We start from the raw sequence: 227030 nt of genomic DNA, 5'->3' as shown, positions 1-227030 counted from the left end.
TTTTCGCTGATTGGCATTGGCGTGCTCATGGCGTTCTCCGCATCCATGGCGATCTCCTTCACAGAAAACTCCAACGTGTGGACAGATGCCATCCGCCAGTGCCTGCTCGTGGCAGGCGGCCTGATTTTGTTCTGGATTGCGCTGCGGGTTTCTCCTTATACGCTGCGTAAGTTCGTGCCGTGGCTGCTGCTTTTGTCCATCATCTTGCTCATCGCAGTGTTGATTCCTGGCGTGGGTACCGGTCGTGAGACGGTGGGTTCGCAGTCCTGGATTCCGCTGGGCCCTGTGGCTTTCCAGCCTTCTGAGTTCGCACGTGTCACCGTAGCGATGTACGGCGCTTCGGCGCTGGCGGGCAAGCCGCACCGTTCGATGCGTCTTTCTGACCCATTCATGATGTACTCGCTCATCGCGTCTGTGATGTTCGTGCTCATCGTGTTGCAGGGCGATATCGGCATGGCGGCGTCGTTTGCCTTGGTGGTTATCTTCACCTTGCTTTTTGCGGGCGTGAATTGGCGCGTCGCTGCCACCATCATTGGCCTCGGCGCGTTGGGCTTAACCGCAGTCTTTCTGGGCGGCGGCTTCCGTACGCACCGTTTCCACACCTACTTTGATGCTTTCCGCGGCAACATCGAGGACACGCAGGGCACCGGTTTCCAGGCTTACCAGGGCTTCCTTTCGCTTGCCGACGGCGGGTTCTGGGGCGTTGGCCTCGGCCAATCCCGTGCGAAGTGGTTCTACCTGCCGGAGGCGAAGAATGACTTCGTCTTCGCCATCATCGGCGAGGAACTCGGGCTGTGGGGCGGCTTGCTGGTTATCGGCTTGTTTGCCGCACTGGGTTACATCGGGCTGCGTACGGCAAAGAATGCGCAGGATTCTTTCCAGGCGCTGCTGGCCGCCACATTGACGGTCGGCGTTGTTATCCAGGCGTTCATTAACATCGGCTATGTGGTGGGTCTTCTTCCTGTGACGGGCATTCAGCTGCCGATGATTTCCGCAGGCGGCTCCGCAGCGCTTATCACCATCGGTTCGATGGGCGTGCTGTGTAACGTCGCGCGCCATGAGCCGCTGCAGATTTCTGCGATGCAGAACTTCGGCCGTCCGCTGTTCGACCGTCTGTTTTTCATCCCCGAGCCGCAGCTTTTCGACGCCGCCCCGAAGCGTAAGGGAGGCCGCCATGCCTCGCAGCCGCAGAAGAATCGGGGCGGGCGTCGGCCAGCGGAGCGCGAGGAGCGCTTTGGCCGAACGGTGACGAGCCGTGGGCCTAGTGATTACCGCCTGCCGCGGCGCGGCGAGAAGCGGTAGGCCTGGGTGGCGCTGGTAGCCTGTAGGTCATGAATTCCACCCCCATTTCTGTCGTCCTTGCAGGTGGCGGCACCGCAGGCCATATCGAACCAGCGCTCGCAGTGGGTGAAGCGCTCCGGCAGCGTCACGGCGCGAAGTTAACCGCGTTGGGCACCGAGAAGGGACTGGAGCGCGATATCGTTCCCGCCCGCGGGGTGGATCTGCGCATGGTGACCCCTGTTCCGGTTCCGCGCAAGGTGAATGTCGATCTGTTTAAGCTTCCTTTGAACGTTGCAAAGTCGGTAATGCAAACCCGCAAGGTTTTAAAAGACGTTGAGGCTGACGTGGTCTTTGGTACGGGCGGATACGTTTCCGCTTCGGCCTACCTTGCTGCAAAGACTCTAGGCATGCCTTTTTATGTGCTAGAAACCAACGCGCTTTCGGGCATTGCAAATAAGCTTGGAGTGCGTTTGGGCGGAATCGGCTTCAACGCGCACCCGAACTCCGGCATGCCTGGCGAGGTCGTGGGTATCCCAGTGCGCCCAGGAATGGGTCAAGACCCTGACGGTTCTGTGGCTGCGGAGGCCCGTAAGCGCTGGGGGCTGCGCGAGGATATGCCCACCATCGTCATTACCGGTGGCTCGCAGGGCGCAGCCAGCATCAATAAGGCAGTGGCGGGCGCGTTGCCGGAGCTGACCAAGAAGTACCAGGTCCTGCATGCCTACGGCAAGAAGAATGAGGCGCCGGCGCCTGCTCCGAATTACACGCCTCTGCCGTACATCGACGATATGGCCGGCGCCCTTGCCGTAGCTGACTTGATGATTTGCCGCTCAGGCGCGATGACGGTCGCTGAGGTAACCGCTGCCGGCGTTCCTGCCATTTACGTGCCACTGCCAATCGGCAATGGTGAGCAGGCACTGAACTCCCGCGAGCTAGTAGAAGCCGGTGCTGCCGTGCAGATCGCCGACGCCGAACTCAACCCCCAGCGCTTGGTCTCCGAGGTCCGCGGCATTATGGAAGATGACGCTCGCTTAAAGGAAATGCGCGCGGCCGCGGCGACGAACTCTGCTGGCGACGTTGCCAACACCATTGCTGACCGAATCGCAACCACCATCGAGCAAGCGCGCGCCTAAAACCCTCGCGCAAGATCTTTGAAGCTGAAGGAATTTAAAGAAGATGACTGACTCTTATGACCTCACTCGCGTCCACATGGTGGGCATCGGCGGCTCTGGCATGTCTGGCCTGGCGCGCATCCTCGCTTCGCGCGGTGGCGTCGTTACCGGTTCCGACGTTAAGGAGTCCACGCCGGTGGAAATCCTGCGCACGATGGGCGTAAAGATTGCGGTAGGCCACGCGGCAGAAAATGTCGAGCTGGCGGGGGAGAAGCCGACTGTCGTGGTCACTTCCTTCGCAGCCATCCCGCAGGATAACCCGGAGTTGGTCGGCGCCCGCGAGGCCGGTATTCCGGTGATTCGCCGCTCTGACCTTCTCGCCGAGCTGATGGAGGGCCACCAGCAGGTGCTCCTCGCCGGTACGCATGGCAAGACTTCCACCACCTCGATGACTGTTTCTGCAATGCAGCAGGCAGGTCTTGATCCTTCCTTTGCCATTGGCGGCCAGCTCAACCGCGCGGGCACCAACGCCCATGGCGGAACTGGCAACGCCTTTGTTGCCGAGGCCGATGAATCCGATGCTTCCTTGCTGCGCTATAGCCCTGAAGTCGCGGTGATTACCAACATCGAGCCGGACCACCTGGATTTCTTCCACAATGCTGAGGCCTATTACCAAGTCTTCGACGACTTCGCCGATCGTATCGTGCCCGGCGGACATCTCGTCGTCTGCTTGGAGGATGAGCATGCAGCGCAGGCCGGTAAACGCGCCCTTGACCGCGGAATCAACGTTCTTGGCTACGGCAGCGCTCAAGCAGCCGCACAGTATCCGGAGATTCCCTTGGCCGCTGAGGTAGTAGAAGAGCAGGTCTCTGTCATTGGCATGCAAGTCCGTGCACGCGTCACGCTGCCCGGCGGAAAGTCGAAAGAGCTCTCCTATGAGCTGCAGATTCCGGGGCATCACATGGTGCTTAACTCTTTGGCCTCGCTTATCGCGGGCGGCTTGGCCGGCGGCGACCTGGACGATCTCGCGGTGGGCCTTAGTGATTTCACCGGTGTGCGCCGTCGCTTTGAGTATCGCGGCACCGAGCACGAGGTGCGCGTCTTCGATGACTATGCCCACCACCCAACCGAGGTCACCGCAGTCCTCGGTGCTGCCCGCCAAAAGGTAGAGGCAGAAGGCAAGGGGGCGCGCGTTATCGCATGCTTCCAGCCGCACCTGTACTCCCGCACGATGGAATTCGACAAGGAGTTCGCTGCAGCACTCGCGCTTGCCGACGCCGCCGTTGTCCTTGACATCTACGGCGCTCGGGAGCAACCGGTGGAGGGCATTACCTCCCGCATCATCACCGACAAAATGCCGGAAGAGATGAAGGTCATTTTCGAACCGGATTTCTCGGAGGCGGCTCAAGATGTTGTGTCCCTGGTGCGCCCTGGCGATGTCGTACTCACCATCGGCGCGGGTTCAGTCACGATGCTGGCCGCGGAGATCCTCGATGAGCTGAAGGCGCTTAATGACTAAGAAGACAATTGCGGTTTCTGTCACGGGGCTCGTGGCGGTCGTTGTGCTGGCGGCAGTTGCCGTGTGGATGTTTCCTGTGTTCAAGGTTTCTTCCTTCGAGGTACAAGGCATAAGCCACGTCGATGCAGCGCAGGTGGAAGAAGCCAGTGGCGTCGCTAAAGGCGAGAACCTAGTGCGGGTGGATGCCCGTGCAGCGGCGTCGGGAGTCGCACGCTTGCCGTGGGTAAAGTCCGCAACCGTATCGCGCGCATTTCCGTCCACCTTGAGCGTGGAGGTTACAGAACACGAGGCGGTGGCTTTCCGTGATAAGAACAAGCTTATCGACGCCGAGGGTGAAGAATTCGCCGAGGACACCCCTCCGGAGGGCGCAGTGGAAATTACCGGCAGCGCCGAGCCCGGCTCGGAGGAGATGAGTGATGCCGTGGAGGTAGTCGCCGCTTTGCCACAGCCGTTGCGTGCACAGGTGAAGTCTCTCGAGGCTAAAAACGCTTATTCGATGATCTTCCACCTGAAGGATGACCGCAGCGTCTTCTGGGGCGCCTCGGAGGATAACGCCAATAAGGCTTTGGCTTTCGAGACGGTTTTGAAGATGGAAGGCGGGCAGTGGAATATTTCAAACCCCGAATTGGTAACCACGAAATAGCCGTCTGAATTTAACGCCCTGCGCAGAGCCCATCTTGGTCATACAGGTGGGGTGCGTGGGGCGTTTGTGATTTGAAAACCCGCACGTCAGCAACCCTAAACTACAACTTGAGGGTACCGACACGCGGCAAAATGTACGTGAAAAACTACGGCACTTCCATAAAGATGGAAATAACCGCGCGTGAGAAAAAGTCGCGTGCAATAAAAATCCTCGTTTACGCACCAACAGTGAAAGGTGAGCACCCCTCACATGATCTCAACTAGCAATAACCTCGCGGAAATCAAGGTCGTCGGTGTCGGCGGCGGCGGCGTTAACGCCGTGAACCGCATGATCGAAGAAGGTCTGAAGGGCGTTCAGTTCGTCGCGATTAACACTGACTCCCAGGCGCTGATTTTCTCGGATGCTGACACCAAGCTCGATATCGGCCGCGAAGCCACCCGCGGTCTCGGCGCGGGCGCTAACCCGGAGGTTGGCAAGACCTCCGCAGAAGACCACAAGACTGAGATTGAGGATGCCCTGGAAGGCTCGGACATGGTCTTCGTCACCGCCGGCGAGGGTGGCGGCACTGGTACCGGCGCCGCTCCGGTCGTTGCTTCCATCGCAAAAAAGATGGGGGCGCTGACCGTCGGCGTTGTTACCCGTCCATTCAAGTTCGAGGGCGCACGCCGTACCCGCCAGGCAATGTCTGGCATCGAGGAGCTGCGCGACGTCTGCGACACGCTCATTGTTATTCCGAACGACCGCCTGATGCAGCTGGGCGGCGAGGAGCTGTCCATCGTCGAGGCATTCCGCGCAGCCGATGAGGTCCTCCACAACGGTGTCCAGGGTATTACGAACCTGATTACCATCCCGGGCATGATTAACGTCGACTTTGCCGACGTCCGCTCCGTCATGGCCGATGCCGGCTCCGCTCTCATGGGCATCGGCTCTGCACGCGGTGACAACCGTGCGCTCAATGCCGCTGAGCAGGCAATCAACTCCCCGCTGCTCGAGTCCACCATGGAAGGCGCAAAGGGCGTTCTGCTCTCCATCGCCGGCGGCTCTGATCTTGGTCTGCATGAGGTTAACGCCGCTGCATCCATGGTCGAGGAGCGCGCTGACGAAGACGCCAATATCATCTTCGGTACCATCATCGATGACAACCTGGGCGACGAAGTCCGCGTCACCATCATCGCCACCGGCTTTGATGCACAGGCCAACATGACCACCGCAGCTCAGCCGGCACCGTCCCAGCCGCAGCAGCAGCGTCCGGGCTCCCTTTTCGATAACCGCCAGGAAGCTTCGGCACAGCAGTCGGCACAACAGCAGCCAATGCACCAGCAGCAACCGCTGCAGCCGGAGCCAGTACAGCAGCAGCCGGTACAGCAGCAACCGCGCTACGAGGAACCTGCGCAGCCGCGTTACGAGGAGCAGCCGGCTGAGACCTACCGTCCACGCCATTCCTCCAACGGTCTGTTCACCAGCTCCGATCGCTTTGCTCGTGAAGATCGCCGTGACGACTACCGCCTGTCCCGCCCGGCAGATCGTCGTGACGACCGTCGCCACGATGACGGCGATGATGATCTCGACGTGCCGTCCTTCATGCGCTAAAGCAGCAAAATACTGCGCTAACCTGGAGTGCATGCCAGTAAACGAGGAAGCACCTAAACGCCCCGTTCGCATGGTCTTTACGACTCGTGCGGGCGGGGTTTCGTCATCGCCTTACGACTCTTTCAACCTAGGCGACCACGTCGGCGATGACCCGGCAAACGTCGCCCATAACCGCGCCCGTCTCGCCAGGGTTCTCGGGCTCGATGAGATTGTGTGGATGGAACAGCTCCACACCAACACCGTTACGCGCGTCGACCGTAGCCATGTTGGCACCCCGGTGGCGGCGACCGATGCAATCGTCACTACCGAAAAGCGCTTAGGACTCGGGGTTTTGGTTGCTGATTGCACCCCCGTATTGCTCAGCGACATCTCCGCCGGCGTTATCGCCGCTGCCCATGCTGGTCGGCTCGGTGCCCGCAACGGGATCATTCGCAACACGGTTACTACGATGTGCGAGCTGGGCGCGAGCCCCTCCAATATTCAAGTTCTTCTCGGCCCCGCCGCATCGGGACTGAACTATGAGGTGCCTGAGGCTATGGCAAACGACGTCGAGAAGCATTTGCCCGGGGCGAAGACCCGCACAAAGAAGGGCACCTGGGGCGTCGACGTGCGCAAGGGCCTTGTCCGTCAGCTGATGGGGATGGGAATTACCAACATTGAAGCGGACCCTCGCTGCACCATCGAAGACAGCGACTTCTTTTCTTACCGCCGCGAAGGCACTACCGGACGCCAAGCCGGTGTTATTTGGTTGGAGGCATAAATGACACGCAAGCAGCAATTACAGGAAAACCTCGAGCGCACCCGCGCTGATATCGCAGAAATCGCCAAGAATGCCGGCCGTCCTGCGCCCGAACTGCTGCCGGTGACCAAGTTCCACCCGGCTGCCGACGTCGCGCTACTCGCCGAGCTTGGTATCACTGACGTCGCCGAGAACCGCGAACAAGAAGCCCGTGCCAAGGCGGCGGAGTTGCCGCAGATGTGTTTCCATATGATTGGCCAGATTCAGACGAAGAAGGCCAATCACGTCGCGCGGTGGGCACAAAGCGTGCATTCGTTGGATACGGAAAAGCTTGCGCGTGCGTTGGACCGGGGCGTCGGCAATGCTCTGCAAGCGGGCGAGCGCGAAGGAAAACTGCCGGTGTTCATCCAGCTCTCCCACGACGGAGATACTGCGCGCGGGGGAGTAGCCTATGCGGATGTCGATGAGCTTGTGGGCCTCGTGGAGGATCTCGACAACCTCGAACTGCGCGGTTTCATGGTCGTTCCGCCCCTAGATGCGGACCCCGTCGAAGTTTTTGCCCGAGTTCGCAAGCTCTGTGACGAGGTGAGCGGCCGCCTTGGACGGAAGCTTTTGATGTCGGCGGGAATGAGCGCAGATATGGCTGTGGCGATTGCCGCGGGAAGCGATATCGTGCGTGTCGGAACCGGCATCATGGGACCCCGCCCATTAGGTTAAGTGGCAACGCAAAAGCGCATTTCACGGGTGCAATTCACTGCTTTCACATGAGTAACATTCGCACCAAATAACATGCTCAACAATTAGGGTCAGAGGGAGACCAGAAATGTCATTGATTGATAGGACGAAAGAGTTCTTCGGACTGGGTCCGGTGGACATCGAAGCGGACGACGCATACTACGCAGACGAGCGCAGCTATGAGTCCAACGGCTCTGCTGCTTACGCGCCGCGCTCTTTCGAGCCGGCAGCGCAGGAGGAGTTCGTTCCGACTATCGTCGCGCTTTCCCTCGTTTCCTTCAACGATGCCGCCAAGGTCGGCGCACCGTTCCGTGATGGCGACGCCGTTGTCTTTGAGCTGACCGATGCGGACAAGGCGTCGGCAAAGCGTTTCATTGACTTTGCTGCTGGCCTGTGCTTCGGTCTCGAGGGTCGCATGCTCAACCTGACCAAGGGTATGGACACCGACCGTCGCGTTTTCGCCATCGTGCCGAAGGATGCAGGCATCTCCACTCTGGAGCTTGAGCGCGCAGCGCACCTGCGTTAAGCAGAAGCTTTTAAAGTAGCGCCGTCTTATCTTTCCTCTAAGTGTTGGTGGGGGAAGGGTAGGGCGGCGTTCGCCATTAGCGAGCCGAGTGCCGAACACGGGGGTAATTCATATAGGCTCGAGCGGGTGAGCATTATCGGATATAGTTTGTTGCTGCTTCTACGCATCTTCTCGTGGATTTTGGCCCTGCGAATCATCATCGAGATGATTCAGTCTTTCTCGCGCCAATTTAACCCACCGCGGTGGTTCATGGTGGTGGCAGAGCCGCTGTTTGTAGTTACTGACCCGCCAGTAAAGGAACTCCGCCGCGTGGTCCCGCCGCTGCGTCTGGGCGGTGTGGCACTGGACATGTCCATCCTTGTTTTGTTCCTGATTTTGATGCTCTTGCAACTGATTGTTGTTGGAGTGTTCTTGTAGTGCGGGTGTATTAAAACCTCCCGTTAACGTTGAGACTGCGTGCAACGTTAGATAATGTGGGCTTTTGGATATAGTCTTTACTGATATTCCGTAAAATTAAACGCACAAGTTCTTTGTTAGCGCGTCCTGTGTAGACACCTGAGTTCAGAATTTAGGTACTCTCGGGATACGTTTACATCTCCCAAAAACTCCGGACCCACCGGAGTTGCACCGACTCGAAGGGGAAGAGAAGTCAATGCCACTGTCACCAGCTGATGTTCACAACGTCGCTTTTAGCAAGCCGCCAATTGGCAAGCGTGGCTACAACGAGGATGAGGTCGACCAGTTCCTGGACCTCGTCGAGGACACCCTTGCCCAGCTGCAGGACGAGAATGATGACCTGCAGTCTCAGGTAGAGCAGCTGCAGTCCAAGGGCGGCGCTGGTGCTGTAGCGGGTGCCGCTGCAGGGTCCGCAGCTACTACGGGTGCAGACGAAGGTACCCTCCGTAAGGAGATCGAGTCCAAGCTGCGCGCTGAGTACGAGACCAAGCTTGCTGATTCCAAGAATGAAGTTGCCAAGGCTAAGGAAGAAGCAAAGCGTGCGCAGGAACAGGCAAAGAACGCTGAGTCCGCTAAGGCTTCGGCTGCTGCTTCCTCGAACAACGATGCTGAGCTGAAGGCTGCACGGGAGGACGCTGCAAAGGCAAAGCAAGAGCTCGAGGCAGCTCGGGCAGAGGCTACTCAGGCTAAGAAGGACCTCGAGGCTTCCAAGAAGGAGAACGAGGACCTGAAGAAGAACGCTGGCTCTGCAAAGACCGCAGCGGCTTCTGGTCTGGCTGGTGCAGGTGTTGGCGCTGCCGCAACCAAGGCTGCCGACGGCCTGGCTACCCCAGAGACCCACATGCAGGCAGCTCGCGTTCTGGGCTTGGCGCAGGAGATGGCAGACCGCCTGACCTCCGAGGCAAAGGCAGAGTCCGAGTCCATGCTCTCCGAGGCACGCACTGCCGCCGAGAAGCAGCTGACCGATGCTGATTCCCGCTCCAAGGCACAGCTCGTAGACGCTCAGCAGAAGTTCGACGCACAGCTCGCAGACGCTGATACTCTCTCCAAGAAGCTGGTTTCCGAGGCTGAGGCTAAGGCAAAGCAGACCGAGTCCGAGGCTAACTCCCGCGCTGAGGCACAGATTCGCCAGGCAGAGGAGAAGGCTGCTGCCCTGCAGGCTGACGCTGAGAAGAAGCACACCGAGGTCATGAATACCGTCAAGCAGCAGCAGACGGCTCTTGAGGCTCGTATCGCTGAGCTGCGCACCTTCGAGCGCGAGTACCGCACCCGTCTGAAGACCCTGCTGGAGTCCCAGCTGGAGGAGCTTGAGACTCGCGGCACCGCTGCTCCTAACGGCGAGGCTGGCAAGTAAAAGCTATTTATAAAGCGCCCTTCCGAGTATCCGGGAGGGCGCTTTTCTGGAGGTTTAAATGCTTGTTGCAGCACTCGTCTTGGCGTTCGTGGCTTTCCTAGCTCTCGTCAACTTCATTCTGACTGCAGCTGATTGGTCGCTGTATCTTCTCTTCGCTTCTGCCGGCCTAGGCATGGTGCTGTTCGTGATAGACGGTCTACGCAAGCGCAAACCTGATCTTGCGCAGGACGAGGAGGCAGGGGAGTACCCTGCCTCCTAGATTGTGGCGCATTGCCCTGACATTGCATTGCATATAGTCGTGGTTGTTGCCTTTTTGCTAGCCGCGCTGCCAGCGCACCTTTCCATCGACCCTGGCTAACCTACCGCGTAACGGCGGGGCGTTAGGGTCGTCCTCGTTCACGCCGTTGTGGTAATGACACAAAGTCGCAAGATTTGCCATGTTCGTTGGGCCTCCCTGCGACCAGGCGTTTAAGTGATGCACCTGACTAGTATCTGCCGGGTGATTACAACCTGGCCAAGCACAGGTGGGATTTTCCGCTCCCGCCATCAGTCTTTGCTTGTGGTTGGCAAAGCGCTTCGTGCGATAGAGATTCACTGGCCCCTCATGTGGATGCACGAGTGTGGCGAAGTCAAGGCACGAGTCCAGTGCTCTTCTCACGAATTCCGCGCCGGACATGACGGCGCCGTTTGTCATTTGCAGGCTTATCTCCTCGCCGTCGCCCTGCAAGATCTTTGCCAGCGCGGGCAGTTGTACGATGACGTTGGTATGTACCCGCGGCCTTTCTCCGGTTGCGCTAGACACCCTTGTTGAGTCCTTAGCAGCGGGGAAGAAGAGGTTCTCCAAAGACTCCAGGGGAGAAGCAGGGTCGATAGCCGCATGCATATCCGCGATTAAAGTCGATGGGCCGGTGATCGCTAAAGTCCATGGCTTATCCTTGCGGCGATAAAGCTTTACTCCTTGCTCTGGCTCGCGCTCGCTATTGAGCGCCTTCAGCTTTTTCTTCGCTAGCTGCTCCATCGCGAGGGTATCGGCCTTGGTATTGCACAGTTCCTCGCGCATCTGCCACGCCGCACGTTGGGTCTTCGCGCGCATTGCGTAGCGTTCGATAACTTCGATTGTGGGCAGGGAATGGCCAAGCCTTTGCGCCGCGGCCACGGAATCGCGTTGCTGGCGGGTGAAAGCGGTGCGGCCAAAGTAGACGTCGTAAAGCGCGAGCAATTGCTGTGCCGTTTTATCCGGCGCGCCAGCCGAAATCAAAGCCTTTTCAGACAGCCCTGCGCACCCAGCCACGATGTCCATGCCTGGGCGTATTGCCGCTAAGAATGTCTGAAGTGAAGTCATAAACCCACCCTAAAAAGCCCTATCGACAAGGCACAAGGGGCAATTTTCAACCTGTGGATAACTTTGTCTCAACCGACTCATTGATATCCATTTGCACCACTCGGGAACCTCAGCCTGTGAAAAGTTGACGCCGTGGGTATAATTTCCTCACGTATGCAATGATCCGGCCATCACCGGGGAGCATCTCGGAAGAACCTAAGCCACAGAGCTTAAAAGTAGAACCGAGCGGGTGGGACCGAAATCTCCTTCACCGAAATGAAGCGGGCGCATTTTCGCGCCAAGCAGGGTGGTACCGCGAGCCGCAAGGCGCGTCCCTGCACCAGCACTCGAGTGAAGGAAGATTAATGAGCGAAAACGTAGGCGGTGTCTACCCCAAGGTAGACATGACCGGTGGTTCCACCCGTTTCCCCGACATGGAGGAAATCGTCCAGAAGTTCTGGAAGGAAGACGATACCTTCAAAGCCAGCTTGGACCAGACCAAGGATTGTCCTGAGTACATCTTCTATGATGGCCCTCCCTTCGCGAATGGCCTGCCACACTACGGTCACCTCCTGACCGGCTACGTCAAGGACATCGTCCCTCGTTACCGCACGATGGCAGGCAATTATGTGCCACGTATCTTCGGTTGGGATACCCACGGCTTGCCGGCTGAGTTGGAGGCGGAAAAGCAGCTGGGCATCACGGACAAGGCTCAGATTCAGGACATGGGTCTAGCCAAGTTCAATGAGTACTGCGAGAAGTCCGTTATGCAGTATGCAGATGAGTGGGAAGACTACGTCAACCGCCAGGCACGCTGGGTTGATTTCGAGAATGGCTACAAGACGCTCGATATCAACTACATGGAATCTGTTATGTGGGCTTTCAAGGAGCTCTACGATAAGGGCCTTATCTACCAAGGATTCCGCGTGCTGCCTTATTCCTGGGCGGAGCATACTTCGCTGTCTAACCAGGAAACTCGCCTGGATGATTCTTATAAGATGCGCCAAGACCCGACGCTGACGGTGACTTTCCCGGTTACTGGTGCGAAGGCTGATTCGGCGGCTGCGGAGACGCTTTCCGCACATCCTGCGCTTGCCGACGCCTCCTTCCTCGCCTGGACCACGACACCTTGGACTTTGCCGTCGAATGCTGCATTGGCGGTCCACCCTGAGGTTAACTATGTCCTGTTCAAAGCTACGGATGGCGACTTCGCGGGCCACACGTTCATCATGGCCGAGGCTTTGACGGCGACGTTGGCCAAGGAACTCGGCGAGGTAGAAGTCCTCGAAACTTTCCAGGGCAATCAGTTGGAAGGCTTTACCTACGAGCCGATCTTCGGATTCTTCCCAGAGCTGGAGAACGCCTACCAGGTCATCCTTGCAGATTACGTCACCACTGAAGACGGCACCGGCGTGGTTCACCAGGCTCCAGCCTTTGGTGAGGACGATATGTTGACCTGCCAGAAGTACGGCATCGAACTTGCCATCCCAGTAGATGAGGACGGCGAATTTACCTCGCAGGTTCCGCCGTATGAGGGCCAGTTGGTCTTCGATGCGAACAAGGACATCATCAAGGATCTTAAAGCTGCTGGCCGCGTGGTTCGCCACGTGACGATTGAGCACTCCTACCCGCACTCTTGGCGTTCGGGCGAGCCTCTTATTTACAAGGCAATGCCGGCGTGGTTTGTGAAGGTGACCGAGTTCCGTGACCGCATGGTGGAGCTAAACCACAACGAAATCGAGTGGTTGCCGGAGCATATCCGCGATGGCCAGTTCGGTAAGTGGCTGGAAGGCGCACGAGATTGGAACATCTCTCGTACTCGCTACTGGGGTGCACCGATTCCGGCGTGGGTTTCCGATAACCCGGAGTACCCGCGCGTTGATGTCTACGGTTCTTTGGATGAGCTGGAGGCAGACTTCGGCGTGCGTCCTACCTCCTTGCACCGCCCATACATCGATGAGCTGACCCGCCCGAACCCGGATGACCCGACGGGCAAGTCCATGATGGTTCGTGTGCCGGACGTGCTGGATTGCTGGTTCGAGTCTGGTTCGATGCCGTTTGCGCAAAAGCACTACCCGTTTGAGAACAAAGAGTGGTTCGAGACGCATTCGCCGTCTGACTTCATCGTGGAGTACTCGGGCCAGACGCGTGGTTGGTTCTACGTGATGCACGTACTGTCTACGGCGCTGTTTGACCGTCCGGCGTATAACAAGGTCGTCGCTCACGGCATCGTCTTGGGCAATGATGGTCTGAAGATGTCGAAGTCTAAGGGCAACTACCCGAACGTCAACGAGGTCTTTGACCGCGATGGCTCGGATGCGATGCGCTGGTTCTTGATGTCCAGCCCGATTCTGCGCGGCGGCAATCTGATCGTCACGGAGCAGGGCATCCGCGAGGGCGTGCGCCAGGCCATCTTGCCGATCTGGAATGCGTATACCTTCCTGCAGCTCTACGCGAGCCGCGAGGCGAAGTTTGATGTCACTTCGGGCAATGTTCTTGACCGCTACATCCTGGCTAAGACCCATGACTTGGTGGAGCATACCGATGCGGCGTTGGCGAATACTGACATCGCTGCGGCGACGGAGGAGGTGCGTCACTTCGCGGACGTGCTGACCAACTGGTACGTGCGTCGCTCGCGTGACCGCTTCTGGTCGGGAGAGGAAGAGCACGCAGAGGCCTTTAACACCCTCTACACCGTGCTGGAGACTGTCACCCGCGTGGTGGCTCCGCTGCTGCCACACGTGGCTGAGGTCATCTACCGCGGCCTGACCGGCGAGCGCTCCGTGCACTTGGCTAGCTACCCGAAGGCTGAGGATTACCCGGCTGATGCGGAGCTGGTTTCCGCGATGGATGCAGTGCGCGCGGTAGCTTCCGCAGCCTCGAGCGTGCGTAAGTCCAACAAGCTACGTAACCGCCTGCCGCTGCCGAAGCTGACCGTGGCCATGGCTGATTCCGCGCAGCTCGCTGACTTTGCGGACATCATCCGCGATGAGGTCAACGTGAAGGATGTCATTCTGACCGACGACGTCGATTCCGTGGGCACCTTCGAGGTTGTCTGTAATGCAAAGATCGCGGGTCCGCGCTTGGGCAAGGACGTCCAGCGCGCAATCAAGAACCTGAAGGCGGGTAATTACGAGCGCCGTGGTGACGAGGTTGTCGTTGACGGCGATATCGTTCTGGGCGCTGATGAGTACACCGAGCGTCTGCAGGCGGCGAACCCGGCATCGACGGCGCGTATCGACGGCATCGATGGCCTCGTGGTCTTGGACACCGAGGTGACCGAGGAGCTCGAGGCAGAAGGCTGGGCCGCCGACGTCATCCGCGGCCTGCAGGATGCCCGTAAAGCCGAGGACTTTGAAGTCTATGACCGCATCAGCGTTGTCCTGTCCGTTCCGGCCGAGAAGGAAGAATGGGCACAGCGTCACGCGGAGCACATTGCGGCTGAGGTTCTGGCCACCGAGTTCAATGTGGTTACCGAGCCTCTCGAAGGCCACAAGGTGGTCAAGGACGTCACCGCGACCGTCGCGCGCACGAACGTATAGACACCTGGATGTCAGAGCTTAAGTGAATAATGCCCGGAAGGAGGTAGTCTCTCCTTCCGGGCACGTTTCTTTTTGGCCAGTTACCTGGGTATTTTTCTGTGTAGATTTGCAGGTATGCGAATCGAACACATGGCCATGTACGTACAGGGCTAAAGACCTATTTTCTGAGTTTCGAAGACGGTGCCCGTTTCGAAATCATGGCGCGACCAGGCCATGAAAAGCGGCTAGCTTCGGCTGGGTGGAATCATTTGGCATTGTCTGTGGGCAGCCGCGAGAAGGTAAATCGTCTCGCGGCGCATGGGTACTATGAATTCGCCTTTCTTGATGCGGAGGTGACTATTTAGGCCACAGTGCGCAAAGTCAGCGCTGTGCGCCGGGCAGGTGCGCACGCCAGGCAATAGTGACGTTGATTAGACACAAAATGGCCAAAATGCTGCCGATGATGAAAAGCTTCGTAAATCCGATGTAGGCCGATAGCGCGCTAAACGCCATAGGGATGAAGAAGCCGGTATAGGAGATGGAGTAGTACACGGCGGTGAGGCCTGCCAGCTCCTCTTCACCGGCGATCCGCTGGACCTCGGAGAGTCCTGCGACAAGGGCGAGGCCGTAGCCAGCGCCCATCGTGGCGGCAGCGGCGATGCCCAAAGGCAGCGACAACGTCTGCGCTGCGAAGGCCGCGACGAAAGCCCCGAGCGTAATAACCGCCATGGCGATCGCGGATGCTCGGGCGGACTTATGGGTATCGATGAGGCGTCCGAGCATTTGCACGCCAACGCCGCAGCCTAAAGTAATGACGGTCATGAGGCCGGAGAACGCAATGGGCGTTTGCCCCGCAGACGTGGCGAGCAACTGCGGGAGCAAGGCATAGGCGGCACCGGCACATCCGAATACCCACGGGGCAACGGGAACGACCACGCGCAGGAAGCGCTTGTGAGCGGCGGCCGGGATATGCAGCATTTCGAGCATCTCGCGAACCTTCAGCTCCAAGATGGTGGTCTTTACCGTACCGTGGCGTGGCTCACGAGTTTCCGGAGTATACGTCAGCCAAACCGCAGTCGCGAGAGTCAGCAGAATGTGCAGGATATAAGCTAAGTGCGTGGGCCAAGGGCCCCATTGCGCCAGTACCGAGGCGATTCCGGCGCCTACCAAGAATCCGATGGTAAGGCACAGCGAAGCTTTTCTTGCACCGGCCGCGGGGTCCCCTCCAGCCCGGGAGACAAGCTCGGTAATCCACGTGGAACCCACCGCCATAACAAGGCCCAGCGCCATGCCACACAGCACGCGACCTAGCGCGATGATAAGCGGCTCATGCGGAGCGATGGACAGCAGGAAAGATCCCAGCAGCGACAAAGGCGCGGCCGGCAGGAGAGTAGGCTTGCGGCCGATGAGGTCGGATAGCGGGCCTCCCACAAGCAACGCGGGGACGATTCCTAAGACATAAGCCGCGAGCAAACCGTTGACGGTCACCTGCGAAAAGTGCGAAGTCTCGCGGTACATCACCAACAATGGGGTGAACTCGTTGCCGCCCCACGCGACCGCCACCATTGAACCGGCGACGGGAAACCACGAATGAGGCCTAAACGAAGGCAACACCTCCGGCGCCGGCGATGCGCTAGGCGCGGACTCAGTCGCGGGCACAGGGGAAAGCGACGATGTGGATGTTGAGGTTTGAGTGCTCACAGTTGATTCCTAGAAGTAGTCAGGTGGTCTTCGAGTTCGGTGAGGTAGGTGGAGTAGTTGCCGTGGCGGAGGGCTTCGGCAAGCAGGCGGTGCTGGGCGACGAAGCCACGCGCTCGCTCCACATTGCGGCCAATTGCCGTGGCTGTGAAGCGCTGCTGACGCTCGCGCAGCGTGTGACCGAGATGGGCAAGCAGGCTATTGCCGCCGTTGTCCATGATGGTTTGGTGGAAACGCGCATCGAGGTGGGCGTATGTGCGCAGGTCACCGGCGTTGAGCGCGGCGTCTTGTTCCGCGATGGTCGCATCGAGGCGATCAGCAATGACGGCGCGCTCTGCGGCGGGGAGGGCGCAGATATGGCGGGCGGAGTGGGCGTCGACAAGCAGGCGCGCCTCGTAGACCTCGCGAATCTCGCGCGGGCTGATCGGGACCACCAGCGCGCCGCGTTTGGGATAGAGCTTCAAAAAGCCCTCAACTTCCAAGCGGAGGAAGGCCTCGCGCATGGGAGTCCTGCTCATCCCGAGCTCTGAGGCGATGACTGCCTCGGAGAGCATCTCGGATTCGGCAATGTCACCTTCGATGATTGCACGCTTGACCCATTCATAGGCGCGCTCGGCGGCTGGTGTGCTTGCATTTGACATGCATTCATCTTGCATACAAGCCACGGGCGTTGTCTAAAAAATCGTGCTATTCGTGAGGCGGTGATCACCTTCGTGCTTTATGAGATCTGCGAGACTTTTCGCGTGTTTTCCATGCTAGAAAGCTGGGCAGTGCATGACATTTAGGACGCATGTTCTAAAATGGGGCGCATGCAACGCTGGGTTTTACACATCGACATGGACGCTTTTTTCGCGTCCGTCGAGCAGCTGACCCGGCCCACTTTGCGTGGGCGCCCGGTGTTGGTCGCGGGCGTCGGCGGGCGCGGCGTCGTGGCGGGCGCATCCTATGAGGCCCGCGCGTTCGGCGCCCACTCAGCTATGCCCACTTTCCGCGCCCAGCAGCTGGTTGGTCTGCGCGGAGTGGTGGTGCAGCCGCGGCACGTGGTGTACTCGGCGGCGTCGAAAAGAGTGTTTAAGATTCTCGCGGAACACGTGGGAGTTATAGAGCAGCTTTCCGTTGATGAGGCCTTTATGGAGCCTGAAGCTTTGATCGGCGCGAGCCCAGAAGAAGTAAAAGAATGGGCAGATAACCTGCGGGAGCTGATTCGTGCGGAGACTGGCCTGCCGAGTTCGATTGGGGCGGGTTCGGGTAAGCAATTTGCCAAGATTGGTTCTGGGGAGGCGAAGCCGGACGGCACGTTTGTGATTCCAGCAGAAAAACAGTTGGAGATTCTCCACCCCATGCCGGTGGGAAAGCTGTGGGGCGTAGGGCCTGTAACGAGGACGAAGCTCGCGGCTATCGGTGTGGAGACCATCGGGCAGCTGGCGGCGATGTCGCAAAAAGAAGTGGAGATTTCTTTAGGCGCGACGATTGGTGTGGGTTTGTGGAAGCTCGCTCAAGGCATCGACGACAGGGCGGTGGCCCCGCGCGCAGTGGCCAAGCAGATTTCCACGGAGCATACCTATCCTAAGGATTTGCTCACGGTAGCGGAGGTAGACGCTGCGATTGTGAGGGCGGCGGAGGGCGCGCATCGGCGCTTGCTTCGCGACGGCCGCGGTGCCCGCACCGTCTCCGTCAAACTGCGGATGGCAGATTTCCACATCGAATCGCGCTCGGCCACGCTTCCTTATGCCACGGATGATGTGGAAACCTTAAAAGCAACGGCATTCAAGCTCGCGCGCTATCCCGATGAGCTTGGCCCGATTCGTTTGGTGGGCGTGAGCTATTCGGGCTTGGAGGCCGCGCGCCAAGACGTACTCTTTCCTGAGCTGGACCGCGTGGTGGTGCGCCCGCCGAGTAAAGCGGACGATGACTACGAGGCCGGAGTTTCGGACAACGCACTTGATGAGGGGCGCGTGGAAGTAAGCATCGAGGACGAACCCGATAGCACGTGGCGGGCAACGCAAGACGTTTATCATCCCGATTATGGCCACGGCTGGATTCAGGGCGCCGGTCACGGTGTGGTCAGCGTGCGGTTTGAAACGCGTGCGACAGGCCCCGGCCGCACCAAATCCTTTGCTGCTGATGATCCGGATCTAATTCCCGGGGACCCACTTGATTCTTTGGCATGGCCGGAGTGGTTTGTGCAGGACGCTGATCCGGATGCTGAACCAGGCACTGAGTCAGGCGCTGTGTAAAGCTAGCGCGAGTATTGTTTCGGCGCTGCTTTGGCGGCGAAAACTTCGGAGACGGGAGTGCCGGTGGCGAGGGCGGCGGCGAGAAGGATTCGCGCTTGACCGGGGCGGAAAGCGCCAGCACTAACCGCGCCTTTATCGGCAAGCGTTGCACCCCCCCCGGAGCCGCCGTAGGCGAGGGAAGTAGTGCCGTAGGGCACGCGGGTGCTGATGGCAACGGGAAGGCCTGCTTCGAGTGCGCGCGCTACGCCTTCGCCCATACCTTCGCCCATGTTTCCGGAACCGAGCGCCTCGATGACGAGGCCCGAAAAGTGGGGAATGGCGGCGTCGACAAGCGTGGCGTCAGCGCCGGGGTACGCGGCAAGGATGGCAACCGGGTGTGGTGCGAGTGGGGCAAGCGGTAGGGGAAAGAGATTGGATTCGCCAACGGGCATCGATTCAAAGCCGTTGAGATGAAAGGTGTGGTTCTTGCGTGCCCCGCGCGCCGGGATGGTCATGCCTCCGAACTGGATATAAACACCGGGGGTTCCTTGCTCGATGAGGCGCAGGCTGTCGTGGAGGTTGCGCGGACCGTCGCCTCCGGGATGATCGAAAGACCGCTGCGCGCCTGTGAGAACAACGGGCTTTGTGCCCGGATCAAAAATGGAAAGCGCCATGGCGGTTTCTTCCATGGAATCCGTGCCATGGGTGATGAGGATGCCGTCGATGTCGGTGCGGGTGAGTTGCACGTGGACGGTGCCGAGCAGCTCATCGAGATCCGCCAAGGTGATGGAGCTGGAGTCGAGTTGGCGGAATTCGATGACTTCAATGTCTGCCGAAAGGCTACGGGCCAGTTCCTGGCCGGTGACTGTTGGAATGAGCGAGCCGTCCGCGGCCGCGGTGCAGGCGATGGTGCCGCCGGTGGCGATAAGCGCGATAGTCATGGACTCCACCCTAGCGATTAGCGGCGGGGTATTAGTAGCGAAAAAGATGGTGTTGGTGGGCGCGGGGCGCACGGAAATGGAAGTGGCGTGGGTAATGTGGTGTGAAGAAAAGCGACAATTATCGTGCGCTAAGATGCGAAGTCGCGCCACCCAACGTGAGGAGAAAAAGTGAAGTTCACCAAGCTCGGGGCCGCTCTCATGGCCGTTAGTGCTGCTACCGCTTTGGCTGCCTGCTCTTCTTCCGATGAAGCTGACAAGGCTAAACCATCATCTGCTGAGAAGTCCTCGAGTGCAGAGGAGACCTCAATTGCCTCCACTGAGATTCCGGATGCAGCTGCCCTCAACGCCATCCTGACCAAGGCCACCGACCCGAACGTGCCGGTCGAGGAAAAGACCAAGACCGTGCAAGGCTCCGAGGAGGCGCCAGAGCTTTTCGACGTCATGGCAGCCTCCCAGGCAGAGTCCGGCGCAGTTTTTGAGGTCGTCGACCCAGTGCTGCCGGGCTACAGCCCAGAATCCGCGCTGGCTACCGTTAACTTCTCTACCCCGGATGGCCAGGGCCAGACCGCAGACCAGGTTGAGTTTGTCTTCGAAAACGGCGACTGGAAGCTGTCGAAGAACTGGGCCTGCATCTTGGTTTCCAACATCGTGCCGCCAGAGCAAGTCCCGCCGATGTGCGCGGATACCGCAGGCGGCGCTGCAGGTGCGCCGGCAGAAAGCGCTCCGGCCGAGCAGCCGGCGCAGTAACAAGCGAACAAGCGCTAGAAAAGAAGAGCTAAAACTCGAAGCCGGGAACTACTTAGCTGGGGAGAACTTCAGATCTGTGGTGGTGGACTGCACCACGCGCAGGTCGGAGGAGTCGGCGCCGTAGGTGATTTTGGTGTCGATGGCCACCTCGCCGTCGGTTGGCAGCGGCTGCGATAGGTCCACGGTCAGCTGGCCAGAGGAATCGGTTGTGGAGTCCATGACCTTGAGCTCTTTATCAGCCAGCTCCGTGCCCGCGGCTTGCCCTTCGAAAGACAGCGCGCCCAGGGATGGGCGCTGCTTTACAGAAACACTGAGCTTGACGACGTCGCCGTCCTGCTCATCCAGCGTATAAGTTGCGGTTTGTAGCAACGTGGACTCGCCGGCCACGCGGGATTCCACTGACCACTTTGCGCCCTTGCCGATTTCCTCGTCCGGGAAGACTACAGGTAGGGAAGTCAGCTTCATGATGGCCTGTTCAGTAATGCCGCGGGCCTCGTCGGTGCCGTCTTGCGGCGCGGCCAAGCGCAGCGAAGACATCTGGCCCGAGTCCTCGGCACGCCAGCCAAACTGGAATCCCTCGCCGGAGGAAGCATCAGCATCCCCGGAGTATTCCGGCGTGCCGCTGGTGGCAAAAACGTTGCGGGTAGCAGGCAGCTGGCCCTCGACGTTCTCGGTAGCCTCATCGACGCTGGCCTCTAGCGGCAGCGTCGTGGTGGCCGCCTTAATCTTGGAGGCATTGAAGTCCTTGGCCGCAGAAGACTTCATCAGGTCCTGGCTAAAGCCCTCGGTTACGGAATAGGTGACTTTCTGCTCGGCATCGATGTCGTGGTAGGAAAGCACCCGCTTTTCTCCGCTGCCTGCGGATTCGACGGTGATGCGCGGGGCGTCGATTGGCAGGCCCACCGGCTGCTCAACGGTTGGCGCAGGCTTTTCATAGGAGCAGGCGCTAAGCGGTGAGGCGGCGAGCGCGAGGACAGAAACGGTGGCTAAAGCTTTAACACGGAACACAGCATTCCAAATTACCGGAAGCGGGTGTTTAGAATGACTTGGGTGAGTCAAAAAAGAAGGAGTTTCGTTGGGCTGATGGCCGCGGTAGTTACCGCGGTGGCCGTCATTGACCAAGCAGTAAAGCAAATAATGCTGTCCATCCTCACTGAGGGGGAGCCGATGAATATTATCGGCGGATGGTTCCGCTTCTACCTTCTGTTTAACCCCGGCGCGGCCTTTTCTATGGGCGGCGAGGGCAGTACTTGGCTGTTTACTACCATTCAGCTGGCATTCGTCGTGGGCGTGGCTATCGCGGCGCCGCGGATGAAGGACAAATGGCAGGCCGTGAGCTTAGCCATGATCGCCGGCGGCGCGCTGGGTAACCTCATCGACCGACTCTTCCGCGAGCCGGGCTTTTGGTTTGGTCATGTAGTGGATTACATCTCCGTGGGACGGTTCGCAGTATTTAATCTGGCGGATGCCTCGATTACCTGCGGCGTAGTGGTATTCATTGTGGCGATGTTGCTGGAAGATACAAAGAAGCAAGCAGAAAAGGCAGGTGGCGATGCGCGAGAGTCGTAGACTTCCGATTCCAGAAGGCCTCGAGGGCATGCGTGCCGACGCCGCCTTGGCCAAGCTCATCGGTATCTCCCGGGCAAAGGCTGCGGATTTGTGCATGGCTGGCGACGTCGAGATGGACGGTGCTGCGGTAGCCAAGTCCGACCGCTTGGAGGCAGGCGGCTGGATTGACGTCATGATGCCCGCGCCGGAGGAGCCGCTGATTCCGAAGGAAGAACTCGTCGAGGGCATGGATGTGCTCTATGCCGATGACGATGTCATCTGCGTGCACAAGCCGGTGGGCGTGGCAGCGCATCCGACGCTGGGCTGGGAAGGCCCCACGGTCATCGGCGGTTTGCGCGCGGCGGGCTACCAGCTTGCCGACGCGGGGCCTACCGAACGCAAGGGCATCGTCCACCGCCTTGACGTCGGCACCTCGGGCGTGATGGTGGTGGCCGCAAGTGAGCGCGCCTATTCGCAGCTGAAGGCAGCGTTTAAAGAACGCACCGTGACCAAGACCTATCACGCGGTGGTCCAGGGCCTCCCGGACCCGATTGTGGGAACCATCGATGCGCCGATTGGCCGCCATCCCTCCTCCGGCTGGAAGTTTGCGGTGGTAGACGATGGCAAGCACGCCGTGACCCACTACAAGCTACTTGAAGCCTTTCGCGAGGCCAGCCTGCTCGAGGTACACCTAGAAACTGGGCGCACCCACCAGATTCGCGTGCACATGGCGGCAACGGGGCATCCCTGCGTGGGCGATCCCATGTATGGCTGCGATCCGAACCTGGCCAAGCGCCTGCGGCTGGTTAGGCAGTGGCTGCATGCGGTGACGTTGGGCTTTGCCCACCCGGGAACGGGCAAGTACTTCGAGGTGTCGGCGCCGTATCCGGATGATCTGCGCTTTGCGCTGGAGGAACTACGCGGATGAGGCATCCACCGGAGATTTATCGGCGGCGTCGGATAGCAGCGGGCGTTATGGCAGTAATGTTTGTTCTATTCATCCTGCTGTGCTTTGGGCTTTTCGGTACCAAGTCGACGGTGGCTCTGCAGGGGGATCAGCTAGGCCCCGATAATGAGTCGCGGGAGGAATACATAGCGCGGGCGGCAGATGCGCTTGCTGCTGCCGATGAACCGTCATATGCGTTGGTCAGCTTTGACGAGTCATTGAACTCGCAGCAGGTCGCCGCTCTGGCGCAGCCGGCCCCGCGCATGAGCGCCATCATCTTAGGGATGGCGGCACCTTTGGCAGTGCCGGAGCCTACTGCAGGAGCAGACCGCGCTGGCGTTATCGATACGGAGATAAAGCGCCTGCGCGATTCCTATGCGGGAGTAGGCCAAGCGAATGTGCCGTCGAAGGTGGATGCGGTCATCGTCTGGGCTGATGGCGATAGCCTGCGCGAGATTGCCGGTAACGAGTTGGTTGCTGCAGTAGAACCCGCGCCTGCCGACGCCGCCTGGGGCAGCTTTGGCGTCCGGCCCCTAAATTCCTTGCAGTACTAGTGCATGCTCAAGCACGGGCTCTCGCGAAAGGGCTCGCAAAAGAACCGGAAGAAGGAACACAGAAGAGGATAAAGATGCGCATTTTTGCCGATACCAGCGCCTGGATGCCGAACTACCGCTTTGCCTATATTGCCGTGTGGGTGGGGCTGGTGTTCTGTCTTATTGGGCTGGTGTTTCTGTTTTTTACTTCCGGTGAGCCGCTTTCGATTGGCATCTGTGCCTTCGTGGCCGTCTATTGCTTGTTTATGATTTTTCAGATGCCGCGCTGGGCGCTTGATGCGCGGGAAGAAAAAGAAAGGCGCCGCCGAGCAAAGGCAGCGCGGAAAGAGATGCGTTAGCGGGCGCGGCGTCGGGAAGCGCGGCGCGTGCGGACCAGATCCGCGAGGTAGATGATAACCGCCACCCAGATGATGCCAAAGCCAATCCAGCGGGCGGTGGACATGTGCTCGTGATTGACAAACAGTGCCCAGAGCATCTGCATGATAGGGGTCATGTACTGCAGCATGCCCACTGTGGCCAGCGGTAGCTGTTTGGCGCCCTTGGCAAAGCACAGCAGCGGCAAAGCGGTGATCAGGCCGGAGGCAATCAGAAGCACAATGTGGCTGGGGCCTTCGCTGGCAAATGTGGATTGGCCTTGGAAGGTTAGCCAGACCAGATAGCCGATTGCCACCGGCAGCATCGCGATGGTCTCCGCCGCCACCGAACCAGTAGAGGAGACGTGGATGCGCTTTTTCATAAGGCCGTAGATGCCAAAGCTAAACGCCAAAGCCAGGGAGATATACGGTGCCTGGCCGGTCATAAACGTCAGCCAGATAACGGCGATGAAGGCCACTCCAACCGATGCCGCCTGCGCCTTGTTGAGCGTTTCCTTCAAGAAGATGATGCCGAGCGCCACCGAAACAAGCGGGTTGATGAAGTAGCCCAGCGCGGCGTCGGCAACATGCCCGGAGTTAATCGCAATGACGTAAGTGCCCCAGTTGACCGTAATGGCCACACCACACGCGAGCATCCATCCCCACGTGCGTGCGCTAAACGCCCGTAACTCGCGCCAACCGCCGGTGAGGAAAAGGAAACCGGTAACCAGCACGGCAGTCCACACGATGCGGTGCGCCAGAATCTCCAGCGGGCTCGCTGGCAGCAAAAGCGGGAAGAAAGCGGGGAAGAAGCCCCACATGAGATAGGCAGCAATGGTGTAAATCATCGGGAAATAATGTACTCGTTGGCAGCCGAAACTGCGAAGAATTCTTGTCAGTATTTTCGGCGCGGCGTCGGGGTTTGACGCGCCCGCTAAACTAACCCGCATGGCGAAAAACTCCTCCTTTGTTCACCTTCACAATCACACCGAGTTCTCGATGTTGGACGGCATGGCCAAGGTGGACATGCTCGCCGATGAGGTGGTGCGCCAGGAGATGCCGGCCGTGGGCATGACCGACCACGGCAATATGTATGGCTCTAACGCTTTCTATAAGAGGATGACCAGCGCGGGTGTGAAACCCATCATCGGCATTGAGGCCTACATGGCGCCGGAGTCCCGCTTTAACAAAAAGCGCGTGCTGTGGGGCACTCCTGATCAAAAGCGCGACGACGTCTCCGCATCGGGTGCTTACCTGCACCAAACCATGCTGGCGGAAAACGCGACGGGCCTGAAAAACCTGTTCAAGCTTTCCTCGCTGGCTTCTTATGAGGGCCAATTGGGTAAGTGGCCGCGTATGGATGCCGAGCTCATCGCAGAGCATGCAGAAGGCATCATCGCCACCACCGGCTGCCCGTCTGGCGACGTCCAGACTCGCCTGCGCTTAGGCCAGTTCGACGAGGCGCTGGAGGCTGCCGCGATGTGGCAGGACATCTATGGCAAGGATAACTTCTTCTTGGAGCTCATGGACCACGGGCTCGACATCGAGAAGCGCACGCGTGACGGCCTGTTGGAAATCGGCCGCAAACTGGACCTGCCGCCGCTTGTTACCAATGACTGCCACTACGTGCTGGAAAGCCAGGCGCCCTCGCATGAGGCAATGCTGTGTGTGCAGACCGGCAAGACCTTCATGGACCCGGATCGCTTCAAGTTTGACGGCACCGGTTACTACATCAAATCCGCAGCGCAGATGCGTGAGATCTGGGATGACATGATTCCAGACGGCTGCGATAACACCCTGTGGATCGCCGAACGCGTACAGGACTACGGCGAGATTTGGGAGGAGCATACCCACGACCGCATGCCGATTGCGGACGTGCCGGAAGGTCACACGCCAACTTCCTGGCTGACCCACGAGGTGATGGAGGGCCTGCAGGATCGCTTCCCGGGCAAGGAGGTGCCGGAGGAGTACGTGAAGCGCGCTGAGTATGAAATCAGCGTCATCGATATGAAGGGTTATCCTTCCTACTTCCTCATCGTGGCCGAGCTCATCAAGCATGCGCGATCCGTGGGCATTCGCGTGGGGCCGGGGCGTGGTTCCGCGGCAGGTGCGCTGGTGGCTTACGCGCTTACCATCACGAATATTGACCCAATTGAGCACGACCTCCTCTTCGAGCGATTCCTCAACCCGGAGCGTCCATCCGCACCGGATATTGATATCGACTTCGACGACCGCCGCCGTGGCGAGATGATTCAGTACGCCGCCGATCGTTGGGGCGAGGACAAGGTCGCGCAGGTGATTACCTTCGGCACCGTGAAGACCAAGCAGGCCATCAAGGACTCCGCGAAAGTGCACTTTGGCCAGCCAGGCTTCCAGATGGCTGACCGCATCAACGGCGCGCTGCCGCCTGCCATCATGGCGAAGGACATTCCGCTATCGGGCATCATGGACCCGGAGCACGAGCGCTACTCAGAGGCCACCGAGGTCCGGCAGATGATTGAGACGGACCCGGACGTCAAGAAGATTTATGAGACCGCGCGTGGTCTCGAGGGCGTCGTCCGCCAGGCCGGTGTGCACGCTTGTGCGGTGATTATGGCGTCCGTGCGCCTGATGGACCACATTCCGATGTGGCAAAGGCCTGCCGACGGCGCGTATATTACCGGCTGGGATTACCCGGCATGCGAGGCCATTGGCCTGCTGAAGATGGACTTCCTGGGACTGCGAAACCTCACAGTCATCGGCGATTGCCTAGAAAACATCAAGAAAAACCGCGGCGAGGAAATCCAACTGGAGGAAATCCACGCCGACGACCCTAACGTGTCAAAGGTATACGAGCTGCTTTCCCGCGGCGAGACCCTGGGCGTGTTCCAGCTGGACTCCGGCGGCATGCAGGAGCTGCTTAAGCGCATGAAACCGACGGGCTTTAAAGACATCGTCGCGTCGCTGGCGCTATACCGCCCGGGCCCGATGGGCGTTAACGCACACTGGGACTATGCGGACCGCAAGAACGGCCGCAAGGAAATCACGCCGATTCACCCCGAGCTGGAGGAGCCGCTGCGTGAGATCCTCGATGAGACCTATGGTCTTATCGTCTACCAGGAGCAGATCATGCGTATCTCCCAGAAGGTAGCCAATTACACCGCTGGTGAGGCAGATGGCTTCCGCAAGGCCATGGGTAAGAAGAAGCCAGAAGTCCTGGCCCAGCAGTACGACAAGTTCTGGGGCGGCATGCAGGAAAACGGCTACTCCAAGGACGCCATGGATGCGCTGTGGGGCACGATTGAGCCCTTCGCTTCCTACGCGTTTAACAAGTCCCACGCCGCAGGCTACGGCCTGGTTTCCTTCTGGACCGCGTATCTCAAGGCCTACTACGCGCCGGAGTACATGGCAGCGCTGCTGACCTCGGTGGGCGATAAGAAAGATAAGTCCGCTATCTATCTTTCCGATTGCCGCCACCTTGGCATCAAGGTGCTTTCGCCCGACGTCAACGAGTCTGTGGAGAACTTCCAGGCGGTCGGTGAGGATATTCGCTTCGGCATGGGCGCTATCCGTAACGTCGGCTCGGAAGTGGTGGAGTCCATCGTCAAGACCCGCAAGGAAAAGGGCGCATATACCTCTTTTTCGGATTACCTCGACAAGATTGAGCTGACCGCTTGTACCAAGCGCGTGACGGAATCGCTCATCAAGGCCGGCGCCTTCGATTCCATGGAGCACCCGCGCAAGGGCTTGATGCTCATCCACGAGGATGCAGTCGATGCCGTGCAGACCACGAAGAAGGCAGCGGACAAGGGGCAGTTCGACCTTTTTGCTGGCTTCGGCGGCGATGAGCAATCTGAAGTGGCTTCTGCCTTCGCCATTGATATCCCGGACGACAACTGGGAGCGCAAGCATGAGCTCGCCCTGGAGCGAGAGATGCTGGGTCTTTACGTCTCCGGCCATCCGCTGGACGGTTTCGAGGAAGCACTTGAGTCGCAGACGGATACGCCACTGCCGAAGATTCTCTCCGGCGAGGTTCAAAACGGCCAGGAGCTGGTCATCGGCGGCATCATCTCGGGCGTTGACAGGCGCTTTTCCAAGCGTGATGGCTCTCCGTGGGCGATCGTGAATATGGAAGACCACAACGGCGCGCAGGTGGATATTCTGGTATTCAACCAGGTCTATTCGCTGGTGGCCCCGCAGATTGCGGAAGACAACATCATTTTGGCCAAAGTACAGGTCAAAATTCGTGACGAGCGTATGTCCCTGTTCTGCTCCGATATCCGGGTGCCGGATTTGGGGCCAGGTGGGGGAGCGGGCCTGCCGCTGCGCCTTACCATGCGCACGGATCAGTGCACGATGGAAAACATCGCCAAGCTCAAGCAGGTGCTGGTCAACAACAAGGGCGAGTCGGATGTGTACTTAACGCTTGTCGACGGCGCGGAGTCCACCATGATGGTCCTTGGCGAACACCTGCGCGTGGAGCGTTCGGGCAACCTGATGGGTGACTTGAAGGCCACGATGGGTGCCGGAATTCTGGGCTAGACGGCCGCGTGACTTTAATGGGTGAACTTAGCAGGTGAATCTAAAGCGCCAAAAGCCTTAACGCGCGTGGAGCCTTCGGTTAATCTAGACAGCACAGTCTAGAAGTGAAAAATCGGAGGTACACGCACTTATGGTCAACAAGATTCGCACTACCCACGTGGGTTCGCTGCCGCGTACGGAGGAACTGCTGGAGGCTAACCTTCAGCGTTCTGCCGGAGAAATTAGCGACGAAGCCTTTCACGAGATCCTGGAGCGCTCGGTAGACGACGTCGTAAAGCGCCAGGTAAGATTCGCCTTTCTTCGATGAAGGATCGCCGTGACCGAGCGCTTTTCGCGGAGGCCTATAACGACCCTGACTCGGGCATTTTTACCGGTCGCAAGAAGGTGGCGAACCCAGAGTTCACCGGTCCCGTGACCTACATTGGCCATGACCAGGTGGATGCGGATGTTTCTTTGCTGAAGCAGGCGATGAGCAAGGCAGGGGCCAGCAACGGCTTCGTGGCGGCATTGTCGCCGGGCTCGGCGGCGCGCCTTCCCAACAAGTTCTATGAGGAAGACATCGACCTGGTCCGCGCCTGCGGTGAGGCCCTGAAAGCGGAGTACAAGGCCATCACCGATGCTGGTCTGACTGTTCAGTTCGATGCCCCTGACCTGGCAGAGGCCTGGGATAGCGTGGTGCCGGAGCCGTCAGTGGCTGACTTCCAGGCTTTCCTGCATGAGCGCATCGCGGTGCTCAACGAGTCCATCAAGGACATCCCGCGCGAGCAGACCCGCTTGCACATCTGCTGGGGATCGTGGCATGGACCGCATGTCACCGACATCCCGTTCGGTGACATCATCGAAGAGATTCTGCAGGCCAAGGTCGGTGGTTTCTCCTTCGAGGGCGCTTCGCCGCGCCATGCCCACGAGTGGCGCGTGTGGCAGGACCACAAGCTGCCGGAGGGAACCGTCATCTACCCGGGCGTGGTTTCGCATTCCACCAATGCGGTGGAGCACCCGCAGCTCGTGGCCGATCGCATCATCAAGTTTGCCGAGCTGGTAGGCCCGGAAAACGTCGTGGCCTCGACTGACTGCGGCCTGGGTGGGCGTCTGCACTATCAGATTGCGTGGGCAAAGCTACAAGCGCTTGTCGATGGCGCCGAGCTCGCCACCCGCGAACTGTTCTAGTCCTTCTGAATAGGTCTTCCACATACGAAAAGCGGCACGCGCCCTACCCCGCGAAAGTGAGGAGCGCGTGCCGCTTCTTTAAGGTTTTAGAACTTGACGCCTGCGTTGCGCAGCATCTGCTTGACCGGCTCGAGGATGGCCGGGTTAGCCTTAGCAACCATTGCGAGGACCTGGACAACCGTAGCGACGCCGGTCAGGGCGATGGAGACCCAAGCGAAGACTTCCTTGGTCTCCTCAGATGGGCGAGCGGACTGTGCCCACTCCGGCATCTTTGACCAATTTTCCTCTTCCTTGGCCTTAGCGGCGGCGTCCTTTTCTGCAGCAACGCATGGCGGGGTTGCCGGCATGCCGGAGGAACCGTAGCCGCTGAGGATTCCCTTGAGCAGCTCCTGTGGGCCCATGAAAGAAGAACCCGCGGTGCCGGCCTCAACAGCATCCTTGTGGTCCTGAACAGCCTTATCTACCTGGGCCTGGCATTCAGCGGATAGTTCTGGCGTGGGAGCAGCTGGAGCGGCGTTTGCGGCGACAGGGGTGATGAGAGCGAGACCGGTGGCGCAAGCTGCGACCATGGTGGTGGAAAGACGCATGAGAATTAGTTCTCCTTGGAGTGTGGCGCGGGAGCCAGTGAAGGCAATTAATAACTCATCTACCGTAGCAAGCTCGCGCGAATCAAGAGCCTAAAATTTTACTAGAAGAATTTTTCCAGTTCAGAGCGCAGATGTCCAGGCAGGAAGCCGAGAACCTGGTCACGTAGGCCCGGCGTGAAGGCCACGCCCACCACCGCTGCGATTAAAGCGAAGATGCTCAGCGCCGCGCCCACGGAGGAGCCATGCACGGAGCTTCCGGTCGAGCTCAGGGAAGAACCTTGCGACGAAGCCCCGGAAGAGGCGCGCGCGGGATCGTCTGCCGAGGTGAGGTCTTCGATGTCGTAGGTGGTGGTCGTGCCGGAGACCTCATTGCCGACGATAAGCATGTAACGCCCGGTTGGGGAGTCCTTCTTGTCCACGAACGCAAAGCCCTCAGGGCCTAGGTCGCCGGCCTGGGAAAATTCATCGGTGCTGAAGTCACGGTTGTTGACGTAGGTGGTGAACTTAGCATTTGTGGGGTCGGTGACGTCGTAGACAAAGATGCCGCCGAGGCGCTCGGCGCCGATGAATGCGTAGGTCCTGTCGTCAACCTTGCCAACAGCAAGTGCCTCTGGTTCCGGGCCCTTATTGTCAGAGCGATCATCAAACTCCGCAGACTCATTGTCGGCGTTGTGGTTTAAGACGCCTTCGGCATGCAGTTTGGCGCTGATTTTCTCGAACTCGGAGCCAGAATCGAATACAACATTGCCGGCGGCGTCGTAGATAGAAAAGGAACGGCTGCCAAAGCTATAGACCGTATCGAAGCATTCTTTGTCCGCATTCCAGCCGGAAGCCGTGGTGACCTTCAGGTTGCCGGCGACTTTCTTGCTGGCAAGCTCGTCGAGGTTGGCGTCGCCAAGCGCGCCCTCACATACCTTTCCTGCCTCAATGAGGTCCTTCAGCTTGGCCTCCTCGGAGTAGACACCCGTGCCGCCATCTTTCTCATCGATGCCCCACTCGCGGGCGTCGCCCTCGTTTGCGGTGGCGAAATAGGTTTGACCGTTGGTTTGGAAAGCGCCGATAGAATCCGGCATCGACAAGCCCTTAACCCCCAGGGTGCGCAGCTCAGCGGCGTCATCTTTGTTGGAGGTATCGAGGGCTACTTGGGAGTGGTCAGCGATGTGGGCAGGCAGAATTTTTTCCACGCTTGCTGATTCGATATCAACGACCGCAATGGCATTTGCTTCCTGCAGGCTCACGTAGGCCTTGCCCTCGGCGGAGGTGATGTACTCCGGCTCGAAGTCGATGGAAGGCTTAGCATCGTGTGCCTCCGGGCCAAACACGCGCACGCCTGCGGGAAGCGGGGTGTTATCAAAAGCTCGGAAATCAGCGATGCGAGCATCTGCCTGCGTCGGCGCTGCGACATCCTGCGGCAGCGCGATGACGGAGATGGAACCCTCCGGATCGCTTAGGTAGTCATCGCCAGCTGCGTTGAGCTCGTTAGAAGGCTCGCCCTCATTGGCAAGCAGAGCGTAAGCGCCATCAGCAGTGATGTGTACGTTATCCGGCAGTGCTCCGACGGTGATACGCCCCAACTCCTCGCCCGAGTTGACGTCAAAGAAGAGAGCCTCGCCCTGCTCGGTCTTGTCTTGTTGCTGAACAGCTGCGACGGCAAGGCCATCAGGGCGGACGGCGACGGAGTTGATTTCCTTGTCGCCGCCAGCGGAGACGGTAGAAACCTTGCGCGGGTGCGCGGCGTCGGAAGCATCCAGGATATCGACCTCACCCGATACCGCGTTGATGGTCAGGATGCGCTGGGAAGCGGCGTGGAAGGCCACGATTTCCGCGGCCGATTCGCCATGCACCCCGGACTCGTAGGTGCCCAGCGGGGTGAGTTTGATTCCGGCGTCGGCGGCAGATTCTTCTACCGGTTTCGCCACGATGGCGCCATGCGCGGGGCTAACCAGCGAAAAACTGGTCACAAGGGCCGCACACATTGCGGTGGCGCGCCGGCGGAGAGAAAACGGGGAGCTTGAGACATAAGTTGTGAATTCCTTGAAGAAAGTAGGAAGAGAGTAGGAAAGAGAGATAATTCGTGCAAGAAAACGCAGCGAAAACCATCGAATACCTTCGCTGGAGAAAGTTATCCGCATGCTAACTTCAGCTAACTCTCCAGAAAGTTCTGAGTGAACTTCCCATAAACCGGTCGATTATTAGATAATCGCATCCCGCGGGGTAGCGGACACGCTAAACTTGGCGCATGACTGAAACTTCCGCTGCTTATTCACCGATCCATGCCTCCGATATTCAGATGGCACAGGCGAGAATTAGCTCGGAAATTTCTCCCACACCCCTGCACTATTGCCCGCGCCTTTCCCAAGAAATAGGCGCTGAAGTTTATCTCAAGCGCGAAGACCTGCAAGACGTGCGCTCTTATAAAATCCGCGGCGCGCTGTATGGCATCTCAAACCTTTCGGCGGAGCAGCGCCGTCTCGGCATCGTGACAGCTTCGGCCGGAAACCATGCGCAAGGCGTAGCTTATGCTTGCCGTTCGATGGGCATTCGAGGAAAAATCTTCGTCCCAGAACCTACTCCGAAGCAAAAACGCGACCGCATTAAGGTACATGGGGCAGACATGGTGGAGCTGGTGGTCACCGGTTCCACGTTCGATGAGGCCGCCGCAGCCGCGCATGCCGACGCCGCCGAGCACGGCGCCATTTTCATCGAGCCCTTCGACGCGCGTGACACCGTTACGGGGCAAGGCACCGTCGCTGCCGAGGTGCTTGCGCAACTGTCAGCACAGGGCAAGTCCCTGGATACCATGGTGGTTCCCGTCGGCGGGGGAGGGCTGATCTCCGGAATTACCTCTTATCTTGCAGACATGTCCCCGCGCACCCAGGTGGTGGGAATTGAGCCGCAGGGCGCGGCGTCGCTTAGCGCGGCATTCGCGGCAGGCGAGCCGGTGACCTTGGAAAGCGTTGATCCCTTCGTCGACGGCGCTGCAGTTAAACGAGTAGGGGTGTTGCCTTTTCAGATCCTGCAGGCAAATAGGCAGCGCGTGCGCTGGGACAGCGTTTCTGAAGGCGCTGTGTGCACCGAGCTGCTGGGGTTGTATCAGAACGAGGGCATCATTGCCGAGCCCGCCGGCGCGCTTTCGGTGGCAGGTCTGCGCGAGCTGGAGTTAGCGCCAGGCAGCGTGGTGGTGTGCGTGATATCCGGCGGTAACAATGACGTCTTGCGCTATGCCGAAATCATGGAGCGCTCGCTGGTGCATCGCGGCTTGAAGCACTACTTCTTGGTTAATTTCCCGCAGGAACCAGGCCAGCTGCGACATTTCCTGCAGGATATTTTGGGCCCGGATGATGACATCACGCTGTTTGAGTACTTGAAGCGAAACAATCGTGAGACTGGGGCTGCCTTGGTGGGACTTGAGCTGGGGCGTGCAGAGGACCTGAACGGACTGCTTGAGCGCATGGAAAGTTCCAAGATTCACGTCCAACAGCTGCATCCAGGCACTGCCGAATATGACTTTCTGGTGGCATAGGTAGACTGACACGCAGTGTTGACCAGCTATGAACGGCCCGTTCCGGGCGAGATTGAAAATGAGATCGAGATTAAGCACTCGCGCTTTATCACGCTCGTGGATCGAGTGACCTGTGAGAGTGAGGCGCGTGCGTTTATCGACGCCGCGCGCGAACGCTTCCCTGATGCCCGCCACCATTGCTCGGCGTATATCTACCACGTTGACGAAGCCAACCCAGTGGAGCGTTCCTCAGACGACGGCGAGCCTTCCGGCACAGCCGGAAAACCCATGCTTGACGTGCTGAAAGGCTCGGGAATGCTGGATATCTGTGCCGTAGTCGTGCGCTACTTCGGTGGCGTGAAGTTGGGCGCGGGCGGGCTCGTTCATGCTTATGGCGGTTCGGTCAGCGAGGCGCTCGAATTGGTCGAGCGCAGCACGCGGGCGCTGCGGGAGCTATATACCGCCGAATTCAGCCATGCCCAGGCCGGCCGCGTGGAAGCGGAGCTGCGCAATCGTGGTTATGAGATTACTGATACCGCATATGGTGCGGCGGTGACCTTTACTCTGGCTATCGAGCCCGGCGGCAGGGAAGACTTGGATGCCACGCTCGCCGCACTTTCCCAGGGCGAGGTGGAATCTAGCGAAGCCGGCACCGCCTGGGTGGAGCTTGGCGCCTAGGGGCGAGGGAAAGTCGGCGCTGCGCTAGAATGGCCGCCATGACTATGCAACGACGCCCCAACAATCCGATCGAGCTGAAGAAGCAGCAGGTTCGTAAGTACTCCCGGAACGGAGTAGTTAGCGTGGTCGGCGGCGTTGCTGGTGGCGTGCTGCTTGGGTGGGCCTTGTCTGGTTTCTGGGTCTTTATGACCTTGGGCCTTATCGTCGCCGTGGTTGGCGGTGCCTATAACTGGCGCAAGGTGCAAAAGATCGTCAACGAAAACCACAATTACTAGACCCGAAGGCTTAGATGCCGATCCAACCTGACTCAAAACCCGTCCGTATCGACGCCTGGGTGTGGTCTGTGCGCATGGCAAAGACGCGCTCGGAGGCTGCTGAGGCGGTGAAGGCGGGGCACGTAAAGCTCAACGGCAATGCGGTAAAGCCTGCCCAGCAGGTGGTTCCGGGAGATCGCGTACGTATCTGGCGCAATCACCACGAGCATGACTTGGAAGTCCTAGCCACCGTGGCAAAGCGCGTCGGAGCGCCGGTGGCTCGTGCGTGTTACATCGACCATGCGCCGCCGCCACCGCCGAAGGAGTTCATGCCTTCGGTTCCAGTCCGCGAGCGCGGCGCGGGCAGGCCTACCAAGAAGGAACGCCGCCAGATGGAAAAGTTCCGCGGCGGCTTCCGCTAGTTATTGGCCTCTTTTTTCTCCGTCTTTGAGGAGTGCGCGCGGTAATTCTGCAGCGCTTTGTAGCGGCCATTGAGGCGGCGCTTGCGGTCTTTGCGGTCTCCTGCAAGGGCAGTGGCCTCCACGTGCTGCTTGCCAAATTTATTAAGCAGCAGGTCGTCGATGAGGCGCACCTGGCCGGGGCGGAAGCGGTAGTTGATGGCGTCGTGTACGAAGGCGATGTCACCTGCATTCAGCAGCGACTTCAATTGGCTCATTGTGGTCACACCGTTGAGCTCCAAAATCTCTGCTAGGAAGCGGTAGTGCTCCGAACGCGAGCGCGGGAAGCGCCCGCCCATCAACACAGCCAAGACACCGGGCAGGGTCTCGGCGGAAAGCTCTACGTCTTCGCTGGTATCCGTGGAAGGATCTTTCAGCGCAGCAATCTGATCGAATTGCTGGTCCGCCAGCTCGATAAGCCCGGCGGCCAAGGTAAAGAGGCGGTCAACCTGCGCGGAAGGAGCCGCAGTGCCTTGCTTATAGCGGATATCGTGCTCGAACTCTGCCCACGCATGCTGCAGCGCGGTGCGTATTTGTACCTCAAAGGTCCAGCCTTCGTACTCTGCGAGCTCTTCAATCGCGTTGGTCACGCGCAGCACTAAATGGTGGGAGCCGTAGCCAAAACCGCCGGAAATGCGGGTCTCTGCGGCCTTATCCACCGAGCGCACCACCGCAAAGGAATCGCCCAAGACCTCGAGCGCCTGGGGGATAGCGGTGGAGTGGAAGACCGTAATGCGCACGCCGAGAACGTCGTGGATGTCTTCCCAGGGTCTGGGGTAATAAAGCTCGCCGTTTGCGTGGCGCTTTTTGGCCTTGGCTTTTAGCGATGGCCAGCGCTTGACGCGGGCGGAGGCGCGGTCGAAGATAACGCCGGCGTCGTTAAGCAGGTCCTCGATGGCCTCGTTGAAGTCTGCTTCTGCTCGTGGATGCCGGCGAACCCACTCGTGATACTGGTTGCTCAACCGAGAGATGGCGGATTCCTTCACCCCGCACCGACCTCCTGACTTTTTGCTTAAGCACGCGTTTATTCCCCTAAGCTTCTAGAGGAAATCCGTTAGCCCATAATAGTGGTTCGGGCGCAAGAACCGCACCGCGCAGGCGCCTTTGCTCGTTTAAGCGCCGTGACCAGTGCCGGACGCGCTTTAGCGGCGAGTCATGCAAGGCCACCACCGTGGCGGGATCCGGAACCAGGTAGTACAACGTCTGCCGAGCTGTTGCATGGGTTAAGCGGCGCAGGTGCGAGTCCATGATGCTGAAAGTCTGCGGATGCGCCAACCACGCACTAGCCTCGGCGCCGCGGGCCTGGATTTGAATGCCTTCCTCGCAGCCCGGCAGAATCTCCGCCGCGCAACGGGTGCGAAAGCGCAGTCCTTGGGCAGTAAGAGCGCGCCTTTGCAGGTTCGCTGCCGCCAAGTCCCACGCGCGGCGGGTGCTCAAGCCGAAACCGCTGATAGTGCGATGCGAAACAAAAGCCCGCGGAGCGTGCGCGGAGGTGTCTGCGAACTCGTCGCGCTGAAGGAATAGCACCGAAAGCTGGCGGGAGAGCTGCACTCCAGCGGGAGTATCGCCAAAGCCCTGGTCCGTCAAAGTAGCGCCCGAAAAGTCCTTCCGGCGCGCTAGGGCCGGCAGCAACCCCGCTAGGGCGATGGCCTCGAAATCTAGCGACTCAAACTTTTCCGGCGCAATGGCAGTGGTCATGGCGTGTGTCCTCCCCGCAGGACGAATATTTCACTTTCTGCACTAATTGGACTGCCATTTCCCGCCATCGGTTCCCAACGGAGTAGGAGAGTTTTTAAAAAGGCGGCTGCTCGTTGAGCTGGAGTTCTTCCAGCAGCTTCGACGCCGGCCACAACGCGATGTCCTGGCCTTTTTCGATGAGCTCTTCGGCGCGTTTTTCCTTCGAGGTCTTCGTCGCCCACTCGCCGAGGACCAGGATGGTGGTCTTCTTGGTGACGTTCTTTCCAATCTTGCCGCCGCGCTCAGCGATGCCCTTCCAGAGCAGACCTTTATCGAAAGGCTCAAAGTCACCGGTCAGAGTCACGTTCTGGCCAAAAAGCGCGCCCTCCGGATCCGCATCGAGGTTCGGGTCCGGAATGGTATCCGGTGTGGCTACCGACTGCCACGGAGCGGGTCCGCGGCCGGACTTCTTTTCCTTTCCGCCGGCCTTTGCGTCGGTCTTAGTACCCGACTTACGGGTCTTGTCGCGGAAGTCCGTGCCAGCGCCAAGGTCGGCCGCAGAGGTAGGCGCGGTATGCGCGCGCAGTACCGGCAGAATTGCCTCTTTATCCAACTTGCCGAGGCTAAATTCGCGGGAACGGAAGAGCTCATCCACCGAGCCCACGTGCCCAAAGCGCCGCGCAAGGTCCGCGACGATGACGCCGGCTGCGCGGGCGTCGGCAGTTGCCTCGTGGTGTTGGAAGTCATCGGCACCACAGAATGCCGCCACCGTGGGCAGCTTGTGGTTGACCACATCGATAACGCCGGCAGAAGAGGCATCGCGAGCCAGTGCTAGCGAACATGCCAAAGTGATCTCCGGAATCGAACCGCCAGCCTTCAGCAGGCCCTGACGCAAAGCGGTGGAATCGAACTGTGCGTTATGCGCGACTAAAACATCGCCGTCCATGAACTCAAAAAGTTCCGCCGCGGCCTCTGCAAAAGGCTGGGCACCCTCGACGTCGGCAGGCTTAATGCCGTGGATCGAGATGTTGATATCGGCGAACTTCTCAAGGCCCGGCGGGGGAGTACACAGCCAAGTGCGGGATTCGGTTTCCTGCCCATCGCGGAAACGCACCGCACCAATCTGGCACACCGAACCCCAATCATCGTTGGCGGTTTCCACATCAACGGCGGTGAAGTTCAGCCCGCTGACCGAGGCCGCCTCCGCCGGCGCCTCACCGCGCAGCGCAGCCTCGACCGCACGCGCGAAAGCCGCCGCGTCCTGATTGGGGGCAAAGGCAATGCGCTTGCCGACGCCGCCTAATTCCACGTATCCAAAGCCCGCCGCGGTGGGGGCGCAGACGGTGACATCGGTGACGTCGCTTAGCGCAACCTGCTCCTGTTTAGCCTTGCCCAGGCAAGCAGAAAGCAAAGAAGCTTGGAAAATAAGCTCCTTATTCGTGACATCGATGCGGGTGGCGTGGGCGTGAAAAGACACGAACTACCTTTCCGGGGAAAATCGGAGGAAAACTTCTTAAGCGTCGAAGACTGGCGGCTCTTCCTGGCGCAGAATCAGCGTCGAGCGCGGTTGAACAGTGATCGTACCCTCTGCATCAATGTAGGTTTCCTCCGCGGGGTAGCCGCCGGAATCCGCCGTATCGACCATAAGCCGCCAGCGCGCGCCCAAGTCCTTGGTAGGCAGGGTGAACTCAATCTCGCCGTGGTGGGCGTTGAAGATCATGATGAAGGAATCATCGGTGATGCGCTCGCCGCGGGCAGTGGTCTCGGTGATTGCGTTTCCGTTGAGGTAAACCATCAACGCGCGGCCAAAGTCATGATCCCAGTCGTCCTGCGTCATCAGCTTGCCAGAGGGCACCAGCCAGGCGATGTCGCGGTCCTGCACGTCGGAGCCCAGCGGGCCACCGGCCAAGAAACGCTGCCTGCGGAAGACCGGATGCGCGCGGCGGATGGCGAGCACACGCTTGGTAAAGCCCAGCATCGCCTCGGACTTTTCTTCTTCCAGCAGCGACCAATCCATCCAGGAAATCTCGTTGTCCTGGCAATAGACGTTGTTATTGCCGCCCTGCGTGCGCCCGAACTCGTCGCCGTGGCAAAGCATCGGCGTGCCCTGGGAAAGCAACAAGGTGGTCAGGAAGTTGCGCACCTGCCGGCGGCGCAACTTCTTTATCTCTTCGTCCTCGGTAGGCCCTTCCACGCCGTGGTTCCAGGAACGGTTGAAGGACTCGCCGTCGCGGGAGTCCTCGCCGTTTTCCTCATTGTGCTTGTCGTTGTAGGTGACGAGGTCCCGCAGCGTAAATCCATCGTGGGCGGTGATGAAGTTGATGGAAGCGGTAGGGCGGCGGCCATTGTTGCCATAAAGATCGGAAGAGCCGGTAAGCCGCGAGGCAAACTCTCCCAAGGTGGCGGGCTCGCCGCGCCAGAAATCGCGCACGGTGTCGCGGTACTTGCCGTTCCACTCGCTCCAAATCGGTGGAAAGTTTCCCACTTGGTAGCCATCATGGCCCACGTCCCAGGGCTCCGCGATGAGCTTTACTTGGCTGACCACGGGGTCTTGTTGCACGAGGTCGAAGAAGGTGGCGAGCTTGTCGACGTCGTCAAGCTCCCGCGCCAGCGTCGCCGCCAGGTCGAAGCGGAAGCCGTCCACATGCATCTCCGTGACCCAGTAGCGCAGCGAATCCATAATCAGCTGCAGCGAGTGCGGATGCCGAACGTTAAGGGAATTACCGGTGCCAGTGTAGTCCATGTAGAGGCTCTTGTCCTCATCAACCAGGCGATAGTAGGCGTGGTTATCGATGCCGCGGAAGGCGATGGTGGGGCCTAGATGGTTGCCCTCCGCGGTGTGGTTATAGACCACGTCGAGGATGACCTCGATGCCTTCCTCATGGAAGGCACGCACCATGGCCTTGAACTCCGCGACGGCCTCGCCGGGCTTTTTGGCATAGGCATAGTCCAGGTGAGGAGCGAAGAAGCCGAAGGTGTTGTAGCCCCAGTAGTTGCGGAGGCCGAGGTTGCGTAGGCGATCATCCTGCAGGAACTGGTGCACCGGCATCAGCTCGACGGCGGTGACGCCGAGCTCCTTGAAATAGTTGATGATCGCTGGATGCGCCATGCCCGCGTACGTGCCTCGCAGCTCCTCAGGCACGTCGGGATGGCGCATAGTCATGCCCTTGACGTGGGCTTCGTAGATGACCGTCTCATTATCAGGGGTGCGGGGGCGGCGGTCGCCGGCCCAATCGAAGAAGGGGTTGATGACCACCGAAAGCATGGTGTGGCCGAGGGAATCTTCAGTGTTGCGGCCGGTGCCTTCCTCTTCGGCGTGGATGTCATAGGAGTAGAGGGAGGCGTCGCCATCGAAATCGCCGTCGAAGGCCCTAGCATACGGATCTACCAGCAGCTTTGAGGGATCGCAGCGCAGGCCATTGGCGGGGTCATAGGGGCCATAGATGCGATAGCCATAGCGCTGGCCCGGGCCAACGTTGGGCAGGTAGGCATGCCAGACGTGGGCTGTTATTTCATTCAGCTCGACGCGCTCTTCTTTTCCTTCGCGGTCGATGAGGCAGAGCTCGATTTTTTCGGCGATTTCAGAAAAGATGGCGAAGTTTGTACCGGAGCCATCGAACGTGGATCCTAGTGGCGCGGGTTTTCCTGGCCAGGCTTGGGTAGGGCAGACAGCGGTTTCAGTCATGCCCTAGAGCATAATTAATTTTCCGTGCCCGCGAGCGGGTTGCGCAGGCCGTTTACGATGATCTCGACGCCGCGGTGGATATCTGGGCGGTGGTCTACGGGGGATTTATCCGCGGCGTCTGCAGAGGCTGTGGCCTTAGCTGACTCTGCCAACTGCTGGCGCGATTGTTCCATCTGGGTAGCGCCCAAGACTAGGTGCGCGATGGCTAGCGACGCCGCCTGAACCTCGGCTTCCAAGGCGCAGTGGCCTTCGACTGACTTAAATGAGGCGGCGATCTTTTCGGTGAGTACTTCCCAAGTCCCGGAATCAGGGTAGGCGAGGCCCGCGCTGGCAACCTCTGCGCCATCGCGCCAGCTGAGTAGGGCAGAGTGCAGGCTCTTTGCGACGTTTAGCGGGCTCGTGCCGGAAACAGGCGCCAGGATTTTCTCGGCCATGGCGGCGATGAGCGCTTGCTTGTTGGCGACGTGCCAGTACAGCGCGCCGGGCGCTACGCCGAGTGCGGTGGAGACTCTGCGCATCGTAACGTCCGCGAGCCCGTAGGAATTTAAGAGCTCGAGGGCAGTCGAAAGAATACGGTCTCGGTCTAATTGCACGCTGTTATCTTACCCGTCCGGCTGTCGGTGCATCCGTGCGGCACGGCAGGTGTATAAGGCCTGTGTGCCGAATAGTGGTGACTGGCTTAACATTTGCCAGTAAATGTGTAAGAAAAGGCCTAAGTTCACAGGCTTCTTTGAGGGATCCGACATGTATTCCGCACCTTCGACTTGTTAGGATGAGGCGGAAAGAAAACTGGCTCAGGCTGTTTCGCTCGCGCTGAATCGGCGACCATTCGGAACCGATTTACAGCGACCTACATTTAGCCTTGACGCCAGCCATCGTAAATATTTCAGGAGCCTAACCCTTGTCTTTTCTAACCCCTGCGAAGAAGTCCCTCGTTGCTGTAGCCATGGTTCTGCCGATGACCCTCGTTGCCTGCGGTAACGACGAAGAAGCCAACAACGCTCAGGGTGGCGACAAGACCACCGCCACGAAGACCACGCAGGCTTCCAAGGATGCGGACAAGTCTGCTGCTCCGAGCAAGGAAAAGAAGTCCGAGGACAAGGACGCAAACAAGGATAAGAAGGACGGCAAGGACGCAGAGAAGAAGGGAGGCGCAGACAAGGACTCCAACGCAGCCGCTGCGGAGGAGACCCTGGCTAACCCATTCGAGGGTGGCGCCAACCCGCTTGAGAACGCCGCGCCGGTCGCTCCGGTTGAGGGCGCTCCGGCAGAGCAGGGAGATGTCGACGGCATCAATCAGCTGGTCCGTGGCCTCTACGAGACCAAGACCATGCGCCAGTTCTTCAAGTACATGCCGGATCACACCTGCTCCGCAGTGCTGAACGCGCAGGGCTCTGAGGTTGCCAACATGGACTACAACCAGATCCCGGATGTTCCGATGAACGAGCTGAAGAACATGCTCGCAGCTTCCGGCCAGGACACCTCCCAGCTGGATGGCTTCGACTGGAACGCAATTGGCGTTGAGTCCATCAACGACGTTGTTGTCAACGGTGACGATGCTTCCGCAACCGTCAACGTCAACACCAACGAAGGTCTGGATAGCTCCACCATGCGTTTCCGCCGCGAGAACGGCAACTGGACCTTCTGTGGCGAGGTCTAAACTCTCCGCGGAGAAAATAGCGTCAAACAAGGCGCTGTAATTTATAAGGAGGGAGTGCTTTGGCACTTCCTCCTTTTCGTTTTAGTTCTTTCGAGTCAGGCCTTATAAAGAAATGGTGTCCAAGTCCAAGTTTCGTATTCCTCGCTCCATCGGGTTCGGTGCGGGGCTGCTTGCCCTAGTCCTTGTTGTCTATTCGGTAGTGGGGGCGGTGTGGGGGATGTGGCGCCCGACTCTTACCGGCCGTGAAGTAGAAGACGGCGGCTATGCCATCGAAAATGTTGCTGACGTGCAATTTTCTTCCTTCATTGTATTCGCTGTCCTGGTGGGTTTCTTGGGGCTTTGCTTCGGGCTGTTTTCTTATATGCGCGGCGCGGCGTTCCGCGGCGTCGGGCAATTGCTGTGGTGTGGGGTGGCCTGCCTGGCAGGTGCGGCGGCTTTCTATGTGGTTGGCGGGGTAACGGCGCATTCCGCGCCGGCGGATCCGGGGCAGGTGGTCCAGTTTGTGCCAAAGTTTGCCCCGGGGATCGCGTGGGTGGTTTCGCCGTTTATGGCGATGTTTGCTTATTGGTCGGCGGCCTTCGTGGATGTGCCGGGCGTAGATTAGAGGCCGAGGATGCGGGGCTCGGGGGTATACATTATGTGTAATTTGCTGGACGTGTGGCGGGAATCATGCTGTGGAGTAAACCAGCATTGTTCCAGCTATGCGGGTCGATTTTGTCCAAAAGCTAAATAAGCACGGAAAAACCATTGGTATTTCGGGGTGGGTGCGACACAATGAAAAATAAGTCACACTAGTGAAGAGTTGTATCTCTCACCACCGAGGAATTTTCCCATGGACTATGTATTGGCTCTGGGTGAAAACCCAGACTTTCCTATCTGGTTGCGGGCCTCGCACCTCATCAACTTCGTACTCATCGGTATGCTGCTGCGCTCCGGCATCGAAATGCTCTCTTCCTTGCCGCGTCTGTGGTGGCGCAGTGATTGCGCGCCTGGCACCGAGTGGATCAAATTTACAAAGCGTGAGCTGCCCAAAGAGGAGGGCGTTTACACCTCCCTTATGGATGAGCTTTCGGTCTCGCCGATGCTTTCCCTGCCCGGCCGCGAGAACATCGGATTGGGCCGCCACTGGCACGGCGCCGCGGTGATGCTGTGGGTGCTCAATGGCTTTGTCTACGTTACCCTGCTCTTTGCCACCGGCCTGTGGCGCCGGCTGATTCCGACCTCCTGGGATATAGTCCCTGAGGCCTGGGAATCGGCCAAGGTCTACTTGAGCCTGCAGGCACCCTCGCTGGAGCACTTCACGCCATACGACGCCCTCCAGCAGCTCGCGTACTCCTTCGTCATTTTCATCCTGGCGCCGTTTATGATGCTCACCGGCGTAGCCATGGCCCCGGCCGTGCGAGTGAAGTTCCCTCGCTACGTGAAGTTCTGGGGTGGCCACCAAGGTGCTCGCTCCCTGCACTTCATTGGAATGGTGCTGATGAGCGCGTTTATTGTTGTGCACGTCTTCCTCGTGTTCTTCGTTCACCGCGAGCACAACATGGTCCACATGGTCTTCGGCGACGTGAGCGTGGAGCGCTACGCGCAGGCCTTTACCACCGTGGTCTTTACCATCGTGGTGGTCATTTTGTTCTGGATCTTCTTGTCCTACTGGTCCCTGGCGGATCGCGCCCGTGCCCAGCGCATCGTGGTGAAGTTTACCGAGCTCGGCCGCAAGCTCTTCCTGAACTGGTTGAAGGTTTCGCCTTCTACCCAGCAGGCTTATACCGATAAGGACATTTCCAAGTTTCACTGGACTAACGGCCTGCCGCCGACGCCCGATGAGTCGCCGGAGTGGACCAAGTTCCGCGAGAATGACTGGAAGGGCTACGAAATCACGCTGGCTGATGACATTAATGGCGTAGAGAAGGTCGTCACCATCGAGCAGCTACGTGAGTTGCCGCAGCAGTCCTACGTGGCAACGCATACTTGCATGCAGGGTTGGTCGGCGACCTCCCGCTGGGCTGGGCCTTCCATCGAGGACGTGCTAAGCCTGTTGGGACCACGCCCAGAAGGCGCCAACTACGTCATGGTCGAGTCCTATGGCCTAGCGCAGAAGATGTACGACAACCGCCCGCGCGAGCCCTTCTATGCCTGCTTTAGCATTGACGACGCCCTGGATGCACAGTCTGTCATCGCCCTGTCCCGCAACGGCCATGAAGTCGACATCCATCTCGGTGCCCCGGCGCGCTGCCGCGTGGAATCCAACCACGGCTACAAGGCCGTGAAGTGGGTTTCCAAGGTTAGCTGGATCGCTGATTACGCAGGCTACGGCGACGGCCGCGGCGGTACCCGCGAGGATTCTGCGCTGCAGGCGTTCAACGGCCGTATCTAAGTTCGGGAATCTAACGGCAAAAGTCGTACAATTTGACTCATGTCGATTATTGTTTCCACTCACTACCACGTCAGCGGCGTAAAGAATGACAACGATGTCCGCAAAGCGCTGCAGGCACTCTATGACATCTTCGCTTCCGGTGGCCTGGGCCAGGCCACCTTCGAAATTACGGACCATGAGTATGCCCGCCTTGTGGTCAAGCACAAGGACGATGTGATCCCCTCCGTCCCGGCGATGAACGAGGCCCTGGCTAAGGCTGGCAACTACGAAATCGTCCAGTAGTTTGAGCCTTTAAGGCCTGTTAAGGCCACTGGACCGGTGAGGCGCCAACCGCCTCTCGGGCAATATCGTCGATGCCATGCAGGATGTGTTTCATGCCGCGGCCCAGGCTGGTCAATAGCTGGGCGTCGGTGAGCCCGCCGCCTGCCATGACCGCGTAATCCAAGCGCACCTGCAGGCCGTCGACGTTCGAGTGGCAAAACGCCGCCGCCGAATGATGCGTGCGGTTCCAGTCGTTGCACGTTAAAAATATGCGGGTGAAATCCTCGCCCCTTAAGTTCGGGTCCCAGTGGCCCTTGATGATTAGGCTCGGGCCCACATCGAGCACGAATGCAAATAAAACATCGTTTATCCAGGCATAAACGGATTGCTCGGCGTCCGTCTGGAAACGATTGATGCCTAGCCTGCGCAGGATATCCTCCACCCGTGCGATGTACACGGGCAGCACCTCCGCTGTTGCGCTTTCCGACGCCGGTGAATTCTCCGCTGGGGATGGCTGGCTGTGGAGGGAAGGGAAGGCGTCGGCAAGCGCGTTCAAAAACAACCTCGCATTGCGCAAAGCCGGCACCAGCGCTGCCTCCAACTGGGAATCCTGCGGCTCGTCCTGAACCACCAAGAATGTATGCCCCCACAGCGTGACCGCAGTGGGGTCGGCATAATCCACCACCACGCGCGGCGAGATGCAGTCGTGGTTCCAGTCGTTGGCGAATTCGCCGAGCGCTGCTATATCTTCGAAGCCCAAGTGGCCTTGGTGGGTGGTATAAAAATGCAACACCGGCTCGCCCGCAGCGTCGAGGCTTACGCGGGTTTCACCCGCTGTGGAATGTGGAAAAATCACTAGCTCATCAGTGGCTTTAATGGAATGAATGCCCAAGCGGGAAGCGATCTCGCACATGCGAGCCAGGAGCTTCGTGCTCGTGGCGGACTCACAGCTGGCATCTGAATCGAATTCATCCATGCGCTGGGCCCTGCCTTCCATAATTTGCTTAAGCGATAGTGCAATAAGGGGAGAGAAGCTGTGGCCCAATTCTATTACCAAAACTCGCCCTACCGCTGGGGAATCGGCGTTAGTATATTGGTCTAGCTATAGAAAGGGCTCGGACTATGTTGCACACCATCGATCTGCGCGGAAAGACTTTAAGCCCCGCCCGCCTGCGCCGAGTCATGCCACGCGGCGGCGCTGACGTTGCGGCTTATCTGGACAAGGTAGCACCGATGGTGCATGCGGTGCGGGAAAAGGGCGCGGCTGCGGCATTGGACTATGGCGAGCATTTCGATCGTGTACGCCCGGCCGCCGTGCGCGTTTCCCAAGCCGCGCTCGCTGCAGCCGCCGCCGGGCTGGAGCCTCGGGTCCGTGCCGCTATCGAGGAATCCATCAAGCGCGTGCGCAAGGTGCACGCGGAGCAGAAGCCGGCCGCGCACACTACGACGCTTGGCCCGGGAGCCACGGTGACGGAGGTCTTCCAGCCGATAGAGCGCGTGGGCCTTTATGTTCCAGGTGGCAAGGCGGTTTATCCTTCCTCGGTCATCATGAATGCCGTTCCCGCGCAGGAGGCGGGCGCTTCCAGCCTGGTGGTGGCCTCGCCGCCGCAGGAGCAGTTCGCTGGCATGCCGCATCCGACAGTGCTGGCAACCTGCCACATGCTGGGCGTCGACGAGGTATGGGCCGTCGGCGGGGGACAGGCCGTAGCCTTGCTAGCCTACGGCGATGAGGAACCGGTGACGGGCGAGGCCTCCCTCGAGCCGGTAGATATTATTACTGGCCCTGGCAATATCTTCGTCACCGCAGCCAAGCGCCTGGTACGCGGCGTGGTGGGCACCGATGCGGAGGCAGGGCCCACAGAGATTGCCATCCTCGCGGATTCCACGGCAAACCCGGTCTATATTGCCTACGATCTAATCTCCCAGGCAGAACACGATCCGCTGGCGGCGAGCGTGCTCATCACTGACTCGCCGGAGCTTGCCGCGCTTGTCGACGCCGAGGTTTCCACGCGCTACCTTGTCACCCGCAACGCCGAGCGGGTGTGCGAGGCGCTGGAAGGCCAACAATCGGGAATCATTCTGGTCGATGACCTAGAGGCCGGAATCGCGGTTGCCAATGCCTATGCCGCAGAGCACCTGGAAATCCACACCAATGATGCCCGCGCTGTGGCCGAACGCATTAAGCATGCTGGCGCGATTTTCGTCGGGGAGTACGCACCGGTGCCGCTGGGGGATTATTCCGCAGGCTCCAACCACGTGCTGCCAACTTCTGGAACTGCCCGCTTTAGCGCCGGGTTATCCACTCATACTTTCCTGCGCCCAGTAAACCTCATCGAGTATGACCGAGCGGCGCTGGCAGAGATCTCTGACAACGTCATCGCCTTCGCCGCCGCCGAACAGTTGCCAGCCCATGGCGAATCCATCGCCGCCCGTTTTCAAGGAATATAGCCATGACCCAACTTTCTGATCTGCCCCTGCGTAAAGAGCTGCGCGGCAAGTCTGCCTACGGTGCGCCGCAGCTGCGTGTGGCCAACCAGCTCAACACCAACGAAAACCCCTATTCGCCTTCTGCCGCCCTCGTAGCGGATCTCGTGCGCAGCATCGAGGAGCAGGCAAGCACGCTCAATCGCTATCCGGATCGCGACGCCACCGAGTTACGCCGCGCGCTGGCTGAGTACTTAAGCGCCCAAACCGGCACCAAACTGAAAGCGGAAAACCTCTGGGCGGCAAATGGCTCCAACGAGGTTCTGCAGCAACTCCTGCAGGCCTTCGGCGGCCCAGGGCGTAAAGCCCTGGGCTTTAGCCCCAGCTACTCCATGCACCCCATCTTGTGCGCGGGCACCCACACCGAGTTCATCGATTGCCCACGCGGTGCGGATTTCCGCATCGACGTGCCCCGAGCACTGGAAGCTATAGCGCAGCACCGCCCCGACATCGTGTTTATCACCACGCCGAATAATCCGACCGGCGATGTCACGCGCCTTGCAGACATCGAAAAACTGGTCCAGGCCGCGCCGGGAATCATCATCGTGGACGAGGCCTACATGGAGTTTTCTTCCTCGCCCTCGGCTGCCCACTTGGTTGCGAAATATCCCACCAAGGTGGTGGTCTCGCGCACCATGTCCAAGGCCTTCGACTTCGCCGGCGGGCGCCTGGGATACTTCGTGGCCGACCCAGCCTTCATCGAGGCCGTAATGCTCGTGCGCCTTCCTTTTCACCTTTCCACGCTTTCCCAGGCCGCGGCCATCGTCGCGCTGCGGCATAGCGCCGAGACACTGGAAACGGTGCACAAGCTGGCCGCGGAGCGCGAACGCGTCGTCGCCAAGCTGCAGGAACTGGGATATTTTGTGGTAGAAAGCGAGGCCAACTTCGTGTTCTTTGGCCGCTTTGCAGATCAGCACGCGGTCTGGGAGCGGTTTTTGAGTAGCGAGGTGCTGATTCGCGACGTCGGCCAGCGCGGATTTCTGCGAGCCACCATCGGGCTGCCGGCAGAAAACGATGCCTTCCTTGCGGCGGCAGCGAAACTTAGCGGTACAGTAACTGCGGAAGGAGAAGACTAATGGCAAACCGCATCGGCAAAGCGGAAAGGGTGACCAACGAGTCCCAAATCCGCGTCGAAATAAACCTCGACGGCAGCGGGGACGCAGACATCAGCACCGGCCTGCCATTCTTCGACCACATGCTGGGCGCGATGTGCACCCACGGCAGCTTCGACCTCATGGTCCACGCCCAAGGCGATACCCACATCGATGCCCACCACACGGTGGAAGACACCGCGATTGTGTTGGGCCGCGCGCTTGCCGACGCCGCCGGCAACAAAGCTGGCATCCGCCGCTTCGGTTCGCAGCTTTTGCCCATGGATGAGACATTGGTAGAAGCAGTGGTGGATCTTTCCGGCCGCGCCTACTTCGTGATGAACGGCGAGCCGGAGCATCTACAATGGCAGATTATTGGCGGCCACTATGCCACAGTCATCAACCGCCACTTCTTCGAAACATTGGCCACACACGCGGCAATGACCTTGCACCTCAACGTGCGCTACGGGCGCGACCCGCACCACATCACCGAGGCAGAATTCAAGGCGGTAGCCCGTGCGCTGCGGCAGGCCGTCGAACCGGATCCCCGAGTAAAGGGGATTCCTTCCACGAAGGGAGCTTTATAATTTCTGGGAACTTTTTGATTTTGGTCCTGTTCTTGGTGGCAGGACTTCTTTTTGGTGGTGCCTGGTCTGCTTATCAGCAAGGCTCTAAGTTCTTTACCATCGTGGCTGCTGTGCTCGGCGCGGTATCCATCGCAGCGGCGCTGGCGTGGATGTTTGGTGTGATGGGCCAGTGAGCAACGCGAAGCAGTCCATCTGGAAGGTCCCGGGCTATACCGCCACGATGGTCGCCGTTGCGGCGGCCTTTGGCGCGTGGTCCATTCTGCTGCCGGTGGTCCCGCTGGCGGTTCTAGACTCGGGCGGCTCGGCAACCCTGGCAGGCGCCTCGACCGGCGCTTTCATGGCTGCCACGGTTATCACCCAGACTTTGACCCCGCGCATGTTGCGTACCTTTGGCTACCGTCCCGTCATGGCGGCGGCCGCGCTGCTGCTCGGTGTTCCGGCCTTCGGCCACTTGCTTGGTAACGCCGCCGTTGTCGTGCTTGTCTTTTCCGCCCTGCGCGGGATTGGCTTCGGCGCGTTGACAGTTTCGGAAAGCGCGCTGATCGCAGAAATCGCCCCCTCGCGGCTGCTGGGCAAGGCCACCGGAATGATTGGCGTCTTTGTCGGATTCGCCCAGATGGTCTTCTTGCCGGCCGGCATTGCGATGGGGCAGGCTTGGGGCTTTGAAACCGCGTACATCACCGCTGGCATCATCGGCATCATTGGCTTCGTGATGTGTTTGCGTGTGCCATCGCTGAAGGCGGCGTCGTCAAGCGTGGCGAACCGTGAGACCGGAGCCGTCGCTCCGATGTGGAAACTCTTCGCCGTGCCGGCCCTAGCTCTTACCACCTTCTCCATGAGCTACGGCGTGGTCTCCACGTTCATTGCCCCCGCGGCGCGAGAACTGGACCCAGCCACCGGCGCGGCCGTCGGCGGCCTGCTGCTTTCCTTAGTGGGTGCTGCGACGATGGTGATGCGTTACTTCGCAGGCGCGGTGGCAGACCGCCTTGGCAAACCCGGCACTTTGTATATCCCGGCCCAGCTCGCGGCCGCCGGTGGCGTGGCGTTGATTGCCTTCACGCTCGCGCAAGGCTGGTCGCTGTGGCTGCTGGTTTGTGGTGCCGTAATTTTCGGCGGTGCCTTTGGCATCGCGCAAAACGAGGCGCTGCTGGCGATGTTCGACCGCGCGCCTCGCGAAAAGATCTCCGAGGCCTCCGCGGTGTGGAATATTTTCTACGACGCGGGCACCGGCCTGGGCTCCACGGTGCTGGGCGCGTTGGTCGCCAGCACCGGCTATAGCGGCGCGTTTGGTGCGGGCGCTGCGATTATCGCGGGCGGGCTGTTGCTGACCGTCAGCGATACGCTGCTGGGACGTACCCGCGTTAGCGAGACACACGATATTAAGACCCGTTTGCGAAGGTTGCGTAAGGTATAGCCCATGACAGGCAAGAATGTTGTTGTGCTGGACTACGGTGCCGGCAATCTGCGTTCGGCACAGCGCGCGCTTGAACACGCAGGCGCGCAGGTCACCGTCACTGCGGATCCCCAGGTGGCCGTAGCTGCCGACGGCCTCGTGGTCCCCGGAGTCGGCGCCTTTGCCGCGTGCATGGAGGGGCTGAAAAGGGCCCAGGGCCCGCGGATCATCGGCCAGCGCTTGGCCGGTGGCAGGCCGGTGTTGGGGATCTGCGTGGGCATGCAAGTGCTTTTCGACGCCGGCTTCGAGCACGGCATTGCCACCGATGGTTGCGGGGAGTGGCCCGGCCGGGTGGAAAAGCTGCAGGCTGACGTGCTTCCGCATATGGGCTGGAATACCGTGGAATTTGCTGCGGACTCGGCGATGTTCGCGGGGATTTCTCCGCAAGAGCGCTTCTATTTCGTGCACTCCTATGCGGCCCGCCGCTGGGAGCTGGAAACCGAAATCACCGAGCCGCCGCGGGTGGCCTGGGCTGAGCACGATGGGGACCGTTTCGTGGCGGCCGTGGAAAATGGCGCGCTGTGGGCCACCCAGTTCCACCCGGAGAAGTCCGGCGAGGTAGGAGCGCAGTTGTTGCGCAACTGGATTAATACGCTTTAAGTAGGATTTGAAACCATGACCTTTACTTTGTTGCCGGCCGTCGACGCCGTTGACGGCCAGGCTGTGCGACTTGACCAAGGCGCGGCCGGAACCGAAAAGAACTATGGCACCCCGCGCGAGGCCGCGCTCAAGTGGCAGGAGCAGGGAGCTTCATGGCTGCACTTTGTCGACCTCGATGCGGCTTTTGGCCGCGGTTCTAATCACGCGCTGATGGCGGAGATCACCGCGGAGCTTTCGATGCAGGTGGAACTGAGCGGCGGAATTCGCGACGATGAGTCTTTGGAGCGTGCGCTTGCCACCGGTGCGCGGCGGGTCAACATCGGCACCGCGGCGCTGGAGAAACCGGAGTGGGTCGAGGAAATGCTGGAAAAGCACGGCGACAAAATTGCCGTGGACTTAGCGGTGCAGCTAGAAGAAGGCGAGTGGCGCTGCCGCGGCAACGGCTGGGTATCGGATGGCGGAGACCTCTGGGAGGTACTCGAGCGCCTCGATGCGGCAGGCTGCCAGCGCTTCGTGGTCACCGACGTCACCAAAGACGGCACCCTCGAAGGGCCCAACGTGGAGCTGCTGCGTGAGGTTGCTGCGGCTACCGAGGCAAAGATTACGGCCTCGGGCGGCATCTCTAGCCTGGATGATCTTCGCGAGCTGGCGCTGTATGAAAACGAGGGCATCGATTCCGCGATTGTCGGGAAAGCGCTCTATGAGCAGCGCTTTAGCCTCGAAGAAGCAATCGCGGCGGTGGCGGAGGTAGAGCCGCTGCCGGAAGAGGATTACATCGACCCCATTGACACCTATTAAAGCGAGGAGCGCCAATTCATGACTCAACCGCGTGAGCTCGTGGCTTTTGCCGAGGCGGCCGTTGACCAAGTAAGCGAATTATTCCGCGCCGGCCTCGGCGCGCCGCCTGCCCATTTCAAGGGCGAGGGCGATTTTGCCACGGAAGTGGACCTGCAGATCGAGGCGCAGCTGCGCCAGCATCTCACCCAGCTCACAGGCATTCCGGTTTATGGCGAGGAGTCTGCCTCGCCTTCCGGCGTGTTTGCGTCCGAGGAGACCATGTGGGTGGTCGATCCCATTGATGGCACTGCGAACTATTCCGCGGGCAACCCGCTGTGCGGCGTTCTGGTCAGCCTCGTCCATGACTCCCGCCCCGTAGTTGCGGTGGCGGACTTCCCGCTGCTGACGCGCCGCGTGGTGGCTGCCGAGGGCATGGGCCTGCGCTCGGTTGGCGGACCTGCCACAGGCTTTGGCGGCGGCGCGGATTCTCTCGGTTTTGACGAAGGCCGCGGGCACGTCGGCTGCTCTTCGCACCTGCCCACGGATATCTTCCACGAGCTGCGCGAGACCGGGCTGCGCCCACGCATGACCGGCTCCGTGGGGGTTGATTCGGCTTTCGTGGCGCAGGGCGTCTTCGACGGCGTGGTGAACTTCTCGCCGCATCCGTGGGACAACGCCGCGGGCGCTCTGCTCATCAAGGCCGCTGGCGGCATCGCGACCGACCCCGAAGGCAACGACTGGGCACCGGGCGCCCGCGGTCTGGTCGCCGGCACCCCTCAGGTGCACGCCACGATTCTCGACATCGTGGCCCGCCACAGTCAAAAATCTTAAAAAGGAGGATGCCATGGCCTTGGCCGTGCGTGTTATCCCTTGCCTCGATGTGGACAACGGCCGCGTGGTCAAGGGCATAAACTTTGAAAACCTGCGCGATGCCGGCGACCCAGTAGAGTTGGCCGCCCGCTACGAAGAACTCGGTGCCGATGAACTGACCTTCCTCGACGTCAGCGCCTCGAAAGAAGGCCGGGGCACCATGCTCGAGGTGGTGCGACGTACCGCAGACCAGGTCTTTATCCCACTGACCGTGGGCGGCGGCGTGCGTTGCATCGACGACGTCCGTAAGCTGCTGCGCGCCGGCGCCGATAAAGTAGCCGTCAACTCCGCGGCGTTTTCCCGCCCGGAGCTGCTGCGCGAGCTTGCCCGGGTCTTCGGCTCCCAATGCATCGTCCTATCCGTCGACGCCCGCAGAACCCCACGCATGCCTTCCGGCTTCGAGGTCACCACCCACGGCGGCACGCGCTCCGCTGAACTCGACGCCATCGAATGGGCGGCCCGCGGCGCGGAGCTGGGTGTCGGCGAGATTCTGCTGAACTCCATGGACGGTGACGGCACGAAGGCAGGCTTCGACATCGAGCTCATCAAAAAGGTGCGTGCTGCGGTGTCTATCCCCGTCATCGCCTCCGGCGGAGCGGGCAAGGCAGCCGACTTCCCACCGGCTATTGCAGCTGGCGCCGACGCCGTCCTCGCGGCCTCCATCTTCCACTTCGGCGAGGTGGAAATCGCCGAGGTGAAGGATGCCCTCGCGGCGGCCTCCTACGAGGTACGCAAGTGAGTAGCCCGGCAGACTTCGAGCTAGACCCGGGCGTCGCTAAGCTGCTCAAGCGCAACGCCGACGGCCTGGTTCCCGCCATCGCCCAGTCCGAGCAAGGCGAGGTGTTGATGTTGGCATGGATGGATGACCACGCACTCGCGCACACCTTGGCCACGCGCAAGGGCACCTATTACTCGCGTTCGCGGCAGGACTATTGGATAAAAGGCCAGACCTCGGGGCATACCCAAGAAGTACTGGGGGTGCGGCTGGATTGCGATGGCGACACCATCCTGATTACAGTTCGCCAAGAAGGCGCGGCCTGCCATACCGGAGACCGCACTTGTTTCGATTCTCGTGACCTTTTGGGAGGCGCATTTTAGATGGCACGCCGTCTTGGCCCACTTTTAATTGCTGCAGGCGCAATCCTGCTGTGGCTTTCATCCCGCATGACGTGGGCTACCGCTGCCGTAGAAGACGATAAGTCCGGCTCCAGCACCGTCGACATGGTGGGTTCCTTCTGGTCCCTCGAGCTAATCGCGCTGACCCTTGTGCTTTTGGCTGGTTCGGTCGCCGTGGCGGCCCTGCGTCGCACCTCCCGCCGCATCGTGGCCGTCATTTGCGCGCTGGCCGCAGCCGCCGTGGCGTGGAGCCCAGTCTCCCTGCTGACCTACGGCGCCGACGCCGCTCGCGCCCAAGAACTCCTGCGCGCCGGCTCCTCCGACGAGAATGCCGTCAACGGTGCGCATATCTCCGAGTGGGCCACCGTCCTCAGCACCGAGGCCGCAAAGGCTGGCCCCATTCTTGCCATCTTCGGCGCAGCGTGCGCGCTGTTTGGGGCGATGCTGCTGGTGCGCAAACCGGGCGTCGACAAGCCCCGCTCGACCAAGTACGAAAGCCCGGCCGCCCGCCAGGAGCGCATCGCCGAGGAACTAGAGACCACCACCGATTCCGGTCGCGTGATGTGGGATGCGCTCGACGCCGACATTGACCCCACGGACGTAAAACGCCCCTGAATTTCTATTTCGCGGGCCATCGCGATAGCCTAAGTGTGATCTCAAACGCCCCTGTGGAGGGAGGTGCTGATGTCCACTCCGATCGCCGTAGACCACCTGATAGCAGGTGTGCTTGACGACGTCGCCGTGCGCGAAGCCCGCGTCTCCTTCCAAGACATCAAAGCGCGCTCGCGTTCCATGAGCGAGCCTCGCGACGTCCGTGCTGCGCTGTTACGCCAGGGCTGCTCCGTGATTACCGAAATCAAACGCGCCGTGCCTTATGCCGGCGAAATCGCACATCTGGACTCTCCGGAGTCGGTGGCGCAGATTGCCGCGCAGCTAGCTGCCACGGGGGTCCACCTGATGGCCTGCCAGACCGACAGGCGGCGCTTCCACGGTTCTTTGGAGGATATGCGCCAGGCCCGCGAGGCGATCGATATCCCGATGATTTGCCGCGACATCATCGTGGACCCGTACCAGATCCACGAGGCGCGCTGCTATGGCGCGGATGCGGTGCCGCTGCAGGTGGAGATCTTGGAGCAAGCGCGGTTGGAGGCGCTGCTCGATCGCATTGAATCGCTGGGAATGACCGCAATTTTAGAGGTGCGCACCTGTGATGAAGTCGACCGCGCCATCAAGGCCGGTGGCAGCGTGGTGGCCATTAACGCATGGTCGGTGGCCTCGGATGCCATCAACCGCGAGGCCTTCTCCGAGATTGTGCCGGGGCTGCCGGAATCCATCGTGCGCATCGCAATCGGCGGAGTGAATTCGCCACGTAACGTGTTGAGATATGCCTCCCAGGGCGCCGATGCGGTGCTGGTAGGAGAGGCCATCATGGCGGCCCAAGACCCCGCCGCCGCGGCGCGTTCCTTGGTCGCTGCTGGCCAGCACCCGGCGTGCCCTTCGCGGAAGTCTCTTTAGTGGCTTTGTCCCGCCGGATAAGGCAAACTGTCTAGCGTGCAAATTCTGGCAAACATCCCGTCCCCGCCGCAGGGCGTGTGGCATTTAGGTCCGTTTCCGCTGCGTGCTTACGCACTTTGTATCATTGTCGGCATTCTGGTGGCGATGTGGATGACGCAGCGCCGCTACGTTGCGCGTGGCGGCAATTCCGATGTCGTGTGGGATGCAGCCATCGTTATCATCCCGGCGGGCATCGTCGGCGGGCGCTTGTATCACGTGATTACGGATCACCAGAAGTATTTCTGTGCCGACTGTAACCCGGCCGATGCCTTGAAAATCACCAACGGCGGCCTCGGTATTTGGGGCGCGGTGGCGCTCGGCGTGTTCGCGATTTGGGTGATGTTCAAGATTAAAAAGGTGCCCATGGCGCCGTTTGCCGACGCCGTCGCTCCCGGCCTCATCCTTGCCCAAGCCATCGGGCGGCTCGGCAACTGGTTTAACCAGGAGCTTTACGGCCGGCCCACCGACGTTCCGTGGGCGCTGGATATTTACTACCGCATCAACGAGGCAGGGGAGTATGCGCCGGTCTCGGGCCGCTCAACTGGGGAAGTAATAACGTCCGTGCACCCGACCTTCCTCTACGAGCTGGTCTGGAATGTTGCCGTGTGCTTGTTCTTACTGTGGGCGCAAAAGGCGTGGAAGCTGGGGTACGGCCGAGTGTTTGCGCTCTATGTGGCGGGGTATACGCTGGGTCGTTTCTTCGTTGAGAATATGCGCTCGGATGAGGCCACGATGGTCTTCGGCCTGCGAATCAACGTCATTGTTTCAGTAGTGCTTTTCATCGTGGCGCTGGTGGTATTTTTCAAGCTTCCGCGCGGGCAGGAGACTCCCGCTGAGGTAGATCCTGCGCGTAACGGGCCGAAAGCGCTCGGTGAGTCGCAGGAATCACACTAAGCAGTGTACGTTGCCCATTCATGCCCGCTTTTAAGCGGGCATTTCTGGTTTTGTTGGCTTTGGCAGTGGCCGTTGCCGGCGAACGCGGGTAGGTTGGGTTTCGTTAGCATTCCCGATGTGAATAGGGCTTTTAATGTTGGATAGAAGAACCAAAATCGTTTGTACCTTAGGTCCCGCTGTGGCAAGCAAGGACGGAATCCTGCGCCTCGTGCAAGAGGGCATGGACGTCGCTCGCCTTAACATGTCCCACGGCGAGCACACCGACCACGAAGCCAATTATCGCTGGGTACGTGAGGCCACCGATGAAACTGGCCGCGCCGTCGGCATCCTAGCCGACCTGCAGGGCCCGAAAATTCGCCTGGGTCGCTTCATCAACGGCGAGGAGATGTGGGCAGAAGGTGAAATCGTTCGCATCACCGTCGACGACGTCGAAGGCACCCACGACCGCGTCTCCACCACCTACAAGAACCTCGCGAAGGATGCGAAGGCTGGCGACCGACTGCTTATCGACGACGGCAAGGTCGCCGTGGTCTGTAAAGAAGTAGATGGCAACGACGTCGTCTGTGAGGTCACTGAAGGTGGCCCCGTATCCAACAACAAGGGCGTTTCCCTGCCCGGCATGGATATTTCCGTGCCGGCTCTATCCGAAAAGGACATCGCCGACCTGCGCTTCGCTCTGCAGCTCGGCGTCGACATGATCGCGCTGTCCTTCGTGCGCTCGCCAGCCGACGTCGACCTAGTCCACGCCATCATGGACGAAGAGGGCCGTCGCGTGCCGGTCATCGCGAAGCTGGAGAAGCCGGAGGCGGTCGATGCTCTGGAGTCCATCGTCCTTGCTTTCGACGCTATCATGATTGCCCGTGGTGACCTGGGCGTCGAGGTGCCGCTCGAGCAGGTGCCGCTGTTCCAGAAGCGCGCCATCCAAATCGCGCGTGAAAACGCTAAGCCGGTCATCGTGGCAACCCAGATGCTGGATTCCATGATCAGCAACCTGCGCCCGACCCGCGCGGAAGCATCAGATGTGGCCAATGCCGTGCTCGATGGCGCCGACGCCGTCATGCTCTCCGGCGAAACTTCCGTGGGCATCGACCCACAGAACGTCGTGCGCACTATGTCTCGTATCGTGCAGAACGCTGAGTCCGATGGCCAGGTGCCGCCGCTTTCGCACGTTCCGCGCACCAAGCGCGGAGTGGTGTCGTACTCGGCGCGCGACATCGCTGAGCGCCTGAATGCGAAGGCAATCGTTGCCTTCACCACCTCCGGCGATACCGCAAAGCGCGTGGCGCGTTTGCACTCCAAGCTGCCGCTGCTGGCGTTTACCCCGTTCCCGGAGGTGCGCTCGCAGCTGGCCCTGACCTGGGGCGCACAGACTTTCCTGAGCGATGCCGTGGACTCCACCGACGACATGATGGCTACCATCGACCGCTCGCTGCTGGCCATGGATAGTTACAAGGAAGGCGACCTCATCGTCGTCATCGCTGGCACCCCGCCGGGAATTGCGGGCAACACCAACATGATTCAGTGCCACATGTTGGGTGAAAGCCGCTAACCGAGCTCCTTGAGCGCGCTTCGCCGGCGCTCGGTAATCGCTGGCCCGTCAGCCCTGTGGCCTTCCTGCTTTTGCGCAGGGAGGCCTCTTTTTGTGGATAACTTTGTGGCCGCGTCATCGGAAAGCGCGTTTTAGCCTCTTTTAGGCGAAGTTATCCACAGACCAAAAATTGATGCTTGTGGCGGTCTTGTGAGTGCTTTTAGCGTGAAAGGTATGAACCTTCAGACGTATTTGCAAGCACGGGCGCGCGGCGTGGATCTTCTCGCCGAGGCGGCCGCGCTAAGCAAGTCTGAAATCATGGCATTAGGCGCAAGCCCCGATGACGCCGACCATCTCATCCGCCTCGCCGAGCCTTATTTTGGCAAGACGCCGTATACCCGCAAGCAGGCTCGTGCGCTCGCCGGTGCGCGGCGCCGTGGCCATGGATTGAGCGTGCTGGCCCGAATCGAAAAATACGTCGCGCGGGTGCGCAACCACCATCACGCGTGGGACCTAAGAGTCGAGTTGTGCCACGTGCCAGCCAATAACGTGGACGGGCTCGCGCGCGCTCGGCTACGCGAGCTCCTCACTCCGCCGCAGCCCCAGCCGCAGGTATCGCATACCCGGTACTCCAACGGCCTGGGCGCAATCCGTATCACCGATAAGGCGATGACCATCGAGGACTTTCGCGCCATCATTTCGCATGCGGACGGCGCCCTTGAGGGTTTTCGCGCGTTGGTGGCCGGAAACGCGAGCGGCGGGGCCGTTAAAGTATCGACCTCGGCGATTGTTTATCTTGACCAACTCGACCGCATCGTAAATGGTGAGGGTGAGGAGGTCACCATTGAGCTGAGTAACGGCGCGGTGGTCTCTGGCGCGCAGTATATTCAGCGCGCGCTGGCCCAGCATGGGGAGGCCGTCCTCGTGCATCCGCTGGCTGGGCCGGTCGATGCTTTCCGAACCCAGCGCATCGCAAACGATAAACAGCGTGCCATGCTCAAAGCGAAGTTCCGCGAGTGTGTGTGGCCGGGATGTTCCGTGCCTTTCGATGACTGCCAAATCCACCACATTGAAGCCTGGAACCACGGCGGGCACACCAACCTCCAAAATTTGGTGCCACTTTGCGCCTATCACAACGGGCTCAACCAGGATGACCCGCTAGGGCCCGCGCATCGCGGACGCATCACGCTTATCGACGGCCGCCTTGCCTGGCTTTCACCCAAAACCGGCAGGCCGTTGTTTCTAAAACACAACCTCCGCCCGCCACCCTAGGTTTGCGCCGGGCCGCCCCTGCCGGTCGCTCGTGCAAACGGAGCCACGGGTTGCACGGCGGGGGTGTCAGTAGCGGCGGTTGAGTAGCGGCGGTTGAGTGGCGGCGGTTGAGTGGCGGGGCCGCGTAGGGCGGGGAAAGCCAAAAAGGCGCTAGGTGAAATGCCTAGCGCCTACTGGTCGTGGTTACTTACTAATTGGGGTGGGGTCGTGGTTACTTACTAATTGGGGTGGGGTCGAGCTTCCAGACTTCGGCGGCGTAATCGGCAATCGTGCGATCAGAGGAGAAGCGGCCGGAAAGGCAGATATTCAGCCATGCCTTCTTGGCCCAGTCGAGTGGGGCGTCGACGTAGTCCTGCGCCATGCGGTCGCGGGTCTTCCGGTAAGAGTCGAAGTCACCGAGAACGTAGTAGGTGTCTTGGGCGTGGATGCCCTGGCCGTCGAGAAGCGAGGAGCGCAAGTCTCCGAACATGCCGGAATTCTCGTGGCCTAAAGTGCCATTGTTGAGGGCATCCAGAACGCGCTTCAAACCCGAGACGGATTCGTAGAGCTCGCCAGGGTTATAAGACTCTCGCAGTGCTGGCAGCTCCTCGTTGGAAGCGCCGAAGATATACGCGTTGTCCTCGCCGACTGCCTCTACGATTTCGACGTTTGCCCCGTCCATCGTTCCCAAGGTGAGCGCGCCATTCATCATGAACTTCATGTTCGAGGTGCCGGATGCTTCCTTACCCGCCACCGAAATCTGCTCCGAGATGTCGGCGGCCGGGATGATGTGCTCGGCAGGGGAGACGTTGTAATTTTCCACGAACACAACGCGAATGACATCGCGGGTGTCCTCGTCGTTATTGACCAGCTCAGCGATGGAGTTGATGAGCTTGATGATCTCCTTAGCACGGACATAGCCCGGGGCGGCCTTCGCACCAAAGATGAAGGTACGCTTCGGCACGGACTCGCCGTCTTCTTTGATACGGAAATACAAGTCCAGGATATAAAGCGCATTCAACAGCTGACGCTTGTACTCGTGCAGGCGCTTGATCTGCACGTCGAAGATAGAATCCGGGTCGACTTCCGCGCCCTGATGCTGCATGATCCACTCTGCGAAGTCGACTTTGTTTTTGTGCTTTACCTCCATGAGCTTGCGCAGAACCTTCTTGTTCTCAGAAAGCTGGGTAAGCGAGGCAAGTGAACTAAGGTCGGTGACCCACTCATCAGAACCGGACTGCTTGGTCAGAAGCTTCGCCAGGCGCGGGTTACACATCTTCAGCCACCGGCGAGGCGTGACACCGTTGGTCTTGTTGTTGAATTTCTCCGGCCACAATTCATGCCACTCGTAGAGCGTGTCGGCCTTGATGATCTCCGTATGCAGGGCGGCGACGCCGTTGATAGAAAACGCTGCGTAGCAGGCAATCCACGCCATGTGCACCTGCCCGTTGGATACCGGCGCCATGTATTCGATGCGCTGGGAATCGATGCCCCGAGCTTCCATATCCAGCCGGAAACGACGGTCGATTTCTTCCACCAACTGCCAGATGCGCCAAAACAGCTTCTGGAAAATAGACACTTCCCAGCTCTCCAGCGCCTCGGCGAGAACGGTGTGGTTGGTATAAGCAAAAGTCTCTGTGACAACCTTCCAGGCATCGTCCCAGGATAAGCCGTGGTCGTCGAGAAGCAGGCGCAAAAGCTCTGGAATCGCCAACACCGGGTGTGTGTCGTTGAGCTGGATGCAGTTGTACTTCGCGAATCCGCGCAGGTCGTCGCCGTGGTGGGCGATGTAGTTATCGATCATCTGCTGCAGCGAAGCAGAAACGAAGAAGTACTGCTGGCGCACGCGCAGCACCTTGCCCTCGTAGGTCGTGTCGTTGGGGTAGAGCACTCGGCAGATGTCCATGACGCGCTCGCGCTCGACGATGGCGTCGGTAAACCGCTGTGAGTTGAACGCATCGTAGTCGAATTCGTCGATGGGTTCGGACTTCCACAGGCGCAGGGTGCCGACGTTGTCGGTGCCGTAGCCGGTAATCGGCATGTCGTAGGGAATCGCGCGGACGTCCATGTCATCGAAGTGCACACGACGCTGATCGGAAGCACGGCGAATGACAAACTCGTAACCGTTTTCCATCCATGCGTCGGGCTGCTCCTTTTGGTGCCCATTGTCAAAGGACTGGCGGAACAAGCCGTAGCGGTAGAGCAGGCCGTAGCCGGTGACTGGGTAGTCCTGCGTGACCGCCGAATCGAGGAAGCAAGCAGCGAGTCGGCCTAGGCCACCATTGCCGAGGGCGGCGTCGTGCTCGGCCTCGAGGACGTCGGAAAGCTCGCGGCCGACTGCCTTCGCTGCGGCCTTGGCTTCGTCGACCAAGTCCAGGTTGGTGAGGTTATTAAGCAGCGCGCGGCCTTGCAGGAACTCGGCGGAAAAGTAGTGCTGCTGGCGGGTCGCAGAGTAGGCAGCGCGGGTGGCTTCCCAATTGTCAGCGATTTCGGCTACGACAGCAGAAGATAAGCCGGACCAGAATTTGCGCTGGCTGGCAGCAGAAGGGCTAACCCCGGCAGCGGAGCGCACGTGTGCGGGGACAGTGGACTGAAAAGCAGAGTGCTTGGGCTGGCTCATTTATTACCTATCTGGTTCTTTAAGAGAATGGAAAATACCGTGTGCCAGCTTATCCGGCCTTGAGCGCAAGCGCTTGCTTAATTTGCGAGGTAGGCCAGCACCGCTGCTGCGGCGGCTTGGGTACTCGATGCCACGGTGGGTTCATAATCGGGCAGGAATATCGCTTGGTGGTTGACGGGTGGGTTATCTGCCAGTTCTGCGGGTGTCGAGCCAATAAACCAGAAATAATACGGCACACCCCAAGCTTGGGGGAGGTAGCAAAAGTCCTCGGAGGCCGTCGAAGGTTCGGCAGTACCCGAGGCCGCGCCGAAGACGGCGTCAAAGACTGCGCGCACGGTTTCGTGGGCGGCAGGATCGTTGTCGGTGACTTCGCCGTGGGCAAAGTACTCGAATTCCGGCGGCTTGGGGGCGTCGGAGGCTACGCATTCCGCGCGCACCATTCGCTCGAGGGAGGCATATACACGCTTGGCGACGTCCGGTTTGTAATAACGGGTATTCAACACCAACTCGGCAGTCTCAGGAATGATGTTGTTTTTATCGCCTGAATGCAGCTCCCCCACAGAAATGACAAAGAAGTCATGCGGTGCCACCTCGCGTCCAACGATCGCTTGCAAACGCGTGATGACCATGGCGGCGATATAGGTCGGGTCAACGGCTGCGTGCGGCATCGAGGCATGTGCCGAGCGTCCGTGAATGGTGATGCGCAGGGAGTCGCAACCGGCCATGATTGCTCCGGGGCGGGACAGAACATCGCCTGCTTTGCCGGGCATAACGTGTTGGCCGAGGCAGATGTCGGGTTTCGGGACGCGGGTAGTAAGCGAATCGGCCAGCATATATTTTGCTCCCATGGAAGATTCTTCTGCTGGCTGGAAAAGAGCGAGGAAGGTGCCGGACCAGGCGTCGCGGTGGGCGTCGAGAAGCGCGCAGGCTCCCAGCAGCGCTGTAGTGTGCATGTCGTGGCCGCAAGCATGCATGTTGCCGTTGCGGGAGGCGTATGCAACTGCCGTTTCCTCTTGCACGGGCAGCCCGTCGAAGTCAGCGCGGAAAAGAGCGGTGGGGCCGGGGCCGTTGCGGAAGATGGCCACAGCTCCGAAGCCGCCGATGGGCTGGACGATCTCGCAGTCGAAAGTGCGCAGTCGCTCGAGGATTCGACCGGCGGTGCGCTCTTCTTCGTGGGAGAGCTCAGGGTGAGCGTGAAGGTCCTCGTAGAATTCGCGCTGCCAGCTAAGGTCTTCGCGGCAGTCTTTCAAGAGGTTTGCGATTTTGGTGGAATCTGCCATAGCTAATCTTCTTTTCGTTAGGGTAGGGTTACCTACATGTCAATTATTCAGTTTGATGTTCTTGTGCCGGATGCCCAGGCTGAGCGAGTGGCGGAGGTCTTTAGCACCGCCACCGAAAAGCTGGTTGCAAATGAAACGCTGGCCGCTGCCCGCGTAACCCGCGAGGAAAATCCCACCTTGCCGGCCGGCTTGGAGGAGCAGTTGCGCCAGACCTACCGCGACGACCACTTTGACCGCGAGCTAGAAAATGCCAATGTTTATCGCTACAACATTGAGGTCGACGGTGTGAAGGGATCCGTGAACCAGCTGACGATGGTGCTAGCGCGACTTCTCACCCCGCACGCGGTGTTGCCGAAGGACCACGTGCTTTTGGAAGATGAGGTCGCGCACGAGCGGCCTGCTATTTTTCCGTGGTCTGTACAGGTGCAACCTTAGCGGCCAGCGCGTGGGCGGCGGCGCGCAATTGCTCCACGACGTCGCCTTTCGCGGCGCCTTGAGCACTGTCGAGTTCGATTCCTACGGCGCCGTGGGGAAGCGGCGATGCGATGGAGCCTGCGATGACGCCGACTGGCGTTTCGCCGGCTAGCTCGGCGACGGTACCGACAACTTTGCCGGTGAGGGATTGCTCATCAAAGCGGCCCTCGCCGGTGACAACGAGGTCTGCCTCGGCGAGTTTCGCCGACAGGCCGATTTTTTCTGCCACATACGCGCCGCCGGGGACTACTTCGAAGTGTTCTTCGCTTCCCCAGAGCGTTTGCGAAAGCCAGCGCAAAGCGATGGGGATGCCGCCTGCGGCGCCAAAGGATTCGGCGTTTTCGTCGGTGCCGGTTACTTCGCAGAGGCGAAGAAGAGCGCCCGCGAGCAGCGCGATGTGTTCTCCCTCGACGCCTTTTTGTGGGCCGTACATGGTCGCGGCCTGGATAGGCACGGCTCGGGTATCGGCGAGTAGGGTGTAGTCAAGGGCACTGGCCTTGATGTTGAGCTGGGCGGTGTCGATGTTGTCGAGGCGAACGAGGGGAGCGCCGCCCTTGGGTAGTGCGTAGCCGCGCTCGTCGTGTGCTGCAGCACCAAGTGCGGCGAGGATGCCCATTCCGCCGTCGATGGTCGCGCTGCCGCCAAGACATAAAACGATGTGCTTAGCGCCGCGGGCTTCGGCGTCCGCGATGAGCACTCCGGTGCCGTAGGAATCCGAGTGCAGTGGGTCGAGGTCATTGGCGACGGCGGGCAGCCCGGTGGCGGAGGCGACGTCGATTAGCGCATGCTCGCCGGCCAGGAAGTAGCTGGCTTCGGTCAGCCGCCCGCGGGCGTCGGTAGTGGGCAGTGTAATCGTTTGCACCTCGACGCCGGAAAGGCTGGCGGCGGTGGCGAGGATTTCGGAGGTGCCTTCGCCGCCGTCGGCCATGGGGCAGGTGGTGATGGTGGCGTCGGGAAGGGCCTCGCGCAGACCGCCAGCGATGGCTGCCGCGGCCTGCATTGCGCTTGCTGTCCCTTTGAAAGAGTCCGGTGCGACGATGATATGCATGCCGAAAAGTATAGGTGGCCACTAATTCGTGGGCGGTTTTACCTCGCGGATACTTGCACTTTTGGTCACACGATAGAAAACTGTTTGGTGTCCTGTAAACCACCGATTCGGCACCCTCGCCGGCGAAAGGCGCACCAGATGCACATCGAAAAGCAAATTTCCAACTACTACGACATGCTTTTAAAGCGAAACGCCGGCGAGCCCGAGTTTCACCAAGCCCTCTCCGAGGTACTGGATTCGCTGAAGATTGTCCTGAACAAGGATCCGCACTACGCCGACTACGGCCTGGTCGAGCGCCTATGCGAACCCGAGCGCCAGCTCATCTTCCGCGTTCCCTGGACCGATGATCGTGGAAACGTTTGCGTCAACCGCGGTTTCCGTGTGTAATTCAATTCCGCACTGGGCCCGTACAAAGGCGGGCTGCGTTTCCATCCTTCGGTGAACCTGGGCATCATCAAGTTCTTGGGCTTTGAGCAGATTTTTAAAAACTCGCTGACCGGCCTGCCCATCGGTGGCGGTAAGGGCGGTTCTGATTTCGACCCGAAGGGTAAGTCGGATGCGGAAATCATGCGCTTTTGTCAGTCCTTTATGACGGAATTGCACCGCTACATCGGTGAATATCAGGATGTTCCGGCAGGCGATATCGGTGTTGGCGGGCGCGAGATTGGTTACCTGTTCGGCCAGTTCCGCAGGCTGGAAAACCGCCACGAGTCTGGCGTGCTGACAGGCAAGGGGCTGTCCTGGGGCGGCTCCCTGGTGCGCACCGAGGCCACCGGCTACGGCTTGGTCTATCTCACCGCAGAGATGATGAAGGCCCACGGCGAGTCCTTTAGCGGAGCAAAGGTCATTGTCTCTGGTTCTGGAAACGTGGCGATTTACGCGGCCGAGAAGGTCCAACAGTTGGGCGGCACCGTCGTAGCGATGTCTGACTCCGCGGGGTATGTCGAAACCCCAAACGGCGTTGACTTCGAGCTGCTGAAAGATGTCAAGGAGGCGCGCCGCGAGCGCATTAGCGTATATGCCCAGGAGGCAGGCGTGAAATATGACGAGGGCGGCAATATCTGGGCCATGCCTGCCGACGTTGCGTTGCCGTGCGCTACTCAAAACGAGCTCGACGTCGACGCCGCGCGGCTGCTGGCAGAAAATGGCGTGCGCTACGTCGCCGAGGGAGCAAATATGCCGTGTACTGCAGAAGCGACGCACTTCTTCGTGGGCTCGCAGGTTAAATTCGCGCCGGGCAAAGCCGCGAATGCCGGCGGCGTGGCCACCTCTGCGCTGGAGATGCAGCAAAATGCATCGCGCGATTCGTGGTCTTTTGACTACACCGACAAACGATTGCACGAAATCATGTCGAAGATCTTCAAAAACATCGACCGCACCGCGCGGGAGTATGACATGGAAGGCGATTATGTCGCGGGCGCGAATATCGCGGGCTTTAAGAAGGTGGCTGATGCGATGTTGGCGCAGGGCGTCGTATAGCGCTGCTTAAAGCCTGAAGTCGAACTTTAGATTTTTATTGCAAGTGCCGCGTGGGAAACGTGTGAAAAAAGTTTCTTTGGTTACTCTGAGCGCATGTACCGCGTATTTGAGTCCCTAGATGAACTTGTTCGCAATCTGGAGCAGGCCTACTCCGTTCCCATGACAGCCAACTGCATGGTCCCGCGCCACGAGATGCTCGCGCTTCTCGACGACCTCCGTAACGCCCTGCCCGTCGAAATGGACGATGCGCAGGATGTCCTAGATAAGCAGGACGAAATCTTGGCTGGCGCGGAGGAACGCGCTGCGCAGATTGTCGCGGATGCAAACGCGCAGTCTGACGAGATTATGGCGCGTGCGCAGGAAGACTCTGACGCCATGCTTTCCGACGCCCAGCAGCGCTCGACCGCCATGGTCGCCCAGGCGGAAGACGATGCCAGCGCCATGATCGAAAGCGCGCGTGCCGATGCGGACCGCACCATCGCGCAGGGCAATCAGGAATACGAGCGCAGCGTCGCCGCAGGCCAGGCGGAGCAGGAACGCTTGGTCTCTGAGTCCGAGGTGGTCCGCCGCTCGAACGATGAGGCGCAGCGCATTGTGGAGACCGCCCACACCGAGTCGAATCGTTTGCGCACCGAGTGCGATGAGTTTGTCGATTCCAAGCTCGGCGAGTTTGAAAGCTCTCTTTCCGGCCTGCTGCGTACCGTGAACTCTGACCGTCAAGCGCTGCGCCGCGGCGCGGGCGTGCGTTCCCGCATAAGCGATCCGCGCGCAGATGTGCGCAGCGAGCGCGGCGAGTACCGTGCCGACCGGGGCGAGCGCGGCGAGTACCGCGCCGAAAGCTCCGAGCGCTACGAACGCTAAGACCTATAGCGCGGATGCGTCAAGCACCGAGAGCTTCCGGCACCCGGGCGCTAGCGCGGCGATTGCACACTCTGTTTGCATAGGGTTTGCATAGCTCGGCTGCGGCGCGGAGACGATGGTCCTTGCTGGTGGCCAGACGGTTTGTCGTACACCGTCTGTTCATCAGCTGGGGCCATCGTCTTTGTGGCAACGGCAATCGCCGCTGATACCGCAGCGGGAAAACCGAACACGCCCCACATCAATGCAAACGTTTCCATAGGCGTACCCGCGATGAGGCGCACAGAAAATAGCGCCTCCACCAAATATTGCCCTGCGACAACGCTCAAAATTCCGCCGAGTGCCGTAGCAACGGACATGAGAACGCCCGATAGCCCTTCGCGCGCATTCCAGGCCAGCCACGCGGTGCCAAGGCCTAGGAGCGCGGAGGCGACAATCATCGTGATGTCGAAGGGCAGCGGAAGCGCCACGAAAGCACCAAGCACAAACCCCAAACCCAGACCGCGATAGGCCAGGGAGTGCAGTGCCATCCCCGGCCGCAGGCGGCTGCGGCGGTATCGCAGATATGCGATTGCGCCAAGCGCTACCACCGGCAGCACGCAAAGCAGAGAAAACGCCCATCCAAGCTGGGCTAATTCGCTGTTTGGTGCAGTGGTGCCGTAATTCATAGTCCCCAGACTAAGGCCCCCTAAGCCATTGGGAAACCACCTGCCTTTAGTGCATAAGACCTTGTGCGGTGCAGTTCAGGCAACACCCAGATAGCGGGCAAAAGGCGGCGTCGGCAAGCGTGGGCAAAGCTCTGCTAAAAGGATGGCGCCGCACAATGTAGGCTAAGAGACGTTATGGCAGATGTATTGGAATCACCGCTGAAATTTAACGTGGCCGAGCTCTTGCGTGGCCAGGGTGCTGCCGCAATGCCGGAGCAGCGCGTGCAGAAGGGCCCTGCGCCCGAACGTATCGGTGTCGAGATGATCGCCGTTGCAAAAGGCGACGAGATTACGGTCGACGCTACCTTGACACCGCTGGGATCGGGCGTGCTTGTCGACGCCACGGTTACCGGCACTCTCACCGGCGAATGCGCTCGTTGTTTGCGCCCGCTGCAGCCGCAGCTGGATCTGCAGGTCTCGCAGGTTTTTGCTGCAGACGAGTCTTTCATCAGCGGCGACGAACTCGATGATGAGGATGCAGGCTCTGGCGATGAAGTTCCTGAGGTCGTAGACGACGAAATCGATTTACTGCAGACTGTCATCGATGAAGCTGGCCTGAGCTTGCCTTTCGCGCCGGTGTGCGAGGAAGGCTGCGACATAGAGATGCCGGAGGGTGTTTCCACCGGAGTCTCTGGGGAAGAGGAAGACAAAGTCGATATCCGTTGGTCTGGACTGGAGAAGTTCCTGTGAGCAAGAAGAAGAAGCTGACCGGCGAGGAAGCCCTCAAGCAGGCCTATAGCGCCGTCGATCATGGCCCGTTGCTGCAGGCATTGGGCATCGACCTGGCCGATGAAAACTTGCGTCTGGCGCTGACCCACCGCTCTTTTGCCAACGAAAACGGGTACTTGCCCAACAACGAACGCCTCGAGTTTCTAGGCGACGCTGTCCTTGGCCTGTCCGTGGCTTCGAAGCTCTACGAGCAGTATCCTTCGCGTCCGGAATCGGATATTTCGAAGATGCGCGCTTCCATCGTCTCGCGATACGGGCTTTCCGATATCGCTCGCGAGATTGAGCTGGGCCAACATATCCTGCTGGGCAAGGGCGAGCAGTCCACCGGCGGCCGTGACAAAGATTCGATTCTGGCGGATACCACCGAGGCCATCTTCGGCGCGATTTATCGCCAGCACGGCTTTGAGGTCGCGCGCGATGTCATTCTGCGCCTGTTCCAGAAGAAGATCGACAACGCTGTCGTCTCCGGCCGCCACATGGACTGGAAGACCAACCTGCAGGAGCTGTGCGCCGAGCTGAAGGCCCCGATGCCGGTCTATACCGCTACCTCTACCGGCCCAGAGCACGACCAGACCTTCACCGCGGTGGCTACCGTCGCGGGCCTGACCGTGGGCAACGGCGTTGGCCACAACAAGAAGCTGGCCGAGCAGCAGGCGGCGCAAGAGGCGTGCGATACTCTGCGCGAAACTCCGCTTTTGGTCCAGGGCACCGCTAATCGCGAGAATTAATGCCTGAACTTCCAGAAGTCGAGTCCGTCCGCCGCGGGCTCGAGGCCTATCTTCCCGGCCGCCGCTTCGAGTCCGTGAAAGTCTTGCACCCGCGGGCCAACCGCGGCCAGGATGGCCCCTTGGAACAGCTCCTAGCCGGCCGCGAAATCGCGAGTGTGGCACGGCGCGGCAAGTTCATGTGGCTGGAATTCGCCGACGAAGACCTCACGGATCCCGGCCGCGATGTGCTTTTCGTACATCTCGGCATGTCCGGCCAAATGCGGGTGGGGGAGACGGACTCGAAACATGTACGCATCGCGGCGTCGTTAAGCGGCGGCGTCCAGTTGAACTTCGTGGACCAGCGCACCTTTGGATATTGGTTGCTGGCCCCCTGGACGAAGATCGCGCACATCGCGCAGGACCCGCTGGAGTCGGACTTTGACCTTGTTGCCACGGCGCGGCGGCTGCGGGGGAAGAAGACGGCGGTGAAGACGGCGTTGTTGGATCAGACTGTGGTCTCGGGAATCGGTAATATTTATGCCGACGAGGCGCTCTGGCTAGCCCGCATACAGCCCCAAAAGAAGGCCTCCACGCTGCGCCAACGCGACGCAGTTGCGCTTGTCGACGCCGCCGCGACCGTCATGCGCGCTGCCCTTAAAGTCGGCGGCACTAGCTTCGATGCGCTTTATGTCAACGTCAATGGTGAGTCGGGTTATTTCGACCGCTCTTTGCATGCCTACGGCCGCGGCGATGAGCCGTGCGATAGGTGTGCGACGCCACTAAAAAGGGTGGTTGTGGGCGGCAGATCTACCCACTATTGCCCCCGCTGCCAAACCTATTAATGGATCGATAGGGGATATATAGCGTTTAATATTCCACATGGAATTTATTGAGAACGCTGTGACAACGTTCAACGATTCGGTATGGACTTATCTGATCCCGTGGATCTTGATTGCTGCGGGACTATTTTTCGGCTTTAGGACTGCGCTCGTACAGGTGCGCATGGTCCCGCAAATGTTCAAGGCTGTGGTGGAACGTCCGAAGGGCGTCGGCCGCGACGAAGACGAGGACTACGGCGGAATCTCCGCTTTCAAGGCTTTTACCATTTCGGCGGCCTCGCGCGTGGGCACCGGCAACGTCGCGGGCGTGGCTGTGGCTATTTCCGTGGGCGGACCTGGTGCCGTGTTCTGGATGTGGCTGATTGCCATCCTGGGTGGTGCGACGGCGTTTATCGAGTCCACCCTGGCTCAGGTGTGGAAGGTCCGTGAAGGCACTGCTTACCGCGGCGGCCCGGCTTATTACATGAAGCGTGGCCTAGGCTGGGGCCCGCTTGCCGCTATCTTCTCTGTGGCCATCGCCTTTACCTTCGGCTTTGTCTACAACGCATTCCAGACCAACGCCATTGCCGATTCCATCGCGTTCTCCTTCGGCCGTGACGACTTCTCCTTCCGCTTTATCATCGGCGGCGTTATCGCTGCTATCTCCGCTCTCATCATCTTCGGTGGTGTGCAGCGTATCGCGAATATCACCCAGGTCATCGTTCCGTTTATGGCGGTTGCGTACCTGCTCATCGGCGGCTTCGTCGTCGTGGCCAATTTTGACAAGGTCCCGGGCATGATCGGTGACATCATCGGCCACGCCTTGGGCTTCAAGGAAATTGCCGGCGCCGGTCTAGGCGCTGCCATGATGAAGGGAATCCAGCGCGGCCTGTTTTCCAATGAGGCCGGCGAGGGCTCCGCGCCGAACGCCGCAGCTACCGCCGCCGTGTCGCACCCCGTCAAACAGGGGCTGGTGCAGACCTTGGGCGTTTATTTCGACACGCTGGTTGTCTGTTCTATCACCGCCTTCATCATCCTGCTGGGCCCTACCGTCAACTACGGCGCGGAAGCCGAGGGTGTTTCCCTGACGCAGGCTGCACTGGCTTCTGAGGTGGGCGATTGGGGCATCCATTTCGTCAGCTTCATCCTATTCTTCCTGGCATTTTCTTCGATTCTGGGCAACTACTACTTGGCAGAGGCCAACGTGGAGTACTTAACCCGCAAAAAGAGCGTGCTGATCCTCTTCCGCCTCGTGGTGCTCTTCTTCGTATGGTTTGGCGCCGTGGGCTCTTTGCCTTTGGTCTTCGCCCTGGCAGATACCGGCGCGGCAACGATGGTCTTCCTGAATATTCTTGCCATCGTTCCTTTGTCCGGCGTAGCCATCAAGCTGCTGAAGAACTTCAACGAGCAGCGTCGTGACGGCGTGGACCCGATTTTCCATCGCGACATGATGCCGGAACTGAAAAACGTCGAGTGCTGGGACGGCTCTGACCCGGTTACCCGCCGCAGCCCGGAGGACCGCAAGCACTTGCAGCACAAGTACGACCTGTCGGATCGCACCAATCTACGGGAGTACTAAATGCAACGCCTGACCGCTTTCGTGCACGGTACGGTCCAAGGCGTTGGCTTCCGTTGGTGGACGCGCTCTCGGGCCCTCGAATTGGGCCTTGCGGGCCACGCCACGAACTTAAAGGGCGGGCGCGTGCAGGTTGTTGCCGAAGGCCCGCGCGAGGACTGCGAGCGCCTGCTCGAGTTATTGCGCGAGCAGCCTTCCACCACCAAGCGCCCCGGAACCGTAACTACCGTGGTGGAGCAGTGGTCCGACCCACGCGGTGAGAGCGGCTTTATCGAACGCTAGCGCCTAGGCTTGCTAAACTTTCACGAATGCACCTGAAATCGCTCACGCTCAAAGGCTTCAAGTCTTTCGCGTCCGCGACGAACCTGAAATTCGAGCCCGGCATCTGCGCTGTGGTTGGTCCGAACGGCTCAGGTAAGTCGAACGTCGTCGACGCGTTGGCGTGGGTCATGGGCGAGGGCAGCGCCAAGACCCTGCGCGGCGGCAAGATGCAGGATGTCATCTTCGCCGGCGCGGGCGACCGCAAGGCGCTAGGCCGCGCCGAGGTAACCCTTACCATCGACAACTCCGATGGCGCGCTGCCCATCGAATACTCCGAGGTTTCTGTCACCCGCCGCATGTTCCGCGACGGCGCCAGCGAGTATGAAATCAACGGCGCCAAAGCGCGCCTTATGGACATCCAGGAGCTGCTTTCTGACTCCGGCATCGGCCGCGAGATGCACATCATCGTCGGTCAGGGCAAGCTCTCCGAAATCCTAGAATCGCGCCCAGAAGATCGCCGCGCTTACATTGAGGAAGCCGCCGGCGTGCTCAAACACCGGCGTCGTAAAGAAAAAGCGCAGCGCAAGCTCACCGGCATGCAGGCCAACTTGGATCGCCTGCAGGATCTCACCGAAGAGCTGGGCAAACAGCTAAAGCCTTTGGCCCGTCAGGCCGAAACCGCCCAGCGCGCGGCCACCGTCCAAGCGGATTTGCGCGATGCCCGCCTGCGCATCGCCGGCGACCAAGTCGTGCAAACCCGCAAGAAGTACGCCGATGCCGAGCAACAGGCTCAGGTGCTCGCCGAGCAGGTGGCGGAAGCTACCGAGCAGCACGAAGAGGCCACAGGCGTCCAGTTGGAAATCGAGGCCCAGCTCGAGGAGGTTAATCCGCAGGCCGAGGCCGCGCAGAAGCTGTGGTTCGACCTGTCGACGCTGTCCGAGCGCATCGCCGCCACCCAGCGCATTGCGGAAGAGCGCGCGAAAAACGTCGGCGCACAGGTCGCCTATGCAGGCCAAGACCCAGAAGAGCTCGAGGCCCGTGCCCTGCGCGCGGACGAGGAGCACGCAGAGCTGCTCATGGAGGCCGAAGAGGCCGCCGAGCGTCTGGAGTCCATCCGCGAGGAGGTGGCGCAACGCCGCGCCGTCTTCGAAGAGGCGGAAAAGGAACACATGGCGCAGCTACGCGCGATTGCGGATCGTCGCGAGGGCGTGGTTCGCCTCATCGCCTCCGAGGAAATCCTCGCCGGGCAGGTCTCCGCGGCAGAGGAGGAGCTCGTGCGCCAGGAGGAGACGCTGCAGTCCACCAAGGCGCGCACGCGCACGGCGCAGGCTGAGGCGGACGAAGTTGCCGATAAGTTGGAGGCCTTAAACGCCGAGCGCGAGCCGTTGGAAGAGGCCCACGTGCGGGCGGCGAGTGAGTCAGGGGCGGCCGAAAAACGCCTGGAGCAGCTTCGCGACGGCCAGCGCGAACGCGAACGCGCGGTCTACACGCTGCGCTCGCGCATCGATACTTTGGCGCAGACTGCCCCGGAAAATATCGACTTGGGCGAGGGCTTTAAGCCGCTGGCGCAATACATCACCACCTCCCATGACACGGCCGTTGCGGCGGCGTTGGGCGCGTTCGCGGAGGCGCAAACGGGCGCGGTTACAGAGGACATCGTGGCAGCCTTGAGCACCGCCGCCCGCACCCCGCTGGTGGACACCACTGCCGCGGGTGCCTCCGACTGGCGTCTGGACGCCAACCTGCCCAGCGGTGCGACCTGGCTGCTGGATGAGATGCAGCTTGCACCCGAGGTACAGGCGGCGCTGACGCGTCTGCTTTCCGACGTCGCGCTGGTCGGCGATCTTGCCCTAGCTCGCGAGCTGGTGCGCGAGGATCCGCGCCTGCGCGCGGTTACTGCCGAGGGCCTGTTGGTGGGCGAGGGCTGGGTCGAAGCCGGTACCGGCGCTTCTTCTACCGTCGAGGTCACCGCGCGCATCGCGGAGGCAGAAGGCCAGCTGGAATCTGCCACGCAGGAGTTGGAAGAGCTTTCCGGCACCCTGGAGGGCGCGAAGATGGCGGCCGAGGAGGCTCGCGTCGCGGCGGCCTCGGCAAAGGCGGCCTTGCGTGAGCACGACACGACCGTGGAAGCCTGGCAGCGCGACCACCAGCGCCTGCTGAAGCAGCACGAGGTCAACAAGGCTGAGCATGAGAAAGCCGCGGCCCGTGCGACCGAGATTGAGGTCAAGCTTGCCGAAGTGCGCGAGCAGCTGGCTGAGACCCGCGACCGCCTCTCGCGCGTCGATGAGGAGGTCGAAGACGGCGAGCCTTCCTCCCACGAGCGCGATGCTGCCTCGGCCGCTTTGGAGCAGGTCAAGGCCATGGAGATGGAGGCCCAGCTCGCGGCGCGCACCGCCCAAGACAAGGTGGGGCAGGCTGCGGGTAAGGGCGACGCGCTGCGTCGCCAAGCGCAGCATGAACGTCAGGCAAAGGCCCGCCATGAGCAAGCGATGGCGCGTCGTAAAGCGCAGGCCGACTTAGCTCAAGCGGTGGCAGGCCATGCCACGGACCTTGCCGGACGCGCATCCCAGGCCCTGGAGCGCGCCACCGCTGAGCGCGATGAGCTGGTTAATCAGCGCAACGTGTTAGGCGGGCGCTTGCAAGCGGCCAAGCAGCAGGTTTCGGCAACACGGCAGAAGCTCGACCGTCTGACGGCGAACGCCAATCATTCCGAAATCGCCCGCTCGCAGGCGCAGGTGCGCGTGGATGAGACCGAAGCGAAGATCGTGGACCAGTTGGGTATTGCGATCCCTGACTTGCTGCGCGATTACACGCCGGGCGAGGACTTCGACCGTAGCGCGGAAAAGGCGCGACTGAAGCAGGCAGAAAAGGACCTGAACTCCCTGGGCAAGGTCAACCCGCTGGCGCTGGAGGAGTACAAGGCGCTGGAGGAGCGCTATTCCTTCCTGTCTACGCAGCTCGATGACGTTATCCAGGCGCGCAAGGATTTGGCGGGCGTGATTGAGGACGTGGATCAACAGATTCTGCAGCTTTTCACCGATGCGTGGAACGACGTGGAGGCGGAGTTCCCGAAGGTCTTCCAGACCCTTTTCCCGGGTGGCGAGGGCCGCCTGATCCTGACGGAGCCGGATGACATGCTGGCCACCGGCATTGAGGTTGAGGCGCGCCCGCCGGGCAAGAAAGTCAAGCGCCTGTCCTTGCTTTCTGGTGGTGAGAAGTCCCTGACCGCCTTGGCGATGCTGGTGGCCATCTTCCGTGCGCGCCCGAGCCCGTTCTACGTGATGGACGAGGTTGAAGCCGCGCTTGATGACGTCAACCTGCGACGCCTCATCGCCCTGTTTGAGGAACTGCGCAAGGATTCGCAGCTTATCGTCATCACGCACCAGAAGCCGACGATGGATGTGGCTAACGTCCTCTACGGCGTGACGATGCGTGGCGATGGCGTCACGCGCGTGATTTCGCAGCGTATGAGCCAGGCTGGCGACGCCCCCGGTTCCGCCGCTGCAGCCGAGGATGCCACACGCCTGGGCGTCGATGCCCCGCGCGGCGCTGCGCTTGGCGACGCCGCCGAGCCCGACGCTGGGCCCGACGCAGGGCCCGACGCTGAGCCCGAAACTCAGGGTTAATCCGCAGGGTAGTAGTGCCAGGCTGCAGCAAGCCTGGCACTATAGAGGGCATGAATACGACGTTGATGTGGATTCTTATTGCCGTAGCCGTCATTGTGCTGCTGGCGATTGTGCTGGTAGCAGTAGGTAAAAAGCGCGGCGATGCCAAGAAAGTATCGTTCGAAAAGCCGGCCGAGGAAGCTCCCAAGGAGCTGACCCAGGAGCAAAAGTCTGGCAACTACCAGGCCAAGTCCGGGTTCAACTTTGCCCCCGCCGGCAGCGGCGCCAAGGAGCCAGAGAAGGTTCCCGCTCAGCCAGTCAAGCCGGCTGAGCCCACCAAGCCGGCCGAGCCCACCAAGTCGGCCGAGCCAGCTAAGCCTGCTGAGCCTAAGGCTGAGAAGTCCGCACCCGCCGCTGGTGTTGCAACCGGCGCGGCCGCTGCCGGTACCGCTGCCGCAGGAGCTGCAGCTGCTGCTGCCACCAAGCCGGCGGAGTCTGAGCCTGCCAAGACTGAACCTGAAAAGGCCGAGCTGGTAGCAGATGAAAACCCGGTTGAACAGCCGGCCGTCGAAGAGCCGGCAGAAGAAGAACCGGTTGCTGAGGCGCCGCAGGAGGAAGCGGTCGCGGAAGAGCCGACGGTGGCTGCCGAAAGTACAGACGAAGTCTCGGCAGATGAAGCCCCGGAATCTCCAGCAGAAACTTCTGATGCCGAAGCTGAGGAAGCTGCGGAGGCTGAGGAAGCCGCGGCGGCAGCCGAAGCGCAGACGCAGGGCGCTGAGGCAGCGCTAGAGGCCGAGCCGGAGGAGCTTGAAGTCTCTGAGGACGCTGAGGTTGTCGAGGCGCCGGAGGCGACGGAACCTGATATTGCGCCGGCGGGTGGCCGTTTGGGGCGCCTGCGCGGCCGCCTGTCGCGCTCGCAGAATGCTATTGGACAGGGCCTGATGGGCATCTTGTCCGCGGGTGACCTCGACGAGGAAGCGTGGGAGGAAATCGAAGACACCCTCATCATGGCGGACCTGGGCACCAAGTCCACTATGAAGGTCACGGAGGCGCTGCGCGATAAGTTCGCAGAGCGCGGCGTCGCCAGTGAGGAAGAGGCCCGCGCGATGCTGCGCGAGTGCCTCATAGAGGCCGGCCACCCGGAGATGGACCGTTCCATCAAGGCCATGCCGAACGAGGGCAAGCCTGCTGTCATCATGGTCGTCGGCGTCAACGGCACCGGCAAGACCACCACCACGGGCAAGCTTGCGCGCGTGCTCGTCGCGATGGGCCACAAGGTGTTGTTGGGCGCCGCGGATACCTTCCGCGCAGCCGCAGCGGATCAGCTCGAAACCTGGGGTCGCCGCGTCGGCGCCAGCACGGTCCGCGGCAAGGAGGGCGCTGACCCGGCTTCCGTTGCTTTCGATGCCGTTGCAGCGGGCGTTGACCAAGGCGTAGACGTCGTCCTCGTCGACACCGCCGGCCGCCTGCACACTTCTGTTGACCTGATGGATCAGCTGGGCAAGGTCAAGCGCGTGGTGGAAAAGAAGACTGAGGTGGACGAGGTGCTGCTGGTTCTCGACGCCACCGTTGGCCAGAACGGCCTCACACAGGCCCGCATTTTCCGTGAGGTCGTCGACATCACGGGCGTGGTGCTGACCAAGCTCGATGGCACTGCCAAGGGCGGCATTGTCTTCCAGGTTCAGGAGGAGCTCGGCGTCCCAGTCAAGCTTGTTGGTCTGGGCGAGGGTGCCGATGACCTCGCGCCATTCGAGGTCGAGGGCTTCGTCGACGCCCTGCTCGGGGAGAAGTAGCCTCCTTTAGCCTCGCGTTTGCCGCCGTGGATTTCTTTCCGCGGCGGCTTTTTCTTGTATGGGGTGGTGCTTTCCGGAGCCGCCGCTGGAACGACGCTGGAAAGCGCTGCTTGGAGGTTGTTTTTCTTGCAAAATCGCCGCGCGAGTTGTCGCCTTGAATACCGAAAAAATGTGCTTTGACGTGGGCCACAATGGTAGTGTGGGAACGTCGTATTTTATGCGCGCTCTAAGTAATAAATCTCTACACAATGGTTTGTGAGGCTAATTTTTCGTGACACTTATTTATGTTGTCCTCCTCGCAGCTTTGGCAGTGGTCCTTGCCCCAGTAATCGTCAAGGTTGCTGATCGCGCCGCCGGCTACCCCCTAGCCGGCATTTTTATTGTGGCGGCAGGTCTTCTTGCTAAAGAATTTGGAACTTTATCGGCGGGCGAAGAGCTGTCTTTCTCGCGCACGTGGGTCGGCGACGTCGTCGGCACCGGCATCGACGTCCACTTCGCTCTGCGCGGCGATGCCTTGGGCGTATTCTTCGCCTTGCTGGCTTTGGTCATCGGCGCCGTAGTCCTTACCTACTCGGCCGCCTACCTGCCCAAGGGCAAAGGAAACACCAGCTTCTATCTGCTGATGACGGCATTTACCATGTCGATCCTGCTGCTGGCGCTGGCTAACGACGTCATCCTGCTCTTTCTTGCCTGGGAGCTGGTTTCCCTGGCCTCGTTTATGCTTATCGCGCGTTCGGGTAAGGCAGGCGAGAAGGGCTCGCAGCGCACGCTGATTTTGACCTTTATCGGTGGCCTTACCCTGTTGGCAGGCGTGGCCATCGCGGCGACGGCCGCGGGTACTACCAACCTGGAAAAGATTCTGGCCTCCGGTGTCTGGCACGAGCGCCCAAGCCTTACTGCCGCCGTGGCAGTTCTTATTGCTTGCTCTGCTTTTACAAAGGCCGCGCAGTTTCCGTTCCACTTCTGGCTGCCAGAGGCCATGGCTGCAGCAACGCCGGTCTCTGCCTTCCTGCACGCAGCCGCAGTGGTCAAGGCAGGCGTGTACCTGCTGATTCGTTTCTCCACCATCTTCCACGACGTGGCCGTGTGGAACTGGCTGCTCATCGTCGTTGGTATGGGCACCGCCGTTATGTCGGCGGTCTTTGCGGTGCAAAAGACTGACCTGAAGAAGCTGACCGCCTATTCCACCGTCTCGCACCTAGGCTGGATCGTGGCTACCATCGGCGTCGGCACGCCTTTTGCTATCACCGCCGCCCTGGTGCACACGCTGGCGCACGCACTGTTTAAGTCTTCCATCTTCATGCTCATCGGCGTGATTGATCACGAGGCCGGCTCCCGAGATATCCGCCGCCTCGGCGTGCTGTGGAACAAGATGCCATGGACCTTCGGCTCCATGGTTATCGGCGCGGCATCGATGGCCGCGGTTCCACCGCTTTTGGGCTTCGTTTCCAAGGAGGGCATGCTCACCGCCTTCGAAGACGCGCCCATCGGTGGGGCAGGGCAGCTGGTGCTGCTGATGGTTGCCGCAATCGGCGCATTCTTTACCTTCACCTACTCCGCCAAGATCGTCTTCGGCGCCTTCTTCGACGGCCCGCGCAACATGTCCAAGGTCCACGAGGCGCCTGTTCGCCTCTGGCTGCCGGCAGCACTTCCGGGCTTTATGTCCTTGCCGCTGGTCTTCGTGTTGGGCAAGTTCGACAAGCCTTTGGACTTGATGGCAGGTTCCGTGGGAATGGAATCCCACGCCCACCTTTCCCTGTGGCACGGGGTGAACGTTCCACTGGTCATCTCCGTTGCGGTTCTCATCGCGGGCATCGCCGGTATCTTCATTCGCAAGCAGCTGTGGTCCGCATTCGAGGACACCAAGCTGGTTCCGCGCACCGGCAACGAGATTCTGCGTTCCGTCCAAAATGGCGCAACCGCGATCGGCCGCTTTGTCGGCCGCATGTCCGATACCCATAATCCTTCACGCCTGATGCTGCCCATCGTCTTGCTGCTCATCGTTCTGGCTGCGGCAGGCCTTATCAGCGAGGGCGTCGACGGCGTCGCTCTTGCACCACGCGTCGAAGGCCTGGATAACCCATGGGATCTTTTGCCGCTATCCATCGTCGCGCTGTCCATGTTTGGCCTGGTGCGCACCCGCAACCGCCTGACGGGCGCGGTGATGATCGGCATCGCCGGCACGGGCGTGACCCTGCAGATGTTCCTGCTCGGAGCACCCGACGTCGCGCTGACCCAGTTCACCGTCGAGGCGCTGTCTGTCATCGTGATGATGATGGTGCTGCGCTACCTGCCGGAGAAGTTCCACCCAGTGCAAGAGAAATCGCGTAAGACCGGCTCCATCGTGGTAGCTGTCCTCGCCGGCGTGGCCGCCTTCCTCGGTGTCTGGGGCCTGATGGGCCGCCACGAGCGTTCCGATCTTTCTCTGTGGTACCTGGACAACGCTCCGGATATCACCGGCGGCGACAACGTCGTGGCCACCATCATCGTGGAGTTCCGTGCACTCGATACCCTGGGAGAGCTTTCAGTTCTGGGCATGGCCGCCGTGGTGATTGCTTCTGTTACCTCCACGCTGCCGCGCTTCCCATTTACCTCCGGCACGCGCCCGGCTCCGTTCGGCCAGTCGCAGCTAAATTCGGTTCCGCTGCGTAAGGGCATTGCCATCGTTATTCCGATTCTGGTTGTCACCTCCGTCGTGGTCTTCTACCGCGGTCACCAGGCCTCGGGCGGCGGCTTCCCGGCCGCGCTGATTATGGGCGCAGCCATCGGCCTGACCTACCTGTCCCGCGGCTCTGATGAGATTGTCTTCGGCCGCATGACCCCGATTCACCTCACGGGCATCGGCATCATCGTGGCGCTGACTGCAGGCTTTATCGGTTACATCCCGCATCACGGCGAGCCGGGCGGCTTCCTGACCGCCATCCACGGCCACGCATTGGGCCAGCACTGGACCACGTCGCTGATTTTCGACCTCGGTATTTATCTCGCGGTTCTGGGCATGCTGACCATGGCCATCAACGCCCTCGGCGGTTATCTGCGCCCGGGCACGGAGCGCGACTTCTTGCCATGGATCCACGACGACGATTCCGCGTTGCCGACGACCCCGCGCGTTGTGCTTGACGACGTCGATGATCCTTACCCCGAGCCCATCAACCCTTCGAGCAATCCGCTGGCTTTGCTCAACAAGTCTGAGGCTCGAACTAAGAAGGACTCGCCGCGCGTGGCACGCCAGAAAGGCGGGGAGAAATAATGATTCTTGCACTAACCATCGCACTGCTTATCGGTTCTGCGGTCTATCTCATCCAGCAGCGTGGCTTGGTCCACATCGTGCTGGGCATGATGGCCTTCGGCCACGGCGCTAACCTGACGCTGCTCGCTACGGGCGTGTACTCCTACCGCGGGGAATCTTTCCCCTCGCAGGTCGCACACGACCAGATGGCGGACCCGCTTCCGCAGGCCTTCGTGCTTACCGCCGTGGTCATTTCCATGGCGACCTCCACGATCTTGCTAACCATGGCGGCTATGGGCGCCAATGATGACACGGACATCGTGGAGCCGGTTGATGACAACACCATTGACCACGCGTTCTCCACGCTGGGTCGTGATTCTAAGAATCGAGAGATTTTGCAGCGTTCGGCCAACAAGATGGATCGCGTCAAGCAGTTGGACCACAGTGAGGAAGGGGAGAAGTAATGGCTGAACTCGTCAGTGCACTGTTGCCGCTATTCCCAGCGGTTCCCCTCGTGGCCGCGGCCTTGGCCCTAATGGCCCCGTGGCGCGGCGTGCGTGATTCCATCATGCTGATTATCCCGGGCATCGGAATCTTTGCTGGTTTCGCGCTCTTGCTCTACACCTTGAACAACGGCGTGGTGGCCCACACCGTGGGCGGCTACCCAGGTAACGCGGGTATTGCCTTCGCAGCAGATACCTTCTCCGCGTTGATGATTGTCACGACGATGATCGTCGCATTCGGCGCCAACTGGTTTGCCATCGTGGGCGGCGAGACGAAGTCGCGCTACTACCCATCGCTGACGCTGATTCTCATCACCGGTGTCTGCGGCGCGCTGCTTACCGCAGACCTCTTCAACTTCTTCGTGTTCATCGAGGTCATGTTGCTGCCTTCTTATGGCCTCATCACGATGTCCGGTACCTGGTCGCGCCTCGCGGCCGGCCGTGCCTTCGTTCTGGTTAACCTCTTTGCCTCGACGCTGCTGGTCGTCGGCGTGGGCTATATCTACTCCGTTACCGGCGCGGTCAACCTCGCCGCACTAGAGGGCGCTGCGGCGGGCAACGGTCCAGTGACCGTGGCCTCGGGAATCGTAGTCATCGCCATCGCGGCGAAGGCCGGCGTCTTCCCCGTGCAGTCCTGGCTGCCGCGCACCTACCCAGGCACCTCGGCTGCCGTGATGGGCTTGTTCTCCGGCCTGCACACCAAGGTTGCGGTCTACATGCTCTACCGCCTGTGGGTCCACCTTTTTGGCATGGACCAGCGCTGGGGCACTCTCATCATCGTGGTCATGATCATTTCGATGCTGATCGGCGCATTTGGTGGCTTGGCCGAAAACTCCATCCGTCGCGTCTTGGGCTATCAGATGCTCAATGGCATGCCTTTCATCTTGGTGATGATGGCCTTTACCACCCACGATCCACAGCGCGCTCTCGCCGCCGGAATCTTGTACACCATCCACCACATGCTCACGGTGGGCTCGCTCATCCTGGCCTCTGGTGCCATCGAAGAGACCTACGGCACTGGCTTGCTATCTAAGCTTTCGGGCCTGGCACGCCGCGATCCGCTCATCGCCTGGATCTTCGCCGCCGGTGCCTTCTCTGTGGTGGGCTTCCCGCCATTTTCTGGCATGTGGGGCAAAGTCTTGATCGTCATCGAGATCGCCCGCACCGGTGGGGCATGGGCATGGATTGTCATCGCGGTCATCATCATCGCTTCCTTTGCCGCTTTCTTGTCCATGCTGCGCGTGTGGCGCGAGGTTTTCTGGGGCAAGGATCTGCCAAAGCAGAAGGTGCCGAAGGAACTGATCATCCGCAAGAAGCTGATGGCTCCTTCCGCGGCGCTGATCATGGGCTCGCTGACCATGTTCGTCCTGGCAGGCCCGTTCATGGATATCACCCTGCACGCGGCACAGGATCTGCTGGATACTCAGGCTTATACCGAAGCCGTGCTTGGCGACGCCCCCGTTGCCTTGCCGGACATCGACTCCATCCAGGGAGGTCGCTAAATGAAACTTTTCTTCCACTCCTGTGCCTATGGCCTATGGCTGATTAAGGAGATCTTCGTTGCCGGTTTCGGCCTGGCCGTGGAGTCTTTCAAGCCACATAATTCCTACCACCCGGTCATCGTGCGCTACCCGCTGCGCGTGACCGATGCGTGGGAGATCTTCTGGTTTACCTCGTCTATCACCGCAACCCCTGGCACTTTGTCGCTGGGCCTGCGCGAGCCGGTGGCAGAGGGTTTGCCGCGTATCGTGCTCGTCCAGGCGGTCATGGGCGATGACCCGGTAGAAATCATGGAGTCGCTCGCGGACATGGAGGAGCACTTGGCACCGCACGTGAAGGACATCGACTATGGCGTGCCAGGCCAGAGCGATACCAAGGACCTGGATCCGGCCTTCTACGAGTACCCACTCGAGACCCTCGGCCGCCACATGCGTGCGCCGGATATCGCGCAAGAAGAAGACACCCCGTTGCCAGCGGATGAGACGGAGAAGTATTCCGTCTGGCCGCTGCATCCGGAAAGGAAGGGCGAATAATGGTAGATTTCGCGCAGTTTAGCGCTTTCGAATGGGTCATCTTCGTCTGCATATTCGTGATGGGCGGTGCCCTGGCTTCGGCCTTGGTCTTGGCGCTGCGCTCCCGCGACGAGCTGACACGTACCGTCATGTCAGACATGGCCTTCTACGGCATGCTGTGCATGTACATCGCTTGGACCTTTGTTAATCACGCCTCGATTCTCTATGACATCGCCATGCTGGCAGCGATTGCAGCCGGCGTGCTGCCTACGTTGTCGATGGCGCGCATCATTTCGAAGGGACGTCGATAGCCATGGCGTGGTACGAAATCATCGCATCCATTCTCCTCATCGTGGCCACCTTGTTGGTGGTTGCTACCGCAATCGCGCTGTGGCGCGCCCCCGACGCGTTGACCCGAGTAAACCTCTTGGGCCCGACCGTCGGCCTTGCGGTGCCGCTGTTGCTCGTGGGAAAGCTCGTGGTGGACTTTGCTGAAAACGGCTTTGATCTGTGGTCGCTGGTGCGCGTTCTCATCGCATGCTTCGGCGTGTGGATCATTGGCTCCGTTGGCTCTTTCTACATGGGCCGCTCCATCTACGGCGTCACCGTCACGGACGTGAAGTATGCGCGCCGTGTGCGGAAGCAGACCGACATGGTAGAAGCCAGCGAAGACGAAGTTTAATTAGCGCCGCGGCGGCGCCGTTGACGCTAATATGATCACATTAGGCACATACTTTCAATCGGAGCCCAAGGAGTAGGACATGAAACTCATCACTGCTGTTGTAAAGCCTTTTACGCTGCCGGATATTCGCGAGGCATTGGAACAGCTTGAGGTTCATGGTCTCACCGTGACTGAGACGCAGGGCTTTGGTCAGCAGCGCGGACACAGCGAGGTCTACCGCGGTGCCGAGTACGCCACCGACTTCGTCCCGAAGGTCAAGCTGGAGGTCGTTGTTAATGACGCAGCGGTAGAAGAGACCATCAACGCTATCGTTGAGGCTGCCTACACCGGCAAGATCGGTGACGGCAAGCTGTGGGTAACCCCAGTCGAGGACGTCATCCGCGTGCGCACCGGCGAGCGCGGCGAGGCTGCTGTCTAAATGGACAAAGCCGCGCAGCTGCGCGCAGAAGCTTTCGATGCGGCAGAAGCATTGATTAAGGCCCTGGCGCTGCCAGAGGGCACCGCCCTCGCAGCGACGGGGTCTTTTGCGCGCCGCGAGATGACAAAGTATTCCGATCTGGATCTGCTGTTGATTCATCCAGAGGGGATGGTGCTAGACGAGCAGGCGGTGGCCAACATTTGGTATCCCATCTGGCAGGCGGGGTATCACCTGGATTATGCCCTGCGTACCCCGGGCGAGTGCGCGGAGATAGCCGGCACGGATCCGGCGGCGGGTTTTGCGCAGCTGGATCTGTCTTTTGTGGCGGGTAGCAAGGCGCTTGTCGACGAAGCCCGCGCCAAGCTTCTATCCCAGTGGCGGGTGTTGCTGCAAAAGCATTTCGATTCTTTCGTCAGCACCGCAATTGCGCGCTGGCGGCGTTCGGGCACGTTGGCCACGATGGCGAATCCGGACATTAAAAACGGGCGGGGCGGCCTGCGCGATATCCAGTTCATTAGGGCCCTGGCCCTGGGCAATCTTGCCGACGCCCCGCGGCTGGATGCCGAGCGTGACCTGCTGCTCGATGTCCGCAGCCTTTTGCATATGCATGCCCATCGTCACCGCGACCTTTTGGACCCTGAATTCGCCGCGGAGATCGCTGACGAGCTGGGTTTCGCGGACCGTTACGAGCTTTCGGCCGCGGTGGTGCGCGCGGCGTCGACAGTCGATAGGGCGATGGAGCGCGCGCTTGCCACGGCCCGCGGCGTCGTGGGCAAAAGGCAACGGGACCGTTCGCGCAAGCCTTTGGACCTGGGCGTCGTCGATAGTGGCGGCTACGTGACGCTGGCGCGCAACGCCGACCTGCAAGACCCCGGGCTAGGGCTGCGCGTGGCGGCGGCGTCGGCGCGCACGAGCCGGCCCATAGAGCCGGGCGTGTGGAAGCTGCTGGCTAACGCGCCTGCGCTTCCGGAGTGTTGGAATACCGCGATAACCGACGCCTTCTTTACTATCTTGTCTTCGCCCACCGAAACGCCACGGCTCATTGAGGAGCTTGACGAGGTGGGACTGTGGGAGACTCTGGTGCCGGAGTGGGGGCACATCCGCGGGATGCTGCCGCGGGAGCGCAGCCACGCGCACACCGTGGATTATCACACCATGCTGACCGTGGCGCGCTGCGCGGAGGTGCGTACCACGGTCGCGCGTCCGGACTTGTTGTTGCTAGCGGCGCTGTACCACGACATCGGCAAGGGCTATGGCCGCCCGCATTCCGCCGTAGGCGCGGAAATGGTGACCAAGGCCGCGGCAAAAATGCGGCTGAGCCTTGCGGATCGTTCGCGTGTGCAGACGCTTGTGGCAGAGCACACAACCTTGGCCAAACTGGTCTCCCGCATGGACCCGGAATCGGACGCGGCCCGGGATAAGTTGCTGGCGGCGGTGCATTATGACCACCTGACGCTTTCGCTGTTGCTGGTCTTGGCACGCGCGGACGCTTTATCGACTGGCCCCAACGTGTGGAATCCGCGCCTGGAGGCGGGCATTCGGGTGCTGTCTTCGCGCGCCTTTGCGCAGCTGGAGGCGCTGGCACCTACGAAGCCGGTGGTGTATGCGGAAAAGGAGATTGCGCTCAAGGCGAACTATGAGGAACGCACCCTGACGGTTTCGTGGCGGGGCAAATATCAGCGCGAGGTCATCCGCCCGCTGGCGCTGATTGCGGCGTTGGGGTGGACCATCGAGTCCTCCCGCATGGGCAGGGTAAGTGACGCGCAAGGCGAGGGCTTTGCTGCTGAATTCGACGTGCGTACCGTGGCGGAGAGCTTCGATGCGGCGGCCGATGAGGCGCGTTTCATCCAGTCCTATAAATCTGGCGTGTACACCATCCTTCCGGAGATTGATGGCGCGCCCACAACGGCGATGTGGACGGGAAGCATCTTCGAGGTGCGCACGGGCGAGCGTACGGGTGTGCTTGGACATGTCATCGCCAAGCTTCCCGATTGCGAATGGATTACGAGCTACGTTCCGGGCGCAACGATGGTGCTGCACGCCAAACCGCTAGGCGATGTCGCGCGCGCGACATTGGTCAGGAATGTGACCGAAGCGCTAGTCAGCGGCTAAGCTGGGGGAGTTAAAAAATTACTCGAGATTGTTTAGGGAGCACTCACTCGTGTTTGAGTCACTGTCCGATCGCTTGCAAACTGCCTTGTCGGGCCTGCGTGGCAAGGGCAAGCTGACCGAGGCCGACATCAATGCCACCGCGCGCGAGATTCGCCTTGCGCTGCTGGAAGCTGACGTCTCGCTGACCGTAGTCCGCGCGTTCATCAAGCGTATTAAGGAGCGCGCTGCCGGTGCAGAGGTCTCTGAGGCGCTGAACCCGGCGCAGCAGGTTGTCAAGATTGTCAATGAGGAACTCGTTGACATCCTGGGTGGAGAGACCCGCCGCCTGCAGCTGGCAAAGAACCCGCCCACGGTCATCATGTTGGCTGGTCTGCAGGGTGCTGGTAAGACCACCTTGGCCGGTAAGCTGTCCAAGCACCTGGCCAAGCAGGGCCATACGCCGATGCTGGTGGCCTGTGACTTGCAGCGCCCGGGCGCGGTCCAGCAGCTGCAGATTGTTGGTGAGCGTGCGGAGGTGCAGGTCTTTGCTCCGGACCCAGGTACCTCCATCGACTCCAACGATCACGAGATGGGTACCTCCCACGGTGACCCAGTCGCCGTCGCCCAGGCCGGCATCGAGGAAGCTAAGCGGACCCAGCACGACATTGTGATTATCGATACCGCGGGCCGCCTCGGCATCGATGAGACCTTGATGACGCAGGCACGCAACATTCGCGATGCTGTGAACCCGGACGAGGTCCTCTTTGTCATCGATTCCATGATCGGTCAGGACGCGGTGCAGACCGCCGAGGCCTTCCGTGACGGCGTTGATTTCACCGGCGTCGTGCTGACCAAGCTCGATGGCGATGCCCGCGGTGGTGCGGCGCTGTCCATCCGTGAGGTCACCGGCAAGCCGATCATGTTTGCCTCCACCGGTGAGAAGCTCGAGGACTTTGACGTCTTCCACCCAGAGCGCATGGCTTCGCGCATCCTGGGCATGGGTGACCTTCTCTCGCTGATTGAGCAGGCTGAGGCCACCCTGGACCACCAGAAGGCAGAGGAAGCTGCCGCCAAGCTGGGCACCGGTGAGCTAACGCTCAACGACTTCTTGGACCAGATGCTGATGATCCGCCGCATGGGCCCGATTGGCAATCTGCTGAAAATGATGCCGGGCGGCAAGCAGATGAACAAGATGGCGGAAATGGTCGATGAGAAGCAGCTCGACCGCATCCAGGCCATCATCCGCGGTATGACCCCGCAAGAGCGTGAGAATCCGAAGATCCTTAACGCCTCGCGCCGTAAGCGTATTGCAAACGGTTCTGGCGTTTCCGTCTCCGAGGTCAACCAGCTCATCGAGCGCTTCAACGAGGCGAAGAAGATGATGTCCAAGATGGCCGGCCAGTTTGGCATGGGCCCGGGCATGGGGCGCTCTGCCACCAAGAAGAAGCGGAAGGGGCGCAAGGGCAAGAACGGCAAGCGCAAGGCCCCGAAGAACCGTCCAGGCGGCGGCATGCCAGGCATGCCAGGCGGTATGCCGGGAATGCCAGGCGGCATGCCTTCCATGGAGGAGCTGCAGAAGCTGCAGGAGCAGATGGGCGGCGGCGGAATGCCAGGCATGCCAGGGGGTATGCCTAAGATGCCGAAGGGCATGGAAAACATCGACTTGAACAACCTGGACTTTGGCCAGGGCAAGAAGTAGTCGGGCCTAGAAGAGGCGAGGGAACTCCTCGCCTCTTTTTCGCGTTTTGGAGGCGTGTTTTTCTACGGCTAAAGTTGTATTTATGAAGCCGACTCCAGCCGTTCGCCAAGTTCGCCACGACATCAACGCCAAGCCTTTCATCGCAATCTGGGAGGTGACGCGCGCGTGCCAGCTGGTGTGCCAACATTGCCGCGCCGATGCGCAGCATGAGCCAGCGCCAGGGCAGCTGAGCACGCAGCAGGGCAAGGCGCTATTGGATTCAATCGCGAGCTATGAGAAGCCGCGTCCCATCGTGGTGCTCACAGGCGGCGACCCTTTTGAGCGTGGCGACCTCGAGGAGCTGACGGAGTACGGCACCTCGCTGGGGCTAAACATCTCCCTTTCGCCTTCGGTCACCCCGCGTCTTACTCGCGAGCGCCTAGAGGGCCTGCGGGCCGCGGGTGGCTCGGCGTTGTCGCTTTCGCTCGACGGCGCGACGGCCAAGACCCACGATTATTTTCGCGGCTTTTCCGGCATCTTTGACCAGACCATCGCAATGGCAGGGGTGGTCACGGACGTGGGCTACCGCCTGCAGATCAACTCCACGATCACCAAGAACAACGTTTATGAGGCGCCGCAGCTGCTCAAGCGTGTCATCGACATGGGAGCAAAGCTGTGGAGCGTGTTCTTCTTGGTGCCAACTGGTCGTGGAACGGGTCTCGAGGCGCTGACTCCGCACGAGCGCGAGGACGCTATGCACTGGCTGCACGATGTTTCGAATCGCGTGGCAATCAAGACCACTGAAGGCCCGCAGTATCGCCGCATCGTGCTGGAGGCACAGCAGGGCAAGGAATACATCGGGGGAGAGCTCTACCGCTATCTCACCGAAGAGACCGAGCGGGTGCTCGGGCCTGCCGACGCCGCGCATACCCGCCGCCCGCGCCCGCCCATGGCGATTAACGCAGGCTCCGGCTTCGTGTTCATCGACCACCTCGGCGATGTTTATCCCAACGGCTTCCTGCCGATGCACTGCGGCAACGTCAAAGACACTCCGCTGCCCGAAATCTATGCCAATTCGCCTGTCTTTAAGAAGTTGCGCGACCCCGCCCAGTGGTCGGGCAAGTGCTCCGTGTGCGAGTACGCCACCGTCTGCGGCGGTTCCCGCTCGACCGCGTTCGCAATGACGGGTGATCCGCTAGCTTCCGACCCGACGTGCGCATACGTGCCCGCGGCGTGGGTCAAATAGCAGAAAGCGTGGTGCCATCTGGCACCACGCTTTCTTTGCTCTAGGGTGAGGAAATTAAGTAATCCGCGACTTAGACTGCGTCGTTGTCGGTCAGATACGGGTAGGGGACCGGCTGGGCATTGGAGGCCGTGGCCGTGGAATCGGCCGGTGCTGACGGCGTGGTCGGTGCGGTTGAGGTCGGCATGTTAGCAGGCACCTTAGGCGGTGCCTGCTTTACTTTTTTGCCGGCCAGGAACGGCTCGATGGCCTCGCGCAGCATTGGCATTGCGGACTCCGCGAAGGCGTTGCTGATGTGGTGCATATCGCGGTAGACCATCGTGTTGCCGATGACCACCGGGCAGTCGCCATTTTTGTCACAGAACCAGGAAGAGGTATCCAGCGACAGCATGTTGTCGTATTGGGACAGGATTTCCGCGCCTGGATCGACCGGTGCGTAGACCTTGTCGAAGGTCATGCCGCAGCCCTTCTCGTCCTCGGTGGCGACATAGCACTCGTCGAACTCGCGGCCCTTGCCAGCATCGTCAAAGCCCCACGGGTTATCGCGCAGGCCCATAAATGGAATCTTGGCGTTTGCCAATTGCTTCCAGAACTCGGCGTAGCCTGCCGGGACGTAGTCTGGGCCTTCGCCCAGCGGGCCGGATGGGCGAGTGGTATTCGAGATGACCAGCGCCGGATCCGCATCCAGGATGCGCTCGGTGACCATCTCGCCCCACTCGTGGCATTCAGGGGTAACGGTCAGGTCTTCGCCAAGTTCAATCGGGCAACCCTGACGCAGCATTGGGATGATCTTGAAGTGCATCTCACGGCCCAGGCGGTCCAAGCCGGACATCCACTGTTCCGCGTGGGAGCCACCGACGACGTAGACCTCGGTCTTTGACTCACGGTCGCCCCACTCACATGGAGTGCCGTCGCGGCGGGCATCCGGCAGGTAATCCGCCGGCATGTCCTGCCCAATAAAGCAATAGGCCACTGCGGTTGGCGGCATGAGGCCGCCAACGAGGATCGGGTCCGGCTTGTACTCTACGTCCTTCGGCACCGGCTTATTTAGTGCGAGGGCCGTGGCACCTGGGTAGAGCTTCGGGTCGAGGTTCTCCGCATTCTCGGAGTAGATGGTGTTCATCCACAGCGGCTGAATGGAAAGCAAACCGACAACGCAGGCGCCCACGACGACGCCGCCTACTGCTCGGAATGCGCCAGCGCGCTGCTTCATTGAGGCAATTGCGCTATTGACCGGCATATCGTCCGCCGTCGGGCGCTTGCGGGCCTGGCGCAGCGGCTTCTCCAAGAAGCGGTGGGTAAGATCTGCCAGCACCAGGGAGATGGCGATGATAATGATGCCCAGCCACCATGGAGGGGTCTCCAGCTCGAGGGCCTTGGTGGACAAAATCAGAAGCGGCCAGTGCCAGAGGTAGAGCGGGTAGGCGACGTCGCCAAGCCAACGCGCCTTTTTTGAAGCCATGTGGCGGGAGATGGAACCGCCGCCGCCCAAGATGATGAGCACCGCACCACCCAACGGCAGCAGGGAGAGCGGGCCTGGATAAGCCGTGGTCTCAGCGATGATAGCGCCGGTAAACGCTAGGCACACCAGGCCGAGGCCAGTAAACAGGTTGGAAAAACGGTTAGAAATATTCCACTTCGTACCGTAAATAGCTAAAACCGCACCCAGGGTCAGCTCCCATGCGCGCGACCACGTGGAGTAGTAGTTCGCGGCCGTGCCGTAGAGGCCATCGCGGGAAGCATAGGCAAAGGACGCGACGGTAACGACGATAAGGATAGGGCCAGCAATCTGGTTGACGGTGGGGAAGCGCACCTGCTTGAGGCGCTTCGGGTCCGGCGCTGGGCGCAGTTTCATGATGGCTGCCAGAATCAGCGCAAAGGCGATGCCCATGATGTAGAACTGACCCTGTACAGCCATGGACCACATGTGCTGCAGAGGGGAGGTGCTAGCAGAAGCTGCGGTGTAGTCCGCGTTTTGGCGGGCTAGCTCCCAGTTCTGGAAATACAGCATCGTGGCCGTGATTTGCTGGGCGAGCTCTGTGCGCATCAGTTCCGGAGTAAAAATGCGAACCAAGATATAGGTGGCGCCGATGACCAACACGAGGCTGGGAACGAGGCGTCGCAAAGTGCGCCAGATTGGCCACCATGGATTCAAAGAAGCATTAGGCTTGGCCGCGTAACGCAGCTGGGAGCCTAAGAAAAAGTAGCCCGAAAGCAAAAGGAACACGTCCACGCCGCCCGAGACTCGGCCGACGAAGACGTGATAAATGACCACGAGTGCGATGGCGATGCCGCGCAGACCATCGAGGTCATAGCGGTAACGGAAGCTGCGTGGTGAATTTTCAGTCATAATTTCTCTCAGCAGGCCAATTAAGGCATACGTCTGCCCCTTAAAGGTTTTGCCTCAAGGGGAAGTGTTAGGAAGTATATAAAGGCAAACTGGCCTGAAAGGTGTCTAGGTTAGCGTCAAATAGGTTACTCTCTCGGGCCGCGCTGTTCATAACGCCACGGGCAGTGCTCATAACGCCACGGGCAGTGCCGCCAAAGATTGCATAAAAGTCAAAGGAAAAGTGCCACCAGAGTTCGCCGCGGGAGGATTTCCGTTTTGGGGAGTCTGCCGCTAATATAGTCGGGGTTGTCTATAGGTAGTTGGTTCTATAGATGGACAACACTAGATAGACAACACTGCAAACTTAACATTCTGCGTAACGCCGTATACCGCCTACGGACGGCCGGCACGTCACGCGCAGGGTAAATCCAAGAGCTGAACCGGCGTGGTTTGAATCCACGCGTCTGAACTGCTCGGTGACTAGAAAAGGAGCCAATCATGGCTGTCAAGATCAAGCTGCAGCGTATGGGTAAGATCCGCAACGCTGAGTACCGCGTCATCATCGCTGATGCACGCACCCGCCGTTCCGGCAAGGCTATCGAGAACATCGGCATCTATCAGCCGAAGCAGGAGCCTTCCCTCATCCAGATCGATTCCGAGCGCGCACAGTACTGGCTGGGCGTCGGCGCACAGCCGACCGAGCCGGTTCTCGCACTGTTGAAGGTGACCGGTGACTGGCAGAAGTTCAAGGGCCTGCCAGGTGCTGAGGGCACCCTGAAGGTTGCTGAGGAGAAGCCTTCCAAGCTGGAGCTGTTCAACGCTGCACTGGCTGAGGCCAACAACGGCCCGACCATCGAGGCTATTACCGAAAAGAAGAAGAAGGCCAAGGAAGAAGCAGAGGCTAAGGCTGCTGCTGAGAAGGCTGCAGAAGAAGCTGCTGCTGCTGAGGCTGCTGCTGCAGAGTCCGAGGAGTCCGCTGAGGCTTCTGAGGAGTCCGCAGAGTAATCTCGCCGCGCTTTTGCGTAACTAGATCTTCTAATCAGATCTTCTAAAGGGCGCCTGTTACCTCCCGTAAAGGGGAACGGTAACAGGCGCCCTTTGCTTCCTTTGCTATTGCGCTTCCGGGCGCACGCTGCCTGGGTAGTTGCGATAAGGATTTTCCGGATTCTTAAAATCGGTGCCGCGGATGGAGGCGGCGAAGACGGATTTGGCGATGTCGAGCTTCATTTGCTCCGGCAGCGCGCTGAGGTGACCGCTGGTGGCGAGTACCGAAAAGCCGTGCACCGTGGCCCAAGCAGCAAGCGCGTTGACGGGAAAGTGCGTGTAATCCGCTGTGCCATCGGTGTCTATCGCGTGCTTGGCCAGTAGGTGATAGAAGCGGTGCAGCGTAGACGAGTGGCCGTCGGAAGCGCCCATGTCTAGATCGTCGTTGAATGCCCGCGGGTAATTAAAGCCGCGTCCAGACAAGATGCATTGGAAGAAGCCGTTTTCGTCCAAAGCGAAGCGGAGATAAGCCATTGCGGCGTGCATGAGCTGCTCGACGTGAATGGGGCCTGGACTTTCTTCCTGCGCGGCGAAGTCCTCGGCCTCGATCAGCGCGGCGTCGAGGCGCTTGAGGAGCTCATCAATCGAGGCGTCGGCAACCGCGCGTAGCAGTTCCTCCTGATCCGTGAAGTGGCGGTACGCTGAGGTGGGGGACACACCAATGGCGCGCGTGACTGCACGAATGCTCACCGCGTCAGGCCCATGCTTTCGGCCGAGCTCTACTGCTACACGCAACATCTCCGCGCGCAGATTTCCGTGATGATATGGCTTGGAGGTACTCATGATTTGGCTATGCTATCACCGTCTTAAGCGCTTACTATTGTTTCTCCTGTCAACATTGTGAGCAGCATAATTGCCGGTGAATCGCCGTCAGATTCCACCGCGTCAACCCGGTGTGGAACATAGGCCGGAAGGTGGATGATCTGGCCTGGCCGGAGGAGGACTTCTTTGCCTCCACACGTAAACAAGACTTCTCCGCGCAACGTTTGTACGGTAATCGGATGTGCAGCCTTGTGATCCGGCAAACTTTGGCCCGCGTTAAAGGTGAATAGGATGAGGTTGCCGCCATCGGCGCTTAACACGCGTTTGACGGCCGGGCGTGGGCGCTGCGCGTTCGGCTCCGGCGCCTCCGCCAGGAGGTCCAGGTTGAGCATTTTCTCGCCGTGATGGCTGGCATTGCCGAAGGTGGTTACGTCATTGATTGGAAGCTCTGCCACGGGCCTATCTGTCATGGGCTTCTCCTTTATCTAAAGGCGGTGGTTTCATTCTCAACGTTACCCAAAAACATCAGATTTAATAAGACTCAAGCCGTATAAAATATTGTAGTTCGTGCCGTCAGTTGGAAGCGATTAAAGTTGAGCAAATGGAACTAATGATCGGCCGTGTCATCAAATCGCACGGAATCAAAGGCGAGCTGAGCGTCGAAGCCACCACCGACGAGCCCGAAATCCGCTTCGCGGTGGGCGAAGTGCTCCATGGCCGCCAGGGAAAGAAGGAACACGATCTCACCGTCAAGGCAGTGCGCGCGCACAAGGGCCGCCTGCTCATTACCTTCGAGGAAGTAAAAGACCGAACCGCAGCCGATAGCCTGCGCGGCACCCAATTTTTTGCGCCGCCACTGGATAACCCAGACGACGAAGGTTTCTACGACCACGAGCTCGAGGGTCTGCGCGTCATCCACGAGGGGGCCGACATCGGTGAAGTCGCCGGAATTACCCATGGGCCAACCCAGTCCTTGCTAGAGGTGCGATTGGAATCTGGCAAGGAAGCCTTGATTCCCTTCGTTGAAGAAATCGTTCCCGAGGTCGACCTTGAGGAAGGCACCTGCACGATTACGCCACCGGAAGGATTGCTAGAGCTGTGAGGCTAGACGTCGTCACAATTTTCCCTGAATACCTAGACCCGCTGCGCCATGCTCTGCTGGGCAAGGCCATCGAACAAGGCAAGCTTTCGGTGGGCGTGCACGATCTGCGCGGCTGGGCCACCGATACACATAAGTCGGTGGATGATTCGCCCTTCGGTGGCGGCCCCGGCATGGTGATGAAGCCGGAGGTCTGGGGCCCTGCGCTTGACGACGTCGCCAGTGGCGCCGCGCGCACCGCGGACCTGGAATCCTCGCTCCCGCACCTCAATAAGCCGCGCCACGACGACGTCGAGGGCGTGGAGGCCACCGGCTACGAGCGGTCGGTAGGGGAGGACGGCGTTGCCGAGGATCTGTCCTTGCCGCTGCTTATCGTCCCGACGCCTGCCGGAAAACCTTTCACGCAGGCAGACGCCCAAGAGTGGTCCAATGAGGAACATATCGTCTTTGCCTGCGGGCGCTACGAGGGCATCGACCAGCGCGTCATTGACGATGCAGCGCAGCGCTACCGCGTACGCGAGGTCTCCATCGGTGACTACGTGTTGATCGGCGGGGAAGTGGCGGTGCTCGTCATGGCCGAGGCCATCGTGCGCCTCATCCCAGGAGTGCTGGGCAACAAGCGCTCTCATGAGGAAGATTCATTCTCCGATGGTTTGCTGGAGGGGCCGAGCTACACCAAACCACGCGAGTGGCGTGGGCTGGCCGTGCCTGAGGTGCTGACCTCTGGAAACCACGCGCTCGTGGATAAGTGGCGCCGCGAGCAATCCCTGCGCCGCACCTTTGAACGCCGCCCCGAGCTATTGGACGGCGTGGAGCTCGATAAAGCCGACCGCAAGTACTTGGAGCAGCTACGCAATGGAAGTTAGTACCGATCTATCTATTTTGATGACGGAGAAAGAATGGAATGACATTCTCACCCGCATGCCGCAGCAGCTGGCAGAAGGTGGCTATGAGCCGGCGAATATCAGCGCGGAGGTCATCTCCTTTACCTGCGAGCCAGACAACATCTTGGTCAACGAGTACATGTCCAAGCACGGCAGCGCACCAGTAGGCGAGAGCGTGTGGCGCGTCATCGTCAACGGCAGCTCTGACCTGCCCTTGCATAAGGTCACCGCGGCGGTGGTGGACTGTTTGCCGCCGCACACGCTGTGGTACGGGACCTCTGAGATCGGTCACACCGAGTTCGGGTTGGGCACCGCCTGCGCGTGGCAACCATAAATCTTTAGGTAGTAACTTCGGCGACGAAAATGGGGAACCTCGCCCTCTGATTAGTTGCTGCAGAATCATCTTGTGAGCTGCGGAAAAAGGAATGTTCCCCGGATTCAATCGTCGTTGGCAGCGCCCGTCTTAGCATGAGGTCATCAAAAGGAAGTCTCCTTACTTCCTTCTCTCTTTACTCGATACAAGGCAGGTGCACCGCATGTCCATCCCCAATACTTTCCCTCCGGTCAACAACGTCGCTGGTTTCCCCAATCCGGCAGATGGCTACGTGGCACCCACAGAGCAGCGCGGCGGGATATCGACCGGCTTGACGGTGGCTATTGCGGCCATCGTTGGTCTTTGCCTGGCTGCAATCGTGGCGGGCGTCATGGCGTTCATGGGCAAAATTGGCGGCTCTGATGCTGCTGCTGGTGCGGCCTCCCCAGCACTCGTCTCTCCTGCACAGGAGGCCGTCCCAGTAACTGTTACTGAGCAGCGCCCGGCCACCGTGACCGCGCAGGCGCCAGAACCCGTCGTACCTGTTGAGCGCGTTGCACAAGCTCCGTCCTATTCCTCTGGATACTCCAGCTATCGAGCGCTCACCGGCAACACCTCGCAAAGCTTTGCAGCAAATGTTTATTCATCCTTTGTAAGCAACTACGCTGCGACCGGCTCCCCGAACGCAACGCTGAAGGTTTATTCTCCGGCTACCGGCGGCAACTACTACATGTACTGCTCCGGCACGTCCTCCTCTGTCCGCTGTTCTGGAGGCGACAACGCAGCAGTTCTCATCTACTAGCACCCTGCGAGCACGTCAAAGCGTTCCGTTTCCTGGACGAGTCGCCCCGACACGAATGTGTTGGGGCGTTACTGCGTGAGGGGAAAGTAATTGAGGAGTTGGAGCGCTCATCGCTGGGATGAAAGGGCGGTGCGGTACCTTTGTTGAGTCCAGAAAATCAGCCACAAAGGTGAGGATTTCTTTTGAAGATTGCAGCTACCATCGCCGCAGAGATTGGTGTAAAGGAGTCTCAGGTTGAGACTGCTTTGACGCTTCTGGCGGAGGGAAACACTGTCCCATTCATCGCGCGTTACCGCAAAGAAGCCACTGGTGGTTTGGATGATTCGCAGTTGCGCACCATCGAGGAGCGCGCGACGTACCTGCGCGAATTGGAAGAGCGTAAAGAGGCAATTTTGGCGGCTATCGATGAGCAGGGAAAGCTCACCGACGAGCTGCGTGCCCAGATTCTCGAGTGTGAGACCAAGGCGCGTTTGGAAGACTTGTACCTGCCATACAAGAAGCGCCGCAAGACCAAGGCGGACATCGCTCGTGAGGCCGGCCTGGAAGAGTTGACGGACAAGCTCATTGAGAACCCCACGGCCAATCCAGAAGAGATGGCGGGGCAGTTCCTGACTGAAGGATTTGAAGACACCAAGAAGGCTCTCGAGGGCGCGCGTTCCATCATCATTGACCGTTTTGCTCTCGACGCCGACTTGGTCGGCGAGGTGCGCGAGCGCATGTTCAACGAGGGCACCATGGGTGCTTCCGTGGTGGCTGGCAAGGAAACCGAAGGCGCCAAGTTTAAGGACTACTTCGAGTTCTCTGAGCCTTTCGACCAGCTGCCCTCGCACCGCATCCTGGCGTTGCTGCGCGGTGAGAACGAGGGCGTTCTCCAGCTCAACCTGGATGCCGGTGAAGACGAAGTCTATGAGGGCATGATTGCCGAGCGTTTTGATCTTGCGGTTAAGGATTCCAAGTGGCTTTCCGACGCCGTGCACTGGGGCTGGCGCACGAAGCTCTACATCTCTTCTGGCCTTGATGTGCGCATGCGCCTCAAAGAAATCGCGGAGGAGGGCGCGCTCAAGGTCTTTGCTACCAACCTGCGCGACGTCTTGTTGGCGGCACCGGCGGGTCAACGCGCCACGATTGGACTGGACCCGGGCTATCGAAACGGCGTGAAGTGCGCTGTAGTTGATTCCACCGGCAAGGTTCTTGATACCGCAATTGTCTACCCGCACCAGCCACAGAACCAGTGGAGCCAGGCAGTAAACACTCTGGCCACGCTGTGTGCGAAGCACTCGGTGGACCTTATGGCTATCGGCAACGGCACCGCTTCCCGTGAGACGGAAAAGCTGGCCAACGAGATCGCTGACATGTTGAAGCAGGCCGGCGGCCAGCGCCCAACTCCGGTCGTGGTCTCTGAGTCGGGTGCTTCGGTCTACTCCGCATCCCAGCTTGCCGCGGATGAGTTCCCAGACATGGACGTCTCGCTGCGTGGTGCGGTCTCTATCGCTCGCCGCCTCCAGGATCCCCTGGCTGAGCTGGTAAAGATCGATCCGAAGGCCATCGGCGTGGGGCAGTACCAACACGACGTCAACCAGACCTCGCTGGCGCGCACCCTCGACGGCGTGGTTGAGGACGCCGTAAACGGTGTCGGCGTTGACCTAAACACCGCATCTGTTCCGCTGCTTGAGCGCGTGGCGGGCGTGAACGCCACGATCGCCACCAACATCGTGGCCTACCGTGACGAGAACGGTTCCTTCGCATCCCGCAAGGAACTCAAGAAGGTTCCGCGCTTGGGGCCGAAAGCCTTCGAGCAGGCAGCAGGCTTCCTGCGCATCAATGGCGGCGTTGACCCACTTGATTCCTCCGCCGTGCACCCGGAGGCCTACCCGGTGGTCGCCCGCATTGCGGAGTCCACGGGGCTCGGCGTGGCTGAACTTATCGGTAACTCCAGAGTGCTGCAGAAACTGCAGCCGGCAGACTTCGCTGACGATACTTTCGGTGTCCCGACTGTCACCGACATCATTGCCGAGCTGGATAAGCCTGGCCGCGACCCGCGTCCAGAGTTTAAGACCGCTACTTTCAAGGAAGGCGTGGACAAAGTCTCGGACCTGGTACCGGGCATGATCCTGGAGGGGACCGTCACCAACGTTGCGGCTTTCGGCGCCTTCGTGGACGTCGGAGTGCACCAGGACGGCCTAGTACACGTCTCCGCGATGAGCAATAAGTTCATCTCCGATCCACATGAGGTCGTGCGCTCCGGGCAGGTAGTAAAGGTCAAAGTCATGGAGGTTGACGTGCAGCGTCAGCGCATCGGCCTCTCGCTGCGCCTCGATGATGAACCAGGCCAGCCTGCACAACGCCAGGGTGGTGGCAAGCGTGGTGACAACGGCGGTAGCAGCAAAGGCGGCAACACTGGCAATGGGGCCAAGGGTGGCCGTGGAGCGCGTGGCGGCCGCGGCAATTCCGGTGGGCGTCCCGCCGGCGGCTCCATGGCGGATGCGCTGAAGAAGGCCGGCTTCGGCAACTAAATTTATTAAAAGTTGCTTCGTGGCGTGCTAGTGCAGCGCGGTGAGTTAGTGATAAGTTTGGTGAAACAAACAAAAGGGTGACCGCGGTCACCATACCTTCATGAGGGAGGGTTTCGCCTTGCACCAGAAACAAACGCCGTTCGACGCCACGCAGCCGGCTGCCCATGCCGTGCAGGAAACGGAAGCGAAGGGGTGGCATCGCATCCTGGACTGGCGCCCGCGTAGCGCACTCTCGCGGGTGCTGATCGTTTTCCTGCTGGTAGCGCCAGTCATCCTCGCAGCCACGATGATGTGGGCGATGTGGGACCCTTCCAAGTACATGCGGCAGATTGACTTGGCGGTGGTCAATGAGGACGCCGGCGTGGAAAAGCAGGGCAAATACGTCAACTACGGCGATCAAGTAGTAGAAGGCCTCCTGGAAACTGACTACCTGAACTTCGCCGAGATGAACGCTCAGGAGGCAAACGATGGGTTGTTAAAGGGCAAGTACCTGATGGTGGTGACCATCCCAAAGGTTTTCTCGGAGCAAGCGGTCACCATCATTAGCGATAAGCCGGTCAAACCGCAGATCCACTTCGCCAGCAACGACTATTACGGAACGAATGGCTCGGTGATTTCTTCGAGCCTGGTTCCGCAGGTTCAGACCAGCGTTGAGAACGCGATTTCCAAAAAGTATGCGGATCAAGTCATCGAGGGCATGGTCAAGCTCAGCGATGGCATTGGTACCGCGGCCGAAGGCGCAGGCCGTCTTGACGAGGGCGTGGGCAAGCTCCAGGCTGGCGGCGAGAAGGCTGTGACCGGCATCGACAAGCTGGATGCCGGAGCGGGCCAGCTCAACAACGGTGCGGGTCAGCTGCACGATGGCACTGGCCGGCTGGTCCAGGGCGTAAGCGAGCTTTCCACGGGCGCGGGTCGGCTTGACGACGGCGCGAATGAGTTGGCGACGGGCTCCGATAAGTTGCTGGAGGGCACGGGCAAGCTTGGCCAAGGAGCCAGCCAAATCGAAGGCGGCGTCGGCCAGCTCACCGGCATGCTCATCCCACTCCTGCAACAAGCACAGTTAGTGGTGCCGAGCCTCATCGGCTTGGTGGATGTGCTGCGCGGAATGGGCATGACGGCCCAGGCAGACCAGCTTTCCGCTTTGTTGACGAAGCTGGATCCGGCAAATAGCAGCAACATGGTCTCCCAGCTGGAGAAGCTGCGTGATGGTACGCAGCAGCTGAATTACAACTTGTCCGACCCGAATTCCGAGTACCTAGGTGGCATGCTCAGGCTCAACCAGGGCACCCATCAGCTGGCGGAGGGAACCGGTCAGCTAAAAAGCGGCGTGGGCGAGCTATCTACCGGTGCCGTGCAGCTGGATGAAGGCGCGGGACGCCTGGCAGAGGGCACCACGAGTCTCAAGGATGGTACCGGTCAGTTGAAGGGTGGCGGTGCCCAATTGAAAGACGGCATCGATCAGCTCAAGGATGGTTCGGGTCAGCTCGCTACGAAGCTGGGCGAGGGTGCTGCGAAGGCCCCGCATATTACCCAGCCTGACGTGACAGCACAGAATATGGCGGTGCCGATCAACTTCACCGAATCCAACGTCCATCCGGTGCAGACCGGCGTTAGTGCCGTCGACCCAACCAAGAAGGAAATCACGGGCGGCGTCTCGATGCTTCTGGTGCTCGTCTTTGGCTTCCTAGCCATGCTGTTGCTCGCTATGACCCTGCCTTATTATCTGCGTGGTATTTTGCCCGCATTCGCGGTGGTTAGCGGCATCAACTTCCTGTTGTTGCTGGGTATGGCGCTGATGTCCACGCTTATGGGCTGGCACCCGGCAAGCTGGCCGATGATGCTGGGAGTGCTCGCAGCAATCGCGATGGTGGGCGCTGCCACCTACCAGCTGCTGCTGGTGACCTTCGGGCGCAGGATTGGCGCCATCTTCTCGGTCGGCGTTTTTGCCATGGGAGTCATGGTCTTCGGCGGCGTGTGGCCCACGGCGGCCATCCCGGCACCGCTGCGTTTGCTGCATCCTTTGCACCCGATGACCTATGCTAAGAACGCCTTCACCCGCGCCACCGATGGCATTCATGATGGCACCTTCGCCGGCGGCATCATGGTCTTGTTCAGCGTCACCGTCTTGGCGGTAGCCGCCAGCTACCTCATCTTCCGCGCACGCCACCACGGCACCGCGCGCCTGCTGGACGAGCACAAGGTCATGGCAGCGACCACGGCTTAAGCGGCGTGCGCGAGCTAACCAAGCTCCCGGTGTAGGCGCTCCGCGCCGCCGGGGTAGCTGCGCAGCCGCAGTCCAAGCCCCGCGGCGAGCTCGCCATAGCGCAGCGCGAAACCGGCGCTGCGGCTGCCAGAATCACAAATTACCCAGACGGTGCCGCCAGCCGGAGCATCTAAGGAGCCCAGTGCTGCGCGCACCATCTCATCGCCGGCGGTGCCTGCCGCAATTTTGTGAAAAGGCAGAGCGTGCTGGCGCAAGTTCGCCGGCAGCGAGCTATAAAGCAGTGCGGACGGGTCACGGATGTCGAGGAAGCACTCCGCAGCTTCGCCAGCGCTAGCAGCAACGCCAGCGCTAGCAGCAACGCTGGCGTTAGAATTGAGCTCGGCATGAGTTTCCAGTGAGGTGCATAGTGCGCGCCCAGGATCGGCGCTGACGCGGAAGCTGCGCAGGCTCGCTGGGTACGCGGTGTAGCTGGATACCTGGCCCACGGTGGTGTCGATTCCGGTGAACCAGCCAATCGCGGCGGTGGCCATCAGCCCGCCGATGACGGAGGTGGTAGCTCCCAGAACACCGGCGCTGGCGCAATCGGGAAGGGCATCGGCAGTGGGAGCGGCAGGGAAGAGGTCGCGCAAACCGCAGCCGCGGCCATCCGGTGTGTTAGTGCCTGAATGCCATAGTGCTACGTCGCCGCGAAAACCCAAGACGGTGCCCCAGACCAGCGGAGTCGAGGTTGCCTCGCAGGCGTCGGCGATGAGGTACTTCGTGTCGAAGGTATCTGTGCCGTCGATGACGAGGTCTGTGTCCTGACACAGTTGCAGTGCATTGTCTGCGCTAAATTGGGCGACTTTCGCCTCGATGTGTATCTCTGGCTGTAGTTTACGGGCGCGCCGGGCGGCGACCGCGGCTTTGGGCTGGCCCACGTCATCCACGCCGAAGAGCACCTGGCGGTGGATATTGCTCAGCGCTACCTCGTCATCGTCGATGAGCGTAATGTGCCCGATACCCGCGGCGGCCAGCTGCTGCAGGACCGGGCAGCCCAATCCGCCCGCACCCACGATGAGTACGTGCGCGCGGTTAAGAGCTACCTGCGCATCTTGGCCGATTAGCACCTGTTGGCGCGCGGTGCGGGCAGACTCGAGTTCGCTAAGGCCCACTAGAGCACCTCATCGGCCCAGCTGGCAAGGCCTTCGAAGGTTGAAGAGGCTTGGGCATGCTCGCGGCGCGGGATGCGTCCTGCCTGGCGGGCATAGTGCCCGGCGGCCACCGCATGACGCATAGCGTGGGCCATGGCCACGGGGTCTTGGCAGCGGTTGATAGCGCTGGCCAGCAGAACCCCGTCACAGCCTAGCTCCATCGCGAGGGCGGCGTCGGAGGCGGTGCCGATGCCGGCGTCGACAAGCACGGGCACACTGGCGCGCGCGGCGATGAGCTTGATGTTATGGGGATTTAAAATACCCAGCCCCGTGCCGATCGGCGCGCCCAACGGCATCACGGCGGAAGCGCCCGCATCCTCCAAGCGCAGCGCCGCTACTGGGTCATCGCTGGTATAGGCCAAGACCGTAAACCCCTCTGCCACGAGGAGCTCGGTGGCGTCGATGGTTTCTACGACATCGGGAAGCAGCGTGTGCTCATCCGCGATGACTTCTACCTTGACCCAATTGGTACCTAGTGCCTCGCGCGCCAGCTGCGCCGTGAGCACGGCATCGCGCGCGGTGCGGCAGCCCGCGGTATTCGGCAGCGGCGCAATGTTAAGCCGGCGCAGCAAGTCAAAGACGCTCTCGCCACCTGCCTGCGCGCTGTGGCGGCGCATCGCCACGGTGGTTAGCTGCGTGCCGGAGGCTACCAGCGCTTTTTCCAGCGCGTCCTGGCTGCTTGCGCCACCCGTGCCCATGATGAGCCGGGATTCAAAGCTCTTATCCGCGATTGTCAGCACTTTACTAGCCTCCCTGGATTGCAGTAAGAACATCGATGACCACGCCTTCTTCGAGGCGGGTGTCTTCCCACGCCGAGCGTGGAATCACCGCGCCATTTATGGCCACCGCAGTGCCCACCTCTGGTGCATTGACCTCGGCAATCAGTGCCGCCACTGTTGCTGCGGTGGTATCCATCTTCTGCCCGTTGTAGGTGATTGTCATCGTGTTCCTTAAATATCTGTCTTGACAAAAGCTGTCTTTACTTCGGCTCTAGCGCGCAAAGCGCAGCGGGTCGCAGGCCGAAAGTTCGATGCTGGGGTCCTCGCCGAGGACGAGCTCGCGCGTACACCGTGCACCGAAGGCGGCCAGCAGGATGCCGTGGCGGAAATACCCGGTGGAGACAATGAGCCTGTCACTCACGCGCCCCAGGTAGGGAAGATCATCAGGCGTGCCCGGGCGGGCGCCGGTGGTGGCTTCTAGGAACTCGCAATCTTCGATGCCCGGCAGCACCCGGATGGCATCGCGCAGCAGGTCATAGACACCGCCGGCCAGCGGGGCATTGAGGCTATCCTCGCGGCTGGTCGCGCCCACGGCGATGGTTCCGTCACCGCGTGGAATCAGATAGATAGGACGGTCTTCCACGAATCCGCGCACCACGCGGTCTAGCAGCGGGCGGCGTTGCTCTGGCACACGTAGGCGCAGGATGTCGCCGTAGACTGGGCGCAGCGGTTGCGACCATTCGCTAAGACCATTCGCCCCCAGTCCGGCGGCCAGCACCACCTGGTCTGCGGCGAAAGTACCTCCTTCGGTGTGTACCACTCCGCCGTCGACTCCATCGTCGACGCGTGTGACCTTTGTGCGGTGAAAGTGCACGCCTAGGTTTTCCGCGGCGTCGTATAGCGCGAGCGCCCATTGCCGGGGGAAGACCTGCGTATCCCCGGGAATTGAGACGGCGCCGGCCAGGCGTGGGCTCAGCCCCGGTTCGAGGGAGCGCGCCTGCCGCACGGTGATGCGCTCGACCTGCATGCCGTGCGCATTCTGGTAGTCCATGAGCTCTGACAAATGCTGGGAATCGGCGCGGTCCGCGGCTACCACGAGCGTGCCTTCGTCGCGGTAGCCGGTATCGAGGTCGCTGTGCTTGGCGACGGCCGCGATAAGCTCCGGATACCACTTGCCTGAGGCTTGCATCAGCGGAAAGAGCGGGTCTTGTTGATAGACCACCTCCGCGGCGGGAGCCAGCATGCCGCCGGCATGGTGCGTGGCGCCGGATGCTGGCGCTGGGTCGAAGACATCGACTTTGATCTCTGACTGGGCCAACTCTACTGCGGTGGCAAGGCCGATGACCCCGGCGCCGACGATGGCAACGCTTGAGCTGGCAGTGCTGGCAGTGCTCATGCGCGACCTTTCTCGAATTCGCTCAGGAGACGCTCGCAGTAGGCGGCTGGGTCCGGGGCATTCATGATTCCGCGCACGACGGCCAGGCCGTCGACGCCGGTTGCAGCGAGCTCGGCGGCATCGTCCGCGGTGACGTCGCCGATGGCGACTACGGGCAGCTGCGAGGCGGCGACGATCTCTGGGTAGCCCTCGAGCCCCAGCGGGGTGCGTCCAGAATCCTTCGTCGGGGTAGCGCGGAAGGGACCGCAGCCGACGTAGTCGAGGACGTCCGCGTACTGGTTTGCGTCCCTAATTAACTCAAGCGTTCCCGTGGTCAGGCCGATGATTGCATCGGGGCCGAGCAGCTCACGTGCGGCACGTGGGCAGAGATCGTCCTGGCCGATGTGCACGCCGTGGACGGGCGCGCCCGCGCAACGCAGAGCTAGGGCGACGTCGACGCGGTCGTCGATAAGCACGTGCGCGCGCGGATTTACCTCGTGCACCGCCTCGGCCACGCGGGCGCCCAAATCATAGAGCGTGCGGGCAGAAATTGGCTTTGAGCGCACCTGTACCACGCCCGCGCCGCCACGCACGGCGGCCGCGGCAATCTCCGGTGACATATTGGTGCCGGTGACGAAGTAACAACGCAGATCAAGCACGGTCGGCTGGCTCCGTGTCTGCCGTTTGATAGAGCTTGGAGCCTTGCGCCTTGAACTCGGCTGACATCATTGCCTCGCCGGCCTTGGCATCGGTGGGAAAGCTCGGCATGCCCAGGGAATCCGAGAAAGTATCGCGGATGTCCTGGCTAATCCGCATGGAACAGAACTTCGGGCCACACATCGAACAAAAGTGCGCGGTCTTGGCGGGCTCAGCCGGCAAGGTCTCATCGTGGTATTCCTGCGCGGTCTCAGGGTCGAGCGAAAGCGCGAACTGATCGTGCCACCGGAATTCGAAGCGGGCCTTGCTCATGGCGTCGTCCCACGCCCGCGCGCCGGGGTGGCCCTTGGCCACGTCGGCGGCATGCGCGGCGAGCTTGTAGGTGATGACGCCGGTCTTGACATCGTCACGGTTCGGCAGACCCAGATGCTCCTTCGGGGTGACGTAGCACAGCATCGCGGTGCCGCCCATGGCGATGTGTGCGGCGCCGATGGCGGAAGTGATGTGGTCATATCCCGGAGCGATGTCCGTGACCAGCGGGCCCAGTGTGTAGAACGGGGCGTCGTGGGCCCAGTCCTGTTCCAGCTCGTTGTTTTCCTGGATCATGTTCAGCGGAACGTGGCCGGGGCCTTCCACCATGACCTGCACGTCGTATTCCCAGGCGCGGCGGGTGAGCTCGCCGATGGTCTTAAGCTCGGCGAACTGCGCGGTGTCGTTGGCGTCGGCCAGGCTGCCAGGGCGCAGGCCATCGCCCAAGGAGAAGGCGACGTCGTATTGCGCGAAAATCTCGCAGAGCTCGTCGAAGTTCTCGTAGAGGAAGGACTCCTTGTGGTGGGCCAGGCACCAGCCGGCCATAATCGAACCGCCGCGGGAGACAATTCCGGTGACGCGCTTGGTAGTCAACGGGATGAAGGGCAACAACACACCGGCGTGGATGGTCATGTAGTCCACGCCCTGCTCGCACTGTTCGATGACGGTATCGCGGAAGATCTCCCAGGTAAGGTCCTCGGCCACGCCGTTTACCTTCTCCAGCGCCTGGTAGATAGGCACGGTGCCAATCGGTACTGGGGAGTTGCGCAGAATCCACTCGCGGGTGGTGTGGATGTCATCGCCGGTGGAAAGATCCATCACGGTATCGGCTCCCCAGCGGGTGGCCCAGCGCAGTTTGGACACTTCTTCTGCGATAGAAGAAGTCACGGCGGAGTTGCCGATGTTGGCGTTGATCTTGGTCAAGAACTTGCGGCCGATGATCATCGGCTCGGACTCAGGGTGGTTGATGTTATTCGGGATAATCGCGCGTCCGCGGGCGACCTCGGCGCGCACGAACTCGGGATCGCAGTGCTCGCGCAGCGCCACGAACTCCATTTCCTTGGTGATGATTCCCTTGCGGGCATAGTGCATCTGGGTGACGCGCTTGCCGGCCTTGGCGCGCAGGACGGCACGCTTCTCGCCGCGCCATTCCGCTGAGGCCGCACCACGCTTTTGGGCGGACTTGCCGTCGTCGGCCAGATTGCGCTCGCGGCCGGCGTACTCCTCAACGTCGCCGCGGCCTGCAATCCACTCGCTGCGCAGACCCGGCAGGCCCACCTCCGGCTCACACTCGGGGCCGCGGGTGCGGTAGACGCGGAAAGGCTCGTTGGGCCCAGTGGGTGAGTCATCGAGCTCGATCTGGGTTTCCGGTACCTCCAGGCCATCACGGATGATGGGGGAGTAAGAGTGCTTTGGATGGATCTCGTTAGGGGTAGCCGACATGGCGCCTTCCTCACTTCCTTCGCTGGTGCTAACCAGACAGGTTCGAACGGTCTAGACGCGGCCTTGGCGCCTATCTCAGCCCACTTCTTCGTGGGCACCCGTGGGGTACTTGCATCACACACCATAAACCCTGTGATGCGCGTCTGTCTTGGAATTGCAAGAATTTGCTGTTCGCGCGGTGGGTATGGAAGAATTCCTTTGTTCTATGTAACAGGCACGAACCGGTCAGCTTCTTCAAGGTTGAAGGGGCGCTAGGGTCCTCTGTCTTAAACTGAAAAGGAAAAACAATGGCTAACCTCATTGACAAGGTAGATGCAGCACAGCTGCGTGACGATGTTCCAGACTTCCGCCCAGGCGATACCCTCGACGTAAACGTCAAGGTCATCGAGGGTAAGACCCAGCGTGTTCAGCTCTTTAAGGGCGTGTGCATCCGCCGCCAGGGCGCTGGCATCCGTGAGACCTTCACCGTCCGCAAGGTCTCCTTCGGCATCGGCGTTGAGCGTACCTTCCCGGTTCACTCCCCGAACCTCGAGTCCATCCAGGTTGTACGCCGCGGCCGTGTCCGCCGTGCAAAGCTGTACTACCTGCGCGACCTGCGCGGCAAGAAGGCTCGCATCAAGGAGCGCCGCTAGTTCTAGCGCCGAAAGCGCCCGCCTCCGTCTTCGTTCCTCATTCGAGGTTCGAGAGGGAGAGCGGGCGCTTTTGCTATGTCTAGACTTTTAGGTCTGGACTGTTAGCTTTGCTCTAGTTTTCTTGGTTTTGGTCCGGCGTTTAAATCTGTGCTGAGCCGGTGCCCGGCTGCTGGGTGGAGTCCTGGGCCATTTGCTGCTCGGTGAGCATGTGCTTAATGTCTTGTTGGTCGCTCCTTACCTTTTTCGCCCACCAGACGACGCCCGCGACGATCGCAACGATGATCAGTAGCGGTACGAGTATGAAAAGAAGTTCAATTATTCCCAAAGACATAAACAGCACGCTACTTCAGGCGAAAAAGTAATTCAATACTTTTTGATGGAAGTTTGCGGAGCTCGCGGGGGACTGATGGGGGATTCGGCGAACTTAGAGTTCGCTGAATGCTTTCGTCAGGGTACCGGTTTTCGGGCCCATTGTTGCTAGGATTTAGCCCGTGAATAACGAGAAGGAATTCGAAGACCATGGCGCAGACGTCGCGACTAGCGAGTCCAAGCCGGTAGAAGAAGTATCAGAGAAGAAAGAAAAGAAGGAGAAAAAGGAGCTGCCGTGGCTCCTGGAGACCCTTCTCATCATCCTCTGCGTATTGTGCGTGGTAGGCCTCGTACAAACCTTCATCGGCCGCCAATATGTCATTCCTTCTGGTTCGATGGAGCCAACCCTCCACGGCTGCGATGGCTGCACCAATGACCGCATCTTCACCGAGAAGATTTCCTACTACGGAGATAAGGGCCCAGAGCCTGGCGACGTCGTGGTGTTCAAGGGCACCGATGACTGGAACCGCAATTACCAGTCGCCGCGTTCTTCCAACGAGGTCATTCACAAGATTCAGGATGTACTGAGCTACGTCTCGCTGACCCCGCCGGATGAGAACACCTTGGTCAAGCGCGTCGTAGCTACGGGCGGCCAGACCGTGTCCTGTCAGGAGGGCGATCCAGCTGTGATGGTGGATGGCAAGCCGATTAACCAGGACTACGTCATGGATCCGCCAACCTACAAGGTTGACGAGAAGACCGGTTCCTATGCCTGCGGCGGTGCCTACTTTGGCCCAGTTACCGTTCCGGAAGGAAACATCTGGGTAATGGGCGATAACCGCACGGCTTCCGCGGACTCCCGCTATCACATGCAGGATCAGTACCAGGGCACCATTCCGGTAGAAAACGTCCGCGGCAAGGTCATGTTCGTGTTCTTCCCGTTCAACCACATCGGTGGGGTAGATGACCCAGACATCCAGGCCTAGAAAGCGGCGTCCCAACCTAGAAAACCGCGCCGTTGACCACGCCCCGGAAGAAGAGCGCGTGCGCGTGCGCGATCTTCTGCCTACGGTCATCGTGGTGTTTCTGGTCTTGGCTTTCGTGCAGACGTTCATCGGGCGGATGTATCTGATTCCGTCGGCTTCGATGGAGCCGACGTTGCATGGCTGTGCGGGCTGTAAGAACGACCGTATCTTGGTCCAAAAACTCAGCTATTACTTCTCTGATCCGCAGCCCGGTGATGTCGTGGTCTTCGCAGGCACCGATTCCTGGAATTCTTCCTTCGCAGTAAAGCGCTCCGATAACGTGCTCGTTCGCGGCGTCGAAAATGCCGGCGCGGCCATCGGCTTGCTGCCTAATGGTGAAAACATTTTGGTCAAGCGTGTTATCGCTACCGAAGGCCAGACCGTTTCCTGCGAGGCAGGTGACCCGGCAGTGATGGTGGATGGCCAGCCCATCGACCAGTCTTATGCCAAAACCCCGCCAGAGATGCCGGTGGATACCGCAGCTGGCTCGGAGGCCTGCGGCGGCAGCTATTTTGGCCCCGTCACGGTCCCGGAGGGAAATATTTGGGTGATGGGTGATAATCGCACGAACTCGCTCGACTCCCGCGCGCACTTGGGCGACAACCTGCAGGGCACGATTCCGGTGGACAATGTTCGCGGCAAGGTAGAGGCAGTGGTTCTGCCGATTCCACGCGCACAGCTTATCGACGATCCCAAAATCCAACATGCGGCGGCTTAAACAACAGCGCACCTACGAAGTGGCCTTGAGTAAGGCTGGTCTGGGCCCGGTAGCCGGCGTCGATGAGGCCGGCCGCGGGGCGTGCTGCGGGCCGATTACTATCGCCGCATGCATCCTGCCGGAGAAGATCGTTCCGGAGTTGGATAAGCTCACCGACTCTAAAAAGCTCACGCCCAAGACGCGGGAGAAGCTCTATCCCATCATCAAAGACAAGGCTCTGGCCTGGTCTGTGGTGCATATTGGGGCGGATGACATTGATTCTCGCGGCATCCAGCACGCTAACGTCTCTGGGATGCGTAGGGCGGTAGCGCGCCTGGAGGTGCGCCCGCACTACGTGCTTACCGACGCCCTGAAGATCCCCGGCATGCCCGCACCCCAGCTGCCCATGGTGGGCGGCGATGCCGCGGCGCGCTGCATTGCGGCTGCCAGCGTGCTGGCGAAGGTCTCGCGCGACTACGTGATGGATGAGCTCGATAGGCAGTATCCGGGCTATGGTCTGGGCTCGCACAAGGGCTATGGAACGGCTATTCATCAGGAAGCGATCGCCCAATTGGGTGCCTGCCCGGAACACCGGATGAGCTATCGCAACGTGGCACAAGCCCACGCGAAATTTCTCGCGCGCGCCTGAAACTGTTCAGGTGGTTTCCGGGTTAAGCTAAGGCCCATTGACCCCACAACTTTGGAGGATTAGCAAGTGAGCGCCGAGGAACTCGACAACTACGAGGCGGAAGTAGAACTCTCCCTCTACCGCGAATATCGAGATGTTGTAAGCCAGTTCTCCTACGTAGTGGAAACCGAGCGCCGCTTCTACCTGGCGAACGCCGTGGAGCTCATCCCGCACACCTCAGGCCCGGATGTCTACTACGAGGTACGCATGTCTGATGCCTGGGTATGGGACATGTACCGCTCTGCTCGCTTCGTGCGCTACGTCCGCGTTATTACCTACAAGGACGTCAACATCGAGGAGCTGGATAAGCCAGACTTCCTCCTGCCGGAATAGTTATTTCCTTAAAATGTCAGCCCCTGAATAAGGCTGTGCTGGCTTAGCAAACGACACCATCTTTGCGCGCCCTGTCGCGGTAACTTGCCTGAGTCGCGGTGAGTTATCCACAGTTGGCGCGCTTTTTGCGTTTTGGGGCTAGCTATATTCTCTGCTTCTGCGCTGGACTGGGTCTTACAAAGAAAAGTTGATGCGGCTTTTGCGGCGTTTCAGCGGGTGTCGCAGCCCAGGGCGCGGCGAAAGCTCGGAATTTGGGGGAGTAAAGCGTGCTTTTAAGGTCCAATAAGAACCAGGTTTTAGGAAAACGCGGGGAGGCATTTGCCGCGCAGTTTTATCGTGAGCGCGGCGGACAGGTGCTGGCCGCCAACGTGCATTATGCGGTGGGCGAGATTGACCTTATCGTGCAGGAGGGGGCCACGATTGTTTTCGTAGAAGTTAAGACGAGGGCCTCTGATGCTTTTGGGGTAGCCGAAGCCGTTACCCCGCGAAAGCTGGTGCGCATGCGGAAGGCTGCGGCGCAGTGGCTGCAGGATAAACCCTTGTCCGTGGTGCGCTTCGACGTCGTGGCGCTGGTGGCACGCGGCCAGGGATTTGAGCTCACGCACTACGAAGGGGTTGAGCATGGCGCTCGGTAGATGCCATACGACGGCCCTCGAAGGCGTTACCGCGCACGTGGTCACGGTGGAAGCCAACGTGGGAACGGGGCTCCCGGGAGTGCAGGTGGTGGGCATGGCGGATACGGCGATCTCGGAATCGCGAGACCGCATCCGTACTGCGGTGGTTAACTCGCGGCTGCCGTGGGCGAAGACGCGCGTGGTGGTCTCAATGGCGCCGGCGGCTTTGCCGAAGTCAGGTGCACACTTTGACCTTCCCATGGCGTTGGCGATCTTGTCTGCACAGATGCCGCACAATGAACTCCTCGACAATGCGTTGGTGCTTGGTGAGTTGGGCTTAGATGGCAGCGTGCGCCCAGTATCTGGCATCATTCCAGCACTTCTAACGGCGCGGTCCCAGGGCTTCGACACCTTGGTGATCCCGCTGGGCAATGCGGCTGAGGCGACGCTGGTGCCGGATATGAACGTGCTGGTCGCGCACACGCTTGTCGATGCCTTCGCATGGGCATGCGGCAGCCGGGACTTGCCTTCGGCGCAGGGGATGGAAGTACCAGTTCCCGCATGCGAGGAGGTTCCAGACTTTCGCGACATCGCGGGCCAGAGGGAAGCGAAGTGGGCCGCAGAGGTTGCGGCCGCTGGCGGGCATCACCTGTTGATGGTGGGCCCGCCGGGATCAGGAAAGTCGATGATTGCGGCACGTTTGCCTTCCATCCTGCCCAAGCTGAGCACCGACCAATCCGTCGAGGCCACAGCCATTCACTCCTTGGCGGGCACTCCCGGCGCGGTGGTCTCCCGTGCGCCGTTTATTGCGCCGCATTCCTCGGTTACGCGGGCAGCGCTGCTCGGCGGCGGTGCGGGGAATCCGCGGCCAGGCGCGGTGAGCTTGGCGCATCATGGGGTCTTGTTCCTCGACGAGGCCAGCGAAGTATCCGCGCGCGTATTGGACGGGCTGCGCGCTCCCTTGGAGGACGGGCACGTGACCATCTCGCGTGCGCGGCGCGAAGTTACCTTCCCGGCGCGTTTTCAGCTGGTGCTGGCCGCCAATCCATGCCGTTGTGCCGCTGAGGAGCCAAGCAAGTGCCGGTGTAGGGCGTCTGAGCGACGGAACTATCTCACAAATTTGTCGGGGCCGTTGCGTGACCGCTTGGATATGGTGGTGGATATATCGGGCCGGGCGGCGAGCTTGCATGCGGTGGATGAGGAGCCTTCGGCGGCAATCGCGGAAAGGGTCGCGCAAGCACGGGATCGAGCGAAGCAGCGCTGGCGCGGTGATGGACTTGCCGTTCACAATAACGGTGCGGTGCCAGCTTCGTATTTGCGGCGGAATCGTCCTGCGACGGAGACTGCAATGGCGATGCTTGCGGCCTATCTTGCAGATGGCGAGCTAAGCCAGCGCGGCGTTGACCGTGTACTACGCCTAGCGTGGACGCTGGCAGACCTTGATGGCAGCGCCCAGCCTGACATCGACCATGTGGGCAAGGCGCTAGACCTGCGTGGGGCGGGCGTGCTGGAAAGGCTGGCGGCATGAGTAGCTTAAATTTGTCTACTTCGCTGCATGCTTGGATCTATCTCAACCGAGTGGTGGAAGGTCCATCTCGTACCCTGCACGGTTTGTTGTCCCAGTACCCCGTGGATGAGGTGGCGCATGGTGTCTATCACGCGGCGGACTGGATTGGTGCGTTGCGCGATGAGACGACAAGTAGGAGGGACTGGCTGCGGCAGGACGAAGACTTGGCAGCGGCGCAGCGCGTGGGCGCGCGGCTGATTACTCCTGAGGATGCTGAATGGCCTCGGGAAGAATTCGCCCAGGCCTTCGGCTTCTATCAGGCAGGCGGCGCCGATGCCCCGGCGACCTTTGATAGCCAGGCCGTTCCACCGCATGCGCTGTGGGTGAAAGGCAAGTCCGTGCGCGAATGCGTGGCTCAGTCGGTAGCTCTCGTGGGAACACGCGCGATTAGTCGCTACGGCTGGGAGGTCTCCAAGTTGCTGGCTGGGGGCTTGGCCAGCCACCAATGGACCACGGTTTCGGGCGGGGCGCTGGGCGTGGATACGACTATCCATGAAGCAACTTTGGAAGCAGGTGGCCAAACAGTCGCGGTTGCGCCATGCGGCATCGATGTTAACTATCCTGCGCGCAATGCGTCCTTGTTCGCGCGGATCGCGGAAAGCGGATGCGTCATCTCTGAGTTCGCGCCCGGGACTACCCCGCAGCGTCATCGTTTCCTCACCCGCAACCGCTTGGTCGCGGCGCTTTCGGCCGGCACTGTGGTGGTAGAAGCCGCGTTTCGTTCAGGGGCTCTCAACACTTTGAACTGGGCGGAGGCGCTCGGCCGGGTAACCATGGCGGTGCCAGGGCCAGTCACCACAGCAGGCTCGCTGGGATGCCATCAACGCATCCAGGACCAGCGGGCGCAGCTGGTGACATCGGTGGATGAGATTCGCGGGTTGGTGGGCAACGTCGGAAGTGTGGATGCGGCAGGGCAGTACGAGCTCGACTTTGCTCCGAGCAAGGTGCAGCAGCTATCTCGCAACGAGCTCAAGGTCTTTGATGCCGCGCCACAAAATAGCGAGGAAGGTGCAACCGCAGAAGACATCGCTCAACAAGCAGGCATGCGCGTGGCCTTGTGCGTCCACCTCTTGGTGGCTTTGCAGAAACAGGGGCTGGTTATACGCGAGGGCAAGCGTTGGCGGCGCAGCGAATGAGATACGAAGATAGAAAGGACAAAGGCGCTGCGCTAGACACGGGGATGTTGAGCCTTCTGCAACTGGAGTAGACTCCTGGGACATGACACGGAGCGCGGAGGAGCTATCTGGGCAGCTGGTAGAGGCAATCGAGGATTTCGCCGAGCACCAGCTGCTCATCCGTGGGCGTTCGCAGGCCACGGTGAAGGGATACCGCTCCGACCTTCGGGACTTAGCTCGTAGCGTTCCAGACTTTGCGAGTTTTGACCTGAACGCACTGCGCGCCTGGCTCGGTGAGGCTGTCACTGCCGGCAAGTCCCGAGCCACCTTGGCACGCCGCACTGCGGCGGTTCGAGCGTTTTCGACGTGGGCGGTGCGCGAAGGCCATCTTGGCTCGGACGTTGCAGCGCGCTTGGTGACTCCGAAGGTGGGCAAACACCTGCCTAAGGTTCTGGGGGAGAACGAAGCAGGGGAGCTCGTGGGCAATGCCGTCTCGGCTGACGAGGTTCATTTCCTGCGCGATAGTGCGATGCTGGAGTTGCTCTACGCCACCGGCATGCGCGTGGCAGAGCTTGCCGGCCTCGATATCGGTGACCTCGATCTGCGCCGGCAGACCGCGCGGGTTACCGGCAAAGGAAACAAACAGCGCGTGGTGCCTTTTGGAGAGGCAGCCGCTGATGCCTTGCGCACTTGGTTGGATAAGGGTCGCGCTCAATTGGCGGGGGAGACGGAAGCCGTCTTCGTTGGCACACGCGGTGGGCGTATTGACCAACGCCAGGTGCGCCGCGTGGTGGAAAAAGCTGCACAGGTAACCGGCGCCAATGGGCTAAGCCCGCACAGCTTGCGGCACACTGCGGCCACCCACCTTCTAGAAGGCGGCGCAGACCTGCGCGTGGTGCAGGAGCTTTTAGGGCATTCCTCTTTGCAGACCACGCAGGTTTATACCCACGTTTCCGCACAGCGGCTCAAGGACGTTTACTCTAAGGCCCATCCACGGGCTTAAGCCGGATCACCGGGGCGTCGAGAAGCGAAAGCGGATCGATATACGTCTTTTCCGGGCCGTCGATAAGCGCGCCCCAGTGCAGGCCAGGCTTGCCGTCCACCGGTGGCGCTAACCTGCCAATGATTTGGCCCTCGCGGACCTTATCGCCCTTGGCCACATGCCCGAATACAGGCTGATAGGTCGTGCGCACGCCATCGGCATGTGCGATGGAAACTACGGGTTTGCCCGCCACCTTGCCAACAAAATAGACCTCGCCGTCGCCAGCAGCGCGAACGTCAGAGCCAATCGAAAGCGCCAGGTCCACACCCCGGTGACCAGCGCTCCACTTCTGAGCCGGTGGATCAAAACCTTCCAAAACCCGCGTTGCCATGGCAGCGCCCGTGGTGGGATCGACATATGCCCACGCGGTCGGCGTGTTGGGCGCGCCGGGAGCACAGGGAAGAATGACCAGTTGAAAGGCGCCGAGGCACAGAGCCAGCCAGCAGACATTTGGCTTCGTGCGTATCCAAGAAAAGTTCTTTGCGTTGAGTTTCATAGACCTAGTCTTTGCAATGGGGCAGTGGTGGCGAAAGAGTTGATTAATGCGCTGTGAACAAACTGGGGTTAGTGGGGTGCATGTGAGCGATGTGGTGCCGTTTGGGGCCGCGTCAGCGAAAAATTGTGGAAAAGCGCCACTCGTTTTGGACTAGTGCGCAGGATGCGGCTAGAATTTGCCCCAGCAGTGTGTCTGGCATGTTTAAAAGCATTTCGATGCGCTGACTACGCGCGGCGAAGTCGTTGCTTCCTGGGTTAAGGAAGAAACAGCCCTGTGTTGACGCGGTCCCCACATGAAGTGGGGTGTTGACCAGAGCCTTCGTTGCTAGGGTGCGGAATAAAACACCGCACATTTTCTTGCAAAACCGAAATAACAACAGAAAGCGAGCGAATCATGGCAGTTGTAACCATGCGCGAGCTCCTCGACGCTGGTGTGCACTTCGGCCACCAGACCCGTCGTTGGAACCCAAAGATGAAGCGTTTCATCTTCACCGACCGTAACGGCATCTACATCATCGATCTTCAGCAGACCCTGACCTACATCGATGAGGCTTTCGAGTTCGTCAAGGAGACCGTTGCCCACGGCGGCACCATCCTCTTCGTCGGCACCAAGAAGCAGGCTCAGGAAGCAGTTGCTGAGGAAGCAACTCGCGTTGGCATGCCTTACGTCAACCACCGTTGGCTGGGCGGCATGCTCACCAACTTCCAGACCGTTTCCAAGCGTCTGAAGCGCATGAAGGAGCTTCAGGCAATGGACGCAGCTGAGGACGGCTACAAGGGCCGCACCAAGAAGGAAGTTCTCATGCTGACGCGCGAGCGCGTCAAGCTGGAGCGCGTTCTCGGTGGCATCTCCGAGATGACCAAGGCGCCTTCCGCACTGTGGATTGTTGACACCAACAAGGAGCACATCGCGGTTAAGGAAGCTCAGAAGCTGAACATCCCAGTTGTTGCCATCCTGGACACCAACTGCGATCCGGATGACGTTGACTTCCCGATCCCAGGCAACGACGACGCAATCCGCGCTACCAAACTGCTGTCCGGCATCATCGCCACCGCAGTTGAAGAGGGCAAGAAGGCCCGCGAGGAGCGCCAGCTGGCTGCAGCTAAGGAAGCTGCCGGCGACTCCGCTGAGAAGGAAGCTCGCGACGCAGCAGAGGCTGCTGCTGCTTCCGACCCAGCATCTGCTGAGTCCGCAGAGTAAAAGACTTTAGGCTAAGCCCCCGCTACCGTTGGATTACGGCCGCGGGGGTTTATTCTTCTGTAAAAACTCACCCCCAAGGGCGGCGTAAAACGTTAGCGTCGAGTACGCTGTCACATCGAATACTGTTTGAAACCAAGGAGGATCGCCCGAACTATGGCGAACTACACTGCTGCAGACGTAAAGGCACTGCGCGAGGCTACCGGCTCCGGCATGCTTGATTGCAAGAAGGCACTCGACGAGTCCAACGGTGACTACGACAAGGCCGTAGAGTTCCTGCGCATCAAGGGCGCAAAGAACGTTTCCAAGCGCGCTGAGCGCGAGGCTACCGAGGGCCTCGTTGCTGTTTCCGGCAACACCATGGTCGAAATCAACTGCGAGACCGACTTCGTTGCAAAGAACGAGGCATTCAAGGCTTTCGCTACCAAGATCGCTGAGGCTGCTGGCGAGGCTAAGGTCAACTCCGGCGAGGAGCTGAACAACCTCGAGATCGACGGCAAGAAGGTTTCTGAGATCGTCGACGAAGAGTCCGCAAAGACCGGCGAGAAGCTGCAGGCACGCCGTGCAGTCACCCTCGAGGGCGACAACGTCGCTGTCTACCTGCACCAGCGTTCCGCTGACCTGCCGCCGGCAGTTGGCGTTCTCGTTTCCTACGAGGGCGACGCTGAGGGTGCACACGCTGTTGCTCTGCAGATTGCAGCTATGAACGCTGAGTACCTGACCCGCGAGGACGTTCCGGCTGAGGTCGTTGAGAAGGAGCGCGAGATCGCTGAGGCTACCACCCGCGAGGAGGGCAAGCCGGAGGCTGCTCTGCCGAAGATCGTGGAAGGTCGCCTGAACGGCTTCTACAAGTCCGTCGTTCTGCTTGAGCAGGCTGCACTGTCTGACTCCAAGAAGACCGTCAAGCAGGTTGCTGAGGAAGCTGGCACCACCATCAAGGGCTTCGTGCGTTACGAGGTTGGCGCCTAAGGCTTTGATCTAAAGCTGCTTGCTTTTTAGCTGCAGACTTTCTAGTGGTCCTGTCGCAATTGCGGCAGGACCATTTCGCGTTTTCTGTGCGGGTGGCATCCACCCCATTGAATATGAGCAATAGAGCTTGTATGGGTAAGATGGAACGGACTTAAAAACGCCCGCATTAAGGAGACGATGAAGGCCGTGGCTAACCCTGACACCAAGCGAACCGGATACAAGCGCGTAATGCTTAAGCTGGGCGGTGAAATGTTCGGAGGTGGCAAGGTCGGCATCGACCCAGACGTTGTAGAAAACGTCGCCCAGCAGATCGCCGAGATTGCAAAGCAGGGCACCGAGGTCGCCGTAGTCATTGGCGGCGGCAACTTCTTCCGCGGCGCCGAGCTTTCCCAGCGCGGCATGGACCGCGCCCGTTCTGACTACATGGGCATGCTGGGCACTGTCATGAACTCCCTGGCACTGCAGGACTTCCTGAAGCAGCAGGGCGTCGATTGCCGCGTGCAGACCTCCATCAACATGGCTCAGATCGCAGAGCCTTACCTGCCGCTGCGCGCAGACCGCCACCTGGAAAAGGGCCGCGTGGTTATCTTCGGCGCTGGCATGGGCATGCCGTACTTCTCCACTGACACCACCGCTGCACAGCGCGCGCTGGAAATTGGGGCAGAGGTGCTCTTCCTCGCCAAGGCTGTTGACGGCGTCTATTCCGACGACCCACGCACCAACCCTGATGCGGAGCTCTACTCCGAAATCACCCCGCGTGAGGTCATCGAGAAGGGGCTAAAGGTTGCAGACGCCACCGCGTTCAGCCTCTGCATGGATAATGACATGCCAATCCTGGTGTTCAACCTGCTGACTGAGGGCAACATCAAGCGCGCCGTCAACGGCGAGCAGATCGGCACCCTGGTTCAGTCCAAGGAAGACTAAGAAAGTACTTTAGGCCACGTCCTTCGCCCCAGAAGGCGTGCGATCCTGCTAGATTCAATCCCAGTTACTTTAAATTCGAAAAGGGGAGTTTTAACCCAATGATCGACGAGATCCAGCTCGAAGCAGAAGAGCACATGACCGCTTCGGTGGAGCACACCCGCGAGCAGCTGGTCACCATCCGTACCGGCCGCGCAAACCCGGTTATGTTCAACGGCTTGGTTGCTGAGTACTACGGTGCGCCGACCCCGATCACCCAGATGGCTACCATCTCCGTTCCGGAACCACGTATGATGCTCATCAAGCCTTATGAGCAGTCCATGATCCAAGAGATCGAAAACGCTATCCGCAACTCCGACTTGGGCGTTAACCCAACCAACGACGGCCACGTTCTGCGCGTAACCATCCCGCAGCTGACCGAGGAGCGCCGCCGCGACCTCGTCAAGCAGGCAAAAGGCAAGGGCGAAGACGGAAAGATTGCTATCCGCAACATCCGCCGCAAGGCCATGGACCAGCTGAAGAAGCTGCAGAAGGACGGCGACGCCGGCGAGGACGAAGTCGTTGCAGCCGAAAAGGAAATGGAAAAGACCACCGCGGGTTATATCGACCAGGTGGATAAGCTCGTTGCCAACAAGGAAAACGAGTTGATGGAGGTCTAAGCACCTCGAACCTGGCCGCCGGGCACTTTCAGCTCGGCGGCGCTTTTTTGTGAGTATCCCATCTTCCTGTGGAAGGAGCGCGCGTGACTAGCGAGTCGAATCGTCGTCTGCCCAAGCCGAAGAACGGCGCGGGCCGTGACCTGCCTGCGGCGGTCGGGGTAGGCGTGGGCCTTGGCGCACTCGTTGTCTTTGCCGTCTGGGCCGGTGCCTTTGCTTGGTACATGGTCGTGGCAGTAGCCGTCGCTATCGCAATGTGGGAAGTACTCACGCGCCTGCGCGAGCATTCCTTTTTTATGCCTCGCACCCTGCTCATCGTCTTGGGCCAGGCGATGCTTTGGGTCTCCTGGCCTCTGGGAGCCCCCGGCCTCGTAGCGGTCTACGTCGTCGCCGTCTTGGCACTCATGTTTGGCCGTCTCTTCCACAACGGCCGGCATCGCCCGCCGATTAACTATCTGCGCGATATGTCCGTGGGACTTTTCGTCCTGACCTGGATTCCTTTGTTTGCCACGTTTGCGGCGATGCTGTCCCGCGTGGAGACCCCGTTCGCCTCTGGCGCGGCGTCGATTGTGGCCTTCATGCTCTGTGTCGTGGCCTCTGACACCGGCGGCTACGTAGCCGGCGTGATGTTCGGCTCGCACCCCATGGCTCCTGCAGTAAGCCCCAAGAAGTCGTGGGAAGGTTTTATCGGCTCGGTCATCTTTGGCGTTGCCACCGGTGCCCTTAGCGTGAAGCTGCTGCTGCACCACGATGCATGGGTAGGCGGCCTGATGGGCTTGGGTCTGGTGTTCTGCGCCACCTTGGGCGACCTCGTGGAATCCCAATTTAAGCGCGAGCTGGGTATCAAGGACATGTCCCAGATTCTTCCCGGCCACGGCGGCTTAATGGATCGCCTCGACGGCATGCTTCCTTCCGCCATGGTGACCTGGGTGGCCGTGAACTTCTTGGCTAATTTCCACGGTTTCTAAATTTTTAGCCGAAGGCAAAACCTAAAAGACTCCTCCCTCTCTTCCGGCCACGCGTCGAGCGTGACTTAAGAAGATGCGGGAGGAGATTTTTAATGTATTAGTGTTTGGCTCGCTGGGTATTTAGCGGTTGCGTGCCTTGGCCTGCTTGCGCACCTGGCGGCGCAGCTCGAACATGCGCCACATGCCAACCAGTGCCATGATCAGTGCGCCGGCGATGGCGAAGATGAGGTAGGCGATGCCAGCCGGGAATTCGCCCGACCAGTTCAGGAAGTTCATCGGCACCTTCTGCTGGTTCTGCAGGATAAAGACGATGAGGACGATGAGCAGCAGGAATCCCACGATCAGTGCGGCCCAGGTGGAAGCTGCGAAAGATCCTTTGACCTTCGTGTCCTCTTGCTGGGAGTAAGTGGACTCAACTTCGGTGTGCGTGCCAGTGGTGTTATCAGCGGTGGTCTCTGGCGCGTAGGCGGTCTCGTCTGCGGGGAATTCGTTTTGTGTCATATGTCTATTTAATCCTGCGAGCTGTCGATTGTGCCACTTCGCCTCGGTTTCAATTGGGTAAAAGTGCCGAAAACGTGGAAAAATGGGCGGAACCATGGCTGAAGCATTGAAACTTAATTTCTCCGCCCCTCGGCGCGGTTTGCCGCCGAAGCACTTCGCGGATCTGTCCCACGACGAGCGCATTGACGTCCTCGCGGAAATTGGCCTGCCTAAGTTCCGCGCGAACCAGCTGGCAAAGCACTACTACGTACACCGCACCGCGGATGTCTCCGAGATGACGGACATCCCGGCCGGCAAGCGTGAGGAAGTCCAGGAGCGTCTCTTCCCAACGCTGATGACTCCCATCCGCCAGACCTCCACGGATGACGGGGAGACCACCAAGTCCCTGTGGCGCCTGCACGATGGCACCATGCTCGAGTCTGTGCTCATGCGCTACCCGGGCCGCGCCACCTTGTGTATTTCTTCCCAGGCCGGCTGCGGCATGGCGTGCCCGTTCTGCGCTACCGGTCAGGGCGGCCTCGACCGCAACCTGTCCACCGCAGAGATCGTGGAGCAGTTCCGCCACGCCGCCAAGCTCATGGAGGAAGAAGGCGGCCGCCTGTCCAACGTGGTGTTCATGGGTATGGGCGAGCCGCTGGCCAACTACAAGCGCGTGGTCCACGCCGTGCGCCAGATAACCGGCCAGGTCTTGACGGGCTTTGGCCTTTCCCAGCGCAACGTGACGGTTTCCACCGTGGGACTTGCTCCAGCTATCCGCAAGCTTGCCGACGAAGACCTCTCCTGCACCCTGGCAGTCTCCCTGCACACTCCAGACGATGAGCTGCGTGATTCCCTGGTTCCGGTCAACAACCGCTGGCCGGTCGAGGAGGTCCTCGACGCCGCTCGTTACTACGCTGACAAGTCCGGCCGTCGCGTCTCCATCGAGTATGCGCTCATCCGTGACAAGAATGATCAGGACTTCCGCGCCGACATGCTGGGGCAGAAGCTGCACCGCGCGCTCGGCTCCAAGGTGCACGTCAACGTCATCCCGCTGAACCCAACCCCGGGCTCTGAGTGGGACGCCGCACCGAGGGACCGCCAGGACGAGTTCGTCCGCCGTGTCATCGCTCAAGGCGTGCCGTGCACCGTCCGCGATACCAAGGGCGATGAAATCGCCGCCGCCTGCGGCCAGCTCGCTGCCGACGAGCGCGAGTCCGCCTAAAGCTCGGCCAATCCACCCGAGCCATTCACGCCGCCCAACCCATTTACGCCGCCCAATCCATTTACGCCGCCCCAAGCTCGCCTTGGGCGGCGCTTCAGCTAAAGAGCGCATAAAAATCTCCCCGTCACCCAACAACAAGGTGGGTGGCGGGGAGTATTTCGCGTATGCGCTTAGTGCATTGCCTTGCGGGCTGCACGAGCGGTGCCGCGCTCGACGCGCAGGTGGGAAACGCGAGCTGGGTCGATGTTCAGGGCGCGCAGCTCTGCGTCGTTAAGCTCAGCGTAGGAGCCGGAAACCGTCTTCTGGTCATATACCCAGTCCGGCTCAACGTGGCCAACCGGCTGGTTGCGAGCGGTGACGGTGCGCACCTGGGAGAGGTTCGGGCGCAGGGCGAAGATGATAAGGCCCAGAGCAAGAACGACGGCAAGAGCGATGAGCCAGACGGTCTCAACGTGGCCCTTGTGGTTACCGAAGTTGTAGGCCAGCAGGAAGAGTACAGAAATCCAGCCAGCGATCTGAACGCCAGAGCGGCTGATGCGGGACCAACCAAAACCTGCGGACGGGACGTCCTCAGTGGAAACGCCGTCGAAAACCTGCGGTGCCGGCTTGTGGGAAGACACTTGCTCTCCTTTGCGTGTACATGGCGCACTCTGCGCGCGCACATGAAATGCCATTTATTCTGTGTAGTAGTTTAAATCATCCTCGCCGCGTTAGCGAAGAAACACCCCCGGCAATTTCGCTCACCCTATTTTGGCCGCGGCTCGCTAGGGTTGGAGAGGTGAGTACACAGCGCATTCTTATTCTCGGGTCCACGGGCTCCATCGGCACCCAGGCACTGGAAGTTATCGCCGATAACCCGGATAAATTCCAAGTAGTCGGCATCGCCGCGGGCGGTTCCAACCCGCAATTAGTGATAGAGCAGGCCCGTGCTCTCAATCTTTCGTTTGACCACGTGGCGGTGGCGAGTGAGCAGGCTGCACGCGAAGTCTCAGCAGCCTTGGGAGGCCCGGTGCGCACGGGCGCGGATGCCGCTGAGCAGTTGGTGCGCGAAGTCGAAGCAGACAAGGTGCTCAACGCCTTGGTGGGCTCGATGGGCCTGCGCTCTACCATCGCCACGCTGGAGCAGGGGGCGTTTCTCGCCCTGGCCAATAAAGAATCTCTGGTGGCCGGCGGCCATATTGTCACCCGCATGGCAAAACCGGGCCAGATCATCCCGGTCGATTCCGAGCATTCCGCCATGGCGCAGTGCCTGCGCTCCGGCGCGGAAGGGGAGCTGGATAAACTCGTGTTGACGGCGTCGGGTGGCCCTTTCCGCGGCCGCACGCGTGAGGAGATGTGGGACGTGACCCCGCAGCAAGCGGCGCAGCACCCCACGTGGTCCATGGGGCAGATGAATACGCTTAATTCCGCGACCTTAATTAATAAAGGCTTGGAGCTTATCGAGGCCACCTTGCTCTTCGACATTGCCCCCGAGCGCATCGACGTTACGGTGCACCCGCAGTCCATCATTCATTCCATGGCTACCTTCAAGGATGGCTGCACCATTGCCCAGGCTTCGCCACCTTCGATGAAGCTGCCGATTTCCCTGGCGCTGGATTGGCCGCATCGCGTGCCCGGTGCGCAGCCGGCGCTCGATTTTTCCAAGGCGCACGATTGGCACTTTGAGCCGCTTGACGACGCCGCGTTCCCCGCCGTTTCCCTTGCCCGCGCCGCGGCGGAGGCGGGTGGCACGCATCCGGCGGTCTACAACGCCGCGAACGAGGAGGCTGCGGCGGCTTTCTTGGCAGGCCGCATCCACTTCCCAGAGATCGTCGACGTGGTTGACAAGGTCGTGGGGGAGGCCTCCCAGTTCGCTGGTGTACCCTCATCCGTCGAGGATGTAATCGCCGTTGAGGGCGAGGCCCGCCGGCGCGCAAACGCGCTGGTGGACACTTTGGCTAACTAGAAAGCTTTCACCACTATGGCAAATATCCTGGGCATCGTCTTATTCGCCCTGGGAATCGGTATCACCGTTGCTTTGCACGAGGCTGGACACATGTTCAGCGCTCGTGCTTTCGGCATGCGCGTGCGCCGTTTCTACATCGGCTTTGGCCCCAAGATCGCGGGCTTTACTCGCGGGCACACCGAGTACGGCCTAGCGGCCTTCCCGGTGGGCGGTTTCTGCGACATCGCGGGCATGACGGAACAAGATGACTTCCTCACGGAGGAGGAAGAGCCGCATGCGATGTACAAAAAGCCGGCATGGCAGCGCGTCATCGTGTTGGCTGGCGGCATCACGGTCAACCTCTTTTTGGGTTTTGTCATCTTGCTGCTCATCGCCATGACGGCGGGCATTCCGAACCCGGATGCAGACGTGCGCCCACGAGTGGGCGAGGTGGTTTGCTCAGCAGATCAGAACCAGCAGGGCGAGTTTGCGGACTGCCAGGGCGAGGGGCCTGCGGGCAAGGCTGGAGTGAAGGTCGGCGACATCGTCGTGGCCTTGGACGGCAAGCCTTTGCAAAGCTTTGCGCAGCTGCGCGAGGAGGTCTTCCCGCGCCCGGGGGAGAAGGTGCAACTCGAGGTCGAGCGCGATGGCCAGCACAAGACGCTGGAGATCACTCTGGATTCGGTCAAGCGTTTGAATCAGGAGGGCGCGCTTGTCGACGCCGGCTCCATCGGCCTGGTCAACCAGCCGGTAGATACCACGGAAAAGCATGACTTTATCGGCGCCTTCCCGGCCACGGCGCGTTATGCGGGCTATGTCTTAGACGCGACTGTCGACGGCATCATTCAGTTCCCGGCCAAGGTACCTGGGGTAGTGGCCTCCATCTTTGGTCACGAGCGCGATGTCAACGGTCCGATGTCCGTGGTTGGCGCTTCCCGCGTGGGCGGCGAGCTGGTCGAGCGTAGTCTGTGGTCGACCTTCTTCATGATGCTGGCGACGCTGAACTTCTTCCTGGCTTTGTTCAACCTCATTCCGCTGCCGCCTTTTGATGGCGGTCACATTGCGGTCATCATTTATGAAAAGATTCGCGACGCCATCCGCCGCCTGCTTGGCAAGGAGCCGAAGGGTCCGGCCGATTACACAGCCTTGATGCCTATTACTTATGCCATCGCGGCCGTGCTGATGGTGGTTGGTGCGCTCATCATCGTCGCCGATGTGGTCAACCCGATCCGCCTCTTCGGCTAAGCCTCTTTGGCTTAGCGCTATTGCTCGTCCCAGGCGCAGGGCGGGCACGAGGCTAGGCACTTAGCGGTGCTAAAGTGGTGACGTTAAATCCCCATTTAAATTCCATGCTTGGTTAAGGAGCATTCATGTCGACCCCAATCGGTCTTGGTATCCCAGACGGCCCACCTCCTACCTTGGCTCCACGACGCAAAACGCGTCAGCTTTTTGTAGGCCCTGTTGGCGTTGGTTCCGAGCACCCGATTTCGGTGCAGTCCATGACCACCACCAAGACCCACGACGTTAACGCCACGCTGCAGCAGATTGCGCAGCTGACCGCCACCGGTTGTGACATCGTGCGCGTTGCTTGCCCGAAGCCAGTCGACGCCGAGGCGCTGCCTGCGATTGCGAAGAAGTCGCCGATCCCGGTCATCGCGGATATCCACTTCCAGCCGAAGTACATCTTCCAGGCCATCGATGCCGGCTGCGCGGCTATCCGCGTGAACCCGGGTAACATCAAGGAGTTCGACGGCCGTGTCAAGGAAGTTGCAAAGGCAGCCGGTGACGCTGGCATCCCGATCCGCATCGGCGTCAACGGCGGTTCCCTGGATAAGCGCCTGCTCGAAAAGTACGGCAAGGCCACCCCGGAGGCCCTCGTCGAGTCCGCTATCTGGGAGGCTGGCCTCTTTGAGGAGCACGGCTTCGGCGACATCGCAATTTCCGTGAAGCACTCTGACCCAGTCCTGATGGTTGAGGCTTATCGCCAGCTGGCTGCGAAGACCGATTACCCGCTGCACCTCGGCGTTACTGAGGCGGGCCCGAAGTTCATGGGCACCATCAAGTCCTCCGTGGCTTTCGGCGCCCTGCTTTCTGAGGGCATTGGCGATACCATCCGCGTTTCGCTTTCTGCCGATCCGGTTGAGGAAATCAAGGTTGGTGACCAGATTCTGCAGTCGTTAAACCTGCGTCCACGCAAGCTGGAGATCGTCTCCTGCCCGTCCTGTGGCCGTGCCCAGGTGGACGTTTATAAGCTCGCCGAGGAAGTTACCGCCGGTCTCGAGGGCATGGAGTTCCCGCTGCGTGTGGCTGTTATGGGTTGTGTTGTTAACGGCCCAGGTGAGGCGCGCGATGCTGACTTGGGTGTTGCTTCCGGCAACGGCAAGGGCCAGATCTTTGTCAAGGGCGAGGTCATCAAGACTGTCCCTGAGTCCCAGATTGTGGAAACCCTCATCGAGGAAGCAATGCGCATTGCTGACGAGGAAGGCTTGGAGGCCGTCGAGGGTGCCAAGGCTGAGGTCCGCGTAACCCGCTAGACCCCACAGAAAACTCAGCACAAAACACGATAAAAATTGTCCGCTTCCCGCTTCGGTGTGGGGCGGACTTTTTGTCCCTTTCGGCTGCTAGTATGCCGAAACATGAGAAAGATGGTGGCGCTGCTATGTGCGGCTTCGTTTGGGGCTAGCTCGCTGGTGGCGTGCACGCCGAAACCTGTTTCGGCGGAGCCTATTGCGGAAAAATTCATCGCGGACATGGAAGCCCGCAACAACGATGAGCTGGCAACGCTGGTGGATAATCCGGACGCCACCACGTCTACGCTGGATGCCACCTACTCGGGCCTGCAGGCAGAAGGTCTTGATATTGAGCTTGGTGATGTAACCCAGGATGACTCGCACGCCACGGCCAAGTACAAGGTGACGTGGGATCTGCCCAAGGACCGCACCTTGAGCTACGACACCGAGATGACCTTGACCAAGAAGGACAAGGACTGGCAGGTGCGCTGGCAGCCGAGCCTGGTTCACCCGAACTTGGGAGCGCATCAGCACTTGGAGTTGCGCGCCATTGACGCCAAGCGTGCGAGCGTGGTTTCCTCCGACGGCGTGGAGCTACTATCGCCGGGCCTGCAGTACCGCGTGGTGGTGGACAAGGAAAAGGCGGGGGATATGCGCCCGCTGGCTGCCAAGATTTCAAGCGCGTTGAACCAGGCGCATGCCCAGGACGATTCCGTGCCGGAGAAGGACGCGGGGGAGTTAGCTAAGGAGCTGGAGGGCTCTGAGGGCAATAGCTACTCGGTGACGATGCTCAATGAGGCCCAGGCGGAGCAGGTGCGCCCGCAGTTGGAGCACATCGAAGGCGTGCGTTTGAACGAGGAGCCTGCGATGGTGACGAGGGAGACGGGCCTGGCCCCGGATATCCTGGCGCGCGTGCGCTCGATTGTTTCGGATGAGGTCGAGGGCAATTCTGGTTGGTCTATTTCGGTGGTCAATGAAAACGGTGCCGCGCTTAGCGACGTCGAGCTGCATCAACCCGAGGAATCTCCCTCCATTCGCGTTGGCTTGGACTACAATGTGCAGCGCGCGGCCCAGGAAGCGGTGAACATGCGCGCTGACTCCGAGGCGATGCTCGTTGCCATCCGCCCCTCCAATGGTGAGATCCTTGCCGTTGCGCAGACTGAACAGGCAGATAAGAAGGGCGATATCGCGCTGCAGGGTCAGTTCCCGCCGGGTTCGGTGTTCAAGATCATCACGGCCTCGGCCGCGGTGGATAAGCAGGGCGCTACGGCGGATACCATCGTCCCGTGCCCGGGCACGATGGATCTGTTTGGCCGCACCGTCACCAACTACAACGGCTTTTCGCTGGGCAGCGTGCCGATGCGCCAGGCTTTTGCACAGTCTTGTAACACCACCTTCGCTGAGGTCTCGACCAACTTGAAGGAAGGCGAGCTGGCGAAGACAGGCAAGGAGTTCGGCCTGGGCATTGATTACGACATCCCGGGGCTGACCACTATCACGGGCTCCATTCCAGAGGGCAAGACTCCGTTGGAGCGCACCGAAGCAGGATATGGCCAGGGCGCGGACTTGGCTAGCCCGTTCGGCATGGCTTTGGTTTCTGCAACGGTGGCGGCCGGCAAGACGCCGATGCCGACTCTGCTGTCGAATCACAAAACGAAGGCGTCTGAGGACGCCCCGGCACCTGATCCGCACGTGCTGGAAAACGTCCGCGACATGATGCGAGCGGTGGTTACCGGCGGTACTGCATCGGGTATGCAGGCCGGCGGCACCATTTACGGCAAGACCGGTGAGGCTGAGATCAATGATGGCTCACACGCCTGGTTCACGGGCTACCGCGAAGATGACATCGCCTTCGCCACGCTCGTTGTCTTGGGCGGTGGTTCCGATACCTCGGTCAACATCACCGACAACTTCCTGCAGAAGCTCGACGCTTACCGCGCCGAGGGCAACGGTTCGGCGCCCGCGCCACAAGAAGGCGAATAGAACGCACAAAACCCAGCTCTAGCCGCAGCACTTAACCTGGTTAGCCGCGGGGTGGGGAACAGGACTAACATGGTCAAACATGAGTAATCGCGCAAAATTGACCCCTCAGAAGCCCACCCCGATCCGTACCGTTCCGGATTCCATTGAGCGCCCGGAATACGTCTGGAAGGAAACCGTCCAGGAAGCGATGGGTGAGCCTTTCGTTCAGACCCCTGAGACCATTGAGGCCATGCGCGAGGCATCCAAGATTGCCGCTAACGCCCTGCAGGAGGCCGGCAAGGCTGTCGCTCCTGGCGTTACGACTGATGAGCTGGACCGCATCGCGCATGAGTACATGCTGGATCACGGTGCATACCCTTCGACGCTGGGGTACATGGGCTTCCCGAAGTCTTGCTGCATCTCGCTGAACGAGATCATCTGCCACGGGATCCCGGATAGCACCGTGATTGAGGATGGCGACATCGTCAACATCGACGTCACCGCATTCAAGAATGGTGTCCACGGCGATACCAACGCTACCTTCCTCGCTGGAAACGTTTCTGAGGAGCACAAGCTCCTTGTTGAACGCACCCACGAGGCAATGATGCGCGGCATTAAGGCGGCAAAGCCAGGCCGTGAGGTTAACGTCATCGGCCGCGTTATCGAGTCTTACGCCAACCGCTTTGGCTACAACGTTGTCCGTGACTTCACCGGCCACGGCGTTGGCCCTACCTTCCACAACGGCCTCGTGGTTCTGCACTACGATTCCACCACGTACCGTGACATCCTCGAGCCAGGCATGACCCTTACCATCGAGCCGATGATCAACCTCGGTTCCCTTGATTACGAAATCTGGGACAATGACTGGACCGTGCAGAACGTTGACGGCAAGTTCACCGCACAGTTCGAGCACACCCTCGTCATCACCAACGACGGCGCCGAAATCCTCACGCTGCCAGACGAGGACTAACCGAAGCTAGAAACCTAAGCCAACACAATATAGTGGCGCCCTCCATCTTGGAAGGCGCCACTTTTTCTATCTGACCCGTCTCAATACTGGGCCCAGATACGCGAAAAGCGCTCCGTCCCCAAAAGGGGAGGAGCGCCAGCGCTTTGAAAGTCCTAGAACCTTCTACCGTGAATTAGCGGCGGAAGATTGGGTCCAGGATGTGCTGCGGCAGAATGCCGGTGTAGACAGCCTGGTTGTAAGCAGCGATCAGGCCACCGATAGCAGCAACGATGCCAGCAGCGATGGTGCCATCGCGCCAAACGAGGGACCAGGGTGCGTCGTTGTTCTCGTCATTGGTCTCCTTGCCAAGAAGATCGGTGCCGACAACCTCTTCATCAGCCTTCAGCCAGTCACCGAGCTTGGAGGAACCAGAGAAAGAGGAGGTCTGGGACTGGGTGTCAGGCTCTGCTGCGGACGCAGCGGAAACGCCGCCGAAAGCGACGGTGGTAGCAGTTGCGAGTGCAACAGCAGCGGTACGGAAGTTACGCATTATTTTGCCTTTCGGAATTCTTGATAGTGCTGATTAGCGAGCGAACGGGCCGTGAACGATGAAGTTGTAAACAGGGCCGATGACGCCGCCAACGAGAGCGCCGATGCCGCCAACGATGGTTGCAGCGTAGAGAGCCTTAGCCCATGCCGGAACTGCGGAGAAGTCCTTGGAGGAACCAAAGATGTCGCGGCCATTGGTGGCCTGATCGTTCTCGAGATCGATCTTGGAAGACAGGGAGCCTTCGCCCTTGGTCTCGCCTTCGGAGTTTGCCAGGTCGTTGGAAGAACCAGCGAAGATTCCGTCGTAGGAGGAACCGTCAGCGGTCTCAGCAGCGGAAGCAACGGTGGTGCCGCCGAATGCTACAGCGATTGCGGTTGCGCCGGCGAGGGCTGCATTGCGGATACGCATATCAAAAATCCTTAAATGTCGTACTTGCAAGGCTTTCGATGGAAAACCTAAGTGTTTTGTGGAAACTACTCCCGAAATTGCTTTCAGAGGATTTCCAGAAACACGCGGTCGCCGGTTTAATATCGGCTCGAGCCGGTGTCCTCAATCAAGGTAGCCCATATGTACTTAAATTGCACGTCACGTTTGTAATTTGATTTAGAAATTTTTCGGGGCTGCCCTCGAAACCGGTCGGATTTGCAACGATGGATTTCGGGATGGTCCCCGCGCTCAAGTGGGCAAACTCTTCTACTGAGGTTTCCTGTGGGGGGTAATTGTGATGTTAGTCACGTAACACAGTCGTTTGCCAGTTTAATCCAAGGACTGCGTTTTCCACGAGCTCCGGCAGAGCTGGATGGATCCAGTATTGCTTCCGAGCAAATGTGCGCATGTCAACGTCGTAAACCATGGCGGTGATGAGTTGCTGGATAAGAGTCGATGCTTGGGGTCCCATTAGGTGTGCGCCTAGTAGGCGGCCCGTTTCTTTGCAAGCGATTAGCTTACAAATTCCTGAATTGTCTTCCATGGCCCATCCATAGGCAACATCACCGTAGTTCTGAACCTTAACGGTAATGTTGTACCCCTGTTCGAGGGCTGCTTCCTCCGTTAGACCAACGCTGGCGATCTGCGGATGGGTGAAAACAGCCGCCGGGACGTGCTCATGCGGCATAGCCTGAAGCTCCTCAGGGTGAAGGAGGTTGTGCTGCACCGCGCGCATCTCTGCATTCGCAACGTGCTTGAGCATGTAGGGAGACGAGACGTCGCCAAGCGCCCAAACGCCCTCCACGGAGGTGCGGCCAAACTCGTCGACCTTGATGCGTCCATCCTCACGGACCTCAATGCCTGCCTTGTCCAAGTCCATCAAGTCGCCGTTTGGTTTGCGGCCCGTTGCCACCAAGATTGCCTCGGCCTCAACTGTGGAACCATCCTCCAACGTCAGCGCTACACCTTCCGCAGTCTCCTCCAGTCTCTGGGCATTCGCGATGCGGACATCGAAGCGCTCACGGGCGAGCTTGTTGAAGCGCTCCACAATGTCGTGGTCCAAGTGGCGCAGGAGCTTCTCGGAACGGTTGACCACCGTGACCTTCGTGCCAAGACCATCGAAGACGTGCGCAAACTCCATGGCAATGTAGCCGCCGCCCACGATAATCAGGCTCTCCGGCTGCTTAGGCATGCGCATGATGTTTTCGTTCGTATAGAACTTCACGCCGGAATCCTTGTATACCGCAGGAATAGATGGGCGAGAGCCCGCCGCAATGACAATTTGCTCGCCAGTAATGACTTCATCGCCCACCGCAATTGCCTTGGGGCCCACGAACGTGGCGTGCTTGTCAAAGACCGTAATATTCGGAGTCTCATCGCCGCGCCGGTAAGCCTCGCCGCCCTCGGCAATCTTGTCGATGCGGTTGACGAAGACGCGCTCAATAATGGATTCCCAGTCCACATTATTTACCTGCGCATCAATTCCCAGGCGCTTTCCCTCTTTCGCTGCGTGCGCCAAGTCGGCTGCGTAGACGTACATCTTCGTCGGAATGCAACCCACGTTCAAACAAGTGCCGCCAAAGGTTCCTTCCTCGACGATTGCGATCTTCTTATCCTCGAAATCCTCCGAAGGGATCGAGTTACCGGAACCGGTACCGATAATGATCAGATCGAAGTGTTCAGCGTCCGGGAAAGTGGAATCTTGCGAAGCCATTTTTCTCCTTATTATTTAGGAAACGTTTTAGGGTGCGTTTATTCAGTTTGTTTTAGCTAGGGCTCAAGTATGCCCGGCAACCATTCATCGACTACGTGGAAGGCCTCGTTGCGGATCGGCTCCCGAGACAAGAACACGTCATGGCGCGCGCCCTCAATCGGGTGCAACGTGTAGTGCGTGCCCAGTTCCTTGGCCCAGCGCTGCGTTTGCTTGACATCAATTACCGCGTCCACGTAGTTGATTTCCTCCGAATACGGTGCGGTGAAATTCGACTTGGTGGACGTCAGTGTCAGGATTGGCACACCGACATCGATGCGGCCGGAGTGGATGGCGTCGAATGCCTTAAACACCGCGCGGATCCATCCCATATATTTCTTATGGCCCGCCAGGGGCTTCTTCTCAAGGTCATAGTTCCACTCGCCATAGCGGCTGGAATGGATGGAATCACCGAATGCTGTGAGATTGCCGCCGTAAAGCGGGAGAGTGGGGGCGAGCTTGCCTAAAGCGAAGATGGCTGGTTTGAGCGCCGTGTAAGCCGGCTTCGGCACACCCATCATGTCAAGCCATGGGCTATTGAGGATAAGCCCTGCAATGCGGTTGTGGCGCTGCTCGTCGCGACGGCGCAACTGGTCAAGCCACAGCGGAAGGATGCAACCCGCGGTGGAGTGGCCCAGGAACACGACCTTGTCCTGTGGGAGGGCGTCGAGTGCCGCGTTTAAGTCCATAAAGTAGTGGTGCATGTCCGTGGTGTAATGCCACTTCTGGTTCGGCTTCCGGGAGCGGCCGCACTTGCGAAGATCGAGGGCGTAGAACGCGTAACCCTTCTCGTGGAAGTGCTTTGCCACGTGCGCCTGGAAGAAGTAGTCGGTCATGCCGTGAACCCACACGACGGCGATCCGGTTATCTAACCCGGTGTGCTCGGCGTCTTGTCGGTACGTGGCTTCGTCGGCGTCGTTCGCGGTGCCTGTATAGCGAATCAAGGTGGCCTCGACTTCGCCTTCGCCGTCGGGGTCGGCGCCTAGGGGCAAGGCCGCGGCTTGGAAACCCGTGCCCAAAATGTCTTGTTTCCATTGCAGAGTTGACTCAGTCATATGTACAGTCTAGGCAAAGTGGGGTGATACGGACTGTGAAAAACGGACATTTTCCCGGTTGAAGAATCCCAATTTCTACATTCAGGGCGTATGGTGGTTTGGTAATGCGTGACGCGTCCCTTGTTATGTGCCGTTGTCAGCGACAAAGGATTAGGGCAGTTGCCTGGCCTTTGCGTGACCAAAGCCGCCGCGGGCTTTGTTCTCCTGATAGTGGAATGTAAAAGGTGGGCGAGAACGTAAGACACTAAAGGCTCTTGTTCACCAGCGAGAGCTTTGTCCAGGAGCAATAACTTTCAATCTGAAGAGGTAATAGCAAGGTGTCCTCCGACAAGAAGACAGCACAAGTTGTAGATGAGGTAGATGTAGCCCTCGTAGGCGCCGGTATCATGAGCGCCACCCTGGGCGCTATGCTCCGCGAGCTGGAGCCAAGCTGGACCCAGATGGTCTTCGAGCGCCTCGATGGACCTGCTCTGGAGTCCTCCTCCCCATGGAACAACGCTGGTACCGGCCACTCTGCGCTGTGCGAGCTGAACTACACCCCAGAAAAGAACGGTCGCATCGACATTTCTAAGGCTCTGGGCATTAATGAGAAGTTCCAGGTTTCTCGCCAGTTCTGGTCTCACCAGCTCAACAACGGCATCCTGACCGACCCGAAGGCATTCATCAACCCGGTCCCACACGTGTCCTTCGCACAGGGCTCCATCCAGGTTGATTACCTGAAGCGCCGCTTCGAGGCCCTCAAGGACAACCACATGTTCCCGAACATGCAGTTCTCCGACGACGACGCAGTATTCCAGGAGAAGCTGCCGCTGATGTCCGAAGGCCGCGACTTCAACTCCAAGAAGGTTGCAATTTCTTGGACCGAGGCAGGCACCGACGTAAACTTCGGTGCACTGACCAAGCAGTTCTTTACCGCTGCAAAGGCTTCCGGCACCGAGATCCGTTACGGCCACGAGGTCGTTGACATCAAGCGCGACGGCTCCACCTGGAAGGTTTACGCCAAGAACCTGCACACCGGTGACTACTCCGTGGTCCGCGCGAAGTTCGTCTTCGTTGGTGCTGGCGGATACGCACTCAATCTGCTGCGCAAAGCAGGCGTCCGCGAGGTCTCCGGCTTTGCTGGCTTCCCAGTTTCCGGCCTGTGGCTGCGTTCCAAGAACCCTGAGCTGGTCAAGCAGCACCACGCGAAGGTGTACGGCAAGGCTGCCGTCGGCGCTCCTCCGATGTCTGTTCCGCACCTTGACACCCGCGTCATCGACGGCGAAGAGGGCCTGCTGTTCGGCCCATACGGTGGCTGGTCTCCGAAGTTCCTGAAGAAGGGCTCCTACCTCGACCTCTTCAAGTCCATCCGCCCGGACAACATTCCTTCCTACCTCGGCGTTGCCGTGCAGGAGTTCGGCCTGACCAAGTACCTGGTTTCCGAGGTTCTCAAGGACTTCGACAAGCGCGTCGAGGCGCTGAAGGAATACGTTCCTTCCGCAGACCCAGCAGACTGGGAGACCGTCATCGCCGGCCAGCGCGTTCAGGTCATCAAGCCGGCCGCTGCACCGCACTTCGGCTCCCTCGAGTTCGGCACCACCCTCGTTAACAACCCAGAGGGCAACATCGCCGGCCTACTCGGCGCTTCCCCGGGCGCTTCTATTACCCCGGCCGTCATGATCGAGCTGCTTGAGCGTTGCTTCGGCGAGAACATGATCCAGTGGGGCGACAAGATCCAGGAGATGATTCCTTCCTACGGCATCAAGTTGGCCAAGGATAAGAAGCTCTACGACGAGATGTGGGACTACACTCAGAAGACCCTCAAGCTCGACGAGAAGTAAAAACTTCGCCTAAGTTCCGCAGTACGTCCGGTAGCCCTCAGGGTTGCCGGGCGTTTCGTATTTGGCGTTGGGCGCAAACGGGCGAGTAATGGCGTCCAAGAATTCTTGGAAGGCGTCAATGTCGAGCAGCGCTTCCTCCACGTTGTGCGGGCGCGGGATGATCCGCGGAACAGTACTGTTCTTCTGGCCGCCGGGCGGATTCGTCGGCTGCGTACCGTGCAGCTTCTCCCACAGCTCTAGGTTGGCCAGCGTGAAGTCCGGCTGCTTTTCTACCAGCTCGGTGAAGTACTCACTGCGGAGATTAGCGTGCTTGCTAGCGCTGACTTCAGCATCGGTGCCGATGCCAAAGCGCTTGACGAAGTCGCGCTCAAGTTGAGAAGCGAAGCGCTCGTGGTAGCTGTTGATGGTTTCTTGGGCGAAGTTGATGGCCTCGTTGGGGGAGGCGTCGAAAAGCGGCAACATGCTCTCCGCCAGACGCGCGAAGTTCCAGCCCAGGAAGTCGGGCTGGTGTCCAAAGCGGTAACGACCGCGGGTATCGATGGAGCTAAAGCAAGTATCAGGATCGTAGGTCTCCATGAAGGCGCACGGTCCGTAGTCGATGGTCTCGCCAGACAGGGTGGTGTTGTCCGTGTTCATCACGCCATGGATGAAACCTACGTGCTGCCAGGCTACGACCGTAGCAATCTGGGCGTCGAGGGCGCGGGTAAACAGCTCCTTGTAGCTCGCGCCAGGGTAATGCCGGGCGATCGTGAAATCCGCCAGCTGCTGTAGCTGGCCTGTTTGCGCCGCGTAGTGGAAAGAACCGATGCGGATGTGGCTGGCAGCTACTCGCACCAAGATGCCGGCTTCCTCCTCCACCTGGCGCTGGATGCGCCGGCCAGTAGAAAGGACCGCTAGCGAGCGCGTCGTCGGAATGCCCAGCGCGTGCATCGCCTCCGAGAACAGGTACTCGCGCAACATAGAACGGACTGTTCCGCGCCCGTCAGCCCCAGGGCGCGAGTACGGGGTAGGGCCGGTTCCCTTCGCATGGAGATCGCGCAGGCCTTCCGGAGTCTCGATTTCACCCAGTAGTAAGGCGCGGCCGTCGCCCATGCGCGGATTGAATTGGCCGAATTGGTAACCGGCATAGGCCATCGCGTGTGCCGGGCTATCCTCGCTGCGCCCGCAAAGGAAATCGATTCCAGCGGGGCTGCGCAGCCACTCTGGGTCGAGGCCCAGCTCAGTAGCTAGATCCTCGTTCAAGATGAGCAGGCGGGGCGCAGGTTGCTGCTCGCCGCGGCTTTCCCGCGCCATGCCGGGAAGGTGCTTAGCAAAGGTGTGGTGCAGTTCGAAGGGAAGTGACATGCCTAAACCTCCAAGCTTCCGCGAACTCGTACGTGGACGTTTCCACCGACCCAGACATTAGCGCCGTCGTCAGTAATATGCACCAAGCCGTTCCTGCCAAGCTGGCTGCCCTGCCGTGCGGTGTAACTAGCCGGTACCAGGCCCCGCTCGCGCATGAATTGGGCTGCCGCGCCGTTGAGAGATCCTGTGACTGGGTCTTCGAAACTAGGGGTAAATGCCCGTATCTCGTAGAGCGGTTGACCTGCTTGTTGAGGGGACTCAAGTCCCACGACACCGACCTTGATGTCGCGCGCGTTGTTGGGCTGCAGTGTGCGGACCGCGGCGGCGTCGCGAAGCTGCACCAGGCGCCAGCCGGGGCCGTTGTCAGCCCATGCGGCGTCGTAGATTTCGGCCTCATCGATGCCGAGTGCTGCGGCGGACTCGCTCAGCTCGGCCGCGCTCAATGGCCCAGATTTGTAAAGCGCGGGGGTGGCAAAGGAAAAGACTTCCCTTTCTTCCTTGATGTCTACCAGCCCAACGCCGCATTCCTGAACGAGGTCGCCTGTATGTCCAGTGAGCTCGCAGAACACCCGTGCTGTGCCCAACGTGGGGTGACCTGCGAAAGCGAATTCTTCGTGCGGCGTGAAGATACGCACCCGGTAGTCAGCGTCTGCGGTCGTAGGGCGCAACAGGAACGTCGTCTCCGAGAAGTTGATCCAGTTAGCAATGCGCTGCATCTGCTCGGTCGAAAGCTCATCCGCCCCGGCGATGACAGCTAGTGGATTGCCGCTAAAGGCCGTGGTGGCGAAGACATCGACTTCGAAGTAATCAAGGTGCATGGCCACCAGCTTACGAGCCCGCGCAAGCCGCCATGCCGCGGTCTATCCTATGGAACATGAGCGAAGCACTTTTTAGCCGCATCGAGCCAATTCAAGTAATGGCGGATGGCACCGTCAAACAGGTCAATCCCTTCTCCGGAACCGAGGTATGGACCGTTCCAGGCCGCGGGAATCGTCCGTTTGCGCATACCGCCTCTAGCTCCCAACCGCTGGCTGCCGATGCCGCGCGAAACACCTGTGCTTTTTGTTCTTCGCGCAAGCTGGAAACCCCGCCTGAGAAATCACGCATCTTAGCCTCTGGCGAGATAGTGCGTGGGGTTGCGCCAGATTCGTTGGATGCAACCCAGCCTGCTTTTAGGCGCGTACCGAACCTCTTTGAGATCGTCTCCTTCGACTACTGGAAGGCCAACTACGAGTATGAGATGGACGCGGAGACTAAAGAGAGGATGGAGGGCTACATTGCGAATCCTGTAGGCCGCGAGCACGTTCTAAACATCGTGCGGACGAAGCTCAGGGCGGCCGGTCGAGATGCGGACCTAGGGGAGCAGGAACTGCTTACACACGCCGGCTGCTTTTTCGGTGGCGGTCACGATGTCATCATTGGCGCGCGCCACTTTGTGGACGGTGCTACCGATGATTCGCAGTTGGCCTCGTCTGGCACGCTCAGCCCCGACGAGCATTTCCTCTTTACTTCGTTTACCGCAGACTCCATGCGTGACCTTTATGAGCGCAACCGCTACGCCGACTATGTGGTGGCCTTCCAGAACTGGCTGGCGCCCGCCGGGGCTTCCTTTGACCATCTGCACAAGCAGCTGGTGGCCATAGATGACCTCAGCATGTCGGCCGCGCATGAAAACGACATCCTGCGTGCACACCCCAACATGTACAACGACTGGGCCGTAGGCTACGCGGCGCAGCACAACCTGGTGATTGCAGAAAACGATTATGCGGTACTCTTTGCCGGTTTTGGCCATCGCTATCCCACACTGGAGATCTTCTCCAAGTCCGAGCACTGCGAGCCGTGGAAGCAAACGCCTGGGGAAATCCGCGGAATGTCTGACCTTATCCACGCGGCCCATGCGGCAGTTGGCCCCGATGTGGCCTGTAATGAGGAATGGCACCACAAGGCGCCATCGGTCGACCTCGCGCAGCCGTGGCGAGTGATGATCAAACTGCGCGTGTCCACGCTGGCCGGCTTTGAGGGCGGGACCAAGATTTATATCAACACCATCTCGCCGTGGGGATTGCGCGACCGCATCGTTGATTCGCTGTACCGCCTGCGCGAGCGAGGCAAGCTTGCCTCCGGGATTGCGATTGCCACCGAATGCAGCCTAGAGCGCAATAGCCTGCGCTATAACAGCTAATTTGCCGGTGTTCGGTCCTAGGAGTCAAGCACGAGCACCAATTCTGGGGCGCGCTCGCTGCCGCGGATTTCCGTCTCCCACTCGGGGAAGCTTGCGGCGGCTGCGGAAAACTCCTCGAAGGTGGTTGGAAGCACCGGCTGGCTGAGCACGTGGCGGGCGAGTAGGCCCTTGTAGTGCTTGTTGAAGTGAGAGATGACCTTGCGCGAGCCATCAGGCTGAACCGATTCCACGCGAACCGTGGCCGCCGTCTTGAGCTTGCCCAGCTGCTGGTAGGTGCCAGAGCGCATATCGACCACCAGCTCATGGGCCGCGACTTCCTCCAAGGCCTCAGTGATCGCCTTACCCCACCAAGACTTCATAGTGTTTCCACTCAGCTTCGTTCCGCCGGAGAGACGATAATGCGGAATCAGATCATCGGCGCGGACGATGCCGAACAAGGCGGAGCCGATGGCTAGGTGGGAACGAGCGGCGTCGGAAAGCGTGGCGGCATCCAGCGCGTCATAAAGCACACCCGTATACCGTTCGATGGCAGGCAGGGTAGGAGAGCTATAAATTACCTGGTTGGCCTCGGCCTCCCCGCGGAGCTTTTCCGAGAGCTTTAGCTGAATCATCGCCTCATCCACCTCGAGAGAGGCAAGCGCCTGCGCGATCTCCTGGCGCGCCGGGTTCAGCGAGGGGAAGGACAATGCTCCGAAGTCGAGCGGGGCACCGGTGCCGCCGGGGGCTTTCGTCTCAGAAGGAGGGAGGAGAATGAGCATAGCTAAATACTAGCGGGGTAGAGTGCTAGGCATGATTACTCGCCTTTCGAATCTCTTCCTTCGCACCTTGCGCGAAGATCCGGCAGATGCCGAAGTAACCAGCCACAAGCTCCTCGTTCGTGCAGGCTACGTCCGCCGCGCCGCGCCGGGCGTTTACACCTGGCTGCCACTCGGCCTGCGCACCCTGTCCAAGATTGAAGACATCGTGCGCGAGGAGATGAACGCAATCGGCGGCCAGGAGATGCTCTTCCCGGCCCTTTTGCCGCGTGAGCCGTATGAGCAGACCCAGCGCTGGACCGAGTACGGCGATAACCTCTTCCGCCTGAAGGACCGCAAGGGCGCAGACATGCTGCTCGGCCCGACGCACGAGGAGATGTTCGCCTCGGCGGTAAAAGACATGTACTCCTCTTATAAGGACTTCCCGGTTACCCTGTACCAAATCCAGACCAAGTACCGCGATGAGGAGCGTCCGCGTGCGGGCATCCTCCGCGGCCGCGAGTTTGTGATGAAGGATTCCTACTCCTTCGACATGAGCGACGAGGGCCTGGACGAGTCCTACCAGCGCCACCGCAAGGCTTACCAGAACATCTTCAACCGTCTGAAGATTGATTACGCCATCTGTAAGGCAACCTCTGGTGCCATGGGAGGTTCCGCGTCCGAGGAATTTCTGGCTGTCTCTCCGGCAGGTGAGGACACCTTCGTACGCGCCACGGAGGGCGAGTACGCGGCTAACGTTGAGGCCGTGGTTACCCCTGTGCCGGAAGAAAAGGCAATTGAAGGCCAGGCAGAGGCGAAGGTTTACCAGACGCCTGATGCTGCGACCATTGACTCTTTGGTGCAGTGGGCTAACTCTGAAGGCATCGAGGTTGAAGGCCGTGCGGTGGAAGCCGCTGACACCCTGAAGTGCATGGTTATCAAGGTGGCACAGCCTGCGGCAAGTGAGGAAGAAAAGGAATGGCAGCTAGCTGCTGTTCTGATTCCGGGCGACCGCGAGCTAGACGAAAAGCGCCTTGAGGCCTCCCTTGAGCCTGCCGAGTATGAGCTGGCTGGTGACGAAGACTTCAAGAAGAACCCATTCCTGGTTCGCGGCTACGTGGGCCCGCGTGCGCTCAACGCAAACGACGTGAAGGTTTATGCGGATCCGCGCGTGGTGAAGGGCTCTTCCTGGATCACTGGTGCTGATGAGGCTAATCACCATGTGGTGGGCTGTATTGCTGGCCGCGACTTCGAGGTTGACGAGTTCATCGAGGCCGCCGAGGTCAAGGAAGGCGATCCGGCACCGAACGGCATGGGCACCCTGACCCTGGAGCGCGGTATCGAGCTGGGCCACATCTTCCAGTTGGGCCGCAAGTACACCGAGGCATTCGATGTTCAGATCCTGGATGAGAACGGCAAGCGTGCGGTTCCGACCATGGGCTCCTACGGCATCGGTATCTCCCGCATGATGGCTGTGTTGGCCGAGCAGATGGCCGACGAGAAGGGCCTGCGTTGGCCGGTTGAAGTTGCTCCTTTCCAGGTGCACGTGGCTGTGGCGAACAAGGACGCCGCTGCGCTTGAGGCAGGGCAGAAGCTGGTCGAGGACCTAGATGCTGCTGGCATCGAGGTTCTCTTTGACGACCGTCCGAAGGTATCTCCGGGCGTGAAGTTCAAGGACGCTGAGCTGCTGGGTATGCCGTTCATCGCCATCCTTGGCCGCTCGTTTGCCGATGGCATCATCGAGCTGCGCATCCGTGGTGGCGAAACGCTTGAGGTGCCAGCTGAGCAGATCGTGGACAAGCTCTTGGAGCTCGTGCGCGGTTGAGGCGTGCCGTTAGAGTGCGCTGTTGGCGCGTGCTGTTAAGAGCGCGCTGTTAAGGCGCAGGTACCGCTGTATGTAAATAAGGCTTCCAATCTTGTGATTTGGGGGCCTTATTTGCATATATAAGTACCTGGCAGTTGGGGTCACTCCGGCCGCGCGGGTTCGCGGGGCGTTTCCGTGTGGGGTGGTGCGGTTTGTGGGGTGCGGTGCGCTTTGTGGGGTGCGGTGCGCGGGGTTGAGGTGAGCCGCTAGAGGGTGAGTACCGCTCTGTGTAAATAGGGCAGCTGTTTGCCGTGTTTTAGGCGGCCTATTTGCACACAGAAGTACGTTGATGGGGGATGCAAAGCGGTGGGTTGCTGTGGATACGCGAAGGCCCTGCCCCTTTCGGTTCGAGGGGCAGGGCCTTATGGCACGTATGAGTGTGGCTTTAGTAGCCGCCTACCGGGCCACCACAGTTTGGCCAAGCACCGGCGCCCTGGGTAGTCAGGACCTGCTCGGCAACAGCAATCTGCTGCTCTTTTGTTGCCTGGTCAGCGGTTGGGGCGTACTGCTGGCCGCCGAAGCTGCTCCAGGTCTGTGCATTGAACTGCAGGCCACCGTAGTAGCCGTTGCCCGTGTTGATCTGCCAGTTACCACCGGACTCGCATGCTGCAACCTGTTCCCATGCGGAGGCCGGGGCAGCGTTTGCGGCAGGTTGCGCCAGTGCGGCAACGCCCATTGCAGCGGCAGCGGACAGGGTTGCAAACTTCTTCTTTGAACGCATTGAGAAAGTTCTCCTTCTCTTTGTGTCATTAAAGGAACACCCACGCGGTATCTCCGGTGTGTCCATGGCCAACCAACGTAAAAGCGGTGGGAGGGCCCTCGCAATGAAATGCGTCGTAAAGTTTGCTGCTCATTGTCTGGCCGCTACTCAGTAAGCCTTAAGCGGCTGTGGGCTCGGTGGAGAAAACTCGGCGATGTAGAGTCAGGGCATGGCTATTGATTGGAAGCGTGCCCGTGCCCTTACGTTTGGCTCTGTGATGCTAAGCATGGGCACGCTGCACTTTGTGAAGAAGGAAGAATTTGAATCCATCGTGCCGCCGCGTCTGCCAGGCGGTGCGCGGTTCTATAACTATGCCTCAGGTATCTGGGAGCTGGCCACCGGTGCAGCAGTAATTAATGAGCGCACACGTTCCGTCGGCGGCTGGTCCGCAGTAGCACTGTTGCTCGCGGTATGGCCCGCCAATATGTATCACGCCCGCAAGGATTGGAATCAATCCTCCACGGGCGTAGGTAAGAAGCTCTATCACGTGCTGCGTCAGCCAGCACAGTTGCTGATTATTCGCGAGGCGTTGCAGTTTGTGCGCTAGCGCTGTTCGTAGCAGCTCGCTTTAGGTGTGTGGGCCACCAGAACTTCTCGCCGAGGATCTGGACCAAGGCCGGTACCAAGACGCTGCGCACGATGAGTGTATCGAGTAGAACACTCCGAGCGACCCGGCGGGTATCGGCCCGGGCATCCTCGCGGCCGCGGATTCTTCGTCAGCTAGCTGGGAGTCGGGGCCGCCTACCAGTACAGAGCCCTCGCTGCGGGTGCCGGCGTGCTCACCGAAGTGCTCGCGCAGCTGGGTGACCTTGTCGGCGATTTCGGTAGAGGTCCCGGCCGTTACCTGGACTGGCACGATGGCTGAGTTGCCGTCCTTGCTAGGGATGAGCGGGCCATCTAAGGTGGCGTATTTTCTGGTGAGACACCATGGCCATTGTAAAGCCCAGCCTTAAGGCGGGGCCCGAAGATTTGTTTAGGGATTCACGCTTTTCTATAAACCGTGGGATTGGGCAGCAACGGCGATGAGCCAGTTGCGCCAGGCCACGCGTTCCTCGCCCTCGGCAGTGGGGGCGGCGGCTTGTGACGCGACAGAAGACCACTCGAGGGAGTCATTCCACCCCAGGTGGTCGACGAAAGCCTGGGCGGAAGCGGCGTCGCTAGGCAGCGGCATTTCCTCAGGCGTTGGCTCGTAAGCGGGAGCCGGTTGGGGGACTTCGCCAAGCGGAGCGAGTGACTTTTGCAGCGCTGCGATGCGTTTTTCGTGCATCTCGAGGCGGTCATCGATGTTTTCTTCCATCGACGGCGCGGCGTAGGAGCGGGCGAAGTCCAGGCCGTAGACCTGCTCGTATTCCCATTCCAGAAGCTCTCGGGCGCGGGCGGCTTCGCTGGGATCAAGCTCCGGGGACTCCGGCAGCTGGGAAGGCTCCCACGCGTCCAAGATGATGGCCTGGTTGGTCACCAGCGCGCGGGACTCCGCGCTGACCTCGCTCAGGGCGTCGCGGGTATGCACCGCGGCTTGGTCCATGACTTCGATGACATCAATATTTTCTGCGGCCGGCTCTTGGTCGGCGGCCTGCGGGTCGCGCTGGACCTCGCAGGAGCGCGGGGCAGCGCCTTTCTCGTTGCGGCCGCAAAGCCGCTCGACCTCGGCATAAAGGGCGTCGGCCTGCTCGGAGCGCAACTGCGAAGCGTGGGGATCGACCGCAGCGAGCTGCTGCGCGTCCGCGTCGGCGCTGCGGCCTAAGCCCACGAGTGCCTCATCGGGACGGGGGCCAAAGTAGTCGACGATGGAGTCGACGGCTTGGCATCCGCTCAGCGCGGGCGCGAGTGTGCCAAGGGCGGTAAGCGTTGCGATGGGGGCTAGGGCACGGCGGTTCACGCAAAAGACCTTACACGTAACAGTTAGGCTAGAGCGCATGGCTTTTCCAGATGCAGAACAATTAACTGAACTACTCCAACCATTGCTGGAGCCCCGCGGACTCGACGTGGAGGACGTAAAGACCACCAAGGCGGGAAAGAAATCCCAGGTCATCATCCGCATCGATGGTGATACGCGCCCGAGCTCCGATGTCCTGGAAGAAGTCTCCAATCAGATCTCCCAATTCTTCGATGCCAAGGAAGAATCAGGCGAGTTGAACTTTGGCGCAGGCTACACCCTGGAGGTCTCTACCCCGGGCGTCGATCTGCCATTTACCGCCCCGCGCCACTGGCGCCGCAACCGTGGCCGCCTCGTCGCATTTGAAACCACTCCGGGCCAGACCGAAGTGGCTCGTATTGGTGCGCTTTCCGCGGATGAGGCTGCGGTAGCGCTTATCACTACGGTGAAGAAGGACGTCCAATTCCGCATCGAGCGATTGGAAAATATCCACCGCGCGGTGGTAGAAATTGAATTTGCTAAACCTTCTGCGGACGAGCAGGAGGCAGCGCAGCAGACGTTTGAATACGCCGAGCAGAACTCGGCAACCCGAGAGGATGAAAAGTGAATATTGATCTAGAGGCACTCCGTACGATCCAGAACGAGCGCGGCGTCCACGTCAAGGACCTGCTCGAAGCGATCGCGAGTGCCTTGTTGTATTCGTACCTGGATTATCGCAAGCAGTCGGCAGAAACCAAGGCGGAGGGCACCAAGTCCCGCGTAGACATAGACGCCGACACCGGTGCAGTTTCCGTCATCGTCACGGAGACCGACCTGGAAACTGGCGAGACTTTGAGCGAATACGACGATACGCCAGAAAACTTTGGTCGCTTCGGTGCGCAGGCAGTGCGCGAGGCCATCATCCGCAAGCTGCGCGAGGCAGAAGCCGAGCAAACCTATGAGTCCTATTCGGAACTGACTGGGCGCGTCGTATCCGGCGTCGTCCAGCGCGATGTGCGCGCCAACGAGCGCGGCGTCGTTGTGGTCCAGCTCGGTACTGAACTGGATTCCCAGGACGCTATCTTGCTGCCCGCTGAGCAGCTGCCGGGTGAGAAACTCGAGCACGGTGACCGTATCAAGGCATATGTTGTGGGAGTTACCCGCAACGGCGCGCAGGTGCAGATCACCCTTTCGCGCACCCACCCGGAGCTGGTGCGCGGCCTGTTCGAGCTGGAAGTCCCTGAGGTGGGCGACGGCACCGTTGAGCTGGTGGCCATCGCGCGTGAGGCCGGACACCGCTCCAAGGTGGCAGTGGTGGGCCACGCCAAGGGGCTTAACGCCAAGGGTGCCTGCATTGGTCCACGCGGCCAGCGCGTCAACAACATCATGCGTGAGCTCGGCGGCGAGAAGATCGACATCATCGACTACAGCGAGGACCCAAGCGTCTACGTGGGCAACTCCCTGGCGCCGTCTAAGGTTGTCCGCGTTGAGGTCATCGACCACGAAGCACAGGTTGCGCGCGTGACCGTTCCGGATTACCAGTTGTCTTTGGCAATTGGTAAGGAAGGCCAGAACGCCCGCCTGGCGGCGCGTCTTACCGGGTGGAAGATCGACATCCACTCCGATGCAAAATCCAACTAGTAGTCGAGCTGCACTGGGATAAAGGTACTAATTAAGGTTCTGCCAGGTTTTCGCGTAAGCTAGATAACGGCCCACATGCAGAAAAGCTGTGGCGTTTTTCAGGTAAGCGCGAAAACGTAAGGGAGTTGGATGTCACTGAGACAACCACAGTCAGACCCTCACGTACGTATTCGTACCTGTATTGCTACGCGCCGCCGCTTTCCCGATACGCAGCTATTGCGTGTTGTCGTTGACCGCGATGACCCAAGCGGCCGACGTGTCGTGGCGGATCCGCGGCGCCGCCTTCCCGGAAGGGGAGCCTGGATTAGCCCGGAACTTTCTGCATTAGAGCTGGCGGAGCGCACCCGAGCATTTCGGCGCGCGCTTCGGTTATCCACTGACGTGGATACAGGTCACGTACGTGAGTACCTGGAGAAGTTGGCGAAAGCCGGCGAATCATAGGTGCATTCGTGAAGGCACCGCGCCTTCACGAGCCAGAGTTAAAGGAAGACCGAACACTGATGAGCGCACAACGATGAAGCATCAGCGATGAAAGTCCATAGCCATTAACTAGGGGGTCAGGCCACTTCCAGGCCTTGGCTCCTAGTAACGATCACAAGGAGACAAGTGCCCGGAAAGCTACGTGTTCACGAGCTCGCAAAGCAGCTCGGAGTAACCAGCAAGGAACTACTCGCTACGCTCAAGGAGCAGGGCGAATTCGTCAAGACTGCTTCTTCTACCATTGAACCTCCAGTGGTAAAGAAGATGCGCGCCCACTACGAGGCGCAGTCCGGCGGCGAGAAGCTGGCCGGTGAGAAGTCGGCAGAGAAAAAGCCTGCCGCAAACAAGGCTGCCAAGGACGCTAAGTCAGCTAAGGCTGCAGGCGCTGCCAAGGCAGAAAAGCCTGCAGCTAACGCGCCAAAGCCAGGCGCACCGAAGCCAGGCGCCCCGAAGCCGGGAGCTGCCAAGCCAGGTGCAAAGCCTGCCGCAAAGGATTCCGCTTCCGCACAGGCAGAGCAGAAGTCCGCTGCCAAGCCAGGCGCCCCGAAGCCAGGTGCTGCTAAGCCGGGCCCGAAGGGTGGCCAGAAGCCACAGGCAAACGGCGCGGACAAGTCCGCTTCTAAGTCTGCCCCGAAGCCGGGCGCAGAACGTCCAAACCCAGGCAACGCTATGCCTCGCCCCATGCCGAAGCCGGGCGGCACCCGCCGCGTGGCCAACAACCCGTTCTCCACGGGTGGTGGCGAGGGCGGCCGTCCAGGACCACGTCCGGGCGGCTCCAAGGGCCAGCGTCCTGGCGGTAAGCCAGGCGATAACCGCGGCGGCAAGGGCGGCGGACGCTCGGGCCAGGGCGAGGGCAACCAGCGTCAGGGGCAGGGCGGCGGTCGTCGTCCATCGCCGGCCATGATGCCTTCGCATCCAAACCCGGCAGCCATGCCGTCTAAGTCCTCCAACGGTGGCGGCGGTGGCCGCGGCCGCGGTGGGCGTGGCCAGGGTGGACCAGGCGGTCCAGGTGGCCCAGGCGGCTTCCGCGGTGGCGGACGCGGCGGACGTCGCGGCGGTACCGCAGGTGCATTCGGCCGTCCAGGTGGCGCACCGCGTCGCGGCAAGAAGTCGAAGCGTCAGAAGCGCCATGAGTTTGAAGAGCAGCAGAAGCATGAGGTAGGCGGCGTACGCCTGCCTGACGGCAAGGGCAAGACCATTCGTCTGCGCCGCGGTGCTTCCTTGGCTGACTTCGCAGAGAAGATTGGCGCAGATCCGGCAGCACTGGTGCAGGCACTGTTCAACTTGGGCGAGATGGTTACCGCAACCGCCTCCGTTTCCGAGGAAACCCTGCAGCTGCTCGGCGCTGAGATTCACCACGACGTCCAGGTCGTCTCCCCAGAGGACGAGGACCGTGAGCTGCTCGAGTCCTTCGACCTGAAGTTCGGTGAGGACGAAGGCGGCGAAGAGGCGCTGGAGAACCGTCCTCCAGTTGTTACCGTCATGGGTCACGTCGACCACGGTAAGACCCGCCTTTTGGACTCCATCCGTAAGACCAACGAGCGCGAGGGCGAGGCCGGCGGCATCACCCAGGGCATCGGTGCATACCAGACCACCGTTGAACTGGAAGATGGCGAGCGCACCATCACCTTCCTAGATACCCCGGGTCACGAGGCGTTTACCGCTATGCGTGCACGCGGTGCGAAGTCCACTGACTTGGCAATCCTGGTTGTCGCAGCAGATGACGGCGTCATGCCGCAGACCGTTGAGGCAATCAACCACGCCAAGGCTGCGGACATCCCAGTCGTGGTTGCAGTCAACAAGATCGATAAGCCAGAGGCTTCCCCGGAGAAGATCCGTGGCCAGCTCACTGAGTACGGCCTGGTGCCGGAGGAATACGGCGGCGACACCATGTTCGTCGATATCTCTGCAAAGCAGGATCTGCACATCGACAGCCTGCTTGAGGCAGTCATCCTGACTGCTGATGCAGCGCTTGAACTGACTGCGAACCCAGAGATGGACGCACAGGGCGTTGCCATCGAGTCTCACCTCGACCGTGGCCGCGGCCCGGTTGCCACCGTCATCGTCCAGCGCGGTACCCTCCGCGTTGGTGACTCCATCGTCGTTGGCGATGCGCACGGCCGTGTCCGCCGCATGCTTGACGAGTTCGGTAACGACGTCGAAGAGGCTGGTCCGTCCCGACCGGTTCAGGTCCAGGGCCTCAACGGTGTTCCGGGTGCCGGCGACAACCTGCTCGTGGTGGAAGATGACCGCGTGGCACGCCAGATTGCTGCACAGCGTGATGCTCGTAAGCGTTCCGCTCTGCAGGCAAAGGCTCGCAAGCGCGTTTCTCTCGAGGATCTGGATGCAGTTCTCAAGGAGACCTCGACCCTCAACCTCATCCTCAAGGGCGACAACGCCGGTTCGGTGGAAGCCCTGGAAGATGCGTTGTTGGACATCGAGATCGACGACGAGGTACAGCTCAACATCATCGACCGTGGCGTTGGTGCTGTAACCCAGACCAACGTCTCCCTGGCAGCGGCTTCCGACGCAATCATCATCGCCTTCAACGTTCGCGCTGAGGGTAAGGCAACTGAGGAAGCTAACGCCGAGGGCGTGGATATCCGCTACTACACGATTATCTACCGCGCCATCGAAGAGGTCGAGGCTGCTCTCAAGGGTATGCTTAAGCCAATCTACGAGGAGCGCGACACCGGTGCTGCGGAAATCCGCGCGCTGTTCAAGTCCTCCGCTGTCGGCACCATCGCGGGCTGCATGGTCACCGAGGGCAAGGTCAAGCGCAACGGCAAGGTCCGCCTCGTTCGCGATGGCAACGTCATCACTTCCGACGCCAAGATCGAGTCCTTGCGCCACGAAAAGGACGACGCAAACGAGATCAACGCCGGCTACGAGTGCGGTATGGTCCTGTCCTACCCAGACATCCAGGTGGGCGACCAGATTCAGGCCTACGAAGAGGTCGAGGTTCCGCGTACCTAGTCCGCAAGCAGTGTAAATAAAATCGCCAGGTGTTTCCCCGCTGGGGAAGCCCTGGCGATTTTATTTGTAGCTTCTGCTGAACCTTAGTGTTTCAACTATCCAGACCGGTTTAAGACAAGTTGGGTTTGCTAATGCGTGCCTTGTTTAGCAGAGAAGCTTGCGTGAGTTCAGCCCTTTCGAGGCAGCTTGCTGCTTTGTTCGGAGCATCGGCATGAAACTCATTTAAAGGATGGGGCATGACGCTTCCTCTTTCTGCTGCAGGACATGTATGCGGAGTAATGTAAGATGAACACGATTTTATAGATCTTGGTAGAGATCGCTAGTTCGACGGAGAAGGAGTTGCACCATGGTTGACCACGCTCGTGCTGCACGAATGGCCAAGCGTATTCAGGAAATCGTGGCGAGTGCTATCGAACGCGAGATCAAGGATCGTCGCCTCGAGATGGTGACCATCACCGATACTCGCGTCACGGGTGATCTCCATGATGCCACCGTTTACTACACCGTGCGCGGCAAGGACATCGACTCCGAGCCAGACTTCGACAAGGCAGCAGAGGCACTCAACCGCGCGAAGGGCCAGCTGCGCAAGATTGTGGGCGATCAGCTCTCCGTGCGCTTTACCCCGACGCTCGCCTTCGAGGTCGATACCGTTCCGGAAGCTTCCGCCCACATGGAGGATTTGCTGGAGCGTGCCCGCGCCCGCGATGCCGAACTTGCCAAGCTGAAGGCCAACGCGAAGCCGGCTGGAGACGCAAACCCATACAAGGATTCCGATCGGGAAGAGGCCTAGGGTGCGCCGCGCTGATTATCAAGGCGCCGCCGACGCCTTGATAGAAGCGAGCAGCATCTGCATCATTACGCACCTGCGCCCCGATGCGGATGCTATCGGCTCTGCCGCCGCGTTGAACCTGGCGTTGCGCCAGCGGGGCAAGCAGACCCGCACCGTCATCGGCCAGGAACGCCCGTTTTCGAACAATCTCTTCACCATCCCTGCCGCCGACGAGATTGAGCTCGTCAACACCCTGCCAAAAGGCTATGACCTTTATGTCACGGTGGACTGTGGTTCCATCGACCGCACCGGCGCTCTCATGGGGGAGTTGGAGAAGATGGCGGGCACCGGCCGGGTACTGTGCATCGACCACCACGCATCGAACCGCGGTTTCGGTTCCATCAATCTGATTGATCCGGAGTGCGAGTCCACCACTGTGGTGCTTCTCGACGTCCTCGATATGCTCTCCGTGCAGATCGATCGTGGGATTGCGCATTGCCTTTATGCCGGTCTGGTTACCGACACCGGCAGCTTCCGCTGGGGTCGGCCAGTCATGCACGACATCGCTGCCCGCCTGATGTTCTATGGGCTCGATACCAAACAGATCGCAGTGGATCTGATGGACTCCAATACTGCCGACGACGTGCAGATGGTCGGCCGCGTGCTGTCTGGTCTGCGCATCATCGAGGCCGGCGAGCACCGCCTCGGCACGCTTATTGTGCCCGTTGAGGAAGTACAGTCGCACTCCGATTCCGCCGTGGAATCCATGGTGGACTTCGTTCGCGCGCTCAAAGGCACCGACATGGGCGTGGTGTTCAAAGAGCAACGCGCGGGAGTCTGGGCGGTATCGCTGCGTTCTTCCACCGTTAACTGCGCGCAGGTGGCGCTCATGTTCGACGGCGGCGGGCACATCCCGGCGGCCGGCTATACGGCCCTGGGTAAGCCAGAAGAAATCATTGCTCATCTCGTCGACGCACTTGCCAATTACGACGAAGAAAATGCTGTAGGGGAGTAACCATCACGCGGCGCGAACAGGACAATGCTTCGGCAGAAGCAGAAGATACTTCGAAGCCAGGTAAGGCAGTCACCCGCGTGAGCGCTGGTGAGGTATTTCGCCTCGCGTTTCCGGCGCTCGGCGTGCTCGCTGCCATGCCGCTCTACCTATTGCTGGATACGGCCGTGGTGGGCCGCTTGGGCGCGCATCAGCTGGCCGCACTTGGCGCTGCGGCGACCATCCACACGGTTGTCACCACCCAGCTGACCTTCCTTTCCTATGGCACAACCTCACGCGCCTCGCGGCTTTTCGGCGCCGGTAAAAAGGACGAGGCCGTAGCCGAGGGCGTGCAGGCTACCTACGTGGCCATCGGCGTGGGCATGACCCTGGCGGTCATCATGTGGTTGGGCGCAGGGCACTTTGCGCGCTGGCTAACCGGCAATCCAGAAACTGCCCAGGACACCGCGTTGTGGCTGCGCATCGCCGCCTTCGCTATCCCGCTCAATCTCATCGAGATGGCAGGCAACGGTTGGATGCGCGGCGTCCAAAACACTGTAAAACCGCTGCTTTTTACCCTGGCCGGCCTCATTCCTGGCGCCATTGCTGTGCCAGTATTCGTCCACCAGTGGGGCCTTGCCGGCTCCGCCTGGGCCACGGTGCTGGGCATGGCGATCATGGCCTCGCTCTTCCTGTGGGAACTTCACCGTGAGCACGTGGGCTCCTGGCGGCTGCAGTGGGGCGTCGTCAAGCGCCAGCTCGTGTTGGGCCGCGATCTCATCGTGCGCTCTGCCAGCTTCCAGGTGGCCTTCCTTTCGGCCGCCGCCGTGGCCTCCCGCTTCGGAACGGCCCAGCTTGCCGCGCATCAGATCATGATTCAGCTGTGGAACTTCCTGTCGCTTGTGCTGGATTCTCTGGCCATCGCCGCCCAGGCGCTGACCGGTGCGGCGCTCGGCGCGGGCTCGGCCAAACATGCGCGCAGCGTCGGAACCAAGGTCACTTTCTACTCCACAGCCTTTGCGCTCGGGCTCGGTGTAGTCCTAGCCCTGGGCATCGGCATCATTCCTTCACTGTTCACCACCGATGCAGTGGTGCTCGAGGTCATCCGGCTGCCGTGGCTCATCATGATTGCCATGGTGGTTCTGGGAGGCGTGGTCTTTGCACTCGACGGCGTCCTGCTCGGCGCCAGCGATGCCGCCTTCCTACGCACGCTGACCGTCGTTTCGGTGCTCTGCGGATTCCTGCCCGGCGTGTGGGCGGCCTACGCCTTGGGCGCGGGCCTGCCCGGCGTGTGGTGCGGCCTTGCGCTGTTTGTTTTCATCCGTTTCCTCGGCGTGGTCTATCGCTTCCGCTCGATGCGCTGGGCTGTGGTCTAACCTGAAGGAGAACGAAGAAAGGAGCACGCCATGGCCACCTTATGGGCGGTGTCAGATCTCCACGCGGCAGTGCGCGCTAATTCCAGCCGCATCGATGAGCTTTACCCGGAAGATCCTGCCGATTGGCTCATCGTGGCCGGTGACGTGGCCGAGCGCACCGAACTCGTACTGCGCATCCTCACTAAGCTTTCGCGGCGCTATGCCAAGGTGATCTGGGTGCCGGGAAACCACGAGCTCTTCTCGCGTTCCCAAGATAGGTGCCAGGGCCGCGCCAAGTATGACGAGCTGGTGGAGGGCTGCCGCGAAATCGGCGTGGTGACTCCGGAAGACCCATATCCCGTCTTCGGCGGGGTGACCATCGTGCCGCTGTTTACCCTTTATGATTACAGCTTCCGCCCACCCGGCACCACCGTCGAGGGTGCCCTAGAACGCGCCCGTGAACGCCAGATTGTCATGACCGATGACTTCGCCATCGCTCCCTTCGTCGATGTTCGCGCCTGGTGCTGGGATCGCCTTGCCTATTCCATCAAGCGCCTTTCCCGGGTAAGTGGGCCTACGGTGTTGGTCAATCACTGGCCGCTGGTTCAAGAACCCACGCTGCGCATGGCGTGGCCGGAAATCGCCCTGTGGTGCGGCACTCGCCATACCCGCTCGTGGGCGCGGCGCTATAACGCGCAGGCGGTCATCTACGGTCACCTGCATCTGCCCGGCCGCACCAACGTCGATGGGGTAGACCACATCGAGGTCTCACTGGGCTATCCCCGCGAGTGGGAGGCGCACGGCCATCTCCAGCAGTGGCCCTATCCGGTCCTACACAGTGATGAGCCCGCGTCCTCGGCGCTTGAGGAGGTGCGCTAATGCTGGAACCACACCTGTTCCCAGATACCGCCCGCTACTGCTACGTGCGCACCGACGCTGCGCTTACGGATTTGATGAATTACACGCAGCTGGACCCGCAGGAGCAATCCTTGGTCTCCCAGGCAGTAGACGTGCGCAAGGCGGAATTTGGAGACGCCCGCTGGTGCGCGCATCGCGCTTTGCAGGAGCTGGGCTGTGCAAGTCAGGAGCCCATCATGCGCGGCGAGCGGGGCATGCCGCTGTGGCCGCACGGCTATACCGGTTCCATGACGCATACAGAGGGCCTGCGTGCGGCGGTAGCGGCTCCGAGTAAACATGTGCGCTCTATGGGCCTCGACGCCGAACCCGCCGAGCCATTGCCCGATCACGTGCTGACCATGATTGCGCGCGCAGGGGAGATGGCGCAGTTAACGCAGCTTGCCGACGCCGGGATTGCTTGTCCCGATCGCCTCTTGTTCTGCGCCAAGGAAGCCACGTACAAAGCGTGGTTTCCCATGACACATCGCTGGCTGGACTTCGACCAAGCAGAGATCGACCTGCGCCTCGACGGCACCTTGATCTCCTATATCTTGGCCCGCCCGACCCCAGTGCCGCTGATTAGCGGGCGCTGGATGATCCGCGATGGCTTCGTCATTGTGTCCACGGTGGTGCCCGCGGTGGGCTTTTAGCGGGTGGGCTCTCGATAGTCCACTCTCAGGCTTAAAGCGTCGACGGCCGCGCCACGAATACCGTGGCCAGGCGCTTTCCTTTTTCCTTGATGAGCGCAATCGAGCGACCATCAGGATCTACCGCCGCATAGGTGCCCTTTAGCCCGCGCGGCTCGAGCCATTTGCCCATGGCTAGCGCCTTTGCCTCGTCTTCGGTGACCTGAAGGACAGGGTAGGAGCGGGCGAGCGCCTCGTCGAGGCTAAGCGATAAGGCCGGAGCCTCTGCAAGCTCGTCGAGAGTGCGGGCGTCGCCAAGCTTAAAAGGCCCTACCTCCGTGCGGCGCAGGGCGGTGAGGTGACCGCCCACGCCGAGCGCCTCACCTAGGTCGCGGGCGAGGGAGCGGATATAGGTGCCGGACGAGCAATCAACGGTGACGTCGAGGTCTAGGTACTCACCTTCGATGCGGTGGGCGAGGATGTCGAAGCGGCTGACCGTAACCGGGCGGGCGGGGATTTCTACCTCTTCGCCCTCGCGCACGCGCTCGTGGGCGCGCTTGCCGTCGATCTTGATAGCTGAGACTGCGGCGGGGCGCTGCATGATGTCACCGGTGAGAGCTGTGACCTCTTTATTGACCTGCTCCATATCGAGTTCGCTTGCAGGCTCGCCCCAGGTGCGCTCGCCCTCGGCGTCGTCAGTATGCGTCGCCATGCCAAGGCGAATAGTGGTGTCGTAGGACTTGGTTGACGCGACCATGTGCGCGAGGAACTTGGTGCCGCGTTCCAAACCGACCACCAAAACGCCGGTGGCCATCGGGTCGAGGGTGCCTGCGTGGCCCACCTTGCGGGTGTGAAATATGCGGCGGAGGCGGCCCACCACATCGTGTGAGGTCATGCCTTGCGGCTTGTCCACTACCACCAGGCCAGAATTTGCGAGCGCATCAGTCATGCCCTGCAGTCTATTCCACGCCTCGCCGTGCATTAGCATGGTGGCCGTGGATATTTGGTACGGAATCGACAGCATCCCCGGTGACTTTGGCCCGACTGCGGTGACCATCGGTGTCTTTGACGGCGTACACCGCGGCCATCAGCAGCTGATCAATAATGCGGTGAGCTTCGCGCGCGCAAAGGAATTGCGCACGGTGATGGTGACTTTTGATCCGCACCCCGTCGCGGTCTTCCTCCCGGAGCGCGCGCCGCTGTCCGTGGTGACGTTTGAGCGCCGCCTGCAGCTGGCGGAAGAGATGGGCATCGATGCGGTGCTCGTCATCGACTTCACCAAGGAGCTTGTGGGCACGACTCCGCAGCACTACGTCGAAGACCTGATTGTGGGAAAGCTGCATGCGCGTCACGTGGTCGTGGGGGAGAATTTCACGTTCGGTGCGGGCGCGAGCGGCACGGCGGACGCGATGGTGGAGTTCGGTAAAACCCATGGCTTTAGCGTCGACGTGGTGCCGTTGCTTGACGACGCCGGGGTGCGAATCTGCTCCACAAATATCCGCGCCAACCTGGCGAAAGGTGAGATTTCCAAGGCTAACTGGGCTCTTGGCCGCCACTTCTCAGTGACTGGCCCGGTGGTGCGCGGTGCCGGGCGCGGCGGCAAGGAGCTCGGTTTTCCCACCGCCAATCAGTACTTCCCGGATAGCGTGGCTATTCCGGCCGATGGCGTCTATGCGGGCTGGTTCATCCTGGAGCCGGCTGAGGCGCCCGTCGAGGGCAACATGGACCACGGCGTGGCTTATGCGGCGGCGATCTCCGTGGGCACGAACCCGACCTTCGGCGACGAAGAACGTTCCATCGAGTCCTTCGTGCTGGATCGCGATGCCGATCTCTATGGGCACGTGGCCACGGTAAAGTTCGTGGATCATCTGCGCGACATGGTGAAGTTCAACTCGGTAGAAGAGTTGCTGGACGCGATGGCGGCAGATGTGGCCAAGGCACGTGAGGTCCTCGCCGAGGATGCTAAGGCCCGCGGTTGGGAGAAGGACGAGTACTTCCTGCAGGAGGGCTAAATGAAGGTCATTTTGGATCTTGATACCGGGATCGACGATGCTCTGGCGCTGGCCTATGCGCTGGCGCACCCAGACCTCGAGCTCATCGGCGTGACAGTGACTTATGGCAACGTACCTGTGGAACTGGGCGTGCGCAATACCTTGGTGCTGCTGGAACTGCTCGGCGCGGGCGACGTCCCGGTCTTTGCCGGTGCGCAGCCGGCGGGATTCCAGGTCAAGCCCATTTCCGCATTCATCCATGGCCGCAATGGCATTGGCGACGTCCTGCTTCCGCCGCCGCGCGGGCAGGTACAGCAAAAATCCGCGGTGGAGTTTCTGTGCCGGGCGGCGCGTGAACATGGCGAAGACCTGGTGATTATCCCGACTGGGCCGTCCACCACGATTGCGGCGGCGCTGAAAGCTGAACCGGCACTCGCGGATACTCGCATCGTCATGATGGGCGGCGCCCTGACCGTGCCGGGCAACGTCACCACCTGGTCTGAGGCCAATGTGGCGCAGGACCCCGCTGCCACGGACTTCCTCTTCCGCACTGCACGCGATGTCACGATGGTGGGCTTGGATGTTACGCTGCAAACGCTTCTGACCACTGCGGAGACACGGCAGTGGCGTGGGCTCGGTACGCGGGCCGGACGCGTTTATGCGGACATGCTCGACTATTACATCCGCGCCTACGCCGCCATCGAACCGGACCTGGGCGGTTGTGGCCTGCATGATCCGCTCGCGGTGGCCGTGGCGGCAGACCCTAGCCTGGTCACCTGCTTCGATACCAACCTGGCCTGCGAAACTACTGGCACGACCCCTGGCCGCACCATCGGCGACGTTGCCAGGATGCAAGAACTACACAAGGCTGCCCACGTGGCAGTAGATGTGGATGCCCCGCGTTTTGTGGCCGAGCTGATGGACAAGCTCGATTCGCTTCTGCAACAGCATTAACGTGCAGAAAGTGGCGTGCCTTCCTGCGGATTGTGCCAAGAAGCCGCAGTTTGGGTTTGGGGCAGAAAAGCTGTTAGAGTTATCCCTTGGCTTTGTGACTGCGGTCCGCAGCAGTTAAAGGCGCTAAGAATTTCATGCGGACTGAAATACAATAGGAGAAATCCAACATGGCTTTGAGCACCGAGAAGAAGGCAGAGATCCTCAAGGAGTACGGCCTGCACGAGACCGACACCGGCTCCCCAGAGGCACAGATCGCTCTGCTGACCTCCCGTATCAACACCCTGACCGAGCACCTGAAGTTCCACAAGCACGATCACCACTCCCGTCGTGGTCTGCTGCTGATGGTCGGTCGTCGCCGCGGCCTGCTGAAGTACCTCGCAGCTAACGACATCGATCGTTACCGTGACCTCATCTCCCGCCTGGGCCTGCGCCGCTAAGCCTTTCGGTTGCTTTCAAACCCCGTCTTCGGACGGGGTTTGTTGCGTTTTTGAGGCCGTCTCGATCACGCAGCAGGTATCGCGGCCCCAGAGACGGTAGCTTGGCACCATGGAACCTTATATCGGCATTGTCGTTTTTGAACTTGAATCGGTAGAGCCCAGTGAGCCGTCGTATTTCCGGGAAGATTTTGTCCTCGTCCGTGCCACAGACGACGATGAGGCGCGCGCGAAGGTCGAGGCGCTGGCGCGTAGCCAAGAATCGGCAGAGCATCCCACAATCGTGATGCGCCACATCGTGGATGTCGCGCCCGCACTCGACGGCACGGTCGAGGGAGACGTGGACCTCTACGCGCGCCACTTTGCGTCGCTTGAGGACTATGCGCGCTTCGAAATGATGCTGGGAGGGCGCGACCCGTTCGCCTAGTCCCGAGCGTGGGCTACACGAGGAGCACTGCCGTGAGGACGTTGATGGTAGCGTGCACGGTGGCGCCGGGCCATAGAGAAGCGCTTTTCTCGCGCAGCCAACCCATGGCGAAGCCGGTGGCAATCTGCAAAACAAAGAGCGGGATGAGGCTGATATCCAGCATGGCCAGCGGTAGGTGGATGAGGCCGAAGAGGAGGCCCTGCACTGTAATTCCCGCGCCGGCATTCCAGCGCTGGGTGATAATTCCTTGTAGGAAACCGCGGAAGAAGATTTCTTCGCCCACCGCGCGCAGCGCCATCGCAAGGAATCCCATTGCCGTTGTTGCAGTCGTGGTCTGCGCGACAACCTCCGGCGGCACAGGCAACAACGCGAGGTAGCTCAGCACCAGCACCACGAGCAGCATCACCGCTGCCCACGCCCACCCGCGCGCCCATGGACGTCCCAGTCCGCAGACGGCGACTGCCGGCTGGCGGCGCAGGAGAAGGTAGATGAGTGTGGGAAGCGACCACAGCAACAACATGACCATGGTTTAAGTCTAAGTCTGTACCGCGAGTCGGGGAGCGTGATGTTCGACATAATCCCAGGAAAGCTGCTAAAATCGCTACTCGTTGTAGAAACCTAACCATTTTTAACCGGCGGCACCGATGATCGCCGGGCTACAAGGAGTAGAAAACTTTGAGCGCTAGAAACGCTGTTGAGTTCAACATTGATGAAGAATTCGGTATCACCGAAGCAATCGCCACCCTTGACAATGGCGATTTTGGCACCCGCACCATCCGTTTTGAGACTGGCCAGCTGGCTCGTCAGGCGGGCGGCTCTGTCACCACTTACCTGGACGAGGACACCATGCTTCTGTCCACCACCACCGCCTCCAACCAGCCGCGTGAGGGCTTCGACTTCTTCCCGCTGACCGTGGACGTCGAGGAGCGCATGTACGCAGCCGGCAAGATTCCGGGCTCCTTCTTCCGCCGCGAAGGCCGTCCCTCCACCGAAGCCATCCTGGCCTGCCGCCTGATCGACCGTCCACTGCGCCCGACCTTTGTCAAGGGCCTGCGCAACGAGGTGCAGGTCGTTGTCACGGTGCTTTCCATGGCACCGGAGGAGTACTACGACGTCATCGCCATCAACGGTGCATCTGCTTCCACCCAGCTTTCCGGCCTGCCGGTATCCGGCGCCGTCGGCGGCGTGCGCATGGCGCTTATCGCTGATGACAAGCATCCAGAAGGCCAGTGGGTTGCGTTCCCGAACCACGAGCAGCACGAGCGTGCGCTGTTCGAGATGGTCGTCGCCGGCCGCATTGTGAAGAAGGGCCGCAAGGAAGACGTTGCCATCATGATGGTTGAGGCAGGCGCTGGTATCAACGTTGCAGAGCGCATCAAGGAAGGCGCACCGGCACCGCAGGAATCCACCGTTGCAGCAGGCCTTGAAGCAGCAAAACCATTCATCAAGACCCTGTGCGAGGCGCAGGCAGGTCTGGCTGAGCGCGCAGCGAAAGAAACCCAGGAGTTCCCACTCTTCCCGCCGTACACCGATGACGTATTTGCCGCCGTGGAAAAGGCAGCCTCCAAGAAGCTGGAGAAGCTGATGACCATCCCTGGCAAGCAGGACCGTGACGACGCTACCAACGAGTACATGGAGCAGGTCGAGGCGGATCTCCTCGAGAAGTTTGAGGATGAGGATGCCTCCAAGCAGATCCGTGCTGCGTATAACGCTGTCATGAAGGCCATCGTGCGCAAGAAGATCCTCACCGAGGGCTTCCGTATCGACGGCCGTGGCGTCACCGACATCCGTGACCTAGGCGTTGAGGTTGACCTCATCCCACGCGCACACGGTTCCTCCCTTTTCGAGCGCGGTGAGACCCAGATCCTGGGCGTTACCACCCTGGACATGCTCAAGATGGAGCAGCAGATCGATTCCCTGACCCCGGTCACGGGCAAGCGCTACATGCACCACTACAACTTCCCGCCGTACTCCACCGGTGAGACCGGCCGCGTTGGCTCCCCAAAGCGCCGCGAGATCGGCCACGGTGCTCTTGCCGAGCGCGCCCTGCTGCCGGTCATCCCTTCCCGCGAGGACTTCCCGTACGCCATCCGTCAGGTCTCTGAGGCGCTAGGCTCCAACGGTTCTACTTCCATGGGCTCCGTTTGTGCTTCCACGCTGTCCCTGTACAACGCTGGTGTGCCGCTGAAGGCTCCGGTTGCAGGTATCGCAATGGGCCTGGTTTCCGGTGAGGTAGACGGCAAGGAGAAGTTCGTCGCTCTGACTGACATTTTGGGCGCCGAGGACGCATTCGGCGACATGGACTTCAAGGTCGCAGGTACCTCCGAGTTCATCACCGCGCTGCAGCTGGACACCAAGCTCGATGGCATCCCATCCAAGGTCCTGGCTAAGGCACTGGAGCAGGCACGTGACGCCCGCGCCACCATCTTGGAGACCATGGCTGAGGTCATCGAAGGCCCAGACGAGATGTCTGGTCTGGCTCCGAAGATCACTTCCGTGAAGATTCCGGTCAACAAGATCGGCGAGCTCATCGGCCCGAAGGGCAAGACCATCAACTCGATTACCGAGGAGACCGGCGCTGAGGTTTCCATCGAGGAAGACGGCACCGTCTACATCTCCGCCGCAACTGGTGAGGCCGCCGACGCAGCGATTGAGAAGGTTAACTCCATCGCTAACCCGCAGCTGCCGAAGGTCGGCGAGCGCTTCTTGGGCACCGTCGTTAAGACCGTAGCCTTCGGCGCGTTTGTCTCCCTGACCCCAGGCCGCGATGGCCTCATCCACATCTCGAAGCTTGGTGGCGACGAGCGCATCGAGAAGGTCGAGGACGTCGTCAACGTCGGCGATAAGATTCAGGTCGAAATCGCAGACATCGACAACCGCGGAAAGATCTCCTTGGTTCCAGTCGAAGAGGCTTAAGGCTTCAGGCTTTAGGCTTTAGGCCTTATGACCTAAAGCCTTGAGCATTCCAAAATAGAAAATCTCCTCCGCTCAACATCTGCTTAAAGTTTAAGCTGGCGCTGCTATTGCGGCGTGAAATGTTGAGGGAGGAGATTTTTGTGTCTTGTTAGTTTTGAAAGGCTTTAATGCTTGAGCTGGACTAGCTGAATCAGGTTGCCCACTGTGTCGTCGAAGACAGCGATGATGGAAGGGCCGACGTCGGTTGGCTCCATGGTGAACCCGACGCCCTTGGCCTTGAGTTCTTCATACTCGGCCTGCACGTCCTCGCTCATGAATTGGGTGAGCGGAATGCCATCCTTTTTAAGAGCCTCGGTAAAAGGAGCTGCTGCTGGATGGCCCTTGGGCTCTAGCAGGAGTTCAATGCCGCTGCCGTCGGCTGGACCGGAGGCGTTGGTGACAGTGAGCCAACGGAAGTCGCCGTGCGGGACATCGTCTTTAACCTTGAATCCCAAGGTGTTGACGTAGAAATCGTGGGCGCGAGCGACGTCGTCGACAAGCACGGAAGCAATCTAGATACGCATGGCACAAAGTCTACGTTGCCAACTGGCGCGTTAGACTGGTCGGCATTGGGGCAGGCAATAAGGCCTGCGCTAGATGTAGCGTGCTTATACGTATTTAAATTTAGATTGAACGTTGAACATTGAACAGGGCAAAGGAGCATTTATGGCTATCAAAGTTGGCGTCTTGGGCGCGAAGGGCCGCGTGGGCCAGGCGATTGTAGAAGGCGTTAATGCGGCAGATGACCTCGAGCTGGTCGCTGAGGTTGACCGCGATACCGACCTGCAGGTGCTGGTGGATAACCACGCCGAGGTTATCGTTGACTTCACCCAGCCATCTTCGGTGATGGCAAACCTCGAGTTCTGCATTGGCAACGGCATTCACTGTGTCGTGGGCACCACCGGTTTCGACGCAGACCGCCTGGCACAGGTCGAGGAGTGGACCAAGCAAGATGGCGCCGGCAACGTCCTGATTGCACCAAACTTTGCTATCTCCGCCGTGCTGACCATGGTTTTCGCAGCACAGGCCGCGAAGTACTTCGAGACCGCCGAGGTTGTGGAGTACCACCACCCAACCAAGCTGGATGCGCCTTCTGGCACCGCCATCCACACCGCGCAGGGCATTGCGGCCGCCCGCAAGGAAGCAGGCCTAGGGCAGATGCCGGACGCTACCGAGCAGGCTCTCGAAGGGGCACGCGGCGCCGACGTCGACGGTGTCCCAGTCCATGCCGTGCGTACCCGCGGCATGGTTGCCCACGAGGAGGTCATCTTTGGCGCCCAGGGGCAGTCCTTGACCATCCGCCAGGATTCCTATGATCGTTCTTCCTTCACCCCGGGAGTGCTGGTCGGCGTTCGCCAGATTGCAGAGCACCCAGGGCTGACCGTCGGTCTTGAGAAGTACTTGGGCCTATAAGCCGGACTATCGGGGAGACATAAGGCACTAAATATGGCACGCATTAGCGAACTGGACGTCCAGCTCATCGCGGCAACGCAGTTCCACCCGCCGCAGGGCATCGAGTGGGAGAGGGAACAGGCAGCCTCCGATGGCGAGGCTCTCGTCGAATTTGCTGGCCGGGCTTGCTACGAGTCCTTCGATAAGCCGAACCCGCGCACCGCGACAAACTCGGCCTACCTGCGCCACATTCTGGAGGTCGGCCACGACGCTCTGCTGGAGCACGCCACGGCTACATTGTATATCCGCGGCCTGTCGCGCTCTGCCAGTCATGAGCTGGTGCGCCACCGCCACTTTTCCTTCTCCCAGCTCTCGCAGCGCTATGTCCACCCGGAGGAAACTCAGGTGGTGCTGCCCAAGCTCATTGCTGAAGACGAGCAGCTGACGCGGCTTACTATGCAGGCCGTTGATGAAACTCGCTTTGTCTATAACGAGCTGCTCAGCGCGCTGGAGAGCAAGTTAGAAGATGAGCCCAACGCACTGCTGCGCAAGAAGCAGGCTCGGCAGGCGGCACGTGCGGTGTTGCCCAATCTCACGGAAAGCCGCATCGTGGTTACCGGAAACTACCGCGCTTGGCGTCACTTCATCGGCGCGCGTGCCACAGAGCAGGCGGATACCGAGATGCGCGAGTTAGCTATTGCCTGCCTAAAGCTGTTGCGGGAGCAGTCGCCGGTGGTATTCGATGACTTCCACATCACCCAGCTTGCCGACGGCACCGAAATGGCAGCGAGCCCATACGCCTAGCTCAAGTCCGTGGCGGTGGCCATAGCTTGTTCCGCCACGCGACCCCGATGAACAAAATTTCGCGGGAAGCGGGTAATCTTGACGGCTATGAGCACAGGTATGACAGCAAAGACAGGCGTAGAAACCTTCGGACGTGTCGGAGTAGCCATGGTCACCCCGTTTGACGGGGATGGCAAACTCGATGTCGCTGCGGGACGCCGGCTGGCAGCTCACCTCGTTGACAACGGTATCGACTCTTTGATTCTGGGCGGTACCACCGGTGAATCGCCGACGACAACGCTGGATGAAAAGCTAACGCTGCTCAAGGCCGTCAAGGAAGAAGTAGGGGACCGCGCAAAGATCTGCGCTGGAGCAGGTACCAACAACACCGCCACCTCGATTGAGATGGCAAAGGCTTCCGCAGAAGCGGGAGCAGACAGCCTGCTCGTCGTGACCCCTTACTACTCCAAGCCTTCGCAGGAAGGCGTGTATGCGCACTTCGCAGCGATTGCTCAGGCAACTGATACCCCAATTTGTCTCTATGACATTCCTGGCCGCTCGGGCATTCCGATTGCGACGGATACCATCCGTCGCCTCGCGGAATTGCCGACTATTCAGGCCATCAAGGACGCCAAAGGCAACCTTGGTGCAGCCACCCCACTTATTCAGGAGACCGGCCTCGCCTGGTACTCCGGCGATGACCCGCTAAACCTGCCGTGGCTTTCCTTGGGCGCATCTGGCGTCATCTCCGTGGTTGGCCATGCAGCACCGCGCGGTCTCGCAGATCTTCTGGATGCCTTCGAAGAAGGCGATCTTGCACGCGCAAGGGAGATCAATGCACAAACTTTGACCCCGCTCATCCAAGCTCAAGCACGCTTGGGAGGAGCAACACTCGCAAAGGCTGCCCTGCGCCTGCAGGGCATCGAAGTCGGAGATCCTCGTCTGCCTGTTGTCGCAGCAAGCGAGCAGGAGATTGAGGAACTTCGCCGTGATATGGAAAAGGCTGGAGTCCTTTAAGAATGACTGAACCCCGTAACCGTTCCCGCAAGGTTACCCGCAAGGCGGGCCCACCAGCGGAAACCGAGTCCGCCTCCAACGAGGCGGCTTCGCCGGTTTTTCAGGCACCGAGCAACTCGGAGCCAAAGCAGGAATCCGGCGACAAGAAGTCCAATAGCAACGGCAATTCCGAGAACTCGAACGGCGGCAACCGCCGCTCGCGTTCCCGTGGCTCCCGTGGTGGTCGCGGTCGCGGCCGTGGCGGCAACAACGCCGAGAACAACGGAAATAACAACAACGGCAATAACGGCAACAACAATGGTGGCCGTGGCAACCGCAACAACAACCGCGGTCGCCGCAACGTTCCGAAGTCCATGCAGGGCGCGGATCTGACCAAGCGCCTGCCGCAGCCGCCGAAGCAGCCGAAGGATGCCCTGCGCATCTACGCTCTGGGCGGTATTTCAGAGATCGGTCGTAACATGACCGTCTTTGAGTACCAGGACGAGCTGCTCATCATTGACTGTGGCGTGCTCTTCCCGTCCTCCGGGGAGCCGGGCGTGGACCTTATCTTGCCGGACTTTGGCCCGATCGAAAAGAAGATCGACAAGGTCAAGGCGCTCGTGGTTACCCACGCTCACGAGGACCACATTGGTGCTATCCCGTGGCTTCTCAAGCTGCGCCCGGATATCCCAATCGTGGCATCGCGCTTTACCATCGCCCTGATTGCGGCGAAGTGTAAGGAGCACCGCCAGAAGCCGAAGTTCGTTGAGGTCAACGAGAAGTCCGACGTGAACTACGGTGCGTTCCGTCTGCGCTTCTGGGCGGTTAATCACTCCGTGCCAGATGCATTGGGCATCATGCTGGGCACCCCGGCTGGCAATATCATCCACACTGGTGACATCAAGCTGGACCAGACCCCGCTGGATAACCGTCCGACCGACCTTCCGGTGCTGTCTCGCTACGGCGACGAGGGCGTCGACCTCATGCTCTGCGATTCCACCAACGCGAACATCCCAGGCGTTTCCGCATCTGAGGGCGATATCCCGGCTACCTTCCGCCGCTTGGTCTCCAATGCCAAGCAGCGCGTCATCATTGCGTCCTTTGCCTCGAACGTCTACCGCGTGCAGGCGGCTATCGACGCCGCCGTTTACGCTGGCCGCAAGGTCGCGTTCAACGGCCGTTCCATGATGCGCAACATGGAAATCGCCGAGAAGATGGGCTTCCTTAAGGTTCCACGCGGCACCATCGTCCCGATCGATGAGGCTGCCAAGATGGCACCGCACAAGGTCCTTCTGATTACCACCGGTACCCAGGGCGAGCCGATGGCGGCACTGTCGCGCATGGCGCGTCGCGAGCACCGCCAGATCACCGTCCGCGATGGCGATCTGATCATCTTCTCTTCCTCCCTAATTCCGGGTAACGAAGAGGCCGTCTACGGTGTGATGAACATGCTCTCCCAGATTGGTGCCGAGGTTGTCACCAACAAGGAGGCTAAGGTTCACGCTTCCGGCCACGGCTACGGCGGCGAGCTTTTGTTCCTCTACAACGCTGCACGTCCGAAGAACGCTATGCCGGTCCACGGCGAGTGGCGCCATTTGCGTGCGAACAAGGAACTGGCTGTCTCTACTGGCGTCGACCGCGACCGCGTGGTTCTCGCCCAAAACGGCGTCGTTGTAGACCTGCGCAAGGGTCGTGCCGAGGTCGTTGGCCAGATCACAGTGGGCAACCTCTACGTCGATGGTGTTTCCATGGGTGACGTCGATGCCGATACCTTGGCAGACCGCACCAACCTGGGCGCTGGCGGCGTTGTCTCCATCACTTGTGTCATCGACAACCGCACCTCGCGTCTGCTCGAAAAGCCAGCGGTTTCCACCACGGGCTTCTCCGACGACGACCGTGGAATCGTGCCAGAGGTTGCCGAGATCGTGGAAAACACCATGAACGATCTCGCTGCCGAAGGCGAGAACGACACCTACCGCATGGTCCAGAAGGTCCGCCGCAAGGTCACCAAGCTCATGGATTCCAAGTACAAGCGTGAGCCGGTCATCTTGCCGACCATCATTCCGACCAACTCTGGTCCGTTGCTTGCAGACGACGATGAGGTAGAGGCTTCCCGCGAGTCCCTTTAAAAACCTTTAGGCTTGGCAGCGCGTATCGAGCCGCCTTGTTCGTCTGACGGCGTGTGCCCCAGCAGTCTATGCTGGGGCACATGTCGTTTTCTTCTGCTGAGCGCGCCAAGCTGGTGACGCTATTTCATAAGCTCGGACCAGACGCTCCCACCCTCTGCCAGGGCTGGAGCACCCGCGATCTAGCTGCCCACCTGTGGGTGCGTGAGAACCGTCCCGACGCTGCGGCGGGCATGCTGGTCCCACAGCTTGCCGGCCGTCTCGACGCCGCGATGGAGCAGGCGGCTGCCCGCGACTTCACCGAGCTCGTCGATGACTGGGGGAGGGGAGCCGGACGCGCCAACCCAATGCGTCTTGTTGACTCCAAGGTCAATCTCACCGAGCACTTTGTCCACCACGAGGACGTGCGCCGCGCCAATGGCATGAATGAGCAACGCGAGTTCTCCGCGGTGGTTTTGGGCGAGCTGCATAAGGCTCTGAAAATGCTCGCGCCACGCATGCTGAAAAAGTCTTCCAAGCCGGTCGTGTTGTATCCGGAGAACTTTGGCCGGATCGTCGTCGCGGACGATAGGAAGGTTGCCGATCGCGGCGATGACGTCGTCCGCGTGATGGGGCCCGTTCCAGAGCTCGTGCTGTGGGTCTTTGGCCGCGATGCTTGCTCGCTGAAAATTGAGGGCGACGTAAGCGCCGTCGTTAGGTCAACCCTCTAGACTAGATATAGCCACGTACGTCTTGCGGGCAGCCCTGCAGGCCCGCAGACGCAACATTAACTAAGGAAAATACTTCCTCGAAACCCGTGTGGCGTATGTGATTAGTGGGGTGTGGGCTACTAGAGTGGCTGGCATGTCTGTCAAAAACGCACCGTCACGCGCCTCGCATCGCGGCCGCTCCGGCAAGGGGGCGGCCCGTCCTGCGAATCGATCGCGCCCCTCGGGGCGGTCTGGAGCGGCCAAGTCCACGTCGCGGAATGCGGCAGAGAACCTGACGCTTACTTCCGCCAACCGCGCTGCTGATCCCTCTTATGAGCGGACCGGCAGCGCATTTCGTGCTGTCGGGCGTGGCCTAAGTGCCGCATTCGGTGCCACCGCGCGTGGCATGGGCGATATGACGCGCGGCGTTAGCCGCGGTTTTGGCAATCTGCGTCCGAGTGACGGCGGGGCAGAAGGCTATGAAGAATTCGCATACGACGATGCAAGGGAGCCAGAGGAAATTTCTACTCGCGGCAAACAAAAGAAAAACAAGGTGACCCGCGCAAAGGCCACAGAAGATCGCGCAGCGCGCGAGCATGAGCTCGATGAGCATCTGGCAACTGCTCCTGATGCAATCTCGCGCGAAGAGCGCACCATCCAGATTTCCAACCCGGATGCCGTTGCCTTAACACTCATCGGCGTAGCCATCGTCTTGGCATGCGCGGTATGGTTCGACATCGTTGGCGTTATCGGCGCCTATCTCACCGACGCCGTGCGCTATGTCATCGGCGCGGGCGCTTACGTCTTGCCGGTCGCACTGATCGCGCTCGCCATGGCGCTGATGATGGGAGTTTCCGGCGTAGCTGGCCGTCTGCAGCCCCGCGTGATGGGCGGCATTGGCCTCATCATCGTCTCGATGCTGGGCCTAATTCATATCTTCGCCGGTCTGCCCAAGCTTTCCTGGCGCGATAACGCGGCTGGAGACGCCGGCGGTGCCATCGGCTTTGCCGTAGGTCAGCTTTTGGAGGCAGCATTTTCCGCCTACGTCGCCGTGCCGCTGCTAATCCTGCTCATCATCTACGGCGCTTTGAACGTCACGGGCATCACCTTGCGCCAGGCCTTCGACTACCTTTCTGCGCTCTTCAACGACCTGATGGCGGGCCTGCGCGAGAAGAAGGCCGAGCGTTATGGCGACTATGACGAGGACATCGACGACGATGCCTATGGCCACGTCGACGATGACATCGAAGACATTGCCGAAGGCCGCGAGCGCACCCCACGTGATAAGCGCCAGCAGTCGCAGCCACGTCGCGCGCGGCGCCAGGCCCCACGCCGCTTGGCGACGCCGTTGGATAATTACCCGGCAGATAACCAATCGGCCAACCAGCCCACCGTGTCCTTCGATTCCGCGAACACCAAGCCGGCTGCCCAGGAAGAAGAGCAAGCATTGCTTGACGAGGCCGGCCAGCCCACCGAAGTCTTTTCTAACGCCGCGCCAGTCCAGCACGGTCGCCCAGACTTCGCTGGCTCCCGCAACATCGAGGACACCGACGAGTTCCCGGCCGTGCGTGATGAAGAGCAGACCACCGTTTTGCCTTCTGCACCGCAGCATCAAGAATCTGCACAGCCGACCCAGCAGTCAGCCCAGCTGCCGGCCGCAGAATCTGCGGCTCAGCCTGTAGCCAAGAAGGCGTCGCCAAGCGCTGCCGGTGCCGCCGCTGCTGCTGCCGGCGCTGCTGGTGCGGCCGCAATGGACGCTGCTTCCGACGTTGTTTCTTCCGCACACGCGGAGGCAGTGCGCCTGTTCCAGCAGCGCTCCGGCCGCGATGCAGCGACAGGCAAGTCCGTGGAGGAGCCTGCTGCGCAGCAACAGGCCGCGCAGGCCCCTGCAGCGCAGCAACCGGCCGCCGCACAGGTTGGCGCGATGGGCAACGAGTCCGACTACGACCTGCCTACCACCGCATTGTTGACCGCGGGCAAGCCCACCAAGGCGCGCACCGAGGCCAACGACCGCATCATCGAGGCGATTACCGATGTCTTCGAGGAGTTCAAGGTCAACGCGCAGGTCACCGGCTTTAGCCGTGGCCCGACAGTCACCCGCTACGAAATCGAGCTGGGACCAGGCGTGAAGGTCTCCAAGATTACGAACCTGCAGTCCAACCTGGCCTATGCCGTGGCGACGGACAACCTGCGCCTGCTGACCCCAATCCCGGGCAAGTCTGCGGTGGGTATCGAGGTTCCGAATGCGGACCGTGAGATGGTGCGCCTGCGTGACGTTCTGGATTCCCCGGCCATCGCAAGTGATGAGGACCCGATGCTCATCGGCCTGGGTAAAGACATCGAGGGCGAGTACTCGTCCTATTCCGTGCAGAAGATGCCGCACCTGCTCGTCGCCGGTGCCACCGGTTCCGGTAAGTCGGCCTTCGTGAACTCGATGCTGGTTTCCCTCCTGACGCGCGCGACCCCGGAGCAGGTCCGCCTCATCCTCGTTGACCCGAAGATGGTGGAGCTGACTCCTTACGAGGGCATCCCGCACCTTATTACGCCTATTATCACCCAGCCAAAGAAGGCGGCGGCGGCCCTGCAGTGGCTCGTCGAGGAGATGGAGCAGCGCTACATGGACATGAAGGCTGCCCGCGTGCGTAAGATCGAGGACTATAACCGCAAGGTCATCTCCGGCGCGCACCAGGCGCCGCTCGGCTCCGAGCGCGAGATGCGCCCGTACCCGTACATCGTCTGTGTCGTGGACGAGTTGGCCGACCTCATGATGACCGCGCCGAAGGAAATCGAGGAATCCATCGTGCGCATCACCCAGAAGGCGCGTGCGGCCGGCATCCACTTGGTGCTGGCAACCCAGCGACCTTCCGTGGACGTGGTCACCGGTCTTATCAAGACCAACGTTCCTTCCCGATTGGCATTTGCCACCTCGTCCCTTACGGACTCCCGCGTCATTTTGGACCAAGGCGGTGCAGAAAAGCTCATCGGCATGGGTGACGGCCTCTTCATTCCGCAGGGCGGCCGTCCGGTGCGTATGCAGGGTGCTTTCGTCTCCGACGAAGAGGTGCAAGCGGTTGTCGATGCCGCGAAGGCACAAGGTCAGCCGAACTACACTGAAGGCGTCACGGAAGAAAAGAAGTCCGAGGCGAAGAAGGAAATCGACGACGATATCGGCAAGGACATGGACGATCTGCTCGAGGCAGTCGAGCTGGTTGTCACCTCCCAGCTGGGTTCGACCTCGATGCTCCAGCGCAAGCTGCGCATCGGTTTCGCCAAGGCGGGCCGCCTCATGGATCTCATGGAATCCCGCGGTGTCGTGGGCCCATCCGAGGGCTCCAAGGCCCGTGAGGTGCTGGTCAAGCCGGAAGAACTCGACACCATCATCTGGATGATCAAGGGCGCCGACCCAGCAGAGGCACCGAAGGAAATCCAGGACGAGATGGCGCAGTCTGAATCGGCGGAAGATTCTTCCGCCGACGATGCCTCCGCCCCAAGTGGCGAGGACACGCGCACTGTCCAAGTGACGTATAACCCGTCCTCCGGCGCCTTCTAGGCAATAAGTTTCTCGCCCCACCGCAGCCATTGCGGTGGGGCATTAACTTTTGTGTAAGATAGTACAAGTCTTGGAGGGGAGTACCCCGTTCCACAGCGATGATCGTCAACACGGCAACTCCGCAGGGAAATGAGTTCCCGGTCTCGCTGGCTCGCAGTAGACGAGTTGGGGGAGACCTCCGGTCAAATCTTTTCTTACTCGACCGGAGGATATTTCTATATGCATGTCCCTTTGTGGATTTGGATACTAACCATCGCCGTCATCCTCGGCTTTTTCATCTTTGACTTCTTGAGCCATGTGCGTTCGCCGCACGAGCCCTCCATGAAGGAATCCGGCTTCTGGACCTTGTTCTACATGGGCATGGCCGTCATCTTTGGCGGTATCGTCTGGGTGCTGTGGGATCACGAGCACGCCATTCAGTTCTACACAGGCTGGGTGACTGAGCAAGCCTTGAGCGTGGATAACCTCTTCGTGTTCGCGCTGATCATGGGCGCGTTCAAGATTCCGCGCCGCTTCCAGCAAAAGGTGCTGCTCATCGGCATCGTCCTGGCGCTGGTATTCCGCCTCATCTTCATCATGCTCGGTGCTGCGATCATCCAGGCGTGGTCCGACGTGTTCTATCTGTTCGCAATCTTCCTCATCTACACCGCAGTCAAGCTCATCGTGGACGAGGTCACCGATGCTGAAGAGACGGACCCCAACGACATGCTGATCATCAAGTGGCTGCGCAAGGTCATCCACGTCACCCCGCGCTACCACGGTGACAAGCTGACCCACCGCGAGGAGTCCGGGTCAAAGAAGGGCAAGCTGGCATTGACGCCTTTGTTCGTGGCACTGGTCGCCATCGGGCTTATCGACGTCATGTTCGCATTCGACTCCATCCCAGCCATCTACGGCATTACTTCGGAGCCGTTCCTGGTCTTTAGCACCAACGCCTTCGCGCTGATGGGCCTGCGTCAGATGTTCTTCCTCATCGATGGCCTGCTCGAGCGCTTGGTTTACCTGCCTTATGGCTTGGGTATCATCCTGGGCTTCATCGGCGTGAAGCTGCTCTTCCACGCGCTGCATGAGAACAACCTGTCGTTTATCAACGGCGGTGAAAACGTGGAGGCTATCCCGGAGATTCCGACCTTGGTCTCCCTGCTCGTCATCGTCGGCGTGCTGGGGCTTACCGTCGCGGCTTCTGTCCTTAAGAACAAGCGCGACGAAGCGCAGGGCGGCATCACCGTGTCCCACAACCACTATGACTGGGACGAAGAGGGCAACAAGATCGTCCGCACCAAGTCGGGCGAGTTCGTCGGTAAGGCAGCCGATCTTCCGGAGACCGAACTGCCCTAACCTTTAAGCAAAAGAGTTAATCACCGGGTTCCATTCGCGGAATGCGCGCGCGGTAACAGCGCCGCAGACAAAGAATGGATCTTGGTCCATAATTTTGATGGCTTCGGCAACCTCGGTGGCCTCATCGGCAAATTGTAAAACGATGAGCGCACCGCCCTTGGAATCAGTAAAGGGGCCGGAGCCTAAAATTATGCCCTTTTCATTTAGATCACCGATGAATTCGCGGTGCGCTGGGCGGTTTTCCGCGATGGCTGGATTTTGCGGGTTGTATTCGTAGCTGACTGCGAAGTATTTCATGAACTTATCTTAAAGAGATGGGGGAGTTTGCCGCAGCGGCTTTAATAGGACAGGTAGGATAAAGTCCGTGAATCACTCTAGGGCTCGGCAGAAAACGGCGGCGGCGTCGGATGTAAATCCCCACGTTTCCAACTGGAATCTACCCAATATCCTGACGAGCTTGCGCATCTTATTCATCCCCGTATTCGTCTGGTTGGTGCTGGCCGGCCACGACTGGTGGGCGTTTGGTGTATTCGCCGCGTTGATGATTACGGACAAACTCGATGGCGACATCGCCCGTTCCCGTGGCCTCATCACCGACTTCGGCAAAATCGCCGACCCTATCGCAGACAAAGCCTTAATGACCGCGGCCTTCGTCTGCCTTAACATCATCGGCGTTTTGCCGGTATGGGTCACCGTGGTCATCCTTGTCCGCGAATTCGGCATCACCTTCTGGCGCATGGCCCTTCTGCGCCAGGGCAAGGTTGTCCCAGCGTCTAAAGGTGGCAAGCTCAAGACCGTCCTGCAGTCCCTTGCCGTGGCGATGTACCTGTGCCCGCTGCCGAGCTGGATGGACATTCCTTCCTTCGTGGTCATGCTCATCGCCGTCGTGGTCACCGTGGTAACGGGCGTGCAGTACCTCATCGACGGTAGGAAGCAGAACTCCTGATGTCTGCGCCCGCGCTTGTCGATGCCCTGCGCAACCGCCACCAGACCGTATCCTTCTGCGAGTCCTTGACTGCCGGCCTAGCGGCGGCCACGCTCGCTACGGTGCCGGGGGCGTCGGCAGTCTTGCGCGGTGGATTAGTAACTTATGCCACCGAGGTGAAGTCTCACTTCTTGTCGGTTCCGGTGGAGGAGTTGGAAGCCCAGGGAGTGGTCTCAGCCGAAACCGCGCAGGCGATGGCCGAGGCTGCGGTGCGCGAGACCGGCGCGGACTGGGGGCTATCGCTGACAGGCGTGGCAGGACCTGACCCGCAAGAGGGCAAATCCGCGGGAACGGTCTTCGTGGGCATCGTTGGCCCCGGGGTTCCTGCCCATGGCATACAACTGCAGCAGCTATCGGGCAGCCGTAACGCGATTCGTGAAGCCGCCGTGGAAGAGGTCTTGAGCCTGCTTCTATCAACTTTGAAAGAAAAATAGGATTTTCGGGAACAAAGCCGGCCGCAGCGCCGTTGTACAGATTGATGAACACTACTACTGCACTTCTTGAAAAGCCTTTCAACGCCTCGGCAGGTGCTGTTGAGGCTCCCAAACGCGCGCCGGAGCCGCTGCTGCGTGAGGCTCTGGGGCTGACCCTTCGCGCATTCCGCGCCGACAAGGGCGTGACCCTGCGCGAACTTGCTAGCGTCGCGCGTGTTTCCCCAGGCTACCTTTCGGAGCTCGAGCGCGGCCGCAAGGAAGTTTCCTCCGAGCTTTTGGCCTCCGTCTGCCACGCTCTAGAGGTCAGCGTTTCTGACGTCTTGATTGAGGCTGCAGGTTTCATGGCGCTGCCGTCCATGGACGAGGAACTGGCAACCACCGCACCTGCTGCTTCGGAGCTTTAAAACTCTCCGCGTCTCACAGTGAACTTTATGCCTTCGGGCACCACAGTGGGGCGCGGATTTCGTTAGTATTGGTGGGGTAACGAAACACTTTTAGTCACGCGTTAAACGCAACTTAGGAAGGCTTAAACACACTAATGGCGAATCCATTTTCCAAGGCATGGAAGTACCTGATGGCACTCTTCGATTCCAAGATCGAAGAAAACGCTGATCCCAAGGTGCAGATCGAGCAGGCCATCGAGGACGCACAGCGCCAGCACCAGGAGCTTTCGCAGCAGGCAGCCGCTGTCATCGGTAACCAGCGTCAGCTGGAGATGCAGCTCAACCGCCGCCTGAATGAGATTGAGAAGCTGCAGGGCAATACCCGCCAGGCGCTGGAGCTTGCTGATAAGGCTCGCGCTGCAGGTGATAACACCAAGGCCACCGAGTACGAGAATGCCGCAGAGGCCTTCGCCGCGCAGCTGGTTACCGCAGAGCAGTCTGTGGAAGACACCAAGAAGCTCCACGATCAAGCCCTTCAGCAGGCAGAGCAGGCCAAGAAGGCCGTCGAGCGCAATGGCATGGCCCTGCGTGAAAAGGTCAACGAGCGTTCCAAGCTGCTTTCCCAGCTCGAGCAGGCGAAGATGCAGGAGAAGGTCTCCGAGTCTCTCAACTCCATGAACGAGATGACCGCTAACGGCAACACTCCGTCTTTGGATTCCGTCCGTGACAAGATTGAGCGCCGCTACACCAAGGCCCTAGGCCAGGCGGAGCTGGCGGAGAACTCCGTGGCTAACCGCATGCACGAGGTGGAGCAGGCAGGCGTGCAGCTGGCCGGCCACTCCCGTCTGGAGCAGATCCGTGCAGAGATGGGTTCCTCCAAGGCTGTTGAGGGCAGCTCCCAGCAGGCAATCGAGGGCAACCGCACCGCTGGTTCTGCAGCGGACCAGGCGGCGCAGCCAAACGCCGCTGCTGACGACGCCGTCCAGGCCCGCCTGCGCGAACTGCGCGGCGAGCAGTAGCCTTTAGCTTTAAAAGACCCTCGAGAGAAGTTCTCGAGGGTCTTTGTGGATCTAGACGGTATCTAGACGGTATCTAGTCGCCCACGCCGCGGGCTTGGAGTGCCTCGCCCATGGCTCGGGCGCGGCGTATCGAACGGATGACCACCGGAGTACCGAAAGCCAGCAGGGAAGTGCCCGCACCGCGGGCCTTGCGGGCGTCCATGACCTCTTGAACCGTGCCGAGCATCAGCGGCAGGAGGCGGATCGTAAGTGACATCGCCAGGCTGATGTTTTCCACCGGCAGCCCCAGCTTGCCAAGAGGCGCGAGCGCCTTCTCAAAAGACTCCATCATCTCCGAGACTTTGGTAGTCAGCGTGAGGAGCACTGCCGCGACGATGGCGGCATAAATGCTAAAGAAAGTAGTCACCGCCGTTTCAAGGTCTTGCTGCCACCATTGCAGCGCCGCCAGCGCTACGAGCAAATAGAGCGGGGGATAAAGCTGGTTCCAGGCCACGCGCGCAGGGATACGCGCGAGCGGGTAGACCGCAAGCGTGACTACCGCGCAGACCACGGCTACGGGAATGGTCTTTGCAAAAATCGTGGTGCTGATGATGAAAGCGATGAGCACCACAAATTTCACCCACGCCGGCAGGCGGTGGATGAAGGTATCGGCATCGACATAAAACCCAAGCGGAATATTCTGTGGCACGAATGTCTCCCTTTTCTACAGCGGGCGGGAGGCCATCAGGGAGCGATAGAAGTCGATGACCTCAGCGGGCACGCCGTCGGCAGCAATGCGGTGCTCATCGATGCAAATGACTCGGTCGAAATCGTGGATGAAATCCAAGTCGTGCGTGACCACGATAAGCTGCTGCTCCAAGCGCGCAAACTCGCGGCGGATGCGGTCGCGGTTGCGCAGGTCCAAAAGAGTGGTGGGTTCGTCGGCGATGATAAGCACCGGCTCCATCACGAGAACCGCGGCCAAAGCCAGCAGCTGCTTCTGCCCGCCAGAAAGTGTATGCGGTGACTGGTCTGCCAGCTCGCGTAGCCCAAAGCGCTCCAGTGCAGCATCCACGCGTGCGTTCCGCTCGGCCTTGCTGAGCTTGAGCCGACGCAGCGAAAAGGCGACGTCGTCACGCACGTTCGGCATCACAATTTGGTTCTCCGCATCGGAGAAGACAAAACCGACCTTGCGGCGGATTTCTTTTCCGTGGCGGGCGACATCCGCGCCGTCGACAAGCACGGTGCCCGAGGTGGGCTCGCCTAGGCTATTGATGAGGCGGGTGAGCGTGGATTTACCGCCGCCGTTCGCGCCGATGATGGCAATGCGCTGCTCAGAAAGCGTGAGGTTTATATCGCTTAAAACCTCTTCCTCGTCGAAAGCGACGCTGACGTTCTGGAACTCGATGGTGGACATTTATGCCTTCTTGGGCTTGCGTCCCATCAGATCCGGAAACGCCGCGTGCACGCCAATCGCGATAACGACCATGACCGCCAGCTTTAGTGCGTCAGGGCCCAGGAAAGGAATCTGCGCGAGTGCGGCCTCGCCCCAGCCCATGCCCGCGCGCAAGGCCATGCCGATGGTGCCGCAGGCGTATTGCACGAGCAGGCTGACGATGCCCGCGAGCGCAATGACGATGCACATGCCGGCCTTGTTGCGCGGGGCGCGGTAAGCAATCGCGCCGCCGATGGCAGGGGAGATGACATAGCCCGCGATGTAGCCCACAGTAGGCCCGGCCAGTGCGCTCAAAACGCTGCGGCCGCCTGCCAGGACCGGTAGGCCAACGAGACCTAGAACGATGAAAAGTAGGCCTACGTAGAAGCCACGGCGCCCGCCCAAAATCAGGCCAGCAAGGGTGATGACGGCGTTCTGCAAAACGATCGGAACGCCGGAGACCGGGCTGGGGATCGAAACAAACGCGAAGACAATAATGAGAGCGGTAAAGACGGCAACGTAAGCGATGTCGCCCGCGACAGAGTTCTTCTTCATGTTGGGCAGATTACACGCCTGGCATTGCGGCTGGGAAACTCGCCTTTTGAACGGCGTTCAGGCGGGTGTGTTGAGCAGGGACTGGGGCTTGGAAGTTCGGCCTGTAGGATAGCGGGCATGCGATTGACGGAGTATCACCAACTGATAGTCGATGAATTCGGTGAATCCGAAGGCAAGTGGATAAGCCACTCCCACGTGCTGGCTAAATACGGTGAAACCGCCGACGAGCTCATCGAACGCGGGGTAGACCCAGGCGAGGTGTGGGAAGGCCTGTGCGATGATTTTGGTGTTCCGGAAAACCGCCGCCTGGGCGTGGACTATCCCACGCTCTAGTTGTTCGAACGCATTCGAAGACTTGTGAGTTAAAAACCGGGCGGACACGCAGGGTTTGTATTTTAGTTTCGAACACTTGTGTGTAAGGTGGTTTGGGGTGTCGGGCGTCGGCGCTAGCTTAGCTTTTGTTGCGGAACCGTAGGTGCGGTTTGGCAGTCTAAATCAATGAGCCTGTGGGATGCGCAGGTAAATCAACGTTAGGAATTAAAAATGGCAACGAAGAAGAAGTCCACCGCTGCGGCGGGCAAGGGAGATGACCGCCAGAAGGCGCTCGACGCCGCGATGGCGATGATTGAGAAGGATTTCGGTAAGGGTGCTGTTATGCGCCTTGGTGACGACGAGCGTCCCCCAATCCGCGCGATTTCCTCCGGCAACACCGCCATCGACATCGCACTGGGCATCGGCGGATTCCCGCGCGGGCGCATCGTGGAGATTTACGGCCCGGAGTCCTCGGGTAAGACCACCGTTGCGCTGCACGCGATTGCGTCTGCGCAGAAGGAAGGCGGCATCGCTGCGTTTATCGACGCCGAGCACGCCCTCGACCCTGAGTACGCTCGCCTTTTGGGCGTGGATACGGATAACCTGCTGGTTTCTCAGCCGGATACCGGTGAGCAGGCGCTGGAAATCGCCGACATGCTCGTGCGTTCCGGCGCTATCGACATCATCGTTATCGACTCCGTCGCGGCCCTTACCCCGAAGGCGGAAATCGAAGGCGAGATGGGTGACTCCCACGTCGGCCTGCAGGCCCGCCTGATGTCCCAGGCGCTGCGCAAGATGACCGGCGCGCTGTACAACTCCGGCACCACCGCCATCTTCATCAACCAGTTGCGCGAGAAGATCGGCGTCATGTTCGGCTCCCCGGAGACCACCACCGGTGGTAAGGCGCTGAAGTTCTACGCTTCCGTGCGCTGCGATATCCGCCGCATCCAGACGCTTAAGGATGGCCAGGATGCGATTGGTAACCGCACCAAGATCAAGATTGTGAAGAACAAGGTTTCCCCGCCTTTCAAGATCGCCGAGTTCGACATCATGTACGGCGAGGGTATTTCGCGTGAGTCCTCCATCATCGACCTTGGCGTGGAGCACGGCTTTATCAAGAAGTCCGGTTCCTGGTTTACCTACGAGGGTGACCAGCTGGGGCAGGGTAAAGAGAAGGCCCGTAACTTCCTGAAGGAAAACAAGGACCTGGCTGATGAGATCGAGAAGAAGATCTTCACCAAGCTGGGCATCGGCGCCGCGGCCGCGACGGGGGAGGAAGTCCACATGGACGTGCCCGGTGCGGACGATTCCTTGACGGATGACGCCGTCGATTTGGTTCCGAACGTCGACTTCGACGACGACTAAATGTCAAAGCCCGCCCCAGAAAAGCTCGAAAAGCTTCGCCAAGCGCTTGCCGAATATGAATCCGGCGCCGCTGGAGGCGGGCTTTTTGATGCCGAAGCAGAAGAAGCCAAAGCCAAGGTGCGCTCCCGCGCGCTGTTGCTGCTGGATCAGCGCGCGCGTTCGCGTAAGGAATTAAGTGACCGCCTCCTTGCCCTCGAATTCGACGCCGAGGTAGTGGAGATGGTCCTCGATGACCTAACGCACGTGGGTCTGCTTGACGACGCCACCTTTGCCAAAGAGTGGGTGCGCCAGCGCCATGCCCGCAGAGGTAAATCCGCGCGCGTGCTAGACCGCGAGCTGCAGGAAAAGGGTGTGTCCCAAGCCCTGCGGGGTGAGGCCTTGGAGCAGGTGACGGAGGAATCTGAGGAGTCCATTGCCCAGGCCCTGGCGGTGAAGAAGGCGCGCTCTGTGAAAACGGCGCCGACGGATCGGGCGGAGCGTGATAAATACTTGCGCCGCATCGTAGGCGTGCTGGCGCGGCGCGGTTTCAACCAAGGCATGTCCATGCGGATTGCCATTGCGGCGCTGGATGCGCGCATCGCGGAGCTGGAATCCTAGGGTTTATGAGTTGGCTGCTTTGGCCGATAGAATGACCCGACGTGAGTAATCCCCAGACTGAGGCGCCCCGCACCTACGAAGTGCGTACTTTTGGCTGCCAGATGAACGTGCACGATTCCGAGCGCATCTCCGGCTTGCTGGAGGAGGCAGGCTACTGCGCAGTCGACTCCGGCGACGAGCCCGACCTCATCGTCTTTAACACCTGCGCGGTGCGTGAGAACGCAGATAAGCGCCTATACGGCACCCTGGGCGCATTGAAGAAGACCAAGGAGAATCACCCCGGCATGCAGATTGCCGTGGGCGGCTGCTTGGCGCAAAAGGACAAAGACACCGTCCTCGATAACGCGCCGTGGGTCGATGCGGTCTTTGGTACCCACAACATGGGTGCCCTTCCTACGCTGCTCGAACGCGCGCGCCACAATGACGAGGCCCAGGTGGAAATCGTTGATTCCCTCGAGGCTTTCCCTTCCGTGCTCCCTGCAAAGCGCGAGTCTGCCTACGCTGGCTGGGTCTCGGTCTCGGTGGGCTGCAACAACACCTGTACTTTCTGCATCGTTCCTTCCTTGCGCGGTAAGGAAGAGGACCGCCGCCCGGGCGACATCCTGGCCGAGGTCAAGGCACTGGTAGACCAAGGCGTTTCCGAGGTCACCCTGCTGGGCCAAAACGTCAACGCTTATGGCGTGAACTTTGCAGACCCTGACCTACCGCGCGATAAGTTCGCGTTCTCGAAGCTGCTGCGCGAGGTGGGAAAGATCGAGGGCTTGGAGCGTCTGCGCTTTACCTCGCCGCACCCGGCAGAATTTACTTCCGACGTCATCGACGCTATGGCCGAGACCCCAGCCGTGTGCCCGCAGCTGCACATGCCGCTGCAGTCTGGCTCCGACCGCATCTTGAAGGAGATGCGCCGGTCTTATCGTTCGAAGAAGTTCCTCGCCATCCTGGATGAAGTCCGCGAGAAGATGCCGCATGCGGCCATCACCACTGACATCATCGTCGGCTTCCCAGGCGAGACCGAAGAGGACTTCGAGGCCACCATGGAAGTGGTAAAGCGCGCCCGTTTTGCCTCCGCTTTTACCTTCCAGTATTCGCCGCGCCCGGGTACCCCGGCGGCGGAGATGGAAAAGCAGGTCCCGAAGCACATCGTGCAGGAGCGCTTCGAGCGCCTCGTCGCGCTGCAAGACTCCATCCAGGCCGAGGAGAATGCGAAGCTGGTTGGCACCGACGTTGAGCTGCTGGTGCAGGCCGAGGGCGGCCGCAAGGCTGACAAAACTCACCGCCTGACCGGACGTTCCCGCGACGGCCGCCTCGTGCACTTTGCGCCTATCGACGCCGCCGGGACCGACATCAGCGCAGATATCCGCCCAGGCGACGTCGTGCATACCACCGTCACCGATTCCGGTTCCTTCTTCCTCGTGGCTGACTCCGGCGTTACCGAGCACCGCCGCACTAAGGCCGGCGACATGTCCGCAGCAGGTCAGACCCCAACCACCGCGCCTATCGGCGTAGGTTTGGGGCTACCGCAGGTTGGCGCCCCCGCCACCCAAGATTCCTGCGGCTGCTAAAGGAGTATTTCATGAGCAATCAGTACGACACCGCCCACGCCGCCGAGCGCGCTGCCTCCCAGAAGATGGAACTGGGAGGCTACAAAACCGCGCTCATTACAGCGGTTGTCGCGTGGGTGGCGTACCTGGTTCTGCCCTATGCCGGCACCGCCAACGGCTGGGAGGTTCTTGGTCTGGGCAGCACGAGCGTGAAGATTTCCATCATTGAGAACATCTCGGGGTGGTGTGCCCTGCTGGGCATCGGCGTGCTGACCAGCCTCACCGTCATCACCCGCCGCTTAAACTTCGGCCTTGCTGCATGGATGCTGGTGGCAATCTCGCTGTTTCTTAACCTCTGGGGCTTCTGGTACCGCGGCTCGACCGCTAACGGCGCCTCCATCGGCATGTGGGTCGGCGTGCTCGCTAGCCTGATTGCATTCTTGGCGTACTGCCGTGTGGCCTTTAGGCGCAGCCCCGAGCAGATTGCAGCGGCCGAAAAGGCCCGCGCCGCAGCCAGCTCCCTCGATCAAGTCGGCGTCCTGCAGACGGAGGCCGCGACCACACTTCCTCCGGAGGAGAATCCGCTGCTTATCGACGACCGGCGCCGCCGAGCGCACAAGCGTTAAGCTCCGAATTTAACTCCGGAGATGCAGCTCCCAGGCTGAGGACGTGGAAATAACCTTCGCGCCTAGGTGCTTATAGATGCGGTTCATCGCCGGGTCCGCATCCGCGACCGAGCAATATGCCCGGCGCGCGTCCGGCCACCAGTGCGCGACCTCGTGCAGTGCATGCAGTTTCGCAGCCGTGGCCAGTCCGCGTCGACGCCTATCGCGGGCGGTGACCGTCAGCGTCCACTCACAGACCTCCGGGTCCGCATCCGCGTGCCGGGAAAGCTCCGTCAGCGCCACGATACGCCCGGCTTCCTCGATCGCAACCAGAAGAGTATGCGAGCGCCGTGCCCGCAGCCTGCGATGCGCCTCCTCCAAACGCTGCGCGGTCCAGTAAATAGGCTCGGTGCTCAAATCGCCGTAGACCGCATCCGTGGAGGCCACGGTCAAAAGCTCCAGGATGTCATCCAGATACTCAGCGGGGATGTCATAGTCGGCAAAGACGTGAAATTTACGCGAGGCCACCGGGAAAGGCCGCGCCGGCGTATCCGGAAACTCCACGAACATCTGGTGCTCGGCGTGCTTTTGTGCAAAGCCCCGCGCGATATACGGGCCCGAGAACGGGTCATAAGAGTAGTCCGCATCGGCAGGGTAGAGCATGCCTACCTGTGCGACGCTGCGGCCGAGCTTATGGGCCAGGTCGAGGGCGGCGTCGACAAGCTGCTCGGCTACCCCGTACGCTTCCGCGGACAGCTCCTCGCCGGGCATGGGCAGCAGGCCCGCCGCGAGAACGCACTCGATTTCCGCATTCTGTGTTTCTTCAAGAAGAGGCAGCGAGATATGGATGAAGCCGTCGAAATCCAACTCCGGGCTGGGCTCCACCGCGGAAATAGTGGGCAAGCCCAGCGCGCCCACCTCCAGTGGGGTAGGAGAAGTTAGCCCAAAGAGATAGGTCTGCGACTCGTTCGAGCCCTGCAGGCGCTGGACCACCCGCGAAGGCGCAGAAGATGCGGCTGGGTCACCGCTGGCCTCCTGCGCATACAGGTTCGCGTCGAAGACGAAGCTACGGACGCAATCTGCTGGCTCTCCGCGGCCGGGGACAATCTGGACGAGCAAATTATTTGTCATTTACAGCAGCTGCCGCTGCGTCCGCGAACTCCTGCCACTGCGCGGCCTGGGCGCGCAGGTCCTGCTCCTTCTTGGCGTTGCCCTTGGCAGCGGCGGCGTCGGCTTGCGCGTTTAGATCGTCGACCTTGGACTGGAACTGCGCCACGCGTGCCTGAGCTTCGGGGTCGGTACGACGCCACTCGGAATCCTCCGCGGCGGAAACGCGCTTTTCCAGGGCCTCAATCTTGGCCTCGTATTCACGGACCTGGTTGCGTGGGACGAATCCAATTTCCTCCCACTTTTCTTGCAGCTCGCGCAGCTTCGCCTTAGCGGCCTCGATGGACTTGGAAGGATCGATTTGCGAGTCGTATTCCGCAATCAGGGCGTCCTTCGCCTGCGCGTTGGCGGCGAATTCCTTATCGCGCTCGTCGTTGACGGCGTTGCGAGCGGAGAAGAAGTGGTCCTGCGCAGCGCGGAACTGCGCCCACAGCTTGTCATCGGCCTCGCGCGGGGCGCGGCCGGCGGCCTTCCACTCGGTCATCAGGTCACGGTAGGCGCGCGCGGTGGCTGCCCAGTCGGTGGAATCCTGCAGCGCCACGGCGCGCTCGACGAGCTCTTCCTTGCGCTTGCGGGCCGCCGCGCGGTTGCGGTCTAGCTCCGCGAAGTGCGCTCCACGACGCCTATTAAAGGAGTCGCGTGCGCGCGAGTAGCGCTTCCAGAGGGCGTCGTCAGTCTTGCGGTCGATTCCGCGAATCTGCTTCCACTCCTCGAGGATGGCGCGGATGCGATCTCCCGCGGCCTTCCACTCGGTGGAGTTCGCTGCGATGTCCTCGGCCTCTGCCGCGAGCTTCTCCTTGGCCGCGATGCCTTCCGTGCGGCGGCGCGCTTTATCGGCCTGCGCCTGCTCGCCGGCGCTTACGGAGTGTTCGATGACAGCGCCCAAACGCTTGTCCAAGGCCGCAATATCGCCGATAACGGCAGCGGTAGGCAAAGACTCCCGCAGCTCCGCGGCGGTGGCCTTGATGGTTTCCGCCTCGCCCGGGTGCGCTTTCAAACGTGTTTCCAGCAGCTCAATCTCGGTGGAAAGGTCATCGTAGCGGGCACCATAGTGCGCCAAGCCCTCAGCCGGGGTGCCGGCCTTCCACTCGCCAATCTTGCGTTCGCCTTCGGGAGCATTGACGAAGACGGAACCGTCTTCCTCCACGCGGCCCCATTTGGCCGGATCATTCTTTGCGACCTTAGCCGCCGGCTGTGCGCCCGGGCGAGGGCCTGGACGAGCACCCTTCTTGGGCATTGCACCTGGGGTTGGGATAGACATGGTTGAAACCGCCTTTATGAAAGTCGCGCCGCGCGTCACGGCTGCCTAGAGTGTTCTCCCTAACAGTACCTTCTCCTGCATTAGGATGAGTGAGCAATGTTAAATCTTTTGATTATGCCTTCCTCGCCGGCCTTGGCGGAGGAATTATCTCCTGCAGATGCCCCTAGCCGCGCGCTATTAGGCGCAGCTCGGCAGCTGGTCCGCGAATACGCGTCGGCCAATGAGGAGCTGGTGTTAGACATCGTTGGCTCCAGGGATGCACGCTGGCATACGGCACATACAGGTTCACTGCGCGCGTGGGGCGCCCCGAGCGTGCAGCTGGGCGAGGGCAATTACCTGCCGGAGCTTATGGCGCGCTACATGCTTGCAGACGGTCCGGATTATCGCGTGGGCGAGGTCCGCGAGCACCTAGGCACCCCGCGCGCGGGCGTTCTCACCATCGTGTGCGTAGACGGCAGTGCCGGGCTTACCCAACGCGCGCCGCTCGCGCTTATCGACGCCGCCCCCGCGGCCGCCCGGTGGTGCGAATCCCTGCTAGCGGGCGCGGACGAAAGCTGCGATGAAGAAAAGCTGCGGGCCGCCGGCGTCGAGGAGACTGCTCTGTGGGCAGAGCTCGCGGCGTTGCAGCCGGTAAAAGCGGAACTGCGCGCGGCGGATTCGACGCTGGGCGTTGGACGATATGTGGCGGGGTGGCAATGTTAAGACCAATCGCAGTCGTAGGGCCTACGGGTTCGGGTAAAAGTGACTTGGGCGTGCAGCTCGCGCATGAGCTAGACGGCGAGGTTGTCAACGTCGATTCCATGCAGCTCTACCGCGGCATGGACATCGGCACGGCGAAGCTCACGATGGAAGAACGCGAGGGCATCCCGCACCACCAGCTTGACGTCTGGGAGGTCACGGAGAAGGCCTCCGTCGCGCGTTATCAAGCAGACGCCATTTCCGACGTCGAGGCGATCATGGCCCGCGGCAAAACGCCCATCCTCGTGGGTGGCTCGATGCTCTATGTCCAAGCGCTCGTCGACGACTGGCAGTTTCCACCCACCGACCCTGCAGTTCGCGCGAAGTATGAGCAGCGGAGGGTGGAAATCGGCGTCGATAAGCTGCACGCGGAGCTTGTAGAAGTAGATCCGGCCGCGGCCGCCATCATCGAGGACAAGGACCCGCGGCGCACCGTCCGTGCGCTGGAGGTCATCGAGCTAACCGGCAAACCCTTCAAGGCCAGCCAACCCCCGAAGGACGCGCCGCCGCGCTGGAACACGCTGCTGCTGGGCCTGCGCACGCAAGCAGATTGGCTCAACCCGCGCATCGAGCTGCGCAGCCGCCGCATGTTCGAACGCGGGCTCGTAACGGAGGTCGAGCGCCTGCAAACACAAGGCCTCGTAGAAGATTCCACCGCCGGCCGCGCCATCGGCTACGCGCAGGTATTCCAAGCTCAGCGAGGAGAGCTGACCTGGGACGAAGCCATAGAGCGCACGATTACCGGAACGCGGCGCTACGTGCGCCGCCAACGCTCCTGGTTTAACCGCGACAAGCGCATCAACTGGCTGGATGCGGCCGCCGATACGCGCGGGCAGGCGCTGCGTATTATTGAGGCATGAAATTTGCCAAGGGACACGGTACGGAAAACGATTTCGTCATCATCGAAGACCATGACGGCCAGCTAGAGCTTAGCCCCGAGCGCGTGCAGCGCCTGTGCGATCGCCGCGCCGGAATCGGCGGGGATGGCCTGCTGCGCGTGGTCCGCGCGGGCGCGCTGGGGGAGCCGCTCGCCGAAGGAATTGCTGACGAGGATTGGTGCATGGACTACCGCAACGCCGATGGTTCCGTCGCCGAAATGTGTGGCAACGGCACTCGCGTCTTCGCCCACTGGGTGCGTTCCCGCGGCTTGGTGAATGCCGATTCCTTCACCGTCGGCACCCGTGCCGGTGCGAAAACGGTGACGGTGCATTCCTTCGATGAGTTCGAGGCGCAGGTTAGCGTGGAGATGGGTGCTGCGCGGGTAACCGGAGTTTCCACGGCGTCGATGGCAGGCGAGAGCTTTGCGGGCCTCGGTGTCGACGTGGGCAATCCGCACCTGGCAGCGGTCATCCCGGGGCTTTCGGCAGAAGGCCTGGCCGAGATGACCTTCGAGCAGCCGACTTTCGATGAGTCCTTCTTTCCCGAGGGAGTCAACGTTGAGGTGCTGACTCAGCTTGCTGAAGGCGCCGTTTCCATGCGTGTCTTCGAACGCGGCGTCGGAGAGACCCGCTCTTGCGGCACCGGCACCGTGGCGGCCGCATGCGCCGCGCTTGCCGACGCCGGCTACGGCACCGGCACCGTCAGCGTCCATGTTCCCGGCGGCACGGTGGAAGTGGAGATCTTCGACGAAGACTCGCGTCTTACCGGCCCTTCGCGCATCGTGGCAACTGGCGAGACCGCGCTTTAGTCTTTGTAGTGCGTGCCGAGGGAAAGGGCCGCGCGGCGGGCGGCGAGCCAGGTCTCGCGCAGCTCGGTGGCGCGGTCATCGGTAACCCTTAAGAGGGATTCCAGCTCGTCGGTTTCGATGTCTGTGCGGTATACGCGGATGTCCAAGCGGCTTAAAAATCGCTTGGCACCGTTTAATTCGTAGCGGAAGGCCTCGATGGTGGGATCCGTGCAATCCAGATCCAGCAGCGCGGGGCGGTGCAAAGTGCGGTCTGCAATGGCATCGGTATTTTGCGAATTGCAGAAGGCGTCGAATTCAGCGATCACGTCGCGGATATCGTCCGCGGAAAGATCGATGGAGGTGCGCAGGGCGGCGTGCTCGGAGGCGTCGGGACGTGCAGAGGCGAAAAGCCATATGGCGCCTGCCACCAAGAGCGCAATGAAAAGGCCAGGCAGTTTCAGGGTCACGATGAGCGCAACGGCTGCCACCACCGCGAGGGTGACGGCGAGCATATGACGCCCTGTCGAGTCCATACCTGGCCCTTCTTCGTTTTATTTAGTGGCATCCGCCAGAACCGCAGGAGCAGCCGCCGTCGGAGCCGCAGCCGCCGGTGGGCATTTCGATTGAAGCCGTCAGCATACCAGTTCCAGCCAGAACTTCATCCTTGGCGGGAAGCTTACCGAAGCTGGCCGGTAAGCAGAGGTCGAACGGGAAGACGCCGTCCATGACCAGGTGCATGAACTTTTCGCCGGTAAGCTGGTTTTCGCGCCACTCGGATTCCATCACGCGGGCGGCGAATCGGCAGCCCGGGGTAGGCGCCGCTGCGCCGGAACCCTTCGCGACAATCTCTGCGCCTTCAGACTCGAAGGCCGCCGGGTAAGTATCAAACTCCGCCTCGTAGTCTGCGGCGGAGGCATAGCGTTTCACGCCGAAGCCCATGACGCTAAGGCCTACCTGCTGCCACGGCTGGGTTTCTTCGTCTGCCAGCAGTGGACCCTGCGCGAGGTTAGCGGTGGCCTGTGCGAGAACAGTGCCGAATGGGTCCAGGATTTCCATGAAAGCCAGCACGTCGTTGACCATGGACACATGCGCAAAGCCCTGCGTCACGGAATCGAAACCGATGTAGGTGGCAAAAGGCTCGACCGCGAGAATATTGATCTGCGCTCCGGACGGGTCCGCGAATTGGATGAGCTGACCGTCGCGGATCTCGCCGGTGACGGTGAGCTGGTTGGTGGAAATGGCTGCCTCAACGGCGTCTTGCCAACGCACAAAGTTCAGGCCAATTGCCTGCATCTCAGTATTGGCAGTGGAGGCGGGGGAAGTTTCGGTCATAGTGGCTATTGTATCTCCGCGGGCTTTAGCTACTAAAAATTGGGGTTTTAAGCCTGCGACGTGCAAGAATAAAAGCAACATGAACGAAAATCACGAAGAACTTCTCGCGCAGGCTTTTGGTGAGGAATTCCAGCCCACCACGGGCGACCTCGACCTAGCCGAGCGCAACGCCTTTCGCCGCGTTTCCACCACCATCCGCGCTGAGGACACCACCGACGGCTATGAGGTGGAGTACCGCAAGCTGCGCCTCGAGCAGGTCGTACTCGTGGGCGTATGGACCGAAGGCACCGTCGCCGAAGTAGAGGCCACCATGGCCGAGCTTGCCGCGCTAACCGAGACCGCCGGCGCCGAAGTCGTAGAAGCGATTTACCAAAAGCGCGAAAAGCCCGACCCTGGCACCTACATCGGCCGTGGCAAGGTCCAGGAACTCAAAGAAATCGTCGAAGCCACCGGCGCCGACACCGTCATCTGCGACGGCGAACTGCAGCCCGGCCAGCTTTCCGCCCTAGAGCGCGAGCTCAACACCAAGGTCATTGACCGCACCATGCTGATTCTGGATATCTTCGCCCAACACGCGAAGTCCAAAGAGGGTAAGGCGCAGGTCTCGCTTGCACAGCTGGAATACCTCTATACCCATACCCGCGGTTGGGGCGGCAACCTCTCGCGCCAGGCGGGTGGCCGCGCGGGCTCTAACGGCGGCGTCGGCTTGCGCGGCCCCGGCGAGACCAAGATTGAGTCCGACCGGCGCCGCATCCGCTCCGAGATGGCGCGCCTGCGTAAAGAGCTGCGCGGAATGAAAACCGCACGTGATATCAAACGCTCAAAGCGTCAGGCGTCGACAATCGCGCAAATTGCCATCGCCGGCTACACCAACGCGGGCAAGTCTTCCCTCATCAACGCGATGACCGGCGCAGGCGTGCTGGTGGAAAACGCGCTTTTCGCCACCCTTGACCCAACCACCCGCCGCGCAGAGCTTGCCGACGGCCGCCAAGTCGTCTTCACCGACACCGTCGGCTTCGTGCGCCACCTGCCCACGCAGCTGGTGGAGGCCTTCAAGTCCACCCTCGAGGAAGTCTTGGCTGCCGATATCATGATGCACGTGGTCGATGGCTCCGACCCATTCCCGTTGAAACAGATCGAAGCTGTCAACAAGGTCATCTACGACATCGTGCAGGAAACAGGCGAGCAGGCGCCGCCGGAGATTATCGTCATCAACAAGATCGATAAGGCCGATCCGCTTGTGCTTGCTGAGATTCGTCACGTGCTCGACCGCGAGAACGTGGTTTACGTATCCGCGCACACCGGCGAGGGCATCGACGAGCTGACTTCGCGCGTTGAGCTCTTTCTCAACTCTCGTGATGCGCACGTGCGTTTGTTGGTTCCTTTTACCCGCGGCGATGTTGTCTCCCGTATGCATGCCGAAGGCACCGTTTTGGGTGAGGAGTACACAGGGGAGGGCACGCTTGTCGACGTCCGCCTGCCTGCATCCGTTGCCCACGAATTGGCGGAGTACGTTGCGGAAGAAGTTTCCTAAAACGCCGCTGGTGGGCCATAATGAAGGCTCGTGAGTACTTTTGGTTGGCGCCTGCACGGCGATGGTAAGAATATTGCACCTGGCGCGGTAGTAGCGCCGGAAGAACGCTTGAGCTGGGGCCGCACTATCGGCATCGGCATGCAGCACGTGGTGGCTATGTTTGGCGCCACGTTGTTGGTTCCCACCTTGACCGGTTTCCCGGTTAATACGACGCTGCTGTTCTCGGGCATCAGCACTATTTTGTTCCTGTTGATTACCCGCAATCGCCTGCCTTCCTACCTGGGCTCTTCTTTTGCCTTCATCGCACCGCTGACGGCGTCGCAGCAGTATGGCATCAGCGCGCAGGCCGGTTCCATTTTGGTGACCGGTGCAGTGTTGATGGCCGTCGGTTTCGTGGTGAAAGCCGCGGGGCGCCGTGTCTTGGATGCCGTGATGCCGCCGGCCGTGACTGGTTCCATCGTGGCGCTCATCGGCCTGAACTTGGCGCCGGCGGCCACGACAAACTTCCAGACCCAGCCGCTCGTTGCGGCGATTACCCTGGCTGCTATCGTCCTTGCAACCGTGGGCGGGCGCGGCATGGTCTCCCGCTTGGGCATCCTCATCGGCGTTGTCGTGGGCTGGGTCTTTGCGGCGCTTACCGGAAACCTAGCGGAAGGAACCGCGCAGACCATCCGCGATGCTGCCTGGATTGGCGTCCCGCAGTTCCACTCGCCGGAGTTTAAGTTCTCCGCCATCGCCGTGGCGCTGCCAGTGCTGGTGGTGCTGATCGCAGAAAACATCGGCCACGTTAAGGCCGTGTCTGAGATGACGAAGCGCGACCTCGATGACCTAGCTGGCGACGCGCTTATCGCCGACGGTCTCGGCACCGCCATCGCCGGTGGCTTCGGCGGCTCCGGCACCACAACTTATGCCGAGAACATCGGCGTTATGGCCGCGACCCGCGTGTACTCCACGGCGGCCTACTGGGTGGCTGCGGTCTTCGCCATCTGCTTGGCCTTCATCCCGAAGTTCGGCGCCCTGATTTTCACCATCCCCACCGGTGTGCTGGGCGGAGCGACTCTCGTGCTTTACGGCCTCATCGGCATGCTGGGCATCCGCATCTGGATGGATAACAAGGTCAACTTCAACAATCCGGTGAACCTGACCTGTGCTGCGGTGGCGTTGATTGCGGGCATCGGCAACCTGACGCTGAACGTGGGTTCCGTTTCCCTCGAGGGCATCGCTTGGGGCTCCATCGGCGTCATTGTGGTCTACCCTGCGGCGAAGTGGCTCTACGAAACCCTTGGTGAGGGCAAGGGCGCCAAGTACTAAAACGGGATACGTCACCAATCTCGCCCCTTTTCGGGGTGAATTTGGCGAAGTTATCCACAGGCCAAAAATTGTCTCTTGTGGGGCTTGGTGAGGGCTTTTTAGGCTTAAAAACCATGAACGCACTAGCAGACTTCCTCGCAGCCCAGGCGCCAGGCATGGCCATTCTTGCCGGCGCCCACGGGCGCAGCGAAGCACAGCTCGTGCAGCTCGGCGCGTCGAACTTACAGGCCCGCGAGCTTATCTATCTGGCGGGCATCTATTTTGGCCCCACCTCCTCTTCGCGCTGCCAGCGCAACGCGCAGGGCTCAGCGCATAGCCTGTCCACGCTGACGATGATCGAAGGCTACATTTCCCGTATTCCACGCCAACGCGATAAGTGGAAAGTACGGGAAACACTCTGCACCAGCACCCTTCCCGCGGACAAGCTGAAGGCAAAAGCCCGCGCGATGGCGAAAGAATACGCCAAGCAACCACAGGAAGGGGTGCGGATTACGCGGCGTCGCCAAGCGCTGTGGTCCCTGACCGTTACCGGCAAGCAGGACATGATTGCCGATATCTTCTCTGCCTTAAAACCCGAAGCGCCCGTCCAATCCTTTTACGAGGGATTCTTTTCCGGTGCGCACAAGCCGGTGGCGGGCTCCCACGTCGTCATCACTTTGGACGAGTTCGTGGAAATCGCGCAAGGCGGCGGGGAGGAAATCCAGCTGCGCATGACCAACGGCGCGAGCATTTCTGGCGCGGATTTCGTCTCCCGCGTGCTTTCCGCGCATGGATTGGTCAGCCTCGTGCATCCTTATGAAGGGCCGGTCAATCTTTATCGCACGCGGCGGTTTGCTAATGAAAAGCAGCGCCTGCTGGCCGCGGCCGAAAATCCCACGTGCGCGTGGCCGGGCTGTAATCACCCGGCGGATAGTGCGCAGGTCCATCACCTCACCTCTTGGGCTAGGGGAGGCGATACGAACATCGGAAACCTCGTTACCTGCTGTGCGTATCACAACGGAATAAATGACGACTCTCCGCCAGGAAGTTCGCCGAAAACTTCCCGTGGAAAGCTAGCTCGCATTCGCGGAAAAATCACCTGGTTGCCGCCGTGGGCTTCGCCGGTGAGCTAGAGCCCCCGCCACGCGCGGGCGCTTTGGCATGCTCAAAACTTAAAAAAGACTCCCAAGCTTTAAAGCTCGGAAGTCTTTTAACGCTAACGCTAGGAAGCGTCGAGGTCCTGCTCGATGAGAGCGGCGATCTTCTCGACTGCTTCTGCGTTCTCGGAGGTAACGGTAACTTCGTCACCCTGCTCAGCGCCCAGGGCCATGATCATCAGGGAGGAAGCTGCGTCGGTCTCTTCGTCGTCATCGCTGCCGACGAGGGTCAGCAGAATGTCTTCGTCATAAGCCTCTGCAGCGTCTGCGATGATGGACGCAGGACGTGCGTGCAGTCCGACGGAAGAGCCAACCTTTACGGTCTTAGATGCCATGATGATAAGTCCTTTCGATTATGTGAGATTTCGTGTCTACAAGTGTACGCGTTATGCCGCGGCCTTGGCAGCCTCCGCCTTGGCGGCTGCTTCCTCGACGGTCTTGTTCGGCCAGAACTGCTTCAGCGCGATGACCGCCAGCGCGGAAACCACGACGCCCGCCGCGATAGCCAGGACATAAGCCCAGGCCGGGTCGATGGCGAAGAAGACAAAGATGCCGCCGTGTGGGGCACGCGAACCGACGCTCAGGGCCATCGACAGTGCACCGGTGGTGGCGCCACCGAGCATCATCGCCGGGATGACGCGCAGCGGGTCAGCGGCAGCGAATGGGATGGCGCCCTCCGAGACGAAGGAGAGGCCGAGTAGCCACGCGGACTTGCCGTTTTCCTGCTCCGCCGGGGTAAACAGGTTCTTGCGCAGGAAGGTCGCAATCGATAGCGCAATCGGCGGAACCATGCCGGAGGCCATGACGGCGGCCATGATCTCCATGGAGGCCTGGTCACCAGTGGAAAGGCCGGCGGTGGCAAAGAGATAGGCCGCCTTGTTGACGGGGCCGCCCAGGTCGAAGCACATCATCAGACCGAGGATGATGCCCAGCAGCACGGCGGACGAGCCGGACATGGAAGAAAGCCAGTTCTGCAGGCCTTCCATAATTGCGGCCAGCGGAGCGCCGAGCAGCAGGTACATCAACAGACCTGTGATAAGGCTGGTCAGCAGCGGAATGATGACAACCGGCATCAGGGAACCGATCCAGCGCGGGACCTTCCAGTTGCCGATCCACATGGCGATGAGTCCCGCGATAAGACCAGTGACCAGGCCACCGATGAAGCCCGCGCCGAGGGCGACGGCGATGGCGCCGCCGGCGAAACCAGGAGCGATTCCCGGACGGCCGGCAAATGCGAAGGCGATATAGCCCGACAGTGCCGCAACGATAAAGCCCATGGCTGCTTGGCCGATGGCAAAGAGCACCGCACCGATATAGAGCAGCAAGCCGGAGCGGTCGAAGCTCATCATCTCGCCGTCGACCTCAACTTGGTGGCCGGGCAGGTTGGTCAACGAGTAGTTGGTGGAAATCGCCTGCCAACCGTTGGCCATGTCGTAGCCGCCGAAGAGGAAGCCGAGGGCGAGCAAAAGGCCGCCTGCGGCGACGAAAGGCACCATGTAGGACACGCCGGTCATGATCGCCTGCTGGATGCGCTTGCCCCAGCCGAGTGCTTCACCTTCTTCTCCGCTGCCTGATGCGCTTCCGGACGCGCTTTCCGATGCCGCCGTTCCCGCCACGCGCCGCGCATTCGGGTTCTTGGCGGCGGCGACGGCCTCATCGAGCATGACGCCGGGCTCGTTGATGGCGCGCTTGACGCCGGATTCGATGACGGGCTTGCCGGCGAAGCGTTCACGTTCGCGCACTCCGACGTCGGTGGCGAAAATGACGGCGTCAGCGGCGTCGATCACCGATTGCGAGACGGAGGCGTTATTCGAGGAGCCTTGGGTCTCGACGGTGAGGTTTATGTCGGTGCGCTCTGCTGCGGTTTGGGTCAGGGCGTCGGCAGCCATGTAGGTATGTGCGATGCCGGTGGGGCAGGCGGTGACCGCGACGATGTTGGTGGCTGCGTTCTCGGTAGTTGGTGTTGCGGTAGCGGACGCCGCCGTAGCGGTGGAAGTTGACGCCGCGGAAGTAGAATTCGCGGGTTTCTTGGGCTTTTCCGCGTTGACCACATCCAGCACCAGCTTGACGATTTCCTCCTTGGTCGCCGCAGTACGCAGCGCCTCGAGGAAGTCCTTCTTTACCAGCGCGCGGGCCAACTTGGAAAGGATCTTTAGGTGTGCCTTACCGCCACCGGCGGGGGCAGCGATGAGGAAGACCAAGTGGGCGTCACCGTCAGGACCGGAGAAATCGACGCCGCGGGAAAGTCGCGCGAAGGCCAGCGTTGGCTCGGTGACGACCTCAGAGCGGCAGTGTGGAATAGCAACGCCTCCGGGCACGCCGGTGCCAGCCTTGGCCTCGCGGTCGATGGCCGGTTGGGCGAGACCCTCGACGGAGGTCGCGCGCCCCGTCTCGTGCACCAGGGTGGCAAGGTTTGTGATGACAGATTCGACACTGTCGCCGAAATCGGCGTCCAACGCGACCAAGTCTGTCGTGATGAGATTGGATGCCATGAGGACACTCCTTTAATGATCAGAGTTGTAGTTAAACGCGGTTATAGGGTTAAAACTTTGGTTTCTGCGATATTGACTTGTGCAGGCTTTGGTAGCTGGGTGCCGGGCAGAGCCGCAGCGGCAGAACCGTAGGCCACGGATTGGCGCAAAGCTTCCGCAAAGTCCTTCCCTGCGCGGCGGGCCAAAATATAGCCCGCAAGTGCGGAATCACCCGCGCCGACGGTGGATGCGACAGCCGTGGGAGGTGGGGTAGCAGCCCAAGCGCCATCTGCAGTAACGAGAACTGCGCCAGCACCGCCCAAAGTGACGAGAACCTCATCGACGCCGCGGCCAACCACTACGCGCGCGGCTTCGACGACGCCTGAGTAGTCGCCCTGTTCCGCGGCCGCCTCGAGTGCAGTTCCGTCAGTATCGGTGAGCTGGCCGAGCTCAAGCCCATTGGGCTTGATTAGATTCGGCGCGGACTCGTTGAGGCGCTCTGCAAGGGCGACCATCGGGGCGTCGGAAGTGTCGACGGCGATGCGTGCTTGGGGCGCGGCGGAGCGGATGGCGTCGACAAGCGTGGCGTACCAATGCGTGGGAACGCCCTTGGGCAGGGAACCCGCAAGCACCACCCATTCCGCGCCGATGGAAAGCGCGGCCAGCGAGGAGGCAATGGCAGACTGGACTGTCTCGTCGAGCTCAGGGCCCGGGCCGTTGACCTTGGTGGTGCGGCCACCTGGCTCGGTGATGGTGGTGTTGGTTCGGACGGAACTGGGCATAGATACAGCATCGAAGGGAATGTTGCCGTCTTCCATCAAGGTAAGGAAGTGATCACCCTTGCGTGCGGGCAGAAGAGCGACGGATTTCTCGCCGGCAAGGTGCACCGCGTGCGTGACGTTGACGCCTTTGCCGCCTGCGACCTGAGAAACCTGGCTGGCGCGGTGAACTGCGCCCGGATTGATGGCTTCTTGGAGGTTTAGGGTGGCGTCAATACTGGGGTTGGGGGTCAGTGTGAGAATCATTGTGGAGACTCGTCCCTTTCGCAGTTTGCGTATATTGGGAGAAAGCTAGCTGGACGGTGGTCGAGCGCAGATTTCTGCTCCCTGTTGATTGTTGTCTGGTTATGCCCGAAAGTCAATCAAAAGAGTGTGGTATTCGTTGCTTTTTCGCCCGATCTGTGATGATCTAGGGGGAGAGCAAATCCCCTCCCGAAGGAATGTGTGATGGAAAACGAATCTCAATCAACCATCAAGGGTACTGGCGTCGTCGCCGGTGTCGCCTACGCCGAGGCCGTGTGGGTGCGTCCTCGTCCAGAACTGCCCACTGCTGGGGAGCTAATCGACGAAGAAAAGCGCGACGGCGAGTATGACCGCTTCCTAGAGGCCGTCGATATCGTGGCAAGCCGCCTCGAACAGCGTGCGGCCGGCGCAGAAGGCCAGGCGGCTGAGGTGCTGGGCGCTACCGCCGGCATGGTCAAGGACCGCGGCTGGCACAAAGCGGTGCGCAAGTCCATCCGTGCAGGCCGGCCGGCGGAGTACGCAACCGCGAGCGCGACTGAGAAGTTTGTCACCATGTTTGAAGCAGCAGGCGGCGTGATGGCCGAGCGCACGACGGACCTAAAGGACGTGCGCGACCGCGTTATTGCGCAGCTGCGTGGCGAGCAGGAGCCAGGTCTGCCGATGGTCAACGGGGAAGCAGTGCTGCTTGCTGATGACCTCGCGCCCGCCGATACCGCAACCCTCGACACCGCACACATCAAGGCATTGGTCACCGAGCTCGGTGGCCCAACGAGCCATACGGCGATTATCGCCCGCCAGCTGGATATTCCATGCATCGTTGCCGTGGGTGCGGAGCTGCGTGACATTGAGGCCGGCACGCTCATGTTCGTGGACGGCTCTATTGGCGCGGTGAACTTGGGTGCAGACCGCGAGGAGTCTTTGCGGGCGGTAGAGGAATACCGCGAGAAGGCTGCGCGAGTGGCGCAGTGGCGTGGCCCGGCGCAAACTAAAGATGGCCATCGCGTGCAGCTTTTGGCCAACGTCGCGGACGGAAACGCGGCGCGTATCGCGTCGGATTCCCAGGCGGAGGGCATTGGTCTCTACCGCACTGAGCTTTCCTTTCTCTCGGCGAGCGAGGAGCCGACGGTGGATGAGCAGGCGCGCATCTATGGGAAGGTCTTTAACGCCTTCCCGTCTTCCAAGGTGGTTGTTCGCACCTTGGATGCGGGTTCAGATAAGCCGATTTCTTATGCCACCCTGTCTTCCGAGGAAAACCCTGCGCTTGGCGTGCGTGGTCTGCGTATCGCGCGCGATAACGAGGCGCTGTTGACTCGCCAGCTGGATGCCATTGCGAAGGCTTCCGCAGACCGTGGCGACGATGCCCCGACGTGGGTTATGGCGCCGATGGTCGCTACCGCCGTTGAGGCGAAGTGGTTCGCGGGTCTTTGTCGCGAGCGTGGCCTTACTGCGGGCGCCATGATTGAGGTTCCCGCAGCGGCTTTGATGGCCGATACCATCATGCCGCATCTAGACTTCGTCTCCATTGGTACCAATGACTTGACGCAGTACACCATGGCGGCGGATCGTCTTTCCCCGCAGCTGGCATATCTTACTGACCCATGGCAGCCGGCAGTGCTGCGCCTTATCCAGCACACCTGCGTGGTGGGCCAGGATAACGATGTTCCGGTTGGCGTATGCGGCGAGGCGGCAGCGGATCCGCTGCTTGCCTGCGTGCTGACTGGCTTGGGCGTGAACTCCCTGTCGGCGGCTTCCACGGCTGTCGCCGGCGTGGGCGCCCAGCTTGCGGAGCTGACATTCGAGCAGTGCCAAAAGCTTGCCGACGCCGCCATCAACGCCGAGGGTCCATCCGAAGCTCGAGCGGCAGCGCTCGCTTTGTTGGACGAGTTCTAAAACATAACGATAGCCCCGCTTTTTGCGGGGCTATTTTTGTATGTGCCGATGCTACTTATCGGCGGCGATGACTACTTCGATTTCGCGCTCGCGAAGCGCCTCGATGAAGCTTTCTGGTGCGGCGGAATCGGTGATGACGACGTCGATATCCGCGATGGAGGCGAAGCTGACCAAATAATCGTTACCGAGTTTTGAGGAATCGCAGAGGACCACGACCTTGTGGGCGTTGGTGACAAAGGCGGACTTGATGGCTGCCTCTTGGGAATCTGCGGTAGACAGGCCGTGGTCGAGGGTGAGCGCATTGGTGCCGATGAAGGCAACGTCGGCACGCATGAGCGCCATGGTACGCAGTGCAGTATCGCCCACGACTGCCTGGGTGATGGCGCGGACGGTGCCGCCGAGCAGCTGAACGTCGGGAACGCCGTTGCTTGCCAAGGAAAGCGAGATGGGCAAGCTATTGGAAACTATCGAAAATTGCCCTGCGGCGAATTGTTGGCCGATGAGGTCTGCCAGGGCATTGGTGGTGGTACCCGCGTCGAGGAAGACGCTGCCGCCGGCGTCTGGGAGGAACTGCATGGCGGCGCGTGCGATGGCAATCTTGGCGCCGGTAGCGGAACGCTGCCGGGTGTCGAGGGTCAGCTCTGCGGTTTGGAAGGACTGAGAGGCCACAGCGCCGCCATGCACGCGGTGTACAACGCCTTCGCGGTCTAGAACCGCGAGATCGCGACGAATGGTTTCAGCGGTGACGTCGAAGCGCTCGGAAAGCTCGGTGACGTTGACGCGTCCCTCAACTGCGGTGAGGGAGGCGATCTGACGGCGACGCTCCTCTGCGTACATAGGGTCCTCCAAAGGTCTGCCCAGGAACGGGGTTGGGGCTAGACAACCTCCGATTCTTGGGGGTAAAGCGGAAGCTGTTGCCGGAATGATACTGGCTTGCCTCTAGTTTTCCAGAAATCCCTACGAATCGGAACGAAACAAAGAGTTTCACATATCGCCAATCTTGCATGCGATCGCCGAAATTTTCTTTAGCTGCAGATTTGCAAAATGTGACATTAAACGCCGGCCAATGGACAACCGGAAAATTACGCATAAAAGGGGGTATTTTCGGGCAACCGTTGGCCGGCGTTGAAGCAACAGAAGTGGGTGATTAGAGCTTGCGGAATACAGAAACTACCTTGCCCATGATTTCTGCATCGTCACCCTTGATTGGGGAGTAAGCATCGTTGTGGGGCAGGAGCCACACGCCCGAGGAATCCCGGTGGAATTCCTTGACGGTGGCTTCCTCGCCGTCGAGAAGCGCGGCGACAAACTCGCCTTCCTCGGCCACCGACTGCGAACGAACGATAACCCAGTCACCGTTGAGGATGCCTGCGTCCTGCATGGAGTCTCCCACAACCTGGAGCATGTATAGCTCGCCGTTGCCAACTACGTCATCAGGCATGGGGAAGTAGGTGTCGATGTTTTCTTCGGCGGTAATCGGCGAACCTGCGGCAATGCGGCCGACCACCGGAATATAGGAAACTGCGGAAGCGTCCTCTGGGGTGGCGTCGACAGGCTGCTGCGGTTCTTCCTTGGGTGAGGCCTTGCGTCCTGGCTTCTTGGGCTCTTCCTCATTGAGGTGGCGTACGTCGACGGCGCGGGGCTTGTTTGGGTCGCGGCGTAGGAAGCCTTTTTCTTCTAGTTGCTTGAGCTGATAGGCCACGGAAGAGGTGGACTGGAGGCCGGCAGCGTCGCCGATTTCGCGGATGCTTGGCGGGTAACCGCGGAGCATGACTGCGTCGTGAATGACGTCGAGGATGCGGCGTTGACGCGGCGAAAGGGAGTTGATGTCGGGCTTAGCGGAATTTTTAGCTGGCTTGCGTGGCACGGTTTCTCCTCGGCGGGGTTGGAAGTTGCCGCGCGGCTTCCGTCGCGGCTTGGGTTGTTCGAACTTGGGTTGTTCGAACTTGGGTTGCTCGAATTTTCGAAAAACCTCCCTTCTTTTCTACCACGTGGGGGACAAATGTTCGAGAAATTTGCCGGAGGTGTGGACAAACTTTCGAAAAGTTGTTATAAATCGAACATAGCAACTAATTCGAACGGATTAGCGATGGAACTTTTCGAACGTGTCGCAGCAGAAAAGTACTCTGCAACCATCAGTTAATCGCAACGTACAAACACTGGAGGATCTCACAATGGCTATCGCTCTCAACACCGCTTCCACCCATGTTACTTCCACTAACGCTCGCCGCGCGTACCGCGCTCGCGTCGTGCCGGCAGCCTCTGTTTGGGATGCAGATGTCTACGATGTCCGTCGCGCTGGGGTAGCCACAACACCCCACGATGTTCGAACTCTTAGCGTGGATAATCGAACATACGGTGCCCCTATCCGCCGCTGCGCGAATGCTGAAGCCGCTGGTCATGGCGAGCCAGAATATTCGCGTGCGCAGTCGAATCGTGCGAATTATCTGTTGGGCGCTGTCTTTGGTGCAGCCGTGTTCGTCGGAACTGTATTCGGAGGATTGACTGCTGACACTGGTGCTGTCCACACTGAGAACACCCAAGTGGTCCAGGCAGGCGTTACGCACTAGCCGCCGCTGCACGCTAGCCCGTCGCGCGTTAGCTGCCGTCGCGCGTTTGGCGTCGCGCGTTTGGCTAGGCGGAGCCCTTGGCGTGCGGTTCTGTGGGCGTGCGGCGCTGTTGGTGTGGGAAAGTAATCACTCGGCTTGGATGCCGGCCGGAAAATGGCATCCCCAGTTGTTTGGGCAGTACACTAAATGCGGTCTTAACGCCTGCCTTCCACGTGTGGGAGGTGGATGACGTGAAAGTGAAAGGAACCGTGCGGTGTACTGCCCGTTTTGTCATTATGAACAGTCGCGAGTCATCGACTCTCGTGTAGTCGACGCCGGCACCGCCATCCGCCGTCGGCGCGAGTGCGCCTCCTGCAAAGGCCGTTTCACCACGGTGGAAAAAGCGGTTCTTTTGGTGGTTAAGCGCAACGGTCTGGCGGAGCCGTTCAGCCGCGACAAGCTAATCCGCGGCGTCCGTCGCGCTTGCCAGGGACGCGACGTCAGCGATGACGCTTTGAAAAAGCTCGCCCAAGAAGTAGAGGAGACCGTGCGCAGCCACGGCTCCTCCCAGGTCAACGCCAACGACATTGGCCTTGCAATCCTCGAGCCGCTGCGTGACCTTGATGAGGTGGCCTACCTGCGCTTCGCGTCCGTTTACAAGTCCTTCGAAAGCGCCGACGATTTCGAATCCGAAATTCGCCTGATGCGCCGCCGCGACCGCGATAACTTTTAAGAGCCGCAGTGCCAGCCGAGGGCTGGTGCTCGTTTGCGGATGCCGACGAACGGCGTATGGCCGTGTTTGGAGCTAGACAGCGTGGTGATTAGCGGAGCTTGTCCACCGCCTTTTGGATGCGGCGCAAGGATACCGGGTGCGCGGTGCCGAGGCGCTGAGCAAAAAGTGAGACGCGTAGTTCCTCGACCATCCAGTAGATGTCCTTGACCTCGCGGGTTTTGGCGCGTCCGGCGGGCAGGTTGCGCAGGCGATTGTTGAGGTACGCTTTGGCCTCGTCGACTTCGGCCTGCCGGTCCGCGTCTTTGTCCGGGTCTATTCCCATCTCATCTAGACGAATCCGCATAGCCTGTACGTAGCGCGGCAGATGGCGCAGGTGAGCCATGCCATGCAAGGTGATGGCGTTTTCGGGAAGCAGGAACTTCAGCTGCTCGCGCATATCGTCAATGGCAGGGCCTTCCCATTGTTTGAGCTCGGCGCGCAGGTTCGCATACTCGGCAAGCCCTGGTGCGATTGCCACCACGGATTGTCGGACGCGGCCAGGCACCTGGGGCTTGACGACGTCGCGAAGCTTGGCGAAGCCCTCCGGCGACCGAGGCGCACCGCCGGCTTCGACCATGAGATCGCGTATGGCAGCCACCCGCGCATCGCCGACGAGGCCTTCGGCGCCGCCGTGCGGGTAGGCGTCGACAGCCACTCGCTGCTGCAAGGGCAGCCCCTTGACCATCTGTTGGTGATTGACGTTAATCTCCCGCAGGAGCAGCGTCAGAGTGGTGGTCAACATAGCAGCGTCGGCAGCGGCCTTGGTGGGGTGAACCTTCAGGGAAACGCCGTCCGCGGTTGCCACGAGCGCGGGGTACGCGGTGACCTCATGGCCGTCAACCACCGTTTGGACTTCCTCGTCAATAGTGCCGAGCGTCTCCGGCGTCCACTCTTTGACGGCCTTCGACTCAGACTTGCGTCCGACCCGCGAGACTGAGGACTTGATGTGCCCCGCCTGGCGCTGCACGAGCGCTGCGAGGTCCCGGTCAGAATCGATAACCTTCCCGCGCTTATCCACCGCAGCGTAGTTCATCTGCAGGTGCGGCGGCAGGCTGGAAGGCCGGAAGTCGGAAGCGTTGATCCCTTGGCCGCCGAGCTCGCGGAGGACGTCGGCAAGCTGCTGCGTCAGGGGGCCTTCATAAGGAAGCAGACGCGGCAGGGCACGCTCTGCGAACTCCGGTGCGGGAACCACGGTGCGGCGCAACGCCTTCGGCAGGGAACGGATTAGCTCCGTGACCAACTCCAGGCGCAGACCCGGCACCAGCCAGTCGAAACCCTCCGTATCCAGCCCTGCAAGCAACGGCACGGGCACCATCAAGGTGACGCCATCGAGGGGATCGCCGGGCTCGAACTTATAGCTCAAGTCATAGTCAATCGAACCCTTCAGCCACCTGTCCGGGAAGGCTTCCTCGGTGACGTCGTGGTCTTCCTCGATAAGCTTTTCCGGGTCGAAGTCCAGCAGGTCTGGGGTCTTGTGACGCTGCTTCTTCCACCACGAGTCGAAGTGCCGGCCCGTGGTGACTTTGGCGGGGATACGTGTGTCGTAGAAATCGAAGAGAGTGTCCTCCGAAACCACCAGACCCCGGCGTCGCGCCTTGTCCTCAAACTCGGCGGCCTCTTCCAGCTTCTTCACGTTGTCATGGAAGAAGTGGTGGTGGGTATTCCACTCGCCTTCAATTAGCGCAGAGCGGATGAACATGTCGCGTGCGGCCGTCGGGTCGACGCGGTGATAGGGCACCGTGCGGTCTACCACGATGGGCACGCCGTAGAGCGTCGAGCGCTGTGTGGCCACGGCGGCGGCGCGCTTGCGCGACCACACGGGATCGGAATAGTTGTGACGTAGCAGGTCCGCGCCGAGCTTTTCCACCCACGCGGGGTCGATGGCGGCAACGTCGCGTGCCCACAGGCGCGAGGTTTCGAGGAGTTCGGCGGCCATTAGAAATTCCGGCGGCTTCTTCGCCAGCGCGGAACCTGGGAAGACTAGGAAGCGAGTATTGCGGGCACCGTGGAATTCCTTGGAGTTGCCATCGCGCGCGCCGATGTTGGACAAAAGGCCCGCTAAAAGCGACATATGGATGTCATCGGGGCGGCGTTCGGTGGCTTCTTGCTGGTTCCATCCGAGCTGCTTGGCGACGTCCCTAAGCTGGCGCACCAAGTCAAACCACTCGCGGATGCGCATGTAGTGCAGGAATTCCTTCTTCATGCGCTTGCGGAAGGCATTGCCGCTCATCTCGGTGCGGGCGTCCTTGAGGAAATCCCACAGGTTGAGCATGGCGAGGAAGTCGGAGGAGGCGTCCTTAAAGCGCGCGTGGGCTTGGTCGGCTTGCGCTTGGTATTCGAGGGGGCGCTCGCGAACGTCTTGGATGGTCATGGCCGCGACGATGACCATGACGTCTTCCAAGCAACCGGAGCGGTGGGCCTCGACGAGCATGCGCGCCATACGGGGGTCGACGGGGATGCGGGAAAGGTCGCGGCCGATGTCGGTGAGAACCGGAAGACCGTCTTTTTCCTCTTGCGAGTGCAGGGCGCCGAGCTCGCGGAGGAGCAGCAGGCCATCGCGAATGGCCTTGTTCTCCGGCGGCTGCACGAAGGGGAACTCCGAGATATCGCCTAGGCGCAGCGAAATCATCTGCAGGATGACGCTGGCCAAGTTGGTACGCAGGATTTCGGGGTCGGTAAATTCTGGGCGGGAGGCGAAGTCCTGCTCGGAGTACAGGCGGATGGCAATGCCGTCGGCAACACGGCCGCAGCGGCCGGAACGCTGGTTGGCGCTGGCCTGCGAAATTGGCTCGATGGGCAGGCGCTGGACCTTGGTGCGGGTGGAATAGCGCGAGATACGCGCGGTGCCGGTGTCTACCACGTATCGAATACCCGGGACCGTCAGCGAGGTCTCTGCGATGTTAGTGGACAGCACGATGCGGCGGCCGCGGTGCTCGGAAAAGACGCGGTGCTGCTCGTCGTTGGACAGGCGGCCAAACAGTGGGGTGACCTCAACGCCGCGCCACTTGCGCGCCTCGATGGCCTCTTGCGCGTCGCGGATATCGCGCTCGCCGGGGAAGAAGCAGAGGATGTCGCCTTCTCCTTCTGCCATGAGCTCCTCGATGGCCTCGCACAGGCCGTCTAGCGGATCTTGATCGACGACCTTGCCCCCAGCCTCGAACTCGAGCGGCCGGTAGCGAATTTCCACCGGGTAGGTGCGCCCGGAGACCTCGATGATGGGCGCGGGCTTTCCCTCACCGTCTGCGAAGTGCTGGGCAAAGCGCTCTGGGTCGATGGTCGCGGAGGTGATAATCACCTTGAGATCCGGGCGCTTAGGCAGCAGGCGCTTTAAGTAGCCCAGCAGGAAATCAATGTTGAGGGAACGCTCGTGAGCCTCATCGATGATGATGGTGTCATAAGCATTCAGGAAGCGGTCGCGCTGCATCTCCGCGAGCAGGATGCCGTCCGTCATTAGTTTCACGGCAGTGGTAGCAGACACGCGATCATCGAAACGGATGGCGTAGCCCACGGACTCGCCGATCTTCTGATCCATCTCCTGCGCGATACGCTCGGCGACGGTGCGCGCGGCTAGACGACGCGGCTGGGTATGGCCGATCAGCCCCTTGCGGCCACGGCCTAGCTCGAGGCAGATCTTAGGGATCTGCGTGGTCTTACCGGAGCCGGTCTCGCCGGCGATGATGACCACCTGGTTATCGCGGATGGCTTCTGCGATGTCGTCCTTGCGGCCGGAAACCGGAAGGGTCTCGGGGTAGGAAATAGGGGGAACGGCGGCGTCGATTAGCGCGACGCGCTCGCGGGCTTGTTGGATATCGCCCCCGATTGCGGTGAGGGCTTGGGGCGAGCGGGCCTTGCGAAGGCGGCGTCGGAAAGCGCGGGCATCTTTGGTAGAAACCTCGTCGAGAGCGGCGTAAAGCTCGTCGCGGGTGGGCGTTGAAGAAGTCGTCATAGCTGGTTGTGAATTCTACTAGTCGTCGTAAGCGGCGGGAAATGTTGATAGGGTGGGTGCGATCAAGGAAAAAGAAAATGAATTTAAATAGAGGGGATTGAAGATGTCTTCACCTTTTGGATCTGCAGGCGACGGCAAGGATTTCCCGCGTTATGAGCCAACCAACCACCCGGAGGACCGTCCTGACTACGGCTTGCCTTCCTACGGTAGCTACAACGCGGGCGGGAACGCTGGCTACGACGAGCAGCCACAGGGCGGCGTGGGCTACAACGGCCCGGTTTCTGCGACGAAGGCTATCGGCTGGGCATTCCGCACGGCCTTTAGTAACTGGCAGCTGTGGATTTTGGGTTCGCTTTTGATGTTGGCTGTATTCGGCATCTTCGGTGCCGTTGTGGGATTCATCTTGGCCTCCAACGGCGACGGCAACGCCGCGTTCACGGGCAATATCTTCTCCAACGTGATCACGCAGGTGATTTCCCTGCTGGTCTCCTTGTTCGTCATGCGTCTGGCGCTGTTCCAGATTGATGATCTGAAGACTGGCTGGTCCTACATCGGTAAGGACGTACGATGGGGCAATACCTTCCTGATGCTGCTGATCATCGCCCTCGTGTCCTTCGTGGTCATGATTTTGGCCGTCATGGTCTTTGGTGGCGCGGCCTTTGCCACGCTCACCAGCGCGGACGTTCAGGACGAGGATGCAGCTCTGGCGGCTGCTGGCACCGTCTTCGGCATCCTGGCAGTGATGGTCATCATCGGCTGGCTGGTCACTCCGCTGTACAAGCTGATGCCATGGTTCGCAGCTGACGGTGACTCCATCGGCGATTCCATCAAGAAGGGCTTCATGGCGGGCAAGGCCAACTACATGCAGCTGCTGCTGTATACGCTGATGATGTTCGGCCTGGGTATCGCTTGTATCTTCACGCTTGGTCTGGGCTTTTTCATCTTCGCTCCAGTTTCCTTGCTGGCTGAGGCGCACTTATTCCGCCAGTGCGCTGGCCGCTACGTACAGGCCTAAAGATAAAAGAAAATCCTCGGTTCCAATCAAGGAGCCGAGGAATTTTTTTATACGTTGCGCGAGCGCTGCAGGGCTTCTTCGAAGGCAGCGGTAACCAGAGCACCGAACTTGCGGAATTCTTCGGCGCGAGCAGCGGAGCTGCGGAAGACCAAGCCCACCTTGCGCTCAGCGGTAACGCTTGGGTCGAAGCGTGAGACCTGCAAGTGCGGGTTGGTGCACTCGGTGGCAATCGCCGATTCCGGAACAAGTGTTGCGCCCAATCCGCCCATGACCAGCTGCAGAATCGTGGTCAAAGAGGATGCACGAGTAACCGAGTTGGTGGCCTCGGACGGGTTGATATGCGCGCGGCGGCACAGATCGAGGACTTGATTGCGGAGGCAATGGCCGTCGTCGAGAAGCAAAAGCTTCAGTCTATCTAGCTCTGCAAGGGTGAGGTCCTCGCGGCCTACCAGGGCATCGTTGTTGTCGGTGACCACGACGAAGTCCTCCGTGTACAGCGGCACGTCCACCATGCCGGCGGCCTCGGAGGGCAGGGCGATGATGGCAAGATCTAACTGGCCGTCGCGCAGCTTGCCCAAAAGGTGCTCCGTCTGCTCCTCCACAAAACGCGGCTCGAGTTCTGGGTAGGTCTCGGTGATAGACCGCAGCAGGGTAGGCAGGATATATGGCGCGATGGTGGGGATAACGCCGATAGTCAGCGGCCCAGTGAGGGTACCGTGGGCACCGCGGGCATGGGCATGGAACGCATCGGCGGCCTCGAGCGTTGCTTTAGCGTAGGGCAGGAGCTCTTCGCCGTTGGCGGTGACTATTACCTTGCGCGTGGAGCGCTCGATGAGTTGAATTCCAAGGCCCTGTTCGAGGGCCACGAGGGCTTGGGAGAGGGAAGGCTGGGAGATTTCCAGCTTTGCGGCGGCGGTGCCGAAGTGTTTGTTCTCCGCGATGGTGACGAATGTTCGCAGCTGAGCGAGTGTGGGACGGTACTCTTTATTGTGCATGCCTATAACTTTAACATCCATCGATAGGATTTCCTATTGACATGCGCAACGGATGTTGGCATACTTGGCTGCGGCGGGGCTTAAGGCCCCACAAGCGCTGGAAGATGCGCAGCCCAGAAATTTGATTCAACATCTATTAAGGAGATGTCTTTCATATGCCTATCTTGACCGTTGGCGAGAAGTTCCCAGAGTTCGAGCTCACCGCACTGAAGGGCGGCGACCTGCACGACGTTAACGCTAACCAGCCTGAGGATTACTTCGAGCAGGTTTCCCTGGACAAGTACCAGGGCAAGTGGAAGGTCGTCTTCTTCTACCCGAAGGACTTCACCTTCGTTTGCCCGACCGAGATCGCTGCTTTCGGCAAGCTGGATGAGGAGTTCCAGGACCGCGACACCCAGATCCTCGGCGGCTCCACCGATAACGAGTTCGCTCACTTTAACTGGCGCGCAACCCACCCAGAGCTGAAGGAAATTCCTTTCCCGATGTTCTCTGACATCCGCCACGACCTCATCCGCGCCCTCGGTGTTGAGAACGCTGACGGTGTTGCTGACCGCGCAACCTTCATCATCGACCCAGACGGCGTTATCCAGTTCGTTTCCGTTACCCCGGACGCTGTCGGCCGTAACGTTGACGAGGTTCTGCGCGTTCTGGACGCACTGCAGTCCGAAGAGGTCTGCGCTTGCAACTGGGAAGCTAATGACCCAACCAAGAACATCAACAAGATGGACGTCGTTCAGTCTGCTCTCTAAGGGCGACTAAACCGCGCGTGCTCAGTCACGCGTGACGCCTAAGCCCCCTCGGGCAACCGAAGGGGCTTTCCTTTGAACTTCTTCTGAAAAACACTTATTAAAAACGCTAAGGAGCACAAGATATGTCTATCGATAACCTGAAGTCTTCCCTTCCGGAGTACGCAAAGGACCAGAAGCTGAACCTGGGCACCCTGGCTCGCTCCACCGAGCTGAACGAGGAGCAGCTGTGGGGCTCCATGCTGGCTGCTGCTGCCGCAACCCGTAACGACACCGTTCTTTCCGAGATCATGGAAGAGGCAAAGGAACACCTTTCCGCTGAGGCTATCGAGGCCGCGCTGGGCGCTGCCACCGTCATGGCAATGAACAACGTTGCATACCGCGCCAAGGGCTGGTTGGGCGAGGACTACGCTCAAGTTAAGTTCGGCCTGCGCATGAACATCATCGCTAAGCCGGGCGTGGAGAAGGCTAACTTCGAGCTGTGGAACACCGTTGTTTCCGCAATCAACGGCTGCGAGCACTGCCTGGTTGCTCACTCCAAGACCCTGCAGGAAGAGGGCATGACCAAGGAGCAGATCTGGGAGGGCGTCAAGATCGCTGGCGTTATCCAGGCTATCGCTCAGACCATTCAGGTTGAGGCTGCTCGCTAAAGCACTTTAAAGGCTCGCACGGTGAAATATCGTGCGAGCCTTTTGGTGTTTTAACGCGGCGCTAGCCGACGGCCACCCCAAACAAGGTACCGATTCCATAGGTTACGGCCAGACCCGCGGCGCCGCCGATGAGCAGGCGGATGACTGCGCGGGCGGAGTTGGTGCGGGCGAGGCGGGCGGAAATATAGCCGGTAAGCGCAAGCGCTAGGAGCGTAACCAGGGTGACGGCCCAGCCGCCTGCGGCAGAAGGTGCGATGAGGATGGCAAGCATCGGAAGCAATGCACCGGCGAGGAAGGAGACCGCTGACCAAAATGCGGCATGCCAGGGGTTGGTGAGGTCATCGCCGTCGATGCCGAGTTCCAGCCGCAGGTGAGCATCGAGCGGGTCATTATCGGCGATTTCGTAGGCCGCGCGGCTCGCGGTTTCCACACTCATGCCGTAGCCCGCCAGCATCTCCGTGAGTTCGGCGTGCTCCTGCTCGGGGAACTCGGCGAGCTCCCAGCGTTCTTTGGCAATGAGTGCGCGCTCGGAGTCGCGCTGCGCAGACACCGAGACGTATTCGCCCAAGGCCATGGAAACCGCGCCGGAGACCGTGGCTGCAAGACCAGCGGTCAAGATTGTTTGATCGCTGGCACCAGAACCAACGACGCCGAGCAAGAGCGCAGCGACCGATACGATGCCGTCGTTTGCGCCCAGCACGGTTGCGCGTAGCGAATTGAGCCGCGAGTTATGGCTTGCCGCGTGTGGGTCGGTGGGGTGGAGCATATCAACCATGGTCTTCACCTTTTGTCCTTTCGACTCTTATTGTCGTCGCAGGTCAAAGTGCTTGTCTAGCATGGTTAGGCTGCGCTGGCGGCGCGCAGCAGACCCTTTCCTAAGCTAGTGCTCGATACGCAGCTCCGCTAGGCGCACCTCGCCGGCTGCATCGGAGGCGTCGAGATCCACGCGTCCAACGAACTGATAGCCGTGATCGCCCTCAGGATCCTTGATTACCTGGCGTACCTCCCACAAGCGGGTGTCCTGGCCGGAAACGCGGAAGAACTCCGGGCCACGGGCGGCGGGGCCGGAATCGATGTCGTCGTATTCGTCGAAGTAGTCGTCGAGGACAGCGCCGAAGTCGGGGACCTCGTCCAGGTAGTCCAAAAGCTCGGCCAGCCGATCCTCTTTTTCGAGCGCGAAAAGCTGCACCAAGCGGAAGAAATAATTGCGCACCATGATGCTAAACGCGCGGCGGTTGGACGTTAGGGCAGAAGGGTCCTCAACGCCGAAGGCCAGCTCGCGCTCCAGGTCCTCCTGGGAAATCGGCGAATCCTCGCCGGCCATCTGCGCCCACTCGTCCACGAGGGAGGAATCCACCTGGCGGATGAGCTCGCCGAGCCAAACGACGACGTCGGCAAGCTCCTCGCTCATGTATTCCTCCGGGATGGACTGCTTGAGCGTGCGCCAGGCGTCCGTGAGGTAGCGCAGGATAACGCCCTCGGAGCGAGCCAAGCCGTAGGTGGACACCAGGTCCGAGAAGGTCATGGCGCTTTCCAACATGTCGCGGACCACGGACTTCGGGCGCAGCTCAAACTCCTTGACCCACGCGTTGGTCTCCGCGAAGGTGTCATAGGCCTGCTCGAGCAGCTCCTCCAGTGGCTTTGGCCAGGTGATGTCCTCAACGATGGCCATGCGCTCGGTGTAATCGACGCCGTCGGCCTTCAGCGCGGCAATTTCCTCGCCGCGGCGCTGCTTCTGCTGGGCCACGAGCACCTGGCGCGGGTCATCGAGGATCGCCTCAAAAACGGAAATGACGTCTAAGGTGTAAGTCTCAGACTCTGGGTCCAGCAGCGTGAGTGCGGCGAGAGCAAAAGGCCCAAGCGGCTGGTTCAGCGCGAAGTCTCGAGGCAGTTCGCGGACCAAGTGATAGGGCCGGCCGTAGATGTCCAGGCCCTTGGTTGATTTTTGCACCACGCCGGAGTTCAGCAGGCCGCGGAAGAGCTCGATGGCGGTCAGGATGTCCTGGTTCTGCTTGCTACGGGTGTCATGGTTGGTACGCAGCAGGTGCTTCATGTGCTCGTACCCGTTGCCGTGGCGGGAGAGCACGTTGAGCAGCATCGAGTTCGAGACCCGGAACTGCGAAGTCAGCTGCTCCGGCTCGGCCTCGGTCAGGCGGGCGAAGGTCTTCTCCGACCACGAGACCTCGCCATCGCGCGGGGACTTCTTCTTAAGCTTCTTCAGCCGCGCCGGGTCGTTGCTGAGGCGACGCCGCGCCTTGGCGTTTTCGATCTCGTGCTCTGGGGCCTCAACGATGACGGTGCCCTCGGTGTCATAGCCCGCGCGGCCCGCGCGGCCGGCAATCTGGTGGAACTCGCGGGACTTCAAAATGCGTTGGCGTTGACCATCGAACTTGGCCAGTCCGGTCATCAGCACCGTGCGAATCGGCACGTTGATGCCCACGCCCAGGGTGTCGGTTCCGCAGATGACCTTAAGCAGCCCCTGCTGCGCAAGCTTCTCGACGAGGCGGCGGTACTTCGGCAACATACCCGCGTGGTGGACGCCGATGCCGCGACGCAAAAGCTTGGACAAGTCGCGGCCGAAGGCGGTGGAAAAACGGAAGTGCGCCAGCTCCTTGGCAATAGCTTCCTTTTCCTCCGGCGTGATGATGCCAGATAGGGAAGTCAGCGCTTGGGCGCGCTCGGCGGCCTCACGTTGGGAGAAGTGCACCACATAGACCGGCGCCTTACCGGAGGAGAGGATTTCCTCGATGGTCTCGTGGACCGGGGTAAACACGTAGGAGAAATCCAGCGGCACCGGGCGGGTGGTGCCGGCCACCAGCGTGGTCTCGCGGCCGGTGCGTTCGGTTAAGTCCTTTTCCAACCAGCCGGTATCGCCCAGGGTGGCAGACATCAGCAAGAATTGCGTCTTCGGCAGCTCCAGCAGCGGCACCTGCCAGGCCCAGCCGCGGTCCGGCTCTGAGTAGTAGTGGAACTCGTCCATGACTACCTGATCGATGGCAGCATCAGCGCCGTCGCGAAGCGCAATGTTCGCCACAATTTCTGCCGTGGCGGCGATGATGGGAGCATTGCCGTTGACCGTGGCGTCGCCCGTCATCATGCCTACGTTCTCGGCGCCGAAGATCTCGCACAGGGCGAAGAACTTCTCGGAGACCAAAGCCTTAATCGGCGCGGTATAGAAACTGCGCTGGCCACGCGCCAAGGCGATGAAGTGCGCGGCATTTGCCACCATGGACTTGCCGGAGCCCGTGGGCGTGGCAAGGATGACGTTATCGCCAGCGAGGATGCCCAGCGAGGCCTCCTCTTGGGCTGGGTACAGCGAAATGCCGCGCTGCGTGGTCCAGCTAGTAAAGGTATCCCAAATCGCCTCGTCAACGAGGGAATCAGGAACTTCGGCGAGATCGGGCAGCAGCTGAGAAAGATTCACCTTCTCCACATTAGGGGATGAAGGCGCCGCCGTGTGGAAAGAGGCTAGTTCTCGCCTTCCTGATTATCTTCGTCATCTTCTGCAGCGCGATCGGCGGCATCTTCGCGGTCATCGATCTCGCTGTCCAGAACCTCGTGGCGCTGCTCGGAATCACCGTCCAGGTTCGCTAGGAAAGCCTGGAACTCCGCACTGATTTCCTCGCCGGAGGGCACGGATTCCTCACCCGGCAGCAAAGCATTCGGGTGCTCCTTGCGGTAACGCTCGTGGTAGTGGTCATACTGCTGCTCGAGCTGCTGGACCACGGAGGAAACCTCCTCGGAGTCCATGACCTGTTCCTCGAGCTGCTGGTTCACGCGCGTGATGTCTTCTTCTAAGCTGCGCAGAGGCAGGTTGAGGCCTGCGGCGTTCGACACCGAGTTCAGCAGGGAGAAAGTACCCTGCGGATACGGTGAGGAAGCCAGGTAATGCGGGACCGAAACGGTAAAGCCAGCGACGTTGCGGCCCTTTTTATCCAGTGCCTTTTCCAGGAAGAGGGCGGCCGAGCCTGGAACCATCATGGTCTGCTCAATCTTCATCATGCGGCCTACCAACTCAGGGGAGTTGCCGTGCGCGGTAATCACCGTGGGGCGCGTATGCGGAACCGGCATCGGGGCGGCGTAGAGAAGGATCGTGTCGTGTACATCGAACTTCTCTGCAATGCCCACGACGGCTTCGGTGAAAGCCTCCCAGCGAAGGTCCGGCTCAGGGCCGGAAAGCAGCAGGAAAGACTTGCCGGAGTTATCGCGCAGCACCTTGATTCCGAGCTCAATGTTTTCGATTTCTACGGTGCGGTCATGGTCAATGGTGACCATGGGGCGGCGCGAGCGGTAGTCCATGAGCTCGTCGCTATTGAAGGAGGCGAGCTGGCGGCTTTCCAGCGCGGCCTTCAAGTGATCGGCAGAGGCCTCCACCGCCTGGCCGGCATCGGCATAGCCGTGCATAGCCACGATCATCGTGGGGCCTTTATCCTCACTGGAAGAATCCTTCACCACTGGGGCTGGGTATTCCAATTCGTAGATGCGCCTTTGATCATCATGCATGCGTGCGATACCTCCTTAACCTGTGCTCCGACAATACAGCTTCGGAAGACACTTACCGCTTTCAACACCGAGCCTTAAACAAGTATTCCTGAATTTCGCCCTTTAGGATCCTAAAAGCCCCGGATGGCAGGTGGCGTCGCGATGAGTTATCCACAGATTCGGCCGTTTTGGAAGACTGACCCTAGTGTGTGGCCCGCGCGCTCGCGCATAGTGAGTGCTATGAGCAAGCAAGACACACATCAGCACAGCTATCCACCGATCAACACCCCGGGACACCTTTTGGCCAACCTGCCAGGAGTGCTCGGGTTCTATCCCACCGATTCCGTAGTCTTTCTAACCTTCGAGCCTTCACCACACGGCATAGCGTTGGGCCCCGTCGCACGCGTGGACTTCGCAGACGCCAAGGCGGCGACGGAGGAAGTTTGGCAGACAATTACCACCGACCGCACCGAGGGCGTCTTCGCCTTCTTTATCACCCAGCGCCCACCCAGCGAAGTCGACACATTGGCCGAGTGGATGTACGGCTTGCACAAGCACAACGACGGCATGGACATCGACGCCGCCTGGCATACCCCGGAGATCATCACCGGCGGCAGCTATGAAATTCTCTTCGGCGCCGTCAACCACGAGGGCAAGGGGCCGATGAAGAATTGGCAGGAAGGAAAGATTCCACCGCTGACTTCTGCGCCCACCATGCACCACTGCGTGGATAAGGACTTTATCCCGGAGCTAACGCGTGAGGAGCTCTATGCCAAGCTCGCGCCGGGCAATAACCAGGTAGGAACGGTGTTGGGCCGCGAGATTGCAGAGCGCGCACGGGCTGCGGCACAGCAATTCCGTGAAGAGATCGAGCTCTACGAGGATGACCCAGAGTTAGCGCTTGAGGAGTTCCTGGATGATGCGTGGTGGCAGCTGCGCGCGGTGCAGGATTTACACGCCACGCTTGGCGACGTCGAGGCTCTCGAGACCGCCGCCACCTGGCTGGCCACCACGTGGTCGCGCGACCTGGTCATCGAGAAGCTCTGCGAGCGGCCAGACAAAGCGGCCATCCTGATGCTAGCCACGGCGAAGACCTTCGAGGGAGTCATCCGCTATAACGCGCTGGTGCTTTATGCCATCGCGCAGCTGCAGATGGAGCGCTACCAGCTGGCAGGGCCAGCGCTGAATATCCTGCTGGAGGAAGCCCCAGAGCATACCTTCGGCAATCTGGTCCACCAGCTCTACCGCAAGGGACTAGCAAGCCAGCTGACCGAAGCCCTGCGCCATTCCTCTGGGGTTGCGCGTTCCATGGCGCTGCAAGCCCGGGACGGCAAAGTGGCTTAGCGCTTGGCGGAATGAGCCTTATCGCCGAGCTGCTTGGTGAAGTTCCAAGCATCGGTGACGATGGTGCGCAGATCCGTGCGGGTGGGGTTCCAGCCCAGTTCGACCTTGATCTTCTCGGAGGAAGCAACCAGGGTGGCTGGGTCGCCGGCGCGCCGGGGAGCAATCTCTGCCGGGATTTCGTGGCCGGTGACCTCGCGGCACATCTCGATGACCTGCTTGACGGAGTAGCCATCGCCGGAGCCCAAGTTGTAGATGCGGTGGGTGCCCGGCTCGTTGCTCTGAAGCGCGAGCAGGTGTGCCTCGGCGAGGTCGCGGATGTGGATGTAATCGCGCACGGCGGTGCCATCGGTGGTGGGGTAATCATCACCGAACATGAAGATCTTGTCGCGGTGGCCTAAAGCTACTTGTAGCACCAGCGGAATCAGGTGGGTCTCCACCTCGCGGTTTTCGCCGATGAGGCCGTAAGCGCCCGCGACGTTGAAGTAGCGCAACGAAGTGGCGCCTAGGCCATAAGCCTTGGCAAAGGAGGTGATGATGTAGTCGATGGACAGCTTGGACGCGCCATAAGGGTTGGTGGGTTGGGTCGGCATGTCCTCGGTGATAGGCACCTGCTGCGGCTCGCCGTAGGTGGCGGCGGTAGAGGAGAAGACCAGGTTGTTGACACCGTGAGCGCGCATGGCGTTGAGCAGCTTCAGGGAGGTGACAACGTTGTGCTCCCAGTAGTCGGCAGGGATTTCCACCGACTCGCCAACTAGCGAGCGGGCAGCGAAGTGGACAACTCCGTCGAAGCCGCCCTCGGAGAGCACCTCATCGGCAACGTCGGCGACATCGCCTTCTACCAGGCGCGCGTTTGCCGGAACTGCCTCGCGGTTGCCGGTTGTGAAGTTATCGATGATGGTGACTTCGTGGCCTGCTTCCAGCAGAACCGCCGCGCAGACGGAGCCGACGTAGCCTGCGCCGCCAGTGACTAGGAGTTTCATTTACTTCACCTCAATGCGGATTGCGTGTGCCAGATCGTCGAGCAGCTCAATCTTGGCACCTGATTCGGTGGTAAGGGTCACCGCACCGTTGGCGTTGACCACGGTGACGGGCGCACCCACTACGACGCCGGCTGCGTTGATATCGCGGAACGTGGCGGAATCTACCTGCAAGATCTCGTTAATCTGCGTGATAGTAGCTTTGGTCTCTACGCCGTTGGGAAGGTCGATGGCGCGGGTGCCGCTCGGTGCCTCGCCAACCTCGATGCCTAATTGATCCAACGCCGGGATGGGGTTGCCGAAGGGGGAGCGGGTGGCGTCGGAAAGCACGGCGACAACGCGCTTTTCTACTTCCTCGCTCATGACGTGCTCCCAGCGGCAGGCTTCGTCGTGGACCTTGTGAATGTCGAGCCCCAGGACGTTGGTAAGCAAAAGCTCCGCGAGGCGGTGCTTACGCATCACCGCCGTGGCGAGCTCGCGGCCCTGGGCGGTGAGGTCGAGGCTGCGGTCGGTGCGCACGTGCAGCAGGCCATCGCGTTCCATGCGTGCAACGGTCTGAGATACCGTGGGCCCTGACTGCTCAAGGCGCTCGGCGATACGCGCGCGCAGGGGCGTGATGCCTTCTTCCTCAAGTTCGTAGATGGTACGCAGGTACATTTCAGTGGTATCAACTAGGTCCCTCACGTGGGCATACCTTTCTGCACGATGGTGAAAGGCGCCGTGAGCAAAAAGGCCGGAACGCACCTTTCGGTGCGGGCGACATGGCTCGCAGCGTCTTCGAACAATAACTAAACAATACCGCACTTTGCCGAGCCTGCTTCCGAAAGGGATAAACGCATCTCTTGCTTTCGGCGCGGTGTAGCTTCACATATTCTACCTATAAAAGATTGAAACCCTGTCAGCTACTGCCTATTAAAGGAGAAGTGGCTGACAGGGTGAAGAGAATTTCTCAGGAGAGGGCTAAAGATTAGAGTGCGTACTCACGCAGGCGGTCTGCACGGTTGCCGTCACGCAGCTTGGCCATGACCTCGCGCTCAATCTGGCGCACACGCTCACGGGAAAGGCCAAACTTGCGGCCAATCTGATCCAGGGTGCGCGGGACACCGTCGTCCAAGCCGTAGCGCAGGCGGATGACGTCCTGCTCGCGCTCCTCAAGGGTGTCGATGACACCGCGAATATCGGAGTGGCGCATTGCCGCCACAACGGCGGATTCGGCGTCGGTAGCTTCGGCGTCCTCGATGAAGTCACCCAGTGGTGCTTCCTCATCGGTGCCTACAGGCATGTCGAGGGAGACAGGATCGCGGGACTGACGCAGCAGCATCTCGATCTTGGATTCCTCGATGCCGGACTCTTCAGCCAGCTCCTCATTGGTGGCCTCGCGGCCCAGGGACTGGTACATCTCACGCTTGATGCGGGAGAGCTTGTTGACCTGCTCTACCAGGTGGACTGGCAGACGGATGGTGCGGGACTGGTCAGCCATGCCGCGGGTAATGGCCTGACGGATCCACCAGGTGGCGTAGGTGGAGAACTTAAAGCCCTTGGCGTAATCAAACTTCTCCATGGCGCGGATAAGGCCCAGGTTGCCTTCCTGGATGAGATCCAGAAGTGGCATGCCGCGGCCGGTGTAGCGTTTCGCAAGCGAAACGACCAAGCGCAGGTTTGCCTCCAGCAGGTGGGAGCGTGCCTTCTTGCCTTCCCGGACCAGAATTTTGAGATCACGCTTTTCGGCGCGGGTGACCTTTTCTGCATTCGCCAGCTTGTACTCGGCGTAGAGACCAACCTCGATGCGCTGGGCGAGTTCTACCTCATCTTCAGCGCTGAGCAGTGCGGTTTTGCCGATGCCGTTGAGATAAACACGGACCAAGTCGGCGGAAGGGTTGTCATTGGTCTGGTTGCGGCGTGAGCCGCGGTCTACCTCCGGCTCCTCTTCATTTGAATTGCTTCCAAGGTCAGCGGCCTTGGTGTGGGACTTTTCAGCCATCTCTAGCCTCCTGAGGTTGCGGCTTTGTACATGAGGTACAACGAAGTGCTTGCGCGTTTAGTTCCCCGGTTTAGAAAAATTTTTCAAAAGTAGTGCAGACATAAAGGAGGCCCTCCCCGCATACGGGGGAGGGCTCACTCATGGCATGGGCAGTTTGACCTTGCAGTTGGCCATTGGGGCCGGCTAGCTACGCACCTTTACCAAGTATCGGTAGATGGTCGGCTCGGAGACCCTGAGGCGCTCTGCCGCGGCGGCGATTCCGCCCTTCAAGAGGAAAAAGCCGCTATCTTCGAGGGCGCGAACGACCTCGATGCGCTCGTCGCGCTGCATGCGTCGGACAGGCACGGACTGGGTAGAAATCGCGGAGTCCAGCATGGAGTCCAACAGGTTCTCTACGTTGTCGCGCAGCGATTCGCTGACCGCTTCCTCTGGCTCTGGCTCTGGGGCCACGGCAGCATGGGCTGTGCGTGCTCCCGGGTAGCCGCCGAAGGCTTCGGCCTTGTCCGGTGCTTCCTCGGTGTTGCCGATGAGGAAGCTGGCGGCGTTGCGGATTGCTACGAGATCCGAGATGTCGACGTTGATGCACAGCATGCCGCGCATGTGGCCCGTCTCATCACGCAGGAAGTAGCTAGAGGAGTGGCAAATCTTGCCTTCCGTGTTGACGGCCCGGTAGCCGGTCATCATGGGGACGGCGGAGGCGTCGCCTTGTTTCATAAACCACAGGGCGAAATCAGTTACAGGACCGCCAATCTGGCGGCCGGAGATGTGGCCGTTCGCAATGGCGATGATTGACTGATCTGGGACATCGAGATCGTGCAGAACGATCTCAGTGTTTGGGCCCAAGGCCTGGCCTAGAAATTCGACGAGTGGTACGTACTGCCCGAGGAAATCTTGGTCTATGCCATGACTGTTGAGTTCATTCATCAGCTGAAGCATGTCCTTTAAGTTCCTGACACTTTAAGAAAGTTGGATAGATATTAACACGACAAAAAGCGGGTAAACACGAGCGGCCAAGCGCTGTGTTCACCCGCTCAAGGTGTGCCTTACGGCAGTATTAGCCGCAGACTGGGATAGGTGGGTGGATAGCCAGTGCAAGGCCACCCTGGGAGGTCTCGCGGTACTTGGCGTTCATATCCTTACCCGTCTTGTACATCGTCCAGATGACGTCATCGAGGCTGACGCATGGCTTGGACTCGCGCTCAAGGGCCATGCGGGCGCTGGTGATGGAGTCAACTGCAGCGACTGCGTTGCGCTCGATGCACGGAATCTGTACCTGGCCCAGGACCGGGTCACAGGTCAAGCCGAGCTTGTGCTCCATAGCGATTTCGGCTGCGATGCAGACCTGCTCTGGGGTAGCGCCCATGAGCTGAGCCAGACCGCCGGCGGCCATGGAACAGGCGACGCCGACCTCGCCCTGGCAACCAACCTCTGCACCCGAGATGGATGCATTCATCTTGTACAGCGAAGCAATCTGGTTGCAGGCGAAGATGTAGTCGGAGAACATCTCCTCGGTGACCGGCTCAACGAACTTGTCGTAGTAGGCGATGACTGCTGGGACGATGCCGCAAGCGCCGTTGGTAGGAGCGGTGACCACGCGGCCACACGAAGCGTTTTCCTCGGAGATGGAAAGCGCGAACATGTTGACCCAGTCGAGGATGTTGAGGCCATCGTGCGGCTCATCCGTTTCCAGCAGGCGCTTGAGCGCAGCAGCACGGCGTGGGACGAGGAGCTGGCCCGGCAGAGGGCCGTCAGTTGATGAGCCACGCTCGATGCCGGTGTACATGACATCGCGGACCTTGCGCATGTGCTCCTTGACCTCTTCTTCGGTGGCGTGTGCCAGCTCGTTGGCCATGCCCAGCTCTGGAAGAGTCAAGTTGTGCTGCTCGCAGAGGGCGAGCATTTCCTGTGCGCTTGCGTAGGCGTAAGGAACCTTGACGTTGTCCTCGCCGCGCTTTGCAAAATCTTCCTGGGAGACAATGAAACCGCCGCCGATGGAGTAGTAGGTCTTGTGGAGCAACTCTTCATCACCGTTGAAGGCGATGAGGCACATGCCGTTCTCGTGCATCGGCAGGTACTCGTTGTGGAAGTAGAAGCCGCCTTCCTTCGGGAAATCGACCTCGCGGGTACCACCGAGCATGAGCTTTTCGGAGGTGCGAACGTTCTTCACGAATTCGTTGATGCCGTCGATGTCTACGGTCTCTGGCACCTCGCCGGCCAGGCCCAGGAGGATGGCCTTATCGGTGGAGTGACCGATGCCGGTAAGCGAGAGGGAACCGTACACGTTGGCTTGAATGCGGGTGACGTGGTCGAAGATGTCCTTTTCTTTCAGCTCATCTACGAACGCCTTACCAGCCTTCATTGGGCCAAGCGTGTGTGAGCTTGAGGGGCCGATGCCGATCTTGAACATATCGAAAATGCTGATGAACATTGCTTTTCCTTGAATCTTCCGAGGGGGAGAGGGGGTCCGGGGGTTTCTAGTGTTTAGAAAGCCTGGACGATGGTGTAGAGGATGGTGGCGACAGCTACCAGGCCCATGAAGAAGACGAAGTAGTTGGAAGCCTGGCCCTTGAAGCGCTGCAGTGCAGGAACCTTGTGGATTGCCCACATCGGGATGAGGAAGAGGATGAGTGCAATCGTCGGGCCACACAGGGTCTCAATCATGCCCAGGATGGATGGGTCTGCCCAAGCGGTCAGCCATGCGGTAACCAGCATGAAGATGAGGGTGATGGTGCCGAGCTTGCGAGCGGTTGCAGCGTCGTCCTTGTCGAGGTTCTTGTTGCCTTTGAGGATGAGGCCTTCGAAGCCCTCAGCAGCGCCGAGGTAGTGGCCGAGGAAGGACTTTGCAACAGCGATCATTGCGATAATCGGTGCAATCCACTGGATGATCGGGGTATCGAAGTGGTTAGCCAGGTAGGACAGGATGGTGATGTTCTGGGCTTTTGCTTCTGCCATGTCAGCTGGCGACAGTGACAGTGCGCAGGAGAAGACGAAGAACATAACGACGACGACCATGAGGATTTCTGCGCGCAGCAGGATGGTGCGTGCCTTGACCTCGCCGAACTTGCCGTAGGTCTCGCGGCGGTCAACTGCGAAGGAGGAAATCATCGGGGAGTGGTTGAAGGAGAAGACCATAACCGGAACCAGGAGCATCAGGGTGACGCCCAAGCTGTGGCCGGAAGCTTCACGGGCAACGTTCAGGTCGAAGGAATCGAACAGTGCGGTGTTCCACTTCGGGATGAGGTAGATGGACAGGAGGACCAGGACGGCGATGAATGGGTAGACCAGCCAGGACATGACGTGGACGATGACATCCTTGCCCATGCGGACGATGAGGATGAGGCCGCCGACGAGCAGCAGGGAGGTCAGCCAGCGGTCCGGCGGGGTGACGCCGAGCTGGTTCTCCAGGAAGGAGTTAACCGTGTTGGTGATGGTCACGGAGTAGACCAAGAGGATGGGGTAGACGGACAGGAAGTACAGGATGTTCATGAACACGCCTGCCTTGATGCCGAAGTGCTCCTCGACGACGTCGGTCAGGTCACCGGATGGCTTGGAGCTGGAGAGAACCAGGCGAGCCAGGCCGCGGTGTGCCCAGTAGGTCATCGGCAGGGCAACAACCGTCATGATGATGAGCGGGATGATGCCGCCGATGCCGGCGTTGATTGGGAGGAACAGAACGCCTGCACCGATTGCGGTGCCGAAGAGGGAGAGCATCCAGGTTAGGTCGGAGTTGTTCCACTTCGGTGCGCCGGTGGTGCCGGCGAATGGGGATTCTGCAGGATCGAATCCTGCGGCTTGTTCAGCTTTGACTGCTTTTGAGGTCTTCATGTTCTCAGGCATGTTTGGCTCATTCTCCGGATGATTAGCGGTGTCTTTCCGCAAGACTGAGTGAGACATTTTTTGGTCTCCTTGATGTCTCTAGTTGGTTGACCGAAGCCTTAGAGCTTGGCGCAACTTTGCAAGTCTTGAGAATTTTCTCGCGGCTACAATTTTGCAACTGCAGTTGGACTTTTCAACTCTGTGTCCTGCAGCTTCAGCCCTTGTTGCTTCGCTGTGTCTTTATCATAAGCCTGTTTGGAGAAGATTTGATAATAAATTATCGCATTGCAAGTACGTTTTTTATCACTCCCTCAAAATTTGAGTTTTACGCCAGATTGTGCTTTGTTCAACACCCTAAATTAAACGATGAACTAAGTCACATCCAATAAGAAAAAGCGCAGGTAAAAGCACCTGCGCCGTTGGGGCATCTTCTGCCCCTTGGTTTTAATTGATCCCCTTTAGGTTTCCACCAGAACGGTGAAGGGGCCTTGATTGACGGATGCAACTTCCATCATCGCGCCGAACTTTCCGGTCTCAACGTGGACGCCGCGTGCAAGAAGTCCTGCAATGATTTTCTCAATCACAGGCTCTGCTGCATCCCCGGGCGCGGCATCAGACCAAGAGGGGCGGCGGCCCTTGGCGGTCTTGCCATAGAGCGTAAACTGGCTAACTACCAGTACGGGAGCGCCTGCTTCCTTGACGGATTTCTCGCCTTCGAGGATGCGTAGCTCGGCAATCTTGCGCGCCATCTTTTCTATCTTGGCTTCTAGCTCTGCAGTATTTACTGCAGTGTCTTCGCGCGATACTCCCACAAGGGCGAGGAGCCCGCCGGTTTCTGGGCAGTCGATAGCGCCTACGACCTCGCCCTCCACGGTCACTGAAGCGCTGGATACTCGGGTTAAAACTGCGCGCATTAGTCTTCCTCCTCCGCAGTTAGGTTTTGGCCGGCAGCGACCGCGCCTGCCTCGAGGTTGCAGAACGGGGCCAGCTCGGTGGGGATAATGAGGCCGTGGCGGATGAGGTCAACCATGGCCGGCAGCGCGGAGGCCACCAGCTCCTCCTCATCGAAGCCCTGGGCTGCGGCGTAGAGCTCGATGGTCTCGCCAAGGGAGAGCCCCGCTGGGTTTAAGCCGGCGACGATGGCCGCGATGTGCTTGTCGACGTCGTGGGACCAGCGTGGGCCCTCCGTGCGGGTAAGGCGCAGCGCGGCGGGGGCAAAGCCCATGCCCAACTCGGCGTCGGGAAGCTGCACGTCCTCGCGGGCCACGCCGGGGCGGACCTGGAAGTGCTTGGTCTCTAGCTCGCCCGGGACAAGACCTCGGAGCCAGGCCACGCGCGCGAAGTATTCCTCTACTTCTGGGCCCAGGGGATCGGTGAAAGGCTGCGGCATGTACTCGGCGAGGACGTCGGAAGGCTCGTCATCGTCGATGCGCTGGATGGCCACAAAACCAAAGCCGATGCCGGTGACGTCGTGCTCGTTAAAGTGCTCAAGCCAAAGCCGGGCGCGCTCGCGGCCGAGGTCGCTGCGAACATCCACGGACTCGTCCTTGAGCCAGGTGGAGACGTAGAGGGCAGGGTCGGCGACGTCGCGCTGGATTATCCAGGCGGCCACGCCCTTTTCTGGAAGCCAGGAGGCCACGCGCTGCTGCCAGGACTGTTCGCCCTGGTGGACCCATGCTCCCAAGATGTGTGCGCTGCCGCCTGGTGCGAGGTGCTCGACTGCCTGGGAGACCACGAGCTCGCTGGCGCCGTCCAGGTTAAGCCCGGAGTCGCGGTAGATGTGGCCGACTTCCGGCAGGCCCACCACGAAAGGCGGGTTGGCCACGATGCGATCGAAGCGGCGGCTGGCTACTGGTTCAAACCAGGAGCCCTGGAGCAGTTCGACCTTTTCTTCTGCCGCGGGGCCTGCGGCGGCCAGCGTGGCGCGCGCGAGGTCCAGAGCGCGGGAGTGTAGGTCGGTGGCCGTCACGTGGGCGGCGGTGGAAAGCTGGCCGAGCAGCTGCACGCCGGAGCCGGTGCCTAGGTCCAATGTGGTCTCCACCGGAGTAAGCGGCGTCGATTGCAAAAGCGAGAGGCTGGCCGCTCCCACGCCGAGCACGTGCTCGGAGCCCGGGACGTGGTCCACCAGGGAAGCATCCACGTCAGAGAAGACCAGGCGGTTGGTGCCGACGATGATGTGTGGGCGGATGTCATAGGCAATGTAGGCATTGCCGGACTCGTCGAGTTGTGCGACGCCTGCATCCATGAGCTTGGTGGCAAGGCGGGCGCCGAGGACGTCGGAAAGCTGCGTCGGAGCCACGGCGTCGTGCAGGATAAACAGACGGATGAGCGCGTCCAAGGTGGTATCACCCGCAGCGCCCAGGGCCACAGCGGCCGGCTCGCCGCGGTGAAGCGCCTCGGTGTATTCGGGGCCCAAGTGCCCGGCGATGCCGTCGGCGGTGAAACCGTGGGAGCTTAAGAACTCGCCAAGCTCCGCGGCGACGGCGGCGACGGGGAGCTCGGGATTGAAGTCAGGTCCAAATTTAGTCATCATCTTTTCTCCGTCTTTTCTCCAGCCTTATTTCTTAATCTGTTTATCTATGCCGATTATTGCGAGTCGTCGTCATGATCGATGGTCTCGGCAGACCGCTGCTCGATGCCCTCGCGCTTGGGCTGGGCTAGTTGCTCTGCCTGCATTTGCGCCATCTGGCGGGCAAGCGCCGGCTTATAGATGTTCTTTTCGCGCTTGTCCTTGCGCTGGCCCTGCGCGTTACCAATCACCACGGCGATCCACGGCAGCGGGAAGGTAACGGCGATGATTAAGGTGCCGGCGAGCCAGGCGTCGAAGAAGTACATGAGCGCGCCGCCTATGAGGAGGGAGGGGACGCGCAGAAACTGCAGGATGGAATAGGTGACTTCGCGCCGATGCAACTGCTGGCCCGGGGAGAGCTGGGCGGTGGTGATGAGGTGGGCTTCGCGGCGTTGGAAAGGGCGCGCCCATCCGCGCCGCCCCGTTTGTGGGGTGCCGGAGGAATTTCGGCTTAACCTATCGCGCGAGTTCTTGGGGGACATGCGTACAAGGGTAGACGGGCGAGGTGCGAACTTCGACACCGATGCGGCATGATTGGTGGAGTGAGTACGACGACTAAGACGATTGAACGCCCCGACGTCCGCGAGGACACGTCCACTTCTGATGACACCCCGAAGTTCTTTCATTACGTAAAGAAAGACCAGATTTTGGACTCCGCAGTCAACGGTAAGTACGTCGTTGCGCTGTGTGGCGAGACCTTCCCCGTAACCAAGCAGGCAAAGCCCGGCTCCCCGGTATGCCCGGATTGTGAGCGCGTGTACAAGGGCCTGCGCCGCAAGTGAGCCGCCCGGTGAGTAATTCTGTGTCCCGCAACCCCAGAAGATTCGCCAACAACGGAAAGCTACGCGCCTGGCAGCAGGCCGCCCTCGATAAGTTCCTGGCCAAAAAGCCGCAGGACTTCATGGCCGTGGCAACGCCTGGTGCAGGTAAGACCACCTTCGCTCTGCGCATTGCCACGGAGCTGATGGAAGACCGCACGGTTGAGCGCGTCATCGTCGTGGTGCCTACTGAACACCTGAAGATTCAGTGGTCCCAGTCGGCCGCGCGGGTGGGCTTGGCGCTGGATCCGAACTTCTCGAATTCTTCTGCCGTGAACCCGGCGATGGACGGCATCGTGGTGACCTATGCCCAGGTGGGCATGCACCCGTTCAAGCACCGCGCGGTGGCTTCGGCGCGCCGTACGTTGGTGATCCTGGATGAGATTCACCACGCCGGTGACGCCAAGAGCTGGGGCGACGGCGTGCGTGAGGCTTATGACGACGTCGAGCACCGCTTGGCGCTTACCGGTACGCCTTTCCGCTCGGATGACTCGCAGATTCCTTTCGTGCGCTACGAGCAGGACGGCGAGGGCCACCTGGTCTCTCGCTCGGATCACGCCTATAACTATGGCGATGCGCTTCGCGACGGCGTCGTGCGCCCCGTTGTGTTCTTGTCTTACTCGGGCGAGGCGCGTTGGCGTGACTCCGCGGGTGAGGAATACGCCGCGCGTCTGGGCGATATCTTGAACCCTGAGCAGACAGCCCGTGCATGGAAGACGGCGCTGGACCCGAAGGGCGAGTGGATCCCGGCGGTGCTGCAGGCCGCACACACGCGCCTTATGCAGATGCGCCGCAACATGCCGGACGCCGGCGGCCTGGTGCTTGCTACCGATACGCAGACCGCGCGTGCCTACGCGAAGCTGCTGAAGCAGATTTCCTCGACCCCGGTCTCGGTGATTTTGTCCGATGACCCGGGCTCCTCGGACCGCATTGAGGAGTTTTCCAAGTCCACCGACGAGTGGATGGTGGCAGTGCGCATGGTGTCTGAGGGCGTCGACGTCCCGCGCCTAGCGGTGGGCGTTTACGCCACCTCGGCCTCGACTCCGCTGTTCTTCGCGCAGGCAATCGGCCGCTTCGTGCGATCGCGTATGCCCGGTGAGACCGCCTCGGTGTTCCTGCCTTCCGTGCCGGTGCTGCTGGGCCTGGCTGAGAACATGGAAAAGGAACGCAACCATGTCCTGGGTGAGGAAAAGGGCCCCGATAAAGAGGGCTGGGACGACGAGCTATTGGCGGAGGCCAATACTAAGAAGTCTGAGCCCGACATGCTCGAGCCCTCCTACGAGGCCCTCGGCGCTGAGGCGGAATTTTCCGGCTTGCTGTTTAACGGCTCGCAGTTCAACACCGGCGATATCACCGAAGACGTCGATGCGGACTTCCTGGGCATCCCCGGGCTTCTCGACGCCGACCAGGTCAAGGACCTGCTGCGCAAAAAGCAGTCGGAGGAACTCGACCGCCGCGAAGCAGAGGAGAAGGCGCGCCGGGCTGCTGAGGCCGCTGAGGAACAGCGCCGCAAGCTCTACGGCATGCAGTACGCCCCGAAGCGCCGTGAGGAACCAGCCAACAACCAAGAATCCACCGGCGTGGTGGATGAGATTGGCAACCTGCGCAAGGAGCTCAACACCGTTGTCTCCATTACCGCGCAGCGCACCGGCCGCCCCCACGGCGCCATTCACACCGAGGTCCGCAAGGCCTGCGGCGGCCCACCCACCGCGCTTTGCGACGCCGAGCAACTGCGCCAGCGCATCGAGTACCTGCGCAAGTGGTAGGTGACGCGACGCGGTGCACTCCTAGCGTGGAGCGCACCCAGCGTGGGTAACTTAGTCAAAAGCAGTAGTCAAAAGCAATAGAACGATTAGCGATAACACGATTAAGGCTTGTGGGCAGCACTCAAGGAGGCCAAGCGTATGACCACCCCGAACGACCCTCACACCCCGGGCAACGGGAAGAATTCCGACAGCGCCGAAGGTGCGGTATTCCCGGCCTATGCCGGTGGTGGTGTCGGTGAACCTCAAGCCGAAAAGAAAAGCGTGATCGCTATTTGGGCTCTCGTAATCGGCATCATTGCGCTGGTGTCTTTGTTCCTAGTTGTTCCACCGCTGCTGCTGGGGCCGATTGGCATCATCGTCTCCATCGTCGCATTGCTAAAAGGCAAGAAGCGACCAAAAGAGCTGCGCCGCACCTGGATGTCCATCGCCGGCTTGATTACCTCAATTATCGCTTTGATCTTGTCCGTTGCTTTCTCGATTTACTTGTATACGCACATTGGTTGGACGATGACGCCTGACCCTGAAATGTGCATGACCATCGATGACCCAGCGCAAAAGCAAGCCTGCATGGAAGATTCTTTGGACGGCGCTACTCAAAACTAGATTGCCAGTGATTTCACAGGTTCCGTCAGTAACGTGGCCGGAAGCGTTTACAAACGCATAAGCTATTTAACGCACATATTCGATAAAAGCACGCTATTAGGGCTGCCCCAAGGAGGCCAAACGCATGACCACCCCGAACAACCCAGAGAACCCGAACAACCCGAACAACCCAGAGAACCCGAACAACCTGAACAACCCAGAGAACCCGGACAACGCAAAGAGCCCATTTAGCAGCGACAGCACCAGCAAGCTGCCGTCCTACGGTGAGGCAACCTCCAAGGCCAACGAGGAGCGCGCTCACGACGCATACGCCACGGACGCTAACGCAACCGCCGCTGGCACCGGCTACCCGGCCTACGCTGGTGCTGACAGCCAGCCGGCAAAGAAGAACGCCGTTGCTATCTGGGCGATGGTCATCGGCATCATCGCGCTGCTGTCCCTGCTGCTGATTGTTCCGCCGCTGCTGCTTGGCCCAATCGGCATCATCGTCTCCATCATCGCGCTGGTCGTTGGCAGCAAGCGCCCGAAGGAGCTGCGCCGCACCTGGATGTCCATCGTCGGCCTAATTACTTCCATCCTGGCTCTCGGTGGCACCATCGCCGTCATGGCCCTCGGCGTGAAGGTCCTCGGCGACACTGGCGCCGACAAGTGCCTGGAGCTGCAGGACCCTGCCCAGCAGCAGGCCTGCATGGAGGATACCCTGGGCACCGCAGCGCAGCAGTAAGGGAAATACCCACACACTGCACTAAGTAACCCCCACGAGCCCCGACCATATACGTGGTTGGAAGGCACGTGGGGGTTCTTAATGTCTCGTGGAAGTCGCAGTCGCACCGTCACTTGGCGTCGGTAAGTGCGTTTCCGAGCGGAACTAGGAGAGGGGATTAACCCTGTTTGATAATTATTGAACGGTGTTCAAGATGCTGGGCTACGATACCTGCATGGCAGAAATCTCGACTGTGCTGATGAGTATTAAGATGCGTGCAAGCCTTGAAGGTAGGCATATCTCGGGCGCTGAACGCATCGTGGAACCACACCTTGTTCCTCGCGTGAGCTCAGAGCTTGCCACTCGGGCGTTGCGGCATGAGAAGGGCGTGCCGGATTCCATCAACATTGCTACGAGGGCGGTTGCAGCAAGCGACATTGCTCATGTCAGTGCCTTGAAAGTTAGTACACAGGACTGCGAGAACCCGGAGTCTGCACAAACAGCGATGATAGCCGTGCTCGCTAGGAACAACCGTGTTTCCGAAAGTGCAGCCCGCCGAGGTATCGAGCTTCTGTACCGCACCCGCGATATGCGCGGTGCGAGCATCGTCTGCGCGGAAACCGGTGAGCGTCTAGACACTCACGAGCAACGAGGCGTTCGGGTGGGAACATTTGATTGGTCTGATTTCCTTTGCGCCGAGTCGAAGAACCATCGGGCTGATGCCGTTGCTTTAGCATCCAAGGCTCTTGCTGCGCCGGGCATTGTCGCGGAAGTCTGTATTTCCGATGACCCGAGCTACACCACGGGTTATGTTGCGGTCGAAGGTTCCTATACGGCTTTGCACAACGTCAAGGCTGAAGGCGGGAAACAAGGCGGACGTGTCTTGTTCTATTCAGGCGCACTTAGTGCACTTCCGGCGACAGAGCAGTGGCTGCGTGAAAAGCCTGTCCTTGTGGAAGGATCTTGGCAATGAGCCTGGAAGACTGGGCATTCAGTTCTAATGCTTCGTGGCGTGAGCGTGGTCTGGAAAGAGTCGAAAGGATCATTAGCGGTAGTCAAAGTCCGCGCACCGTGGTCGATGGGCGTGAAACGCTGCTTGCGGGATCGTCTGATTACCTGGGGCTCGGGGCGAATCGCGCGCTTGCCGACGCAGCCCACGAAGCAACGCTGCGCGCCGGGGTGGGGTCGGGAGGATCGCGACTGACTACGGGTACGAGTGATTATCATGTCGCGCTCGAGCGTGATCTGGCTGGTTTTGTCGGTGCGCCGGCAGCGCTCGTGTTCGGTTCGGGTTACCACGCCAACATGGGAGTAATCCCTGCGCTTGCTGCAGCTGCGCGAGATCGTGGCGAGAGACTTTCTGTTTTCTCTGACGCTGATAATCATGCGAGCATCATCGACGGCATCCGGCTGGCCAAGTCGAGCTACCAAGGGGTCCGGTCATCTGTTTATCCGCACCTCGACGTGAAAATCTTAGAAGAGCAGCTAGCTGCCGATGCATCAGAGCGCCGATTGATTGTCAGTGACGGCGTATTTTCCATGTCCGGCGAGCTTGCGAATCTCCATGCGCTTCAGGAACTTGCTCAGGATTACAACGCCTGGTTGATGATCGATGACGCGCACGGGATCGGCACACTTGGCAGAAATGGACGCGGCGTTTGTGAGCATTTCGATTTACCTTTGCCGGATATCTATATCGGTACCGCTAGCAAAGCCCTAGGTGTGGCGGGCGCTTTCGTCGTGGGCAGTGAGCCACTTATCGAGCTATGCCGCCAACGCTGCCGCAGCTATATCTTCTCAACGTCCATGCCACCATCGCAGGCGGCTGCTATTAGTGCGGCGTTAGCTCTTGTTCCTTCGCATGTGCCACGGCTTGCCCGCGTCGTGCACAACCTTCGGCAGCGTCTGCGGGCGAACGGATGGAAAGTGGCGGACTCGCCCGCACCTATTATCGTCTTGCCAGTAGGCGCTGAGGACGCAGCTATGGAGTGTGCGGCACAGGCGGCTGAAAGGGGAGTAATTGTTTCTCCGATCCGCTATCCGTCGGTACCGCTCGGACAGGCATTGCTAAGACTTACAGCTCATGCCGACTACTCCGAGGATGATATTGCGCTCATTGTCGATGCCGTAGGCCCTGCGCCTCAATAACGAGACCGCGGCGCTCACCACAAAGTAACCATCACAATGAGAGTTAGTTCCATTAGTGCTGCCTGCCAGATTATGTGATGGCCGAAGGCTGTCGATTTGGGGTAGTTGGTACCGCGAGTCTGC

Annotated in this window: 211 protein-coding genes, 3 pseudogenes and 1 riboswitch (1 of these 215 running past the window's edge); of the genes and pseudogenes, 143 read left to right on the top strand and 71 right to left on the bottom strand. The window is 60.3% G+C overall.

Features of this window, described 5'->3' with window-relative positions:
• The 11 genes from HMPREF3155_RS10740 to HMPREF3155_RS10690 all read left to right on the top strand — a co-directional run.
• Positions 1–1302: the 3' portion of an FtsW/RodA/SpoVE family cell cycle protein gene (locus tag HMPREF3155_RS10740; RefSeq protein ID WP_061923488.1), read on the top strand. 120 nt of this gene lie to the left of the window's left edge; only the last 1302 of its 1422 coding nucleotides appear in the window; its start codon lies off the left edge, out of view; it ends in the stop codon at positions 1300–1302.
• Between the two features lie 29 nt (positions 1303–1331).
• Positions 1332–2414: an undecaprenyldiphospho-muramoylpentapeptide beta-N-acetylglucosaminyltransferase gene (gene murG / locus HMPREF3155_RS10735; RefSeq protein ID WP_061923485.1), complete on the top strand. Its 1083-nt coding sequence runs from the start codon at positions 1332–1334 to the stop codon at positions 2412–2414.
• Between the two features lie 43 nt (positions 2415–2457).
• Positions 2458–3912 carry a UDP-N-acetylmuramate--L-alanine ligase gene (murC, locus tag HMPREF3155_RS10730; RefSeq protein WP_061923482.1) on the top strand — a complete coding sequence of 485 codons (1455 nt, stop codon included), beginning with the start codon at positions 2458–2460 and terminating at the stop codon, positions 3910–3912.
• Positions 3905–4555: a cell division protein FtsQ/DivIB gene (locus HMPREF3155_RS10725; protein ID WP_061923477.1), complete on the top strand. Its 651-nt coding sequence runs from the start codon at positions 3905–3907 to the stop codon at positions 4553–4555. Before murC ends, HMPREF3155_RS10725 begins: the two co-directional genes overlap by 8 nt.
• Positions 4556–4804: 249 nt before the next feature.
• Positions 4805–6145, top strand: a complete 1341-nt coding sequence (gene ftsZ, locus HMPREF3155_RS10720) for a cell division protein FtsZ (protein ID WP_070433291.1) — start codon at positions 4805–4807, stop codon at positions 6143–6145.
• A gap of 31 nt (positions 6146–6176) precedes the next feature.
• Positions 6177–6905, top strand: a complete 729-nt coding sequence (pgeF, locus tag HMPREF3155_RS10715; protein ID WP_061923470.1) for a peptidoglycan editing factor PgeF — start codon at positions 6177–6179, stop codon at positions 6903–6905.
• Entirely contained in the window at positions 6906–7601 is a 696-nt protein-coding gene (locus tag HMPREF3155_RS10710; RefSeq protein ID WP_061923468.1) for a YggS family pyridoxal phosphate-dependent enzyme, read from the top strand. It begins immediately after the preceding gene.
• A gap of 106 nt (positions 7602–7707) precedes the next feature.
• Complete coding sequence (locus HMPREF3155_RS10705; RefSeq protein ID WP_061923465.1) at positions 7708–8145, top strand: cell division protein SepF; 438 nt, start codon at positions 7708–7710, stop codon at positions 8143–8145.
• A 126-nt stretch (positions 8146–8271) separates the two neighbouring features.
• Positions 8272–8562: a YggT family protein gene (locus HMPREF3155_RS10700; protein ID WP_061923462.1), complete on the top strand. Its 291-nt coding sequence runs from the start codon at positions 8272–8274 to the stop codon at positions 8560–8562.
• Positions 8563–8797: 235 nt separating this feature from the next.
• Positions 8798–9955 carry a DivIVA domain-containing protein gene (locus tag HMPREF3155_RS10695; protein ID WP_061923458.1) on the top strand — a complete coding sequence of 386 codons (1158 nt, stop codon included), beginning with the start codon at positions 8798–8800 and terminating at the stop codon, positions 9953–9955.
• Positions 9956–10013: 58 nt separating this feature from the next.
• Positions 10014–10214 carry a hypothetical protein gene (locus HMPREF3155_RS10690; protein WP_061923455.1) on the top strand — a complete coding sequence of 67 codons (201 nt, stop codon included), beginning with the start codon at positions 10014–10016 and terminating at the stop codon, positions 10212–10214.
• Positions 10215–10271: 57 nt separating this feature from the next.
• On the opposite strand, the gene HMPREF3155_RS10685 is transcribed toward HMPREF3155_RS10690, so the two are convergent.
• On the bottom strand, positions 10272–11297 hold the full coding sequence (locus tag HMPREF3155_RS10685; protein WP_061923452.1) for an HNH endonuclease signature motif containing protein: 1026 nt from the start codon (positions 11295–11297) through the stop codon (positions 10272–10274).
• Positions 11298–11641: 344 nt separating this feature from the next.
• Here HMPREF3155_RS10685 and ileS point away from each other — a divergent pair, with 344 nt between their 5' ends.
• Positions 11642–14818 (top strand): isoleucine--tRNA ligase, encoded by a 3177-nt coding sequence (gene ileS, locus HMPREF3155_RS10680; protein WP_061923448.1) that lies wholly within the window; start codon positions 11642–11644, stop codon positions 14816–14818.
• A gap of 360 nt (positions 14819–15178) precedes the next feature.
• On the opposite strand, the gene HMPREF3155_RS10675 is transcribed toward ileS, so the two are convergent.
• Both HMPREF3155_RS10675 and HMPREF3155_RS10670 read right to left on the bottom strand, forming a co-directional pair.
• On the bottom strand, positions 15179–16363 hold the full coding sequence (locus tag HMPREF3155_RS10675) for an MFS transporter (protein WP_061923445.1): 1185 nt from the start codon (positions 16361–16363) through the stop codon (positions 15179–15181).
• Positions 16364–16494: 131 nt separating this feature from the next.
• Positions 16495–17136, bottom strand: a complete 642-nt coding sequence (locus tag HMPREF3155_RS10670; RefSeq protein WP_061923442.1) for a GntR family transcriptional regulator — start codon at positions 17134–17136, stop codon at positions 16495–16497.
• Positions 17137–17304: 168 nt separating this feature from the next.
• On the opposite strand from HMPREF3155_RS10670, the gene HMPREF3155_RS10665 reads away from it, so the two are divergent.
• On the top strand, positions 17305–18732 hold the full coding sequence (locus HMPREF3155_RS10665) for a DNA polymerase IV (RefSeq protein ID WP_070433314.1): 1428 nt from the start codon (positions 17305–17307) through the stop codon (positions 18730–18732).
• Positions 18733–18734: 2 nt separating this feature from the next.
• Here the strand turns inward: HMPREF3155_RS10665 and HMPREF3155_RS10660 are convergent, their stop codons facing one another.
• Entirely contained in the window at positions 18735–19652 is a 918-nt protein-coding gene (locus HMPREF3155_RS10660; protein ID WP_070433290.1) for an asparaginase, read from the bottom strand.
• Between the two features lie 168 nt (positions 19653–19820).
• Here HMPREF3155_RS10660 and HMPREF3155_RS10655 point away from each other — a divergent pair, with 168 nt between their 5' ends.
• Positions 19821–20399 carry a WKL family lipoprotein gene (locus HMPREF3155_RS10655; protein WP_070433289.1) on the top strand — a complete coding sequence of 193 codons (579 nt, stop codon included), beginning with the start codon at positions 19821–19823 and terminating at the stop codon, positions 20397–20399.
• A 48-nt stretch (positions 20400–20447) separates the two neighbouring features.
• Here HMPREF3155_RS10655 and HMPREF3155_RS10650 read toward each other — a convergent pair whose 3' ends face one another.
• On the bottom strand, positions 20448–21407 hold the full coding sequence (locus HMPREF3155_RS10650) for a hypothetical protein (protein ID WP_062038261.1): 960 nt from the start codon (positions 21405–21407) through the stop codon (positions 20448–20450).
• Positions 21408–21440: 33 nt separating this feature from the next.
• Here HMPREF3155_RS10650 and lspA point away from each other — a divergent pair, with 33 nt between their 5' ends.
• The 4 genes from lspA to HMPREF3155_RS10630 all read left to right on the top strand — a co-directional run bounded on the left by lspA (position 21441) and on the right by HMPREF3155_RS10630 (position 23785).
• Positions 21441–21968 (top strand): signal peptidase II, encoded by a 528-nt coding sequence (gene lspA, locus HMPREF3155_RS10645; protein WP_061923430.1) that lies wholly within the window; start codon positions 21441–21443, stop codon positions 21966–21968.
• The gene (locus HMPREF3155_RS10640; protein WP_062038263.1) at positions 21952–22875 is read left to right on the top strand and encodes an RluA family pseudouridine synthase; all 924 of its coding nucleotides are present in this window, start codon (positions 21952–21954) and stop codon (positions 22873–22875) included. Before lspA ends, HMPREF3155_RS10640 begins: the two co-directional genes overlap by 17 nt.
• Entirely contained in the window at positions 22872–23447 is a 576-nt protein-coding gene (locus HMPREF3155_RS10635) for a hypothetical protein (protein WP_062043989.1), read from the top strand. The genes HMPREF3155_RS10640 and HMPREF3155_RS10635 overlap by 4 nt, the downstream gene beginning before the upstream one ends.
• 74 nt (positions 23448–23521) lie before the next feature.
• Complete coding sequence (locus tag HMPREF3155_RS10630) at positions 23522–23785, top strand: permease (protein ID WP_070433288.1); 264 nt, start codon at positions 23522–23524, stop codon at positions 23783–23785.
• On the opposite strand, the gene rarD is transcribed toward HMPREF3155_RS10630, so the two are convergent.
• Positions 23782–24648, bottom strand: coding sequence for an EamA family transporter RarD (gene rarD, locus HMPREF3155_RS10625; RefSeq protein WP_062038271.1), 867 nt, complete (start codon positions 24646–24648; stop codon positions 23782–23784). The genes HMPREF3155_RS10630 and rarD overlap by 4 nt on opposite strands.
• A gap of 100 nt (positions 24649–24748) precedes the next feature.
• Here rarD and dnaE point away from each other — a divergent pair, with 100 nt between their 5' ends.
• Positions 24749–28321, top strand: a complete 3573-nt coding sequence (gene dnaE, locus HMPREF3155_RS10620; RefSeq protein WP_070433287.1) for a DNA polymerase III subunit alpha — start codon at positions 24749–24751, stop codon at positions 28319–28321.
• A 130-nt stretch (positions 28322–28451) separates the two neighbouring features.
• Positions 28452–29488: pseudogene (locus HMPREF3155_RS10615) on the top strand (cobalamin-independent methionine synthase II family protein).
• An 86-nt stretch (positions 29489–29574) separates the two neighbouring features.
• Here HMPREF3155_RS10615 and HMPREF3155_RS10610 read toward each other — a convergent pair.
• A complete protein-coding gene (locus tag HMPREF3155_RS10610) occupies positions 29575–30075 on the bottom strand; it encodes a hypothetical protein (RefSeq protein ID WP_061923410.1) in 501 nt (166 codons plus the stop codon).
• Between the two features lie 101 nt (positions 30076–30176).
• Complete coding sequence (locus HMPREF3155_RS10605) at positions 30177–32051, bottom strand: choice-of-anchor I family protein (protein ID WP_070433286.1); 1875 nt, start codon at positions 32049–32051, stop codon at positions 30177–30179.
• A 263-nt stretch (positions 32052–32314) separates the two neighbouring features.
• Here HMPREF3155_RS10605 and ilvA point away from each other — a divergent pair, with 263 nt between their 5' ends.
• The 4 genes from ilvA to HMPREF3155_RS10585 are packed head-to-tail and all read left to right on the top strand — an operon-like array spanning position 32315 to position 34931.
• Positions 32315–33598, top strand: a complete 1284-nt coding sequence (ilvA, locus tag HMPREF3155_RS10600) for a threonine ammonia-lyase IlvA (protein ID WP_061923404.1) — start codon at positions 32315–32317, stop codon at positions 33596–33598.
• Between the two features lie 15 nt (positions 33599–33613).
• A complete protein-coding gene (locus HMPREF3155_RS10595) occupies positions 33614–34255 on the top strand; it encodes a YigZ family protein (RefSeq protein ID WP_061923401.1) in 642 nt (213 codons plus the stop codon).
• A gap of 38 nt (positions 34256–34293) precedes the next feature.
• Entirely contained in the window at positions 34294–34530 is a 237-nt protein-coding gene (locus tag HMPREF3155_RS10590) for a hypothetical protein (RefSeq protein ID WP_061923691.1), read from the top strand.
• 14 nt (positions 34531–34544) lie between these two features.
• Entirely contained in the window at positions 34545–34931 is a 387-nt protein-coding gene (locus HMPREF3155_RS10585; RefSeq protein ID WP_061923398.1) for an RNA-binding S4 domain-containing protein, read from the top strand.
• Here the strand turns inward: HMPREF3155_RS10585 and HMPREF3155_RS10580 are convergent.
• The 5 genes from HMPREF3155_RS10580 to HMPREF3155_RS10560 form a co-directional block, all read right to left on the bottom strand.
• Positions 34928–35953 (bottom strand): GTP pyrophosphokinase, encoded by a 1026-nt coding sequence (locus HMPREF3155_RS10580; RefSeq protein WP_061923395.1) that lies wholly within the window; start codon positions 35951–35953, stop codon positions 34928–34930. The two genes, HMPREF3155_RS10585 and HMPREF3155_RS10580, sit on opposite strands and share 4 nt — an antisense overlap.
• Before the next feature lie 46 nt (positions 35954–35999).
• Positions 36000–36665, bottom strand: coding sequence for a hypothetical protein (locus HMPREF3155_RS10575; RefSeq protein ID WP_070433285.1), 666 nt, complete (start codon positions 36663–36665; stop codon positions 36000–36002).
• Positions 36666–36759: 94 nt separating this feature from the next.
• Entirely contained in the window at positions 36760–38121 is a 1362-nt protein-coding gene (locus HMPREF3155_RS10570) for a 3'-5' exonuclease (protein WP_061923389.1), read from the bottom strand.
• Between the two features lie 36 nt (positions 38122–38157).
• Positions 38158–40329 (bottom strand): glycogen debranching protein GlgX, encoded by a 2172-nt coding sequence (gene glgX, locus HMPREF3155_RS10565; RefSeq protein WP_061923386.1) that lies wholly within the window; start codon positions 40327–40329, stop codon positions 38158–38160.
• 14 nt (positions 40330–40343) lie between these two features.
• Complete coding sequence (locus HMPREF3155_RS10560) at positions 40344–40922, bottom strand: TetR family transcriptional regulator (RefSeq protein ID WP_061923383.1); 579 nt, start codon at positions 40920–40922, stop codon at positions 40344–40346.
• Between the two features lie 308 nt (positions 40923–41230).
• Between HMPREF3155_RS10560 and HMPREF3155_RS10555 the strand changes: the two genes are divergently transcribed.
• The 4 genes from HMPREF3155_RS10555 to HMPREF3155_RS10540 all read left to right on the top strand — a co-directional run bounded on the left by HMPREF3155_RS10555 (position 41231) and on the right by HMPREF3155_RS10540 (position 44645).
• Positions 41231–41989 (top strand): hypothetical protein, encoded by a 759-nt coding sequence (locus HMPREF3155_RS10555; RefSeq protein ID WP_061923380.1) that lies wholly within the window; start codon positions 41231–41233, stop codon positions 41987–41989.
• Positions 41990–42104: 115 nt separating this feature from the next.
• On the top strand, positions 42105–42593 hold the full coding sequence (locus tag HMPREF3155_RS10550) for a hypothetical protein (protein WP_235591056.1): 489 nt from the start codon (positions 42105–42107) through the stop codon (positions 42591–42593).
• Between the two features lie 228 nt (positions 42594–42821).
• Complete coding sequence (locus HMPREF3155_RS10545) at positions 42822–44363, top strand: molybdopterin-dependent oxidoreductase (RefSeq protein ID WP_061923374.1); 1542 nt, start codon at positions 42822–42824, stop codon at positions 44361–44363.
• A gap of 39 nt (positions 44364–44402) precedes the next feature.
• On the top strand, positions 44403–44645 hold the full coding sequence (locus HMPREF3155_RS10540) for a hypothetical protein (RefSeq protein ID WP_061923371.1): 243 nt from the start codon (positions 44403–44405) through the stop codon (positions 44643–44645).
• A 19-nt stretch (positions 44646–44664) separates the two neighbouring features.
• Here HMPREF3155_RS10540 and HMPREF3155_RS10535 read toward each other — a convergent pair whose 3' ends face one another.
• Positions 44665–45600 (bottom strand): YbjN domain-containing protein, encoded by a 936-nt coding sequence (locus tag HMPREF3155_RS10535; RefSeq protein WP_070433284.1) that lies wholly within the window; start codon positions 45598–45600, stop codon positions 44665–44667.
• Between the two features lie 146 nt (positions 45601–45746).
• Here HMPREF3155_RS10535 and hisD point away from each other — a divergent pair, with 146 nt between their 5' ends.
• The 15 genes from hisD (at position 45747) to HMPREF3155_RS10465 (ending at position 58850) form a co-directional block, all read left to right on the top strand.
• Entirely contained in the window at positions 45747–47072 is a 1326-nt protein-coding gene (hisD, locus tag HMPREF3155_RS10530; RefSeq protein ID WP_070433283.1) for a histidinol dehydrogenase, read from the top strand.
• 2 nt (positions 47073–47074) lie between these two features.
• Positions 47075–48184 carry a histidinol-phosphate transaminase gene (locus HMPREF3155_RS10525; protein WP_070433282.1) on the top strand — a complete coding sequence of 370 codons (1110 nt, stop codon included), beginning with the start codon at positions 47075–47077 and terminating at the stop codon, positions 48182–48184.
• Complete coding sequence (gene hisB, locus HMPREF3155_RS10520; RefSeq protein WP_061923358.1) at positions 48184–48786, top strand: imidazoleglycerol-phosphate dehydratase HisB; 603 nt, start codon at positions 48184–48186, stop codon at positions 48784–48786. Before HMPREF3155_RS10525 ends, hisB begins: the two co-directional genes overlap by 1 nt.
• A gap of 35 nt (positions 48787–48821) precedes the next feature.
• Positions 48822–48959, top strand: a complete 138-nt coding sequence (locus HMPREF3155_RS13070; protein WP_162492786.1) for a hypothetical protein — start codon at positions 48822–48824, stop codon at positions 48957–48959.
• A gap of 47 nt (positions 48960–49006) precedes the next feature.
• Positions 49007–50200, top strand: coding sequence for an MFS transporter (locus HMPREF3155_RS10515; RefSeq protein ID WP_210385665.1), 1194 nt, complete (start codon positions 49007–49009; stop codon positions 50198–50200).
• Positions 50201–50203: 3 nt separating this feature from the next.
• Positions 50204–50839, top strand: a complete 636-nt coding sequence (hisH, locus tag HMPREF3155_RS10510) for an imidazole glycerol phosphate synthase subunit HisH (protein ID WP_061923352.1) — start codon at positions 50204–50206, stop codon at positions 50837–50839.
• Positions 50840–50854: 15 nt separating this feature from the next.
• On the top strand, positions 50855–51637 hold the full coding sequence (priA, locus tag HMPREF3155_RS10505; protein WP_061923350.1) for a bifunctional 1-(5-phosphoribosyl)-5-((5-phosphoribosylamino)methylideneamino)imidazole-4-carboxamide isomerase/phosphoribosylanthranilate isomerase PriA: 783 nt from the start codon (positions 50855–50857) through the stop codon (positions 51635–51637).
• A gap of 18 nt (positions 51638–51655) precedes the next feature.
• Positions 51656–52447, top strand: coding sequence for an inositol monophosphatase family protein (locus tag HMPREF3155_RS10500; protein ID WP_061923347.1), 792 nt, complete (start codon positions 51656–51658; stop codon positions 52445–52447).
• Positions 52448–52460: 13 nt separating this feature from the next.
• The gene (gene hisF, locus HMPREF3155_RS10495; RefSeq protein ID WP_061923344.1) at positions 52461–53225 is read left to right on the top strand and encodes an imidazole glycerol phosphate synthase subunit HisF; all 765 of its coding nucleotides are present in this window, start codon (positions 52461–52463) and stop codon (positions 53223–53225) included.
• Entirely contained in the window at positions 53222–53584 is a 363-nt protein-coding gene (gene hisI / locus HMPREF3155_RS10490; protein WP_061923341.1) for a phosphoribosyl-AMP cyclohydrolase, read from the top strand. Before hisF ends, hisI begins: the two co-directional genes overlap by 4 nt.
• On the top strand, positions 53585–54217 hold the full coding sequence (locus tag HMPREF3155_RS10485; protein ID WP_061923337.1) for a TIGR02234 family membrane protein: 633 nt from the start codon (positions 53585–53587) through the stop codon (positions 54215–54217).
• A 69-nt stretch (positions 54218–54286) separates the two neighbouring features.
• Complete coding sequence (locus tag HMPREF3155_RS10480; RefSeq protein ID WP_061923334.1) at positions 54287–55117, top strand: indole-3-glycerol phosphate synthase TrpC; 831 nt, start codon at positions 54287–54289, stop codon at positions 55115–55117.
• Positions 55118–55153: 36 nt separating this feature from the next.
• Positions 55154–56050: a prolipoprotein diacylglyceryl transferase gene (lgt, locus tag HMPREF3155_RS10475; RefSeq protein WP_061923331.1), complete on the top strand. Its 897-nt coding sequence runs from the start codon at positions 55154–55156 to the stop codon at positions 56048–56050.
• Positions 56051–56186: 136 nt separating this feature from the next.
• Positions 56187–57599, top strand: a complete 1413-nt coding sequence (gene pyk, locus HMPREF3155_RS10470; RefSeq protein ID WP_061923688.1) for a pyruvate kinase — start codon at positions 56187–56189, stop codon at positions 57597–57599.
• Between the two features lie 213 nt (positions 57600–57812).
• The gene (locus HMPREF3155_RS10465; RefSeq protein WP_061923327.1) at positions 57813–58850 is read left to right on the top strand and encodes an HNH endonuclease signature motif containing protein; all 1038 of its coding nucleotides are present in this window, start codon (positions 57813–57815) and stop codon (positions 58848–58850) included.
• Between the two features lie 211 nt (positions 58851–59061).
• Here the strand turns inward: HMPREF3155_RS10465 and HMPREF3155_RS10460 are convergent, their stop codons facing one another.
• Positions 59062–61449 (bottom strand): glycogen/starch/alpha-glucan phosphorylase, encoded by a 2388-nt coding sequence (locus HMPREF3155_RS10460; protein WP_070433280.1) that lies wholly within the window; start codon positions 61447–61449, stop codon positions 59062–59064.
• Between the two features lie 77 nt (positions 61450–61526).
• A complete protein-coding gene (locus tag HMPREF3155_RS10455; RefSeq protein ID WP_070433279.1) occupies positions 61527–62729 on the bottom strand; it encodes an amidohydrolase in 1203 nt (400 codons plus the stop codon).
• A 36-nt stretch (positions 62730–62765) separates the two neighbouring features.
• Between HMPREF3155_RS10455 and HMPREF3155_RS10450 the strand changes: the two genes are divergently transcribed.
• Positions 62766–63164 carry a hypothetical protein gene (locus HMPREF3155_RS10450; RefSeq protein WP_070433278.1) on the top strand — a complete coding sequence of 133 codons (399 nt, stop codon included), beginning with the start codon at positions 62766–62768 and terminating at the stop codon, positions 63162–63164.
• Here the strand turns inward: HMPREF3155_RS10450 and HMPREF3155_RS10445 are convergent.
• Positions 63130–64251, bottom strand: coding sequence for a glycerate kinase (locus HMPREF3155_RS10445; RefSeq protein WP_070433277.1), 1122 nt, complete (start codon positions 64249–64251; stop codon positions 63130–63132). The genes HMPREF3155_RS10450 and HMPREF3155_RS10445 overlap by 35 nt on opposite strands.
• 138 nt (positions 64252–64389) lie before the next feature.
• Between HMPREF3155_RS10445 and gdhA the strand changes: the two are divergent.
• Both gdhA and HMPREF3155_RS10435 read left to right on the top strand, forming a co-directional pair.
• A pseudogene (gdhA, locus tag HMPREF3155_RS10440) lies at positions 64390–65730 on the top strand (NADP-specific glutamate dehydrogenase).
• A gap of 93 nt (positions 65731–65823) precedes the next feature.
• Positions 65824–66591: a DivIVA domain-containing protein gene (locus HMPREF3155_RS10435; protein ID WP_141740978.1), complete on the top strand. Its 768-nt coding sequence runs from the start codon at positions 65824–65826 to the stop codon at positions 66589–66591.
• A gap of 50 nt (positions 66592–66641) precedes the next feature.
• Here the strand turns inward: HMPREF3155_RS10435 and HMPREF3155_RS10430 are convergent, their stop codons facing one another.
• Positions 66642–67256, bottom strand: coding sequence for a hypothetical protein (locus HMPREF3155_RS10430; RefSeq protein ID WP_070433276.1), 615 nt, complete (start codon positions 67254–67256; stop codon positions 66642–66644).
• Between the two features lie 174 nt (positions 67257–67430).
• On the opposite strand from HMPREF3155_RS10430, the gene HMPREF3155_RS10425 reads away from it, so the two are divergent.
• From HMPREF3155_RS10425 to HMPREF3155_RS10345, 17 genes are all read left to right on the top strand, one after another.
• Positions 67431–67985, top strand: coding sequence for a YceD family protein (locus HMPREF3155_RS10425; RefSeq protein ID WP_235591055.1), 555 nt, complete (start codon positions 67431–67433; stop codon positions 67983–67985).
• On the top strand, positions 67982–68752 hold the full coding sequence (gene rnc, locus HMPREF3155_RS10420; RefSeq protein WP_070433275.1) for a ribonuclease III: 771 nt from the start codon (positions 67982–67984) through the stop codon (positions 68750–68752). The genes HMPREF3155_RS10425 and rnc overlap by 4 nt, the downstream gene beginning before the upstream one ends.
• Positions 68752–69573, top strand: a complete 822-nt coding sequence (gene mutM, locus HMPREF3155_RS10415) for a bifunctional DNA-formamidopyrimidine glycosylase/DNA-(apurinic or apyrimidinic site) lyase (RefSeq protein ID WP_070433274.1) — start codon at positions 68752–68754, stop codon at positions 69571–69573. Before rnc ends, mutM begins: the two co-directional genes overlap by 1 nt.
• Positions 69574–69610: 37 nt before the next feature.
• Positions 69611–71128 (top strand): alanine/glycine:cation symporter family protein, encoded by a 1518-nt coding sequence (locus tag HMPREF3155_RS10410; RefSeq protein ID WP_070433273.1) that lies wholly within the window; start codon positions 69611–69613, stop codon positions 71126–71128.
• A complete protein-coding gene (locus tag HMPREF3155_RS10405) occupies positions 71129–71407 on the top strand; it encodes an acylphosphatase (RefSeq protein ID WP_061923298.1) in 279 nt (92 codons plus the stop codon).
• Between the two features lie 26 nt (positions 71408–71433).
• On the top strand, positions 71434–75012 hold the full coding sequence (gene smc, locus HMPREF3155_RS10400) for a chromosome segregation protein SMC (RefSeq protein WP_070433272.1): 3579 nt from the start codon (positions 71434–71436) through the stop codon (positions 75010–75012).
• Positions 75013–75062: 50 nt separating this feature from the next.
• Complete coding sequence (gene ftsY, locus HMPREF3155_RS10395; protein WP_070433271.1) at positions 75063–76784, top strand: signal recognition particle-docking protein FtsY; 1722 nt, start codon at positions 75063–75065, stop codon at positions 76782–76784.
• A 271-nt stretch (positions 76785–77055) separates the two neighbouring features.
• The gene (locus HMPREF3155_RS10390; RefSeq protein ID WP_070433270.1) at positions 77056–80034 is read left to right on the top strand and encodes a DUF4040 family protein; all 2979 of its coding nucleotides are present in this window, start codon (positions 77056–77058) and stop codon (positions 80032–80034) included.
• Complete coding sequence (locus HMPREF3155_RS10385; RefSeq protein ID WP_062038374.1) at positions 80034–80477, top strand: cation:proton antiporter subunit C; 444 nt, start codon at positions 80034–80036, stop codon at positions 80475–80477. The genes HMPREF3155_RS10390 and HMPREF3155_RS10385 overlap by 1 nt, the downstream gene beginning before the upstream one ends.
• Positions 80477–82018 carry a monovalent cation/H+ antiporter subunit D family protein gene (locus HMPREF3155_RS10380; protein ID WP_062038379.1) on the top strand — a complete coding sequence of 514 codons (1542 nt, stop codon included), beginning with the start codon at positions 80477–80479 and terminating at the stop codon, positions 82016–82018. Before HMPREF3155_RS10385 ends, HMPREF3155_RS10380 begins: the two co-directional genes overlap by 1 nt.
• Entirely contained in the window at positions 82019–82549 is a 531-nt protein-coding gene (locus HMPREF3155_RS10375) for a monovalent cation/H+ antiporter subunit E (protein WP_070433269.1), read from the top strand.
• Entirely contained in the window at positions 82549–82839 is a 291-nt protein-coding gene (locus HMPREF3155_RS10370) for a cation:proton antiporter (RefSeq protein WP_061923279.1), read from the top strand. The genes HMPREF3155_RS10375 and HMPREF3155_RS10370 overlap by 1 nt, the downstream gene beginning before the upstream one ends.
• Before the next feature lie 2 nt (positions 82840–82841).
• Positions 82842–83210 (top strand): Na+/H+ antiporter subunit G, encoded by a 369-nt coding sequence (locus HMPREF3155_RS10365; protein ID WP_070433268.1) that lies wholly within the window; start codon positions 82842–82844, stop codon positions 83208–83210.
• Positions 83211–83289: 79 nt separating this feature from the next.
• Positions 83290–83628, top strand: a complete 339-nt coding sequence (locus HMPREF3155_RS10360) for a P-II family nitrogen regulator (protein ID WP_062038390.1) — start codon at positions 83290–83292, stop codon at positions 83626–83628.
• Positions 83629–85740: a [protein-PII] uridylyltransferase gene (locus tag HMPREF3155_RS10355; protein WP_070433267.1), complete on the top strand. Its 2112-nt coding sequence runs from the start codon at positions 83629–83631 to the stop codon at positions 85738–85740.
• Positions 85741–85789: 49 nt separating this feature from the next.
• Positions 85790–87418: a signal recognition particle protein gene (gene ffh / locus HMPREF3155_RS10350; protein WP_070433266.1), complete on the top strand. Its 1629-nt coding sequence runs from the start codon at positions 85790–85792 to the stop codon at positions 87416–87418.
• An 82-nt stretch (positions 87419–87500) separates the two neighbouring features.
• Positions 87501–88643, top strand: a complete 1143-nt coding sequence (locus HMPREF3155_RS10345) for a TIGR04053 family radical SAM/SPASM domain-containing protein (RefSeq protein WP_070433265.1) — start codon at positions 87501–87503, stop codon at positions 88641–88643.
• 70 nt (positions 88644–88713) lie between these two features.
• Here the strand turns inward: HMPREF3155_RS10345 and HMPREF3155_RS10340 are convergent, their stop codons facing one another.
• Complete coding sequence (locus HMPREF3155_RS10340; RefSeq protein WP_070433264.1) at positions 88714–90990, bottom strand: acyltransferase family protein; 2277 nt, start codon at positions 90988–90990, stop codon at positions 88714–88716.
• Between the two features lie 477 nt (positions 90991–91467).
• Between HMPREF3155_RS10340 and rpsP the strand changes: the two genes are divergently transcribed.
• The gene (gene rpsP, locus HMPREF3155_RS10335) at positions 91468–91974 is read left to right on the top strand and encodes a 30S ribosomal protein S16 (RefSeq protein WP_062038405.1); all 507 of its coding nucleotides are present in this window, start codon (positions 91468–91470) and stop codon (positions 91972–91974) included.
• A gap of 105 nt (positions 91975–92079) precedes the next feature.
• Here the strand turns inward: rpsP and HMPREF3155_RS10330 are convergent, their stop codons facing one another.
• Both HMPREF3155_RS10330 and HMPREF3155_RS10325 read right to left on the bottom strand, forming a co-directional pair.
• The gene (locus HMPREF3155_RS10330) at positions 92080–92796 is read right to left on the bottom strand and encodes a TetR/AcrR family transcriptional regulator (protein ID WP_070433263.1); all 717 of its coding nucleotides are present in this window, start codon (positions 92794–92796) and stop codon (positions 92080–92082) included.
• A gap of 23 nt (positions 92797–92819) precedes the next feature.
• Complete coding sequence (locus HMPREF3155_RS10325) at positions 92820–93245, bottom strand: cupin domain-containing protein (RefSeq protein ID WP_275436958.1); 426 nt, start codon at positions 93243–93245, stop codon at positions 92820–92822.
• A 131-nt stretch (positions 93246–93376) separates the two neighbouring features.
• Between HMPREF3155_RS10325 and rimM the strand changes: the two genes are divergently transcribed.
• From rimM to HMPREF3155_RS10295, 6 genes are all read left to right on the top strand, one after another.
• Positions 93377–93877, top strand: a complete 501-nt coding sequence (gene rimM / locus HMPREF3155_RS10320; protein WP_061923255.1) for a ribosome maturation factor RimM — start codon at positions 93377–93379, stop codon at positions 93875–93877.
• Positions 93874–94740: a tRNA (guanosine(37)-N1)-methyltransferase TrmD gene (gene trmD, locus HMPREF3155_RS10315; RefSeq protein ID WP_070433262.1), complete on the top strand. Its 867-nt coding sequence runs from the start codon at positions 93874–93876 to the stop codon at positions 94738–94740. Before rimM ends, trmD begins: the two co-directional genes overlap by 4 nt.
• The gene (locus HMPREF3155_RS10310; RefSeq protein WP_061923253.1) at positions 94730–95092 is read left to right on the top strand and encodes a hypothetical protein; all 363 of its coding nucleotides are present in this window, start codon (positions 94730–94732) and stop codon (positions 95090–95092) included. Before trmD ends, HMPREF3155_RS10310 begins: the two co-directional genes overlap by 11 nt.
• 202 nt (positions 95093–95294) lie before the next feature.
• Complete coding sequence (locus tag HMPREF3155_RS10305; protein ID WP_070433261.1) at positions 95295–95873, top strand: hypothetical protein; 579 nt, start codon at positions 95295–95297, stop codon at positions 95871–95873.
• Between the two features lie 182 nt (positions 95874–96055).
• The gene (locus HMPREF3155_RS10300; protein WP_070433260.1) at positions 96056–98386 is read left to right on the top strand and encodes a Tex family protein; all 2331 of its coding nucleotides are present in this window, start codon (positions 96056–96058) and stop codon (positions 98384–98386) included.
• Positions 98387–98486: 100 nt separating this feature from the next.
• Complete coding sequence (locus HMPREF3155_RS10295; protein ID WP_141740979.1) at positions 98487–100610, top strand: YhgE/Pip family protein; 2124 nt, start codon at positions 98487–98489, stop codon at positions 100608–100610.
• Positions 100611–100624: 14 nt separating this feature from the next.
• Here HMPREF3155_RS10295 and HMPREF3155_RS10290 read toward each other — a convergent pair whose 3' ends face one another.
• The 6 genes from HMPREF3155_RS10290 to thiC all read right to left on the bottom strand — a co-directional run bounded on the left by HMPREF3155_RS10290 (position 100625) and on the right by thiC (position 106303).
• Entirely contained in the window at positions 100625–101761 is a 1137-nt protein-coding gene (locus tag HMPREF3155_RS10290) for a ThiF family adenylyltransferase (RefSeq protein ID WP_070433259.1), read from the bottom strand.
• Positions 101761–102540, bottom strand: a complete 780-nt coding sequence (locus HMPREF3155_RS10285; protein WP_070433258.1) for a thiazole synthase — start codon at positions 102538–102540, stop codon at positions 101761–101763. The genes HMPREF3155_RS10290 and HMPREF3155_RS10285 overlap by 1 nt, the downstream gene beginning before the upstream one ends.
• 4 nt (positions 102541–102544) lie before the next feature.
• Entirely contained in the window at positions 102545–102742 is a 198-nt protein-coding gene (thiS, locus tag HMPREF3155_RS10280; RefSeq protein ID WP_070433257.1) for a sulfur carrier protein ThiS, read from the bottom strand.
• Between the two features lie 48 nt (positions 102743–102790).
• The gene (gene thiO, locus HMPREF3155_RS10275; protein ID WP_070433256.1) at positions 102791–103915 is read right to left on the bottom strand and encodes a glycine oxidase ThiO; all 1125 of its coding nucleotides are present in this window, start codon (positions 103913–103915) and stop codon (positions 102791–102793) included.
• Entirely contained in the window at positions 103912–104553 is a 642-nt protein-coding gene (locus HMPREF3155_RS10270) for a thiamine phosphate synthase (protein ID WP_083281306.1), read from the bottom strand. Before HMPREF3155_RS10270 ends, thiO begins: the two co-directional genes overlap by 4 nt.
• Entirely contained in the window at positions 104546–106303 is a 1758-nt protein-coding gene (thiC, locus tag HMPREF3155_RS10265; protein ID WP_070433255.1) for a phosphomethylpyrimidine synthase ThiC, read from the bottom strand. Before thiC ends, HMPREF3155_RS10270 begins: the two co-directional genes overlap by 8 nt.
• A riboswitch (TPP riboswitch) is annotated at positions 106300–106415 on the bottom strand. It overlaps the preceding gene by 4 nt.
• Before the next feature lie 175 nt (positions 106416–106590).
• Between thiC and rplS the strand changes: the two genes are divergently transcribed.
• Positions 106591–106935, top strand: coding sequence for a 50S ribosomal protein L19 (gene rplS / locus HMPREF3155_RS10260; protein ID WP_062038443.1), 345 nt, complete (start codon positions 106591–106593; stop codon positions 106933–106935).
• A gap of 139 nt (positions 106936–107074) precedes the next feature.
• Here the strand turns inward: rplS and HMPREF3155_RS10255 are convergent, their stop codons facing one another.
• Positions 107075–107266, bottom strand: a complete 192-nt coding sequence (locus tag HMPREF3155_RS10255) for a hypothetical protein (RefSeq protein WP_141740980.1) — start codon at positions 107264–107266, stop codon at positions 107075–107077.
• A 268-nt stretch (positions 107267–107534) separates the two neighbouring features.
• Here HMPREF3155_RS10255 and lepB (HMPREF3155_RS10250) point away from each other — a divergent pair, with 268 nt between their 5' ends.
• From lepB (HMPREF3155_RS10250) to HMPREF3155_RS10215, 8 genes are all read left to right on the top strand, one after another.
• The gene (lepB, locus tag HMPREF3155_RS10250) at positions 107535–108230 is read left to right on the top strand and encodes a signal peptidase I (protein WP_201040727.1); all 696 of its coding nucleotides are present in this window, start codon (positions 107535–107537) and stop codon (positions 108228–108230) included.
• Positions 108208–108987: a signal peptidase I gene (lepB, locus tag HMPREF3155_RS10245; RefSeq protein ID WP_070433252.1), complete on the top strand. Its 780-nt coding sequence runs from the start codon at positions 108208–108210 to the stop codon at positions 108985–108987. Before lepB (HMPREF3155_RS10250) ends, lepB (HMPREF3155_RS10245) begins: the two co-directional genes overlap by 23 nt.
• Positions 108974–109615: a ribonuclease HII gene (locus HMPREF3155_RS10240; RefSeq protein ID WP_070433251.1), complete on the top strand. Its 642-nt coding sequence runs from the start codon at positions 108974–108976 to the stop codon at positions 109613–109615. Before lepB (HMPREF3155_RS10245) ends, HMPREF3155_RS10240 begins: the two co-directional genes overlap by 14 nt.
• Before the next feature lie 66 nt (positions 109616–109681).
• Positions 109682–109987: a DUF2469 domain-containing protein gene (locus HMPREF3155_RS10235; protein WP_061923219.1), complete on the top strand. Its 306-nt coding sequence runs from the start codon at positions 109682–109684 to the stop codon at positions 109985–109987.
• Between the two features lie 266 nt (positions 109988–110253).
• The gene (locus HMPREF3155_RS10230; RefSeq protein WP_061923217.1) at positions 110254–110622 is read left to right on the top strand and encodes a YraN family protein; all 369 of its coding nucleotides are present in this window, start codon (positions 110254–110256) and stop codon (positions 110620–110622) included.
• Positions 110609–112129, top strand: coding sequence for a YifB family Mg chelatase-like AAA ATPase (locus HMPREF3155_RS10225; protein ID WP_070433250.1), 1521 nt, complete (start codon positions 110609–110611; stop codon positions 112127–112129). The genes HMPREF3155_RS10230 and HMPREF3155_RS10225 overlap by 14 nt, the downstream gene beginning before the upstream one ends.
• Positions 112126–113304, top strand: coding sequence for a DNA-processing protein DprA (dprA, locus tag HMPREF3155_RS10220; protein ID WP_061923211.1), 1179 nt, complete (start codon positions 112126–112128; stop codon positions 113302–113304). Before HMPREF3155_RS10225 ends, dprA begins: the two co-directional genes overlap by 4 nt.
• Positions 113305–113386: 82 nt before the next feature.
• Positions 113387–114286: a tyrosine recombinase XerC gene (locus HMPREF3155_RS10215; protein ID WP_061923208.1), complete on the top strand. Its 900-nt coding sequence runs from the start codon at positions 113387–113389 to the stop codon at positions 114284–114286.
• Here the strand turns inward: HMPREF3155_RS10215 and HMPREF3155_RS10210 are convergent.
• The gene (locus HMPREF3155_RS10210; RefSeq protein WP_082778616.1) at positions 114264–114821 is read right to left on the bottom strand and encodes a M23 family metallopeptidase; all 558 of its coding nucleotides are present in this window, start codon (positions 114819–114821) and stop codon (positions 114264–114266) included. The genes HMPREF3155_RS10215 and HMPREF3155_RS10210 overlap by 23 nt on opposite strands.
• A 393-nt stretch (positions 114822–115214) precedes the next feature.
• Here HMPREF3155_RS10210 and rpsB point away from each other — a divergent pair, with 393 nt between their 5' ends.
• The 5 genes from rpsB to HMPREF3155_RS10185 all read left to right on the top strand — a co-directional run bounded on the left by rpsB (position 115215) and on the right by HMPREF3155_RS10185 (position 119532).
• Positions 115215–116021: a 30S ribosomal protein S2 gene (gene rpsB, locus HMPREF3155_RS10205; RefSeq protein WP_061923205.1), complete on the top strand. Its 807-nt coding sequence runs from the start codon at positions 115215–115217 to the stop codon at positions 116019–116021.
• A 153-nt stretch (positions 116022–116174) separates the two neighbouring features.
• A complete protein-coding gene (tsf, locus tag HMPREF3155_RS10200; RefSeq protein ID WP_070433249.1) occupies positions 116175–116987 on the top strand; it encodes a translation elongation factor Ts in 813 nt (270 codons plus the stop codon).
• 177 nt (positions 116988–117164) lie between these two features.
• A complete protein-coding gene (pyrH, locus tag HMPREF3155_RS10195; RefSeq protein ID WP_061923198.1) occupies positions 117165–117911 on the top strand; it encodes a UMP kinase in 747 nt (248 codons plus the stop codon).
• A 98-nt stretch (positions 117912–118009) separates the two neighbouring features.
• Complete coding sequence (gene frr / locus HMPREF3155_RS10190; protein ID WP_070433248.1) at positions 118010–118567, top strand: ribosome recycling factor; 558 nt, start codon at positions 118010–118012, stop codon at positions 118565–118567.
• 83 nt (positions 118568–118650) lie between these two features.
• Positions 118651–119532 carry a phosphatidate cytidylyltransferase gene (locus tag HMPREF3155_RS10185; RefSeq protein WP_179294363.1) on the top strand — a complete coding sequence of 294 codons (882 nt, stop codon included), beginning with the start codon at positions 118651–118653 and terminating at the stop codon, positions 119530–119532.
• A gap of 120 nt (positions 119533–119652) precedes the next feature.
• Here the strand turns inward: HMPREF3155_RS10185 and HMPREF3155_RS10180 are convergent, their stop codons facing one another.
• Complete coding sequence (locus tag HMPREF3155_RS10180) at positions 119653–120033, bottom strand: LapA family protein (RefSeq protein WP_061923193.1); 381 nt, start codon at positions 120031–120033, stop codon at positions 119653–119655.
• A 94-nt stretch (positions 120034–120127) separates the two neighbouring features.
• Here HMPREF3155_RS10180 and rlmN point away from each other — a divergent pair, with 94 nt between their 5' ends.
• Positions 120128–121234 carry a dual-specificity RNA methyltransferase RlmN gene (gene rlmN / locus HMPREF3155_RS10175; RefSeq protein WP_070433309.1) on the top strand — a complete coding sequence of 369 codons (1107 nt, stop codon included), beginning with the start codon at positions 120128–120130 and terminating at the stop codon, positions 121232–121234.
• A 170-nt stretch (positions 121235–121404) separates the two neighbouring features.
• Here the strand turns inward: rlmN and HMPREF3155_RS10170 are convergent, their stop codons facing one another.
• The gene (locus HMPREF3155_RS10170) at positions 121405–121854 is read right to left on the bottom strand and encodes a DUF2631 domain-containing protein (RefSeq protein ID WP_061923190.1); all 450 of its coding nucleotides are present in this window, start codon (positions 121852–121854) and stop codon (positions 121405–121407) included.
• Between the two features lie 158 nt (positions 121855–122012).
• Between HMPREF3155_RS10170 and dxr the strand changes: the two genes are divergently transcribed.
• The 5 genes from dxr to map all read left to right on the top strand — a co-directional run bounded on the left by dxr (position 122013) and on the right by map (position 128600).
• Positions 122013–123179, top strand: coding sequence for a 1-deoxy-D-xylulose-5-phosphate reductoisomerase (dxr, locus tag HMPREF3155_RS10165; RefSeq protein ID WP_061923187.1), 1167 nt, complete (start codon positions 122013–122015; stop codon positions 123177–123179).
• A gap of 15 nt (positions 123180–123194) precedes the next feature.
• A complete protein-coding gene (locus HMPREF3155_RS10160; protein WP_070433247.1) occupies positions 123195–124403 on the top strand; it encodes a M50 family metallopeptidase in 1209 nt (402 codons plus the stop codon).
• 125 nt (positions 124404–124528) lie between these two features.
• Positions 124529–125692 carry a flavodoxin-dependent (E)-4-hydroxy-3-methylbut-2-enyl-diphosphate synthase gene (gene ispG, locus HMPREF3155_RS10155; RefSeq protein ID WP_070433246.1) on the top strand — a complete coding sequence of 388 codons (1164 nt, stop codon included), beginning with the start codon at positions 124529–124531 and terminating at the stop codon, positions 125690–125692.
• Between the two features lie 102 nt (positions 125693–125794).
• The gene (locus tag HMPREF3155_RS10150; protein ID WP_070433245.1) at positions 125795–127651 is read left to right on the top strand and encodes a penicillin-binding transpeptidase domain-containing protein; all 1857 of its coding nucleotides are present in this window, start codon (positions 125795–125797) and stop codon (positions 127649–127651) included.
• Between the two features lie 79 nt (positions 127652–127730).
• On the top strand, positions 127731–128600 hold the full coding sequence (gene map, locus HMPREF3155_RS10145; RefSeq protein ID WP_070433244.1) for a type I methionyl aminopeptidase: 870 nt from the start codon (positions 127731–127733) through the stop codon (positions 128598–128600).
• Between the two features lie 172 nt (positions 128601–128772).
• Here map and HMPREF3155_RS10140 read toward each other — a convergent pair whose 3' ends face one another.
• From HMPREF3155_RS10140 to HMPREF3155_RS10125, 4 genes are all read right to left on the bottom strand, one after another.
• Positions 128773–129129 carry a hypothetical protein gene (locus tag HMPREF3155_RS10140; protein WP_070433243.1) on the bottom strand — a complete coding sequence of 119 codons (357 nt, stop codon included), beginning with the start codon at positions 129127–129129 and terminating at the stop codon, positions 128773–128775.
• A gap of 33 nt (positions 129130–129162) precedes the next feature.
• The gene (locus tag HMPREF3155_RS10135; protein WP_070433242.1) at positions 129163–129537 is read right to left on the bottom strand and encodes a hypothetical protein; all 375 of its coding nucleotides are present in this window, start codon (positions 129535–129537) and stop codon (positions 129163–129165) included.
• Between the two features lie 319 nt (positions 129538–129856).
• The gene (gene mtr, locus HMPREF3155_RS10130; RefSeq protein WP_070433241.1) at positions 129857–131269 is read right to left on the bottom strand and encodes a mycothione reductase; all 1413 of its coding nucleotides are present in this window, start codon (positions 131267–131269) and stop codon (positions 129857–129859) included.
• 56 nt (positions 131270–131325) lie between these two features.
• Positions 131326–132360 carry an alpha/beta hydrolase gene (locus tag HMPREF3155_RS10125; protein WP_070433240.1) on the bottom strand — a complete coding sequence of 345 codons (1035 nt, stop codon included), beginning with the start codon at positions 132358–132360 and terminating at the stop codon, positions 131326–131328.
• 317 nt (positions 132361–132677) lie between these two features.
• Here HMPREF3155_RS10125 and mqo point away from each other — a divergent pair, with 317 nt between their 5' ends.
• Positions 132678–134180, top strand: a complete 1503-nt coding sequence (mqo, locus tag HMPREF3155_RS10120) for a malate dehydrogenase (quinone) (RefSeq protein ID WP_061923161.1) — start codon at positions 132678–132680, stop codon at positions 134178–134180.
• Between the two features lie 9 nt (positions 134181–134189).
• Here mqo and HMPREF3155_RS10115 read toward each other — a convergent pair whose 3' ends face one another.
• Positions 134190–135524 carry a protein adenylyltransferase SelO family protein gene (locus tag HMPREF3155_RS10115; protein WP_070433239.1) on the bottom strand — a complete coding sequence of 445 codons (1335 nt, stop codon included), beginning with the start codon at positions 135522–135524 and terminating at the stop codon, positions 134190–134192.
• Between the two features lie 2 nt (positions 135525–135526).
• Positions 135527–136342, bottom strand: coding sequence for a PhzF family phenazine biosynthesis protein (locus tag HMPREF3155_RS10110; protein ID WP_070433308.1), 816 nt, complete (start codon positions 136340–136342; stop codon positions 135527–135529).
• 56 nt (positions 136343–136398) lie between these two features.
• Between HMPREF3155_RS10110 and HMPREF3155_RS10105 the strand changes: the two genes are divergently transcribed.
• Positions 136399–137706: a DUF4921 family protein gene (locus HMPREF3155_RS10105; protein ID WP_179294359.1), complete on the top strand. Its 1308-nt coding sequence runs from the start codon at positions 136399–136401 to the stop codon at positions 137704–137706.
• Positions 137707–137723: 17 nt separating this feature from the next.
• Here the strand turns inward: HMPREF3155_RS10105 and yaaA are convergent, their stop codons facing one another.
• Entirely contained in the window at positions 137724–138464 is a 741-nt protein-coding gene (gene yaaA / locus HMPREF3155_RS10100) for a peroxide stress protein YaaA (RefSeq protein ID WP_070433238.1), read from the bottom strand.
• A 31-nt stretch (positions 138465–138495) separates the two neighbouring features.
• Between yaaA and HMPREF3155_RS10095 the strand changes: the two genes are divergently transcribed.
• A complete protein-coding gene (locus tag HMPREF3155_RS10095) occupies positions 138496–140265 on the top strand; it encodes a proline--tRNA ligase (RefSeq protein ID WP_061923149.1) in 1770 nt (589 codons plus the stop codon).
• A 424-nt stretch (positions 140266–140689) separates the two neighbouring features.
• On the opposite strand, the gene HMPREF3155_RS10090 is transcribed toward HMPREF3155_RS10095, so the two are convergent.
• Entirely contained in the window at positions 140690–141025 is a 336-nt protein-coding gene (locus tag HMPREF3155_RS10090; protein ID WP_061923146.1) for a transglycosylase family protein, read from the bottom strand.
• Between the two features lie 208 nt (positions 141026–141233).
• Here HMPREF3155_RS10090 and HMPREF3155_RS10085 point away from each other — a divergent pair, with 208 nt between their 5' ends.
• A complete protein-coding gene (locus tag HMPREF3155_RS10085; RefSeq protein ID WP_061923143.1) occupies positions 141234–141611 on the top strand; it encodes a DoxX family protein in 378 nt (125 codons plus the stop codon).
• Here HMPREF3155_RS10085 and HMPREF3155_RS13395 read toward each other — a convergent pair.
• Positions 141580–141735, bottom strand: a pseudogene (locus tag HMPREF3155_RS13395) (MMPL family transporter); the annotation flags it as partial. The gene HMPREF3155_RS10085 and the pseudogene HMPREF3155_RS13395 overlap by 32 nt on opposite strands.
• 320 nt (positions 141736–142055) lie before the next feature.
• Positions 142056–142943 (bottom strand): hypothetical protein, encoded by an 888-nt coding sequence (locus tag HMPREF3155_RS10080; protein ID WP_070433237.1) that lies wholly within the window; start codon positions 142941–142943, stop codon positions 142056–142058.
• Positions 142944–142980: 37 nt separating this feature from the next.
• On the opposite strand from HMPREF3155_RS10080, the gene rimP reads away from it, so the two are divergent.
• The 9 genes from rimP to HMPREF3155_RS10040 all read left to right on the top strand — a co-directional run bounded on the left by rimP (position 142981) and on the right by HMPREF3155_RS10040 (position 152678).
• Positions 142981–143547: a ribosome maturation factor RimP gene (gene rimP, locus HMPREF3155_RS10075; protein ID WP_061923141.1), complete on the top strand. Its 567-nt coding sequence runs from the start codon at positions 142981–142983 to the stop codon at positions 143545–143547.
• Entirely contained in the window at positions 143544–144560 is a 1017-nt protein-coding gene (gene nusA, locus HMPREF3155_RS10070) for a transcription termination factor NusA (RefSeq protein WP_061923138.1), read from the top strand. The genes rimP and nusA overlap by 4 nt, the downstream gene beginning before the upstream one ends.
• A 129-nt stretch (positions 144561–144689) precedes the next feature.
• Positions 144690–145001, top strand: coding sequence for a YlxR family protein (locus HMPREF3155_RS12715; RefSeq protein ID WP_082778614.1), 312 nt, complete (start codon positions 144690–144692; stop codon positions 144999–145001).
• 165 nt (positions 145002–145166) lie between these two features.
• Positions 145167–148016, top strand: a complete 2850-nt coding sequence (infB, locus tag HMPREF3155_RS10065) for a translation initiation factor IF-2 (RefSeq protein ID WP_070433236.1) — start codon at positions 145167–145169, stop codon at positions 148014–148016.
• 346 nt (positions 148017–148362) lie between these two features.
• A complete protein-coding gene (gene rbfA, locus HMPREF3155_RS10060; protein ID WP_061923135.1) occupies positions 148363–148806 on the top strand; it encodes a 30S ribosome-binding factor RbfA in 444 nt (147 codons plus the stop codon).
• Between the two features lies 1 nt (position 148807).
• Positions 148808–149800 (top strand): DHH family phosphoesterase, encoded by a 993-nt coding sequence (locus HMPREF3155_RS10055; RefSeq protein ID WP_061923132.1) that lies wholly within the window; start codon positions 148808–148810, stop codon positions 149798–149800.
• A 77-nt stretch (positions 149801–149877) separates the two neighbouring features.
• On the top strand, positions 149878–151152 hold the full coding sequence (locus tag HMPREF3155_RS10050; RefSeq protein ID WP_061923129.1) for an MATE family efflux transporter: 1275 nt from the start codon (positions 149878–149880) through the stop codon (positions 151150–151152).
• A gap of 30 nt (positions 151153–151182) precedes the next feature.
• Positions 151183–152010 (top strand): metallophosphoesterase family protein, encoded by an 828-nt coding sequence (locus HMPREF3155_RS10045; protein WP_062044087.1) that lies wholly within the window; start codon positions 151183–151185, stop codon positions 152008–152010.
• Positions 152010–152678 carry a 4'-phosphopantetheinyl transferase family protein gene (locus tag HMPREF3155_RS10040; RefSeq protein WP_061923124.1) on the top strand — a complete coding sequence of 223 codons (669 nt, stop codon included), beginning with the start codon at positions 152010–152012 and terminating at the stop codon, positions 152676–152678. Before HMPREF3155_RS10045 ends, HMPREF3155_RS10040 begins: the two co-directional genes overlap by 1 nt.
• Before the next feature lie 31 nt (positions 152679–152709).
• Here the strand turns inward: HMPREF3155_RS10040 and truB are convergent, their stop codons facing one another.
• Positions 152710–153603, bottom strand: coding sequence for a tRNA pseudouridine(55) synthase TruB (gene truB / locus HMPREF3155_RS10035; protein WP_061923122.1), 894 nt, complete (start codon positions 153601–153603; stop codon positions 152710–152712).
• A gap of 37 nt (positions 153604–153640) precedes the next feature.
• Between truB and HMPREF3155_RS10030 the strand changes: the two genes are divergently transcribed.
• The 4 genes from HMPREF3155_RS10030 (at position 153641) to HMPREF3155_RS10015 (ending at position 156460) form a co-directional block, all read left to right on the top strand.
• Positions 153641–154666: a bifunctional riboflavin kinase/FAD synthetase gene (locus tag HMPREF3155_RS10030; protein WP_061923120.1), complete on the top strand. Its 1026-nt coding sequence runs from the start codon at positions 153641–153643 to the stop codon at positions 154664–154666.
• Positions 154667–155599 carry a nucleoside hydrolase gene (locus HMPREF3155_RS10025; RefSeq protein ID WP_061923117.1) on the top strand — a complete coding sequence of 311 codons (933 nt, stop codon included), beginning with the start codon at positions 154667–154669 and terminating at the stop codon, positions 155597–155599. It begins immediately after the preceding gene.
• 167 nt (positions 155600–155766) lie between these two features.
• Positions 155767–156036 carry a 30S ribosomal protein S15 gene (gene rpsO / locus HMPREF3155_RS10020; RefSeq protein ID WP_005528980.1) on the top strand — a complete coding sequence of 90 codons (270 nt, stop codon included), beginning with the start codon at positions 155767–155769 and terminating at the stop codon, positions 156034–156036.
• A gap of 109 nt (positions 156037–156145) precedes the next feature.
• Positions 156146–156460, top strand: a complete 315-nt coding sequence (locus tag HMPREF3155_RS10015) for a DUF4288 domain-containing protein (RefSeq protein WP_046645302.1) — start codon at positions 156146–156148, stop codon at positions 156458–156460.
• A 13-nt stretch (positions 156461–156473) separates the two neighbouring features.
• Here the strand turns inward: HMPREF3155_RS10015 and HMPREF3155_RS10010 are convergent, their stop codons facing one another.
• Positions 156474–156986 carry a CPBP family intramembrane glutamic endopeptidase gene (locus tag HMPREF3155_RS10010; RefSeq protein WP_070433235.1) on the bottom strand — a complete coding sequence of 171 codons (513 nt, stop codon included), beginning with the start codon at positions 156984–156986 and terminating at the stop codon, positions 156474–156476.
• Between the two features lie 149 nt (positions 156987–157135).
• Between HMPREF3155_RS10010 and HMPREF3155_RS10005 the strand changes: the two genes are divergently transcribed.
• Positions 157136–159376 (top strand): polyribonucleotide nucleotidyltransferase, encoded by a 2241-nt coding sequence (locus tag HMPREF3155_RS10005; RefSeq protein WP_070433234.1) that lies wholly within the window; start codon positions 157136–157138, stop codon positions 159374–159376.
• Positions 159377–159540: 164 nt separating this feature from the next.
• Here the strand turns inward: HMPREF3155_RS10005 and HMPREF3155_RS10000 are convergent, their stop codons facing one another.
• Complete coding sequence (locus HMPREF3155_RS10000; protein WP_246817729.1) at positions 159541–159927, bottom strand: VOC family protein; 387 nt, start codon at positions 159925–159927, stop codon at positions 159541–159543.
• A 154-nt stretch (positions 159928–160081) separates the two neighbouring features.
• Here HMPREF3155_RS10000 and dapB point away from each other — a divergent pair, with 154 nt between their 5' ends.
• The 7 genes from dapB (at position 160082) to HMPREF3155_RS09965 (ending at position 170289) form a co-directional block, all read left to right on the top strand.
• Positions 160082–160828 (top strand): 4-hydroxy-tetrahydrodipicolinate reductase, encoded by a 747-nt coding sequence (gene dapB, locus HMPREF3155_RS09995; protein WP_070433233.1) that lies wholly within the window; start codon positions 160082–160084, stop codon positions 160826–160828.
• 33 nt (positions 160829–160861) lie between these two features.
• Positions 160862–161611, top strand: a complete 750-nt coding sequence (gene thyX / locus HMPREF3155_RS09990) for an FAD-dependent thymidylate synthase (protein WP_062044100.1) — start codon at positions 160862–160864, stop codon at positions 161609–161611.
• 87 nt (positions 161612–161698) lie between these two features.
• Entirely contained in the window at positions 161699–162607 is a 909-nt protein-coding gene (gene dapA, locus HMPREF3155_RS09985; RefSeq protein WP_070433232.1) for a 4-hydroxy-tetrahydrodipicolinate synthase, read from the top strand.
• Positions 162608–162609: 2 nt separating this feature from the next.
• The gene (locus HMPREF3155_RS09980; RefSeq protein ID WP_083281305.1) at positions 162610–164715 is read left to right on the top strand and encodes a ribonuclease J; all 2106 of its coding nucleotides are present in this window, start codon (positions 162610–162612) and stop codon (positions 164713–164715) included.
• Positions 164716–164783: 68 nt separating this feature from the next.
• Positions 164784–165422: a TIGR03085 family metal-binding protein gene (locus tag HMPREF3155_RS09975; RefSeq protein ID WP_062038586.1), complete on the top strand. Its 639-nt coding sequence runs from the start codon at positions 164784–164786 to the stop codon at positions 165420–165422.
• A gap of 133 nt (positions 165423–165555) precedes the next feature.
• Positions 165556–168951 carry an FtsK/SpoIIIE family DNA translocase gene (locus tag HMPREF3155_RS09970; protein WP_148138239.1) on the top strand — a complete coding sequence of 1132 codons (3396 nt, stop codon included), beginning with the start codon at positions 165556–165558 and terminating at the stop codon, positions 168949–168951.
• 219 nt (positions 168952–169170) lie between these two features.
• Complete coding sequence (locus HMPREF3155_RS09965) at positions 169171–170289, top strand: TerC family protein (RefSeq protein ID WP_062044112.1); 1119 nt, start codon at positions 169171–169173, stop codon at positions 170287–170289.
• 3 nt (positions 170290–170292) lie between these two features.
• On the opposite strand, the gene HMPREF3155_RS09960 is transcribed toward HMPREF3155_RS09965, so the two are convergent.
• Positions 170293–170586 (bottom strand): YciI family protein, encoded by a 294-nt coding sequence (locus HMPREF3155_RS09960; RefSeq protein WP_070433231.1) that lies wholly within the window; start codon positions 170584–170586, stop codon positions 170293–170295.
• A gap of 67 nt (positions 170587–170653) precedes the next feature.
• Between HMPREF3155_RS09960 and pgsA the strand changes: the two genes are divergently transcribed.
• From pgsA to HMPREF3155_RS09940, 4 genes are all read left to right on the top strand, one after another.
• Positions 170654–171235, top strand: a complete 582-nt coding sequence (gene pgsA, locus HMPREF3155_RS09955) for a CDP-diacylglycerol--glycerol-3-phosphate 3-phosphatidyltransferase (protein WP_062038598.1) — start codon at positions 170654–170656, stop codon at positions 171233–171235.
• On the top strand, positions 171235–171708 hold the full coding sequence (locus tag HMPREF3155_RS09950; RefSeq protein WP_070433230.1) for a CinA family protein: 474 nt from the start codon (positions 171235–171237) through the stop codon (positions 171706–171708). The genes pgsA and HMPREF3155_RS09950 overlap by 1 nt, the downstream gene beginning before the upstream one ends.
• A gap of 44 nt (positions 171709–171752) precedes the next feature.
• Positions 171753–172112 carry a helix-turn-helix domain-containing protein gene (locus HMPREF3155_RS09945; protein WP_061923073.1) on the top strand — a complete coding sequence of 120 codons (360 nt, stop codon included), beginning with the start codon at positions 171753–171755 and terminating at the stop codon, positions 172110–172112.
• Between the two features lie 134 nt (positions 172113–172246).
• On the top strand, positions 172247–173110 hold the full coding sequence (locus HMPREF3155_RS09940) for a PspA/IM30 family protein (RefSeq protein ID WP_062044121.1): 864 nt from the start codon (positions 172247–172249) through the stop codon (positions 173108–173110).
• A gap of 73 nt (positions 173111–173183) precedes the next feature.
• Here the strand turns inward: HMPREF3155_RS09940 and HMPREF3155_RS09935 are convergent, their stop codons facing one another.
• From HMPREF3155_RS09935 to HMPREF3155_RS09925, 3 genes are read right to left on the bottom strand one after another with little or no spacing between them, the layout of a single operon-like run.
• The gene (locus HMPREF3155_RS09935; protein ID WP_070433229.1) at positions 173184–173798 is read right to left on the bottom strand and encodes an energy-coupling factor transporter transmembrane component T family protein; all 615 of its coding nucleotides are present in this window, start codon (positions 173796–173798) and stop codon (positions 173184–173186) included.
• Positions 173799–173813: 15 nt separating this feature from the next.
• Entirely contained in the window at positions 173814–174506 is a 693-nt protein-coding gene (locus HMPREF3155_RS09930; RefSeq protein ID WP_070433228.1) for an energy-coupling factor ABC transporter ATP-binding protein, read from the bottom strand.
• A complete protein-coding gene (locus HMPREF3155_RS09925) occupies positions 174507–175079 on the bottom strand; it encodes a biotin transporter BioY (protein WP_070433227.1) in 573 nt (190 codons plus the stop codon).
• Between the two features lie 117 nt (positions 175080–175196).
• Between HMPREF3155_RS09925 and HMPREF3155_RS09920 the strand changes: the two genes are divergently transcribed.
• The 5 genes from HMPREF3155_RS09920 (at position 175197) to HMPREF3155_RS09900 (ending at position 179520) form a co-directional block, all read left to right on the top strand.
• Complete coding sequence (locus HMPREF3155_RS09920) at positions 175197–175412, top strand: DUF3046 domain-containing protein (RefSeq protein WP_062038610.1); 216 nt, start codon at positions 175197–175199, stop codon at positions 175410–175412.
• 210 nt (positions 175413–175622) lie between these two features.
• Entirely contained in the window at positions 175623–176756 is a 1134-nt protein-coding gene (gene recA / locus HMPREF3155_RS09915) for a recombinase RecA (RefSeq protein ID WP_061923051.1), read from the top strand.
• On the top strand, positions 176757–177353 hold the full coding sequence (recX, locus tag HMPREF3155_RS09910; RefSeq protein WP_062038613.1) for a recombination regulator RecX: 597 nt from the start codon (positions 176757–176759) through the stop codon (positions 177351–177353).
• A gap of 41 nt (positions 177354–177394) precedes the next feature.
• Positions 177395–178915, top strand: coding sequence for a tRNA (N6-isopentenyl adenosine(37)-C2)-methylthiotransferase MiaB (gene miaB / locus HMPREF3155_RS09905; RefSeq protein WP_082787701.1), 1521 nt, complete (start codon positions 177395–177397; stop codon positions 178913–178915).
• An 11-nt stretch (positions 178916–178926) separates the two neighbouring features.
• On the top strand, positions 178927–179520 hold the full coding sequence (locus HMPREF3155_RS09900; RefSeq protein ID WP_070433226.1) for an Rv2732c family membrane protein: 594 nt from the start codon (positions 178927–178929) through the stop codon (positions 179518–179520).
• Between the two features lie 9 nt (positions 179521–179529).
• Here HMPREF3155_RS09900 and HMPREF3155_RS09895 read toward each other — a convergent pair whose 3' ends face one another.
• Positions 179530–180630: a GNAT family N-acetyltransferase gene (locus HMPREF3155_RS09895; RefSeq protein ID WP_246815632.1), complete on the bottom strand. Its 1101-nt coding sequence runs from the start codon at positions 180628–180630 to the stop codon at positions 179530–179532.
• The gene (locus HMPREF3155_RS09890) at positions 180620–181927 is read right to left on the bottom strand and encodes a DUF349 domain-containing protein (RefSeq protein WP_070433225.1); all 1308 of its coding nucleotides are present in this window, start codon (positions 181925–181927) and stop codon (positions 180620–180622) included. Before HMPREF3155_RS09890 ends, HMPREF3155_RS09895 begins: the two co-directional genes overlap by 11 nt.
• A gap of 96 nt (positions 181928–182023) precedes the next feature.
• Between HMPREF3155_RS09890 and HMPREF3155_RS09885 the strand changes: the two genes are divergently transcribed.
• The 3 genes from HMPREF3155_RS09885 to dapF are packed head-to-tail and all read left to right on the top strand — an operon-like array spanning position 182024 to position 184352.
• The gene (locus HMPREF3155_RS09885; protein ID WP_070433224.1) at positions 182024–182629 is read left to right on the top strand and encodes a hypothetical protein; all 606 of its coding nucleotides are present in this window, start codon (positions 182024–182026) and stop codon (positions 182627–182629) included.
• Entirely contained in the window at positions 182623–183525 is a 903-nt protein-coding gene (miaA, locus tag HMPREF3155_RS09880) for a tRNA (adenosine(37)-N6)-dimethylallyltransferase MiaA (RefSeq protein ID WP_070433223.1), read from the top strand. Before HMPREF3155_RS09885 ends, miaA begins: the two co-directional genes overlap by 7 nt.
• Entirely contained in the window at positions 183522–184352 is an 831-nt protein-coding gene (gene dapF / locus HMPREF3155_RS09875) for a diaminopimelate epimerase (protein WP_070433222.1), read from the top strand. The genes miaA and dapF overlap by 4 nt, the downstream gene beginning before the upstream one ends.
• Here the strand turns inward: dapF and HMPREF3155_RS09870 are convergent.
• Both HMPREF3155_RS09870 and HMPREF3155_RS09865 read right to left on the bottom strand, forming a co-directional pair.
• Positions 184349–184864, bottom strand: a complete 516-nt coding sequence (locus HMPREF3155_RS09870) for a hypothetical protein (RefSeq protein WP_061923031.1) — start codon at positions 184862–184864, stop codon at positions 184349–184351. The two genes, dapF and HMPREF3155_RS09870, sit on opposite strands and share 4 nt — an antisense overlap.
• Before the next feature lie 22 nt (positions 184865–184886).
• Positions 184887–185663 carry a hypothetical protein gene (locus HMPREF3155_RS09865; RefSeq protein ID WP_062038631.1) on the bottom strand — a complete coding sequence of 259 codons (777 nt, stop codon included), beginning with the start codon at positions 185661–185663 and terminating at the stop codon, positions 184887–184889.
• A gap of 79 nt (positions 185664–185742) precedes the next feature.
• Between HMPREF3155_RS09865 and hflX the strand changes: the two genes are divergently transcribed.
• From hflX to HMPREF3155_RS09850, 3 genes are all read left to right on the top strand, one after another.
• A complete protein-coding gene (gene hflX, locus HMPREF3155_RS09860) occupies positions 185743–187197 on the top strand; it encodes a GTPase HflX (protein ID WP_070433221.1) in 1455 nt (484 codons plus the stop codon).
• A 30-nt stretch (positions 187198–187227) separates the two neighbouring features.
• Entirely contained in the window at positions 187228–188508 is a 1281-nt protein-coding gene (locus HMPREF3155_RS09855) for a uracil-xanthine permease family protein (RefSeq protein WP_061923022.1), read from the top strand.
• Between the two features lie 113 nt (positions 188509–188621).
• Positions 188622–189620, top strand: a complete 999-nt coding sequence (locus HMPREF3155_RS09850) for an HNH endonuclease signature motif containing protein (RefSeq protein ID WP_070433220.1) — start codon at positions 188622–188624, stop codon at positions 189618–189620.
• An 89-nt stretch (positions 189621–189709) separates the two neighbouring features.
• On the opposite strand, the gene HMPREF3155_RS09845 is transcribed toward HMPREF3155_RS09850, so the two are convergent.
• The 3 genes from HMPREF3155_RS09845 to HMPREF3155_RS09835 are packed head-to-tail and all read right to left on the bottom strand — an operon-like array spanning position 189710 to position 193140.
• The gene (locus HMPREF3155_RS09845; RefSeq protein WP_061923017.1) at positions 189710–189979 is read right to left on the bottom strand and encodes an HPr family phosphocarrier protein; all 270 of its coding nucleotides are present in this window, start codon (positions 189977–189979) and stop codon (positions 189710–189712) included.
• 51 nt (positions 189980–190030) lie between these two features.
• On the bottom strand, positions 190031–192136 hold the full coding sequence (locus HMPREF3155_RS09840) for a PTS fructose transporter subunit IIABC (protein ID WP_070433219.1): 2106 nt from the start codon (positions 192134–192136) through the stop codon (positions 190031–190033).
• 41 nt (positions 192137–192177) lie between these two features.
• Positions 192178–193140 carry a 1-phosphofructokinase family hexose kinase gene (locus tag HMPREF3155_RS09835; RefSeq protein WP_070433218.1) on the bottom strand — a complete coding sequence of 321 codons (963 nt, stop codon included), beginning with the start codon at positions 193138–193140 and terminating at the stop codon, positions 192178–192180.
• A 201-nt stretch (positions 193141–193341) separates the two neighbouring features.
• On the opposite strand from HMPREF3155_RS09835, the gene ptsP reads away from it, so the two are divergent.
• Positions 193342–195027, top strand: coding sequence for a phosphoenolpyruvate--protein phosphotransferase (gene ptsP, locus HMPREF3155_RS09830; protein WP_070433217.1), 1686 nt, complete (start codon positions 193342–193344; stop codon positions 195025–195027).
• A gap of 51 nt (positions 195028–195078) precedes the next feature.
• Here ptsP and HMPREF3155_RS09825 read toward each other — a convergent pair whose 3' ends face one another.
• Both HMPREF3155_RS09825 and lexA read right to left on the bottom strand, forming a co-directional pair.
• Positions 195079–195864, bottom strand: coding sequence for a DeoR/GlpR family DNA-binding transcription regulator (locus HMPREF3155_RS09825; protein ID WP_061923004.1), 786 nt, complete (start codon positions 195862–195864; stop codon positions 195079–195081).
• 310 nt (positions 195865–196174) lie between these two features.
• Positions 196175–196894, bottom strand: a complete 720-nt coding sequence (lexA, locus tag HMPREF3155_RS09820; protein ID WP_061923001.1) for a transcriptional repressor LexA — start codon at positions 196892–196894, stop codon at positions 196175–196177.
• A gap of 307 nt (positions 196895–197201) precedes the next feature.
• Between lexA and HMPREF3155_RS09815 the strand changes: the two genes are divergently transcribed.
• Positions 197202–197597: a hypothetical protein gene (locus HMPREF3155_RS09815; RefSeq protein WP_070433216.1), complete on the top strand. Its 396-nt coding sequence runs from the start codon at positions 197202–197204 to the stop codon at positions 197595–197597.
• A 253-nt stretch (positions 197598–197850) separates the two neighbouring features.
• Positions 197851–198309, top strand: a complete 459-nt coding sequence (gene nrdR, locus HMPREF3155_RS09810; RefSeq protein WP_061922995.1) for a transcriptional regulator NrdR — start codon at positions 197851–197853, stop codon at positions 198307–198309.
• Between the two features lie 88 nt (positions 198310–198397).
• Here nrdR and hrpA read toward each other — a convergent pair whose 3' ends face one another.
• Entirely contained in the window at positions 198398–202294 is a 3897-nt protein-coding gene (hrpA, locus tag HMPREF3155_RS09805; protein WP_070433215.1) for an ATP-dependent RNA helicase HrpA, read from the bottom strand.
• A 103-nt stretch (positions 202295–202397) separates the two neighbouring features.
• Between hrpA and HMPREF3155_RS09800 the strand changes: the two genes are divergently transcribed.
• Positions 202398–203309 carry a hypothetical protein gene (locus HMPREF3155_RS09800; protein WP_070433214.1) on the top strand — a complete coding sequence of 304 codons (912 nt, stop codon included), beginning with the start codon at positions 202398–202400 and terminating at the stop codon, positions 203307–203309.
• A 47-nt stretch (positions 203310–203356) separates the two neighbouring features.
• Here the strand turns inward: HMPREF3155_RS09800 and HMPREF3155_RS09795 are convergent, their stop codons facing one another.
• Positions 203357–204304, bottom strand: coding sequence for a hydrogen peroxide-inducible genes activator (locus HMPREF3155_RS09795; RefSeq protein ID WP_070433304.1), 948 nt, complete (start codon positions 204302–204304; stop codon positions 203357–203359).
• 155 nt (positions 204305–204459) lie between these two features.
• Here HMPREF3155_RS09795 and HMPREF3155_RS09790 point away from each other — a divergent pair, with 155 nt between their 5' ends.
• Positions 204460–205053, top strand: coding sequence for a peroxiredoxin (locus HMPREF3155_RS09790; RefSeq protein ID WP_070433213.1), 594 nt, complete (start codon positions 204460–204462; stop codon positions 205051–205053).
• A 122-nt stretch (positions 205054–205175) separates the two neighbouring features.
• Complete coding sequence (locus tag HMPREF3155_RS09785; RefSeq protein WP_062044182.1) at positions 205176–205700, top strand: alkylhydroperoxidase, AhpD family; 525 nt, start codon at positions 205176–205178, stop codon at positions 205698–205700.
• A gap of 61 nt (positions 205701–205761) precedes the next feature.
• Here the strand turns inward: HMPREF3155_RS09785 and HMPREF3155_RS09780 are convergent, their stop codons facing one another.
• The 3 genes from HMPREF3155_RS09780 to HMPREF3155_RS09770 all read right to left on the bottom strand — a co-directional run bounded on the left by HMPREF3155_RS09780 (position 205762) and on the right by HMPREF3155_RS09770 (position 210203).
• Positions 205762–206475 (bottom strand): VIT1/CCC1 transporter family protein, encoded by a 714-nt coding sequence (locus HMPREF3155_RS09780; protein WP_083281308.1) that lies wholly within the window; start codon positions 206473–206475, stop codon positions 205762–205764.
• A gap of 105 nt (positions 206476–206580) precedes the next feature.
• The gene (locus tag HMPREF3155_RS09775; RefSeq protein WP_070433302.1) at positions 206581–209124 is read right to left on the bottom strand and encodes a DEAD/DEAH box helicase; all 2544 of its coding nucleotides are present in this window, start codon (positions 209122–209124) and stop codon (positions 206581–206583) included.
• A 44-nt stretch (positions 209125–209168) separates the two neighbouring features.
• On the bottom strand, positions 209169–210203 hold the full coding sequence (locus HMPREF3155_RS09770; protein WP_061922971.1) for a PAC2 family protein: 1035 nt from the start codon (positions 210201–210203) through the stop codon (positions 209169–209171).
• Between the two features lie 219 nt (positions 210204–210422).
• Here HMPREF3155_RS09770 and HMPREF3155_RS09765 point away from each other — a divergent pair, with 219 nt between their 5' ends.
• Positions 210423–211526, top strand: coding sequence for a DUF4192 domain-containing protein (locus HMPREF3155_RS09765; protein WP_061922968.1), 1104 nt, complete (start codon positions 210423–210425; stop codon positions 211524–211526).
• Here HMPREF3155_RS09765 and galE read toward each other — a convergent pair.
• From galE to HMPREF3155_RS09720, 9 genes are all read right to left on the bottom strand, one after another.
• On the bottom strand, positions 211523–212506 hold the full coding sequence (galE, locus tag HMPREF3155_RS09760) for a UDP-glucose 4-epimerase GalE (RefSeq protein ID WP_070433212.1): 984 nt from the start codon (positions 212504–212506) through the stop codon (positions 211523–211525). The genes HMPREF3155_RS09765 and galE overlap by 4 nt on opposite strands.
• On the bottom strand, positions 212507–213187 hold the full coding sequence (locus HMPREF3155_RS09755; RefSeq protein WP_062040381.1) for a metal-dependent transcriptional regulator: 681 nt from the start codon (positions 213185–213187) through the stop codon (positions 212507–212509).
• 283 nt (positions 213188–213470) lie between these two features.
• The gene (locus HMPREF3155_RS09750; protein WP_070433211.1) at positions 213471–214484 is read right to left on the bottom strand and encodes a sigma-70 family RNA polymerase sigma factor; all 1014 of its coding nucleotides are present in this window, start codon (positions 214482–214484) and stop codon (positions 213471–213473) included.
• Between the two features lie 183 nt (positions 214485–214667).
• Positions 214668–215408 (bottom strand): helix-turn-helix transcriptional regulator, encoded by a 741-nt coding sequence (locus HMPREF3155_RS09745; protein WP_235591052.1) that lies wholly within the window; start codon positions 215406–215408, stop codon positions 214668–214670.
• A 130-nt stretch (positions 215409–215538) separates the two neighbouring features.
• A complete protein-coding gene (locus tag HMPREF3155_RS09740; RefSeq protein WP_061922955.1) occupies positions 215539–216912 on the bottom strand; it encodes an L-serine ammonia-lyase in 1374 nt (457 codons plus the stop codon).
• Positions 216913–216965: 53 nt separating this feature from the next.
• A complete protein-coding gene (locus HMPREF3155_RS09735; RefSeq protein ID WP_061923643.1) occupies positions 216966–218321 on the bottom strand; it encodes an SLC5/6 family protein in 1356 nt (451 codons plus the stop codon).
• A 437-nt stretch (positions 218322–218758) separates the two neighbouring features.
• Positions 218759–219214, bottom strand: coding sequence for a D-aminoacyl-tRNA deacylase (gene dtd / locus HMPREF3155_RS09730; RefSeq protein ID WP_070433210.1), 456 nt, complete (start codon positions 219212–219214; stop codon positions 218759–218761).
• The gene (locus HMPREF3155_RS09725) at positions 219214–220830 is read right to left on the bottom strand and encodes a DUF7782 domain-containing protein (protein ID WP_210385664.1); all 1617 of its coding nucleotides are present in this window, start codon (positions 220828–220830) and stop codon (positions 219214–219216) included. Before HMPREF3155_RS09725 ends, dtd begins: the two co-directional genes overlap by 1 nt.
• Before the next feature lie 56 nt (positions 220831–220886).
• Positions 220887–221351: a DUF3099 domain-containing protein gene (locus HMPREF3155_RS09720; protein WP_083281303.1), complete on the bottom strand. Its 465-nt coding sequence runs from the start codon at positions 221349–221351 to the stop codon at positions 220887–220889.
• 48 nt (positions 221352–221399) lie between these two features.
• On the opposite strand from HMPREF3155_RS09720, the gene HMPREF3155_RS09715 reads away from it, so the two are divergent.
• From HMPREF3155_RS09715 to HMPREF3155_RS09690, 6 genes are all read left to right on the top strand, one after another.
• Positions 221400–221651: a DUF3039 domain-containing protein gene (locus HMPREF3155_RS09715; protein ID WP_049192065.1), complete on the top strand. Its 252-nt coding sequence runs from the start codon at positions 221400–221402 to the stop codon at positions 221649–221651.
• Positions 221652–221659: 8 nt separating this feature from the next.
• Positions 221660–223453, top strand: a complete 1794-nt coding sequence (locus tag HMPREF3155_RS09710) for a DEAD/DEAH box helicase (RefSeq protein ID WP_246817728.1) — start codon at positions 221660–221662, stop codon at positions 223451–223453.
• Between the two features lie 138 nt (positions 223454–223591).
• Positions 223592–224056 (top strand): DUF4190 domain-containing protein, encoded by a 465-nt coding sequence (locus tag HMPREF3155_RS09705; RefSeq protein WP_070433207.1) that lies wholly within the window; start codon positions 223592–223594, stop codon positions 224054–224056.
• A 124-nt stretch (positions 224057–224180) separates the two neighbouring features.
• A complete protein-coding gene (locus tag HMPREF3155_RS09700) occupies positions 224181–224780 on the top strand; it encodes a hypothetical protein (protein WP_246817727.1) in 600 nt (199 codons plus the stop codon).
• A 214-nt stretch (positions 224781–224994) separates the two neighbouring features.
• Positions 224995–225732, top strand: coding sequence for a 6-carboxyhexanoate--CoA ligase (locus HMPREF3155_RS09695; RefSeq protein WP_246817726.1), 738 nt, complete (start codon positions 224995–224997; stop codon positions 225730–225732).
• On the top strand, positions 225729–226907 hold the full coding sequence (locus HMPREF3155_RS09690; protein WP_070433206.1) for an aminotransferase class I/II-fold pyridoxal phosphate-dependent enzyme: 1179 nt from the start codon (positions 225729–225731) through the stop codon (positions 226905–226907). The genes HMPREF3155_RS09695 and HMPREF3155_RS09690 overlap by 4 nt, the downstream gene beginning before the upstream one ends.
• Positions 226908–227030: the final 123 nt, after the last annotated feature.

Source organism: Corynebacterium sp. HMSC06D04 (assembly GCF_001807315.1).
Classification (GTDB): domain Bacteria; phylum Actinomycetota; class Actinomycetes; order Mycobacteriales; family Mycobacteriaceae; genus Corynebacterium; species Corynebacterium simulans.
Note: the sequence above shows the minus strand (reverse complement) of the source record. Positions and strands in the feature narration are given on the sequence as shown.

Bases quoted from the DNA above. Each gene is read 5' to 3' on its own strand.
- dtd (WP_070433210.1), bottom strand. From the start codon at position 219,214: ATGCGCGCAGTTTTAACCCGAGTATCCAGCGCTTCAGTGACCGTGGAG.
- HMPREF3155_RS10445 (WP_070433277.1), bottom strand. From the start codon at position 64,251: ATGCATATCATCGTCGCACCGGACTCTTTCAAAGGGACAGCAAGCGCA.
- HMPREF3155_RS09850 (WP_070433220.1), top strand. From the start codon at position 188,622: ATGAACGCACTAGCAGACTTCCTCGCAGCCCAGGCGCCAGGCATGGCC.
- rimP (WP_061923141.1), top strand. From the start codon at position 142,981: ATGGCTTTTCCAGATGCAGAACAATTAACTGAACTACTCCAACCATTG.
- HMPREF3155_RS10115 (WP_070433239.1), bottom strand. From the start codon at position 135,524: ATGTCACTTCCCTTCGAACTGCACCACACCTTTGCTAAGCACCTTCCC.
- HMPREF3155_RS09940 (WP_062044121.1), top strand. From the start codon at position 172,247: ATGGCGAATCCATTTTCCAAGGCATGGAAGTACCTGATGGCACTCTTC.
- HMPREF3155_RS10310 (WP_061923253.1), top strand. From the start codon at position 94,730: ATGGAAGTTAGTACCGATCTATCTATTTTGATGACGGAGAAAGAATGG.
- dapA (WP_070433232.1), top strand. From the start codon at position 161,699: ATGAGCACAGGTATGACAGCAAAGACAGGCGTAGAAACCTTCGGACGT.
- pyrH (WP_061923198.1), top strand. From the start codon at position 117,165: ATGAAGGCCGTGGCTAACCCTGACACCAAGCGAACCGGATACAAGCGC.
- rpsB (WP_061923205.1), top strand. From the start codon at position 115,215: ATGGCAGTTGTAACCATGCGCGAGCTCCTCGACGCTGGTGTGCACTTC.
- HMPREF3155_RS10040 (WP_061923124.1), top strand. From the start codon at position 152,010: ATGCTGGAACCACACCTGTTCCCAGATACCGCCCGCTACTGCTACGTG.
- HMPREF3155_RS09695 (WP_246817726.1), top strand. From the start codon at position 224,995: ATGGCAGAAATCTCGACTGTGCTGATGAGTATTAAGATGCGTGCAAGC.
- rimM (WP_061923255.1), top strand. From the start codon at position 93,377: ATGGAACTAATGATCGGCCGTGTCATCAAATCGCACGGAATCAAAGGC.
- HMPREF3155_RS09825 (WP_061923004.1), bottom strand. From the start codon at position 195,864: ATGTACGCAGAGGAGCGTCGCCGTCAGATCGCCTCCCTCACCGCAGTT.
- smc (WP_070433272.1), top strand. From the start codon at position 71,434: ATGCACCTGAAATCGCTCACGCTCAAAGGCTTCAAGTCTTTCGCGTCC.
- ispG (WP_070433246.1), top strand. From the start codon at position 124,529: ATGTCGACCCCAATCGGTCTTGGTATCCCAGACGGCCCACCTCCTACC.
- HMPREF3155_RS10150 (WP_070433245.1), top strand. From the start codon at position 125,795: ATGAGAAAGATGGTGGCGCTGCTATGTGCGGCTTCGTTTGGGGCTAGC.
- HMPREF3155_RS10090 (WP_061923146.1), bottom strand. From the start codon at position 141,025: ATGCGTTCAAAGAAGAAGTTTGCAACCCTGTCCGCTGCCGCTGCAATG.
- frr (WP_070433248.1), top strand. From the start codon at position 118,010: ATGATCGACGAGATCCAGCTCGAAGCAGAAGAGCACATGACCGCTTCG.
- HMPREF3155_RS10425 (WP_235591055.1), top strand. From the start codon at position 67,431: ATGGCAGATGTATTGGAATCACCGCTGAAATTTAACGTGGCCGAGCTC.
- HMPREF3155_RS10010 (WP_070433235.1), bottom strand. From the start codon at position 156,986: ATGGTCATGTTGTTGCTGTGGTCGCTTCCCACACTCATCTACCTTCTC.
- HMPREF3155_RS10525 (WP_070433282.1), top strand. From the start codon at position 47,075: ATGACCCAACTTTCTGATCTGCCCCTGCGTAAAGAGCTGCGCGGCAAG.
- mtr (WP_070433241.1), bottom strand. From the start codon at position 131,269: ATGGCTTCGCAAGATTCCACTTTCCCGGACGCTGAACACTTCGATCTG.
- HMPREF3155_RS10255 (WP_141740980.1), bottom strand. From the start codon at position 107,266: ATGTCTTTGGGAATAATTGAACTTCTTTTCATACTCGTACCGCTACTG.
- HMPREF3155_RS09715 (WP_049192065.1), top strand. From the start codon at position 221,400: ATGATTGGTGGAGTGAGTACGACGACTAAGACGATTGAACGCCCCGAC.
- HMPREF3155_RS10140 (WP_070433243.1), bottom strand. From the start codon at position 129,129: ATGCGTAACTTCCGTACCGCTGCTGTTGCACTCGCAACTGCTACCACC.
- rbfA (WP_061923135.1), top strand. From the start codon at position 148,363: ATGGTTGACCACGCTCGTGCTGCACGAATGGCCAAGCGTATTCAGGAA.
- HMPREF3155_RS10705 (WP_061923465.1), top strand. From the start codon at position 7,708: ATGTCATTGATTGATAGGACGAAAGAGTTCTTCGGACTGGGTCCGGTG.
- HMPREF3155_RS10460 (WP_070433280.1), bottom strand. From the start codon at position 61,449: ATGAGCCAGCCCAAGCACTCTGCTTTTCAGTCCACTGTCCCCGCACAC.
- HMPREF3155_RS09770 (WP_061922971.1), bottom strand. From the start codon at position 210,203: ATGCATGATGATCAAAGGCGCATCTACGAATTGGAATACCCAGCCCCA.
- hisB (WP_061923358.1), top strand. From the start codon at position 48,184: ATGGCAAACCGCATCGGCAAAGCGGAAAGGGTGACCAACGAGTCCCAA.
- HMPREF3155_RS09720 (WP_083281303.1), bottom strand. From the start codon at position 221,351: ATGTCCCCCAAGAACTCGCGCGATAGGTTAAGCCGAAATTCCTCCGGC.
- HMPREF3155_RS10665 (WP_070433314.1), top strand. From the start codon at position 17,305: ATGCAACGCTGGGTTTTACACATCGACATGGACGCTTTTTTCGCGTCC.
- HMPREF3155_RS09945 (WP_061923073.1), top strand. From the start codon at position 171,753: ATGAACACTACTACTGCACTTCTTGAAAAGCCTTTCAACGCCTCGGCA.
- hisF (WP_061923344.1), top strand. From the start codon at position 52,461: ATGGCCTTGGCCGTGCGTGTTATCCCTTGCCTCGATGTGGACAACGGC.
- thiO (WP_070433256.1), bottom strand. From the start codon at position 103,915: ATGAGCACTGCCAGCACTGCCAGCTCAAGCGTTGCCATCGTCGGCGCC.
- HMPREF3155_RS10725 (WP_061923477.1), top strand. From the start codon at position 3,905: ATGACTAAGAAGACAATTGCGGTTTCTGTCACGGGGCTCGTGGCGGTC.
- recA (WP_061923051.1), top strand. From the start codon at position 175,623: ATGGCAACGAAGAAGAAGTCCACCGCTGCGGCGGGCAAGGGAGATGAC.
- HMPREF3155_RS09870 (WP_061923031.1), bottom strand. From the start codon at position 184,864: ATGGACTCGACAGGGCGTCATATGCTCGCCGTCACCCTCGCGGTGGTG.
- HMPREF3155_RS10630 (WP_070433288.1), top strand. From the start codon at position 23,522: ATGCGCATTTTTGCCGATACCAGCGCCTGGATGCCGAACTACCGCTTT.
- HMPREF3155_RS09895 (WP_246815632.1), bottom strand. From the start codon at position 180,630: ATGACAAATAATTTGCTCGTCCAGATTGTCCCCGGCCGCGGAGAGCCA.
- HMPREF3155_RS09840 (WP_070433219.1), bottom strand. From the start codon at position 192,136: ATGGCATCCAATCTCATCACGACAGACTTGGTCGCGTTGGACGCCGAT.
- HMPREF3155_RS10340 (WP_070433264.1), bottom strand. From the start codon at position 90,990: ATGACTGAAAATTCACCACGCAGCTTCCGTTACCGCTATGACCTCGAT.
- HMPREF3155_RS09800 (WP_070433214.1), top strand. From the start codon at position 202,398: ATGTCTTCACCTTTTGGATCTGCAGGCGACGGCAAGGATTTCCCGCGT.
- HMPREF3155_RS10535 (WP_070433284.1), bottom strand. From the start codon at position 45,600: ATGGATGAATTCGATTCAGATGCCAGCTGTGAGTCCGCCACGAGCACG.
- miaA (WP_070433223.1), top strand. From the start codon at position 182,623: ATGTTAAGACCAATCGCAGTCGTAGGGCCTACGGGTTCGGGTAAAAGT.
- HMPREF3155_RS10540 (WP_061923371.1), top strand. From the start codon at position 44,403: ATGTCGATTATTGTTTCCACTCACTACCACGTCAGCGGCGTAAAGAAT.
- HMPREF3155_RS10465 (WP_061923327.1), top strand. From the start codon at position 57,813: ATGAACCTTCAGACGTATTTGCAAGCACGGGCGCGCGGCGTGGATCTT.
- HMPREF3155_RS10325 (WP_275436958.1), bottom strand. From the start codon at position 93,245: ATGACAGATAGGCCCGTGGCAGAGCTTCCAATCAATGACGTAACCACC.
- HMPREF3155_RS10215 (WP_061923208.1), top strand. From the start codon at position 113,387: ATGACACGGAGCGCGGAGGAGCTATCTGGGCAGCTGGTAGAGGCAATC.
- HMPREF3155_RS10015 (WP_046645302.1), top strand. From the start codon at position 156,146: ATGGAACCTTATATCGGCATTGTCGTTTTTGAACTTGAATCGGTAGAG.
- HMPREF3155_RS10030 (WP_061923120.1), top strand. From the start codon at position 153,641: ATGGTGGCCGTGGATATTTGGTACGGAATCGACAGCATCCCCGGTGAC.
- HMPREF3155_RS09690 (WP_070433206.1), top strand. From the start codon at position 225,729: ATGAGCCTGGAAGACTGGGCATTCAGTTCTAATGCTTCGTGGCGTGAG.
- HMPREF3155_RS10455 (WP_070433279.1), bottom strand. From the start codon at position 62,729: ATGGCAGATTCCACCAAAATCGCAAACCTCTTGAAAGACTGCCGCGAA.
- HMPREF3155_RS09745 (WP_235591052.1), bottom strand. From the start codon at position 215,408: ATGAATGAACTCAACAGTCATGGCATAGACCAAGATTTCCTCGGGCAG.
- HMPREF3155_RS09815 (WP_070433216.1), top strand. From the start codon at position 197,202: ATGGCTATCGCTCTCAACACCGCTTCCACCCATGTTACTTCCACTAAC.
- thyX (WP_062044100.1), top strand. From the start codon at position 160,862: ATGGCACGCATTAGCGAACTGGACGTCCAGCTCATCGCGGCAACGCAG.
- HMPREF3155_RS10095 (WP_061923149.1), top strand. From the start codon at position 138,496: ATGATTACTCGCCTTTCGAATCTCTTCCTTCGCACCTTGCGCGAAGAT.
- rarD (WP_062038271.1), bottom strand. From the start codon at position 24,648: ATGATTTACACCATTGCTGCCTATCTCATGTGGGGCTTCTTCCCCGCT.
- hrpA (WP_070433215.1), bottom strand. From the start codon at position 202,294: ATGACGACTTCTTCAACGCCCACCCGCGACGAGCTTTACGCCGCTCTC.
- HMPREF3155_RS09865 (WP_062038631.1), bottom strand. From the start codon at position 185,663: ATGACCGAAACTTCCCCCGCCTCCACTGCCAATACTGAGATGCAGGCA.
- galE (WP_070433212.1), bottom strand. From the start codon at position 212,506: ATGAAACTCCTAGTCACTGGCGGCGCAGGCTACGTCGGCTCCGTCTGC.
- HMPREF3155_RS09950 (WP_070433230.1), top strand. From the start codon at position 171,235: ATGTCTGCGCCCGCGCTTGTCGATGCCCTGCGCAACCGCCACCAGACC.
- HMPREF3155_RS10500 (WP_061923347.1), top strand. From the start codon at position 51,656: ATGACTCAACCGCGTGAGCTCGTGGCTTTTGCCGAGGCGGCCGTTGAC.
- murC (WP_061923482.1), top strand. From the start codon at position 2,458: ATGACTGACTCTTATGACCTCACTCGCGTCCACATGGTGGGCATCGGC.
- HMPREF3155_RS09885 (WP_070433224.1), top strand. From the start codon at position 182,024: ATGTTAAATCTTTTGATTATGCCTTCCTCGCCGGCCTTGGCGGAGGAA.
- HMPREF3155_RS10375 (WP_070433269.1), top strand. From the start codon at position 82,019: ATGAAACTTTTCTTCCACTCCTGTGCCTATGGCCTATGGCTGATTAAG.
- HMPREF3155_RS10430 (WP_070433276.1), bottom strand. From the start codon at position 67,256: ATGAATTACGGCACCACTGCACCAAACAGCGAATTAGCCCAGCTTGGA.
- HMPREF3155_RS10240 (WP_070433251.1), top strand. From the start codon at position 108,974: ATGCGGCGGCTTAAACAACAGCGCACCTACGAAGTGGCCTTGAGTAAG.
- HMPREF3155_RS10405 (WP_061923298.1), top strand. From the start codon at position 71,129: ATGCAACGCCTGACCGCTTTCGTGCACGGTACGGTCCAAGGCGTTGGC.
- yaaA (WP_070433238.1), bottom strand. From the start codon at position 138,464: ATGCTCATTCTCCTCCCTCCTTCTGAGACGAAAGCCCCCGGCGGCACC.
- HMPREF3155_RS09975 (WP_062038586.1), top strand. From the start codon at position 164,784: ATGCTGGGGCACATGTCGTTTTCTTCTGCTGAGCGCGCCAAGCTGGTG.
- HMPREF3155_RS10125 (WP_070433240.1), bottom strand. From the start codon at position 132,360: ATGACTGAGTCAACTCTGCAATGGAAACAAGACATTTTGGGCACGGGT.
- hisH (WP_061923352.1), top strand. From the start codon at position 50,204: ATGACAGGCAAGAATGTTGTTGTGCTGGACTACGGTGCCGGCAATCTG.
- HMPREF3155_RS09765 (WP_061922968.1), top strand. From the start codon at position 210,423: ATGAGCAAGCAAGACACACATCAGCACAGCTATCCACCGATCAACACC.
- HMPREF3155_RS09700 (WP_246817727.1), top strand. From the start codon at position 224,181: ATGACCACCCCGAACAACCCAGAGAACCCGAACAACCCGAACAACCCA.
- rpsO (WP_005528980.1), top strand. From the start codon at position 155,767: ATGGCTTTGAGCACCGAGAAGAAGGCAGAGATCCTCAAGGAGTACGGC.
- tsf (WP_070433249.1), top strand. From the start codon at position 116,175: ATGGCGAACTACACTGCTGCAGACGTAAAGGCACTGCGCGAGGCTACC.
- rlmN (WP_070433309.1), top strand. From the start codon at position 120,128: ATGGCTGAAGCATTGAAACTTAATTTCTCCGCCCCTCGGCGCGGTTTG.
- HMPREF3155_RS09980 (WP_083281305.1), top strand. From the start codon at position 162,610: ATGACTGAACCCCGTAACCGTTCCCGCAAGGTTACCCGCAAGGCGGGC.
- HMPREF3155_RS10025 (WP_061923117.1), top strand. From the start codon at position 154,667: ATGAAGGTCATTTTGGATCTTGATACCGGGATCGACGATGCTCTGGCG.
- HMPREF3155_RS09965 (WP_062044112.1), top strand. From the start codon at position 169,171: ATGCATGTCCCTTTGTGGATTTGGATACTAACCATCGCCGTCATCCTC.
- HMPREF3155_RS10225 (WP_070433250.1), top strand. From the start codon at position 110,609: ATGGCGCTCGGTAGATGCCATACGACGGCCCTCGAAGGCGTTACCGCG.
- HMPREF3155_RS10180 (WP_061923193.1), bottom strand. From the start codon at position 120,033: ATGACACAAAACGAATTCCCCGCAGACGAGACCGCCTACGCGCCAGAG.
- HMPREF3155_RS10355 (WP_070433267.1), top strand. From the start codon at position 83,629: ATGGACAAAGCCGCGCAGCTGCGCGCAGAAGCTTTCGATGCGGCAGAA.
- HMPREF3155_RS09900 (WP_070433226.1), top strand. From the start codon at position 178,927: ATGAGCAATCAGTACGACACCGCCCACGCCGCCGAGCGCGCTGCCTCC.
- HMPREF3155_RS10435 (WP_141740978.1), top strand. From the start codon at position 65,824: ATGTACCGCGTATTTGAGTCCCTAGATGAACTTGTTCGCAATCTGGAG.
- ftsZ (WP_070433291.1), top strand. From the start codon at position 4,805: ATGATCTCAACTAGCAATAACCTCGCGGAAATCAAGGTCGTCGGTGTC.
- HMPREF3155_RS10385 (WP_062038374.1), top strand. From the start codon at position 80,034: ATGATTCTTGCACTAACCATCGCACTGCTTATCGGTTCTGCGGTCTAT.
- HMPREF3155_RS10450 (WP_070433278.1), top strand. From the start codon at position 62,766: ATGTCAATTATTCAGTTTGATGTTCTTGTGCCGGATGCCCAGGCTGAG.
- HMPREF3155_RS10295 (WP_141740979.1), top strand. From the start codon at position 98,487: ATGAGGGAGGGTTTCGCCTTGCACCAGAAACAAACGCCGTTCGACGCC.
- HMPREF3155_RS09835 (WP_070433218.1), bottom strand. From the start codon at position 193,140: ATGATTCTCACACTGACCCCCAACCCCAGTATTGACGCCACCCTAAAC.
- HMPREF3155_RS09925 (WP_070433227.1), bottom strand. From the start codon at position 175,079: ATGAAGAAGAACTCTGTCGCGGGCGACATCGCTTACGTTGCCGTCTTT.
- HMPREF3155_RS09790 (WP_070433213.1), top strand. From the start codon at position 204,460: ATGCCTATCTTGACCGTTGGCGAGAAGTTCCCAGAGTTCGAGCTCACC.
- ftsY (WP_070433271.1), top strand. From the start codon at position 75,063: ATGAATACGACGTTGATGTGGATTCTTATTGCCGTAGCCGTCATTGTG.
- lspA (WP_061923430.1), top strand. From the start codon at position 21,441: ATGACTTGGGTGAGTCAAAAAAGAAGGAGTTTCGTTGGGCTGATGGCC.
- HMPREF3155_RS09970 (WP_148138239.1), top strand. From the start codon at position 165,556: ATGTCTGTCAAAAACGCACCGTCACGCGCCTCGCATCGCGGCCGCTCC.
- HMPREF3155_RS09845 (WP_061923017.1), bottom strand. From the start codon at position 189,979: ATGGCATCTAAGACCGTAAAGGTTGGCTCTTCCGTCGGACTGCACGCA.
- HMPREF3155_RS09780 (WP_083281308.1), bottom strand. From the start codon at position 206,475: ATGGTTGATATGCTCCACCCCACCGACCCACACGCGGCAAGCCATAAC.
- HMPREF3155_RS10210 (WP_082778616.1), bottom strand. From the start codon at position 114,821: ATGAAACTCAACGCAAAGAACTTTTCTTGGATACGCACGAAGCCAAAT.
- HMPREF3155_RS09960 (WP_070433231.1), bottom strand. From the start codon at position 170,586: ATGAAATACTTCGCAGTCAGCTACGAATACAACCCGCAAAATCCAGCC.
- HMPREF3155_RS10690 (WP_061923455.1), top strand. From the start codon at position 10,014: ATGCTTGTTGCAGCACTCGTCTTGGCGTTCGTGGCTTTCCTAGCTCTC.
- HMPREF3155_RS10675 (WP_061923445.1), bottom strand. From the start codon at position 16,363: ATGGTGGCGGTCGCGTGGGGCGGCAACGAGTTCACCCCATTGTTGGTG.
- ptsP (WP_070433217.1), top strand. From the start codon at position 193,342: ATGGAAAACGAATCTCAATCAACCATCAAGGGTACTGGCGTCGTCGCC.
- dnaE (WP_070433287.1), top strand. From the start codon at position 24,749: ATGGCGAAAAACTCCTCCTTTGTTCACCTTCACAATCACACCGAGTTC.
- hisD (WP_070433283.1), top strand. From the start codon at position 45,747: ATGTTGCACACCATCGATCTGCGCGGAAAGACTTTAAGCCCCGCCCGC.
- recX (WP_062038613.1), top strand. From the start codon at position 176,757: ATGTCAAAGCCCGCCCCAGAAAAGCTCGAAAAGCTTCGCCAAGCGCTT.
- HMPREF3155_RS09785 (WP_062044182.1), top strand. From the start codon at position 205,176: ATGTCTATCGATAACCTGAAGTCTTCCCTTCCGGAGTACGCAAAGGAC.
- HMPREF3155_RS09705 (WP_070433207.1), top strand. From the start codon at position 223,592: ATGACCACCCCGAACGACCCTCACACCCCGGGCAACGGGAAGAATTCC.
- HMPREF3155_RS09920 (WP_062038610.1), top strand. From the start codon at position 175,197: ATGCGATTGACGGAGTATCACCAACTGATAGTCGATGAATTCGGTGAA.
- dapF (WP_070433222.1), top strand. From the start codon at position 183,522: ATGAAATTTGCCAAGGGACACGGTACGGAAAACGATTTCGTCATCATC.
- lepB (WP_070433252.1), top strand. From the start codon at position 108,208: ATGACCCAGACATCCAGGCCTAGAAAGCGGCGTCCCAACCTAGAAAAC.
- HMPREF3155_RS09740 (WP_061922955.1), bottom strand. From the start codon at position 216,912: ATGTTCATCAGCATTTTCGATATGTTCAAGATCGGCATCGGCCCCTCA.
- priA (WP_061923350.1), top strand. From the start codon at position 50,855: ATGACCTTTACTTTGTTGCCGGCCGTCGACGCCGTTGACGGCCAGGCT.
- hflX (WP_070433221.1), top strand. From the start codon at position 185,743: ATGAACGAAAATCACGAAGAACTTCTCGCGCAGGCTTTTGGTGAGGAA.
- HMPREF3155_RS09890 (WP_070433225.1), bottom strand. From the start codon at position 181,927: ATGTCTATCCCAACCCCAGGTGCAATGCCCAAGAAGGGTGCTCGTCCA.
- HMPREF3155_RS10135 (WP_070433242.1), bottom strand. From the start codon at position 129,537: ATGCGTATCCGCAATGCAGCCCTCGCCGGCGCAACCGCAATCGCTGTA.
- HMPREF3155_RS10360 (WP_062038390.1), top strand. From the start codon at position 83,290: ATGAAACTCATCACTGCTGTTGTAAAGCCTTTTACGCTGCCGGATATT.
- HMPREF3155_RS10380 (WP_062038379.1), top strand. From the start codon at position 80,477: ATGGCTGAACTCGTCAGTGCACTGTTGCCGCTATTCCCAGCGGTTCCC.
- dapB (WP_070433233.1), top strand. From the start codon at position 160,082: ATGGCTATCAAAGTTGGCGTCTTGGGCGCGAAGGGCCGCGTGGGCCAG.
- HMPREF3155_RS10670 (WP_061923442.1), bottom strand. From the start codon at position 17,136: ATGTCAAATGCAAGCACACCAGCCGCCGAGCGCGCCTATGAATGGGTC.
- rplS (WP_062038443.1), top strand. From the start codon at position 106,591: ATGGCTAACCTCATTGACAAGGTAGATGCAGCACAGCTGCGTGACGAT.
- HMPREF3155_RS10485 (WP_061923337.1), top strand. From the start codon at position 53,585: ATGGCACGCCGTCTTGGCCCACTTTTAATTGCTGCAGGCGCAATCCTG.
- HMPREF3155_RS10660 (WP_070433290.1), bottom strand. From the start codon at position 19,652: ATGACTATCGCGCTTATCGCCACCGGCGGCACCATCGCCTGCACCGCG.
- HMPREF3155_RS10345 (WP_070433265.1), top strand. From the start codon at position 87,501: ATGAAGCCGACTCCAGCCGTTCGCCAAGTTCGCCACGACATCAACGCC.
- HMPREF3155_RS10685 (WP_061923452.1), bottom strand. From the start codon at position 11,297: ATGACTTCACTTCAGACATTCTTAGCGGCAATACGCCCAGGCATGGAC.
- thiS (WP_070433257.1), bottom strand. From the start codon at position 102,742: ATGACAATCACCTACAACGGGCAGAAGATGGATACCACCGCAGCAACA.
- HMPREF3155_RS10370 (WP_061923279.1), top strand. From the start codon at position 82,549: ATGGTAGATTTCGCGCAGTTTAGCGCTTTCGAATGGGTCATCTTCGTC.
- HMPREF3155_RS10575 (WP_070433285.1), bottom strand. From the start codon at position 36,665: ATGACCACTGCCATTGCGCCGGAAAAGTTTGAGTCGCTAGATTTCGAG.
- HMPREF3155_RS09795 (WP_070433304.1), bottom strand. From the start codon at position 204,304: ATGCACAATAAAGAGTACCGTCCCACACTCGCTCAGCTGCGAACATTC.
- HMPREF3155_RS10365 (WP_070433268.1), top strand. From the start codon at position 82,842: ATGGCGTGGTACGAAATCATCGCATCCATTCTCCTCATCGTGGCCACC.
- mutM (WP_070433274.1), top strand. From the start codon at position 68,752: ATGCCTGAACTTCCAGAAGTCGAGTCCGTCCGCCGCGGGCTCGAGGCC.
- glgX (WP_061923386.1), bottom strand. From the start codon at position 40,329: ATGACTGAAACCGCTGTCTGCCCTACCCAAGCCTGGCCAGGAAAACCC.
- ileS (WP_061923448.1), top strand. From the start codon at position 11,642: ATGAGCGAAAACGTAGGCGGTGTCTACCCCAAGGTAGACATGACCGGT.
- HMPREF3155_RS10695 (WP_061923458.1), top strand. From the start codon at position 8,798: ATGCCACTGTCACCAGCTGATGTTCACAACGTCGCTTTTAGCAAGCCG.
- HMPREF3155_RS10605 (WP_070433286.1), bottom strand. From the start codon at position 32,051: ATGTGTGCGGCCCTTGTGACCAGTTTTTCGCTGGTTAGCCCCGCGCAT.
- HMPREF3155_RS10160 (WP_070433247.1), top strand. From the start codon at position 123,195: ATGGCAAATATCCTGGGCATCGTCTTATTCGCCCTGGGAATCGGTATC.
- HMPREF3155_RS10045 (WP_062044087.1), top strand. From the start codon at position 151,183: ATGGCCACCTTATGGGCGGTGTCAGATCTCCACGCGGCAGTGCGCGCT.
- map (WP_070433244.1), top strand. From the start codon at position 127,731: ATGAGTAATCGCGCAAAATTGACCCCTCAGAAGCCCACCCCGATCCGT.
- HMPREF3155_RS10640 (WP_062038263.1), top strand. From the start codon at position 21,952: ATGCGCGAGAGTCGTAGACTTCCGATTCCAGAAGGCCTCGAGGGCATG.
- HMPREF3155_RS10585 (WP_061923398.1), top strand. From the start codon at position 34,545: ATGCCGATCCAACCTGACTCAAAACCCGTCCGTATCGACGCCTGGGTG.
- HMPREF3155_RS09735 (WP_061923643.1), bottom strand. From the start codon at position 218,321: ATGCCTGAGAACATGAAGACCTCAAAAGCAGTCAAAGCTGAACAAGCC.
- HMPREF3155_RS10105 (WP_179294359.1), top strand. From the start codon at position 136,399: ATGAGCGAAGCACTTTTTAGCCGCATCGAGCCAATTCAAGTAATGGCG.
- ilvA (WP_061923404.1), top strand. From the start codon at position 32,315: ATGACTGAAACTTCCGCTGCTTATTCACCGATCCATGCCTCCGATATT.
- HMPREF3155_RS10545 (WP_061923374.1), top strand. From the start codon at position 42,822: ATGGACTATGTATTGGCTCTGGGTGAAAACCCAGACTTTCCTATCTGG.
- murG (WP_061923485.1), top strand. From the start codon at position 1,332: ATGAATTCCACCCCCATTTCTGTCGTCCTTGCAGGTGGCGGCACCGCA.
- HMPREF3155_RS10330 (WP_070433263.1), bottom strand. From the start codon at position 92,796: ATGAGTACCTCCAAGCCATATCATCACGGAAATCTGCGCGCGGAGATG.
- HMPREF3155_RS10515 (WP_210385665.1), top strand. From the start codon at position 49,007: ATGGTCGCCGTTGCGGCGGCCTTTGGCGCGTGGTCCATTCTGCTGCCG.
- HMPREF3155_RS10305 (WP_070433261.1), top strand. From the start codon at position 95,295: ATGTCCATCCCCAATACTTTCCCTCCGGTCAACAACGTCGCTGGTTTC.
- rpsP (WP_062038405.1), top strand. From the start codon at position 91,468: ATGGCTGTCAAGATCAAGCTGCAGCGTATGGGTAAGATCCGCAACGCT.
- HMPREF3155_RS10110 (WP_070433308.1), bottom strand. From the start codon at position 136,342: ATGCACCTTGATTACTTCGAAGTCGATGTCTTCGCCACCACGGCCTTT.
- dprA (WP_061923211.1), top strand. From the start codon at position 112,126: ATGAGTAGCTTAAATTTGTCTACTTCGCTGCATGCTTGGATCTATCTC.
- HMPREF3155_RS09725 (WP_210385664.1), bottom strand. From the start codon at position 220,830: ATGACTAAATTTGGACCTGACTTCAATCCCGAGCTCCCCGTCGCCGCC.
- HMPREF3155_RS12715 (WP_082778614.1), top strand. From the start codon at position 144,690: ATGTCACTGAGACAACCACAGTCAGACCCTCACGTACGTATTCGTACC.
- HMPREF3155_RS10085 (WP_061923143.1), top strand. From the start codon at position 141,234: ATGGCTATTGATTGGAAGCGTGCCCGTGCCCTTACGTTTGGCTCTGTG.
- HMPREF3155_RS10480 (WP_061923334.1), top strand. From the start codon at position 54,287: ATGTCCACTCCGATCGCCGTAGACCACCTGATAGCAGGTGTGCTTGAC.
- HMPREF3155_RS10410 (WP_070433273.1), top strand. From the start codon at position 69,611: ATGGAATTTATTGAGAACGCTGTGACAACGTTCAACGATTCGGTATGG.
- HMPREF3155_RS10710 (WP_061923468.1), top strand. From the start codon at position 6,906: ATGACACGCAAGCAGCAATTACAGGAAAACCTCGAGCGCACCCGCGCT.
- thiC (WP_070433255.1), bottom strand. From the start codon at position 106,303: ATGTCGGCTACCCCTAACGAGATCCATCCAAAGCACTCTTACTCCCCC.
- pgeF (WP_061923470.1), top strand. From the start codon at position 6,177: ATGCCAGTAAACGAGGAAGCACCTAAACGCCCCGTTCGCATGGTCTTT.
- HMPREF3155_RS09750 (WP_070433211.1), bottom strand. From the start codon at position 214,484: ATGGCTGAAAAGTCCCACACCAAGGCCGCTGACCTTGGAAGCAATTCA.
- truB (WP_061923122.1), bottom strand. From the start codon at position 153,603: ATGACTGATGCGCTCGCAAATTCTGGCCTGGTGGTAGTGGACAAGCCG.
- HMPREF3155_RS09930 (WP_070433228.1), bottom strand. From the start codon at position 174,506: ATGTCCACCATCGAGTTCCAGAACGTCAGCGTCGCTTTCGACGAGGAA.
- HMPREF3155_RS10610 (WP_061923410.1), bottom strand. From the start codon at position 30,075: ATGCGTCTTTCCACCACCATGGTCGCAGCTTGCGCCACCGGTCTCGCT.
- HMPREF3155_RS10635 (WP_062043989.1), top strand. From the start codon at position 22,872: ATGAGGCATCCACCGGAGATTTATCGGCGGCGTCGGATAGCAGCGGGC.
- HMPREF3155_RS10590 (WP_061923691.1), top strand. From the start codon at position 34,294: ATGACTATGCAACGACGCCCCAACAATCCGATCGAGCTGAAGAAGCAG.